The following is a 230686-nucleotide window of genomic DNA, read 5'->3' as shown; positions in this document are numbered from 1 at the left end:
TTTTTTGTGACCAAACGGTTGCTTTAGTCGTCGTCCCTTTACCTGACAAACGCTGAAAGACCATTGGCACCAACATAAACGCTAAGAAAATTCCGGTTAGTCGAAAACTATTGTGTAGTGCATACCCTGTGGTGACCAAAATGGTCGTGCCGTATCCTAATAATCGAAACACGTTGCGCCAATAATTATCCTCGAGTAGCTTCAAATCGTTCATTAAAAATGATAGGCCATTTGCTTCGAAATCCTGCTGACTGGGATCATCTCGCTCGACCTTTGCTTCTACATAACGGGTTTTAAGACGTAAATTGATAAACGCCACATTTTTATTGACTACCCAGCTTTGACAGTATGACAAAGTCGAAAAGAATAAATATCCGCCTAGAACAATCACCAGATAAATTCCGACGCCGGCCAAATCACGCGTAGTAATTAGTTTAAAAATATAGGCATAGGTAGCCGTGTTAAAAGGAACTTCTAAGCCATTGATCAGTGCCACAACAATAGCGATGCTGAACCAACCGCGATGAATTATTTTGGTCATGCAATCTCCCCCATTCGCTCTTTATTAAAGCGAATCTATCACTGCTTGGGAGGCTGCAACAACACCTTATCGTTAATATTTGCGTATATGCAAATTTATTTCTATCTACTAACCATACTGTTTCTTTCGGCTTAAATTAGTTATTCTGAACTGCCTTCATTAGCATGCGTTGGATTCTTTCAAACGGCACGTCTGCTTCAGTGTACACACCTTGCCGCAAGTTGTCCGTGTGCAGTTTGATCGTCGAAAAAATGATGTTTCTAAGTAGTGAAATATCCACTTGCCGTAACGTTTTGTCAGCAAGCCCCTTAAATAACAACTGTTGTACGGCGCTTTGATGAACGATGACATTAATTTGCTCACCAGCCTGCTCGTCAAAGACGTAATCCTCTTTTAACTTTTGAATGATCGTCATACTTTTAGGATAGGTCAAACCATAGTGAAACAGTTGCTCAAGATACTGTTTCATCGCTGTTTCAAACGACAGCGAACGCAAATCTTCCCCGCCGTCCTGAGCATACAAACGCTTCAGTTCACGGACATATAGAGTAAGCAACAGTGCCTCACGATTCTTGAAATAAACGTAGATACTGGACTGGGAAATGCCAACCTGCTTAGCAATTTTTGTTGTTGAAACCGCACCGACACTATCGGTAATAATCAGATCGCCAGCCACATCAAGAATGCGATTATATTTTTGATCGTCTTTTTTCTTCATCCTTCTGATCCCATTTCTTTAAAAGTAATTTATTTTAGTTTACCACTTGATACCGATAAGTCTATCGGTTATAACCTTTGCCGATAGAGCTATCATTTATAAAATCAACTTTATCAAAAAAATGAAATTTAAAAAGAAGGCACTTATTATGAAAGTTTTCGTTACAGGTGGTAATGGCTTCATTGGTCAGGTTGTTGTTAAAACGCTAATTGAACATGGTCATGAGGTTCTTGCACTGGCTCATTCAGATCATTCGGCTCAACAATTAACTCAGGCAGGCGCCACACCCGTTAAAGGCTCACTGGACGATTTAGATAGCTTATCAACGGCCGCAAAGAGCAGTGACGGTGTTATCCACCTCGCCTTTACTAATGATTTTAACCACTATGATGAAGCCGTCGCTAAGGACATGGCTGCTGTCAAAGTGCTAGGCGATGCTTTAGCTAACACCGGCAAGCCACTAGTTAATACATCTGGCACCTTAATGGCGGTTGGCATGGGACGCACTGCTACCGAACAGGACCATATGGCACATCCCGTTGGTCGAGCAGCTTCCGAAGCACTGGCGCTCAGTTATACACAACAGGGCGTTCGCGCCAGCGTTGTTCGTTTGGCACCAACAGTTCATAACGTTCAGCGTCAAGGATTTGGTAGCATTCTGGCTCAAATGGCGGTTAATCAAGGCAAGATTGGCTATGTTAGTGATGGCGCCAATGTTTGGCCATCCGTTCATCGTAACGATGCAGCGCGGCTGTTCGTTGCTGCATTAGAAAACGGCGAAGCCGGCGCGACCTATAACGCGGTTGCTGAAGAAGGCATTCCTGTAAAGACCATTGTGGAAACAATTGGCAATACATTGCGTGTGCCAATAGAACACTTTGATGAAGAGACTGCTAAGGCCTACTTTGGGTGGTTTGAACCTACCGTTGTCGGCAGCAATCCCACCAGCAGCACACCAGCAGCACATGGACTCAAAAGGCGTTGAACTGGCATCCACGCGAAACAGGTTTGCTTGACGATTTAAAGACTTGTTTGAGCAATCCCGCTAATGTCGCCGCACTGCAACAACCACGCAATTAACTCAAGCATAAATAAAATGACCGGTTTCCCAGTTAAAGGAAATCGGTCATTTTATTTAGCCTTTATCTACTAATCACATCAAACTACAAACACGACAACTACGCTGAAATAATGTCATCCTCACGCAGTTTATCAGCGAATTCATTGATTTTCCGCAAACGGTGGTTAACGCCAGACTTGGAAATTGGTCCTCCCGGAATCAGGTCACCTAGTTCCTTCAAACTAACTTCACGATTGGCCAATCTAGTCTCGGCCATGGCCTGAAGCTTAGCTGGTAACTGGCCTAATCCAACACGCGATTTGATGTACTCGATGTTATCAATTTGGCGAGAGCTGGCAGAAGCGACCTTCTCCATGTTCGCCGTCTCACAGTTAACAAGCCGATTGACTGAATTACGCATGTCACGCATAATGCGCACATCTTCAAACTTTAGCATGGCATTAGTTGCCCCAATTAAAGTGAGAAAATCAGAAATTTTCTCGCCTTCCTTAAGGTACGTAATGTAGCCACTTCGACGATTGGTCATTCTGGCGTTTAAGTCATACTGATTCATTAACTCACAAATCTGTTGATTCTGTTCTTCATATAAAGAGTAAACCTCGAGATGGTAACGACTGGTATCCGGATTGTTAACCGAACCGCCTGCTAAAAATGCGCCTCTTAAATACGAGCGAACTTCGCTATCTTCTGTAAGCACATTTTGTGGCACCACCTCTTCGATTCCCATGTCACCTAACACATGAAGATCGTTTAAAACTTGTTGCGTACCGGTTTTTAGCCGCACGACATACATGTTGTTTTTCTTGAGTTTGACGTTTTTACGAACAATCAGTTCTGCTTCTAAACGGTAAAACTGCTTTAATAATGCATAAATTCGTCGAGCAATCGCCGGATTTTCCGTTTGCACGTTTAACACAAACGCGTGGTTAACAATGCTGACCGCGCCGTTCATGCGAATCAAGGCCATTAATTCAGCCTTTCCATTCGCCGCGTGCACCTTTAATCCAGTCAGCTCTTTTTTTACGTCACTGGCATAGGACATCGTGCTGCCTCCTTTTTTATCACCTTATCAATCAAGGCAGTTATTGAATATGTTTATGTGCAAGCAACTTCATCAGCTCAGCAACCACTTTGGTCCCGTCGTGAAAAGCACCAGCATCCCGTAACTGAAGTAAATTGGCTCGAATCGACCGGACACCCATCCTTGTCAACGCGTCGGTATCTGACGTTACTTGCGTTGACACCTCATTCCAGCGCTTCCAATCCATGTAATCCTCTGGAACCCGTTCAGTATTCACAAGGACTGTATCCACGAAATTGGCACCCAAATGCTTGTTTAATACCTGAACGTGATCAGCATCAGTAAAGTGATCCGTTTCACCCTTCTGCGTCATAATGTTACAAATATACACAACTTCCGCCGGAGTATGCATAATTGCCTCGCCCACGTTTGAAACCATGAGGTTTGGCAAAATGCTCGTAAATAGACTACCAGGGCCCAACACGATCAAATCAGCTCCTAAAATGGCATCGATTACGGCTGGCATCGCCTTAGCAATCTCATCGTCAGAATCTGGCTGTGGTGTGACCCACACACGTTTAATCTGTTTGTGAGCAGCTGTAATTTCAGCCTCTCCCGCAAGTTGCGTACCATCGGTAAACTCAGCATGAAGTACCAACGGTTCGTTTGCAACTGGATAAACATGACCGTCTACATGCATCATTTCGGACAGTTCCTGAACAGCGCCAAACACGCCGTGTTCCATTTCAGTAAGTGCCGCAATAATTAGATTACCAATCGCATGACCGGAAAAGAAGTTATCGTTAGCTTCAAACCGATACTGAAAAACCTTCAATTCCAATGGTGACAACCGCGACAAGGCGGCCATGACATTCCGAATATCACCAGGCGGCACTACGTTAATATAATTCCGAATGATTCCCGAAGAACCACCGTCATCTGCGACCGTCACGACGGCAGTTACATCGACGTCCTGCTTATGCAAGGAATTAAGGACAACGGGCAAACCCGTACCTCCACCAATGACAACTACACGTGGCCGCCGTTTCTCCATGATTTCTTTCATGAGCGGTTAACCGTTTCCTTTCGTTTCTCCACGTCACGATGACTGACATGGACGCGATAGTCCTGACTTAAATCTTTACCAAGTCGTTCTGTGATAGCGACTGACCGGTGTTGACCGCCCGTACAACCAATTGCCACGGTCAAACTGGTTTTGTCCTCTTTTTGATAGCCAGGCAAGGTCAGTTTTAAAAGCTCTAAAAACTGCTTGTAAAAGAATTCCGTGGCCGGCTGTTTCATTACGTAATCATACACAGCAGGGTCACGGCCAGTCAGTGATTTTAATTCAGGCACATAATATGGATTTGGTAAAAATCGAACGTCCATCACGATGTCCGCATCGATCGGCAGACCATATTTGTACCCAAACGACAAAATTTCAACATGAAATTCCGACTGTTTATCTTGATTTTCAAATTGTTCAAAAATATCTTCGCGCAGCTGACGTGGCGTCAAATGATCCGTGTTGATGACCAAGTCTGCCCGTTCCTTCATCTCCGACAGCAAACTTCGCTCCTGATGAATACCATCTAAAACGCGGCCATCCATGGCTAGTGGATGTGCTCGCCGGGTTTCCTTGTACCGTGCCACCAATTCGGCATCAGACGCATCAAGAAATAATACCGATGTATCTACCGTGCCAGTGCTTAAGGAAATTGCGATCATTTCCTGCAGGTCATCAAAAAATTCACGTGATCGTAAATCTACGACAAGCGCAACCTTTTTAACATTACCTGACTGTCTGACCAGCTGCCAAAACTTAGGCAATAATTTGGGTGGCATGTTATCCATAACAAAGTAGCCCAAGTCCTCAAAGCTTTGCATGGCAACCGTTTTGCCAGCGCCACTCATCCCTGTAATAATAACCAATTTCAGTTGTTGTGCCACTTCTTTGCCCCCTTACGTCGCCGCTTGTTGCTTTTCTTTGCTCAGCTTACGACGTCACTTCTAACAGTATAACATACCGGGTGTGTCTTTTTACTCATCTACGTCTACTTTAGTCACTGCTGGCTGTTTTTGTGACTGATGCGGCCGTCGATGCCAACGCCAACTAGCTACTGCCGCTGTCATTGGCACCGTAATGAGAACGCCGATAAACGACAGTAACACCATCAATAGCTCAGCGACAAACACTTTGTCATTAAAAACCTCACCAATCGAGTAACGAAGGCCGACGAACCATATGAACAATGATAAGAAGCCACCAAAAAAACCGAAGAATAAAGTATTAAACGTGGTTCCAATAATCTGTTTACCGACGTTCAGACCGTCGCCAAACAAACGTTTCCCAGTTATTGTAGGCTGTTGCGTTTCAATCTCTGATAGGCCTGATGAAATGGCCATGGCGGCTTCAGCAATGGCTCCTAATGTGCTCAACACAACGGTGCATATTTCGACTTTCAAAAAAGAAATGCCGATATACAGCGACATGCCTTCCAAGTCTTCACTGTCCTCATCCCCGAATCCAGCGACCTGCGCCCAATGCTCCACGGGCACAATAAACAACAAGAGTAATAACATCACAATAACGGAAGCGTAAAAAGCCGTCGTCGTACTGTTATCATCATCATTCCCAAAGAAAATCGTCACAGCCAATATAATCGTCCCCGCAACTAATGTGACGGGTAGTGGTGGCAAGTGAAACTGAACTAACACAATGGTTAAAAACAACAACGCAAAGTTCACACCGAGGCTGACAAACGCAATTGCCCCCTGTTTACCGCCCACAGCCCACATGGCTAAAAAAAGCAATAAGGCCAACACACTAAAGGTTGTCATCTGTCATCACCCTCTTTTTCATCAATCGGCTTGCAACGAAGCTGACCACTGGAATGGCTAATACAATTCCTAAACCGCTGATTAAACTTTGAATAACCCCCATCGACATATTCATCATGTAGGTATAACCCCAGTTATTCCCATTCTTTAAGTACAAGAGTGTTAACGGAAAGGTGTCTGCTACGAAGATAAGAAACAGCACGTTGATCAAAGGCCCCATAATGGAGCGACCAACGTTTCGTCCTGATAAGAACAGTTGATTCCTGCTGACATCCGGACGTTCAGCTTGAAGTTCAAACAGCGTCGCCACAATATCTGTTGACTCGTCCATCACTGCCCCCAAAGACCCAATCAATGTCTCTGCTAAAAACAATGGGCGCGGCAATGTGGTTACATACTGAAGCCCCTCATAGTGCATGCCTCGTTCATGGGTAAGCGCGAACACAAGCAGGCTGATTACAATTGCTAACGCCGTCCCGGATAATGTTGCCGTTAACGTAATGACCATCTGTCGACTCCAACCTAGAACCAACCAAAGTGTTAAAGCTGCAAAAACAACACTAATTAGACTAAAAATAACAAACACATTGCCATTTTTTAAACTCAAATCGATATTGATTGCTAAAAAGAACAGTACTGCATTTAACCCGACGGATAACAATGCCATAAAACCGGCTGAGCGCATAAAAATAAACAGCAAACTGATTACGATCCAGGTCAGTAAAGCGACCACGGTATCTCGTTTTGGTCCCTTAATATTTGACTGCTGGCCTCGAGTTAGTTTTGAAATGAATACCTGGTTGCCCACGCGATAGGGTTGATCCATTGCACCGGAACGACTGTATGTATTACTTAAAGTAATCTTTTGTCCCTTGTGAATTGTGTTAATCAAAACAGCATTAATCCGCTGATGGACTGTTGCATCCTGATTTTCAAACTCATCTTGTTGTTTGACAGGGCGTTCATTACGTACACTAGTAATTTTAGCAATTGGTCGTTGATAAATTGGGGCATCGTAAGCAACACCTAGTACCAACAGTCCGCCAAACAAAACACAAACTAAGGTTCCCCACCAGTTTGCAGAGTGTTTTGGTTTAACATTCATGTGATGATTCCCCGCTTTCAAAAGTTAACGCAAGCACCCTAACCCAACTCGTTTTTTCATAAATCTACGTTTCATTCTACCACCCGCACTAACACGCCTTTCAAAACGTAACTAAAACTAAACTTGCCAACGATTTTTTAACAGTAATTAATAATTGTGAGCAATTTTGTGTCTAAAACAAAAACTGTTTTGATCGATTGACCAAAACAGTTCCGTTGTTGTTTTACGTAGATGACTAAATTGTGAATCAGTATTAAATAGTAATGTCCGTGACGTCGATCGAACTATTTTCGGCCGACTAGTTAATCTGTTTTGTGTGATTCCGCGCAACTAGGTCAGCGGGAGGGCGCCAGCATTGATACCGAGCCGTGAAAGTGTTGTTAATTCGAATGAACTTCTCGAATTTACAACACGTACGGTCACGGAGACTCGGAATTTCACGAGGCTCTGTGACGAGGTGAAAGACCGTGAACTTCGGGCTTGAACCGGTCCCACGGCGAGCGTGTCAATGTTGGCAACCGCAAGCGGCATTTTCACCACGCCCACAACCTCCTCTGAGGTTAAATCAATCACATAACATCAATAGAATCATCGTTTTTATAATGCCGTTTCAACCAGTAATAAAGTGGAATTCCTAGTCCAATAATAACCAGTGACGTTGCCGCCCCGACAAAATCGAAGAACAGTTCACTGATAACCACAAAACTAGTTCCGATGATGGCAATAATTGGAACTACTGGATACCCCGGCGTGCTGAACCCAGCTGGTTTGCCACCATTTCGACGACGCAGAATAAAGACACCGACAAACGCAGCAATATAAAAACTGTACATTGCAAAAATACAGAGCTCAGATAGTCGGTCAGTATCAACAGTCAAGATCATTAAACTAGTCAATGCCAGTAAAATCGTCGTTGCAACGACAGGCGTTTGTGTGTGACGGTTCAGGCTACTAATTTGTTTGGCAAACGGCAAATGGCGTTTAGCGGCCATTGCATAATAAATCCGTGGAAAGGACATCATTTTACCATTCAATGCACCAATAATTGAGATCATTATCCCAATATTCACGAGTCGCCCGCCGAATGCCCCAAATGCATTTAAGGCAAAGTAGGCCGTCGCGTTCTGGCCGAGCTCATTAATTTTAGCTGCACTCAAAGACCGAAAAATGCCAAACGTTACTCCGAGGTATAACACAATAACAATGGTAATTCCCAAAATGATGGCTAACGGTAACAACTTTTCGGGCCGTTTAATTTCACCACCTAAATTAGTCACCAGAATCCAGCCATCATAGGCAAAGATGGTACCTAACACAGCAACGCCAAAGTTACCAACACTCTGATGAATACTTGTTACCGTCTCACCGAAGCCAGCTTCACGGCCAAAGAAGAGCCCGAAAATTACGATCGCCGCAATCGGCAACAGCTTACAAATGGTTGTCACAATCGCAAAGGCAGCACCGTAACGATTTTCCAACATATTCAACATCGCAATCAGAATAATGGTGCCAATCGCAATTGGTGCCTTCCAAACTGCTCCGAGGCCAAAGAAGTTAGTGACCAATAAACCTAAATACCCGGCGATTGAGCCAACAATTGCTGGTGCATAAACGATTACCTGCATCCAACCTGACATGAAGCCCCAAAATTCACCATAAATATGGGTCATGTATTGATAAAGACCCCCAGTATGCGGAATTTGAGAACCAATTTCAGATAATGTCAGCCCATCAGCTAGTGTAATTAAGCCCCCTAATAACCAGGCCAACATCGCTAGGTTGGTAGAACCTGTCATTTGTAAAACAGATGCTTGCTTAAAAAATATCCCGGAACCAATGACTGTACCAATGACAATCGCTAGTGCAGACCACAGCCCCAGAGAACGTTTCAATTCAACGTGACTCTCTTGCATTGCCTAAACTCACTTTCCTGAATCTTCTTTAACAAAATCTTCTGCATGATTGTGTTTAATTTCATAGTAATAAACTGGAATACCAACGACAACCATTCCCAAAGAGAATAATACACCCGTGAAATCTGAGAAAACTTCACTAATGAGCACAAACAGCGAACCACCAATCGCTACAATCGGCGTTAACGGAAACAGTGGCATCGAAAATGGTCGCTCCTTATGCTGACGACGCAGCTTAAATGATCCCAAAAACGCCATGACGTAAAAGCAATAAACCGTAAAGATACATAATTCCGACAGCCGGTCTGCGTTTGCAAACAACACCATCAACGCAGCAATCACCAACACTGCAATGGTCGAAAAAATTGGTGTCCGCGTTTTAGGACTTAAATAACCCAACACACGGCTAAAGGGTAACTCCCGATCACGTGCCATTGCGTACATGATACGTGGAAAAGTCATGATTTTGCCGTTGATACAACCGATAATCGAAATAATGACACCGATGCTCAACAGCTTACCGCCAATTGCGCCAAAGTCTTTTGTAGCAAGAAACGGAATTGCACCCGTACCCAGTCGATGAATTGTTGACGCCGGCAAACTTGCAAAAACGCCGTATGCTACCAACAAATAAATAACCATAACGATACTAATCCCACCGATAATCGCACGAGGCAATAATTTTTGCGGCTCTTTTATTTCGTCGCCCAAATTAGCAACCAGAATCCACCCGTCAAACGCAAATAACGTAGCCAAAATGGCGACACCAAAGTTGCTACCATGCTGAGTCGCGGTCGACACACTGTGGCCCAGCGCATTGCCATCGCCAAAGAATAATCCGAACACAATAATTGCAACGATTGGCAACAATTTACAAATCGTCGTTATAATGGCAAACATCGCGCCATATCGATTGGAAAATAAATTAAGGACGCCAACTGCTACCAATGTTCCGAGTGAGACAGCCAGTCCCCATCCACCTGACAAGTGAAAAAAGTCAGTCATTAAAATACCTAAGTATGCTGCAAGCGCTGCAATAATTGCTGGTCCATAAATGATGATTTGCATCCAACCAGATAGAAATCCCCACAGACGGCCATACATTCGTTCCATATAAACATACAAACCACCAGTATGCGGCATTTGAGAGGCAATTTCAGCAATGGTCAGCCCGGCTGTTAATGTCAGAACCCCTCCTGCTAGCCACGCAAACAATGCACCCGTGGTAGAGCCTGCGTCATCAAGTACTGCCGCTTGTCTCACGAATACGCCGGCGCCGATAATAGTCCCGATCACTAAGGACAGAGCTGACCAAATGCCTAAGGAACGATTCAGTTCTACCACTGGTGTTTTTTGTTTCATGTCGTCACATTCTTTCTCGCACTCATATTTATTAGATAAGTTTGTGCTAGTTTACCAAATTTTAATCTTGTAGGCCAACCTTAAGCAGAACTTCAGCCTCAAAACGATCGTGTTAAAACAAAAAAAGACTGATCAAAATGCCTACAGATTAGGATTTGATCAGTCATATTATTAAATCATTAAAAATTGTACCGTTATTATTTTGCTTGTTCAGCAACCTCTTCAGTACGTTTCGTATCTCTTTCCAATACCGGTTTCAGGTATTGACCAGTGTAGCTTTCCTTAACTTCAGCAAGCTCTTCCGGCGTCCCAGTCGCAATAATTTGTCCACCACCGGCACCACCTTCTGGACCAAGGTCAATCAAATGATCGGCAGTCTTAATCACATCCAAATTATGTTCAATGATCAAAACCGTGTTGCCATGATCAACCAGTCGCTGTAAGACAACCATCAACCGTTTGATGTCATCAGAATGCAATCCTGTTGTTGGTTCATCCAAGATGTAGAAATTACGACCATTGGCCTTCTTGTGTAGTTCAGAAGCTAACTTCATTCGCTGAGCCTCACCACCTGAAAGCGTGGTTGCCGATTGACCCAAGTGAACATAGCCCAAACCGACATCAACAATGGTTTGCAATTTACGTGTGATCTTAGGGATTGCAGCAAAGAAGTCCAAGGCTTCGGAAACCGTCATGTTCAGAACGTCCGAAATATTCTTCCCCTTGTACGTCACTTCAAGTGTTTCTGAATTGTAACGAGAACCATGACAAACTTCACAAGGCACATAAACATCTGGTAAGAAGTTCATTTCAATCTTTAAGATTCCGTCACCATGACAGGCCTCACAACGACCACCTTTAGTGTTGAATGAGAAGCGGCCCTTTTGATAACCACGCAATTTTGCTTCATTCGTTTGAGCAAACAGGTCACGAATGTCATCGAACACACCCGTATAAGTAGCGGGGTTGGAACGTGGTGTCCGTCCAATCGGCGATTGATCGATATCCACAATCTTTTCAATATTATTCACGCCGGCAATACTCTTGTATTTACCAGGTTTGGCCGAATTGTGGTTGAGTTTTTGAGCCAGTACCTTCTCAAGAATACTGTTAACCAATGTGGATTTACCAGATCCTGACACACCTGTCACAACTGTTAATTCTCCTAGTGGAAAACGTACATCAACATTCTGCAAATTGTTCTCTGCGGCCCCTTTTAACACGATGGCCTTACCATTCCCTTTACGTCGCTTGAGCGGCACCGGAATGAAGTCCTTACCAGCTAAATACCGACCAGTTAATGACTTAGTACTACGTTCAACTTGTTTAGGCGTTCCAGCGGCCATAACCTGGCCACCGTTTTCACCAGCACCCGGACCAATATCAATTAAGTAATCGGCTGCTCGCATTGTATCTTCGTCATGTTCGACCACGATCAGAGTATTACCCAAATCTCGCATTTTTTTAAGTGAACTGATCAAACGATCGTTATCACGTTGATGCAACCCAATGGACGGTTCGTCAAGGATATACAGTACACCAGACAAATTTGAACCTATTTGGGTAGCTAACCGAATTCGTTGCGCCTCACCACCAGACAATGTTCTAGCGGACCGACTCAGTGTAAGGTAACCCACACCGACACTCGTCAAAAAGGATAACCGATCGCGAATTTCCTTAACGATTGGTTCAGCAATCACTTTGTTTTGTTCGCCCAAAGTTAAACCCTGAAAGAATGGCAACTCATCATCAATCGCCATTTCGGAAACTTCGCCAATATGCTTCCCGTTAATTTTAACGGATAGTGCTTGGCGATTTAACCGGTAACCATGACAGGTCTGGCATGTCAATTCAGTCATATATTGACGCATTTGATCACGCGTAAAGTCAGAATTAGTTTCCTTGTAGCGACGTGACACATTGTTCATGACACCTTCAAAATCGGCATCAACATCACGAACACCACCAAAATCATTTTCGTAGTGGAAATGGAACTTTTTGCTTGATCCATGAAGAACCATATCACGTTGTTTCTTAGGCAGTTTATTGAAAGGCGTATCCATATCAATCTTGTTTTGGTCAGCAAACTGTTCTAGCATGCTTGGATAATACATGGAACTGATTGGATTCCACGGTTCCAAAGCACCCTCACGAAGCGTTTTACTAGGATCCGGAACGACAAGATCTTCGTCAACTTCCAATTTAACCCCTAACCCTTCACAATCGGGGCAGGCACCAAGTGGTGCATTAAATGAAAACAGCCGTGGTTCCAATTCGCCGACCGTAAATCCACAAACAGGACATGAATAATGTTCTGAGAACTGCATCGGTTCACCATCAATGATGTCAGCAGTCGCATAGCCATCGCTCAGACGAAGAGCAGCTTCAAATGAGTCAAACAAACGACTCCGACTATCACCGTCTGGATGCACAATTACCCGGTCAATGACGATATTGATACTGTGATATTTGTTTTTATCTAGTTCAGGCACTTCATCGATATCATAAGTTTCGCCGTCTACTTGAACACGCACAAACCCTTCACGTTTAATCTTCGCAAAGATTTTTGCATGTTGTCCTTTCTTTCGACGCACAATCGGTGACAATACTTGGAGCCGCGTCCGTTCAGGCAGTGCCAGCACCTCATCAACCATCTGCTCAACAGATTGGCTAGTAATAACTGTGCCGTCGTTGGGACAGATTGGTGTTCCAACTCGCGCCCATAGTAACCGCAAATAATCATTGATTTCCGTAACAGTCCCAACAGTTGACCGCGGATTTTTACTGGTTGTCTTCTGATCGATAGAAATCGCCGGGCTCAGGCCGTCAATTGAGTCCACATCCGGTTTATCCATCTGCCCAAGAAATTGACGCGCATACGCTGACAAACTTTCGACATAACGCCGCTGGCCCTCGGCATATAAGGTATCAAATGCAAGTGAGCTTTTTCCTGAACCAGATAACCCCGTAATGACTACTAGCTTGTCACGTGGAATCGTGACATCAATATTCTTTAAATTATGGGCACGTGCCCCGTGTATTACAATTTTGTCGTTATTTGCCATTGGTTACCTTTGCCACCCTTTACTGTTTGGCTTTTAATTCCATGATTGTATCACGCAATGTTGCTGCTTCTTCGAAGTCGAGTTTCTTGGCAGCTTCTTGCATTTGTTTGTTTAATCCCGCCAACATTGCATTCTGATCGGATTTTGACAGATTATCAAAGTCATCTTCATTAAGTGTTGATTCTTTCTGACCGTCACCAGTTGGTGCTGTCACCGTGATATTATCACGAATTGGCTTAACGATTGTTGTCGGCGTTATGTGATGTTCTTCGTTATACTTCTCCTGAATCTCACGACGCCGTTTAGTTTCATCAATGGCCGCCTGCATGGACCCCGTAATGGTATCCGCATACATAATAACCGCCCCGTTTGAATTACGGGCAGCCCGACCAATCGTTTGAATCAATGACCGTTCATTTCTTAGGAAGCCTTCTTTATCAGCATCCAAAATGGCAACCAGCGACACCTCAGGTACATCAATTCCTTCACGTAGAAGGTTGATGCCGACCAACACGTCAAATTTGCCCAAACGTAGATCGCGGATAATTTGCGTTCGTTCCAAAGTTTTAATGTCACTGTGTAGATAACGAACCCGAATTCCCAGATCCTTCAGGTAATCCGTCAAATCTTCCGCCATTTTCTTGGTCATCGTCGTGACAAAAGTCCGTTCATGAGCTTCAATCCGCTTATTGATCTGACCAACGAGATCATCAATTTGACCCATAATTGGTCGAACTTCAATCGTTGGATCAAGTAAGCCCGTCGGCCGAATAATCTGTTGAACAACTGTGTCCGTTTGCTCATGCTCATAGTCACCAGGCGTTGCGGACATGTAGACGACTTGATTAATGTGTTTTTCAAACTCATTAATTTTCAATGGTCTGTTATCCAGCGCACTTGGCAAACGGAAGCCATAATCAACCAGCATCTGCTTTCTAGAACGATCACCTTTGTACATACCACGCACTTGTGGCATCGTAACGTGACTTTCATCCACGACTAGTAAAAAGTCTTTCGGGAAGAAGTCTAGCAGCGTAAACGGTGGTTCACCGGGTTTACGACCGTCCATGTGGCGGGAATAGTTTTCAATCCCACTCGTATAACCCATTTCACGCATCATTTCCATGTCGTAAGTCGTCCGTTGCTGCAAACGTTGAGCTTCCAGCAACTTGCCTTGATCCTTCAACACCTTCAACCGGTCTTCCAACTCGTCACCGATCGTCGTAATGGCATGATCCATAATGGCATCATTCGTCATGAAATGCGTGGCTGGGAAAATTGTGACATGATCACGATCACCAACTACTTCACCAGTCAGCGCATCGACTTCCCGCATCCGATCAATTTCATCACCGAAAAACTCGATTCGTAGTGCATGTTGATCTTCAGATGCTGGGAACACTTCAACAACATCCCCGTGCACTCGAAAACGGCCACGTTGGAAATCAATATCATTACGCTCAAACTGAATGTCAACCAACTTTCGCATGAAATCATTACGTTCGATTGTCTGACCGACCCGTAAGGAAATAACATGATCTTTATACTGGTGGGGATCACCTAAACCAAAGATTGATGACACCGAAGCCACGACAATCGTGTCATTCCGTTCCAATAACGAACTAGTGGCCGCATTTCGTAACTTATCGATTTCATCATTGATCGATGAATCCTTTTCAATATACGTATCAGATGAGGGAACATAGGCTTCCGGTTGGTAATAATCATAATAAGAGACGAAATATTCAACGGCATTGTTAGGGAAAAACTCTTTAAATTCGCCATAGAGTTGTCCTGCCAATGTTTTGTTATGAGATAGAACCAGCGTCGGTTTGTTAACGTTGGCAATCACATTGCTGATTGTGAATGTTTTACCGGTTCCCGTAGCACCCATCAAAATCTGCGCTTTTTTTCCGTCTTCAATCCCATCTGTTAACGCTTTGATGGCCTCCGGTTGATCACCAGTTGGCTTATATTTTGAGACTAAATCAAACTTTCGATCTGCTTGACGTTCAATCATGCCAGACGTTACCTCCCCTAGTTCATTTACATGGTCTAATTATTGTGATGGCAAGTGATAAACCATCATCAACACGATTTAAAAAACAGGTTCATGACTGCACTGGTCGGCTCGATTCGCTTAAGTCATTCATTGCGACCATATTGCTGTTCTGAACCCGTCAACTTAGCGTAACTATTCTAGCATACCGAACATACTTTCGCACGAGATATGCACATTTTCGGTTAAAAATATGCATTCATTCACTACAAAAAACGCGTCCACGTTAACGAGATCTCTTATCCCGCCAATCGTGCACACGTTCTTTTTATTCATTGTCAAAGTTTGTATCGAGCAAAACTAGTCGGCTACAAAAGCATTGATGTCATCAGCAAACTTTTTTAATTTGTCGTTTGCTTCATCCAAAGTGGTCCCGTTCGTACCAATGTAGAACTTGATTTTTGGTTCAGTTCCTGAAGGACGAACAGCAATCCACGTACCATCCGTTAACCAGTACTTCAACACTTCAGCATGTGGTAGGTCCAGTTGTTCAACGTGACCATCCGTAAAGGTCTTTGTGCCCTTAGCAATGTCATCGACAGCTGTCACATCGTAACCAGCGAAACTCTTTGGGGCAGCCTGACGGAACTTCTGAATGATCGCTTCGATCTTCTTTGGCCCTTCAATACCTTCAAAGGTTTGTTGAATCGTTTGCTCACGGAAGTAACCGTATTGCTTGTATAAGCCTTCCAAGCCATCGTATAATGTCTTTCCTTGTTTACGATAGTAAGCAGCAATTTCAGCCAGCAACGTTAATGCTTGAATGGCATCCTTATCACGAACAAATGGCTTAATCAGATAGCCGTAACTCTCTTCAAAACCAAACATAAATGTGTGACTGTTTGTATCCTGGAAGTTTTGGATCTGTTCAGCGATAAACTTGAAACCAGTCAGCACATTAATCATGCCAACGTGGTAACTTTCGGCAATCTTGGTGGCAAACTCAGTTGAGACGATCGACTTAACAGCCACCGCATTAGCAGGCAATGTGCCGGCATTTTTGTTTGCTTCCAAAATATAATGCAACATCAATGCGGCGATTTGGTTACCGGTCAATAATTGATAGTCACCATTTGGCAAACGCACTGCTGTTCCCAAACGATCAGCATCTGGATCTGTTGCAATCAGTACATCCGCATTCTTTTCTTTACCCAATTTAATTGCTAAATCGAAAGCTTCGGAAAATTCTGGGTTGGGGAACTTAACCGTTGGAAAGTCACCGTCTGGCTCAGCCTGTTCTGGTACCGTGATGAAGTTTTTAAAACCAGCATTGCGTAACGCACGTTCACCAGGCATCCGTCCAGTACCGTGAAGTGGTGTGAAGACGAAGGTCATGTCCTTCCCTTCCTCAGCGGCCAAATCATGATCAACTGTGACAGTGGCGACGTTATCCAAGTAAGCCTTATCCACGTCTTCACCGATAATCGTTTCCAACCCGTTAGCCTTTAATTCAGCTTCATCGGCAGTTTGGATAGCAAACAAATCAGTTACCTTGCGAATGTAACTCGTGATTAAATCAGAGTCCTTCGGTGGCATTTGCGCACCATCTTCACCGTAAATCTTGTAACCGTTGAACTGCTTTGGGTTATGACTTGCAGTAATCATAATGCCGGCAAACGTCTTTAAATGACGAACCGTAAAGGACAATTCTGGTGTTGGTCGTAAGCCTTCGAACACAAAACTCCTGATGCCGTGTTGGCCTAAAACTTTTGCGGCCTCGTGGGCAAACTCAGTTGAGTGATGACGAGAGTCAAAACTAATGGCAACACCACGTTGCTTCACATCATCGCCCAATGTATCCATATATGTAGCTAAACCTTCTGTGGCCTGGCGCACCGTATAGATGTTCATTCGGTTGATCCCAGGTCCCATGACACCACGCATCCCCGCAGTACCAAAACTCATTGGCTGATAGAAGGCATCTTCCAATGCCTCATCATTACCCTTTAAAGCTGTTAATTCTGTCTTCAAACTTGTTTCCAGGTTCTCTTGATTATTCCAAACCTGGTAAGTATCTTTCCAATCCACAGTTGCATCTCCATTCATCTAGACCAAAGTCACAAATATACGTTAAGTATACCGCATTCATATTGTTTACGCCGCCCGTTCATCAGGCTTTATCAGTCAAAATAAATAAAAAAAGCGTGCTTCACACAAAAAATTGCAATTCTGCAACCTTCTGAATGAAGCACGCTCCGATTGTTCACTTAAAATCAAATATTTAATTAACCGCAGCTTTGGCCTTTAAATCCTCCAAATATTGGAAAACCTGTTGGCCAGCAATACCGCCGTCACCGACAGCAGTGGTAATCTGGCGTAAGTCCTTTTCGCGAACATCGCCAATAGCAAAGACACCAGGAACACTGGTCCGCATCTTGTCATCAGTTGGAATCCAGCCAACTTCGTTTGTAACGCCAAGACCAGCAAACGGTTCTGTCATCGGCACGTTACCAACATAAATGAAGACGCCATCGGCAGCCATTGTACTGGTTTCACCGGTTTGGTTATTCTTCAATTCAACGCCGGTGACTTTCATATCGTCGCCAACAATTTTAGTGACTTCCGTGTTCCAAACAAAGTCCATCTTCTCGTTAGCAAATGCCCGATCCTGAGCCACTTTCTGGGCCCGTAACTGATCGCGACGATGAACAACAGTCACCTTATCAGCCAACTGAGTCAGATAAATTCCCTCTTCAATGGCACTATCCCCACCGCCAACAACAACGACGTGTTTATTGCGGAAGAAAGCCCCATCACATACAGCACAGTAGGAAACACCACGGCCTGAAAATTCAGTTTCCCCTGGCACACCAAGCTTACGATATTGAGAACCCGTCCCAATAACGACCGCCTTAGCAGTGTATTCATCAGTGTCTGTAGTTACAGTTTTAGTATCGCCATTGTCGACAATCTTTTCCACAGCACCATAACCATACTCAGCGCCAAACTGCGTGGCACCTTCATACATGGCGCTAGCTAAATCAGGTCCTTGAATAGATTTAAAACCCGGATAGTTTTCAATTGCGGCAGTATTGTTCATTTGACCGCCATAAATTCCGCGATCCAATAGCAACACTGACAAGTTTGCCCGTGAAGCATACAATGCTGCCGTCATTCCACCAGGGCCAGCACCGATTACAATCACATCATAGTTTGTTGCCATATCGACTTTCCTCCTACCGCCTAACAATTTATCAATGGACACAGTCTACTATCTTTTTGTAAGTAATACAAGTCTTTTGCTTATACCCCCAGAGGTAAAAACGTGCTGACCCGATTAACCCAGCGTCAGCACGTTTGTGTGTTCATTATTTTGTGTTAGCTTTAATTTCGTCAGCCAACTGAAGCACGTAGTCGCGAAGTTCGTCCTTCACGTCAGGGTGACGCAAACCAAATTCAATGTTTGTCTTGATCAAACCAAACTTGTACCCAACATCATAACGGTCACCTTTAAATTCGTGAGCGTAAACATGTTGCTTCTTGTTCAGCAAGTCAATGGCATCTGTTAATTGAAGTTCATCGCCTTTACCATAAGGTGTTTGTTCCAAAGCTTCAAAAATTTCAGGTGTCAATAAGTAACGACCAATGATGGCCAAGTCAGAAGGAGCGTCTTCTGGTTTAGGCTTTTCAACAAAGCTCTTAACTTGGTATAAACCATCAGAAACTTCCTTGGCTGGGTTGATCACGCCATACTTGTTCGTTTCTTCATGAGGAACACGCATAACGGCCAGAGTTGAATCACCAGTTTCTTCATAACGGTTGATCAGTTGCTTCGTTAAAGTAACCTTGTCTTCCATCAAGTCATCACCAAGTAAGACAACAAATGGTTCATCACCGATAAAGTCTTTTGCTGTTAATACAGCGTCACCTAAACCACGCATGTGGCTTTGACGAATGAAGTAAAGGTTGCTGTCGTTACTTGATTGGACGGCATGCAACATAGCGTCCTTACCCTTACTTGCTAAATCAGCTTCCAATTCTGGGGCTGAATCAAAGTGGTCTTCAATAGAACGTTTGCCACGTCCCGTTACGACACAGATTTCCTCGATGCCGGCCTTGTGGGCTTCTTCAACAATAAATTGAATCGTTGGTTTATCAACGATCGGCAACATTTCTTTGGCGATTGCCTTAGTTTCTGGTAAAAAACGCGTGCCATAACCCGCTGCAGGGATAATGGCCTTTCTAACTTTTTGCATAACAACAAATTCCTTTCGTTTTTCCCACGATAACGTGGTCTACTTTACCCCAACCATAACCAACTTGCTAACCAATTTCAGCGCGACCTTCACGTTGCATCAATCCGGTAATGACTGAGCGAACTTCGGCCCCGTTGTAAAGAACGTCATAAATGGCGTCAGTTATTGGCATATCAACATGGCGTTTAATGGCTAGTTCGTGGGCCGCCTTTGTGGTAGCCACACCTTCAATTACCATGCCCATGGTATCAATGACTTCTTGTAACGATTTACCTTGACCAAGTTCATTTCCCGCACGCCAATTGCGTGAATTTGAACTTGTCGCCGTTACAATTAAATCACCGACACCGGAAAGACCGATAAACGTTAACGGATTAGCACCAAACGATTGACCTAATCGACTTATTTCAGCTAAGCCACGGGTCATTAATGCAGCCTTCGCATTATCGCCATATCCCAGTCCATGTAAAGCACCGGCACCAATAGCAATAATGTTCTTTAAGGCGGCACCAAATTCAGCACCAATCACATCCGTATTAGTATAAACCCTAAAATATGAATTCATAAAGAGTTTTTGTACTTTTCTCGCCGCATCCTCATTTAATGATGCGGCTGTTATCAACGTAATATCCTTTTTCGCAACATCTTCGGCATGACTAGGACCAGACAGAACAACAACCGCATCTCGATTAGCAGACGGAATCTCTTCCGTTAACATTTCTGAGACCCGTTTATATGTTTCTTGTTCCAGCCCTTTGATTGCGTGCACAATTGTTACCTTTTGATGATTAGCAATTAATAATTTAGCAGCCTGCGCACTGACCTCACGAATTGCCTTCGTTGGTACAACAAACAGGACAACAGATGCATCCTTGATTGCTTCAGCCATATCATCAGTCACCATCAGATTATGTTGGTATTCAAAACCTGGCATATACGCTTGGTTTGTGTGGTGTTGATTCATTTCTTCCACCTGGCTGGCTTTATGAGACCACAGAGCAACTGTTTGGCCATTTTCCGTCAATAAGTTTGCCAGCACACTGCCCCAAGATCCAGCGCCCAACACTGCAATTTTTGTTGTCATTAGTTTCTCCTCAATTTATTGCGAACATGAGTTATTTCTTTGTAACCGTCATTCCTGATAAATAAGATGGTACATTATGCTGTCGACGCCGAATAATCAACCACACCCAAGCACCAACAAAGAGAACAACGGACAGCCATTGTGATACGCGTGCTGGGCCTAACATTAAGCTATCAGTCCGCATACCTTCCACGAAAAACCGACCAAACGCATACCATGCTACATAAATAAAGAACACCTCGCCACGCAAATACAACCCCTTAATGTGACGCGTAGCTAACAGAAAGATAAAACCGGCGATGTCCCATACGGATTCATACAGGAATGTCGGTGTACGATAAACGCCGCCAATGTTCATTTGTGTGATGATAAACTGTGGTAAATGCAAGGCATGCAGATGTGCCAACGTGGTTATTTTACCAAAAGCCTCTTGGTTCATAAAGTTGCCCCATCGACCAATCCCTTGCGCCATAATCACGGTCGGTGCTAATACGTCCAGAAACAGAAATGTCGGAATTTTACGCCAGCTGGTAAATAGAATCACCACAATAATGGCACCAATGAGTGAACCATAAATCGCAATACCACCATCCCAGATGGCAATGATCTGATCTAAATGATGTTGATAATAAGACCATTGAAAAACAACATAATAGATACGCGCAGAAATCAGCGCAACCGGTAATGCCCAGAGCAAGAAATCATATAGATCATCAGGATTGATCTGACGTCTACGGGCTTCACGAACAGACAACCATAACGCAATGAAAACACCGGTGGTAATAATGACGCCATACCAATGAACCTCAATGGGTCCTAAATGCAGTGCGATTGGGTTCAATGCCCCAACAAGTGAAGTAAACGCCATGCTTTAATCCTTACCCTTAGTGGCCGATGTACTATCATCGGTCGTCTTTGCTTCATTTGCTGCCTCAGCAGCTTCATCACGTTTGGAGTTTTCCTGAATCAAACTGTTTAAATTATCGTCGAATGTCTTTGTCGCATCATACCCCATAGAGCGAGCACGGAAGTTCATCGCGGCAGATTCAATAATGATGGCTAAGTTACGACCTGTCTTAACCGGAATTGAAATCATCGGTACCTGAACGTCGAAGATTTGGCGCTCATCATCTGCGTTGCCCAAACGATCAAATTGAGCATCAGGCGTCCAGTTTTGCAAATGGACAATCAGTTGAATCTTAGCCTGACTTCTGACTGCGCCAGCACCAAACAAATTCATCACGTCAATAATACCAATCCCACGGATTTCCATTAAGTGGTTTAAAATCTTTGGCGCCTCACCAACTAATGTTTGTTCATCCTGTTGATAAACATCAACCCGGTCGTCCGCAATCAGCCGGTGTCCACGACGGATAAGTTCCAAGGCCGTTTCAGATTTACCAACACCTGAGTCACCAGTAATAAGAACCCCAAGGCCATAAATATCAACTAACACACCGTGAATCGATTGCCGTTTTGCCAATACGCCACTTAAGTAAATCGACATATTTGAAAGAATTCGCGATGACGTTTGTTTGGACCCCAACACAGGAATATGTTGCTCCGTTGCCGCCTGAATCAGTTCTGCCGGTGGTTCAATTCCAGTTGACACAACAAAACAAGGCGTTTGAGGATCTGCCATCTTCCTCATAATCATGAGTAACTCCTCATGACTCATCTTTTTAGAAAATGACGTTTCTGTAATCCCCAGTAACTGAATGCGTTCCGGTGGATAATAGTTAAAATAACCGGTCATTTCCAAACCCGGACGTGAGATGTCCGGTGTCGTAATGCGGCGATCGTCCAGATACTCTTTACCATAATAGACGGTTAACCTGGTATTCTCTACCAGCTCCCGTATCGTTACACTGTCTGCCACGAATACTCCTCCTTAAATATATCTCTACGTTGTTGCTCGAACCTTCCCGAGCTTCGGCATCACTCTTCTATCATCACTCTTTACTAAAATACCCAGAAATGACGGCGTTACAGATGGACATAATAATCGCTGCCAACATTGCCATACCAAAGTTGGCAATGTGGAAATTCTGTGCGCCAACGAAGAAACTTGTCAGTTCCAACATCAGTGCGTTTATGACAATTGAAAACAGCCCTAACGTTAAAAATGTTATTGGTAATGATAATACCACCAAGATCGGCTTAATGGCCGCATTTAAAATCGCCAACACTAAACTGGCGACCAACGCGTACCACACACTAGAAACCGCAAAACTATTGCGGAAAAATCCGGCAATCGCCATAAATAATAGTGCATCGACAATAATCCGTTGCCAAAACTTCATTTTTATTGTTTATCCCCTTTATTTTCATGCACGTCACGTTCTTCGGCATGGATTTGTTTGCGTGATCGTGATCGAGAGGATTGTGAGGCACTCTGACCACTAAATAAGTCACCAAATAAGTTAAAAAATGATGCATCACTCTGCTGATGGTCATTTGGTAAAAACCACAGCAAAACGCCATACAGAACCACCGCCAACAACGATATCAACCAGTGAGGCGGAATCGCAATAGCCAAAATAATATAAGCTATTCGCAAAATTGTTGGATTAATGTGCAAATACTCACCAATGCCACCGAATACGCCACCAATCCAACGATCCGTTGCTGACTTTGTCAATTTTCGTTTGCTCAAGCAGGTTTACCTCGCTTTCTGTTGTGTTACCTGAATGTCCTAATTTTATCGCAAACGGCGCACCGTGACCAATTTTTCAAAAGCCTTTAATAAACACTAAAACAGCTTACCCTCATTATCGTTTCTTCACGTTCCTGAAAACACGCGAATTCACTCAAATGTGACAAGCTGCCCTTAATCAATTCATTACTAGTTCAACTATTTATTTTCCGTTCCTGAATCGACATTCCGCGGATTTAATTCAACAATTTTCCCTGTCTGAAGGTAAACAATCCATTCGCAAATGTTGGTCACGTAATCGCCAATGCGCTTTAAGAACTGTGCCACGGACAGGTAGTCTGTACTGCCAATCACAACTTCGGGGTCTTGCCGCATCTGATCGATACTTTCCATATAAATTAACTGATAATAGTCCGCAGCCTGTGCATCCACTGCAGCAATCTTGCGGGCACGTCCATCATCATCTTTTACATAGGCATCTAGTACATCGGCCACCATTTGTTGAACGATAGCGCCCATCTCTGAAATATGTTGTTCCGTCGAGGCAACTCGCTTGTTCCCTTTGACTCGAATCGTTGAATGCGCAATACTGCGCGCGTAATCCCCCATTCGTTCCAAGTCAGAAACGGCCTTCAAAATTGTCACGATTTCCCTTAGGTCTGTCGTCACCGGCTGATACAAGGCAATCATTTCAAATGATTTCTTTTCCAGTGCGACTTCACGATCATTGATTAGATGATCGTCATCAATGACTGACTGGGCGAGCGTTCGATCATGATTGACAAATGAAGTCACGGCTTTCCCAATCGCCTCAGAAACAAGCATGCCCATTTCTGTAAAACTAGTATCCAAATCATTCAGTTCATCATCAAACAACCGTCGCATAATGCCAACTCCTTTTTCAATGTTTGCTAAAGCGGTTTCGGTTAGCCGAAACGACCGGAAATATAATCTTGTGTTTGCTGTTTCTGAGGATCCATAAACATTTTTTTAGTATCGCTTACTTCAATCAGTTCCCCTTGAAGGAAAAAAGCAGTTCGGTCTGCAATTCGCGATGCCTGTTGAAGATTATGTGTCACCGTAATCACAGTGTAATCATACCGTAATTGCAACAAAGTTTCTTCAATCACATGACTAGAAACTGGGTCAAGCGCGCTGGTCGGCTCATCTAGTAATAAAACATCCGGTGAAACGGCCAGGACTCTTGCGATACAAACACGTTGCTGCTGTCCACCGGATAAAGCCAGTGCATTTTTGTGCAAGTCATCCTTCACTTCATCCCAAATGGCCGCCTGACGTAAACTACGTTCAACCGCTTCATCAAGAACTTGTTTATCACGCACGCCGGCCAATCGCAATCCATAAATCACATTCTCATAAATTGAAAATGGAAACGGGTTAGGTTGTTGAAAAACCATGCCAACCTCCTTACGAAGAGCCACGATATCTGTATCCGGCGCATAAACATTTTGATTCTTAAACATCACGTTACCCGTAATGGTCACGTCATCAATCAAATCATTCATTCGGTTTAAACAACGCAGAAAAGTTGATTTACCACATCCTGAGGGGCCAATGAGCGCAGTAATCCCTTTTTCTTGGAAATCGAGGTTGATTCCTTTTAACGCTTCCTTTTTCCCGTAGAACAAGTGTAAGTTATCCGTAGACATTATCGGTAGTGCCATTACACTGAGCCTCCCCATTTTAACCAAAGTTACCTGAAATATAGTCATTTGTGATTGCGACTTTGGGACGGGTAAAAATTTTGCGGGCTTCGTCGTATTCCAGCACCTTACCGAGGTGAAAGAAAGCGGTATAGTCGCTAATTCGCGCGGCCTGCTGCATATTGTGCGTCACAATAATGATGGTATATTTTTCCTTAAGCTGTAGCAACGTGTCTTCAATCTGTGAAGTGGCAACGGGATCCAGTGCACTAGCCGGTTCATCCAGCAAAAGAATGTCGGGTTCCATCGCGATGGCACGGGCAATACATAATCGTTGTTGCTGTCCACCGGATAAAGCAAGTGCGCTTTGATGAAGTTCATCTTTGACCTGATCCCACATAGCAGCTTGGCGTAACGATGTTTCTACGATTTCATCGAGGCGCTGTTTGTTCCTGACACCGCGTTGTTTCAAAGCAAAGGTAATATTATCGTAAATGGATTTGGCAAACGGATTTGGCCGCTGAAACACCATCCCGATATGACGACGCATTTCATAAACATCAATTTGATTACTATTAATGTCCAAATCACGGTAACGAATTTCGCCCTCTACTCTTGCTATTCCGTCATTCATGCGATTAAGCGAGCGTAAAAAAGTGGATTTACCAGACCCGGATGCACCAATAAGAGCAGTAATTTTATAGCGTTCAAATTGTAAGTCACCCTCTGTTAGTGCTTCGTTATCACCATAAAACACGTGCAAGTTATGTGTGGATAATGCAATTTCATGCGTTGCTTCATCAAAATGATAAATATTACGTAATGGTGCATCTGCCGATGCATTGATCTTTTCGCTCATACTCAGACTCCCTTCGTACGTGTTTTAGTTGGTTGCGGACGTTAATCGATGATATAAGCGACGACCAAGCCAGCGCGCCAAGAAGTTAAATAACAGTACTGCTAGAACCAGAACGGCCGAAGAACCTGCGGAAACTGCACTCGCGTCCGGCATAATGCCTTCCGAATTGATTTTCCAAATGTGTACCGCCAAAGTTTCGGCCGGACGCATCGGGTTTAGCGGACTCGAAATATTGAATGGGTTCCAGTCGCCAAAGTTTAGTGCTGGTGCCGACTGTCCTGATGTGTAAATCAAAGCAGCCGCCTCACCGAATACACGGCCAGCACTGAGAATAACACCAGTCAGGATGCTGGGAACTGCCGCGGGCAAGATAACGTGGGTAACTGTCTCCCAGCGTGACAACCCCAAAGCCAATCCAGCTTCCCGTTGAAGATTAGGAATGGCAGCTAACGAACCTTCAATGCTTCGGGTCAGCAACGGGAGGTTGAAAAACGTCAAGGCCAAGGCACCTGATAAAATTGAAAAGCCCATTTTCATGTGGACAACGAAGAGTAAGAAACCAAACAGACCAACCACTACTGATGGCAAGGAACTCAGAATTTCAATAGCCGTCCGAATAATCGTTGTCAGCCAGTTTTGTTTGGCATATTCGTTGAGGTAAATACCGGCCCCAAGTGCAATTGGAAACGAGATCAACATAGCCAAAAGTAATAAATAGAATGAATTAAATAATTGAATGCCAATCCCTCCGCCGGCCGTAAAGGCCTTCGCAGGTGTTGTCAAAAATTGCCACGTCAGTTTGGGAAAGCCTGAAATCAAAATGTATCCAAGTAGAAAAGCTAGAATTAAGATGACCGAACCCGCAATGGCGTAAAACACTGCTGTTGCAATTTTGTCTGCCGTTTTTGCATTCATTAGCGGAGTTCCCCTTTCCGTCCAATAATCCGAATGATGACGTTAAAGAACAAAGACATGATCAACAGAACTAATGCTAATGACCACAAAGCATTGTTTTGCAAGCTGCCCATAACCGTGTTACCGATTCCTTCCGTCAAGACAGAAGTCAACGTGGAGGATGGTGAAACTAAGTTATGCGGTAGCAATGTCGCGTTACCAACTACCATCTGAACAGCAAGTGCCTCACCAAACGCCCGGGCCATTCCAAAAACAATCGCCGTTAAAATACCAGGTGTCGCCGCACGGAGAACTACCTTATGGATTGTTTGCCAGCGAGTAGCGCCTAGTGCTAAAGAAGCTTCCCTGTAATAACGCGGTACTGACTTGAGTGTATCAGCCGTCATCGAGGTAACAGTAGGCAAAATCATTACGAATAGGACAAAAGTCCCTGATAGAATCCCAAAACCACTGCCGCCAAACACGTGGCGGACAAATGGGACAACGACTGACAACCCGATAAATCCGTAAACAACTGAGGGAATTCCTACCAGCAGTTCAGTAACAGGCTGCAAAATCTTGGCCCCGTTGCGCGGGGCAATTTCATTCATAAACACCGCCGTTCCAATAGCAAATGGTGTCGCCACTAGCGCCGACAACAACGTAATTAAAAACGATCCAACAATCATTGGCAACGCGCCGACTTCGGGCCTTCCATTAGCACCTTTGACAGACGGATCCCATGTTTTCCCGCTTAAAAAATCCCACACGTTGATGTGATTTTGGAAGAATGTCGCTAACCCCTTAGCAGCCACAAACCAAAAGATAGCAATCACAACCACCAGAATTAAAATTAGCGCTAGGAAACTGATAAAGCGGCCTCGTCGTTCACTGCGCGTCGCCTGCGATGTTTGTTGCAACTTCTCTTTTATCTTATCCATGCCGTTTGCTCTCCTTCATTCCTAACTAACGAATCACCGTAACCCGACCTTTTACATCTCGTTCTACATGCATTTGAGAAATACTGATATAACCTAACTGTCGTACTAGTGTTGACTGAATTTTTGGTGATTCAATGTAGTTTAAAAATGATTTTGCGACGCCTGTAGGACGACCATTCGTATACATATGTTCGTACGACCAAACTTGCCACTTGTTAGACGTGACGTTTTGATTTGTCGGCGCCACACCATTGATTGCCACCTTTTGAACTGTTTTATTAGCGTAAGAAAACGCGACATAACTAATGGCCCCAGGTGTTGTGCTGACAATGGATCTCACCATACCAGATGAATCCTGCTCTTGTGCTGTTTTCACGCGGTGCCCGCGTAACGCCCATTTTTCAAACGTCGCCCGCGTACCAGATCCTTGGGCTCGGTTCACAATCGTAATTGGGACATTTTTGCCACCAAGTTCTCGCCAGTTTGTATACGTACCATCGAAAACCTTTTGTAATTGCGCTGTTGTTAACGTTTTTAGCCCAACTTCCTTATTGATAATCGGAACAATGCCAACAACGGCAACACGATGGTCAACTAGATTATGTGAATGAATGCCTGACTGCTCTTCGGCGAAAACGTCCGAGTTACCAATTGCGACAGCTCCCTCTTGGATTTGACTCAATCCGGTTCCTGAACCACCACCCTGAACATTAATAAAAACGCCGAGATGATCACCACTGAATTGTTCACCAGCTGCTTCAACCAGTGGTTGCAACGCGGTAGATCCCACCGTTGTAATTGAGCCGCCTGCTGAAGAACGGTTACGTGTTTGGTAACCAAGTCCCAATAGTCCGCCAACGGCAATCAAGAACAAGGCCACACCTGCAATGCGTCGTTTGTTCATGTTGTTCCTCCTAAGATGCCAAACTTCGGCATCACTCTTTTAAACGTGCATCTGTCGCCCAGAAGTCTGCGCATCACGCTTTTGGATATACTCAGTGTATCGAATTGATGTAAAGGACTCTTGGTCAGTATGTAAAGGTTGTGTAAAGACGTTTACAAAAACAGCGTTTGCCCCAGCATCAGTCTTTTTCAATGACTGTATGCTAGCGCAAACGCTGTTTTCAAATGATTATTTAATGCTAGTTATTTAGGAAAACTAATTGTCATGGTCGTCCCGACATCTAGCTGACTCTTAACGCTTACTTCCCCCTTTAATAGGGTCGCCAACTCCTGGGCAATCGCCAATCCCAGGCCAGTACCCGGAACACGTTGTTTTGTCCGGGATGGATCCCCTCGGTAAAAGCGTTCAAAAATTCGGCCTTGTTGTTCTTCTGCGATACCATAGCCAGTGTCCTGAACACTGAGTTGCCACCCATGCAGAGAAGTTGCGGTAAACATAATGTGAATCTCACCACCGGGACGATTATATTTAACTGCATTAGAGATCAAATTCTTAATGATTTGTTCTAACTTGGTAACATCTGTCTCTACCATTGTTTCTTCTGGAGCCTGATTAGTGACCTTTAAAGCACTTCGCTGAATAGACTGAGCTTGTAACGTTAGCTGTCGATCAACTAGCTTGTGCAAATCAACTTTAGTTAACGTGGCTGTCTGGCTCACAGGATTCTGTAAACGTGACACAGATAAAACATCTTCAATTAAGTCCATCAATTGATGAGCTTGTTCGTCAATAATTTTAAGAAACTCATCCCGCTTTTCTGGATCATCTTTAGCTCCCGCCAACAATGTTTCCGTAAAACCGGCAATGGCTGTTAACGGCGTTTTCAACTCATGTGAGGCATTGGAAACGAAATCTAACTGCATCTGCTCGATTTGAGTGACTTCCGTAAGATCGTACAGCAAAACGAGCACTTGCTGATGATTCGGCCGCGGTTCCGTATAGATGGTTGAAACCTCAAGTGTTCTAGGCGATGTTGGTAAGTGTAACGTCAATGTTTGCCTTATATTATTGTGATCGCGCATTGTCGTTTCAATTTGAGTCATTAAGTCATACTGCCGCACATCTGTCGTATACAAATGTGCTTGCGGGTCCGTATTGATTTCTAGCAACTGCGCTGCCATCGGATTCAATAATTGTGTCATCCGATGCCGATCAATCACAATAACACCCACTGGTAAATACTCAAGTAAATTATCGAGTTCATTTTCCTGACGTTGGAAAACGTGGCTCTGATGACGTAATTCGTCAGCAGCCATGTTGATTGCCTGGGCCAAATCGGCATAAGCATGATTGTCGGGTAAAATAATCCGTCGTGCATCCTTGGGAGAGCTCAACCGTAAGACTTGCGTTGTCAAATCACTGACCACACGTTGCTGGTTGGCAATTAACCATGCAATAATAAATGTTTCTAAAACCATTGCGCCAAAAACAGTGACCACGACGACCATTTTTAAACGTGATTCTGAAACGTGACCAATAACGCCGATTAGCAAAAACAATAGTCCTAAATTGACGACACCTGCAATAAATATTAAACGTCTGCCTAAAGTTCTCATACGCTATTCACCAAATTGATAGCCGAAGCCACGAACAGTTTTTAAATACTGTGGATGTTTGGGATCGGGTTCAATCTTTTCCCGCAGATGACTGACATGCATATCGACCATGCGACTATCACCTGCGTAGTTGAACCCCCAAACACCATTCAATAACGTATCGCGATCCAACACTCTGCCCTGCCGTTCAGCAAAATAATCTAACAGTTCAAATTCTTTGGGCGTCAATGCAATCGGCTTGTCATCCCGTTTGACCTGCAAACGGTCTTCATCAATAGTTAACGCGCCAACTTGAACCAGTCGATCAGGTTCTTTCTGAGTGACCGCTGTCCGCTCACTACGGCGCGTGACCGCCTTAATACGCGCCAACACTTCGCGTGGTGAAAATGGCTTGGTAATATAATCATCCGCGCCAATTTCGAGACCAAACACCCGGTCAAATTCTTCACCCTTGGCCGTGACGATAACAATCGGTGTTTGAATACCATCTCGACGAACCTGTTTTGTCACTTCAATACCATCTAACTCTGGCAACATTAAATCTAGTAGCACACAAAAGTAACCGCCTTCGCGAATCTTTGCTAAGGCTTTTGGACCATCTGTGGCAATCTCGACCGCATATCCTGCTTGTTCGAGATTGTACTGTAGCAACGTTACAATACTCGGTTCATCATCGACCACCAGAACTCGTTTCATGGCTATTTCCTCTCCAAATTCTCAATGTCTGCGTCAAATGTCAGGTGCAGTATATCATATTAAACTTTGAAGTCGTCTCACAAACACGACGTTTGACAGGCATCACAACAAACGCGTTTGCATTCCGTCTAATCAGGATTTTTCTGTTTCAGATTCCATTGTAAATAAGCATCGATAAATGGATCAAGATCGCCATCGAGCACCGCTTGGGCGTTACCCGTTTCATAATCTGTTCGGTGATCCTTCACCATCGTGTAAGGCTGGAAAACGTAAGAGCGAATTTGTGATCCCCAACCAATTTCAAGTTGAGTCCCCTCCAGCTTTGCCTTTTCTTCGGCCTTTTTTTGCTCCTCACGTTCATATAACTTGGCCTTTAACATGGCCATTGCAGTGGCCTTGTTTTGAAACTGAGACCGCTGCGCCTGTGAGGAAACAACAATCCCTGTGGGAATATGGATCAAACGCACGGCTGACGACGTCTTATTAATGTGCTGACCACCAGCACCACTTGAACGGAAAACTTCCATCTTGATATCGTCAGGATTCAGATCAACCTGAACGGAATCATCCAATTCTGGCATAACGTCAACACTAACAAACGAGGTGTGTCGCCGACCGGCTGAATCAAATGGTGAGATCCGCACAAATCGATGAACGCCTTTTTCACTCCGTAAATAGCCATATGCATTTGTTCCACTAATGAGCAATGTTGCGCTGTTTAAGCCGGCAGTGTCACCTGCTTGGTAGTCGACAATATCGACATTGAATTGATGTTGTTCAGCCCACCGTGTGTACATCCGCATGAGGTTTTGGCCCCAATCTTGTGATTCCGTACCACCAGCACCGGGATGAATTTCTAAAATGGCATTATTACCATCATATGGCTGATCCAATAGCTGTGTCAGCCGGTATGACTGCAACTTTTTGGCAGTGATGGCCATTTCTTCATCTAACTGAGCTGCCATTTCAGGATCATCGTCTTCTTCCAATAACTCAATCGTCACTGCAAGGTCCTCTACAGCCTGGTCGAGCTCCATAAATGTGTCGTGCTTTGCCTTTAGTGCATTGTTGTCGTCAATAACTTGTTGGGCGGCCACGTTATCATTCCAAAAATCTGGTTCAGCCATTCGTGCCTCGTTTTCAGCAATGCTTTGGTTCAAGACATCGAGGTCAAAGTGACCCCCTAAAGTTCGTGATTTGTTGTTGCATATCGGCCAAACGTTGGCGTGCATCTGCTAATTCCATATGCTCACTCCTTATCTTTGTGTAATTAATGAATGAAGGACTGTCATACCTGTAAACAAGGTGAGACAGTCCTTCTAAGTGTTGTTAATTATTACCGTTCCATATTTTGACGAATTTCACTCTTCATGAACAGACGGGTTGCGTCGTATTCAATATCGGAAATCATTTCTTCAAACATGGTAAACGCATTACTTTGATATTCAATCAACGGGTTCAACTGACCATAACCACGTAATTGAATGGACTGCCGTAGTTGATCCAACGTATCAATGTGATCTGTCCAGTGAGAGTCCACACAACGCAACACAACCACCTTTTCAAATTCGAGCATTTGACTAGGATCATAAAGTTGCTTTTGCTTGTCCTTGTAAACAGTTTCGGCTTGATCCATTAGATATGACTTGATTTCATCAGCAGACTTACCTTTTAAATCATCCTCTGAAATCGCATCATCATTAACCATTGCTGAACGGGCAAAGTCGACAATACTGTCAAGTTCCCACTTCTTTTGGTCACCATTAGTATGCATGTCAACAATCCGGTTAACCGTTCGTTCAATCATCGGCATGATCACCCACTTAAGATCATCAGGCTCATTGATAACTAATTGCCGTTGCTTATAAATAACTTCACGTTGCTCACGCATAACATCATCATATTGCAGAACATTTTTACGTGAGTCGTAGTTGTTCCCTTCAACACGTTTCTGGGCTGATTCAACCTGACGTGTAATGAGTCGACTCTTAATTACCGCGTCGTCATCTTCCACATTCATCCGTTGCAAGATAGCCTTAACTCGATCTGAACCGAACCGTAACATTAAGTCATCTTCCAGTGACAGATAGAATTGTGAAAAACCAGGGTCACCTTGACGACCGGAACGGCCACGAAGCTGATTATCAATCCGTCGTGACTCATGACGTTCAGTCCCAATAACGGCTAGTCCGCCAACTTCCTTAACACCAGGTCCGAGCTTGATATCCGTTCCACGACCGGCCATGTTGGTAGCAATCGTTACGGCACCCTTTTGACCAGCATTCATGATAATTTCGGCTTCACGCGCGTGATTTTTAGCATTCAAAACATTATGGGGAATGCCCAACTGATCCAATTGATGTGACAAGTATTCAGAAGTTTCAACGGCCACCGTCCCAATTAACATGGGTTGACCCTTTTTGTGAAGCTTAACAATCTCGTTAATAACCGCGTTAAACTTACTCTTCAAACTTGGGTACAGTAAATCAGGCTCATCCTTACGAATAACCGGCCGGTTGGTTGGAATTGAAATAACTTCCATGTTGTAAATCTCACGGAATTCTTCCTGTTCCGTCTTGGCTGTCCCGGTCATCCCTGAAAGTTTGTTATACATCCGGAATAAGTTCTGATACGTGATGTTGGCCATTGTCTTGGTTTCTTCTTGAATGTCCACATGCTCTTTAGCTTCCAGAGCCTGATGCAAACCATCTGAGAAACGACGGCCTTCCATAATTCGACCAGTAAATGAATCCACGATCTGAACTTCGCCGTCTTGAACCACATAGTCCTTGTTGTTAAACATGATGTAGTTAGCACGTAAAGCTTGATCCAAATGGTGAGTTAAAGCTGTGTTTTCGGTGTCGTACAGATTATCCAAGCCGAAGTATTCTTCTGCTTTACGGTTTCCTTCATCCGTTAACGAAACCGTCTTGGATTCCAGGTCAACCTTATAATCACTCTTTTCACGCAGCGTTTTAGCAAACCGATCAGCACGTTCGTACAAATTCGTATTACCAGCTGAACCACCTGAAATAATCAATGGCGTCCGTGACTCATCAATCAAAATGGAGTCAACTTCATCAATGATGGCGAAGTTTAAGCCACGTTGCACTTGGTCCTCTTTGTAAACAACCATGTTGTCACGCAAATAATCGAACCCAATTTCACCATTGGTTGAATAGGTAATATCAGCATTGTAGGCTTCCCGCTTTTCTTCAGCTGACTTCTCAGAGCCGTTAATCCCAACGCTCAGACCAAGCCAGTTATACAGTTCACCCATTTCAGTAGCATCACGTTCTGACAGGTATTCGTTAACCGTAACAACGTGAACACCATCACCAGTCAAGGCGTTAAGGTAAACCGGCATGGTTGCCGTCAACGTCTTCCCTTCACCGGTTTTCATTTCAGCAATATCCCCATTATGGAGCACGATGCCCCCCATAATTTGAACGCGGAATGGGAACAAACCTAAAACACGTTTGGCCCCTTCACGTGCTACCGCAAATGCTTCAGGTAATAAGTCATCAAGACTTTCACCCTTTTTGTAACGTTCTTTAAATTCAGGCGTCTTAGCCTGTAAATCTTCATCACTTAATTTTGCGTATTCATCTTCGTAAGCCATCACCTTATCGGCTGTGTGACCTAAACGCGTAACTTTCCGGGCATCAGATTCAACCCAGCGTTTTAATACATTTGGCATGTTGTAACTTTATCCTTCCCTAAAAACGCGTTAAACGTTGCAACTAGTGCAGTCTATCAGGTATTCATTCTATCATTTAAGTTTCTCATTGCAAACACATTCAGCTCAAACCAATCAGAAAAAAGCCAAACAAAACCCACCGTTGCGGATACTGTCCATAACGGTGGGTAAGGTAAAACAAAATTAAGTTATTCGATGATTGTGACGGTACTAGTCGTTTGAACCAGCTTGAAGTAAACCATAACGACCGTCATTACGACGATAGACAACATTTACTTCATCCGTCTCTGCGTCCTGGTAAATGAAGAAGTCGTGTCCCAATAGATCCATCTGAAGAATTGCTTCTTCATTGTCCATTGGTTTCAACTGCAAACTCTTGGTCCGTACAACATCAAACCGTGTTTCTGGCTGAGTTGGTGTTGCCTCTTCATCTGGACGGAAGTCTAAGCCCTTGTAGCCCTTTTCACGGGACTTCCGGTTAACCTTTGTCTTGTACTTCCGAATTTGACGCTCTAGTCGATCTGACATGGTATCAATACTCTTGTACAAGTCATCAGAAGTTTCCTCTGCCCGTAATGTTAAGTAAGGCAATGGAATGGTGACTTCCGCTTTAGCGGTCTTGTTGGGATAAACGCGCAAGTTTGCATGCGCAATGGCGCTAACATTTGGCTCTAGGTAACGACCAATCTTAGTCACCTTTTTATCTACGTAGTCCCTGAGTGCATCGGTTACAGAGATGTTTTCTCCACGAGTTTGTACATCTAACATAAAACTTCGCTCCCTTCCGAACTAAGTTCCCGCTATGCGGGGGCTTTTAGATTCACATGTGGACGACGCCATCCAAACATGAATTGATTTCGATAGGACCACTCTATCTCTATCTGTAGTTTCATTATAACCAACCCGCTTCAAACTCTCAACGGATATCCCTCTTAAAGACTGTCATCTTGCTAATGTAAACCCTATCATTGAAGCGACTTCAACCGTTTGCAACGCCTGTGCTGCAAAGTGTAGCGTTCGGCCAGTCGTATAGACATCATCAAAGATTAAAATTTTATTGCCGTGCAATTTTTCTGCATAGTTCGGATCAATTACGAACGGTTGGGTACGATCCATTCGGTCTTTTCGTCCTTGCTTGGATTGCTGCTGTTTGTCACGTGTCACCACTTTAAGTGCAGGATAAACAACCGGAGAATGGCGATTTTTCCCAACCAATTGCAATAACTCAGCTGTTTGATTAAACCCGCGGTGGTCAAACGTTGTGTCTGACACTGGTACTGGTATCACAACATCAACTTGAGCCGCCTCAATTGCCAGTTGTACAACATGCTGGAAAGCCTTTGCTAATCTCAAATCACCATTGAATTTATACTGATGCATGTAGTCATGCATGGCCGGCGTGTATTGAAATAAACCACGGTTTTTGATCTTCAATGTATTCGGCATTAAATGCCAGCGTTGGCAATCTTGACAAATCTCCTGATTTTCCTGATTTCGTCCACATTGAGGACACGCTTTTGATTCACGAATAACAGTAAAAGTAGCCTTACAATTTTCACAAATAACATCGTCCGTCACTTTTCGCCAGCTTAATAACTCACGAATAGTCAGGGTCTTAGATAACATCTTTTGACACATCAAACATGACGCCATTCCGGTAACCGCCTTCCCTTTTGGTTCACAACTTGAATCTGACGGATTGCCCGTCGCAGCGTAAGCGTTGTTTGTTCAATCCAATAAATTACTTTCCCATCCGGTGCGGCAGCGTTTCTGCCTGCTCGACCGGCAATCTGTACTAATGCGGCCGTGGAAAACACCGCATCATCAGCGCCCAGCACCAATACATCAATGTCCGGAAACGTCACTCCCCGTTCTAAAATGGTGGTTGTCACTAAAAAATCCACCTTCTTTTGACGCATTGCAGCCACTTTTTCAACCCGTTCTCCATCTGCCGCATGAACAGTGACAAACGACGCTCTGGGTGCAAAATGTCCAATAGCTGCCGCAACATCTGGTAATTGTGCCACATGCGGAACAAACAACAAAAAACGTTTGTGCTGACGCAGACGGGTTGTAACCGCAACCTGCAGGCCTGCCGGTAATCGTCCACGTTGCAATTTCTCACGCCAGTGCCACGCTCCTCGACATTGAATTTCAGGAAGCAGATGACCATGAAATCGTAACGGCAAGTAACTCATTGTTAATTGCCGCCTAGTCACTGCGTGCATCAGTTCAGTCCCCGGTGTGGCCGTTAGGTATAGGCAAGCACCATTAGGTTTAATGGCTTGATCGACGGCAAACATTAATTGTTTGTTTTGTGCAAACGGAAAGGCATCGACTTCATCAACCACCAAAACATCAAAAGCATGATAAAATCGAAGCAGTTGATGCGTCGTACACACAGTAAACTGGCAGTATCGGTAAGGTTCGGTTTGCTGACCATGGAGCAAAATCATCGGCGTGTTTTTAAATGCTTGTTGAAACCGTGGGAATAATTCAATACACACGTCTACTCGCGGTGAGGCAACCGCCACCCGGTCACCGCGTTTTAGCGCGTCTGCCAATCCCAAAAACAGCATCTCAGTTTTGCCTGCTCCCGTGACCGCCCATAATAAGTGGCGCTGACGTTTGACGAAGACGTTTTGAACATCCTGCGCACAAATTTGTTGTAATCGCGTCAGTGATCCCGCCCACGTCAGTGTGTTCGTTTGTGGCGGAAATGCATTGGGCTCAGGAATTGTCAACAATGATTGTCGACTCGTAATTCGCCCCAGGGCCAAGCAACCTGGGCAATAGTAACCGCCTGCTGGCAAAGCCACATGAACTTTTTCAAGTTGCTGATGGCATCGTTCACAACGAACCCACCGGCCACTGATCGTCATTGCAGGTCGCGACACGATTCGCGGATCTGTTGGTTCAAAAGTCGGCGGCAATTGTGTAGCCGTTAATTGACGGCCAAATAAGTCTTCATTCATCGTTCATCCCCGCCTTTTAATTATTATCCCGTTCATAATCTTACATACGTATTTTCAAACGGATTTATTTGTTGGAGGACAAAAATGTCAGAATTTCCTTTCCTTTCCCTTGCCACCGCTCACGAAGCTGAACAAACCATTAAAAAATCGCGTTTTATCGGTTATGCTGCGCCAATCACAACCGAAACCGATGCAACAAACATTCTGGATCAAGTCCAGGCACAACACGCTAAGGCTAATCACGCAGCCTACGCTTACGTAGCTGGCGATCACGATGAATTAACTCGCCAAAGCGACGCTGGTGAACCTGTCGGGACGGCCGGATCACCGATTCTAAATGTCATCCAGCAGCAACATCTGCATAACGTCATTATTGTCGTCACCCGCTTCTTTGGCGGCATCAAGCTGGGTGCTGGCGGCCTCATTCGTGCGTATGGCAGTTCCGCTAGTTTAGCTATTCTAGATGCTTCAATCGTCGAGCGGAAAGCTTTAACACGATATGAGATCACCTTGGACTACAAACAGGCCGAACCGCTAAATACTTGGTTGGCTGATCGCGTCGACCAAATTGTTGGAACCGACTACGGCGTTGCTGTCACAATTACGGTTCTTGTTGGTACTGATAATATTCAGTTTGTCACTGAATTAACGAGTAAAACAAACGGTCAAGCACAACTCAAGAAAATCGACGAAGAATTCGCAGAAATTCCTTATGCTGTGTCCAAATAATGCCCGTAAGACCTCGATTAAAATACATTTAACGACCAAAAACGTTCTCACTTTGCAATCTATGCAGAGTAAGAACGTTTTTAATCTCTAAAAATATACTTTTTAATTCACTTTTCTAAGCACCTTTGTGCATATTGCCATTCACATCACGGCTGACATGCATACTCGTCAGCGGGATGTAGCCAAGCTTTTTAACGAGGTGCTTTTGAATACCATCGCTCGTCATAAACTTAATAAAGGTCTTTGTGGCAAGGCTACCCTTACCTTTAGTGTACATGTGTTCATATGACCAGATTTTCCAGTGGTTATCAGCAACATTCGCGTCGGTTGGCTTAACGTGGTCGATACTGAGTGCTTGCATGTCCGGCTTAATGTATGAAAAGGCGAGATAGCTAATGGCTCCGGGAGTCGTTTTAACAATCTTTTGAACAGTCCCATTAGAGTCTTGTTCTTGACTCTGAGCAGCTTGTTGACCATCAAGCCCGAATTTTTCAAACGTGGCACGTGTACCTGATCCCTTAGCCCGATTAATGATGACAATTTTTTCATCCTTGCCACCAACTGCTTTCCAGTTGTCGATCTTACCGGTAAAAATATCCTTCAACTGTTGTTTGGTCACATTCTTCACATTCGTATCAGGATTTACTACTGGCGCCATCCCAACTACTGCCACACGATGGTCGACCATTCCAGCGGTATTAAGACCTTTTTGCTCTTCAGCAAACAGATCAGAATTACCAATGTTAACTGCGCCTTTGGATACCTGACCTAGTCCGGCACCTGAACCGCCGCCTTGTACATTAATGGTGACGCCTGAATGATCATCCTGAAATGTTTGTCCCGCCTGTTCTACTAAAGGCTGGAGTGCAGTAGATCCAACCGCGACAACCTTGCCAGAAATCTTCTTATCGGCACTCGCAACGTTGGCATGCTTAGCCGACTGACAGCCTGCCAAGGTAAATACCAAGCTCAATCCTAGGACGCTCACTAAAGCTGCTTTTTTCATGATATAACCCCCACATTTTTTGAGTAACAACCTGCCTTACCCGTTGAATAAAGCATAGCGAATCAACGTAAAAGCCTCATGTATGTGTTGTATAGGTTGTGTAAAGCTTGCGTAACGAGCATCGACACATGTGCCAATAAAAAAAAGATCCTATTCAAATTTCGAATAAGATCTTCATAAAACAAAATTTAGTTAATTACTGTTTCAAATGGTAGTTATACGTGGAGACAATGATGTTTTCACGCGAATTCAGCACTGAGCGCAAACGTAAACTCGTTTGGTTATGCAGAATATTTTGCCACGGTCGTTTAGGTACGAACTGTGGTACCAATACCGTAGTACTGTAGTTTCGCTCAGCCGCACGTTTGGCAATAACATCACAGAACCTTAGCACAGGCCCAGAAACAGACCGGTAGGATGAATGGATATCCACAAACCGGACATTCGGGAAGTCGCGCTTAAATTCAGTCACCGTCTCACGTTCCTTACCCGGGTTCTGGTCAAAAGAAACGTGCATTGCAATGACATAATCACCAATGGACTCAGCGTAATCAATCGCGCTCTTAGTCACTCGCGTGACGTTTGAAACCAGCACGATGACAGTCGCCCCATCATAGTGGTGTGGCTTCGTCTCAACGTTAGCCGCAACCCGCAACTGCTCAGCGACCGTCATGTAATGTGAATGAATCTTGTGGAACATCCACATTAACAACGCCATCACGATTGGGTAAGGCCAAACGTTACTAAACCGAGTAACAAACAGGAAGATGGCAATGGCAGCTGAGATAAAGGCACCGACAAAGTTGATAAATGCTTTTCCTTGCCAGAAGCCCTCACGTTCACGCCGCCAATGAATAATCATCCCTGATTGTGATAGGGCAAACGGCACGAACACACCAACCGCATACAGTGGAATCAATAGTGTTGTTTGCGCATGGAAAATCACAATTAGTGCAATGGCACCCGCTGCTAACGTAATAATCCCGTTTGAATAACCCAACCGGTCACCACGGTCCATGTAAGCATGTGGTAAGTTTTTATCCTTAGCCAAGTTAAAGGCTAAGATTGGGAAGGCTGAGAACCCGGTATTGGCCGCAACCGCCAAAATCATGGCCGTGGACGTTTGGAACAGGTAATACAGTAACCCATGACCGAAGACGGTAACACCAATCTGAGACAGCACCGTTTGAGTCGCCATTGGCTTAATTCCCAACCAGTAGTTGATGAACGTAATACCGCCAAAGAAGAACGCCAAAATTGTGGCCATGATAGCCAGCGTTCCAGCGGCATTCTTTGTTTTCGGTTTCTTGAAGTTTGGCACCGCATTACTAATGGCTTCAACACCAGTCAACGATGATGACCCAGAACTAAAGGCCTTGATGAATAGTAATACCGTCATTCCTTTAACCGGCGCCCCAACAGCAGCCGTGGCGTGATAAACAATGCGACCTGTGGCAATATTAAAAATCCCCACAGAGATCATTAACAGAATCATCACGACGAAGAAATACACCGGCACGGTCAGGAAGTTTGCTGATTCGCTCATTCCACGCAGGTTGAGCGCCATAACAAACAACACAATCACAATGGAAATCCCAACTTGATGATTGTACAAGGCTGGAATTGCCGACGTAATCGCTTCAGTCCCTGACGTTACAGAAACCGCCACGGTTAACATATAGTCAACCAGTAACGATCCACCAGCAACTAATCCAGCAGGCCGGCCCCAGTTTTTAGTAGCAACCACATAGGCCCCACCACCCGAAGGATACGCATGAATAATCTGTTGATACGATAACGTAATCGCCAACAGTAAAATGAGCACAATCCCGGCAATTGGCAGGGAGAACCAGATTGCCGCAGCGGATAAGGTTACCAACACTGTGGTAATCTGTTCAGTCCCATACGCCACTGAGGAAAGTGCATCTGATGAAAGCAAGGCCAACGCCTTAAATTTGGTTAGCGATTGTCCGCCTTCATCTAAAGTTTTTAGCGGCTTACCAATTAATAGTCGCTTCAAATAGCGCCACATATTGAAACTCCTTTTAAACGGACAGCTAATGGCAGAACACCGCTAGCTGTCACCCATTATATCGGCTATTTTATAAAAATAGACTTATCATTTATTTAAACGGTCAGCCAATTAACTCAATTGGTTGGCTAAAAACGGCAAAAAAGCCACAACTTGCTTGCGGCTTTCAAGCTCAATCATCTTACACCAGATTAACACAAACACCAAGCTCATATGAAAGTTTGATGAGCAAACCGATAAATGGTTTTCAATCCGGCACATGCAACACATTATAACCACTTTGATGGCCGATTCAAGTTAATCGGGTTGTGGCCTTTAAAACTTAGCCGAGCGGGTATTTTATCATCAAATTAGCAGTATAATGTACATAAATTTTCAACTCAACTTTAAGGAAAATCCCATGAAAATAACAATTCGTAACGTTAGACCGTCTGATCTCGGCAAAATCGTGGCATTCGCCGCGGCAGATCGTGATGATCAATTCAAATACTTTGCAAATAATAATCCCGACCTCACCTTTGTGGCCATTGATGAAAACGATCATCCCCTTGGTTTTATCACGAGTTGGCAAAACCAAGTGCATCCTCATCATCAAAACATCCGAATTGTGTTGAGTCCACGGTCAATTCCTACAAATGAAGTTCTTTCTGGTCTAGTATCCCGAGAACAAGCACGGCTTAATGAATTAAGCATTACGTTACCGTTAATTGTCATGTATTGGGAACCTCAAACACGAAAAACTGCCTATTTTGAAAAACAGGGTTATCACATCTTCCGTAAAACATGGATGCCTGATTTGTTGCTCGATAAAGTCTCATTATTAGATACTGCACTCCCTGATAATGTCATCACGTTACGTGAGGTCTGGCAACAACCAACGATGAAGAACAAAGCGCTTACATTATTGCGCAAACAGTATGAGCGGGTTCACCAAGACAATCCTGCTGCTCATTTAAGCATTGAGAATTGGGCTCGGAATGTGGATGGTGAACTGCCCTATCTCGACTGGTCGCTGGCAACACTTGTTGATGGCGAATTCAAAGCCTTGAGTTTCGTCTTTCCTGGGGATGCTGAATCGTCCTTGGACGTTGGTTGGCTCACGGATGTCGACGATGATGCTCACCATGTTATCGACCTTCTGAAAATTCAACTCCAATTGTTCAAACACACCCAACTCGTGTCGATTTTTGGAGAATTGGATTCAACCGATCCTGTCGCTATGAAGGTCAAACAATCCTTCTCATGGGAACCGGCGCCGGCTTGGATCAGTTTAATCAAATAGCATCATCAATGCTTCAATCACCGCTGCAATATTCAGTATTACAGTTGATGTCATTTACGTTTGTTTATCGATTTCAACATGCGACGTCTAAATGTGCGAATCACTTGCTGATGTTAGTGGAGTCAGTCAAAGGCAGAGTTTCGTGATAACAATACTTAGTGGCGAGATTTATGCCACTTAGAATTGTCGGACGAGATTGGAAACGTGCACTTCGGTTCCAAGTCGAGGTTAAAGACACGCGGTCTTTGCGGGGCTGAGACCGATCCCATGAAATGGCGTCTTTGGCTGACGCAACGCCAGTGCAACAGCAGTCATCGTTAATATTTGCTGCAAAACAAAAAGTCAGAATCTACGGCAGTATCGCGTAGGTTCTGACTTTTAAGTCTGCTGTTAACAGTTAACAAACAGCATTGATGTTCAATTAAGCTACATCATACCGCCCATTTGAGCAGCTTGTGCAGCGGCAGCAGCATCGCCACCACCATTATCTTGCTTTGGTTCTTCAGCAACAACGGCTTCAGTCGTCAACAATAATGAGGAAACAGAAGCAGCATTTTGCAAAGCAGAACGGGTAACCTTGGTTGGGTCAACGATTCCGGCATCAACCATGTCAACCCACTCGTCAGTTGCAGCATTGTAACCAATGCCTGGCTTTTGTGACTTCAACTTTTCAACGATAACGGAACCTTCACGGCCGGCGTTTTCGGCGATTTGACGAACAGGTTCTTCAAGAGCACGACGAACGATGTTAACACCCGTTTGGACGTCTCCTTCTTCTTTCAAGTCGGCCACAGCACCGATAGCGTTAACCAATGCAGTACCACCACCAGATACGAAGCCTTCTTCGACAGCGGCACGCGTTGCGTTCAAGGCATCTTCAATCCGGTAACGACGTTCTTTCAATTCAGTTTCGGTAGCAGCACCAACGTTAATCCGTGCAACACCACCAGATAACTTAGCCAAACGTTCTTGCAACTTTTCCTTGTCAAAGTCAGAAGTTGTTGCTTCTAATTCAGACTTGATGTTTGCAACACGTTCGTCAACAGCAGCCTTGTCACCAGCGCCTTCAACAATAGTCGTGTTGTCCTTAGTGATCGTGATCTTACCAGCTTGACCCAACTGATCAACAGTTGTGTCCTTCAAGTTTAGACCAAGGTCATCAGTGATAACAGTACCACCAGTCAAAGCAGCGATATCTTCAAGTTGTGCCTTACGACGGTCACCAAAGCCAGGTGCCTTAACAGCAACAACATTGAATGTCCCACGCATCTTGTTCAAAACAAGCGTTGGTAAAGCTTCACCAGTAATATCATCAGCAATGATAAGTAATGCACGGCCCTGTTCAACAACAGATTGCAACAATGGCAAAATGTCTTGAATGTTGGCAATCTTCTTATCTGTAATCAAGATATAAGGGTTGTCCAAGTCAGCTTCCATTTTGTCATTGTCAGTAACCATGTATTGACTCATGTATCCACGGTCAAACTGCATTCCTTCAACGACATCAGAAGTTGTTTCAATTCCCTTGGATTCTTCAATGGTAATAACACCATCGTTACCAACCTTTTCCATAGCGTCAGCAATTAACTTACCGACTTCTGGATCAGCGGCTGAAATTGACGCAATTTGCGCAATGTCAGACTTAGTCTTAACGTCGTGACTCATCTTGTGCAAAGCATCAACAGCAGCAGTCGTTGCTTTTTCAATCCCAGTCCGAATGCCAACAGGGTTAGCACCAGCGGTAACGTTCTTCATCCCTTCGTTAACGATGGATTGTGTCAAAACAGTGGCAGTCGTTGTCCCGTCACCAGCGATGTCGTTGGTCTTGGAAGCAACTTCAGCAACTAACTTAGCACCCATATTTTCAAAATGGTCTGATAATTCAACCGCCTTGGCAATCGTGACACCATCATTAGTGATGGTAGGTGAACCATAACTTTGTTCCAAAACAACGTTGCGGCCTTTAGGTCCAAGGGTCGTCTTAACTGTGTTTGCTAATTTATCAACACCGGCGAGCATTGCGCTGCGGGCATCTTCAGAAAACTTTAAATCTTTAGCCATTGTGAATTTCCACCTCAACTGTAATTTATTGTGATTTTCTTTTATCGTTCAAAAGCACTGTAAACTTTAACTAGTCCACAACTGCGACAATGTCTTTTTCATGGAGAACGAGGTAATCATTGCCCTCGTACGATACTGCTGTGCCGGCGTACTTATCAAACATAACGGTGTCGCCTTCCTTAACAGATGGTGCAACCTTTGTACCATTGTCTAAGACGCGGCCTTCACCAACTGAGATAACCTTCCCAGTGGTTGGCTTTTCTTGAGCGTTGCTGGCAAGCACAATGCCGCCAACAGTTTGTTCTTCTTCTTCAGCAGCTTGTAAAATAACGCGATCTCCTAATGGTTTTAACACGTTAATCCCTCCAATAATTTCGTTGAAATTAAATGCTTTTAGCACTCTTACACGTTAAGTGCTAACAACATGCTCTATGATAACCATGCCTGTTTATGAATGCAAGTGTTTTGGTCAAACTTAGTCAAAAAGTTTGTCAGCCGTCTTAAAAACCGCATCACAAAAGGCGTTTGGAGAATCAGTCAAACCATTTTTGTCTGACCAACACCCCAAACGCCTATTCAAGAAGCAGTAATTCAGTTTTCTAATTAATCCTGAGACTTTTCGTTCCCGCCTAACAACTCGCCATAATTGTCAATAAAATAGATTAACGTTTGGAGTTCGTTAGTCAAATCAACATTTTGAACCCGAATCGTATCGGGAACAGACAACCGCCGTGGCGTAAAGTTCAAGATTCCACGTACATCGGCCTTTGCCAATTCATCAGTGACCTCTTGCGCCGTGTTTTCTGGCACCGTAATAATTGCAATGGCAATCTGTTGATCACGCAATTGTTTACCCATCTCTGACAACGGATAAATCGGGACACCACTTTGAACCGTGTTGACGATATTGTCATTAACATCAAAAGCAGCACTGATTCGAACGTTACTGTTCTGATGGAAATTAAAATTAAGCAACGCATGCCCAAGATTACCAACCCCGACCAATGCGACATTAGTCAGTTGATCCTGATTGAGAATCTTTTTAAAGAATTCAATCAATTTAGGAACATCGTACCCATAACCACGTTTGCCCAATGCGCCAAAGTAAGAGAAATCACGGCGAATCGTCGCTGAATCGACTTTAACAGCCTCAGACAGCTCAGTGGACGAAACGCGCGTTTTATCCGCATCCAGTAAAATATTTAAGTAACGGTAATAAATCGGCAGCCTTTTTGCTGTCGCGCGTGGAATTCGTTGTTCAGCCACAGCGGTTCACTCCTTTTAATCCTACATTTGTTTGTGAAAATAAACTATACGTAAATTATAGCATAAGGACGGTTATTGTGAAGCATATTTCATACCAGCCTTCGGGCATTTCACAAACTGATAAGGGCATTTCGTAAAATGCCGGGGTAAAACTAGCAAATATACAAGTCTTTATACCTGTTTCAAAAAAGGTAAAACAGGCGGCCTTGTTAGCTTAATCACAACGGCAAAAATGTTGCTCTTCACAATCTGCCCCTATTTTGAACATTCCAAACGTTTTTCGTGGACTGACAGCCCAACATAGTGTCACCGCGCTGAACATGCTAGAATAGTCATTAACTAATCCAGATGAAGGAGTACGCATATGTTAGTTCTTCAGGTTCAACAGGTCGCTCGCCGTTTTGGCGCAGACACCCTGTTTGAACACGTTTCGATGACAATTGAAGACCACGGCCGTGTAGGGCTGGTTGGTCGCAATGGTGCCGGCAAGTCCACCTTGCTTAAAATTATCGCTGGGATTAATGATCCCGATGAAGGCACAGTATCAGTTGCCAAGGGCATGACCATCGGGTATTTGCCACAAGATGCTGGGCTCGATTCAGACAACACTGTTTGGGATGAAATGCTGACGGTTTTTGCTACCCAGCAGCAACAAGAACGACAACTGCGCGAATTGGAACAGCAAATTGCCAATCCCGCTGCTGATCATCAAAGTGACACTTACAAACGTTTGCTAAACGCTTACGACCAAACACAACACGATTTTGAGGCAAACAACGGGTACGGCTACCAGGCTTCAATTCGTGGTGTTTTACACGCTTTTCATTTTGATGAATCCACTTTCCAACGCAATGTCATGAGCTTTTCAGGTGGTCAAAAAACACAGCTCGCACTCGCAAAGTACTTGCTGCAACAGCCCGACTTACTTATTTTGGACGAGCCTACTAACCATCTGGATATTGAAACGTTGTCATGGTTGGAAGACTACTTGAAAGGTTATCCTGGTGCAGTCTTGATTGTTTCACATGACCGTTACTTTCTCGATCACGTGGTGCAGGATGTGTTTGACATGAATCAGCACACTTTGACTCACTACCATGGCAATTACTCTGCCTACTTAACCCAAAAGGCCGAACGAATCAAAACCGAACAACGGGCGTTTGAAAAACAACAAACACAAATCAATGCGCTTGAAGATTTCGTCAATCGCAACATTGTTCGGGCCTCCACCACCAAACGGGCGCAGTCACGGCGCAAGCAATTGGAGAAAATGGACCGTTTGGAAGCGCCTAAAGATGATGATCAATCCATCCGGATCCGTTTCACACTTGATAGCGAAAGTGGCAAGGAAGTCCTCAATGTCGACAATGTCAGCATTGGCTATGAGTCCGATCATCCACTGGCAACTAACGTAAACTTTCACGTTGTCAAACAACATGTTGTGGGCATTATCGGGCCAAACGGAGTTGGCAAATCGACCCTGCTAAAATCAATTCTGCATCAGCTTCCCTTGTTGGCGGGCACCGTTAAGATTGGTGGCAGCGTCACTATTGGCTACTACGATCAGGAACAAGCCGTGCTGCACGATGAGAAAACCGTTTTAAACGAAGTGTGGGACGAGCATCCTACCATGCCTGAACGGGATGTGCGCACCCTACTCGGCAGTTTTCTCTTTACTGGTGATGACGTTGCGAAGCCCGTTCATAATTTAAGCGGTGGCGAGCGTGCCCGTTTGTCACTCACTAAATTGTCACTTGATCATGACAACTTTTTAATTCTTGACGAGCCGACGAACCATTTAGATATCGATTCGCGAGAAGTACTGGAAGAAGCACTTAACAATTTCATGGGGACTGTTTTATTCGTTTCTCATGACCGTTATTTCATCAACCAGGTCGCCACAGAAATCGTTGAATTGTCTGCCTCGGGGACGCAGTGGTTTGAAGGTGATTACGATGATTATCAGGCCGAACTCGCTAAGCGGTCAGCCGCGGCTGATGCCGAGCATCCTGAGACTGAGTCTGATAATTCGGCAACCGCCAGTGTATCAAATTATGCTGTTAATAAAGCTGAACAACGTGAGCAAAGAAAGTTGCAACGCGCTGTCGATGAGTTGGAAACACAAATTGATGATCTTGACCAACAAAGCCAGACAATAACTGAGGCCATGCAGGCGCCTGAAAACGCCAGTGACATCGGTAAGTTAACGGACCTTCAACATCAGTTGGACGACCTGGATGCCCAAAGTGACAGTCTGTCAGAAAAGTGGGCAGCAGCTGGGGAAGCATTGGAAGCCTATAATAATGATCACCACCTACAGTGATGTAAACAGACAATTGAAAAAGGGATCACATCTAGCCGGCCAGTTGCCGCATTGATGTGATCCCTTTTTCAGTTGTAACTATATTTTCATTTTAGGCTTCAACGCCAGTTAACCAAGGAAATTCCAAGCTTGGGTCTGCATTGAGGCTCATATCAGCACGATCACCCTTAGCATAAGCAATATGCGCAGCTGCACCAATCATTGCCGCATTATCACCACATAATGCCAGTGGCGCAGCGACAAGCTTCGTTTGTGGTGCAAAACGTGCCATCTTAACCTTCAAAGCGTCACGAAGACCGTGATTGGCCGCAACGCCGCCAGCCAACACAAGCTGTTTAACTTGGTACCGTTCCAGAGCAGATAATACTTTGGTGACCAAAACGTCCACCACGCTGGCCTGAAAGCTTGCAGCTAGGTCTGCACGATCTAGCTGTTCGCCACGCTGGTCAGCATTATGCACCGTGTTAATAAACGCACTCTTAAGGCCACTGAAGCTAAAATCATAGTTAGCTTCATGGATCATCGCCCGTGGAAAATTAAACGTATCGTGGCCTTCGTGTGCTAGCCGATCAATTTCCTTACCCGCAGGATAGGGAATACCCAGCACGCGGCCCACTTTATCAAAGGCTTCCCCGGCGGCATCATCGCGGGTGTCTCCAATAATTTCGAATTCCCCAGCTGCCTTCATCAAGACGATCTGCGTATGACCGCCCGACACTAATAACCCAAGCGATGGGAACGTCAAAGGTTCGACGTAACGGGCCGCATAGATGTGACCCGCCATATGGTTAACGGGCACCAACGGCAAATGATGGGCGAAGGCAAACGTCTTAGCAGCAGTCACACCAATTAGCAACGATCCGACTAAACCTGGTCCGTAAGTAACGGCAACGGCCGTTAATTCTTCAGGCGTTACATCCGCTTCAGTCAATGCTTTGCGAATGCCAATGGTAATTTCCTCGATATGATGGCGACTGGCCACTTCCGGCACGACACCACCAAATCGTTGATGACTCTTAATCTGCGTTGCGACAAAGTTACTTAAGATGTGCTCCCCGTTCTCCACAACAGCAACACTTGTTTCATCACAACTAGTTTCAAAGGCTAAAATCAATTCACGTGATTCTGTCACTGTTTTCTCCTTTTGAGCTCGGACCTTCCCGAGCTTCGGCATCACTCTTCTAAAACGTGCACCCAACTTCTGAATCCTGTGCATAAGCTACAACCCAAAGCATTCGGAAAGCCGCCGAATACCCCGTGTTGTTTCTTATTGCTCGGATTCAACCGAAGTTAGGCATCACTCTTCTAAAACGTGCACCTGTCGCTCAAGGCCCTGTGCACAACCCAAAGCTGTCATCCTACAAGCAAAGTGCGCTTGCACGCTGCCACCTTTACGTTGTTGCTCGGACCTTCCCGAGCTTCGGCATCACTCTATCTTTTTTTGCATAATCCAGGCATCTTCGACGGGACGGTCGTAATAGTCAGGACGGCGCATCAGTTTATGAAAGTCGAGGCTCTCATACAACCCCAAAGCAGCCTCGTTATGAACCCGAACTTCTAAGGTTACCACTGTCCCCGCTTCATATCGCTTCAACCAAGTCGTCAATAATTGCTTACCAAGTCCATGACCTTGCCATGATCCTACGATACCCAAATTAGTCAGTTCTAACTGATCAATGACTTTGGTTCCGCTAAGAAAGCCCACGGGCTGACCTGCTACTCGAACTAGCCAGTACACACTGGTTGGTGCCTGCATGTTCTCTTCAATTACTGGTTCCGACCACGGCGCGCCGGTCGGATATGCAGCTTCACCCAATGCTTCAATCAAGGCCGCCCCACGTTGCATACTTTGCGGATGAAACGGTTCACAGATAACTTGATTATTCATGGCTTGACTCACTTGTCGGGGCCTTAATTAAGGGAACCATCATGTCAACGGCATCCTCGTGATCGCCAAAGTAATAACCACGCTTAATCCCCGTTTGACGGAAACCAAGCTTGTGATACAAGTTTTGTGCCCGTTTGTTACTGATTCGAACTTCCAAGGTAACCTGTCGCATTCCCATATGCCGTGCCTTTCGAATCAAGGCACGCATTAAGAATTCACCAAGACCATCACCCTGCCAATCTGGTAATACAGCGATATTTGTGATGTGGGCATCCTTCCGCTGGATATCAAACGAACATCCAGCAAAGGCAATCAACTGATCATTTTTACGAATTACCAAGTATAGCCGATCCTGTTTTCGTTTAAGTTCGTTGGCAAACGCCTGTGCATCCCAAGGGGTCTTGCCGTCATAAACTGCTCGTTCAACGCTCACAATTTCTGGAACATCTGGAAACTGTGCCCGACCCAAAAAGTACTGGGTATCGCGAATCATCAACCGATGATTCTTGATGTCCAGATCCTCGGCCTGCTGTTGCCGAACCTCACTGGCAAAGTGGCGCCGATACCATTTTTGAAAAACCTGCTTATACTTCTTCAACATAATTTTTGTGGTCTTCTCCTGGATGCGCTGCTGCCCACTGAGCTTCAGCAGGCGACAGACGTAAGTATTGGGGCACGAAAGAATCAATATCATCAATAGCTTTAAGCGGCATACCTAATTTTCCTAGCACGCCAGCATCAGGTAGGTTAGCGTCGCCTTCAGTAAATGTCGCCGGAACATTAAGTGCATCTGCTAAAGCATCATGATAACGCGTCAATTCGCCAATTAACGTTACGGGATGACCGGCCGCATTCAATTGCGCGGTCCAATCCGGGATGTTGGTGTGTTGGTCCGCGATAACAAGGACAGGCTGGCCGTTTTTAATTTGATACAAACCAGCATATAACTGCGTGTTGCGTGCATCAAAAATAGGACTGACAAACGTTCCTTCCGTTTGAACACTGCCTGCCAACACAGCTAAACTCGACACCCCAACCAACTGAATGTGAAGTGTAGCCGCCAGTGTCTTCGCTGTTGTCACAGCAATCCGTAATCCAGTATAAGAACCAGGGCCCTGGGCAACGACCAAGCGATCTAAGTCCTCCGGTTGCCACTGCTGGTCTGCCATCAATTCAGTAATTGTCGGCATCAGTTGAACGCTATGGTCCAATTGCGTGGCAGTTGTTTTTTTAGCAATAACTTTTTGATCAACCAATAGTGCAACACTCATTGGCTGGTTTGATGTATCTAACGCGAGAACCTTCATGTAAATCCTGACTTTCCGTTCAGTGTTCTATAGACAGCAATAATATTAACACATCTAACATGGGCGCGTGAACTTCCCAATATGTCATAGTCTTTTCACAAACATTAGCCCGTTACCTGTGCGTCTCTTAAAATGCCTTAAATCGAGGACTAGTAAGGCACAGCTCATGTGTTTCTATGCGCTTAAGCACTTTACTATTTTTTTGATAACCACGAAAAAAACTTCGTTGCGCAAACGAAGTTTTTTTACGTAAATCAAGTTAACAATAAATCAAAGCAGACTAACGATCTTCATAACCGTTTGGATGACTTTGTGTCCAAGCCCATGCAGTCTTAATAATGTCATGAACATCATCATATTGCGGCTTCCATCCAAGGATATTACGGGCATCTTCCGATTCAGCGACTAATGAATCAGGATCTCCGGGGCGCCGTGGTGCAATCTTGGCCGGAATTTCTTTACCGGTCACTTCACGAGCTGCTTCAACCATCTGTTTAACAGAAAAGCCAGTGGATGAGCCCAAGTTAAACGCACGACTCTCATTGCCTTCGTCCAAGTATTTCAATGCCAAAATATGAGCATCAGCTAAGTCCAGAATATGAACATAGTCACGCACATTAGTGCCATCTGGTGTATCGTAATCGTCACCGTACATATCAATATGGTCACGTTCACCAAGTGCCGTTTGCAAAATAATTGGAATTAAATGTGTTTCTGGGTGGTGATCTTCACCGATGGAACCATCAGCCTTAGCACCAGCCGCATTAAAGTAACGAAGTGCAACCCATTTAATACCGTAAGCAACGTCACACCAATGAATCATGTGTTCCATAATCAGCTTACTTTCACCATAAGGGTTGATTGGCTTTTTCTGATCGTCTTCATGAATCGGAATCCGTTCAGGAACACCATATGTAGCAGCAGTTGATGAGAAAATCATCCGTTTGCAACCCTGTTCATGCATCACTTCCAACAACGTAATCATGCCATAAACATTGTTGTCAAAGTACTTCAATGGATCTTTCATGGATTCTGGCACAATGGAAAATGCGTCCATGTGGATAACACCATCAATGTTTTCTTTTTCGAAAACGCTGGTCAGAAACTCGCGGTCACGGGTATCGCCTTGATAAAAGCGCGCCTTTTCATTAATAGCAGCGCGATGACCAGTAGACAAATTGTCTACAACAACCACGTCGTAACCCTTTTCAATTAAACGGTCCACCATGTGTGAACCGACGTAACCGGCACCACCGGCAACTAAAATTGACATTTTATTTTCCTCCAAATCGTTAACATCGGTACTATCATAGCATAACCTGATTGACCACAACAGCACCCGTCAGCACAGATGCATTAATCCACCGTTGTTGCGGATAATGGCCGCCATGTCAGCGTTGCTTCAGCGTATCGCTCATCATCACCCATGATGTGATGATGGGTAGTTACGGTTCCGTCTTCATTGTTAATCGGCGCGGTCACTTCGCTTTTTACCGTGTTTCCATAACGAACTTCATTTTCAAACCGAATCGCTAGATGGCACAATTCGTGATGAATCAAAAATTCCTCATCTAGGGCGTCCATCACCCAATCAAAATAATGTGAATTGTTTACATGATGATTTGAATCCAAGTCAAAATAGCGCACCCGATACGTCTTGGTTGCCGCCACATCCGCCTGTTCAAAACTAGTTGGTCGTGATAAACGGGGGATGCGTTTGACCACCTCAGAATGGTAAGGGGCCACAGCGTCATCTGGAATGGCGACCATCTTACGGGCTTCCAAATCCATCACCACACAGATTGTATCTACATGAACCAGCTCGTTGCCCTGCTCATCTTCCAAAAAGAATTGGCGGTAAGCAAAATAACGATTATTAGAAGTCGCCTCGGTCACCAAACGTACCTTTTCGTGATCGCGAGGTAACCGCTTTATATCTATTTCATACTGAGCAATGACCCAACCGTAGCCCTTTGAAAGCATGTAATCCGTGCCAACACCAAAGCTATCAGCTTGATCATATGAAGTTAGCACCAGCATGTTGATTAGCATGCCTAACGTTACCTTACCCGTTAAATCTGTTTCGTAATACTGAATTTTATGTTCTTCATCATATCGGTTCTGTTGCGTCATTTAATTGACCTCATTCAAGTGATGGTAGGTTGCATAAACCTCTTGCTTGCGTAACTGGCGGGCTTTAGCGACAGCTTTAATTGCATCGTTAGGCTTGTCACCTCGAGCAATCAACGTCTTAACATGCTCTTCCACCGACTGACTCAGCAGCGGATCCTGCTCTTCAACGGGCGGATTAGTGTTCCCGCCAATTAGAATGACAAACTCACCGCGCGGCGGATTTGTGGCTAACCATTCTAAAATTTCACTAGCAGTCCCACGAATAAACTCTTCAAACTTTTTCGTTAATTCGCGGCAAAGCACCAGTGGGCGATCTGGTCCGACCGCGTTTGCAATCGCAGTCACCGTCTTCGCTAATCGGTGCGGTGCCTCATAAACAATCACAGTTTCCGGATGCTTGGCCAAATCGGTGAGCTCAGCCTTTTGTTCCTTAGTCTTGCGATCTAAAAAGCCGTAAAAATAAAACGGTTGTGGTACTAAGCCACTGGCAATTAATGCTGTTAGGCCTGCATTGGCCCCGGGTAGTGGCACTACTGGCAACTGGGCTGCTACAGCAGCAGCAACTAATTCCGTACCTGGGTCGCTGATTGATGGCATCCCTGCGTCGCTCACCTGGGCTATATTTACACCAGCGCGAAGTTTATCCAATAATTCCGGGATTCGCTCTTGCGTATTGTGCTCATGAAAACTAATTTGTTTTGTCTCGATATCAAAGTTGTTTAATAATTTCTGCGTGTTGCGCGTGTCCTCAGCCGCAATCAAGTCGACCTGTTTTAGCGTTGCAACCGCCCGGTACGTCATGTCCTGCAAATTACCAATCGGTGTTGGTACTAAAAACAGCGTACCAGATTCGTGTGGCGCAAAACTGCGCTGACTTGTTGCTACCATGCCTGTGTCCACCCCTAACTTGCTTTAATTGTTCGATCCCGTTCTCCATAAATGACGTCTAAACAAAATGCGCAAGAGTCATTTTCTTCTCTCCGTTGACCATAAAACTCACGGCAAACGTGAAAACCGGTCTCGTACAACCGTTCTAAATTCTGTAGTGATTTAGACAATCGTTGCTGTGCTTCAGTCGTATCTGTATCAGTACCGAGCAATTCACGTAAATGCTGGTTTTCGACGGTTAATTCAGCATTCTCTTCTGACAATGCCGTAACCTGCTTTTTTAATGCGGCCAACTGATCCAAAATTCCTGTCGTCTGATCTTGCAAGTGCTCAAAATCGTCGAGCATTGTTTGTCGTTTATCCACGATTACACCTCCATCAGTGTCATCATTGCATCGTTTCAAAACTGGCAATCATCATTTAGAAAGAACGTTAAATGCCTTCAACGTCAATGATTCGGCCACATTTTGAAAACTAACGTTGCGTTCGAGCAACTGCTTTGATTGTAACCCTAAATCTGTAACGTCGACGAGTTGCTTTTTAGAATAACGCGTCGTTAATTCCTGTAAATCCTTGCGATGACTCGGAAAACTCATGACAAATTTTTCATGATCAATATTTTCTAATAGCATGTCACGAAAGCCAGCCAAAATAATGTCCAAGACAATCCGCTGATGTGGACGATCCTTTGCCAAGGGTACAAGTGTCGTTCCCACCGTGACAAACGCACTCATGTCAGGCTTCAGTAGCTGACTCTCCCACTGCCACACAGCAGCTGCGGTTTGACCCAGCCAGTCATCGACTAACCACTCAGCCGCTTGATCAGGACTATTAGTCAGCCGGCTGGTCAATGCTAACAGGTGCTTTCCTACGCCGGCTGATTCAAGCTGGGACTGAAGTTCATTGACTGCTAATGGTTGCATCTCCATTTCCTGAGTCCGTGAAATGACAGTCGGTAAAAGCAAATTGGGATTGGTCGTTAGCAACAAGGCCGTGATATTACCGCTGGGCTCTTCAAGAAACTTTAGCAAACTGTTGGCTGCACTGGCAGTCATCGTTTCAGCTCCGGCAATAATGAAGACTTTTTTATTGCCTTCCATCCCACTTTTGGAAAACTCAGATTTCAGCAAACGAACTTGGTCAACTTTAATTGAGTTTCCTTCTGGTTCAACAATCAATACATCCGGATGCTCGCGTTGACTAATTCGTTGGCATTCCTCACATTTTCCACAAGGCTGACCATCTTGCAGGTTAATACAAAAAAGGCGCATCGCAATCCACATTGCGAGCTCCTCCTTGCCACTGCCGTTTGGTCCGGCAAATAAGTACGCATGGGCCAGTTCATTTTTTTTAATTACATTTTTAAAATGCTGAACCAGCACAGGTTGGCGCTGTTCAGCAATCGTTAAAACATCATTATTTGTTGGCATATTTCCTCGTTAGCAGTGCGGTTAACGACTAAAACTGTTGAAATGCCTCAACTGGCAGTACAAAACAAGTTGCCCCACCAACTGTGACCTCAACTGGATATGAAGCAGTCTGGTCCATTGAAACATCCATATTAACTGGCGGTGTCATGAATTGATCCCGAGTGTGTGATGTCTCCTTAATGAGATCCATAACTTCTTGAACGCGATCATCTTCGATTCCGATCAAGAACGTGGTATTACCTGAACGTAAGAAACCACCCGTCGTTGACAACTTTGTGGCTCTAATATTTTGTTCGATAAACTGATTACTCAGTCGATTACTATCCTTGTCTTGAACAATAGCAATAATCATTTTCATATGCGTAATTCCTCCTGTGAAAAAGCTCGCGACCGCGATAACGGGGCTCCGTACAATTAAAACAAATTCGGGAACCGTTGAGCAATCACCTGTTTCGTGTCGGTAATCACTTTTTCCAGCGGTTGGTTCGCGTCAATTAGTGTAATGCGTTGCGGTTCGTCTTGCAACAATTTAAGGTAAGCGTGCCGTACACGACGATGAAATGACAGTTCTTCATTATCCAAACGATTGATTTCATCTGACCGATATTCATGAATTCGTGTTAATCCTACCTCCGATGGTACATCAAAGTAGATTGTTAGGTCTGGTGTAAGTCCTTTCGTAGCAAAAAGATTCATTTCTGCTACGGCAGCCTCTCCAATTTCACGGCCAGCGCCTTGATACGCAATCGAACTATCAACGTACCGATCAGAGAACACAACCTTACCCGCGTCTAAAGCTGGCAAAACCGTTTGGACCAAATGCTGGCGTCGCGCTGCTGCAAACAGTAAAGCTTCAGTCCGCGCATCCATCTCCGTGTTGGCTTTATCCATGATAATCGCACGAATTGCTTCTGAAATCTTATTACCACCCGGCTCACGGGTTGTCAGTAATTTCTCCCCTAGTTGCAATGAATAATCATCGATCAGCGCATTCAGAACACTGGTTTTTCCTGCCCCATCGGGCCCCTCAAAAGTTATAAATGCGCCTGTTTTCACTATTCCAAACTCCCTTATCGTCAATACGTTCATTGTACTTTAGAATAGGGGTCGCTGTCTAACGTAATTACACGGCAGCTGGCAATTCCAATTTGGTTCCGACTGTTAAATGACTTTGGCGCGCGCGATGGTTGACCTTCGCCAATGAATCTATTGGCAACTGTAAGGCCTTCTCAATCCGATGTAGTGTATCTCCTGGTTGCACGGTATAATCCTTCATTTGTGGTAACCACAGCCATTGGCCTGGATAGATCCACCACCGAATCGGTGTTTGACTCACTTGGCTGATTTGGCCCATTGAAATACCACTGGCCCTACTGATTCGCCACCAGCTGTCACCCGGTTGAATCACGTAGCGCCGCAAAGTATCTTGTTGCTGCGGTTGATTAGCGCTGTCCGACATTTCAGCTGAGTTAGGTGCCGCCGCTGTTGGGTGTTGATCAATGTCTGATTTCCCCTGATCCCATCGGGTTAAATTATTAGCCCGAATGATTTGCATTAGTTCATCCGCATAAGCAGGATCAGTAGCATAACCATCGCTTTGCAATTTCTGTGCAGCCAGCCATGCATCTCGCTCACCTAAAACATTGTGATACCGACTATTCACGCTCAAAAATTGACCGTGATCTGCAATGCTTTCAATAAATGACGGATAAGCTCGAAAATTTGCCCACACAGACAGCGAATACCCGTTGACAACCTCGCGCGTTGGCATGCGAACCGTTGCCCCATCAATATTAGCTCCTTTAATGCCAAACAGATTATGAGCATTAGTGGCCAGTTGTGACGTCCCCCAGCCGCTTTCCAAAATAGCTTGTGCACCAGTCACCGAGGGTAAAATTCCATAATGAGCCCAATTCTGTTGGGCACCTGACTCAACTTGCATTAAAAAATCTGTTTTACTCATTGCCTTGCCAGTTTCGCATAACCCCAATATGAAGCCAATTACCGATATTACTATTGCTAAACGTTTCATTCGAAACTCCTCCGTCTTTTGTGATCTACCCATTACATACGCAAAAGATCAGAGAAATTAACGCCATCAAAAAAACGTTTGCCAGAGTTCAATGCACAATTCTCCAGCAAACGTTTTTCAATTATTGTGTCTAAATCTTGATCGTAATTAATTATCAATCACTGAGGCCTGCAATCTGCCCCGAACTTTTCGTTCTCGTGCCTCACGGAATAACAGCATATATTTTTGTCGAGCCAACGCAGTTTGTGCCGAAAGTTCACGGCCGTTACCTTCATCTACGACCGCCGTTTGAGTCTCAACAGCTCGGTCCCAGCTACGCTTTGCTCGATCAATATCATCCAATAATGCTTCATTATATTGCCCACGCAAGCGCGGACGACGACTAAATAACATTTTGACCTCCCACATCGCTCACGCTGATACAATTTCCATTCATATGAGAGTACCAGCGTCTATCGTTTACATTTCAGTCCGGCCCTCAACAGCTTTAAGTAAGGTCACTTCATCAGCGTAATCAATGTCAGAACCTACTGACAGACCATGAGCTAACCGAGTCACCTTGATGCCCGCTGGCTTAATCAACCGTGATAGGTACATAGCGGTAGCTTCCCCTTCAGGCGTGGCATTTGTTGCCACAATGACTTCCTTCACTTCGTCATGTTCCTGAAGCCGTTTGACCAAGCTAGTGATGTTAATATCTTCAGGACCCTTACCTTCAATTGGGGACAAAACGCCGTGCAAAACATGGTATAAGCCATGGTATTCACGCATTGATTCCATCGACATAATATCTTTGGGCTCTTCGACCACTAGAATCGTACTTTGATCACGCGATTTATCGGAACAAATCGCGCATGGATCTTCTTCAGTGATATTGCCACAGATTGAACAGAAGTGTAGGTCCCGTTTAGCCGAAATCAATGATTTAGCAAAACCAGTCACATCATCGCCATCCATATCAATTGTATAAAAGGCTAGCCGTGTGGCGGTTTTTGCACCAATACCCGGTAACTTCATGTAACTTTCAATTAATTGCGCAATTGGTTCTGGATAATCCATTGTCTACCTCGTTTGTGCTTACATCCCCAGCCCACGGCTGTATTTACCCATGGTACTGTCCGTTGCCGTGTCAATTTGTGTCATTGCGTCATTAACGGCTGCCAAAACCATGTCAGCCAACATGTCAGGGTCATCTGGATCAATCGCATCAGGATTAACGACCAAATCAGTCATCTTGTGATCTCCTGTAAATGTGGCTTTCACCATATCATCTGGTGCAGAACCAGTGAAAGTTTGTGCTTCCAGTTTTTCTTGATCTGCTTTCATCTGCTTTTGCATCTTTTGTGCCTGACGCATAATATTTTGCATGTTGCCACCCATCATAATCTTCATTCCTCCAAAAATAAGTTATTCATAATTGGTCATCAACTGACCGTTTAATCGTTTTTGATAGTCACGTTATCAGCGCCAAACAACTGTTGCGCTTTTGTTACCAATTCATTCTCCGGCTCACTGATACCAGCGTCTTCCGATGGCGAATCAAGTGGTGCTGACGCCGGCTCATCTGAAACCGGCGATTGCTGCCGATCAGTAGTAGGCCCAGCTGGGGCCGCTCCACCCGTTAATTCTTCTTTATGATCCGTCAAAAAGTCCTTACGAATCTGCGGCCACTGATCCTCTGGAACAAACCAAACATCCGTTGTATCGCCAGTCAATCGATTAAGATTGCTCTCCAATGCTGTTCGCAAACCATCATCGGTAGCTGCCTTATCGAAGAAAAAGGCATAACTAAATGAAACAATTACACCCTCATTACTAGCAGCAACAGGCTTTGAAACATGCATCATCGCTTTTTGTGTCACGGGCAACGTATCCAATAAATCGTCCCATACGTCACGCATCGCATCTAAATCATGCTTTGTGGCGGCTCGTAACACTGGATAAATTTTCGCCAAGTTAACGTTTGCACTCGCATGGCTAGCAGTAGCAGTCGCCGTTTTGGCCCGTGCCGGCTTTCCTGTCTGCGTGCCCGTGGTTGATGCTGGTTGATTCGTTGGCGCTGGCGTCGCGCTAGTTGTCGAGGCCGTTTGAGTACCTTGAACACTATGAGACGAAGGTTCTACAGTAGGTGCTGGCTGTTGCGGTTGGGCCGTCGTTGCGCTTAAGCGGCTGACCGTTTGCTTCAACTGTTGAATTTGCGTCTCTAATTCAGCGACTTCAGCTGCATTAGAAGCGCTTCCTGATGTGGGGGCTTTAGTTGTGCCCACATTCGGATATATCTGTGCTAGCTTAACCGTCAACACTTCTAAATAGACATCGGGATGCGTTGTGAATCGCAACTGCGCAGCTACCTCATTTAAAGCGTTGATCATTTGGTAAAAAACGTCAGGATCTGTATTCTTACTCAATTGTTGAAAGACGTCACCGGTAGTATCACTGCCGGTTACCATATCAGGCGCTTCTTTATAAAGAAGTAGGTCACGAACGTAGCTGATTACGTCCTCTACAAATCGACCAGCATCTTTACCATCGTCCAGGACCTTTTGGAGGGCAGCTAATCCGGCCGTCGTTTCGTGAGCAACCACCTGTTTGACATAGTCTGCCAATAAGCTTTCCGTCACACTACCCGTGACTAACAAAGCATTGTCGAGCGTCACTTCATTATCGCCAAACGAAATCGTTTGATCCAAAATACTCAAAGCATCACGCATTCCGCCTTCTGCCGCATTAGCAATGACCTTTAAAGCTGGTTCCTCAAAATCAACTTGCTTTTGCTTCAAGATGTAAACCATTCGGTCAAAACTTTCTTGAGCCGTAATTCGTTTGAAATCAAAACGCTGTGTCCGTGAAATAATGGTCGCCGGAATTTTATGCGGTTCCGTGGTGGCCAAAATAAAGATCACATTGGCCGGCGGTTCTTCCAAAGTCTTCAATAAAGCATTAAAGGCACCGGTTGATAGCATATGCACTTCATCAATAATGTAAATTTTATAAGTGGCCTGTGTCGGCGCATACTTGGCTTTATCACGAATGTCACGAATTTCTTCAACACCGTTGTTAGAAGCAGCATCAATTTCAATGACATCGTTTAGCTGACCGGCCGTGATTGCCTTACAAATATCACAATTATTGCACGGCTCGCCATCCTTCTGATTTGGACAATTAATAGCCTTGGCAAAAATCTTCGCCGCTGATGTCTTACCGGTCCCACGTGGTCCACAAAAAAGGTAAGCATGACTCGTCTGCTGGGTCACAATAGCATTTTTTAATGTTTGCGTAATGACGGTCTGACCAACAATTTCATCAAACCGTTGCGGCCGCCATACCCGATAAAGGGCTTGATAGCTCATGTTAAACTCCTCATATGGATGTTCCTTATCGTGCGAAGTATCCGCACTTCGTTAGCATTCCTCTAAATCAGTATAAAGGTTTTAGACCCGAAAGATAACACCAGTACTTCCAAATCTCAACTTGTATTTAAAAATAAATAAAAAGCGCTCAACCAGTTGTTAAAGCCATTGGTCAAACGCCGTTAATTTCAATAAAACATGAAGCACAAACCGTCGCGGACTTAGTGCTGCTACCTTCCGGTCCTGACACAATTCGTGAGGACGACCTTGCCTCATGGCCTTTCGGCAATTAATAATACTACGCTATTTACGTCATAAAAGCTAGTGTTTTGCTTGTCATTTTGTTCGTTGTGAACCCGGTTTTTTTGCACCACGTCCTCGACGGATTGCTCGGAAGAAATTCTGCATAAGTGCGCTGGCTTGATCTGCCATGAGTCCCTCATGAACAATAACTCGATGATTAAAACGTGGGTCTTCCAGCAATTGGTATAAAGAACGCACTGTACCAGCCTTAGGGTCTCGGGCACCAAAATAGACTTCAGGAATCCGAGCGTTGATAATGGCACCACTACACATAGGACATGGCTCGATGGTGACAAACAGCTGACAATCTTCTAGTCGCCAGGTGTTAAGTGTATGATTAGCTTCACTGATCGCCATGATCTCCGCATGCAACGTTGCATCTTGAGCATGCTCACGCAGATTATAGCCACGACCCACAATTTTCCCCTGGTGCATGACGACTGCACCGATCGGCACTTCACCAACACTGCCGGCGATCCGTGCTTGCTTCAAAGCCTCGCTCATCCCTGCTTCAGCAATGGTCGGCGTTATATTTTCGTTCATCTCAGCCATTAGCCTGATCACTCGCAATTGATTCCAAGATATAGTAGCCCTTATCTTTTTTGATGATTTCACAATTGCCAAAAATTGTCTGCATTAGTTTCTTTGCAGAAGGTGCACCTTGTTTTTTTTGCAAAACAACGGTTAAGCGACCATTAGGTAACAAATGCGTTTGGGCACCTGAAATCATGCCATCAACAACCGCTTTCCCTGCGCGAACAGGTGGGTTAGTAACAATGGCTGCATATTTATCAGTCACCTTTTCATACTGATCAGACGTGTGAATGGTTGCATTATGAATTTGATTTTGCTCTGCATTCCGTTTGGCCAGGGCTAGTGCCCGTTCATTTACGTCGACTAACTCGACGGTACGATCAGGATTGTCTAAAGCAATTGCAAGTCCAATAGGACCGTACCCACAACCCATATCTAAAATTGAACCTGACGGAATGTCATGTAGGTTTACCGCATCCAATAAAACCCGTGAACCATAGTCAACTGTGCGTTTCGAGAAGACACCGTTGTCAGTAGTAAACATCATTTCATGGCCTAATAGACGAAAATTCCACGTCGCTTCGTCGTGTACAACGTCCGGATTTGGCGTATAATAATGGTTGTTCATCATTTAAGTTAACCTCGTTTCTGATTTCATCATAATGGAATCGCGGATAAAAGTAACGAAAAAAATTCGAAATTTTATAAACTCTTTGAGGACACCATATCTTGTGGATGCATCGTATAAATGCCACAAAATATGGTATTTTTTTGTTGCATTTCAATCTCCAGCCACTATACTTAGGTCATCAGCAAAACCAGTTTTTAAGTTCAAATGTGCAGAGAGAGGAAGTGGCCATTATGGCTAAAGTTGTTGTATTTACAAAGGATAATTGCATTCAGTGCAAGATGACAAAGCGTTTTTTGAACGCACATAACGTTGATTTTGAGGAACGTAACATTAATCAGCATCCAGAACTGATCGACTACTTAAAGGGTCGCGGTTTTCAAGCAATGCCGGTTGTTGATGCAGATGGTGTCGATGCAGTGTCTGGTTTCCGTCCAGATGTGCTGGCAAAACTGGCTTAATTTCCATCATTCTATCAATGAACACGGCTCAGGCGTACGCGGAGCGTTGGCGTGCGTCTTTTCTTTTATCAAAAATCAATCAGGGAGTGACAGAAAAATGGCATTAAAGGATTTAAAGGACGTCACGTATTACGATTTGAACAATGAGATTAACATTCCCGTTAACGGGCAAATTCCGTTGAATAAGGATAAGGAAGCCCTCGCTGCCTTCTTAACAGAAAATGTTGAACCCAACACCATGAAGTTTGATTCGCTTCGCGAACGCTTTGATTACCTGCTTGATAACAATTACATTGAACGTGACTTTTTTGAAAAGTATGATTTTTCTTTTGTGGAAAAACTCTATGACTATTTAAACGCTCAGGATTTTCATTTCAAGACATTCATGGCAGCCTATAAATTTTATGCCCAGTACACACTCCGTACAAATGATAATCAACAGTATTTAGAAGGCTTTATCGATCGTGTTGCAATGAATGCACTATTCTTCGCTGATGGCGACGAACAACTAGCTATGGATCTAGCCGATGAAATCGTCCATCAACGTTACCAACCAGCCACACCTAGTTTCTTAAACGCTGGTCGAGCTCGTCGTGGTGAATTGGTATCCTGTTTTGTCCTCCAAATGACAGATGACATGAATGCCATTGGCCGTGGTATAAACTCCGCTCTGCAACTGTCACGTATTGGTGGTGGCGTCGGTATTAACCTCTCAAATTTACGTGAGGCCGGCGCGCCAATCAAAGGTATCGCCAATGCTGCATCCGGTGTTGTTCCCGTTATGAAATTACTAGAGGACTCTTTCTCCTACTCTAATCAATTGGGTCAACGTCAAGGTGCCGGTGTGGTTTACCTCTCCGTTTTCCACCCAGATATTATCGGCTTCCTTGGTGCCAAAAAAGAAGCCGCCGACGAAAAGGTACGGGTTAAAACACTTTCTCTTGGCGTAACCGTACCGGATAAATTTTACCAATTAGTGGCTGCCGATGAAGATATGTACCTCTTTTCACCGCAAAGTGTTGAAAAGGAATACGGCAAACCATTTTCATATGTTGACATCACTAAAGAGTATGACAATTTAGTCACCAACCCCAACATCGCCAAAAAGAAAATTCGTGCACGAACGCTAGAAACTGAAATCAGCAAGCTTCAACAAGAATCCGGTTACCCTTACGTCGTTAACATTGATACGGCCAACCTGCATAATCCAATTGCCGGAAAAATCATCATGAGTAACCTTTGTTCAGAGATTTTGCAAGTCATGACCCCTTCTAAAATCAATAACAAGCAAGAGTATGACGTTCTTGGCAAAGACGTTAGTTGTAACCTTGGCTCAACAAACATCGTTAACCTAATGGCCTCTCCTGATTTTGGTCACTCCGTTGAGGCAATGGTTCGTGCCCTCACTTACGTCACGGACCACAGTAATATCGATGTTGTCCCTAGTGTTCAGTACGGTAACCAACAAAGTCATGCAATCGGTTTAGGTGCCATGGGATTGCACGCCTACTTTGCAAAGAACCACATGCACTATGGTGATGAAGACTCCCTTGACTTCACGAAGGTTTACTTCATGTTGCTGAATTACTGGTCACTTAAAGCATCAAACGAAATTGCTCGTGAACGCCATGAAACGTTTGCTGGATTCGACAAATCTGACTACGCCAATGGCACCTACTTCGACAAGTACGTGACGAAGGATTGGGGTCCAAGCCGTAATAAGGTAGTTGAACAGTTTAAGGGCATTTTTATCCCCACTAAGGATGACTGGGCAGCATTGAAAGCAGATGTTATGAAAGATGGCTTGTATCACCAAAACCGGATGGCCATTGCGCCAAATGGTTCCATTTCCTACATTAATGACACAACTGCTAGTTTGAACCCCATCGTTAACCGAATTGAAGAACGTCAAGAAAAGAAGATCGGTAAGATTTACTATCCAGCACCATATTTATCCAATGACACCCTGCCATACTATCAGTCGGCTTATGACACAGACATGCGTAAAGTAATCGACATTTATGCCACCGCGCAAGAACACATTGATCAAGGAATGGCGTTAACTCTGTTTATGCGATCAACGATGCCTGAAGGCCTCTATGAATGGAAAAACGGCCGCACTGACAAGATGACCACCCGTGATCTTAACATTCTGCGTAACTATGCTTGGAAAAAGGGTTGTAAGTCTGTCTACTACGTTCGTACCTTTACCGACAACAACGGTGAAGTCGGTGCAAACGAATGTGAAAGTTGCAGTATCTAGTAAGGTGAGCGTGACCAGACCGAGGTTGAATCCGAGCAACAACAAGAGATTAGTATTGTACAAGCGGTCTTTGCTTGTACGGTACTAGTCTCAGGTTGTGCACAGGATTCAGGTCTGGGAGCGCGTTATCGCTATACAAAAGGTATGCGACAGAATTTTGAGCATATATATTTCCAAAATTCACTAATGACAAACACCCTTTCTCGTTCTACGATAATCATAATTAACTGATAGCATATAGAACCATCCGACACAGGAGGACAATATGGAAAACGGCAATTATAAAGCCATTAACTGGAATCAAGTTTCAGATGAAATTGATAAAGCAACTTGGGAGAAACTCACTGAGCAATTCTGGCTCGACACGCGGATTCCCGTTTCAAACGACATGGATGATTGGCGCACCTTGGATGACGATCACAAATGGGTGGTCGGTCACGTCTTCGGTGGTCTAACCTTGCTGGACACGCTCCAATCACAAGACGGTATGGCTGCGCTACGTCGCGACGTTCGGACGCAACATGAAACTGCCGTTTTGAACAACATTCAGTTTATGGAATCTGTTCATGCCAAAAGTTATTCAACCATTTTTGAAACATTGAACACGCCCGATGAAATCGACGAGATTTTCGACTGGAGCGATTCTGAAGATCTACTGCAGAATAAGGCTAAACGGATTTATACGTTGTACCACGACGATGAGAACCCACTCAAAAAGAAGATCTCCAGTGTTTTCCTAGAAACCTTCCTGTTTTACTCTGGTTTTTACACACCACTTTATTACTTGGGTCATAACAAACTAAACAACGTTGCCGAAATCATCAAACTGATTTTGCGTGATGAATCTGTCCACGGTACTTACATTGGCTACAAGTTCCAACTAGGAATGAAAGAATTAACAGAAAACGAACAGCAGTCCTTAAAGGATTGGATGTATGACTTTCTTTATTATCTTTATGACAATGAAGAAAAATATACGCACCTCGTTTACGACCGTGTCGGCTGGTCGGACGATGTTTTGAAGTTCATTCGCTACAACGCCAACAAAGCACTGATGAACTTGGGTCAAGAACCCCTCTTCCCAGATACTGCTGAGGACGTTAATCCAGTCGTTATGAACGGAATTTCAACATCCACTTCTAACCACGACTTCTTTAGCCAGGTCGGAAATGGTTACCTACTAGGAAACGTAGAAGCCATGAACGACTCGGACTATGATATTGGTGGTAAGAAGAAAAATTAGTCGTTTATAGTAAAAGATGCAGTGAAATAAAAACCATCCTAATTTAAAGGATGGTTTTTATTTTTGATTACAGTACAATCAAACTTAATCGGAGATCCCAATTCGCTAATTACGCTATTAAACTGCAAATGAGTCATCATTTACCTTATGGTATACTGAACGCAAGTTAGTATTATGAAACATCGCTTAATTTGGAGATCGTAATTATGACAAAAATCAATTCACTTTGTGTCTTTTGTGGTTCATTACCAGGAAATCACCCTGAATATTCAGTGCAAGCTGCACTGCTAGGTGGCTATTTGGCCGACCATCATATTCGCCTAATTTACGGTGGCTCTTCTGATGGTTTAATGGGCACGGTGGCAAATGCAACAATCGATGCTGGTGGTCAAGTAACTGGCATTATGCCTCGCTTCCTCAAGCGGATCAGCACTGAAAGTAACAACTTAACGGATCTAGTAGAGGTCAGTACCATGGACGAACGTAAAGAAAAAATGCTCGCTATGTCTGATGCATTTATTGTGTTGCCTGGTGGCTTTGGGACTTTCGAAGAATTAGGCACAATGTTGTCTTGGAGCAAAATTGACATTCACACTAAACCCATCGCCCTCTTCAACATTGACCACTTTTACGACTCTCTGTGGCAATGGTTTGTCGATGCAGCAGAATCCGAATTTTTGCCGCTTAGCGACTTAAAGTTAATGGTTAATGCTAGTTCCATTGATCAAATTTTTGACTACTTTGCAACATTTAAACATGTTACAGCGATGCCACACGCTTAAAACCACATTTTTAAAACGAACCCAAACAAAAAGGCTACTCAAGCTGACAGAAAATCCTGCCTGCTCGAGTAGCCTTTTGTATGCTATTCGTTTAAATAAAGCTTTTGCTTTAAATAATCATCATTATACAAATTTAGAGTTGAACGAAAATACCGTAACTTCATGGATTAATTTTTAGCATGAAAAATCAACAACCGTTTTTCTTTCTTGTTCGTCACTCGTTTGGCGTTCACTACCATCGTAATCTGTAACATGGTGAAAACCAGCGAATTTCGACGGCGATAAGCAATATACTTTCCATGCCAACTAGTCACGTATTTTTCTTTGTAGTTTCTAAGTCCCTGAAACCCATAAAAACGATAGCCATATTCATAAATTAAATGCGCAATTCGTTCTTCGATAAAACTGAATCGAGAGACACCCACATTTGAAAGTGGTGCCATCCCCATATTAAAGTCCTCAAAGCCAGCCTCGGCATTGTGTTGCAATAAATGGATAAACATGACGTCCATCGTTCCAGATGGTGCATTCTTGCCATATCGCATTAAGTCAATCGAGGAAATGCCTGAATGTGTGGGCATGTTCGTCGTAAAGGCGAGAATTTTGCCTTCAGCGGAACGCATCACATAAATAGACGACTGATCTAAATAGTAATCGTCAAAGAAGCCGAGCGAAAAACCACTTTCGTTTTGACCATCTAGCCACTCATCAGAAATCACTCGCAATTCGTGTAGCGTATCAGCATCAAACGGCGGTTTAAGTTCTTCAAACGTAATCCCGACTCGATCAAACTTACTCATCAGATTGCGGTCTGACTTCCGTTTTTTACCTTGCATACTAAACGAAGGCAGGTTGACGAAGCCCTCCTCACCGAATTTGAAAAAGTCATATCCTTTTTCATGAAGACTCATCGTTAAATCTTCATCGATCTCGTAAAACACGATGGAATAGCCCTCTTTGTCAGCGACGTCCATAAAATTATCAATAGCCGCATCACGATATTGTTGATCACCGACGGGCTCACCCATGACAATTAAACGATCAGCCTTCTTTTGATACATGAAGAACATCTTATCTTCACCATCAACAGTGTAAAAATAAAGGAGCTTATCACGTAAGTACGCCAAATGGCTGACTTCATTTCCGCCATAAGTGTCAATAACATGAGCAACGCGACGCTCATCGAACGGCACCTTAAAGATTGTCGACTTCCCATTATGCATATACCAGTAGACAATCGCCAATACCACCAACGCAATCGCAATCGCAATTAAACCGCTTAGCCAAACACGCTCGGTCGGAAACAACGCTGCCCTCGGCACATGATGCATCCGCTGATAATTAGGCGTGTTGTACACACCAACAATAATATACGTTACAAAAATACCAACAAAACTGATGCCGTCAAACAACATGGCACCCCATGAATACTCAAAATGCTCACGATAAAACTCTTTGTGGGACAACCATAGGGCCGCCAGCACTAAGACAAGGAAAACACTCATCTTGATAGACGGGTCCTTCCACATTGTGTTCAGCGCAGCCATAATCAACACAACTGTCGTTGGCCAAAACGCGCGTTTAACACGCGAATTAACCCCTCGCGCCAAACCGATCAGTAAGAAACCCATGATGATGTTGATGGCCTGGTTAGCAAAATAAACAACGTATCCATACAAAGCGCCATAGACTTTGTTGTATTCCTGCAAGTGTGGAAAAGTTGAAACGAGGATAATCATGACACCAGAAAACCACAAGAAAACAGTTAAAAATACGTGCGCAATGCGTTGGAATAACTGCATCGGCAGGCCTTCAAAGGCGTGGTTAATCTTGCTGCCAGTATCTTGAATGAAGAACAAAACACCTACTAAGAATGGCAAAATGTAATAAAAGATTCGGTAGAACAATAGCCAAACTAGTGCATCGGCTTTACCTACACCAATAAAGCCAAGCCCCGTTAACATAAATGTGTCAAACGATCCCAAGCCACCGGGAATCATGGAAACAACCCCAGCAACTGAGGCAACGGCAAACATTGGTAAAACAGCTGCAAAATCAACTTTAACGCCCATTAATGCCCCAATAAAAATAAAGAACAAGGCACAAAACAACCATTCAAAACTGGAACCGGCCATTAATGAGAGTTGACGTTTAAGTGTTAAGTCATTAAAAAACTCTGAATCCGTGAAGTGGGTAACTAACATCACGGTCGGAAAGTATAGCGCGCCGCCAACCATCCAAATCCAATAACGAGCGAACACGCCGCCAGTATGCAATACAAAAATTTGAAAAAGCGCAATCCAACAAAGCAAAGATAGGCCAGTGACAAGGAACAATGCAATTTTTGAAATTGCAAACAGAATCTGTTTGCGAGTTGCGCCCTTGCTATAGAAATTTGCTCGCAAACTTGCCCCGAGTAAGCCACCAAATCCAGCAATATTAGTGAACGTATTGACCGTCCATCCTGAACGAATAACATACCCTTTTTTAAACTTGCCAGGTAAAAATTTAACAATATTAAAATCGTAATTCAACATTGGAGTAACCGCAATAAAGCCTACGACTAACATCAGTAACAAACTAGTTGGCGTTTGCTGCGAAAATGTTTCTGCCACTTCTTGCCCACTAATTTGTTGGATGTCTCGTCCCACTTCATGAATCACATACAGCAGCACTGAGAACACAAACAGCAATCTTAGCAGCGTCATGTGGCGATTAATTGCCGCCCACATTTTTCGTAAAGTTTTCATGCCTTACTCCCCTCAAAAATAATCTTCTCTAGTTTACCATGCCAAACAGTCAGTAACGGTGGATTTAGACTTTTTTAAGAGTAGTTTGATGCTCACAAGTCAATTTACCCAGCATCACTAAAACATTTCCTTACCATATTTAACCATTCAATAAAAGTATTGTCTTCATTAGGTAATTTATATAATATAAACAAATCAATAACTTTCAGGAGGAATTATGCAAATATTCTTAACACTCGTTATAGCAGGCGCTTTCGGTTACGGGACCTACCGACTCTATCGTAAGCAAAACCTCAAACAATTAGTGAGATGGCCACTTATTTTATTGACCGGTTTCTTATCACTGATATTTTTAATGAGCGCATTTACCGGAAATTCTACAAAGTCGACCACTAACAATGCGTCAACGAGGAGCAGCGTTCATGCTCATATCAAGCGTCACAAAACTCACAAAAAAGAAGCTCATAAGTCTTCAAGCAGTTCAGATGAATCATCATCCATAAGTGAATCTCAAAGCATCGCAGATAGCGAGTCTCAGAGCACCTCAGAAAGCGAATCAATTTCTGAAAGTCAAAGTAACTCGATATCCGAAAGCCAGAGCAATTCCATATCTGAAAGTCAGTCCGTTTCTGCCAGCGAAAGTAGTTCTGTCAGTGTAAGCCAATCCATCACAAGTTCTGTAGCAGCGTCGATCAGTGCTTCGCAAGTAGCAGAACAATCGAGGTCAGCTGTTAAAGCTGCTGCTGATGCTCAAAGTTCTCAGCAAACATCTACTGTAGACTCTACTGAAGGACCTGTTATTGGTGACTCGCGTAGCCACATTTACCATTTGCCCGGACAAAGAACTTATCACATCAGTCCTGCTAACGCAGTTACCTTTAACTCAGAACAAGATGCTATAAATGCCGGTTATTGAAAGTCACTAAGATAGCATCTATGCTAAAGATTTTGCGGAAGGATTGAACACTTAAGTATTTTCAAATCTTCTACTGTATCTTAGAAAAGCTATCGTTTAAAGTCGCTCATAACCTTAGACAAAAAAAGCACTGATCCCAGGGATCAGTGCTTTTTATTCAATGCATTTAATTACTTAACAGTAACTGATGCACCGGCATCTTCAAGCTTAGCCTTCAAGTCGTTGGCGTCGTCTTCTGACAAGCCTTCCTTGACGTTCTTAGGAGCTGCGTCAACTAAGTCCTTAGCATCCTTCAAACCTAAGCCAGTAGCTTCACGAACGGCCTTGATGACCTTGATCTTTGATTGACCAGCTGAGGTCAATTCAACATCAAATTCAGTCTTGGCTGCGGCGTCACCACCAGCAGCACCGGCAGCAGCAACTGGAGCAGCTGCACTAACACCGAATTCGTCTTCGATTGCTTTAACCAAGTCGTTTAATTCAACGATGGTTGCGTCTTTTAATTGATCAACAATGCTTTGAGTATCTAAAGCCATGATTGTTTTCCTCCAAATATTGGTTTTGCTGGTATTCCAGCGAATTAGTTTTACGAGTTAAGCTACATCTAATGTATCAAACGCACCAAACAGTGCATCGTCGACATTAAGCAGCAGGTTCGTCATCCTTGTTGTCAGCAACTTGCTTAACAGCAAATGCAAAGCTGCGAATTGGTGATTGCAATTCGGAAGCAAGCATTGAAAGCAAGTCTTCGCGACTTGGTAACGTTGCATAAGTGTTGATTTCATCAACAGAAGCAACCTTACCTTCCATCATGCCACCCTTGATTTCAAGGACATCATGATCCTTGGCAAACTTGGCCAAGATCCGTGCTGGGGCGATTGAATCATCACCATTACCGAAAGCCACGGCAGTAGGTCCAACGAATGTATCGTCAAGGCCATCAATACCGGCTTTTTCAGCAGCGCGAACTAGAATTTTGTTTTTGATAACTTCCATGGCAACGTCTGAGTCACGTAATTGCTTACGCAAATCCGTAACTTCTTCAACCGTTAAACCACGGTAGTCAACAACAACAACTGATTTGGCAGCAGATAACTTCTTAGCGACGTCATCAACTACAACAGCTTTTGCTGCAATCGTTTCTTTACTCACGTTTTACACCTCCATGATTGATTTTTTACCTAAAAAAATCCCGTTGTCCTAAGACAACGGGTTCAAAGTCATTCATCACGAATTGCTTTGCCTCGGCAGGATATTAAGATAGTTGAGTTAACAACTGTCACCTGAGTCTTAGGTAAAATTAATTTACTTAAACACTATAGCAAAGCAGTGGTGCTTCGTCAATGTTTGATTTAGAAGCTTGCCAAATCGACAGCAACTGATGGGCCAAACGTTGAAGCTACTGATAAGTGTTGAACGTATGTGCCACGAACAGCGGCAGGACGTGCACGAACAATAACATCTTCGATAGCCTTAAAGTTACCGACCAATTGGTCAGCACTAAAGGATACCTTACCAATTTGAACGTGAACGTTTCCGTCACGGTCAGTCCGGTAAGTAACTTGACCACCCTTAGCATCCTTAACGGCTTGCGCAACGTTCATCGTTACGGTACCCGTCTTAGGGTTAGGCATCAAGCCTTTAGGTCCTAATTGACGGCCCAAACGACCTACTTTAGCCATCATGTCTGGTGTTGCGATTGCAACATCAAAGTCCAACCAGCCATCAGAGATCTTTTGAACTAAATCGTCGTCACCGACTTCATCAGCACCTGCATCTTTAGCAGCTTGTGCTTGGTCACCACGAGCAAAGACAATTACTCGTTGTGTCTTACCAGTTCCGTTAGGCAAAACCATTGCCCCACGTAACTGTTGGTCTGCTTGCTTGGTGTCCAGGTTAAGCTTGAAAGCAATCTCAACCGTTGCATCGAACTTTGCAAAGTCGATGTCTTTTACCAAGGCAACCGCGTCTTCTACGCTGTAAGCTTTAGTTTTATCAACTTGCTTAAGCGCATCTTGGTACTTCTTGCCCTTTTTGGCCATTGTGTTTTCCTCCTAGCAAATGTGGTATGGCGATGTATCACAGGATGAAACCAGACTATCATATGATAGCCACGCGCATCCGTGGACATCTTCCACCTGATACATTCAGCTTTCACTGAGTATCCGTACTTGTCCGTTGTTTAGGCTTAGCCTTCTACAGTAAAGCCCATGCTCCGAGCAGTACCTTCAACCATGCGCATTGCGGCTTCAACGTCGGCAGCGTTTAGATCTTGCATCTTAGTCGTGGCAATTTCCTTAACTTGATCCTTGGTTACCGTAGCAACCTTTTTCGTGTTAGGTTCGCCAGAACCATGTTCAACACCAGCAGCCTTCTTCAATAGAACAGAAGCTGGCGGGGTCTTTGTAACGAAGTCGAATGAACGATCCTCATATACAGTGATGACAACTGGAATCAACAAACCTGCTTGATCAGCAGTACGGGCATTGAAGTCCTTTGTGAATCCCATGATGTTAATCCCTGCTTGACCTAAAGCAGGACCAACCGGCGGAGCAGGTGTTGCTTTACCGGCAGGAATTTGTAACTTAACAACATTAGCCACTTTTTTAGCCATGTCTAATTCCTCCTTGAGTGTGGTAGTTGATGGCGCGTTAGAATTACGCCTCCCACGATATGCTTAAACGCATACTAGGGTAGTTTACCATGATGACAAACGGCTGACAAGTCTTACTGAATCTTTTCAACCTGATTGAATTCCAATTCAGCAGACGTTTCACGGCCAAACATCGTCACATTAACCTTTAATTTTTGCTTTTCGTTATCCACTTCAGTAACCTTACCGACCATGTCAGAAAAAGCACCATCAGTGATACGAACAGATTCGCCAACTTCGAGTTCAAAGTCAGCCTTAGCCTTCTTGTCTTCGCCCAAACGGTGAAGAATCAAGTCAACTTCGTCAGGCAACAATGGCGTTGGTTTAGAACCACCACCATGTGAGCCCACGAACCCAGTAACGTTCGGGGTGTTACGCACGATGTACCAAGCCTGATCAGTCATGATCATTTCAACAAGCACGTAGCCAGGAAAGTCGTTTTCGATGACCGTCTTTGCCTTACCATCCTTTACCTGTTGCGTTTCTTCTTCTGGCACAACCACCCGGAAGATGTAATCAGACATCCCCATTGATTGTGCACGTGACTCAAGGTTGTCTCGTACCTTGTTTTCATAACCTGAATACGTGTGTAACACATACCAAAGTTTTTCAGCCGTTTCAGCCATTTTTAAATCCTCCATTTTTTTAAAACAGTGCAAAATAAAAAAACTTCGACTTATCCGACGAAGTTTTTTGATTAAATGTATTATAACAAAGATTTTACTGTCTTGCTACTGTCAATCATTGTGCTGCCAGCAGCTACAAACGTTCGCACTAGGCTAACCAAGTAATCAGGGCCTGTACGCCCCAGTCAATAAGTGCAAAAAATAACGCAAACGCCACCGAAACAGAAATAACAATAGATGAATCTCGCCGATTTTCGCGAGCTGTTGGCCAGCGAACAATTTTCAACTCAGCAAATACGCTCTTTAAAAAACGCCACAAATGCATGATTCATGCCTCCTTATTTTGTTTCTTGGTGCAGTGTGTATTGTCCACAGTGTTTACAAAACTTGTTTACCTCTAGTCGTTTTGTCCGACTAGGGTTTGCTGTGATGGTATAGTTACGTGATCCGCATACTGAACATGCCAGTGCGACTTTTTTTGTGGCCATTACTGGCACCTCCGAAATTTCTTAACAACTACGATTTCACGACTATTGACCACTTTTTATCATCAATGTTTCAACGATTACGTGAGCCAATGAACAGCTAACAGATTATCACGTCCGCCCCAACGTGTCAATTGCCGCCACTGGCTAACAGCACTGTCACCGCCTTTCCGTGACATCGATTGGCCGCATTGCGCACCTTTGTGTATGAACACTGAAAGTGAACTGCGATGTGCTCGATTGTCAGCCCGATACTTAACCCCCACCAAACCTGTTGCTCGAATTCTGAGAACTGATCGCATAGATAAACGAGCCGATCTTGCAATTCCAAGCGAGTCAGTCCATCCGGCTCAATGCTAGACAAGTTGCAAACATGACTATCTGCCGATTGGGCCTCTATTGACTCACTAACTTCCTCGTGAAGTCGTTTCTGTGCCTGTTGCCGACGACGCAAATCGAAGCCGCGGTTGCGCACATTCAGTCGGTAGTACGTTGCAAACTCACCAACAGTCCGGCCACGATACCGTTTTAGTGTAGTCATTAACACCATCCGACATTCTTGATGCCAATCATCACGTTCTAACAAGCGACCCTTGAAGTTTAACTCGCGAAACCATTTGTTAACCAAGGGCAAATAACGTTGAAAAAGACTGTCAAACGCCAGTTCATCACCCGCAATTGCCGCTGTAATGACAACATCTTCTTCCTCACGACTCCAATAATTCATTATGACCCCCACTTTCCTGCTTGGTTACATAATGGTCCAGACCATTTTGCTTAGCAGAGCTACCTTAAGGCCATAGTAGCCAATCAGCAACCAAACGAACGTTCGAAAAAGGTCACTTTGTTGTCAATTATTATGATATTCATTTGTTTGACCATAAATAAATGGCTCTTTTTAAAAATTTACCAACACAAGCAGCGAATGTAAGCGATTATTATGCCAAACTAAACCACAGAATTTAATAAATTGTTCGGTAGTAATGAAGGTACGAAAAAAGAGCCGATTTAAACGGCTCTTTTGTCTAAAAAAAATGCGATTATAAAAATTATTTTTCGAAATAATCGAGTTTATAGCGGGTGACGAGAGTTGAATCCCGCATATATCAGTAAAGAAGCTGCTACCGAAGCATTCAGACTTTGCACATGACCGACCATTGGAATGGTCAGCATCTCGTCAACTGTCTTCTTCAATAGCGCCGAAATTCCCTTGCCTTCGTTACCAATAACTAAAGCGGTTGGACCGGTCGCATTCCATTGACGGAAGTCCTTGCCCTTCATATCGGTGCCAAAAATCCATAGACCACGGTCTTTCAACTCTTTAACAGTCGCAACTAGATTTGTCACCCGTGCAACCGGCACATGTTCAATGGCACCTGTAGACGTTTTCGCCACAACAGATGTTAGCCCGACGGCACGACGTTTAGGAATAATAACACCATGGACACCTGCTGCATCTGCAGTCCGTAAAATTGAACCCAAGTTATGTGGGTCTTCAATAGAATCCAAAATCAAGAAAAAAGGTGCTTCCTGAGCTTGCTCGGCTTTAGCAAACAGATCATCAACGCTGGCGTAGGCAAACGGCGGAATGGTAAGGACAACCCCCTGATGATTTTGACCATTTGTCATAAAGTCGAGTTTCTTCTTTGGAACGGTACTCATCACAAGATGTCGCCCTGTCGCTAACGATTCAATATTGCGAATTGCATCTGCACGCAACCCCTCTTGAATAAAGACTTTATTAATTTGTTGGTCTGAAGCCAAGGCTGCCTCGACTGGGTGTCGGCCAATAATAAAGTCCGTCGACGACTCATCATTTTGATCCGACTTTTGTGTCACCTTAACGTCACGTTCTTTACGTTCGTTATTTTTGCGGCGTTGAGGACGCGACTTGTGATCGTTAAACCGATCATTGTGTTGACCGTTTCGTTGCTGTTTTTCTGCCATATTCCTATCCTTCCGTTCTTCCCGACTCAACTTGATCAATGCACCACTGAGCTAACCAATCCGTGCGTTCCTGCTGAGCAGTGAGCTTAAGATAGCCAAAGATAGCTTCAAAACCAGTCGAAATTCGATACGTCACAATATTAGTATTCTTTGCACTGTGATGAGTGGTCGCGTTACGACCATGCTTAAACATTGTCGTTTCCTCTTCCGTTAGTATCTCATCCGTTTGCATCAATTTGATCAATGCAGCTTGTGCCTTGGCCGAAACAAAGTGCGTCGCATGATGATGCAACTTTGTCGGCACCGTGTAACCTTGCTCAATTAAGTGTTGACGAATGTATACTTCATACACCGCATCACCTAAATAAGCTAATGTCATTCCATTTAATTCTCGATAATTAACTACTTCAGTCATTTGTTTCCTTCCGCCAACGTGTTCCTTGGGGAGTATCCTCAAGAATTATGCCGCGTGCTTTTAGTTCATCACGGATCTCATCACTACGCTGGAAGTCCTTATTTTTTCGTGCGGCCAAACGCTCGTCAATTAATGCCTGAATTTCCTCGTCGGCAGTATCTTCATCCGTAAGTTCAATCCCGAACACTGATAGTAGCGTCGACAATAACGTTTTAAGGTTAACGAGTGTCTTTTTGGCAACAGTACTCTCATTAAGATAAACGTTGATTAACTTGGCTAATTCATACACGGCCGCGATTCCGTTTTGAACGTTAAAATCGTCGTCCATTGCGGTTTCAAAAGCAACTTGCTGTTTTTTAGCTTGTGCCTCGATCGCTTCATCTTGACCACCTTTGGCATCGCTCATTCGATAATTTAAATTATTAAATGTCGTTTGCAAACGAGCCAAGTTATTCTTGGCATCTTGTAAGTTACCGCTGGTGTATTGGATTGGTCGCCGATACTGAGTTGTCGCCATAAAGAACCGCACAGCCTGTGGATCTTCACGTTGATTCATTTCATGTAAGGTTACAAAGTTGCCAAGTGACTTACTCATTTTTTCGTTTTCATCACCAACAGTCACAAATCCATTGTGCATCCAGTAGCGGGCAAACTTTTTCCCAGTGTGTGCTTCGCTTTGAGCAATTTCATTGGTGTGATGCGGAAAAATCAAATCTTGACCACCACCATGAATATCGAATGTATCGCCTAAATACTTGGTCGACATTACTGAACACTCAATATGCCAGCCTGGCCGGCCCATGCCCCATGGTGACTGCCATGAAATTTCGCCCGGCTTAGCTGCTTTCCATAATGCAAAATCAATTGGATCTTCTTTTTTCGCATTATCACCGTCGTCAACACGGTCACTCGCGCCATTCTCCAAATCATCTAACGATTCATGAACGAGTTGGGTGTAATTAGGAAACTTACGTGCTCGATAGTACACATCGCCAGCAGACTCGTAAGCAAACCCCTTGTCGACCAGATCTGCGACAAAATCAACAATGTCTGAAATATTTTCTGTCGCCCGTGGATTAACCGTTGCCCGCTCAACGTTCAACGGCTTTGTGTCCTCAAAATAAGCATTGATGAAACGATTGCCCAATTCTGGCACGGTAATGCCTTCTTTGGCCGCTTCATTAATCATCTTATCGTCCACATCCGTGAAGTTCGAGACATATTTCACTTGGTAACCCTTGTATTCAAAATATCGCCGAATGGTATCAAACGCTACAACCGAGCGTGCATTACCGATGTGAATGTAGTTATACACGGTTGGGCCACAGACGTACATATTGACCTGACCTTTATGCAACGGAATAAAGTCTTCTTTTTGCCGCGTAAGTGTATTAAAAATCTGAATCACGGTAACGCTCCCCTTCTCGAAAGATTAAGTTATAGTGATTTTACCATATTTTAGGCTATTAACGCGATTACGGTAATTCACCGGATACAGATGTGGTCAGCGGTTAATCTGTCCGTTCCGCTGACTGGAGACGCCGTCCCGTGTGGACCGGGTTCAACCCGCACAAAACGCGGTTTTTACCCTCGATTATGAGCTGAAAACCACATCTCATAACTCGTCCCACACCACTAAATGGCCAACCCCATGCCATTAAGTGGTGTCGACACGGAACTATGTCTCCAGTCACCTTCACTCATATAACAGTATTCATTTCAAAACTATGCAAATCAGCCAAGAAACACCGTATTCTGGCAGTAACTATGAATCTTAGCTGGAGGGCGTCAACAGTGGAACCAAGCCGTGAAGGTGGTGTTAATTCGAACGCTTTTCTCGAATTTACAGCACGGACTGACGTCAAGACTCGGGGTTCCACGAGTCTTGACGGCGAGGTGAAAGACGGTGTACTTCCGGCTCGAACCGGTCCCACGGCGGCGTTCCACTGTTGACAACCGTAGGCGAAGGAAAACAAAAAAATGCCACCATACGGCAAACTGCACGCATGATGACATATGAGTGGTGAATTAAAGTGTTTCGATTGTGGCTTGAATATTCCGTAACGTTGCTTTGCGGCCCAACAATTCCATTGATTCAGGTAATTGTGGTCCGTGCATTTCATGCGTAGCGGCAATTCGAAGTGGCATGTAAAGTGCACGCCCACGAATTTTAGTGTCTTTTTGAATTGACTTAATCGTCTTTTGAATTTGGTAAGCATCAAAGACTGGCAATTTTTCTGCTCGGTTAACAAATTCTGTCAACACTGTCTTCGCCGTTTCGACGGCCAATTCAGCTTTAGCCTCATCATTAATTTGAGCTGGTGCTTGGAAGAACACGTCTTTACTCATTTCAACAATTTGAGCAGTGTATGACATTTGTTGTTTGTACAGGCTAACCAGCTTACGAACCCATTCCAAATGTAATTGGTTAGGATCCTTTTCAACTAAACCAGCGTTGATCAGTTCTTTCAAGCTGCTGTCGAAGATCTCGTCTTCTGGCGCTGCCTTCACGTACTGGTTGTTAATCCATTCCAATTTCTTACCATCAAATTTGGCTGGTGACTTAGACAACCGTTTTTCGTCAAACATCTTAATCAGATCCTGACGAGAGAAGATTTCATCTTCACCAACTGGTGACCATCCCAATAAGGTGATGAAGTTTAACATGGCATCTGGTAAGTAGCCAAGTTCACGGTATTGTTCAATAAATTGAAGCACCGTTTCATCACGTTTGGACAGTTTCTTACCTGTTTCAGTGTTGATAATCAAAGTCATGTGACCAAAAATTGGTGCTTCCCAGCCAAAGGCTTCGTAAATCATCAATTGTTTAGGTGTATTGGCGATGTGGTCATCCCCACGCAAGACGTGACTGATTTCCATCATGTGGTCGTCGACAACAACAGCAAAGTTGTAGGTTGGCATGCCATCACGTTTTTGAATGACCCAGTCGCCACCGATGGTATCTGAATTAATCGAAATCTTGCCCTTAACGATATCATCCCAACCGTATTCGCGGTTCTTAGGCACACGGAAACGAACAACAGGTTCCAAGCCAGCCGCTTCAGCTTTTGCTTGAGCAGCCTTAATTTCATCATCACTCATGCCTTCATATTCGTAAACATAGTGAGGTGCTTCTTTGTTAGCCTTTTGTTTTTCACGGTCAGCAGTTAGTTCAGCTTCCGTTCGGTAAGACTTGTAGGCCAAGCCACGATCCAATAAATCTTGAATCAGCTTAACATAGATATCCTTCCGCTCGGATTGACGATATGGACCGAAATCCCCGGGCTTGTCGGGACCTTCATCCCAGTCAATTCCCAACCATTTTAGATTGTCCAACTGACTTTTTTCACCGTCAGCCACGTTCCGTTTGGTATCCGTATCTTCAATCCGAATCACAAACGTTCCTTTATTGTGCCGTGCAAATAAATAGTTAAATAGCGCGGTACGGGCATTACCAATGTGCAAATGTCCAGTTGGTGACGGTGCGTAACGCACCCGAATTTTGTTCTTGGCCAAAATCAGCGCCTCTTTCTATATAAAAAATTGATGTGTCCTAGGTTAATGTTACCGTTTTAGCATCAAACTTTCAAATTCTTTCATTTTATGATGCTGCGTGAATGCCTTGCAGCGCGTATTTTGTTTGTCAAACTAAAAAAGTGACCTCACGTATTGAAACGCTTAGTCACTTTCCTATTCACAGTCTAATTAACCGACAACCAGTACCTAGTTTTTCCGTTTCTTAGCTGCTCTGTGATTCTTCTTAGCAGGTGTCTTAGTGCCGCGAGCCGTTCGATCAACGGTGCTGTCAACGGCACTAGAACTTGTCGAAGCTTTTGCAGAATTGCTTGCGGCAGTCCGCGATTGTGTCGAACTACTCTCGCTGGTTGCCTGATTATTGCCACTTGTCGCCTTATCACTAATGCCACGCGTAGAATGCGTTGGTTTCGCAAAAATCATTCGACCAGCATCCGTTTGTAATGCACTCGTGACAGTCACATCAATGTGGTCGTTAATAAAGTAGCGCCCATCTTCGACAACGACCATCGTGCCGTCATCCAAATACGCAACACCTTGTTGACGTTCAGTCCCATTTTTAACCACCATAACGTTCAGCAGCTCACCGGGAATTACCCGTGGCTTAAGCGACTTAGCTAAGGCATTAATATTCATAATCTGAACATTTTGGAACTGACTGACCTTGTTTAGGTTGTAGTCATTGGTAACAACAACTGCCTGTAACTGTTTGGCCAGTTCAATCAGCTTATCGTCCACTTCAGGAATGTCTTCAAAATCACCTTCGTACATTTCAATCGGCATGACTTTTTCACTTTGCAATTTATTCAAAATGTCCAAGCCTCGACGTCCACGCACACGCTTAATGCTGTCACTAGAATCCGCAATGTATTGTAGTTCATGCAATACAAAATTCGGTACTAACAGCGTACCTTCAAGGAATCCGGTCTTAATGATGTCGTAAATCCGGCCATCAATCAGAATATTGGTATCCAAAATTTTATAGTGATGGAAATTGGGTTCACTTTCGTCCAGAATTTCGCCAGTATCCGATGTGCGTTTGTTACGACGAAAGCCGAGTGCAAATAATCGCCGCCATTCATCCGTTCGTGTAGTCCCAATTCGAAAACCGAGATATCCCATTAGCAGCATTAACACAACCGGAATCAGGGTATTAGTGACAAACCAGCTGGTTCGGAAGAACACCGTCGAAATCAGAATGGCAAATACCAAGCCGACGATGATGCCTAGACTTCCAAACAAAATGTAAATCGGACTTTGCTTAGCCAGATACTTTTCTAAGCGATTAACAAGTTTTTCAAGGTACCCGACCAACAGGAACGAAAGAAAATACAGAATAATTGCACCAAGTACGGCGTTGGTCAAAAAGTTATTGATAATGTGATTTTGGGCAAGACCAGTTACTTCCCACAGAATCGGGAAAAATCTGAAGCCTAAACCGACACCCCCGATCACAAATAACAATTGAATCACGAGTTTTTTCGTCATTTTCATCTATCTTCACCTCCTTTCAATGTCGTTGTTAAATCCGTAAGGGTTCTTGTAATGTTAAGCCAAGGCTAGTTTTAGTGCTTGACTGATCGTTGTCACACCGATTACTTCAATATCAGTGGGCGGCGTCCATCCCTGAAGATTATTCTTTGGTATATAAATTCGCTTGAACCCTAGCTTCTGTGCCTCAGCAACCCGCTGTTCAATCCGGTTAACACGCCGAATTTCACCGGTCAAGCCAACTTCACCCACAAAACTATCACTCGGATTCGTCTCCTTATCACGATAGCTAGACGCGATTGCCACAGCAATCGCTAAGTCAATGGCTGGCTCATCGAGCTTCACACCACCGGCCGCCTTCAAATAAGCGTCCTGGTTTTGCAGCATCAAGTTAGCCCGTTTTTCCAAAACGGCCATAATTAGCGAGACCCGATTGCGATCCAATCCCTGAGCAGTGCGTTGAGCATTTCCAAAAACCGAGGGCGTAACCAATGCCTGAACTTCCACCAAGATTGGTCTGGTTCCTTCCATCGACACCACGATAGATGAACCAGTAGCACCTGTAAGTCGTTCTTCTAAAAAGATTTCAGATGGGTTAGCCACTTCTCGCAGGCCGTCTTCGCGCATCTCAAAAATTCCTAGTTCATTAGTTGAACCAAACCGATTTTTTACAGCTCGCAGAATCCGGTATGTGTGGTGCAAATCGCCTTCAAAGTACAGAACGGTGTCCACCATGTGTTCCAAGATTTTTGGCCCCGCGATAGCGCCACCCTTCGTGACATGACCCACGATAAAAATCGTAATCCGATTTGTTTTGGCAATTTGCATTAACTCGGCCGTCACTTCACGAATCTGAGAAACTGATCCGACTGCTGAAGTAATATCCGGTTCCTGCATTGTTTGGACCGAATCAATGATGACAAACTCTGGGTTTAGTGTCGTTATTTGTTCACGAATATTACTCATGTCCGTCTCTGGGTAGAGATAAAAATCGTCGCCACCAACGCCGAGACGATCAGCGCGCATCTTAATCTGAGTGGCACTTTCTTCACCGGATACGTAGAGGACACGGCCCTTGCTTCCCAGCTGACCAGAAACCTGCGTTAATAACGTCGATTTACCAATACCGGGATCACCACCAATCAATACGAGTGATCCAGGCACCACACCACCGCCAAGAACACGGTTAAATTCCTTTAAACTGGTTTTGACACGGGGAACCTCTTCAAGACTAACATCCTTGATTAATTCGGCCTTAGCTGTTTCACCGCCAAGGCTCACCCGTGACTTACGATTGGGAACTTCATCAGCGATTTTCTCTTCAACTAATGTATTCCATTCACCACAGTTTGGGCAGCGACCCAAATAACGTGGTGAGTTGTAACCACAGTTTTGACAAACAAATTGTGTTTTAGTTTTTGCCACCTTATGCTCCTTTTACTCTTCGCCGTTGGTCAACCACAACGATGTTTGACCAATATTAACCAAACGATGTTCACAGTCTAACATACGTTTTTTCAGCTGTCATTGTTTGCCCAGCACTTGATAATTTCTTAATTTATTCGCCTGGCTACGTTAACAATTGTTAGCTTATTGACCAGACGATCCAAACCCGCCATCGCGCTCGTTATCTGGGGTCGCTTCGTTGTCAACGGTCAGATAATTCACAAAGATACCTTGAGCAATGCGATCACCCTTTTTGATGTGAACATCACGTAGGCCGTAGTTAACCAACTGAACAAAAATCTCCCCGTCATTGCTATCGTTTGAATAGTAGTCCGCATCAATGACGCCAATTCCGTTTGGCAAAATAAGACGGCGTTTTAATGGCCCTGATGATCGATTGACCAGCATCAACACTTCGTTGTAGCGCATATAAGCCTTCACACCAGTGGGCACTAAATATGGTTTCAATTCTTTATCAGCCGCTTGCATTAACGGGTCACTCACCGTTTCCTTATGCCGCAAGTGCCACAGCACCTTCAAAAAGTTGCGCCGCCAAATGGATGGCAACGTAAAGTCCTCTGAGGCTGCTAGGTCGTAACCAGCTGCGTATTTTGTTTGTCGCTCTGGCAACGCTATTTTTGTACCAACCAACCGTTTAACTATTTCAAAACCACGGTCTCTTGCCATTATTCATCACTCACTTTCTTCGACTTGGCCAAGCTTTCTAACACAAATGTTCAAAACTTGGCACCATGTTACCTATTATAATGGAAGCGTGTGCACATTAATAGCATTCGAAACTGACGGTTAGTTTGGACCCACCACCACTTGAATTATGATAGGATATTAAAGGAACACAGCAACCGTAATGAAAGGAACGCTAATGGATTTTCAACGTGAAGGACAACGTCTTTTTTTAACTGACCAAGACCAGCTCCAGGCTTAGATTACATTCCCAGTCGTGAATGAGCAAACTTGGTTAATGGAGCATATTTGGGTAAGTGATTGTCCTAATAAACGGCTAGTGGCACGGCAATTATTCGATGCCGTCATTGAATTAGCAGATGCCGCCCACGTCGACCTACTCCCGTTAGATCCATTTGCCCGCCACATTTTTGCTACGGATCCCGCTGTTAAAAAATACCAACATCATTAAGGAGCAAATTACATTATGGCAATGACACAAGACGAATTGAAGCAACAAGTTGGCCAACGTGCTGTCGACTTTATCGAAGATGGCATGGTTGTCGGTTTAGGAACAGGTTCAACCGTAAAATACATGGTTGATGCACTTGGCAAACGTGTGAAGGAGGAAGGTCTCAACGTTGTTGGCGTGCCAACATCTGACCGTACCCGGGAGCAAGCCCGTTCCCTCGGCATCCCCGTTAAGGGCATTGACGACGTTGACCACATTGATCTAACCATCGACGGTGCCGACGAAATCAGCGATGACTTTCAGGGAATCAAGGGTGGTGGCGCTGCGCACCTTTGGGAAAAAATCGTTGCGACTAACTCCAAGAAAAATATGTGGATTGTGGACGAAAGCAAACTTTCACATAAGCTTGGTAGTTTCCCCTTACCGCTTGAAGTCATTCCATACGGCTCTTCACAAGTTGTTAAAAAATTGGCGGCCAAAGGTTACAAGCCAGAAGTCCGGATGCGTGATGGAAAGCACGTTTTGACCGATTCAAAGAACTATGTTGTTGACCTTCACCTTGGTGAAATCGATCATCCTCACGAATTAGCTAACGAATTGATTCAAATGGTTGGTGTGGTTGAACAAGGCTTATTTTTAGATACGGTCAACACCGTTATTGTTGGTCGTCCAGACGGTCCTGAAGTGCTTCAAGCACGTTAGTTTGCTAACAAACGGTCAAACAACACTCTAATAACACAAAAACGACGTTCATGAGAAAATCCATGAACGTCGTTTTTGTGTTGCTTAGGAAAGCTAGGCCGAGTTAAGTCCGCTTTCTCCTTGTATCAATTGATTAATTCTCAACGCCTCGAGAATTACTGAGAAATTTAACTTGTTTTAACTTCGGTGCCAACCAAACATACAAGTATTCGGCACCTTGTAACCAGGCATATGCTAGCAGAACAGCACCAATCGTGTCGGTTGCATAATGTGCTTGCAGGTAAACCCGACTAAACATAACTAACAATACCCAAAGGCACAAAATCGTTTGAATTAATAGTCTTTGTAAATTGTTTTGCATCAGTGGCAGAACAACTAAAAATAAAATTGCGGCAACCATGAACGTGCCCAAAACGTGCCCTGATGGAAAGCTGTAGCCATCATCGCTAGCCATGTGCCCTACTGGACGTTGACGCGCAACAATTTTCTTGATAATGGTACCAAGAACATTACCACCAAATCCGTACCCAATTGCCCACAATGCAGGAATTTTGTATTTAAATCCCCAAAGTAACCCGGCAATGATGATCATATATAGTAAATCCAACGTTGGACTTGCTAGCGTAGTAATGAGTTTAAAAACGCCAGTTAGCGCTGTACTATCATGATGAACGTGCGAAATGAGTTCAGAATCAATCAGTGATAAAATTTGGGACTGACGCATTGCGGCAATCGCCAGGAATAAAAATAAGACGGTCGTGACAGCTAAAATTGCACCGCGACCACGTTCCTTTTCAATAAGCATGTGTACCTCCACCCGTCACTTTGGGTATGTATTCGGTCATTAATAACCATCGACAAAGTATAGCACATAAAAATTGCTGTTTTATAAGTTGCTTAATGGTTTTAATCACCCTTAAGCACTTAACCTTTTCTTAATACTTTTAGTCGAAATTAAACAATTTTAAATGGCATCGCTTACAGGACATGATAACAGGGCGTTCGTTACCCTTTCGTGCTAAAGTAATAGCACAGAGGGGTGCTCAAAAGGTAGCACCTAATCAAAGGAGAGCCTTCATGACACAAGTAATTATTATGTTGGCCGTGGGTTTAATTGCCGGTATTGCCGGCGCAATCCTTGGCCTCGGTGGTGGCATTATCATCACCCCTGTACTTACATTAGCGATGGGGATTAACATCAAGTACGCGATTGGTGCCAGTATCATTGCCGTTATCGCGACCAGTTCTGGTGCCACCATTGCCTATTTGCGAGATAACGTATTGAACTTACGAGTGGCAATGTTTTTGGAAATTTTTACAACTATCGGGGCCATCCTCGGGGCCATCTTGAATGGTATTTTGAGCCCTGTTGTCCTGTACTTAATTTTTGGATTGTTATTAATTTACTCCGGCTACAACATGATTCGCAAATTGCGGGCTGGCAGTGAGATTCTTCAGCGTGTGCACCCGGATCCAATTGCCGAAAAGCTCGAACTAAATAGTAGTTATTATGATAAAGCAGCTGACAAAACGGTCGATTATCAAGTTGAACATGTGCCCGCTGGGGCCACCGTTATGTTTGGCGCCGGTATTGCCAGCGGTCTGCTGGGTATCGGATCAGGTGCCTTTAAGGTGATGGCCTTGGACACCTTCATGAAGATGCCGCTCAAGCCGTCCACTTCTACCAGTAATCTTATGATGGGTGTTACCGCGGCTGCTTCAGCCACCGTATACTTCTTCAATGGTTCGATTCAACCCCTAATCGCCGTTCCACTGGCGCTGGGCATCCTGGTTGGCGCCACAATGGGATCACGTATTATGCAGATCTTGCCATCACGATGGATTCGTATCATTTTCGTGCCAATTATCTTCTATATTGGTCTCCAAATGTTTCTTAAAGGATTCGGGGTGAACATTTAATGGACAATAAAGACGCAAAAAACGCAGAAGAGGAAAAGATTTCTAAAGAAATGGCCCAAGTTGAGATTATGATTGGTCAAATCCTTAGAATAGGAGTTATTATTTCTGCAGTTATCATGCTAATTGGTTTTATTGCGTATGGGATTCAGGGTTCGACTGGTTTACCCAGTCACGGTGCCGTAACCATTACTGCAATTGCCACCGGATTATTGTCATTTAAATCTGGTTCTGTCATGATGCTCGGATTATTCTGTCTGATACTGACCCCTGTATTACGTGTTGTTGTTTCAATTTACGCGTTCTACGTGGAAAAAGATTCCCTGTACGTTTGGATTACCTCTGCCGTGCTCGTGATTCTGTTATTCGCTTTATTTATCGGACACAGCTAACTCGGAGGCTTACATGGATAACAATGATAACGATTCGCGAATGAGTCGAACGGATCGCCGCACTCAAGGCAACCACTTTACTAATGACACACCTGCTGGTGATGGCGCAATGAGCAGTGGCTCCAAACGTCCGCAGCGCCCACACAAACACCCGGTCCGAAACACCTTTTTTGCCATTATTGGTATCATCTTAATTATCGGCGGCGGTTTCGGTTACAAAATGTACAGCAATATCAAACATACGAGTAATGAAATGTTTGATTCTGTCAGTGGCGCAAAGGCGCGAAACGTTAGTAAGTTAATCAAGCAAGGTAAGCCAATTTCTATTCTGTTGATGGGGACTGACGTTGGTGCCCTCGGCCGTGACTCAAAGACTTGGGCGGGCGGGCGAACGGACTCGATGATGCTGGTTACAGTCAATCCTAAGACGAAGACAACAACCATGGTCAGCATCCCACGTGATTCGCTGGTTTCTGTCACCGGACATGAAGAGGAATTCCCGACAAAGATAAACGCAGCCTACTACTTTGGTCAAACAAAAGCGGCTATCTCAACGACTTCCCGTATGTTTAACGTACCAATTGACTACTACGCCCTGTTAAACATGGGTGGTCTAGAAAAAGTTATCAATAAAGTCGGCGGTATCGACATTGTGCCACCGTTGACCTTCACGTATGAGAATCAACACTTTACAAAAGGTAAAAAGATGCATGTTAACGGCGCGCAAGCGTTGAAATTCACGCGGATGCGTTATCAAGATCCTGAGAGTGACTATGGTCGAACATTACGTCAGCGAATCGTCATCACTGCCCTCTTAAAAAAGAGTAGCAACTTGACCAACCTGTTAAATCAAGACTTTCTGGATTCCATTGCCAGTCAGTCACGAACAGATTTCACATTCGGTGATATGCTAACCTTAGCTAACACGTACCGAGACGCAACTAAGCACATTGTTTCTGACCACGTTCAAGGTGCCAGTGACGAAATAGCCGGGCAGAGCTTCGAAGTTTTGCCAACGACTGAAAAACAGCGTGTTACCAACAAGTTGCGTAAACAACTTAGTCTGTCCAAAGCAACCACCGGTAAACGTTTTGCCAACACCGTCCCAGAGGCACTCAGTGTCTACGAACCACCTATCGGTTATGGTGAAACAGCCGATACGAAGTCAACTTGGGGCGCCGATACCAACACCGCTTCTGAATACAGTAAGGCCTACAGCAGTGACTCCAGTGCTGCTGATCTCGATCCTAACTATGGTGCTGATAATACGGACTCCACTAGTCAAACAACAGGTGCCAACGCGACAGGCTCTGATGCCGATCAAACTGGCGGTTACACCGGTTATGGATACTAGCATTTAAGTCAACTAAAAATGAGTTAATCAGGCTTGACACTTTAAGTGCACTAGCGTGATTAACTCATTTTATTTTGCCTTTAAAGCATGCCGTAATCGATATGTTATTCGAACAAGTAATTCAGACAGTAAGAACCCTAGTGCTATCATCCCTGCGATAGCAATAACCTGACCTAAATAATCTAAAGCAATGTTGCCATGACCGGTAACGAGGTTACGAATAACTTGATAGGCCTGCCCACCAGGAACCAATGGCACCAAACTAGGAATATTAAATAAAATTACTGGCATGTGTTTGACGCGTGCGGCCCAGTTACTTAAAACGCCAATTAGTAATCCAGCAGTTAACATGCCAATTGCCATTTGTGCTAACGGAATCTGCGGGCCTGACTTTAACACGATTAGTTCATATACCGCCCATCCTGCTGCCCCAATCCAACCGGCAACGTTTAGCGCATGACGGGGAATATTCAAAATAATGCCAAAACCGACTGTCGCGGCATAGGCGAGAATCCCTTCAATTATGATATGTATCATTAATAGAATCTCCTACTTGGAAAGCGTTAAGTTGATTGCATTTTTCACCATAGACTTACCATAATCGCGATACCAAGACCAATCGCGCATACCGATAAGACCGCCTCAACTGCTCGAGCTGGACCACTCAAATAATTACCTGACATCGTGTCGCGAAACGCGTTCATAATTGGCACACCTGGGACTAACGGCATCAATGCACCGATAATTACCGCATCACCAGCAGCGTGCGTAAAACCAAGCCAATGAATGCCCACATAAGCCACGAAGCCAATTACCAGTGAAGCCAGAAATTCGCTCAAAAAACGGACGCGCAATTCATGATTCACATAGTAGAAAACAGCATAGCCGCCCCCACCCGCCAACATTGCGAACAGTAATTTAACAGGTGCATCAATACCGGTAAAGGCCACCATAAGTGTCATACTGACAATGATCGCAGCTAATTCCTGTAACCAAAACGGAAAAGTGGGCACGGCGACTTCAATTTGGCGTAATTGTTGATAGAATGTGGGTAAATCAATCTCATCACTGGCAAACTGACGTGACAACGTGTTAACCTGGGCCACTTTTTCAAGGTCAATCGTTCGGCTGTGAATCGGTCGTACCTGTGTTGATTCACCGTCTGGCAAGGACATGGTAATACCGGTCAGCAACACAAAAATGTTTGCATACCGATAACCAGCGTTGTCCGCAATTCGCTGCATTGTATCTTCAACCCTTGCGATTTCAGACCCGTTTGCTAGCAATATTTGACCAGCCAGCAACGCTGTATCCATGACTAATTGTGCTTCGTCCACCCATGATCACTTCCTTAACAGATTTAGAACCTCAAAACGTATCATACAAAAAAACGACAGCCGCATCTCGTAAGAGATACAGATGTCGTTTTTCATTCACATCAAAGCGTTAACCCTAGGAGTTAACACCATTATTTGAATTATTAATTAGTTTTTAACAACGTTAGCAGCTTGTGGGCCACGGTCGCTTTCTTCAACGTCGAAGCTAACAGATTGGCCTTCTTCAAGCGTCTTGAAGCCGTCGCCTTGGATAGCTGAGAAGTGAACGAATACATCGTCACCACTTTCGCGAGTAATGAAACCAAAGCCTTTGTCGGCGTTAAACCATTTAACAGTACCTTGTTCTGACATGTTAATGAGTCCTCCTGTTGCGTTTGCACGCAGTCTAAGTGTTTTATGTAAATTGGAACTGGTGCAAATGGGGACTGGTAACACCAAAAAATGAACCGACCTGACCATCATTCCCGTACCAAAGTACAGTTGTCATTGTATCATATAGACTGCTTTCTTTACCATATTTTATAAACAGAAACACAAAATAACCGGCAACTTTTTTGCACAAAGTCAGTCTATCCCTTGTCCCCAACCCTCTCAGCATCGGCTTGGCACCAAAAGTGCTAGAATAGTTAGTGAACAAACATATGGAGGCTCTCAACATGGCAGAAAACTTAGTCCCTGTTGACGAACTCGATGAATCCGCACAAACAACGGCCCTAACCGATTTCGCCAACTTTTACATCACGCTTTGGCGGCGGAACAACTTGGAATTGATTACTCAATATGATCAACAACACGGGTATATTCAAGATATCAACCGTGAATTAGCAACAAACCGTTCTTTTACACCGGAACGTGAACTCGATACCAGTATTCAATTCAGCAGGAACGATTATATTCGTTTACTTGATGAAATCGGCGTCAAATTTCATTCTACCGGTAATCCGGAAACTGACTGGTCAACGTGGTATGATCAGCACTTTGCGGCATTATCCAGATCATAATCCACATCCTTAACAGACAATGGCTCATTTCACGACAAAACATAGTGAAATGAGCCATTGTTGTATCTAAATTTATTTACACTTTATCCTTGTTAACAAACAGCGCGTCAGTCTCACCGTGGTGGACTTCAGGCTGAATGGTTACGTGACAAATATGATAGCGCTCCGTCAGCAAACTGGAAATCTGAGCAACGGTCTTTTCCACCTCACTCAGTTTGACATCCTTCATGTTGACGTGTGCTGAAAAGACAATTTTGTTTTCATCAATGAGCCAAGCGTGAATATGGTGAACTCGTAGCACACCCGGAATTTCAACAATATCTGCAGCGATTTGATCATAATCTAATTTCGGTGCAGTCTGCATCAAAATTTGCACCGTTTCGTGGATCACCGGCCAAGTTTCATAAATAATGTAAAACGACACCAACAGCGTTAGTAGCGGATCAACCCACGTAATATCAAAGAGCACAATTAAAATCCCGCCGACGATAACGGCAACAGACGATAACGCGTCTGCCAGGACATGCAAATACGTCGCTTTAATATTCAAGCTATCCTTTGAACCATGGTGCATCAACACCGCTGACAACAAATTAGCGGCTAACCCGATAACGGCAACAATCAACATAATGTCGCCATTAATTGGTTCTGGCTTGGCAAAACGCCGCGCAGCTTCAACCATCAAAACAATTGAAACACCAATCAAAAATAGCCCGTTAACGAACGCGGCCAAAATTTCTGCACGTCGGTAACCAAAAGTTCGCTGCCGATTTTGTGGCTTGCCGCTAATTCGTTGAGCAACATACCCCAATACGATTGACAGTGAATCCCCGAGGTTATGAAACGCGTCTGACAATAGGGCTAGTGAGCCTGATAACAATCCCCCAACAATTTCTGCCACGGTAATGAGTAAATTCAGCACAGTCACAAACAAAAATCGCATGCCGGTCATTTGTTCTTCTTGATGATCCATTTACTCATCCCCGTTTCTTTCACATTCTTGTGGTAGTCGGTTGCTCGTTTAAACCGTCTTGTTAACTGAAAAACATTTAGTCATATTATCGCACATCAAAGATAGAAGGGCTACCTGCCCTTAACCTGGATGGCAGTCGCTAATCTGCCACATGATTTCCAGGATGAATTTGCACTGTAAATGTCCGATCAACGTCAGCGAACAAACGATATGGTGGCTGGACATCTGCTCCCCAGCTATCAATGCCCCCAACACCACGGACCGCTCCATAAACTGACAAAATGGTCCGTCTTGCCAATGGCAGTTCTTCAACGTGTGTTGCGGCCTCAAGTTCCATTGCAGTGTACGGTAAACAACTGAAAGCAAACGGTTGGTCAGCCATTTCAACACTGAAAGAAAATGGCTGTGCGTCAACGTCCGCATTGTTCAATGTTCGCTGCCGGGTCACGGTTAACCATCGTGTTTGCATATGCATGCCCATTTCCTGAGGCACCAGATAAGGCGTCACCGGTAAGCCAGCCACATAATACTGACCCCGGCTACCGCCAGCCATGCGGTCTGGGTAAGTTTCTCCGGACAAACCGTCATATTCAAATCCAGTAGCGACAGTTGGCATGATCAATTGAACGCCGAAAGCGGGCAGCTCAGGAAGCGCCTCGTTTCCCTGCAAATGACTCGTGAGCGTCACCGTACCATTGGCAACGATTTGATAATGCATTGTTACTTTTGTTGCCGGTGTTGTAGCTGTTTGAAAATCAAACGTAATGTCAACCTGATCGGCCGTTTCATCATTTGAAAATTGATTGTTTTGCGGCGCGATTGGCAGACCCAAGTCCTTACCATCCACTTGCACATCAATGTACTGACATCGTGTGAAGCAATCCGCACCTAGCCACATTGCGGATTCTTCTGAGAAATGATTGCCCCGGTCATTATCTGTTGTTGCTCGCCAAAAAATGGGACGAATTGGTCGATATAACCACTCCTTGCCGTGACTGACAATTGATTCCAGACCACCCTTTTCATAACTAAACAAATAATGGACATCATCCGTTGCCACACCTAACGTGCCATCTCCAAAAATCACGTGAATCTTAGTTGTCGTATTGGCCATAGTAATAGCGCACCTCCTGCATTGCTGGCTTTGCCTGTCTGTTTGCAAACATTAATCCGTCCCCGGAAAATTCGCCATCCGTATGACGATCATCAAAATCGCCGCCATAGCGCAATACCTGTCGGCCAGTAACTTCATCCGTGACCCACAGTGCCTGGTCAATGAAGTCCCAAATAAAACCACCTTGATAGGACGGAAAGTCATCTAGTAACGCCATGTATTCGCCCAAACCGCCTAGCGAATTGCCCATGTCATGCATATACTCACAATCTAAAAATGGTTTCATTGGCTGATTGCTTAAATACGTGCGAATCTCAGCTGGCGAAGCGTACATTCGGCTCTCCACATCAGAAATACTGGTTTCATATTTACGATTGCGGACAACACCTTCGTAATGCGTCAGCCTTGAGGAATCCATTGTCTTGTAATAGGTGTTCATCGCTTCAATATCATCACCGGCGTACGATTCATTACCAAGCGACCAGAATAAGATGGCCGGATGATTCTTAAACGTTTCGTAGTTGCTACGCGCCCGATCTAAGACTGCTTCGCGCCATTGCGGCAACGATCCTGGCACATTGTCAGAGGGCTCAACAGTCCCCATCTTTTGCCACGTTCCGTGAGTTTCCAGGTTATTTTCAGCCATCATGTACACACCAGCCTGATCACACATGTAGTACCACGGAATTTGATCCGGATAATGACAAGTACGGACAGCGTTAATATGATTTTCAGCAAATGTTTGTAAGTCCGCCTTCATGTCAGCCATTGAGACGGTTCGGCCAGTAGTGGCATCCCATTCATGACGGTTGACACCGTTAATAATCAATCGTTTGCCATTCAAATAGATAACTTGGTTACGCAATTCTAGCCGTCGAAAACCGATATCATAAGGAACCACTTCAATCGGGTTGCCGTTCTCATCTGTAATTGTCACAGTCAAGTGATACAAGTCCGGATTGTGATGCGTCCACAACATAACGTTCTCAAACGGCAGGTGACCAAAACTAATTTGTTTAGCCACTGACCGCTTTTCATCCACAATCAGCTTATCCGCCTTATCAAACACCGTTAAATGAACCCGCGCCTTACTTTCCACGTCCCCAGTCAGTTTCAGGGTCACATTAAGTTCACCACTGTCTAAATTCTCATTAACCACTGGTCGAATGTGCATATCAGCAACGTGAACAGTTGGCAACCCGACTAGCCTAACACTGCGAAAAATGCCGGAAAAGCGGAACATATCTTGGTCTTCCAAAAACGATGCCGTACTTCGTTTGAACACTTCCACCGCAAGCACGTTATCACCGTCGACCAAGGCGTCGGTTAAATCAAATTCTGAACGTGAAAAACTATCTTCGGCATACCCGAGAAAATGACCGTTGAGCCAAACATACATAGCTTCTTCCACGCCGTCAAATTGAACGATCACCCGTTGATTCGTCAGGCCGGGTGCCAAACGAAAATGCCGAATGTATGCACCAACTGAGTTGTCCGGTGCCTCGCTAAACATACCCTTGCCTGTCTGATCAGGTCCCATTGTGTAAGCTGGTCGACGATAAATTTTACCTTCCCACGGGTACAAGGTATTGATGTATTGAATCTGCGCATAATTACTCAATTCAATATGTCCCGGCACATGAATCGTCCCAAAATCACTGGTGTCGTAGTTGGGTTCATAAAAGCCAACTGGTCGATGTTGTGGACGGTCTGCGAACTTAAACTGCCACTGACCGTCCAAGCTTTGTGCGAAACTGCTGCTCTTTGAGCGCGCCTCATCGGCGTCACGATACCAATAGTGATCACTGTGGGCGGGTAATTGTCCGACACGAAAAACTTGTGGGTCATCCAACCATTTAATGTCTGCCTGCATGTTTATCCTCCTGTGATAGCGTTTTCATAATAATGTTTATTTTACCGCATTTATTGAAACGGGGGAAATCCGTGTTGTTTTGTTCACCCCTTGCCACATTGTCGCAAACGCGTTTCCCCCACAAGCTTGTGAAGATGGTTGACGCTATGTAGTCAAAACGGGCCACTGACGTCTAGAAGTCTGTGCGTAACCCAAAACGACGGGTGCAAAGGAAAATTCACCTTCACACTCGTCGTTTTTGTTATTGCTCGACTTCTCCCGGGTTTCGTAATCACTCCAAATAAAAAAGCACTCCAGATCCCCTAAACTGGAGTGCCCGTGATGAGCAGTTAATTACACCATGAAAAACTTGGGTTGATTTTCATGAAACACATTGTTTTAAATACGATCACTAACCATCCCGAAAGGATGATTCTCGAGCGCATAATGCGCAGTTTAGCGAACCTTTTTAATCAAAAAAGTTTTCCAAAAAACACTCACAACATGAAGCAGTGGCCCAGCCGTAAAGATCGGTCACTTCTTAGGGATTTTTGGGTAATCAACCATTCACCTCACCACAAACCCAGCTTAGCATGACTAGGAGCAAGCAACAAGCAAAGTCCCCTAGATTCAAGCTTTTTTCTGGAGTTCGAACCGAGTCTTGCCGTCACGCAAACGCGCTACAAGTTCATATTGTGGATCTGGATCAAACAAGCCTAGGTTGACGATTTGACTGCCATCCTCGTCTGTACCGACGCCCTCCAGCCGGTTCATCATGACGTCTTTTAACAAATGGATAACTTCGCGGTGCTTTTGCATTCGTTTGGTGGCAGCGACCAACGTAAAGCCCTCATCCATGTACGCCTTGATTGCGCGAACCTTAAACGCAGTATCGTACGTATATTTACGATTTCCTTCATCCTGATTAACGACGTGAATATAGCCTTTATCCGTCCAGTAACGTAGCTGTGCGGTTGAAACATCTGTCGCGCGAGAGAGGTCACCGATACCAATCAATATATCATCACTATTAATAATGCTTCTCAGCCATTCGGGTGAACCCTCAGTTTGGGGTGTTCTTTCCATATCATTAAACCTCTTATTTCTTGAAACCGTTATCACAAAATCTAACGTTGATGTTATGTTTACTGGAACAATTATATATTTTAAAATAACTTTGTCAACTTACTTGACATGATTATCTCAAAGCATTATATTAACTCTCGTACTTTTTTAAGCAAACTAATTAATCAAACGAAAGAAGGACTCCTTATGTCAGAAGCTGTCGACACAAATGGCAAACCTTATAACCGTGGACTGATGGTTATGGTTTTGCTGATTGGCACATTCTGTACCGTTTTGAACCAGACGATTTTGACGACCGCTTTCCCTACATTAATGAAAGCCTTCGATATTTCCACCTCTACGGTTCAATGGTTAACCACTGGATTTTTAATGGTTAACGGGATCATGATTCCTATTTCTGCTTACTTATCCAACCGATTCAATTCAAAATGGCTCTATATTGGCGCCATGACGATTTTTGAAATTGGCACAATCATGGCCTACATCGCACCTAATTACGGCACCTTACTTGCTGGACGTTTAGTTCAAGCGATTGGTGTTGGGGTTACCATGCCATTATTGCAAACGTTAATGTTGACGATTTTCCCAGCCAGTTCTCGTGGTGCTGCCATGGGACTGGCCGGTATCGTTATCGGTGTTGCACCTGCTATTGGACCAACACTTTCTGGGTGGGTCATCGATAAGTTCCAGTGGCGTGACTTGTTTGGCATGATCATTCCAATCGTCGCCCTAGTTATCATCTTAGCGTTCTTCTTTATGAAGTCCGTTATTGAAACCTCTAAACCAAAACTTGATTGGCTTTCGGCTAGTTTATCTACCATTGGTTTTGGTTCCTTGCTTTACGGATTCTCCTCCGTCGGTGACGATGGCTGGACATCCACTAAAGTGCTATCCTTCCTCGCAGTCGGTGTTGTTGTCATTGCACTATTCATTTGGCGTCAACTCACTATGAAGAACCCATTCTTACAATTACGTGTTTTCAAATCCTTTGAATTCACCATTGCCGCAGTTTTGAGTTCCGTTGTTACAATTGCGATGACTGGTGTTGAACTAGTTCTGCCACTATATCTGCAAATTGTTCATGGTATGAGTGCCTTCCATTCTGGATTAACACTCCTGCCTGGGGCTTTAATGATGGCTGTTATGAGTCCGATTACTGGTCAAACATTTGACCGGATCGGTGCTCGGCGGATGGCTGTTGCTGGGATGTTCCTCTTAACAGCCGGAACTTTGCCATTTGTTATGATTACCAAGAGCACGCCTGTCATTTATGTTACCTTCTTATATGCCGTGCGGATGTTTGGGATTTCAATGGTAATGATGCCTGTAACAACTGCCGGCATGAACGCCCTGTCCTTTGACATGATTTCCCATGGGACTGCCGTTAATAACACCACACGTCAGGTGGCCACTTCAATTGGTTCAGCGATTTTAGTTTCCGTTTTATCAAACGTTACGAAGAACGCTATGCCAGCACACCACGTGTTGACACAAACGCCATTAGCATACAAAGTTCGTGCCATCAACGCCACAATGAGTGGTTATCATGCAACATTCTGGGTTGCTGTCGGCTTCTGTATCGTTGGTTTCCTGTTAGCCTTCTTCTTAAAGGGTGCTAATCACTCTAATGCTACCGTTACCAGCGATGATCTAAAAGCTGCATCAGAACCCGCTAATAATGGAGGTGAAGCCTAATGATTCTAGCTACACTTGTCATTGGTGCCATTGCCCTGTTCATTTGCTTCGTCTACATTAATAACCGGACTTGGCAAATCATCGGTACCTTACTATCAATCATCGTGCTATGTGGCTCACTCTTTATGATCACAGCCAACGACCACAGTCACTTTGGGATGCACAAAGTCACCACAACGACGACTAAACAGATTTATTCTGCTAGTGGCAGTAGCGCTAACGGTGTCAATATGGTACTCTACCAAAACGTTGGGACTAAAGGCACTGAAAACGTTCAAATTTATGCGACCAAGGCTAACCAAAAGAAGCCTGGTCACACACAGGCCGATGAATTTACCACTAACACAATTAAAAAGGCTAGCGGTAATAAGGCAACGTTAAAAACATCAGAAACGCGTTGGGAATATAAGAGCCACACTGCTAAAGTCTGGTTCGGCATTGCCAAAGAAAACCATAAACTGACAAAACGGACAAATACGTTCTATCTGCCAAGTTCATGGTTGCATCTCTCAACTAGCCAAGCAAAGAAGTTGCAAGGCCAGATGGCTAAGATGCAAACACCTCAGGCCAAGGCTCAAATGAAACAACAAGCTGAAGCCTATGTTAAAGCTAAGATGCAAGCGGCCGTTACTAAGAATCCAAAGCTTGCAATGGATCAAGCAGCTCAAGCAAAACTGACTAAACAATACGCGGCTGAATTTCAATCTCAGTTGATTAAAAAAGCAGTCGCATCAGTTAAGTGATTTTTTTGAGAGTAAGTAACTAATATGTATCTAAAACGACTCACGCCCAAACGGGCGTGAGTCGTTTTAGTCGTCATTCATAAAGCAGGATGAGCTTTGAACAACCAACTATATTATCGTGCGGAAACGTTCTCATTAAGTGTGTGCAACCGTGTATTAATTAGGCTGGCATACGTATCAACGACCGTTTCAGGCGTGAAACCAAAGTGTTTAATGACTTCACTCCCCTTGCCGCTTAGACCAAAGGTATCGATACCAATTACCTTACCGTCTAAACCGACATATTTACCCCAGTCACTCGTGCTTCCCATTTCAATAGACACCCGATTACGGACGTCACGTGGCAAAACTTCATCCTTATAGTCTTGCGGTTGAGCATCAAACAAATCCATACTTGGCATCGAGACCACAGATACGTCCTCGCCACGTTCCCACAGTTTCTGCTGTGCAGTCAAGGCCAATTGAACCTCTGAACCGCTGGCAATTAAAATACCATCTGGTTTGAGGCCCTTTTGTGCGGAAATAACGTAAGCCCCCCGGCTCACACCTTCCGGATGCGCCTTGGCACCAGTCAAGACTGGCAATGTTTGTCGTGTCATAATTAGCACAGTTGGGTGGTCATGCGCTCCCATCGCCTGTTGCCAAGCAGCAATCGTTTCGTTTGCATCAGCTGGACGAATAACAGATAGCCCTGGCATGGCCCTCATGCTGGCGAGTTGTTCAATCGGTTCATGAGTTGGACCGTCCTCGCCAACCGCCACGGAGTCATGGGTGAACACATACGTAACGGGTAGCTTCTGTAAGGCAGCCAACCGCATGGCACCACGCATATAATCTGAAAATACCATAAACGTACTGCCGTATACACGTGAACCACCATGCAAGGCAATTCCGTTCATCGCACAACCTTCAGCGAACTCACGGACACCAAACCACAGATTTCGGTTGACCGCGCTATCCACGTCAAAACGCCCATTATCCTTAATATTCGTTTTGTTTGAAGAAAACAGGTCGGCTGAGCCACCCCACAATGAGTGTTCCCGTTTACTCAATGTTTGCAAAACCTTGGCACTAGTCAAACGAGTTGCTTCGGCATCGCCAAGCTCATACTGGTCAGTTAAATCACTTAAGTCCACGCTCTTCATTTGACGAACATCGTCGGCAAAGTAAGCTGCAAGCTCAGGATACTGAGTCGCATAACTTTCCATCATGTGATTCCAGTCTTCCTCTGCTTTATGCCCGCGACGTTGAATGGTCCGGTAAAAGCGATCGTACACTTCGCCCGGAACATAGAACGGTGCATAAGGCCATTGATAATTTTCCTTGGCAACGCGCAAGTCGGCCGCGCTTAATGGCGCACCGTGAACTGCATGGGTGCCTTGCTTTGGTGCACCATAGCCAATCGTCGTTTTGACCTCAATAATGGTTGGCTTGGTTTGATCCATCTGCGCCGTTTTAATTGCCTTGTCGATGCTGTTCAAATCATTACCATCGTCAACCCGCCGATAGGACCAGCCGTAACTTTCAAACCGTTTCTGAATGTTCTCAGCAAAAGCGTTGCTCAGTGGGCCATCCAAAGACACGTCGTTAGAATCATAGAGTACAATCAGTTTGCCTAATTTCAGACGACCAGCTAGACTAGCTGCTTCATGGGAAATACCTTCCATGAGATCACCGTCACCAACGAGCGTGTATGTATAGTGATCAACAACTTTAAACCCAGGACGGTTATACATTGCGCCTAAGTGCCGCTCTGCCATCGCCATCCCAACGGACATTCCTAAGCCTTGGCCCAATGGTCCGGTTGTTGCCTCGACACCATCAGTCCAGCCATATTCTGGGTGCCCAGGAGTCTTGCTACCCATTTGACGAAAATGCTTAAGGTCTGTGATGGAAACTTGATAGCCACTCAAATGCAGCAGACTGTACAGCATCGCTGATCCATGACCAGCTGATAGCACAAAGCGATCACGGTTAAACCAATGTGAATCTTTAGGGTTAACCGTCATATTTCGAGTCCACAGTGCGTACGCCATCGGAGCTGCGCCCATTGGCAGACCAGGATGGCCAGATTGTGCCTTATCGATTGCATCCAAGCTTAATGTCCGTACACTATTTACTGCTAATTGGTCGATTGAATCAAACATATTTATCATCCTTTTTCATAACCATTTAATAGACACGTCTGTTTTTCTTTCTTTGGTCTATGTTTGTCACAATACCGATTTCAATTTTAAACGGCAAGAATAAAATGATGATAAAAGTGGCATTATGATTAAAAAATGATTAATATACACATTTAAAATCAGTGTCACTGTCAGTAACAGTAAGGTGTTAAACGATTGGTCTAGATTTTGACATTCGTTTGCATTTTTTAATTATTTTATTGTTTTTCAAACTCACAAAGTTGCTTAAATTAGTCCTTTTATATAAATTGGTATAGCTTATATAGCCGAATGTTTTCAACATTAATACCTTGGCTTTCATTTTTGGACCTATTTTTGAACAATTCCTTTCATACGAAATAAAAAAGCATCCTCCAATTTGAAGGATGCTTTTTAGTACCTAAAGTAAATGCATACAAGTGCACCTCTATAACCTAGCAATCACTATAACTTCTGATTTTCATTTTTTTGTTGCGCCTCAATTTCTTGGCGATTCTTCTTCGTCAAGAAATAAAACGGAACAGCAACTAATAACGCACCAAGACCCCAAAATAGGTTAATCGGTTTGGCCTGTGCCAGTAACCAGCATGAAACTAAAATTGCAATAACCGGAATCACTGGACCAAATGGTACTTTAAAAGAACGTGGTTGATCTGGTCGAGTCCTCCTGAATACTAAGACAGCAATGATCGTTGGCACATACTGAGCAAACCGTGACACAACAGAAATGGCAGCCAAAGTGCTAAACGTTCCTGTCAGTGCAAGAGGCAACGCTAAAGCAACTGAAATAATCACAGCCACATATGGCACCCCGCGACGATTAACGCGACCAACAATCTTTGGCATGACACCATTGTCAGCCATTGCTTGGCCACTACGAGGAACGGTAAAGGATTGGGCAACGGAAATCCCCGTAATGGAAATAATCGTCCCCGCACCGATAATGTACTTCCCGACTGGTCCAATAATTTGAGTTAACGCCTCCTGCATTGGCGCCGTCGTTGTTGCTAGCTTAGTCCCTAAGACTCCGATTGACACCGTTTGAATGAGAAAGTACAACAATGCCACTATCCCCATCACCGTAATAATCGCACGCGGCACATCGTGTTGAGGATTTTTCATGTCCTCAGCAGCAATCACAATGGCCTCAAAACCGGTAAAAGCGTAAAACATGACGATGGCTGCCTGACCGAATGAACCTGCTACATAATGGCCATGTGGGAAAAACGGTGTGAAATTGCCAGCATGAAGGAAGAATAGCCCAATGGCAACAAACAGCACTAATGGAATAATTTTCGCAACAGTGACCACATTGTTCAACCATTTCGTCACGCTCACACCGAGAATATTGATTACACCCAGTCCGACTAGCAACACTGTAATAATCGTGGCATGCCAAACGGGTTTAGCCAATACAGGCCAAAAAGCACCCAGAGCTGTCGCCAGCCCAGCGGCCATCGTGGCCCAGGCAATAATACTAATGACCCAAATAATGAAGCCAACTTCGTAGCCAACAAAGTCACCAAACGCTGCCTTGGCATACACATAAGGCCCACCATTCTGTTTGAACAAACTGGCATCCTCAGCAAAGCACAATGCAATACTAATAACCAAAAACATGTCAAAGACAAACACCAGTAGACTGGCCGGCCCAATGAGTTTCATCGCCGTATTGGGCAACAAGAAAATACCTGATCCGACAATGGCGTTGATCCCGAATAATACAATACTTAAAAAGCCAAAACGACCTTTCATTCACCACTACCTCCTCACGTCAATCAAATAAATATGTAAAAAAGATTAATGCTTATTATAGTACATTCAATACGTATCGTATTGTTCACTTTAATAAACAGCACTATTTTATCAACAACACCTGTTAGTTTATGCCCTTCGACTTACTGTAAAGCAATGATAAATTTAGGATTTTTGGGCAAAAAAAATCATCCACTTTAAAGTGGATGATTGATTATCAAAAATAATTTTCGGCGTCAGCCGGGGTTGTCTACCACCAACCCTGAGACTGCCAAGCGGCTTGGGCGCCAGCCCATGAACCGTAACGTGAAACTGCGTATTGTGTTGCAACAGCTTCTTGATGTTGTGGTGATAAGTCGCCACCTAATTTGTCCATACTCAATTGGTACTTACCGTAGTATTGACCGTTTTGAGCAGTGTATGAACCGCCTGATTCACGAGCAGCAATCCATGCTTGAGCTGATGAGTCACCAGTAGAAGCGGCAGGTGCAGCTGCTTGTTGTTGAACAGGAGCAGCTTGTTGTGCAGGTTGTGCCTGAACAGTTTGCTGTTGTGCAGGTTGTGCTGCTTGTTGTGCTGGAGCAGCTTGTTGTTGAACAGGAGCAGCCTGTTGTGCAGGTTGTGCTGCTTGAGTACTTTGCGTACCGTTAGCACCAGGAATATCTAATGATTGGTCAACAAAGATTAAGTTACCACCGTTTTGTAAGTGGTTAGCGTTAACGATTGCATCAACAGTAGTGTTGTTAGCAGAAGCTAATTTTGAAACAGTGTCACCGCTCTTAACAGTAACAGTGGTGTCGGCATTTGCAACAACAGTACCAATTGAAAGTAACGCACCGGCACTAACAGTAGAAAGCATTAATTGTTTGATCTTCATATAGTAAGTTTCACTCCTAATTTTGTATGGTGAGCTCTTTTTCACTCACGCTGGCTAATAGATAAATCTTACGCGATGATTCGCTTGTGTTGTTTATTAACAACTCAACGATGACTACTATACAGCGTGTAAATAACAGAGAAATACCGTCAGCATTACAAATTTAGGCGTTTTTGTCATAAAACTCGAAATCTGAAATATATTGTAATATTTAAGGATGTTTCTTATTGAGCCATAAAACCGTTTATTTGCAATCCACTCGTCTCAATTCAACGGACAATTTGCGCTTAAACCGTTGTATGTTTGCGAAAAACAAGGTCGGTAAGTCCTAGACAAAGAGCAAGCAGAATCCCCATTAAAACGAAGGTTCCATCTCCCAGCCAGTCAATAACAAAACCGAAAATAAAATTGCCTAGTGGGTGCATGAAATCTACAGAGATAAACCAAATACCAAACACACGGCCCAAATAAGCCACATCAGTTACATTTTGCACTAGCGTAAACAAACCTACCCCAATTCTTGAGATCAAGAATCCGTACAATCCAGTCATCGCCAGTAGTACTGGATACGGCCGCCAAAAACCAGCAATCAGCATAACAACGGCCAGTAGATAAATGTCACGTTCAATCTGAGGTAACGCACGGGCACTGCGAGCTCGTACCAAACTCAAACCGCCCAGCATGCCACCAATGGCCATTACAGCCATCAAATAACTATAAAGGTGTTCGTTACCACCAAAGTAATGTTTCACATCATATGGAAGCAACAAATTAAATGCTGCATAAAAAATATTCACAACACTGTCGATGACAACCATTTTGACCAGCACGGGCTTACCCATGACATACTTAAAACCGTCTTGTAGACTTGTCCAAATAGACAGTCGACCACTCTTACTGGGTTGATACCGATACCGAATCCCCAGTAGCAACGCAATCGACAATAGGAATGAAAAAGCATTAATTAATAGAAATTCTCGAAAGTTAATCCATGAAACGGCTAGTAACGCGCCGCCAAGCAATGGTGCAAAAATGTCTGCCAAACTAAGCGACGTATTTGAAATCGCATTAAATCGTTGTAGCGCCGAATCTTGAATGAGTTCTGGCACCATTGCCTTTGCTGCAGGAAAGTTGAAACCCAATCCAATATCTAAAATAGCCGTCAATAAAACCAGTTGATAGAAAATCGGATGATTGACATCTACAATCAGGGCCATTAACAAACAAGCAACAAAACTAATAATATCTGACCACAACATGACTCGTTTACGATTCACGCTATCGACAAGTGGTCCTGCCAGCACATCGGCAGCAACCAATACGAGACCGCCGATTCCCTGAACCACCCCTAAGATAGACGCCGTTCCAGTTGCTTTCACAATGAACCAGTTCAAGCCAAAAATATAAAGGGCGTCGCCGAGCCGTGAAATAAACGGGCTTAAGAAAAGCGGCCAACTAAATTTACGTTTTTGATTAAGTGGTGCGTTTTGTGCCATCGATTCTCTCCCCCGTTTCACAGAATGTCAATCCATCATAACAGATTGCTTCTATAAATAGATAATTATTTCAATAATGGAGCTAAATTTCGTTATTGCCAACCTCTCTGCAAAGAAAAACATCCCAGTCCTTATCGACTAGGATGTTAATCGTATTTTGATTAAAGATGTAATGAGATAGAATATGCCGTTTCGCTGACCAGAAACGCCGATCCGTGAGGACCAGTCTCAGCCTCCTGAAGCCCGGAGTCTTCAACTTTGATTATGAGCCGAAGTTCACGTCTCATAAGTCATCCCGCAACACTAAGCGGCCAAGGCCTTTCCACTAAGTGTTGCCGACACGGGCCTCTGTTTCCGGTCAGCTCCACTTGTACATTGATAATTAATCGTTTCCGACCTCTCATGTCATCGAAAGTTTGTCCACTATATCAGCTGGAGGGCGGCAACAGTGATACCGAGTCGTGAAGGTGCTGTTAATTCGAGTGGTCCTATCGAATTTACAGCACGGACGGTCGCAGAGACTCAGCTTTTACGAGGCTCTGCGGCGAGGTGAAAGACCGTGAACTTCGGGCTTGAACCGGTCCCACGACGAGCGTGTCACTGTTGACAACCGTAAGCGCAACGTTAGATTCAGATGCTTAGTACTGACGCAAATAAACGGCATCGATAGCGTGATGCTGACGCTTGTGCAGAATGACATTGGCACGATTACGAGTAGGCAAGATATATTCGTTTAAATTACGCAGATCCACAGCATCCCATACTTGGCGTGCATACAAAAACGCATCTTCACGGGACCCCGTGGCTAGTTCATGATAATAATTCGTCTTATCGTTAAACGCCGAATCCAGCAAAATGCTGAACCGTTCCAAGAACCAGTGCTCAATTAACTTTGGCTCAGCATCGACGTAAATCGAGAAGTCAAAGAAGTCACTAACGAATATTTCTGCCTGTGATGGTAACTGCAGAACATTGATTCCTTCGACAATTAAGATATCTGGTTGATCTATCTCATCGTACTCATCAGGAATTACATCATAAACTTGATGTGAATATCGTGGTGCTTTGACGTTTGGTCGTGATTGCTTTACGTCGTTTAAAAATTGAATTAGCCGCGGCATATCATAGCTGTCGGGAAAGCCCTTGTCGTCACTAATGCCCTTTTCTTCCAGTACATTATTGGGATATAAAAAGCCATCCGTGGTGATTTGCTGAACCTTCAATTGTGCATACAAATGTTTCAACATCAGCGCTAACAAACGCGCAGTGGTTGACTTCCCCACTGCCACAGATCCTGCAATACCTATTAAAAATGGCACATGTCGACGCGGCACCTTCAAAAAATCGCTACGAGCATTATTGGCCAACTGAAATTCATGGTATTTAAGGAGAATATAGTGCACCAACGGCATGTAAATTTCCTTTACATCCGCTAGTGAAATTCGGTCGTTCAGAGACCGAATCTGATCCAAATCTGCTTCTGTTAATGGAACTGCCTCTGCATCAAATAAATCCCGCCACCGGTCACGCTCAAAACGATCATAGTTGCCTAATTTGTCTGCCATAACTCATCCACCATGTTTTCTTCAAAAATCCCTTAAAGTATAGCATAGCTCAATCTGTGATACCGGAATTGAACACAGATACTCCGAAATTTCAGCGAAAACGTTACTATTGCACTTCCATTACCTATTCACGCACGTATAAATCTGAATCCACGTGATCCATCAACGGCGTCAGTTCACCGTTTGCCAAAATTGTGAGCTGGTGCATCGCACGTGAACAAATCGTGTACAGCAATTGCCGTTCACTTTCATCGTGATAAACGGCTTTCGAGGCATCCCAAACGATGATGGCATCGAACTCAAGTCCCTTAGCCAAGTACGCAGGGATAATCAGTGTGCCGGGCACTAACCGCTGATTTTCAGTCCGAATTAATGTAGCATGGACACCATCAGCTTTGAGGCGATCGGCAACAGCCTCACACTCCGCCAGTGTTTTGCCGATGATAGCAGTCGTTTCATCTGCTTTATCATTGACTGCTAACTGTTGTTCCAAACGTTGATACAAGGCTTCTCTGTCATTGGCGACTAATACGGCTGGCCTGTCGCCATTACGATCAAAGGCCGTAATTTGTTCACCATCAACCAAAAGGTCCTTCGTAAAGTCAGTGATTTGTTGTGTAGACCGGTACGATTTCGTCAGTTGAACGACCCGAGTTTTATCTGGATCAAACATCGTGGACAGTTCGCCCAGAAGCGTTCGACTGTTTTCTTGCGTAAAGATTGCCTGATTTAAGTCACCAAGCAAAGTGAACCGTGCACGAGGAAAACTAAACTTTAAAAAGGCCAATTGAAAGGCCGAATAATCTTGAACTTCATCGATAAAGACAAAACGGATTTCCTTTTCACCTTTTTTACCCGTCATTAAATCATACAAGTAAAGGTAAGCTGACGTATCCGCCAATGACAAGCGGTGGTCACGGTAACCATCCAATGTTGCGTCAACACCGGCCTGCCACTGTTCCGTAGTCACATCGTGTTTGCTAAGCTCAATCAGATTAGGCACATGCCGTAAGAAATGAGCATACTGAGCATTAATGTTTAAGTAACGACTACGTACGATGGCAAGCTGAACTGGCTTGTAGGCTTGCATCACGATCTGACGAGCCAGGAAACGATACTCCTTATCCTGACTGTCAAACTCACGCGGTTGATCGCCAAACATCGTGTCAACCTGCTCTTTCGTTAAGTTTTGAACGGTTTCTTCAACCCACTTATCGTGCAAAGAAGAACTGATGCGCCGGTTCAACATCTTGATCAACTCTTCCCGAGTCGCAGATAATCGATTACCTAAATGATAGTTTTCATTAAATGAATAGTAAATTTCGGCAATCTTTTCCTTACTAATAAATACTTGATCCTGAAACTTAATGTCCCGGAACCGCATGTCAGCCTGTTCAAGGTGGTTGGCATAGCGCGTAATCACGTCAAAGTACGCCAAGCTACCTTTCAAGGCATTGACCGTCTTGAATTTAGTATCAGTGGTGGCATCAAAACGTTGTTGCAACGTTTCAACCTGGATTTTTGGCAAACGCCGATTAGTGTATTGCAGATAAGTCATCTGCACCATGTTTTGTTCGCCCAATTCAGGCAACACCTGGTTAATATAGTCGTTAAAAAGTTGGTTTGGTGAGAACAAGACCACTTGTCCAGACGTTAAGTTACCGCGGTATCGATACAATAGCCATGCCACTCGTTGTAAGACAGCAGCCGTCTTACCGGACCCAGCAGCCCCCTGAACAAATAACAGGTCAGATTGCGTATCTCGGATAATTTGGTTTTGTTCCTTCTGAATGGTAGTGACAATGCTCTTCATCTTGGTGTTGGATGAGTTGCCCAACGCTTCCATAAGCATTTGATCGCCGACCACTTCATCTGTATCAAAGACAGTGAGAATGACGCCGTCTTTGATTTGGAACTGACGTTTTAACTTAACATCAACGGTTTGCGGCCCATCCGGCGTTTGGTACGTGATGTCGCCAAGACCACCGTCATAATAGATAGAAGAAATTGGCGCCCGCCAGTCATAAACCAAGAAATGATCTGGTGAGTCGGCAAACGAACCCAACCCAATATAAATTGTCTCAGGACCGCGAGTACCCTCTTCCTGAAAGTCAATGCGGGCAAAATATGGGGTGCGTTCCAATTTTTGTAACACATCAAGTCGTTGAGTAGCGTGTTGCCAGCTATTTTGCCGTTCATCAAGCATTTGTTGCTGTGCACGCAACGACATGGCAGTGTCGGTCATCCCCTCGTAGCTACCAGTATTGAGGTGAACCTCACCAAACGCCCGCTCAATTTCCTTTGTATCACGCGAGGCAGTTTGAATATCCTGTTTGGCCACAACTTCAGCCTGTTTGACTTTTTTAACGACAGCATCTAAATGTTTTTGCTCTTGCTGCTTTACTGTTTCCGTCAACTGGTTTGCCCCCGTTTTTTGGCCGTTATTATGCGACCATTCTCATCAATAAACTCAAAAATTGTACTAAATATTATAGCGCATTTTCACAGTTGGTGACAAATTCTACTCACCATTCGAGTCATAAAACGTCTAATTTCTAGCAAACCTGTATTACATCTGATTGCAAATCCGCTTACTGCCGTTCCGCTGATTTGAAACGCCGTTCCCTGGGACCAGGTTCAACTCGCGCAGACCGCGATTTTCACCTTTGATTATGAGCCGAAAAACACGTCTCATAAGTCATCCTGTAACACTAAACGGCCCACCCCGCCGCTAAGTGTTACCGACACGGAACTCTGTTTCCAATCAGCTCCACTCCCGCAGTAACTAATGAAACTTTGAGTAACATTTGGGTGCACTGCTATGTTTTCGATTAGACGTTTGAAACTTGCCACTCTATCAGCTGGAGGGCGTCAACAGTGATACCGAGTCGTGAAAGTGATGTTAATTCGGGATGGTTTAACCGAATTTACACCACGGACAGTCGCAAAGGCTCCGATTTTCAGGAGGCTTGAACCGGTCCCACGGCGAGCGTGTCACTGTTGACAACCGGAAGCGAAAATTGCCATTGCACTATTTTCAATCACACTTTGCCCTAACTCATAAGTTTTCTCAAAGCTGAGTGATTAGTTTCGCTATTCATCGTTCAGTTGCTTACACTGTAGGTAAAAATGGGAGGTCGCCTATGGATCAGCTGATTCACATCTTGAGCCATTTACAGGATTATATTCTGCCCTTGTTCTCGTGGATGGGCAACTGGAGCTACGTGACCTTGTTTCTATTGATTTTTGCTGAAACTGGTTTGGTTGTCTTCCCGTGGTTGCCGGGTGAATCATTGATTTTTGTGACGAGTGCTATCGCGGCGGCCACCCAATCCAGTTTGGACATCAAAGTTCTGGTTCCCATCTTCTTCTTTGCCGCCGTTCTCGGTGACACTCTGAACTTTCGAATCGGCATGTGGTTGATGCACTTTAAGTTTATTAATCGACGTCTTCATGGTGGTCTAAAACGTGGCGAGGCATTTTTCAAACGTTATGGTGGCCGAGCAGTGATCTTTGGTCGGTTTGTGCCACTGATTCGAACTTTCGTCCCACTTTTGGCGGGCACGACAAAAATGAGTGAACGTCGTTTTGCCGTCCTCAACGTTATTGGTGTCGCCCTGTGGGTCACAGTCGGTAGCGTTTTAGGTTATTACTTTGGCCGTTTGCCATTCGTAAAATCACACTTTGCCCTCATTTTCCTCGGTGTGGCAGTAATTGGTATCTTGCCAGGGTTCATTGTTGGTGCGACGCGCTACCTTCGCCGTCACAGTAATCATTTTTATGAACCATAACGTGGTCTCATCTCAAACGTTGATATGCTATGATAGAACCATCATAAATTGTGGAGGTTCTCATGTCATTTAACGTTTACATGGTTCGTCATGGTCAAACTTATTTAAACTTGTATCATCGGATGCAAGGCTGGTCAGACGCACCGCTTACTGAAAAAGGCCAGAATGACGGCAAACATGCCGGTCAGTTACTGAGCCATGTTAAGTTTGACGCTGCATATTCTAGTGATTTGGCTCGGGCACAAACTACAGGCCGACTGATCCTGGCCGAAAACCCTAGCACCCTCACCGAACCAGTCGCCCGCAAAGAATTCCGCGAAGAATTCTTCGGCTATTGGGAAGGCTATGACGACATGTTAATGTGGCATCAGATTGGCTCTCCTAAAGGTGGTAACACCTATAATGAGTTGGTCGAAAAGTTTGGCCTGCAAGAAACAACAGACTTAGTTGCCAATGCGGATCAGTATCACGACGCCGAAACGTACGCGCAATTGTGGGAACGGATCCAAGCTGGAATGCAGTTGTTACGGGATAACGCCAAGGACGGCGATAACATTTTGCTAGTCACCCACGGCACATACCTGCGCCACATCATGGATCATTACTCTGACACAATTGGTGCCTTCCCTGGCCCACGAAATGGCAGTGTTACCAAACTGGTTGTAGACGATGATAATGTGAAAGTGCTGTATACCGACCGATTAGATAATATTGAATAACTTTAATGTTAAAAAGCACGATCAACGAAATTCCCAAAAATTTCGTTGATTGTGCTTTTTCGATACGACTAATATACAATTATTTGCCTAATAATTCCTTTAATTCCGCAATCCGTTTGTCCAACACGGCAAACGCATCGTCCAGGTACTGACCTGATGTTACATCCACGCCCGCCTGTTTAATCAAATCAATTGGGGCTTGCGAACTGCCGGCCTTAAGAAAAGCCTTATATTGTTCTAATGCGCCGGGAACTTTGCGATAGATGCGATCGGCGAGTATCGTCGAAATCGCCATTGAAGTCGCGTACTGGTAAACATAGTAGTTCATGTAAAAATGTGGAATTCCTGCCCACGATGGACTCATTTTACTTGTTGTGGAAAGAGCCGGGCCATCATATTGACGATCCAATTCGCCATACAATTCGCCTAATCTGTCTGCGGTCAGCGGTTCACCGTCTTCAACAGTTTCGTAACACTGGTGTTCAAATTCAGCATACATAGCTTGCGTGTTAACCGTACCAATAAACGTTTCAATTGAAGTCTGCAGTAAATAGGCTTTCATTGCTTTATTGTCTGCATACTTGTCTAACATATAAGCCATCAGCAGATTTTCATTAGTTGTTGATGCAATTTCGGCTGTAAAAATAGGATAATCTGTATTCTGCACTGCTTGAAATTGGTCTGTAAGGTATGATTGCATAGCGTGGCCTGACTCATGTGCCAGAGTAGTTAAACCATCATAATTATCTGACCAGTTTAATAACACATATGGGTGAACCCCATACACATCAATCTGGTAGCCGCCAGAATATTTACCGACATTTTCGGCAGCGTCAATCCAGCCCTCGCTAAATTCGTGTTTTAAACCCGTTACATAATCGTCACCGAGGATCTTCAAGGCATCCAAAACAATCGACTTAGATTCTGAAAAAGTAAACTTTAACTTGGATCCTCCTACCAGAGGTACCCGAGTATCGTAACCATACATTTGATTCAAACCCATGACATCTTTGCGTAATTGCATATAACGATGCTGACCGTCCAAATGATTGTGAACGGTTGTCACCAATGTGTCATAAACGCTTTCTGGAATTTCATTTTGGAATAATTCACCTTCACGCGCTGTTTTAAAGTTATGCAATTGATTTTTGACGATCACCCCATTCATATGTGCCGTCAACGTTGCAGCAAAGGTATGTTGTAAGTTTTTATAAGCGGTTTTGAAATTTTCTGATACCTGTTTACGCAATCCCCTATTTGTCGAATTCATGAATTCTGAATATCTAGCAGGCGTTAACTCAACTATGTCGCCATTCTCGTCTTTCACTTCACCAAACTTAATATCCGCATCATTTAAATTAGAATATATATTTTCTGAGCTATTGAAGACAGTGTCACTTTTAGCGAGAATCTTTTCTTGTTCTGTAGGTAGAATGTGATCACGATTTCGTAAAAAATTGACTTCAATATAACGTTTATATTCTTCTAATCTAGGCTCATCAGATAATAATTTTTTAAATTCGTCTGACGTGATGCGAGTTACCTCAACATTTAGAAATGCTGTTGCTGCACCGAATGCACTAAAAAGTCCCTGTCCTTCTGTCAACAGCTTGGTTCCCTGTGGATTCGTTGTATCGCTATGATCACGAGTCATACAGTAAACATAGAGTCGTTTTAGTTCGTTATCTAGTGCAACGCCATCGCTAAAGGTTTTGTACAGGCTTTCTGCTGAATCCGCCACATGCCCTTCATGTTCCCCAAAACTCTTTAGTTTTTCTTTGAAGGCAGCCGCAGCCTGTTCAAATGCATCGTCACTCGAATATAAATCTTTCAAATTCCATTTCAATTCATCAGGCACTTCAGTCCGTGTTGCTAATTTTTCTGTCATTTTTATGTATCCCCTTTGCCTTGTATGTTTGTATCCTATCAGCTAGACAAAAGACATTGCTGATTTTTTTCATAAGTGAAAAAAATACCAGTTCAAAGTTAATGAACTGGCATTTCAATTAACAATAAGGTTACTTACCAAGCACTTCTTTTAATTCCGCAATCCTTTTGTCCAACACGGCAAATGCATCGTCTAGGTATTGTCGAGAGGTGACGTCCACCCCCGCTTGTTTGATCAGCTCAATTGGTGCTTGTGAGCCACCAGCTTTGAGGAATGTCTTGTATTGGTTCAACGTACCAGGCACCTTGCGGTAAATTCGGTCCGCAATGGTCGTGGAGATGGCCATCGATGTCGCGTATTGGTAAACGTAGTAGTTGTAATAGAAATGCGGCACGCCGGCCCAGCCTGTATTCTTCTCATCTTCAAAGGTAACAGCCGGACCGTTGTATTGTTCGCCTAATTTAGCATACATCGTACTCAAATAATCGGAAGTTAACGCTTCGTCACTTTCAACTTTTTCATAGGCTTGATGCTCAAATTCTGCAAATAAAGTTTGCAAATTAACCGTGCCGATAAATGTTTGGATGGATTGTTGTAATAAGTACGCCTTAACTTCCTTGTTATCTGCATACTTATCTAACATGTAGTCCATCAACAAGTTTTCGTTGGTTGTCGAAGCAATTTCCGCCGTGAAGATTGGATAGTCTGCATCCTGAAGGGGCTGTGTTGCATCAGTAAAGTAAGATTGCATCGCATGTCCAGACTCATGAGCCAACGTGGTTAGACCATAATAATTGTCCGACCAGTTCAGCAAGATATACGGGTGAACATCGTAAACCTCGCTCTCATAACCGCCGGAACGTTTGCCAACATTTTCGGCTGCATCGATCCAGCTACCGGAAAATTCAGCCCTCAAACCATCCAAATAATCATCACCAAGCACCTTCAATGCATCCAGTACGATGGCCTTAGACTCGTCAAACGTAAATTTCAATTTGGGGTCGCCCAGTAAAGGCGCAGAACGATCGTAATTGTACATTGGCTTTAATCCCAGCACATCTTGACGTAACTGCATGTAATCATGTTCGCCCTGCAAATGATCATGCACGGTCGCTACTAACGTGTCATAGACGCTTTCTGGGATTTCATTATCGAACAATTCCCCTTCTCGCGCTGTCGTAAAATGATGGGCACGGTTCTTAAGAACCGTCCCTTCCATGTGAGTCGACAGGGTTGTGGCAAACGTATGTTGAAGCCCATCATACGCCTTTTTAATCAAGTGACTTGTCCGTTTGCGTAAATCGCGGTTGGTTGACTGCATAAATTCACTGACTTTAGCATCTGTTAATTCAACCGTTTCGCCATTTTCATCCTCAATGTCGCCATACTTCATATCGCCATCATTTAACATGGAGAAGATGTTTTCAGCACCCTCAAACACCTTGCTGCTTTGCGCTAACAATTTTTCTTCAGCTAATGGCAGCACATGTCCCTGATTACGTAAAAAGTTCAACTCCAGATAACGCCGATAGTCCTTTAAACGAGGTTCATCTTTTAGATACTGGTCAAACTTTTCTTTGGACAGCGCTGTGATTTCAGTCGTTAAAAAGCTGCGGGCCGTTTGCGTTTGCGCGTAAAGCGACTGCGCCTGACCAGCTAGTTTGGTACCAACCGGATCCGTCGTGTCACTATCATTACGGGCGTTAGCATAAAAGTAAATTCGCCTTAGCACACCAGATAAGCTTACCGCTTCACTGGCTGTTTCATAAAGCGTTTGCGCACTCTCCGTCACGTGCCCTTCACGTTTGCTAAACTCAGCTAATTGCTGCTTATACGCTGTAACAGCTTTTTCAAATGCGTCATCACTTGGATATAAATCCTTCAAATTCCATTTCAATTCATCCGGGACTTCCGCCCGCGTTGCTAACTTCTTTGCCATATGTAGATCCCCCTAATATAGTTATTAGTATAACAGTTTTTCACATTTTTCTTTAACCGTTTTATTATTTGTTTTGTGATTTAACGATTGTTATCAAATGGTAATCGTTTGATTCGAATGATTGTGTTATTAATGAAATAAGTCAATAAATTAGGAGTTCTCCATGAAAACGGTCATTAACGACACCACGATTCATTATGAAGTGAATGGTTCCGGCACACCGATGCTGATTATTCACGGACTAGCGCAAAATATTGATAGTATGCAAATTCCGCTCATGCCTGTGCTGGCAGCGGCTAATATCCAACAAATCTACGTCGAATTACCCGGCATGGGCGAATCTTCGGCTAACATTGGTGTCGCCAGCAGTGATGCCATATTGGCATTATTAGAAACTTTCGTTAATCAAATCATCGGCGACCAACCGTTTTATGTTGTCGGTCACTCATATGGCGGATATCTCGCTTTGGGGTTGATCCATGACTGGCCCACCCGCATCCTCGGTGCTTTTCTCACTTGTCCTGTAACGGTTGCGGATGCACCAGATCGCCACGTTGGCCATCATTATGTTGCCGTCCAAACGGATTTCCCAGTGAAATATAATCAAGATGCATTTGCTGCATTTAAGGATATGAACGTTAACCTAAACGCTGATGCTTGGAACGCCTATCAACAACAAGTACTGCCGGGTCTGCAACAAGCTAATCACGATTTTATCGCTTTGTTACGGAAACATTATCAATTTTCGTTTGAAAGTAGCCTCATGCAAACTCCGTTTAAAGGTCCGGTAACTTTATTGTTAGGCCGCCAAGATAGCACAGTCGGGTTCCAAGATCAGCTACCCTTACTCAACAGTTTTTCTCGGTTAACTGTTGGTCTGATTGATCACGCCGGTCATAATTTGCTTCAGGATCAGCCACGACTGTTTGACGACTACTGGCGTCACTTTCTTACTTCCATTAATGAATCCGCATTTAAAACTAATCAAGAATAAAATGAGACAAAAAATTAGCAGTGACGTTTTATCCACGTCGCTGCTAATTTATTTTTATCGATTTTGTTCAGTTGTATAGCGTGGTGCACTGAGCAACGGCTGCCCACCAACGGATTTACGTTGGCCTGCTTGTGACAAAGCAGATTCTAACGCTGCCAGTTTAGGATCGCGGTGGACATGCGTTAAGTCTTCTGTAGGAGCTTCTCCGCTCCCTTGCACAAAGCGACGTGCAACATTATTAATACTCGATGTTAATTGCTTAACATCACCATCGCGACGAGATGGTTCAAACGTCACAAGGTCACGTACCATTTTGCCCAGCAACTCATCATTATCAATGTGTTGCGCCAAGTAAGAAATTACATCATTCATCTGTTTGCACCTCACTTATCAACTAGAATGTGACAAACATCATAAAGCTAACTTGCGCTGATGTCAACGGGTTAACTTATTAAAAATAAGTTATGAATTCAAGCTCTGCATTTTGTTAGACCCGATACCGTTACGCGTAATTGAAACGCCGTTCCATGGGACCAGGTTCAACCCGCACGAATCACGGTTTTCACTCTCGATTATGAACTGAAAACCACATCTCATAAGTCGTCCTGCAACACTAAGCGGCTAAGTTCCCGCCGCCAAGTGTTGCCGACACGGAACTCTGTTTCAATTCCACTCCACTCTCTAATGTGAAATTCTCCGGTAGCGACGGCAATCAGGTCTCTTTGAAATTCACCAAATTAAATGCAATGTTGCCAACCACTCCTAATATTAGCTGGAGGGCGACAACAGTGATACCAAGTCATGAAAGTAACGTTAATTCGGTGATTTATCCGAATTTAGGTTACGGACGGTCGCAAAGACTCGGATTTTCACGAGGCTTTGCGGCGAGGTGAAAGACGGTGCACCTTCCGGCTTGAACCGGTCCCACGACGAGTGTGTCACTGTTGACAACCGCAAGCGGAATCACACCTATCTATTTGAACAAAATCTAAGCGAACTCAAACCAGTTTATCCAACTTCAACAGGTTTTTCGATTATGCGAATAATCTGATCAAACGCCTGCTCAGTTTCAGGAATTGGGAGCCCGAAGAAATCGTGAACCATATAAGGATACTCAAAGAAATTCAAGTGAATGCCGGCTGCCTTCGCCTTATCACGGAACTTAACAGCATCTGGATACAGAATTTCTCGGGTCCCAACGAATAATGCAATGTGACCAAGATTACTGATGTCGCCATACAAAGGACTAACACGCCAATCTGTGGTATCCGTATTTCTGGCGTAGTAGTGCCCCATCATCACTTGCAGTGAATAGCGATCCAAGATTGGATCCGCTGCCTCATAGTGGCCGATTTCTTCGTTTGTTAACCCGACATCTAACACTGGTGATAAGGCGATGATATCCTTCGGCTGTGGCAAATCAACCGTCTTTAAATATTCGGCCAACGTCAGTGCGAGACCACCGCCAGCAGAATTCCCGAGTAAAATGATTTTATCGGGCGCCGTCGTCTCAAGCACTTGACGGTAAACCTTTTCCAACATGTTCAACACGTCTTTAAAATCATGCGCCGGTGCTAATGGATAAATTGGCATTAACACCGTTGCAGAAATCGTGTCCGCCAGTTTGCGTGCCAAACGGACCTGCATCCCCAGCGGCTGATTCCAGAAACAACCGCCATGCAGGTAAATTACCGTGTACCGTTGATCGCCGTATTTACCGTGTAACTCATAGGTATTATCGTAACTGGTTGGGACCTGAACGTCATATTGACGTGACAATCGCGCGTCCATCGACCATGGCTGTTCATTTTTGTGCAAATAATAGTCGTAGGTTACGAGGTTTTCCATATGTTTGTATGGACTGAACATTCGTTTAGGCTGTAATCGCAAGAGATTTTCCAACACCTTGCTACTAACGCTCCGTTTTTCAACATACTTAGCCTGCACAGTTACAGCTGCAGCACACACTAAGCCTGCCGTTGCTAGAATATGTTTCATTTTCATCACGTGTAACCTCCATCGTGTCATTGCCAAACTGCGGCATCACTCTTTTACAATCTTACAACGAAAATGCAGATTTTGCCCTCAAAACGTCATATCGGCTTTAATTTAGTCATTAATAAATTTGTTACTAAATTTTGAGGTAGCGTTAAGGTCCCACCGTTATTCTATTAAACATAGACAACGACAAGTTGCCTATCACCCCTAATAGTACTCAACAGTACAACTCCTGAATCAAATACCCCGTTGAAGCGTCCACCTGTTATGGCTAGCAGAGTGGACGCTTTGTTTTGTACTCAAACTTGTGCATTGCTACTTTTTTCGTTTTGCTGGATCAAGACGACGTTCTGTGGGGACCATTTCAGCCCGCTGGGGACCACGGTCTTACTTTCACTGGACTCTGTCTTCACCTAGCTGCACTAGCACAATCGTGGTAAAACCGCATGGACACAATAAGTGTCGCCAGTGCTCCGACATAGCCGGAGGGCGTCAAATTGAATGTAAGCCGTGAAGGTGTCGTTGATCTGGCGGTTTGTGCCGGATTTACGACACCGGACGGGCGTAAAGACTCGGATTTTCACGAGGCTTGACGGCGAGGTGAAAGACTTCGGGTTTCAGAAGGCTCGAACCGGTCCCACGGTGGCATTCAATTTTGACAACCGCAGGCGACAGACCACGTTTGCTAAACAAAAAAGTGTCATTACCTGGGCTGTGAAACCAAGGTAATGACACTTTTTAAATTGACGTCTTAGAGCACATCAAGACCAGCCTTTTCAGCCCGTTCTTGATACATCGCAACTTCATCTTCCGCTGCACGAACAAAGTGGTGTGGTGCGATTTCAACCATTGTCCGTGGTTTATCGTCGCCTTCCATCGTTGGCTCGTACGGAATCTGTTTCCGTGCTCGCTCAACTTCTGGATCAGGAACTGGCACAGCTGATAACAAGCTCGTTGTATAGTCATGCAACGGTTTTGTATAAACTTCGTCAGCAGGTCCAATTTCCAACATCCGACCATAGTGCATAACACCAATCCGGTCAGAAATATACTTCACCATCGATAAATCGTGGGCAATGAACAAGTACGTTAAATTGTTCTTGATTTGCAATTCCTTCATCAAGTTAACAACTTGCGCCTGAATTGACACGTCCAATGCTGAGATGGGTTCATCGGCAATGATGAACTTCGGATCAACAGCTAACGCACGAGCAATCCCGATTCGTTGACGCTGACCACCTGAAAATTCATGCGGATACCGGCTTGAATGGTCTTTGTTCAAACCAACTGTTTCCAGCAAGTTTTCAACCATATCTGTTCGTTCCTGATTATTTTTCGCCAAGTGATGGATGTCGATGCCTTCAGCAACAATATCCTTGACCTTCATCCGGGGATTCAGGGAGGCATAAGGATCCTGGAAGATCATCTGCATTTCTTTACGAAATTCCAACTGATCTTTACGGCCCTTGATTTTTGCAACATCCTTACCGTTGAATAAGACTTCACCGGCAGTTGGTTCGTATAAATGAATGATAGCGCGCCCTGTTGTCGTTTTACCAGAACCTGATTCACCAACTAAGCCAAACGTCTCACCTTCGTAAATATCGAAGGAGACGTTGTCGACAGCGCGAACTTCGTCGTTTTTGCCAACATTGAAATACTGTTTCAAGTTTTTAACTTCCAGAATCTTTTTACGATCTGTGTAATCCATGTGCGTCTCCTTTCTCTATTCGCGATCTGAGTCGTCTAAGTTATCAGCCGTGTTCAATGGTGTTGCTGGGCGAACAAGTTCGCCATCATCCGTGTGCATCTTAGCCCATTGCGCCTGCCGTTTGGCAATTGCCTCAGGTGGTGTCACTTTTTCAGCACGGGGATCTAATAACCACGTCGCTGCATAGTGAGTGTCTGAAACCTTAAAGAACGGTGGTTCCTGCTCAGCATCGATCTTCAATGCGTAAGGGTTACGGGCCGCAAACGCGTCACCCTTTGGTGGATCCAACAAGTCTGGCGGTGTCCCTGGAATAGCAGACAATTCACCGCTTTGAGTATCCAAGGTTGGCATAGAGTTCAGTAACCCCCATGTATATGGATGCTGTGGATTGTAAAAGATTTCATCCACAGTTCCATATTCAACAATCTTACCAGCATACATAACGGCAATTCGGTCAGCCATACCGGCAACCACACCAAGGTCATGCGTGATAAAGATAATCGAAGTTTCGATCTTTTCTTGTAATTCTTTCATTAACTTCAGAATTTGAGCTTGGATCGTCACATCCAACGCAGTGGTTGGTTCATCGGCAATCAACACCTCTGGGTAACAAATCAGCGCAATCGCAATCACGATCCGTTGACGCATCCCACCTGAAAATTGGTGCGGGTAGTCATTGATGCGGTGTTCAGCATCCGTAATGCCGACCAACTTTAACATTTCCAAAGCTTGGGCCATGGCCTGCTTTTTTGAAACATGGTTATGAATAATCAGCGGCTCAGCAATCTGACGGCCAATCTTCATAGTTGGGTCCAACGAAGTCATTGGGTCCTGGAAGATCATCGCGATATCTTTACCACGAATCTGTTGCATTTCTTTTTCGGACTTCTTCAACACGTCCTCGCCGTGAAACATAATCTGACCGCCAGCAATTTCGGCGTTGTCAGCATTAAGTCCCATTAACGAACGCGTTGTAACAGACTTACCAGAACCTGATTCACCAACGATGGCCAACGTTTCACCCTTTTTCAAATGGAATGAAACATCGCGAATCGCCTTAACCTTGCCCGCATAGGTATCAAAGTTAATCTTCAGGTTTTTGACTTCAATTAAGTTTTCTGTGTCATTATTTTCCACGATTAACGTCACCTACTCTCTTGAACGTGGGTCAAAGGCATCCCGCAAGCCATCGGCAAACAGGTTGAAACAAATCATGATGACCATCAGGACAACGGCTGGGTACCACATCTGGAATGGCAAGAACTGGAAGTTCTTTTGCCCATCTGAGATCAACGTCCCAAGTGATGCAGTCGGCGGCTGAATCCCAATCCCAATATATGATAGGAAGGCTTCGAAGAAGATGGCACTTGGAATCGTAAACATCGTTTGAATGATGATCACTGAGCTCATGTTTGGAATCAAGTGTTTCCACGCAATCTTCCATGAACTTTCACCCAGCGTCCGTGCCGCCAAGATATATTCTTGGCTCTTCAACGTCAGCGACTCGGCTCGAATTAAGCGGGCCATCGTCGTCCAACTGGAGATGGCAATCGCTAATGAAATAGACAGTAGCGAACCACGCATCACAACTAAAAGTAAAATCATGTAAACCAGGTTAGGAACGGAGGACAAAATTTCAATGATCCGTTGCATGATCATATCCGTTCTGCCTCCACGCCATCCCGAGATCAGGCCATACCCGACCCCGACGGTCAAATCTAGCAGCGTCGCAATCAAGGCAACGGCTAGTGACACCCGGGTACCTGCAATAATCCGTGATAAGAGGTCACGACCTAAATAGTCGGTCCCTAAAATCCAGTACTTACCTGACGGAACGTGTTGCTGTTGATAAGCATCAACACGGCCACCATCCACGGCCTTTGTCCCATCCAGTCCAGGAATGTGAACACCCGGAATTTTTGGCGGCAAGTTCGTGTAGGCCGGTTGTGCGTTATTTGGTTGGTGTGGTGAAATCAGCGGACCGGCCAGTGAAAGCACCAAAACCGCCAATAAAATCCACATCGAGATAAACGCAATTTTGTTTTTCTTTAATCGTCGCCATGCATCCTGTGTGAAGGTCAGCGAAGGCGCAGCAATTTTTTCATTATCAAGATGTTCTTCTTTGCCAAGTGGTTCGAAGGCATCGTTTGAAACATTCGCGTTTTCAGCCATTAGCTTTGACCTCCTTGCAGACGGATCCGTGGGTCAACGATTCCGTAAACGATATCGGTAATCAATAAGACAACCACGAGCAGTACTGAGTACATCATCGTAATCCCCATGATAGTTGGGTAGTCGTTAGTCGTAATTGACTTAACGAATTGTTCCCCAATCCCAGGAACGGCGAAGATATTTTCAACAACCAGTGAACCGGTCATCAAGTTAACCGTCAGTGGTCCGATCAATGTAATCAGTGGAATCAAGGAGTTCCGCAAAGCATGGTGATAAACCACGCCAGTACTAGTCAGCCCCTTTGCCTTCGCTAATTCAATGTAATCAGAACTCATGACGTCAACCATTTCGGTTCGAATAAACCGCGCTGTCGTTGCAAACGGAGAACCCGCCAGCGCGATGGTCGGGAGAATGGTATACGAGAAGTTCCCCCAGCCGGCAACCGGAAAGGCACCAGCTTTCAAACCAATGTAGTACTGTAACAAGATGGCAAGCACGAAACTTGGAATCGAGATCATTAAGATAGAAATAATCGTCATCGTGCCGTCGACCCAAGTGTTCCGACGAATTGCCGCGATCCCACCAACGATGATACCTAAAAGCACCCCAACGATCATCGCTTGAATCCCAAGCTGGAATGATGCAGGCATCCGGGTTGCCAAAAGGTATGATACCGGTTGGTTATCAAACTGGAATGACAAACCGAAGTTACCACGAACCATGCCGGCTAGGTAAATTAGGTATTGCTGCCACACAGGCTTATCCAACCCATACGTGTGGTAAATCATTTGAATCTGTGAATGCGAGAGTTTTGACTCGTTGCTTAACGGTGTCCCTGGTAACAGCTTCATCATAAAGAACGTGATGGTTGCAATCAGGAATAACGTTAGAATGAGGTAAAACAGTCGTTTGAGCAGGTATTTTGCCATAAACTTACTTCCTCACAATCTAAACCAGACAAGTAATAAGTGCGAGATTTCCGTTGAATAATGAGAATTCGCTGAAAATCATTAATGTTCATCTTAAAGCAAAACGTGGGGATAAACCAGAATGAAATGGTTTTTCCTCACGTTTCCCTCTAAATTTAATCCGTTACATTAACGTGACTACTTAACTTCAACGTTCTTGTAGTTGAAGTTAACACCAGCTGAGTTGTAAATTACACCCTTAACGTAACTCTTTTGAAGCATAGGACCAGAACCAGAAGCAGTACCCCAGTACAATGGCACAATCCCAACATCCTTCGTCAGGATCTTTTCAGCGTTAACTAAGTCGTCATAACGTTTTTGCTTGTCATTAGCATCTTTATTAGCTGAATTTTGGATCAGAGTGTCATATTCTGAGTTCTTCCATTTACCATTATTTTGTGAGTTATCTGATGTGAACAATGATGAGTACGTGTACGGATCGTTGTAGTCAGCTCCCCAAAGTGTGATAACGGCATCAAAGTCACCGTTAGCAGACTTGGTTAAACGGTTCTTAAATGGCACGTTTTGAAGAGAAACCTTAACCCCAGGCAACTTTTCAAATTGTGATTGTAAGAATTCTGAGTTTTGCTTAGTTCCTGACGTATCGTCAGCAAGCAAGGTGAAGTTCAAGCTAGAAATACCGGCTTCCTTCTCCCCTTCCTTCAACAGCTGCTTAGCCTTAGCCAAGTTGTGATCAGTTGTATCAGCAACCTTAGAATCGTTAGCAAAGTCAGCACCTGTCTTAGGGTTCTTTGTTAACTTCGTTGGAATTAAACCAGTTGCGGCTTTTGAACCATCTTCCAGAACATTGTTAACCAATTGCTTACGATCTAGTGCTAAGGATAATGCTTGACGAATCTTTTGGTTCTTAAATGCAGGTACCTTTTCTTCGTTCAATTCCAGATATGCAGAAGTTGAACCCTGGAAGTACGTGTAGTCTTTATTGTTCTTGTAGTTGGCCACTTGTGAACCCTGTAACTGAGTTCGGTCAATCTTACCGGAGTTGTAGAGGTTAAGTGCAGTGTTACCTTCCTTAACCACTTGGAAGTTGATGGTGTTCGTCTTAACAGCACTCTTATCCCAGTAACTGTTGTTCTTAACCCACTTCCACTTGGTGTTAGTGCCAGTCCAGCCTTCAACCTTGAAAGGTCCGTTGTAAACTTGCTTGTTAGCCGACATTCCGTACTTAGAACCGTACTTATCAACAACCTTCTGATCTTGTGGGAAGAAGATTGGGAAACCAAGCAATAACTTGAAGTAAGGAATTGGCTTTTCAAGTGTAACTTCCAACTTGTAGTCGCCGACTGCCTTAACACCAAGCGACTTCACGTCAGCTTTCTTATTTTGAATGGCATCTGCGTTCTTCACACCATCAAACAAGTATGCGTATTGTGATGCCGTCTTTGGATCGTTTGTGCGCCGCCATGAATAAACGAAATCTTTGGCAGTGACTTTGTCACCATTTGACCATTTTGTGTTCTTACGCAAGTTAAAGGTCCAGTGTAAACCATCTTTTGATTCAGTCGTCTTTGTTGCCAACGCATTTTCAGGCTTAGAGTTTTTACCAATTCGGTAAATCCCTTCCTGTGTGTTTGACAAGGCTGTCAAAGATGAATTATCCGTAACCTTTGATGTATCCAAACCTGGCATTTCAGCAGTAGTAGACAGGTTCAATACACCCTTGTGTGAAGAAGCACCACTTTTGTTGCCACACGCTGCCAATGTTAAGGCAGAAATGGCTGCGACAGCACCAAGTGCTAATACTCTTCGCAACTTCATATCGCCAACTCCTTTTTAATTTGTTACCCCGGTAACAATTTGTGACCTTCCGCAATAAAATATCTATTCGAAAAGTATGTGTCAAATGATAAATGAGAATTCAATGAATGTCAACGCAGCTTTTCCCATTTATTGCTTAGAATTTTTTAGCAAACAAAAAAGGTCGACTTAAAGCCCACCTTGTTAGTGTTTGTTAACCATTATTACAATTATGTGTCGAATCATTTTATTTATCTAGACCGTTTAGCAGCTAATACGAATTATACATTTATACAGCATATCCTCATTTTTCTCACGATTATTTCAATTGCAATACCTACGGTTTTAGCCTATTCAGTCATGTCTGCAAATATTTCCGCTACCTCATAAAGAATATCATTTCCAACATGAGCTATTTTGCGCACCGAACGAATTTCTAGATCAATCGTCGTAATTTGATCCGTCATAACGACTCCCTTTACTTTAGAGACCCGCTTTCCCAATCGAACATGCAGCGGATAGCCTTTATCATGAGATGTTATTGGAAAAACACTCGCAAATCCACTGACCTGCTGACTGGCTCTATTAGTCCAAACGAGTGCAGGGCGATAACCTTTTTGTTCGTGCCCAAGCGAAGGACTGAAATCAACTAAAATAATGTCTCCTCGATCAATTTTTTTAAAAAGCATTTCTCCTTCCCTCAAAAAAATCATTAGTAGCTATCTACCAGAGTTCGCGCCCCTTCGGCTCTCCCAAGTCAGCCACGCGATTTTCACCTTGCAAATACTTTTCATAATCAAAATTGGCAAATCGACTCATTATTTTTGATTCGCTCTTAGTTTTCATGATTATTAATTTTCCCTGTTCAACAGTCATTGATACTTCAGCATCATCAAGATTAGTAATGCCAATTTCTGACAAAATAGCCTTTGGAATTCGAATACCTTGAGAATTACCCCACTTTGATATCTTTGCGTTTTGCATGTCAACACCTCCGTTTTAACTCGCTTAAACGCTAATTTGTTTTTCTGTAGTATATACTACAGAAAAAAAACAATCCCGACATTTTGAAATGTCGAGATTGTTTAGAAATACGTTACTTCACATAAGCGTACTTGTAGTTCCAGTTAATACCAGCTGAATTATAGATAATCCCTTTGACGTATGGACGTTGCAAGAATGGACCAGAGCCAGAGAATGAGCCAGTGTATAATGGCAAGACACCGTAATCCTTAACCAACGTTTGATCAGCGGTAACTAAGTTCTTGAACCGTGCTTCCTTGTTCAACGCATTCTTACCGGCGGAATCTTTAACATTCTGGTCATAAGTGGCGTTCTTCCACAAACCATCGTTGTACGTCCCATCTGACGTGAACAAAGCAAACGTGTATGGATCGTTGTAGTCAGCGCCCCATAGTGTGACAACGGACTGGAAGTTGTGAGCAGCAGAACGGGTTAATCGTGTCTTATAAGGCACGTTTTGAACGGTCACCTTAACACCTGGTAACTTCTGGAATTCGGACTGCAAGAATTCAGCGTTCTTCTTACCAGTGTCAGTGTCATCAGCCATCAACGTGAACTTCAAATCTGAAATACCAGCTTCTTGTTCCCCTTGCTTGAGCAGTTGCTTAGCTTTAGTCAGGTTCTGCGTCAAAGCGCCCTTAACTGCGGCTTCTTTGGCAAAGTCCTCACCAGTGTTTGGATCTTTGGCCAACTTGGAAGGTGTAAACGTCGTCGCAGGTTTGGAACCGTCCTGCAAAATGTTGTTAGTCAACTGTGACCGGCTAACTGCATATGATAGTGCAGCCCGAATCTTTTGGTTCTTGAACGCTGGCACCTTTTCTTCATTCAATTCAAGGTAAGCAGCTGATGAACCGGGACGATAAATGTAATTCTTGTTGTTCTTATATTGGGCAACTTGGTCTCCACTCAACTGGGTCAGGTCAGCCTTCTTAGAGTTGTACATATTTAGTTGCGTACTGTTTTCCTTAACAACCTGGAAATTGATCTTGTTTAACTTAACGTTCTTTTTATCCCAGTATGTGTTGTTTTTAGCCCAGTCCCATTTAGCATTGGTTCCTTTGTACCCTTGAACCTTAAATGGTCCGTTGTAAACCTGGGTGCCAGATGTTTGCCCATACTTCTTGCCGTATTTATCAACGGCCTTTTTGTCTTGTGGGAAGAAGCTTGGGAAACCAAGTAACAGTTTAAAATATGGAATTGGTTTGGACAACGTAACGGATAGCTTGTACTTGCCATCAGCCTTAATTCCTAAGGCACTGGGTTTCATCTTGCCACTTTGAACGGCATCCGCGTTCTTCACGCCTTCAAATAGATACGCATATTGTGACCCTGTCTTTGGACTGTTTGTGCGTTGCCAGGAATAAACGAAATCTTGAGCAGTAACCGGATCCCCGTTTGACCACTTTGTTCCGTGACGCAAATCAAATGTCCAGTGAAGCCCATCTTTCGATTCCGTCGTTTTCGTTGCCAACTCATTTTGTGGCTTAGCATCCTTACCAATTCGGTAAATTCCTGAAAATGTGTTCGATAACGCCGTCATTGAAACATTGTCTGTCGCAATCGAAGGATCTAGTGTCGGCATTTCGGCAGATTCCATTAAGTTTAACTCGCCCTTATGCCCTGACGCCCCCTTGTTACCACACGCAGCTAACGTTAATACGGATAACGTCGCTGTTGCACCCATTGCTAAAATTTTACGAACCTTCATTCAACCACACTCCTTGTGGAATTCACCTTATTATGGTGATGCATTCCAAGCTATGTACTTTTCGCGGCAACTTATGTTTTGAAAAGTTGTGATGATAATAGATTAAAATAAGATTAAAGTCAACGAGTTTTGCTAATTTTATTTTAATTAATTTAAAAACGGTATAAGTTGCTTATGTAATGTATTAGTCCGTTCGTAGCAGATGTTTTAGCATGAAATATTTCGTGCATAGAACAATTGGTCTGGATTTTTTCAGTTCCGTTGAAGGTTTGTCATGCTCACAGACCATTGATTTCAGATATTTTCCTCTAATCTAACTGGCCTTCAACATTCATTCCTAAAACGGATTGCCCTTTACCTCTCGCAAACACCGAACCGGCCAGCGTAACGTGCGAAATGGTATAATTAAGTCATTACAAGTCTCGGCTTAGAAAAGAGGACACACATTTGGACGAAACTGCAATTGCACCAAAAGAAGTTATTATTGCCGGTCTCAACACCGGTGCTGGCAACTTTGAATATTCCATGGAAGAACTTGCCAACCTAGTTGCCGCCAATAATATGATTGTTAAGGAAGAAGTTCGTCAAAAACTTGAACGGCCGCATCCAGGTACTTACTTTGGTAAGGGAAAAATTACCGAACTGGCTGAAATTGTGGCCAGTGAAAACGTGGATACCATCGTGACAAACGACGAACTTACCGCTTCACAGATTCGTAACATCGAATCGGCTACTAAAGCGAGTGTACTGGACAGAACTGCCTTGATCCTGGATATCTTTGCCAACCGTGCTCAGACACGGGAAGCTAAACTACAGGTTCAAATTGCCCAACTCCAATATCAACTGCCACGGTTGCATACTAGTGTTAACCAACGTTTGGACCAGCAAACTGGTGCCGGCGGTGGTGGCGGATTCACTAACCGTGGTGCTGGTGAAACACAACAGGAAATGGATCGCCGAACCATCAACAATCAGATCAAACATCTGAAAGGCGAGCTAACCGACATCACCAAAGCTGCCGACACGCAACGCACGCAACGGGAAAAGAATGGGCTCCCAACTGTAGCATTAGTCGGTTATACCAACGCTGGTAAATCAACCACCATGAACGGTCTTGTCCGCAAATATGGTTTAAACGAAGACAAACAAGTATTTGAAAAGAACATGTTGTTTGCAACGTTGGATACCAGTGTTCGACAAATCAACCTGCCCGATCAAAAGCAGTTCTTACTTTCAGACACCGTCGGATTTGTCAGTAAGTTACCTCATGGCTTAGTGGAGGCATTCCGTTCTACGCTGGCTGAAGCTGCTAACGCCGATTTGCTCATTCAGGTTGTAGATTATAGTGACCCTAATAGTGAGCAAATGATGGCTACGACTAATGAAGCCTTGAAGGCCATTGGTGTCACTGATATTCCAATGATCGTTGCGTTCAACAAGGCCGACAAGACGGAAGCTAAGTACCCTTCTCGCGAGGGCATGCAACTCGTTTACTCGGCCCGCGATGATGCATCATTAGACGAATTAATCACCATGATTCGGGAACAAGTCTTTAAGAACTACCAGACAGTTACCCTGTTGATTCCGTTTGACCAAGGCAACATTTTGAACTTCTTGAATGAAAAGGCACATATTTTGGAAACCGAATATGTTGCCGAAGGTACTAAAATAACCGTCGAGCTGACGGATGAATCAGCGCAACGGTTTGAGAAGTATCGGGTAAACTAATTAAAGCACCAATGAAAACTGCTTTTTCTCTCTTATTCGACCATATCGAATTAAAGGGAAAAAGCTTTTTTATTATTGACCAGTGGATAAACGTCTTAAAAAACTCTTTTTAACACGATTTGAAGGGTAATAAATTTCCTCTTATTCACAGTAACCGACTTATTCTTTGACCTCTAGCAATTGTTTATACAAAGCAAACAAAACAACGTAGTCAAGTGTATTACCTTATCCCATTGTCAGTATAATAAACATGTGTTTCACATCACTAGGATCATATTTCAGAATATGCTCATAAACCAATCGTAATAGTTCCTCATCCCCGCTAACGTTTAGAATTCGGTAAACAGACAATGCATTTTCGCATTGCTGTTTACCTTTTTCTTTTTCACCAGTCACAATATCATACCAACCATGCATAAATAGATTTTGGACTGCAAAACGCACGTCAGAATCATCTTTGTCATGTACAAGATTATCCATAATTTTAAGCACTTCAGCTGCCTCGGTATAATGTTGTTTCCCTATTAAAGCTGAAAATGCATCAAAACATAAATTAAAGCGTGTGTGCTGATCGTCAGCCAACCATTTGTACCAATCCGCTCGATACATTGCCCGTTTGAATAAACGAAATAAATCTGAGGCATCTAGAAAAGAAACTGAAAATATCAGCAAATATATTTCGAATTCACCCCACTGTTCAACACTAGTCAGGTACTTCGTCACTGGCAGTATATCTGACGCCGTTTTGTTCAACCTAAAATGTAGTAAATCCACACTACTATTTATAATCGCCATGACCAGCGAATTCATCTGAGTCGGTTGATCGCTAAAAACCTTTGTAAACTCTTTTTGATAGTTCTCAACTTCCTGCACACCTTTTGGTGGATCGGCCTTATTAACAAGCTCTAGAATTTTCTGCATGGGCAATACTAACTTCCAACTCGGCGACGCATGATCGCTGTTACCAAATAATGGCATCGGGGAAACCGCATACCGGTTCGTTTGCCAATAGAAGAATTCACTAGTCGTCACATGAATTTGATCCAGAAGATGTAAGAAACGGTCGACACCAAGCATACTAGTGCCATTTTCAAACTTCGAAATCACGGCCACACTAACCTGCTCATCAGCAATCTCTTTAAGCGTTAAGCCTTTACTTTTACGTAACGCTCGAAATGTCTCTCCCAACGCCGGCATTGTATACACCCCCCTAGTCAAAGATCTTTGAATAAATTGTCGCTGATGTTTTGTCCTGCATGCTATCATAAATTTTACGATAGAAACGCGAATCTTCAGTTAAATGCAGTGTCTTGCAAAGTTGCAGCACAGTTTTGCACTTATCTTTGCCGACATCTTCTTGTCCCGTCAAATAAAGATACCACCCGTGTAAAAATAAACTCAGGATTGCAAATTGTGCTTCTACATCATTGTCCTTGCTCATCAAATCATCGAATTTTTCCAACACAAATTTTGCGTCATCAAAAGTCCTATGTGCAACCATAGTCGAAAAGAGCGTAAAACAGACGGAATATCCTAAGTGTCGCAAATCAGTCAAACGAACATAAAAATTGGCTTGCTTCATAAAACGGGAAAACAGCATCATTGAATCTTCGACGTCCATGTAAATCGACGTGGTAATGAAAAGCAATAATTCAAACGCTGTCCATGCTGATACACCGCCTAAATAATCAATAATTGGGAACATTTCTTGATGTGTCGAGACGTGATCTCTCATCTTAGACTGATGCATCTTCAGCGCTGCTTCCGCTAAGGACAATTTTAAACGATTAGCCAAACAAGAATTTTTCTTTAATTCCTGCTCTGTCAATTTGATGAACGTTTGAAAACTTAAAATCTTTTGTGCCGTACTTTGATTGTCATCACCAGAAATTTGAAATATGTCGTTGAACGGCTCCAAAACATCAAAGATTTCAGGCAGTGGCGTGCCATCGTCTGAAATCTCAAGTCCTGCTCTTTGAGCTCGCTCATCTGATTCCCGATAACGATAGAAAAAGTCTGTCGTTGTGACATTGATTTGTTGCAACAAATGTAAAAAGCGGTCCACGCCCAACATCGTTTGATCATTCTCAAACTTCGAAATCACCGCCATACTGATTTCGTCATCCGCAACTTCCTTAAGTGTTAGATTCTTACTTTTACGTAGTTCATGAAACGTTTGTCCTAACGATTGCATATTGACCTCTCCTAAGAAATAACGGTCCCGTAATGAAAATCGTGATCATTTGGTGCACTCACAATCTCTGCCGTAAAATCGTCATAAATCCTAAACATATGATCTTCCTTACATAGCCTCATCATGGTGGTGGCATCGTTCATCTTGGACTTGCCCAGTGCCTTGTTATCAACACGATATTTGAGCCAACCTTCGCACCACAATATCGTCATCGCAAAATTAGCAGTCAAATCACGACCATCGCGCTTTTTATGTAAAGCTTTCATCTTCGATAAAGTTTCATTGGCTAACGCAAACTGATCCAACGACATAAAATATGAAAAACTACTGACTAAAAATCCGCGATGCATGCCTGCGACATACATAATCGACTCATTCGCCGTCAGTTTACGTTCAGCAATATTAGTAAATAATTCAACATCGGCCAATGGCATGGCGGTCAAAAAGGATTCGAGGACTAAAATTTCATAAATGCCCCAATCGTCAATCTGCTTTAAATATTTCACAGCATAATCCGAACTGTGCTCGATGCTTTTCCCGGTATGATTGGCCAGCATCATTCGACCATAGTCGTATCCCAACACATTATTAACCGTTGGGGATTTTTTAGCGTTTTCTTTTAATACATCAAGCCGCGCGTAAAGTTTTTTCCACTGATGTCGTATCGCCAAACCTGAACTAATCAGGAAAATGTTCGTTAAATCTGTTAGTGCGTTTGCAGCGCCCATTTCACGCCATTCCACCGGCATCGGAGAGTTCAAATAACGATCATGCTGCAGGAAGAAATACTCATCAGCGGTCACATTCATTTTCTTGAGCAAATGCATCAATCGATCAACACTGATTTTCGATTGGCCCTGTTCAAACTTTGAGAGAAAACTGACACTCGCCTGTTCATCTGCAAGTTCTTTCAATGTCAGGCCTTTACCAACCCGTAGTTGATGAAACGTTTCACCATATGTTGCCATGTCAGTCCCCTTTCTAAGCCATCAACCGTGAATGATGGAGTAAATGATCATCGTCTGTTTGCCAAATCTGATCACTAAAAGCTGAATATAATTGCCACAAACTTGTTTCTTCACACAATCGCATAACAGTTAACGAGTCCTTCATTTCTGCTTGCCCACGCTGTTTATCGTCATTGCGATAGGTTAGCCACCCTTGACACCATAAAATTAACATGCCAAAATCACCGGTCATCTGTTGTTGTGTTTGTTGATGATGAAGATCACGCATCTGTTCAAGCATTCTCTCTGCCAGGTCAAAATGTGCAACATTCATGAAATAGCTAAAGTTTGTAAACAAAAAGCCGCGATGCATCCGCGCCATCTCACTAAGTTGTGATTGTGAAGTCAATTTGCGCTTGGCTGCTTGTGCGAGCTGTTGAACATCAGTGACAGCCATCCCTGACAGGAAAACGTTAAACACAATCAGCTCGTAAATACTCCACTCATCGATCTGCTTTAAATAAGTGATTGCACGTTGCACAAACGGATGAACATCTTCCTGCCGATGCTGCGCTAATAGAAGCTGAACGAAGTCCACATCCAACCAATGACTCATCGTCGGTGTTAACTTTGCATCTGCAATCAACTTTTTTCGCCATTGTACCAGCTCCTCCCATCGACCACGATTTGCCAAGCCAGCCGCGTAATAAAAGCTGCTGCCTAACTCGCCCACTGCGTTCGACACACTCATTTCTGACCATCTTTCAGGTATTTGTGGATTGTCGTAACCATCATGCTGAGCAAAAAAGTATTCATCCGCAGTCACATGCATTTTATCCAACAGATGCATCAACCGACCGACGCTAATTTTTGATTGATCCGTTTCAAACTTAGACAAGAATCCAATGCTTACCTGCTCATCGGCCAGTTCCTTCAGTGTCATGTTCTTGCCAACTCGTAGACGCCGAAACGTCGTCCCGTACGTGGCCATACAAACTTATCTCCCATTATTAAAATTGCTTGTTGATTAAGTATAGCGCAGAATGTTGTCGATTGTTAGAAAATGATTAGAACTCACTTGTTTATCTCATAAAAAATAAGTCGCAAACGCTGGCTCAGCGTCTTTGACCTATCTCCATCTGGTATTAATTCAAATCAATTATTTAACCTCTAATCGCTTCATAAACTCAGCATGGGCATCAAATAGCTCATCCGTGATTTTTACATCAGAAGATTCAGTTTCATCACCTAAGAGTTCTTGCCGAACCTCTTCAATACTGTATCTTTTGCCTTTTTCTGATTCTTCAATAGCTGCCATGAGCTGCTTTGAAATTAATGAAGTCATTTGTTCTGTATAATCTTGAAAATCCAGCAATACATATGCATCTTCACCATCACGTGTTAAGAATACTGGCTCCCCCGGAGAAACTTGCGATAAAACTTTTTCATATGTTTGTAGTTCTGATACAGGTTGTCTATTTGGAAAAGTCTGACTGTCTTTCATATTCTATTCCCTCCGAAGAAATTATATTCCTTTGAAGAACTATTCTTTAGCAGAAACACTTAGAAGTATGAGCATAATCAACAAGATTTTAACGTTGTCGTTCGATTAATGATTCGAATCATGAAACACAAGGCTTTCCTCAGTGGTATCCATACCCAGTGGCTCAAAAAAATTATCGGGTACATTTATGCCTAATTCATGTGCAGCCACAATAGCAAACTCACGTACAAAATAGGCAGATGAAGTTACAATACCATTGTCCGAAACGACCGGTTTACGTAACAAATTTTTCTTCGGGATAAAGCTATTTTCTACATAAGCACTTTCAAATAAGCCAGCTGTGAAATGCGTATCTTCCAATAAGCCAGCCTTCGCCAGTAAAATTGGTGAAGCGGAAATTGCTGCAATAATCGGTCTAGAACGTATCTTAAAACGCTTCAAAAACTCAATATTACGCTTATCTGGCAAGACAACATGATAATCCGCAATTCCGGGTAGAATTAACATTTTATACTCCTGAATGTTGTCAACTTCATCAAACGTTCGTTGCGGCATTACTGCAAAACCATCTTCTGTTTGATATATTTTTCGTTTAGCAGCTACGACGTCAATCTTCCAATTAGACAACGGACTCCATGCAAAAATTGAAGTCAGCGCACTAATCTCATACATTGAAAAGCCATCATAAATCATTACGAGAATTTTATTCATGACTATATCCCCCAAAACAAATCAGTTGTTTACCATCTTAAACAGCACATACTGTGGCCCAATCTTGCCAACTCTATGTATACCTGTATCACGAAATCCAGCTTTCTGATAAAGTCTTTGTGCTGGTACATTGCGCTGATTCACGGCCAAAATAATCCGAGTCACGTTTGGGAAAAGCACATTCACAAACGTAGAAACCAAATTCATTGCAGTAAGTGAAATGCCTTGTCCACGAAACCGCTCATCAATCGATAATGCTCGCAACAGGACATCCGTCTTCACATTCCCGCCAATTTCTAACGGTCCCTTATGAATATGCAGACAAAAGAATCCAGCCAATTGATCTTCTAACATAATCATTATCGGCATTCGGTCTGGGTCTTCTTTTGCCTTTGCCACCACAGATTTCGGCGTTCCTGTATAGGTCACATCCGTTAGTTGATAGTCATTTATTTGCTGGCGGTTTTGTGTCGTATCCGTGTACTGCATCAATTCAACACTCATGAAGACACCATCTCCCTATGATACCGTTCCGTTTGCTTTGTAAAATTCGCGAATCTGATTATCCAACCAATTTGATAACACCGGCGTTTTCAAATTTTCAAATCGCAGTTTATATGGTAGCGAAACACATTCATTAACAGATTTTTCATACTATTCAAATTGCACCATAAAATTAGTTTTCCGCCATTCTCTAGTTCCACTTAACTAAAAAAAGCGCTATCATCCTGATTGTTTAATCTAACAATTACGAACTACGTTAAGACTCTGATGTATAATCAAAATTTCGACAAAATGCAGGGCACATTCATAAAGTGCATTGGAATCTTAGACAAATATATTATGAAATAACGAGAACTTATTTGTTACATTTACATTTTGATTATTTAAACACGCACAAGTGTAAAGTACTTGATACTTATTTTTATGTAAGAAAGCCTCAACGTACTGAGGCTTTTTTTAGCTGGCATTGTCAGGTACTTATTTCAGCCATTCTTAAGTTTAATAATGACAAGCTTCATCGTTGCTTACCACCACCATCCAGGATTATCGTTTACATCTTTGAGCGGCTCTCCAGGTCCATATGAACCCGTGCCTTCCAAAGGCCCTCGAGGAATTGTGAAATTCACTCCTCCTTTTATTTCCTCTTGCTGTTCCTGATTTATAACTTTAAACTTTTTTGTTAAATCGTAATTCAATGCTTGTTCAATCATAATAATTATCTCCCTTCTTCTCAGTAAGTTACTAATTTTACTTCTAAAAATTGAGCAATAAGACTAAATATACAAATTATCTTAAATTCGGCCTTTATAATCAAGGTGCATAAAGGTCGACAGTCTTACACTGCATTCAGACGAGATACTTTAAGGCCCGATGAATCTTGGACTACTTCAAAATGCACAAGGAAAAATGAATGCGCTAAATATTGACTACTTTGTAGCAATTAGTAATCAGCTACTCCTATATCTTGGCGAAACTGTAACATCTTTCTAATTATATTTCAAGATTATGTACTTATTAGACTGATCTAAAAAAACTGCAATTAAGCAGGTTCTTTTTCCAATAAATATTGATAACTAAGCTAACGTAAGCACCCAATAACCGACCGTCTATAAAATACTCACGATTGTCGGTAAAAGGACCTCATCAAATCAAATTGGTGAGGTCTTTATTTATGGAAAAACATGAAATTGTTCAGATCGAATTGCCACAAAATCATCAAACATCGGTTTCTACGACGCCAATCAAAGCGATGCAGTTGCGGTTAGGCCAAAATAAAACAGTTATTATTTACAACAAGGCCAATAGCTATCTAGTCGATGCCTTATTGAAGGCGGTGTTTAATGATGCTCATTGATCAATCATCGATAAAACAAATCTACATTGTCTGTAGCAAGACTGCCTTACATCGTGGCATCGATGGACTAACAGCCATCGTTCAACAACAGTTTGAATTAGATCCATATAACCGTTCACTCTATCTCTTTTGCGGCACCGCGCAAGGATCGATACAAAGCGCTTTATTGGGATGGCGACGGAATTTTATTGTTATATAAACGGATTGAAGAGGGTCGACTTCAGTGACCGACTAATCAGGCGACCATTCCAAATTGAATGGTTAGCAATTCTCACGCTTACTCAGTGAACGGCTGTTAGACGCCACGATTCGTTAATTTAGTACACCACGAAAAGACTTGTGTACACGGACCCATATTCAATCAAAAGAAATGTGGGTTACTCGCAATGACAACTGAACAAGAACAAATCGCTGAGCTGACCGCTAAGGTTCAGCAACAAGCCGAAACGATTAATTATCTGACGAAAAAGCTATTTGGCACAAAGTCAGAACCAGTCGATCCTAATCAACAAACAGATCAAGTACCGTCAACGAAGAAACGTCAAAAAAACAGCAAGCAACCTTAGATCCAAAACTACCAGTTAAAAAGACGGTCTGTTATTAAGTGCTGACAATTTAAGTTCCTATAATCAATTAACTCTTTTGACAAAAAAGACACTACACAATAGTTTGATTTAACTATCGGAAGTGTCAATAATAATTTGTACATGATAATAACCGTGATCAACTTAGCGTTTCCTAATAATCAGTTATCTGCAGGATATACGCCAACCGGTGCAAAGTGTAACCTATGATCTCCTCCACCAACTACTTTACTTTGTTCATCCTTAGAAACATTGGTAAACACATCTTCTGGACTCTTGATAGCATTGTTTTCAATCATATCAATTACCTCTTTTAGCATTCTTAATAATTGCACATTATTCGATAATGGATTTATCCAATCTGGCAAATGTGTTTAATTCCTAACATTTAAGGTTAGAAAATGGTGTGCTCATTCAAGACCATTTTCTCTTGGGTTCGAGTGACTATGCCGCCGCCAATAACAGTTGCCTGTTCTTTTTTATCAACTTCCACAAATGCATTCATCATAGTGATTCAATTGCCTCCGCTTTGAAATAAAAGAATTTCTAATATTTGTTAACCATATAATTTTTCAGGTGCAAAGATTTAAGCCTTTGATTTTCAATGAAAAACCCGTACTGAAGATGTAACGACCACAAATGCATTTAAAAACATCTCGGTTAAGCTAGTAATCCACGAGGAAATCTACAAAAATTGTACTTTGTCAAAGACAATATCCTATCACTACTCCATAATTTGCAATAGCTTTTGATCTGCCACTTCGCCACCGCCAATAATTTTTTCTTGCTGACGTACACACAGACTTGTAAAAATACAAGCATCAAATTTTTTAGCATTTAATTTAGTCATAATTATTTCTCCTAAAAAAGCAAATTGTTTTAAGTCTTAATAAATATACATATTGCACATTAACAATATGCATTTAGTCACTAATCATTTGCTACCGGAAAACCATCCATCCGAGCCTGCTTATACATACGTTCACCAGCACCACCATAAATTTCTGCTTGTTCGTTCCTAGAAAGGTTTGAAAATGTACTAATCTTATTCATAAAAGCACGCTCCCTTAACTAATATTAAATTAACAATTGCAAGTAGCATAAACTCAATAATCCATTTATTAAAGTTGCAACGCCGGCGTTGTTATTCTCTAATATAATTATCAATATAGTCTCATCATTTTTTAATGTCAACGTTTTATTGATACTTACATAAATTTTATTTTTACAATCAAGGAAACATTTGATAAAAGCGCGAATTGGATCTAGTTACAAAGCCTGTCACTAGCAATCGAAGGTTTTTTACCTCCTGTACAGAGCCATGTGTCATGTTACATCACGCATTTAAAAGTTCGGCATAATATCCATCCTTATTTCTAAGCGAATCATGTGTACCATGTTCTACAATTTTTCCATCTTTCATAACTACTATTTGGTCAACTTTCTCGGCAATAGTTAAACGATGGGCTACAAAGATAATCGTTTTGTCTTTCAAGGACAAAAGATTCGAAATAACTTTTTTCTCCGTAATCACGTCGAGATTACTTGTCGATTCATCTAAGATCATAATTGGCGCATCAGCGAGCACCGCTCTTGCAATTGCAATTCTTTGACGTTGACCTCCAGATAATCCACCACCATCCGATGTAATCTCAGTTTTCATTTTCAGTGGCATTTTCTCAATATCATCGTATATATCCGCTATTTTTAGGGCCCAATTCATTGTTTCTTCTGTAACTGACCCCGCTGTACATCCCAATACCAAATTGTCTTCAATAGATCCAGTGAATATATATGGGGCTTGCGGTAAATAGTTGATTGTTGCCCTTAGCAGCTTCTTACCAACACTATTTAAATTTTCTTTTCCTAACCGAATTCGTCCTTTTTCAGGCTCATAAAACCTTGTCAGAAGCTTTGCCAGAGTTGATTTTCCGGAACCACTGACGCCAATCAGGGCAACTTTGCTTCCTGCCGGAATCAACAAATTGATGTCATTTAAAGCATAATTCATCAATCCATATCGAAAACTGACATGATCTAAATGGATTTCATTTAACTTCAATTTTTTATCAGTATTTTGAAAGGCATTTTGATTCTTAAACTCTGACTCTACCAGGTAAACTTCATTCAAACGATTGTTGGCAACTCGAGCAGTTTGCAGTTTAGTTTGTAAATTGATAATCGATTCCATAGGTGTTGTGAAATAAATTAATAAAGCATTAAACGTAATAAGCCCACCCATAGACATATTTTCTTCCATGACTAATATCGATCCATACCATAAAACACAAACACTTAATACGAGCTTTAAACAAGCCTTTAAACTATTTTGAACAAAGGTTGTTACTTGATAAGAAAAAGTTTGATTTAGTAAATTTGAAAACTCATGGCGTATCTTATAAAAAGATACGCCCTCGCTATTTAACGATTTAATGGTTTCAATACCATCTAAATCTTCAATGATCGAGGAACTAAGCATTGAATTTGCTTGCATTCTTTCATTGTTTAGGTGGTTAAAGTACTTAACAAATCCAAAAATAATTAAAGCATAAAGGGGAATAGCAATTATCGATATCAAAAAGAGCTTAAAGTTTTGAAAAATCAATACACTGCCCATAACAGCAATAATACCAACGTCTAAAATAACTGTCGTTATCGTATTGGCTAATGCATCAATAATTTGATTTGCATCCGTAAATCTGGAAACAATTTCGCCAATTCTTCTCGTCGCAAAAAAATTCATTGGAAGCTCAAAAAGATGTCGTATATATCTTAAAATTATATCTGTCGACAATCTCTTACTCATCAGGGCCATTAAGTAATTCTGCAAAAAAGATAATAACTGCTGCACTACGTAAGCAACTATCAAGCCCATCGACACAATCTCAAGTGAAGTGAATTGTTTACCTGGCACTAAAGTATCAATCAAGTCCTGTAAATAGTATGAGCCAAGTATACTAACCAAAGTAATTAATAACGAGTACAAAATGATTTGTGAAACTAGAGCATGTTGCTTGTTTAGAACGGGAACTAACTCCCAGAGTGTATGCCTTTTTTCTTTAACTATTTTATAGTCTTTACCCTGTTCAAAAAAAACAGAGTATCCATCCCACTCTTTTTCAAATTTTCTTTTTTTAATCTTTGTCATACCAATGGATGGATTAGGATCACCTACAATTATTTGATCGCCTATGCTTCCAAAAACTGTATAAAAATGTTGCAAGTTTTCCCGAACATTAACATGTGCAATAAAAGGATAAGGAATACCGCTCATATCAAACAGAGACATATCAGCTTGAACTGCTGTCGTATTCAGACCGAAGCTCTCGGCTGCCGTTGTAATCCCCAGCAAACTTGTACCTTCCATACTAGTTTTAGCCAAATCCCTTAGATGAGCAATCGAAACATATGATTTAAAATGCTTTAAAATCATTGAAAGTGCGGCAACACCACAGTCGCGTTCGTCTACTTGTGATACATAAAATCTTTTGTTTTTCAAAAGATCAAACATATATTAATACCCCCTTTTTCTAAAAAAAGCGTCAGTCCAATCAATTACAATTGATTGAGCTGACGCTTTAATAACTATTGCATTCTCGGCAACAGCAGAATAATCACAGCCGATTATTCCTTATTTAGGATTCGATGATGTAACACCGTATTCTGCCCATGCAGTATTGTTATGTGCCGGACTGTAAGTAAAGTTCTTAACACGATGGTTAACAGGTGTCCAAGTCAAAGTCTCACTTTCAGGAACATATGCTGCCTGTTGGTTCATGTATTCCTGCCACTTGTTAAACTGAGTCTTACGATATGAGTCCTTGAAAGCCTTCTGATTGTTGATGTTGTTAATCAAATCAGTATTTTCTTTAGATACAAAGTGACCCATGTTAAACGGTGCATCCGCAGTATACATGGTTGGCGTTGGTTCGGTACCAGTTGACCATGCAGCTTCGAAGAAATCAACGTTCTTTGGTGGCTTTGGAGCCTGAATAGCGTCATAGAACGCATTCATTTCCATTGTCTTACCACCAGTTAATTGAACATCAAGACCAATCTTATGCCATTGTTGCAAGTAGTTTTGAATCGTTTGCTCATGCGTTGTACCAGACTTCATGGCAGCAAAGTGAAGAACCAACTTTTTACCATCAGGGGTTTGACGCCACTTGCCTTTCTTCTTGTATCCGGCATCATCAAGGAGTTTATTGGCTTTCTTGATATTCAGAGGGTAGCCCTTTGCACTCTTGTCATGATATTGACTAAAACCACTTGGAATTAACGTAGTTGCACGTTTACCCAAGCCGTTACCAAACTTCTTTTCAACAGCATCTGTGTTCATAGCATAAGCCATAGCCTGACGCAGACTCTTGTTGGCAACTTTACTACTCTTATCCATGACGTTTGAGCCGGTCTTGCTGTCCATATGACCAACCATAAACCCAAGGTAACCGTACCCTAATTGTGGAGTTCCGACATTTGTATAATCGCTTAACTTCTTAACGTTTGGATACTGTGAGTTTGCAATCCCTTGAATACCAACTGTGAAGTCATATTTATGGGATTTGAAGGCTGAGGCAGCAGCCGAAGTTGAAACAACGTTAATGGTAACTGCCTTAGCGTTAGCTTTCTTGCCCCAATAATATGGGTTCCGAACCCATGACGTGGATTCACCTTCTACAACCTTCTTAAGTTTATATGGTCCGTAGAAGAGCGGTGTTTTACGTTCTTCAGAAGATGAAGCTAATTTCTTGATTGGCACATTCTTAATATGTTCATATGGTTCAGCATATTCCCAGACAAATCCGTTACCGGAATGAGTCATGGATGGGTTAACAGCTGTGTAATGAATAACAACCTTTTTGCCCTTTTCACCATTTGGCATTTCAATACCGGAAATAGTAGATGACTTTCCTTGATGATAAGCAGTCATACCTTTAATCTTTTCAAGGTTAGCGCTGAATTGTTGTGACGTTGAATCTTTGTTACCTAAAACCTCGTAGGCATATTCAACATCCTTCGCAGTAACTGGTGAACCATCTGACCACTTTAAATTACTACGAAGAGTGATTGTCAGTGTCTTAGCCGCACGGCTTAATTTAATATTAGCCGGCCCGCCATCTTTATAGTTGTAGTTCTTATCAGTATTGAAAAGACCTTGTAAACCTGGTCCGAAAACGTCTGAGTCTTCAGCATTAGAAATTAACGCCTCATCAGTCAAACCCTTGAAGGGTGCGTCGTTAACCTCAGCAGCCTTAATAGTGCCGTTTTGATCAATCTTGCCAGAGCCACTATATGATTGTGGCATTTTAACAGCAGTAGTAGGTTGTGATGAACTGCTACTTCCGTTCGAACATGCGGCCAAAGTAACAACTGATAGTGCCGCTACCCCAGCCAAAGCTAGTTTACTTTTTTTCATGAACTCGTCCTCCCAAGAAATGCAAAACCTTATGAACAAATATGAATCAAATAATTAACAAAACTCATTCTACCCTTAAATTAGAATTTGTAAAGAACTATATTAAAAAAGTTCTCATTTTGCTTAATCATCACTTAGTCGTTGTGAGGCATCACTGGCACGCCGAATAACTTGACCAACATAACTGATAGAAATAGTTAGAATAATGATTTCAATAGCAGCAATCAACCAGGTCCACCAATACTGCGTAATATTGTTTGGATCATTGGCATTTGAAATCATTGTCCCAAGCGAAGGTGTACCATTTGGTAACCCAAATCCTAAGAAACTCAGTGTCGTTTCAACACCAATATTTTCAGCGAAAGAAAGCATGGTATCCACAATAATTAGTGATGAAATATTAGGCATGATTTCTCTGAAAATGATTTTAAAAGTACTAGTACCTGAAGTCTTGGAAGCAGATACATAGTCTTTTTTTGATTCAGACATGGTTCTAGCACGAATCAAACGTGCAGTTCCAAGCCAATAGAATACACTTAAAATTAACGTTAACGTAATCGCATTGTAGCTCGGTATTATTGTCACTACGACGATGATAAACAGCAAAATTGGTAACATCATCATAAAGTCATAGAATCTCATCATGATGTTATCCACGATTCCACCGAAATACCCAGAAACTAAACCAAAAACAATCCCAAACGTTGAAGAAATAACCGTTAATCCAATTGCAATACCGATGGAATTTTTTGAACCCATAATTAATTCTTTAGCAACAGATCGACCACCCTGATCGGTTCCTAAAATAAATTGAGAAAAAGGCTTGTCATATGAATCCATGATATTTGTGGACATGGCTTGGCTTTGATTAATAAATAAAGACGCAATCATCACGAATAAAATAAACACTACAATAATAACGGCCGCTGTTAAAGCAACCTTGTCGGCTTTAAATTCGTTCCAAACAATTCGTAAAGACGAAGGTGCGGCTTCCTGCTCTGCTTCTTTGGAAAGCTTTTCCAGGTCTGCTTTATCAATTGATGATTGATTATCCAGTTGATTTTGTGACATTTTTCTCCTCCTCTCTTACTGAACCCTTACACGAGGATCTACAGCCGTCAAAATGATATCAGACAATAGCGTCCCTAAAAGGTTTAACAATCCATATAACAGTACTAGCGCAGTAATAACTGTATAGTCACGATATGAAATGGAGTTCAAGAAAAGAAGTCCCATACCTGGGTATGAAAAGATCATTTCAGTAACCACTGACCCGCCCAAAAGTCCAGTAATTGAGTAACCAGCAAAGGCAGCGATGGGGAGTAACGAATTTCTTAAAATATGATGCCGAAATACGTTTGTCGTTGGTACACCCTTTGAACGAGCTGTTCGAACGTAGTCAGAGTGTTTCGCATCAATAACTTCGGATCTCAAGTATTGAACAATATTCACTGTACCTGTTAATGAAGCGACAAGTCCTGGAAGTATGATATGTTGCAAACGGGACAAAACCGTCCCCATCGTTCCACTTGCTGTCGCACTCACAGAACCAGTGGTTGGCGCCCAGCCTAATACATATCCAAAAATCCATAATGCAATTAATAAGATAACAAATGGAGGAATGGCCATCGTTACAAACGTGTAAACACGAATAATGTTGTCTCCAATGTGGTTCTGATGACGACCAGCGTAGAGTCCCATTGGAATTGCAATTGCATAAGTTAATACCATTGTAAAAAGCGCTAACCATACTGTGTTAATTGCACGTTCACCAATGATTCTGGTAACAGGTTCCTGATACTGAAAACTAGTCCCAAGATTCCCATGAAATAAGTGAACAACCCAATTCCAATATTGTTGGTACCAAGGGTTATATAATCCGGCTTGCACTTTTAATTGATGTATTTGCGCGGCACTCGTATGTGGACCGATACTACCTGTAAATGGATCTCCAGGCATCGCCTTTGCCAGTAAAAACACTAATACACTTAAAACAATGACTTCCGGAATCATAATGAGGACACGACGCAAAACTGTTTTCCACATATTACTTGTCCTCCTTATCAATTTCATCCGCTGGTAAAGCGACTTTATGAGTATCCGTAACGTCTACTAATGGCAAAACCTTGCCGTCCTTATCGTAGTATCGGGATTGGTTCTCCTGAAATTCCCGTTCAACTGCTTCACGATGTGCTCTGGCTTCTGCACGGCCTTCAACACTGGTTTCTGGAATTGCGGAAAGTAACCGTTTCGTGTAAATGTGCATTGGGTGATTATAAATATCATCTCGTGTCCCAATTTCAACCAATCTGCCACGGTGCATAATCGCAATATTGTCACACATGTGACGGACGACACCAAGATCATGAGAGATAAATAGGTAGGAGATTCCGAAATCACGCTGAATTCGTTTCATAAAGTTTAAAACTTGGGCCTGAACGGACAGGTCAAGTGCCGATACAGGTTCATCAGCCACAATCAGTTTAGGATTAGTGGCAACCGCGCGTGCCACACCAATACGTTGTCGCTGACCACCTGAAAATTGATGAGGATACTTGTATAATGCGTCGGCATCTAGGCCGACAATATCTAATAATTGCAAAACTCTTAATTTTTCCTGATTTTTATCAAGATGTTCAAAGTTACGAATTGGTTCGGCGATTATATCTTCAATCCGTTTACGCGGATTCAGACTAGATAATGAATCCTGAAAAATCATCTGCACATCTTGGTTGTAATCTAGTTCACGACGATTGCGAGGCTTGGTAATATCCTTGCCTTTATAAAGGATCTGCCCCCTTGTTGGCTTTTCTAGTCCAACAATTGATTTGCCAGTTGTTGACTTACCAGATCCAGACTCCCCAACAAGTCCATAGGTTTCACCAGCTTCAATGTTTAAGCTCAAGCCGTCCACAGCCAGCACCTCATCTGTTACTCTGTTCCAAAACCCAGAACGGATTGGGTAATGAACTTCTAGGTCTTTAACTTCAATTAAACTCATTTACTCTCCCCCATTCTAAGCTTCGTCTTGGAACTTAAAGTTTTTGTAGCAGGTGCAGCGGACACGGTGTCCCGGTTCAACTTCATGCATCGTTGGGTGCGCTTCATGTTCGCTTTCAGGAACCCATGGGATCCGTGGGGCAAACTTACAGCCGTCTTGAGGCATCTTCTGTAATGAAGGAACAGAACCTTCAATGACATACAGATCGTCATTTTCACTGTCTTTTTGTGGCATTGAACGTAACAATGACCGCGTGTAAGGATGCAGCGGATTATCAAAAATCTGTTTAGCTGAACCCTTTTCAACGACCTGACCAGCATACATAACAGCAACTTCATCAGCCGTCTCAGCGACAACGCCCAAATCATGCGTGATCAAAATGATCCCGGCATGGTTTTCTTTTTGAATATCTTTAAGTAAGTCCAAGATTTGAGCTTGAATGGTAACGTCCAAGGCGGTGGTTGGTTCATCAGCAATCATCAGATCTGGTTTGCAGGCAATCGCGATGGCGATAACCACACGTTGACGCATCCCACCAGATAATTCATGTGGAAATTGACGGATAACCCGCTCTGGATGAGGAATCCCAACCTGGTTAACCAACTCAAGCACACGGGCCTTCTTTTCAGCCTCAGTCATCTTGGTGTGGTAATCCAAGCCTTCTTGAATTTGATCACCAATTCGTTTCAGTGGGTTTAACGCTGATAACGGGTCCTGGAAGATCATGCCAATTTTGGCACCACGAATCTTGTTCATCTGGTCTTCATTGAGTGTCAACAGGTCTTGACCCTCAAACTCAATTTTGCCACCAATTTTGGTTTCAGCAGGATCATGCAGGCCCATGATCGTCGTTGCTAAAGTACTTTTACCACATCCGGACTCCCCCACAATGGCAACAATCTCATCATTGTGGATATCTAAAGAGACGTCAGATACAGCTGGGTAATATTTACCTTGAATCTTAAAAGCTGTACTGACGTCTTCGATTTTTAGAAAATGGTTCTCTTCATCTGCCATGCTACTCCCTCATTTCTTCAACCGCATTCAAGTGCATCAAACATTGCCCGTTATGTATGATGAACACAGTCTTATTCGTAAGATTAAAAAGTCATTAGACAGAGTATAACTAATCAAATTCTAATTTACAAGCAGAAATGCAGCCCTGTTTATCCCCACATCATCAGTAACTAATAGTAAGCAGCTCTTTCAATCACTGCGATGTTAAACAAATGCTAGTACAACAGCATTTTCATCAAGCAAAAAATCCTTCACTGATTGACTTTCAAACAGTCAGTGAAGGATTCAAGTTAAAACTTTTTAATTTTGTACTGTTGGTCAGTTTTCATCAAACCCACATTTTTCTTTTTACCAACGCTTGGATTGATTTCTTCCTCGTTGACGGCGGCGACTCAGCTCATCAATTTCCAGTTCAGACCAAACACCGCCATTACTGATTAGCTGCATATCTCTCATTTCATCATTCCGCATAAACGTCATCCTTCTTTCAATTGCATTACTATTTGTGTTTAAGTAATTTGTATACCATTATTATAGTGCGTAACAAAGTAATTGCAAGTGATAACTCAAAAAAATGCGGACATTTTTAATGTCCGCATCCATTTCGTTTATTTTAAAATCGGTCAAAACTGCCAATGCGCCGCTCTTTCTGCATTGCGTAGCGAAAAATGACTAAGCCCAGAGCAAACCAGATGACGTTTACGCCAAAATAAATTCCAATTAGATTAAGCGATACTGATTGTCCAAGGAACAAGTGCCTTGTGATTTCAATACCGGCACCAAACGGCAATAACAACTGGGCACCAAAGTAATTCGGCATCGCAACGTTTGCCACGAATAATATTGCTGACTGAAGAATGCTGCTCCAGTTACCCACTCGCTTAAATCTCAACGAACCGGCCCCAAATAGCAGCCCGATCCCTAACATGCCGACGTTTGAAATAATGGCGATGACAAATACGAGGACGTCAGCCTTAACTAATTGCAGGACTGGAACAGAAATAACAAATGCTGTGATCACACTCAAAATAAGTAGATACACAAAGTAATAAATATCAGTGACCCAGCTGCGAACTAGTGCAATGAACCACAGCGAAAAGCGGGATTGAATTTCCGTTTCTAGAATACCCGTTCGTGCCCCTGTCTCAATAAACAGAGTCGACACGTCCATTGCCACCACGCCCATATTCCAAAACATAAAACCAATTAGGATCATGACAACGCCAAGATTTGTGTGATAAAAAGCGTTCATGCCCTTCACTGCTCCAAAGATCACTACCGCTAAATATGCAAAAGTATAAAGAATAAACTCACTCACGGTCGATGATAAGTATTTGATGTCCGTCTTCATTTGCATCGTTACTTCAACCCAGATCATGGTGCCCAATTCACGTACGCTCATCGAATCACCGCCTTTTGATAAAGTTGTTCATACATTTGCCGCAATTCCGCTTCCGACAAACTGTGATCGACCGTTTTAATCACAGTCCCCTCATTCACAAATATATACTGTGTGGTCACTTCACTCATTAGTACTGGATCATGGGAAGACAGAATAATCGTATGCTGCGACTTTTTAGCAACAGAGTCGACCAGCTTCATTAAATCGACTTGTGCAGACATATCCAGGCCATTTGAAGGTTCATCCAATAATAACATCGGTGTATCAAACGAAATGGCGACGAGTAATGTTGCCTTTTTCTTTTGACCAGTCGACATTTGATCAAACTCTTTATTCATCAGACTTTCCGCATCAAACAGCTTGGCATTGGCCAGCATTCTTGCCTGTGTATCTTTAAATGACACACACCGAATGGCACTAAAATAGCGTAGATTCTCCATTGGCGTTAATTTATTTCGTAATCCACGATCACCAGCCGGAATATACAGTGAATTGCGCTGAGCCCACTTGTCATAGTGTGAATCAACCTGATTATCAAACCTCAGCTGTCCACCATTGATGGTCGTAATCCCGCTGAGCAACCGCATTAAGGTTGATTTTCCTGCCCCATTTGGTCCAATCAAGCCAAAGACATTGCCAGTATCCAGTGGCAATGAAAAAGACACACCGTGTAAAACCTCCGTACGACCATAATCTTTGCGAACCTGATCTAATTGAATCTCCATCCCCGTCACCCCTTAAGCAAAAATAATATGTAAGAATTCTAAAGATTAATTTTCAATTAGAATAGCACTTTTTCCACAAAAGAAATATTTATTTAACTTTATTTGATTTCAACTAGTTATCATGCATGCAGCCCTTAGACCACGAACAAAGCGTTAGGTGGTCAGCATTGATACCGACCCGTGAAGGTGTTGTTAATTCGAATGGTTTTCTCGAATTTACAATACGGACGGTCGACAAGACTCGTGGGCTTCACGAGGCTTGTCGGCGAGGTGAGAGACTCCGAACTTGGGAGGCTTGAACCGGTCCCACGGCGAGCGTGTCAATGCTGACCACCGGAAGCGGCAGGTTCCCGTCCCCATCCCTTAAGGCACAAAAAAACCATCAATCATTGTCATAGAACAGTTGATTGATGGCAAAAATGATATTTGAACCGAATTAAGCTAAACGACGGTCGATGTAATTGGCCAAAACAGACAATCCGTAACATACAATAAAGTACATCACAGCAAGTGCTAAGAACATTGGAATAATGTAGTTGGCGTTCTGTCCATAAATAATTTGTGCGTGGTACGTCAAATCTGGTAACACAATAATCGTTGCCAGCGACGTATCCTTGATCAGTGAAATAAACTGACTAACCAACGCAGGAATCATCTTTTTGTAGGCTTGTGGCAGAATAATCTGGAACATGGCCTGCCAGTACGTCAATCCGTTTGCCCGGGCACCTTCCATCTGACCATTTGGAACCGCCTGAATCCCGGACCGAATGATTTCGGCCAACATGGTGGATTCGAAAATGGTCATCGCTAAGATTGTTGCTGGAATAATTTCGGGTTTGAATCCGAAGTTTGGCAACCCAAAGTAAGTGAAGAAGATGATCAGCAACAGTGGTAAGTTCCGAATAAGATCGATAATAAAACCGACAATCGCCGAAACATACTTAATTTTTGTGTACCGAATAATTCCTAAAAATGAACCGAGAATAAAGCTTAAAATCACGGATGCAACGGACACTTCAACAGTAATCCACAGCCCTTCGAGGAGGTAACGGAGGTTGATCCATGAATAGGCATCAATAAATGATTTCATCTGTTAGCTCCCCTTTCTACGCTAAGCGTTTCTCTAGATAACGCATGTAGTAACTGATTGGCATCGTGATAATCAGGTACAACACCCCGACAACCATATAACTGTTAATCGTATCAAACGTGATGGATGCAATGTTGTTGGCTTGATACATTAAATCAAACCCGGCAACAAAGGCCAACACGGATGAGTTCTTAACCAAGTTAACGAACTGGTTACCAAGTGGGGGAATAACCAAACGGAATGCTTGTGGCAAGATGACGTTTGACATCGCTTGCCAGAACGTCAATCCGTTCGCCCGAGCACCTTCCATTTGGCCTGGGTCAACAGATTGAATCCCTGACCGTACCGTTTCAGCGATGAACGCTGATGTGTAAATTGTTAGCCCAATCGTCCCAGCAGTAAAGCCGTTAACTTTAACGACATACATTGGAATGACAAGGTAGAAGAAACTCGTAATAACCAGTAATGGAATGTTCCGGAAAATTTCAATATAGATCCGGGCAATCGTGCGTGCCACTTTGCTTTCCGTCACTTCCATGATGGCAAATAATGAACCGATAATCAGACTGAAAATCAACGCCAGGACACTGGATAATAGTGTCCAACCCAGACCGGTCAACAGCTCTTGCCAATGATCAGATAAAATAGTAATCATTATCGCTCCAGCTCCTTGTAGTTAAATCCAGGCACGTTACCGAACCATTTCTTAATTAATTGATTATATTCGCCGTCAGCTTCCATTTCCTTGATGGCCTTGTTGACCTCGTTAGTAAATGGCTTTTGACCTTTATTAACGGCAACCCCATAAGGCTCTCTGGTGAATGTTCCGCCGACAACTTTAAAGCCGGGGTTCTGAACGGCCATCCCATAAAGGATCCCGTTATCAGTAGTTAAGGCAACCCCTTGACCAGCCTTCAGAGACGTCAATGCTTGAGCATAATCTTGGAGTTCCAAGACACGGGCCTTAGGCGCAAACTTCTTAATGTTTTGAACTGAGTTCGCACCAACAACCCCCAAAACAGTTGTCCCAGGTTTGTTTAAATCATTGACATTCTTGATCTTACTGCCGTTTGGAACCAGTAGCGACTGGCCGGCATCAAAGTACGAATTCGAGAAGCCAACAACTTTTTCACGTTGAGGCGTAATCGTCATCGTGGCGATAATGGCATCAATATTCCCATTCTTCAACAATGGAATCCGTGACTGTGACGTCACTTGAATAAACTTAGCTTTCCCCTTTTTGCCGAGGATATGCCGGGTAATGTGCTTAGCCATGTCCACATCAAACCCTTTGATTTGATTATCACGAACATCCATCAAACCAAACAGCTTGGTGTCGGCCTTAACACCCCATGTAATTGTATTTGCCTTGCGATCATTTTGCAGAACGTTTTGTTGTGACAGTGATTTTCCACAACCACTCAATGTCAGCATCAACGCGCCCAACGCCACTAATAAGGTCGCAAGTCTGAATTGTTTCTTCATGACAGTGCCTCCATAATTGTGTGCCTAAAACTCGGAATCCGGGCCTCGGCAACACTTTCTAAACGTGCACCCAACTCCTGAATCCTGTGCACAACCCGAAAGCTGAAACTGCCCTAGCAAAGACCGCTAGTTCAATTTCACCATTCACGTTGTTGCTCGGGTTCACCCGGAATTGGGCAACACTCTTTCCAAATTAGTGGTTAATGATCTTGCTCAGGAACTGACGGGCACGTTCCTCTTTTGGATGATCGAAGAATTCCTTCGTTGCATCATCTTCAAGAATTTGCCCGTCCGCCATAAAGATAACCCGGTTAGCAACTTCACGGGCGAAGCCCATTTCGTGAGTCACAACCAGCATTGTCATACTTGAGTCGTTTGCAATTGTCTTCATAACACCCAACACATCGTCAATCATTTCTGGATCCAACGCAGATGTTGGCTCGTCAAAAATCAACGCCTTTGGCTGCATGGCTAGTGAACGCGCAATGGCCACACGCTGTGCCTGACCACCAGAAATTTCGGATGGCATGTTGTTAGCTTTGTCTGCCAAACCAACTTGGTCTAACAGTTGCATGGCTAACTTCTTGTTTTCATCTTCTTTTCTATGTAGCACGATTCGAGGTGCCAACATGATGTTCTCCAACACAGACTTGTTTTCATACAAGTTAAAGTGCTGGAACACCATTCCAACATTTTTCCGAATCCGGTTCATATCCGTCTTCGGATTAGCCAAATCCTGCCCATTAACAATTAACTGACCACTCTGGATTCGCTCCAAACCATTAATTGTTCGGGATAATGTACTCTTCCCTGAGCCTGACGGCCCGATGAGCACAACCGTTTCTCCTGCTTCCATCGTTAAATTAATGTCTTTTAACGCATGAAAGTCACCGTAATACTTCTGTACGTCGTGAAATTCAATCATTGACATAATCGGTTCCTCACCCTCAAATAATCTCAACCTAAACTGTTGAATTACAAGTTGTGTAATTCTCAAGGTCATTAACTAAGTTTAGACCCTAATAAGAGGGCGTGTCAAAGCTACTGTGCTCCGACACGCCCGTTTTCACGATATTTTCTTATTGATAATCTAATCTCTCAAAATTATCGATTTTCTCGACGATTTTGAGGCGTTTTATTTGACAAACTGTTGTTAACTGAATCTACATTTTCAGCAGATTTTGCAAAAGAACGCATTGGTTCCTCAGTAAACGTCTGACTTTCAGAAAAGGCAGACGAATTCTGACTAGTCGCATTGGAGGCCGCATTCTTTTCACTGAAAGCAACCTCAACTTTGACCGTGTATGGCAAACGTCGCTCAATGACACCAGAGCGTCCAGCTGATTTAGCCACCCCGCCTTGCAAAACAGCAGTGGCTAAAAATAGTTTGAACTGCTCATGTGCTTGCTTAATATCCGACAAGCCGACCCGTGTTACCCGACCGACTGGCAATGCCGTCATCTGATTCATCCCCGCATAGACTACAAAATGACCATCCTGTTGTCGCAGATCAAAATAAGGTAACGGTGTTCCCTCACCGATTGCAAACACTGGTTTATTGGTCTCCTTAGCCTGGTTCAAAACTTCTTGGTCACTATGGCCTTCATAATCTTGAGGTAACAGGTTCGCCGCCTGTAACTGTGCGGCAATCTGAGCCAAGTTCTTATGATTGGTACCATTCAACTCAACCTTAGCCGGAATGACCTGCTTTTCATCATATAACCCCGTGGCCGGAGCAAAATGATCGTATCGACCGTGTTCATTGAAACGACTTTCCTGTTCTTTTAAACGTTCATCGCCCAGTAAGGCCGCAATCTTTTCAGACGGGTCGAGTACAAACCGACGTTTGAGAAAATAAAAAAAGAAGTTGACCAGTGTAAAGTACATCAGGGCAAAGAAGACCAAGATGAGCAATGCGCCACGCAAGTATCCCTGGTTTTGAATAAACCGAATCCCAATGTAGAGCAAATACCAATCGCCAAAAAAGCCCAAGATGGTGTAAATGCGTCCCTTTAACGTTGTGTTGACATTAAAATAACCAAGAAAATGGTTTGCCATGTCGAGCAAACTAAGCATGTTGTCACCTACTTACTTTTTCATGAGAGTTGCTAAATCAAAAATGACCGTCTATTGACTACTTGATGTAGTGGTTGCGGTAGACGAGCCTGTATTAGCACCCGTATTGCCTGTTGTAGCACTATTATTGTTCGTAGAATTGGCAGTTGTAGAAGAACTGGCTGCACTTGATTCAGCGGCTGATGAGCTACTTTGACGAGTCGCGGTTCCACCATCATTGTCGCCAGTCGTACTATTGCTCTTCGTCGTTGTGCTTGGCGTCGACTCATCAGTGGTTTGGCTGCTAGATCTTTCGTCAGCAGTGCTGTCAGTCTTAGAACTTTCACTATTTGAACTTGAATTACTATCTTTTTTAGAATCATCCGACGATTGGATTGAACTGCCGGATGAATTAGTTACCGTTCTTGTGACCGGTGCCCCTTCAGACGTGTTCGTCACTTTGTTAACCACAATATTAGTTGCGGACAGCGCCAAAATGATCGACACAACAGCAACGGGGGTCACAAACGGTGGAATTCGATGATCCATAGCTAACTCCTTATTTATAAAACTTACTCACTGAAACGAAATCTTTTGTTCATTGGCTGCTAGACCAATTCAACCATATAGTATAGACAAAACCCGTCAGCGTTAAACGTCGGCGGGTTCGATTTACATGGAACTTAAGATTTTCGTTTTGTTTGCTTCAGACCAATGTCATTCTACACCAGCAGCGACACAGTCCGCACACAGGCCATACATTTCAAAACGATGGCCTTCAATTTGGGCACCTGGCAACTGGTTGGCAAAAAAGTCCATTGGACACATGGTCAATTCTGTCACTTTTCCGCAATTACGACAGATAAAGTGATGATGGTGCATATTAGCGAAGTCACACTGGAATTTGATACGCGCTTGGTCACCGTTTACCTGTTGCTCAACCAAACCCAGGTCTTCAAATTCCTTGACGTTCCGGTAAATGGTCGCATGGCTCATCCCTGGATAAAAGTCCCGCATGTACGCATCTAAACTCGTCACATCCGTATAATGATCTGGACGTTGGCACAAAAACGATAACATCGTTCGTCGTTGTTTAGTGATTTTTAGATGATGTTTCTGCAAAACTTCAACCGCGGTATTCACATCTTCTGCCATGGTAAGACCTCCAGTACATTGATGACATTTTCAATCTATATTGTTTTTAAAAAGTAACGATTACCATTAAGTAGTGTAACAGAAAATCAGTCAAAACAATAGTTTCTAGTTCAAGGTTTCCGTCACCAAGGTATCGATTTTTTTCTTTGTTGAATCCAGATCGTCATTTACAATGACATGCGCTACATCCTTTAATTCCGCCGGCAAGGTCAGGTCACGCCGATACTCAGGACTATCCAGCCGTTCCTGTAGCATCACCGTGTCATCCCCACGTTTGGTCATTCGATCAATCAAATCTTCATTCTGACTAACAGTCAAGAAAATAATGACTGCTTCATCACCGAGCTCTTTCGCATAAGTAATGGCACCCTTCGTATCTAAGACGATCGTGATGTAAGGATTTTTCTCAAACCCCGCATCGATCCCCTCATGGGAAGAGCCGTAGCGGTAACCTGAATAAGCAACTTGCTCTAAATAATGGTTCTTATCAAACGATGCATCATCTTCAAAATAATAATCGACACCGTTCATTTCGCCCTTTCGGGGTGGCCGTGTTGTATGTGTGATTACCTTAGGCATATGATAATAATCACGCAAATAATCACTGACGGTGGTTTTGCCAGTGCCGGTTGCTCCGGTAATGACAAAGACACGTTTCTTCATGGTTTTCCTCCGTTCAATTTCTCACAGATGTTAAGTTTACACCATCAGCGCAGAGTTTAAAAATGCTCCATAATCGAAACATTAGGTTCACCCTCCGTTTTTGCTTTAAAAATTAACGGTTGACGATGTCTAAAAAAATCGTTATAGTTATGGTCATCAAATGAGAATATTTCTCATACTTCAAGGAGAACGTTTATGACACAATCACTAACCTACAACACATACGCATTCGCGTTTAGTCTGTTTGGCTAGTGCTTGCATCGACTGTTGGATGCAAGCACGGTAAACTTCCGGTTTGCATCCATTCGGCTAACGTTTATTTAAAATGAACTCATACCGTTTGGATGATTGTACGACCTTCGTCTAAACGGTTTTTTAGTGTCAATCTATTTGAGGTTGATTACTGATTTAACTGGTATTTTCGGCGAGGGGCTGAAAATACCAGTTTTTTATTAAAAAGGAGAAACGCCATGTCCATATTAGACAAAATGTTGAAAAAAGAATCACTAGATAACTATATTGATGCCGACAGTCGGCTAATTAAATCCATGTCAGCGTGGGATCTTGTCGCACTGGGCATTGGTGCCGTGATTGGTACTGGGATTTTCATTCTGCCCGGAACAGTCGCCGCAACTAAATCCGGTCCAGCCATTATCTTATCTTTCGTGGTCGCCGCCATCGTTTGTGGCCTAGCTGCTATGTGTTACGCTGAATTTTCATCCGCCCTGCCAATCGCTGGTTCCGCCTATTCTTACGGTAATGTCGTCTATGGTCAATTTATCGGCTGGATTCTCGGCTGGGCTCTAGTCCTAGAGTACATGCTGTCTGTGGCCGCCGTGTCTACTGGGTGGGCTGCTTATTTCAACTCGTTGATTTCAGGTTTTGGCATCCATATGCCCACTGCATTGTCTGGTGCGTTTGACCCTGCACACGGCACTTATATTAATCTGGTCGCCGTCCTCATTGTTCTGTTCGTTGCCTGGCTACTCAGCAATGGCATGAAAACCTCGACACGCGTTCAAAACATTATGGTGGCCGTTAAAATTGTCATCATCCTAATCTTCGTACTAGTTGGCCTATTTTATGTAAAACCGGCTAACTGGCACCCATTCTTTCCTTACAAAGGCGGTGTACTAGCGGGAGCCTCAGCAGTATTTTTCGCTTTCTTAGGTTTTGACGTGGTCGCTGCCTCTGCTGCCGAAGTTAAGAATCCCAAACGAAACATGCCAATTGGAATTATCGGAACTTTGATTGTCGCTTCTATCCTGTATATTGCTGTCTCCGTCGTCCTAACTGGCCTAGTTTCTTACAAACGTTTAAACGTTGCTGATCCAGTTGCTTTTGCTCTACAACAGGTTGGTCAAAACTGGGGTGCTGCCCTCGTTTCAATCGGTGCACTTGCCGGTATGTTCACGATGATGCTGGCCATGATCTACTCTTCTTCACGCCTTGTATACTCCATTGGCCGTGATGGCCTTCTGCCCAAATGGCTGGGCAACGTTAACAAAAAAAGTGGTAATCCAACTGCTAGTTTGACAACGGTCACCGTGCTTATCGCAATCATGGCTGGTTTAGTCCCACTAGAACAGCTGACAAACTTGGTTAACATCGGAACGCTGATTGCTTTCACCTTTGTCTCATTCGGTGTCATCCCACTTCGTCGCCGAAAGGATATCAATCACACAGACGGCTTCCGTGTCCCATGGTACCCTGTCCTACCAATCATTTCCGGCTTGGCCTGCATGTTATTGCTATTCCGGTTGCCACTAGAAACCTGGGTGGCTTCCTTGATTTGGTTTGCATTCGGGATGCTCATTTACTTCGGCTACGGGATTCGTCACAGCAAATTAGTGAACAACTAACATTATTAATTATCGACAGTCTCAACAGCTTAATGCCGTTACACTGACTGGAAACGCCTTTCCATGAGGACCGGTCTCAACCCGCACAAGTCACGGTTTTCGGCCTTGATTATGAGCCGAAACCCACGTCTCATAAGTCATCCCACAACACTAAGCGGCCAAATTCTCGCCGCCAAGTGTTGCCGACACGAAACTCTGTTTCCCGTCAGCTCCACTACTTTCACAAATCAGTAAACCATTGTAAACACCGTTTGCCATGGACTGATATCTGCTTAAACTGGCTACTATGTGAGCTGGAGGGTGACAACATTGATACCAAACCGGTAATTCGGTGGGTTCCCGAATTTAGGTTACGGACGGTCGCAGAGATTCGGGAGTTCATGAGGCTTTGCGACGAGGTGAAAGACCATGAACTTCGGGCTTGAGCCGGTCCCACGGCGAGTGTGTCAATGTTGACAACCGTAGGCAACAGACATTATCCAAATGTATTCGCCGGTGATAATCAAGCCAGCAAATCACAAAATAAATAAACGTAAATTTATTTATTTATAAAGGCCGATGTAAAGCCATTTAACAACCATTTTTCACATTATTTTGTCATCAATTGGAACGCAGACTTCACCATAGAAGCCTGCGTTTTTGTTTGTCAAAAAAACAAATGAAAGCGGATTTAATAATTATCCTCTCATCAATATCACCTTGTGCCCTCATTTGAAGCAGCTTAAGTTGCTCACTATACTGACATTACAAAAAAAGTTGATTATTTTGCACCTCAATTACGTAGCGACACTAATTGACGGCCAAGATAATGATTTCTAATGGTTAAAGTACCATCACAGCAAGCCAAACGGAGGATTTATCGATTATGCATAAGGTAACTTTATTCTTCTTTTCAACCCTCGCAGTACTGACGCTTAGCACTGCCACGGTAAGCGCGGATCGTGGAGCAGACAACAGCCATGGCCCAGGTACTGCCGCGAATAACATCACTAATGTCACGACTGTTGGTCAAGGTTTCATTGCTGATGGCACTAGCAACGCCTCAGCTCACTCCACTGCACAATTTGAAGTGAAACCTGGTGATTTAACACTTGACCACGTGCCTAACCTAAATTTGTCAACGGCCAAAGTCGCAGACATTATCAATGGTGACGTCACTGTCAATTACAGCGATAACACCGTGAACAGCGCCAACAATTTTGATGGTAACAACAACGGTAAACTTGACGTTGCCGACTACACTGGCACGAACAATGGCTGGAAGCTGATGACCTCACTAGGCCAATTCAAAAACACTAAAAGTTCTGACACCATTGCAAATGCAAAACTGGCACTAAATGCAACCAGTTCAAAAGGCGATAGAGACGTTGCCAAACCAAATGCAATCACGCTTACTGCATCATCAATAAACGATAATAGCACTGGCACTCAAGAAACCGCCATTTGGACGGCTGATAAGGGTACCGGTCAAGGCTTCAACGAAGCACTTTACGCAGACACCAAGAGTGATAGTCTCACCATCAGCAAACAAACTAATGTCGCAACGGGTGTTTATCAAGGCACTTTATACTGGAATTTGGTTAACGTTCCTACTGCTAACGCGCCAAAAGCCTAACTCTTTTATTTACACTACCTCTTAAACAACTCACCGTGCCCGTTTTGTCCTCAGACAAAACGGGTTTCAGTGCAATGCCAACTATATTAAAGGAGTGTTTGTATGTCCGGTTTATCCCCTAATCGAACACATTATTTCGGATTATTACTTGCTTCATTATTCGCCGTCCTCTTACTATCGCTGGCGTCAGTTAATGCAGCATCTACTGGCAATGGCGCTGGTTTTACCGTCCGTGCTGAAATTCCTGATAACCAAATCGATAAAAGTGTCAGCTACTTCGATCTAAAGGTTCACCCGTCTTTAGAGCAACGGTTGACACTAATTGTCGCTAACACCTCATCGCAAGCACGCACGTTGAGCGTGATACCGACAAACGCATGGACCGGCGATAACGGTCAGATTAGCTACAGTCCTAACAAAAAGCGGCAGCCCGCAGGACATAATACCTTTACGGATTTAGTCAGTGCTGGTGCCAATGTGGCCCTTCAACCCCATGAAGCTAAACCCGTTACGTTTGTCCTTAAAACACCAGCCAAACAACTCAAGGGTCAAATTGTCGGCGCCTTTTACGTAACCGATAAGCATGCACAACAGCTGTCCAGCGGCAAAAACTTCCGCATTAATAACCACTATGCCATGACTTTGGGAGTCAATTTACAGGAAACGGACTCATTGACGTTAGCACCAGATTTAAAGTTGAATCAAATTAAAACAAGTACCAACCATTATCAATCGCAGGTGACCGCCAGTGTGGCCAATACACAACCAGTGATGTTTGGCGAAATGACTGTCACAGGACAGGTGTACCGTCGCGGCAATTCGCATCTACTGTACGAAACTACCAAGAAGCATTACGAAATGGCGCCGCTAACAAGTTTTAATTTTGGTGTTCCCGTTACAAAGCACCGGTTAAAACCAGGTCACTACACGTTTAAACTCACCGCTAAATCAGGCAAACACATTTGGCACTTAAGCCGCCACTTCACAGTCACCCGCCAAACAGCGCGTCAAGTCAATCGGCATATGAACATTCACCACAACTGGACTTGGCTATACATTTTGCTTAGCGTACTCGGCGCGCTCATTCTCATAATCGTTGGTTATCTTATGGGCAGTCGTCGCCACCCGAAAAAGTAAGGATAAGGACTGTAAATCAACATGAAGTTTAAACGCGTGTGGTTGAGTATCATCATGTTCATATTAGTGTCACTATTGTTACCCATTACTGGTCATGCAGACGACAATGTTGTCCCCAAGGGCACACCGAGTGTGGATCCATTTTCAGTTGGTAGATTTGTGTTTGTCGGTGGCTTCACGCAACAACCCCTCAGTCTGAACACCGTATCAGACAAAGACTATCAACTTTCGTTTACAGCTATTAAGTCTCTTTTTGATCCCTGGACCGATAACGTAACAGCATCTTGGTATATTAGTGAGGATGGTCAAAATTGGAAAAAAGCCCAGGATGATGGCAATGCATTGTCAGGCAGCTTTAAAACCCATCAACACGTTGATCACGTAGCTACATTTTATTATCAAATTTCAGTGACAATTCATGGATTTTTAACTTCTTCCGTTTACTGGTCCAAGGTTGCCAAAGTAACGATCTCCACGCAGGACGTGCATGCCACTGCCTTATCCATCGCCGGTGAAAGCGATACGCTACCAAATGCTAATTCAGAAAACATTCTGGCAACGCTAACGCCGGCTAATGCAACGGATTCAATCAAATGGTCTGTTGATAATTCACAGTTAGCCACCATCGACGCCACCACTGGCAAGCTAACCGCAACCTCAGATTTGAATCAATATGGCAAGGTAACGGTTACAGCCACCACTTCAAATGGCATTACCGCTAGTACTGTTGTGTATATCGGCGCACTACAGGACAAACTTGTTAATGAAGGATCAGATGCTTCTTTCATCATCAAAGGATTTCCTAAATCAGCCTACGTCGTCGGATGGCATCAAATACCGCCTCATGGATCAGACAAGCCCGTCACTAACGGACCTAACGTAAGTATTTCAGCGTCTCCAGACGGCATGCAAAATGGTATGTTAACGGTCAAAAACACTAGCGCTGCACAGACTCAAACACAGTATTACGCAGTCATCGGATTCAGTGGGGCTGACCAGCAAACGAATACAAATAAAGCCCGTTTGTTTGTGAATCCCGGTGGTCAATTAACGCTAGATGCCATCCCCAACTTTACATTTAGCAAAGCCGATGGTTCGCCGCTCACCGTTAATAACATTACCCATGGTGTGTCATTAGCATCAATTAGTAACACCTCAGGTAGTACATCGCTAACCTATGATGGCAATGATCAACAATTACTATCGATTTATGACCCTCGTGTACACAGCTCCGGTTGGTCACTCACAGCCGCGATGGCTACCTTTACGAACACGGCGACGCATCAGCCAATAGGTGACAAAGGTGGCATTAGTTTGAATTTGATTAATGATCAAAACAAATCGTTGGCTACTTTAAAAGATGACGGCCAACTAGTTTCAGTTATCAACGCAACAACTCCAAACACTAATGTTCACAGCCTTTTATCTGGCAGTACACTGACAATTAATCCCACCCACGCGGCTAACAGCGGTCATTACTCTGCCACCATTTCTTGGACCCTAGCGGATGTCCCGACTGCTAATGCTGCTAAATAAATAGCGCCTCACAAAAAACAGGCTTGTGGAAAAATTCCACAAGCCTGTTTCACTTACTTTCTAAACATCTTAAATTGCAAGAATAAATCGTTGTACGTACCCGTTTCCTTTACACCAAGGTCTTGGTATACCTGTGTATCTTTAATGACACTAGCACTTGGATAAAACTCCTTGTCCTGGCGAACATCTGCAGGCAATAACTGTTCCGCTGGTGCATTAGGCGTTGAGTAGCCCACGTACTCTGCATTCTGTTTGGCGTTTTCCGGGCGGTTCATAAAATTAATGAATGCGTAAGCGGCCTTCAAATGTTTGGCCGTCTTCGGAATAACCAGGTTATCAATCCACAGATTGGTACTTGGCTTCGGAATGACATAATGAAGATGACTATTATTACTGATCATCTCAGCCGCATTGCCAGAGTATGTTACGGCAACTGCTGACTCATTTTGCTCCATGTACATCATGATTTCATCATCAAGCACAGCCTTAACATTGGGCGTCAACTTTGTGAGCTTCTGTTCAGCTTCATCCAACTGAGCTTGGTCGTGCGTATTCGCCGAGTGTCCTTGCGACATCAATGCTAACCCTAAAATATCACGGGAAGAATCGACTAACATGATGTTGTCCTTAAACTGTGGCTTCCACAAATCGTCCCAGGTCGTCAATTCACCTTTTTTGACAAACTTATCATTATAAACAATCCCCAAAGTACCCCAGAAATAAGGCACAGAATACTCATTGTGAGGATCAAAAGCCAAGTTTTTAAATTGGGGCGAAATGTTGTTCATCCCCGTTAATCGGCTTTTGTCCAATGGCCTGAGTAAATGGTCCGCCTTCATTCGCTGAACCATGTACTCACTGGGAACCGTTAGATCATATGACGTGCCACCCTGTTTGATTTTTGTGTACATGGATTCATTACTATCAAACGTTTGGTAAGAGACATGATAACCTGTTTCGTGTTCAAACTTCGTTATCAACGCTGGATCGATGTAATCACCCCAGTTGTACAAGTTTAGCACGTTGTTGCCAGAACCAACGACGCCTTCAACACGCTGTAAATGATGCGCAGTCAGACCAAGTCCCAAACTGACCGCTAAGATAACAACAACCAAACTAACTAATCGCTTCATTTAATCACCGCCTCAACTTGTTGACGGTTTTTGGTTTTGCGGCCCTGATTGTACTGTTCCAAGAAATAGTACCCCGCAATCAGTAACAGTGAAACTAGGAACCACAGCGCTGACAACGCGTTGATTTCCAGATCGACCCCTTGCCGAGCACGTGAGTATATTTCCACAGACAACGTTGAGAAGCCATTGCCAGTGACAAAGAACGTAACAGCAAAGTCATCCAGCGAATACGTAACGGCCATAAAGAAACCGGAAAAGATACCCGGCATGATTGCCGGCAAAATCACCCGCGTTAACGTTTGCCACGGATTGGCACCCAGATCAGCGGCAGCGTCGATCATAGATGCATTCATTTCATTCAGTTTGGGCAAAACCAGCAACACAACGATTGGAATCGAAAAGGCAATGTGACTCAGTAACACTGAGATAAAGCCCAGTCGCAACCCTAACATCGTGAAGAAAATCAGAAAACTGGCCCCAATAATAACGTCGGGAGAAACCATCAAAATGTTATTCAATGACAACACGGTCTGTCGGACTGCACGGTGGCGCGTTTCATACACACCTAACGCCCCTGCCGTACCGATGATTGTCGCAAACAGTGATGATAACAACGCCACAATGAGCGTGTCTAGCACAATTTGAATCAACCGCGGGTCATGAAACAATGTTTGATAATGGGCAAACGTGAAGCCATGAAAATTGCTCATCGTATTGCCCTTACTAAAGGAATACATGACTAAAAATAAAATTGGCGCATATAAAATGATAAACACAATAATGAGGTAGGCTTTGGACCAGCCGGACAGTTTACTTTGCATGACGTGTCCTCCCCTTTTTCTTGCGTTCCCCAGTTAATAGCATCGTAATCACCATTGCCACAATCAGGATGACCCCGATTGTCGAACCCATCCCCCAGTTTTGCGTAACCAAGAAATGTTGTTCAATGGCAGTCCCCAAGGTAATCACACGGTTACCACCGATCAGGCGCGTAATCATGAAGAGTGATAATGATGGAATGAAAACGGACTGAACTCCGGATTTTACGCCATCCAGCGTTAATGGAAAGATTACCCGGCTAAACGTTTGCCAGCCGCTGGCCCCTAAGTCACGGCTAGCATTGACATAGGACGGGCTCAATTCCGCAATGGCATTATAAATGGGCAGAATCATAAACGGAATTTCGATGTAAGTTGCAACGAATAGAAAACTTGCATCGGTAAACAGCAGTTGTTTAGGTCCGATGCCGATAAATGTCAAAAAGCTGTCCACTGAGCCACTACGTGATAATAACCCAATAAAAGCATACGTCTTTAACAGTAAGTTAATCCATGTCGGCAAAATAATCAGCAGTAACCATAATTGCTTATGCTTTAATTGATTCAACAGATACGCCGTTGGATAACTGATCAGCAGCGTAATTGCTGTGATCAAAAACGCATACCAAACAGAATTAAACGTCATTTTCAGGTAAACGCCTGAATGAAAATACGTCGCGTAGTTGCTTAGGGTGAAGTGCCCTGCAATATTAAAGAATGATTGATAAACAATCAGTACGACTGGTGCAATGACAAACAGTGCAATCCACAAGCCGTACGGAATGTAGTAGAACAGTTTGCCTTGTTTCACCGATCAGATTCCTCCCCTTCATACGTTTCCAAACGGGCATCAAAATCTTCTTCAGATTCGTTAAACCGCATCACATGGATATCCTCAGGATCGAAGAACACGCCAACCTGAGCACCCACTTCCGTGCGATGAATGGAGCGAATCCGCCAACTGTTGCCGGTGTCATCGTGGCCCGTGATTTCAAAGAACACGCCACGGAACAACTGCGTATCCACAGTCATTGTCAACGACCCCTTGTCCACCGTTGTGATATCCAAGTCTTCTGGTCGGATAACCACTTCAACCGGTTCGTTTGGCCGCATCCCAGCGTCCACACACTTAAATTCATGCCCAGCAAACGAGACTAGATAATCAGCAACCATATGACCGCGCACAATATTACTCTCACCAATGAAGTCAGCCACAAAATGGTTGATTGGTTCATCATAAATATCGACCGGTGAACCAGTTTGCAACACTTGTCCAGCGTTCATGACGAAAATTTCATCACTCATGGCTAGTGCTTCTTCCTGATCATGAGTCACAAAAATAAACGTAATCCCTAATCGTTGCTGCAATGCTCTCAATTCGTACTGCATTTCTTTACGCAACTTCATGTCCAGCGCAGACAGTGGTTCATCTAGTAATAGCACGTCAGGCTCATTCACGATAGCGCGTGCAATCGCAACCCGTTGTTGTTGACCGCCAGAAATTTCATTAATTTCGCGGTCTTCATAGCCAGACAATTGAACCATCTTTAACGCATCCAAAACGCGGGTTCGAATATCCTTTTTGCTGACCTTGCGTAACGTCAATGGAAACGCAACGTTGTCAAACACATTCATATGTGGAAACAACGCGTAATCCTGAAAGACAGTGTTTACCTTCCGTTTGTTGGCTGGCACGTTATTAATCCGTTTGCCATCAAACATCACGTCGCCCTCAGAGGCATCCGTGAATCCTGCAATAATACGTAAAATTGTGGTCTTCCCACATCCAGACGGGCCCAACAAAGTGTAGAACTTACCCTGTTCTATTTGAAAGTTGATACCCTTGAGCACCTCGGTCTCACCGTAACGCTTTACGATGTCCTTAAACTCAATAATGGTTTTCGCCAATCTAACGTCCCTCCATCACCATTAAATCTGCATTCTCATGCGGTTTACATTGGTTTCAATAGTAACCGAAATAACACCAAATAACTAGCAAATTTACCTAGCTTGCGGAAGTGTCACTTGGTTGTAATAAACTACCTATTTTTATTGTGTTTGTTTGGTTTGCTTACGATTTGTTTCTTCGTTAGGTGGATAAAAGTCCGCTAACGGTTGGCTGCTTTTGAAACCTCCTGTGGGGGGACCGGTTCGAGCCTGAAAAACACAGTCTTTCACCTCGCCTTAAAGCCGGCACACCCCACCGTCTTTAAGACCGTCCCGTGTTGTAGACTCGGACAGTTCACCGAATCTACAACACTCTCACAGTCGTTTTCAACGCTGCCGCCCTCTCGCTCACATTCACTTTGCTAGCAATCGAATCAAACGTTGGCGCATTAATTCATTCAAATAAAGTCCAATCCACGTCAACTAGGCAGTCCAGTTCTGATTGTTAAGTGGTGCTAGTGCGAATTTTTTCGACTATCCTCAACGTCGTGACAGGTAGTTAAGCAATTTGTTCGCTACTGCTGCCGAATTACTGTCACTATGTCAGCTGAAGGGCGTCAACAGTGATACCGAGCCGTGAAGGTGGTGTTAATTCGGGATGGTTTTGCCGAATTTACACCACGGACGGCCGCAAAGACTCGCGGTTCTCACGAGGCTTGGCGGCGCGAGGTGAAGGACTTCGAACTTCAGAAGGCCTGAACCGGTCCCACGGCGAGCGTGTCACTGTTGACAACCGTAAGCGAAGACGAAAGCACAAACGCAAACTCCCGTCGACACAAAAAAAGTGCAACAACGATTCGTAACCGTCATTGCACTTTATAAATCTGCTATTACTTGATCGTCACGTCACGGAAGAACAACCCTGTTCCGTTTGGATCAATGGCTAGTCCCTTAACGCTCGGACGTTGCATATAAACGTAGGCGCCTTGGAAAACCGGTGCAGTAAACGCGTCCTTCTTAACAATCTGATATTCAGCATCCTTTAAGGCCGCCCAACGCTTGGTTGGGTTTGTTGCATACGTCGAATTGGCGTCAGCCACATCCTTCAAGTACGTTGGATTCTTGTAGTCCGTGTTCAAGTGGTAAGCCCCACCGTCCGTGATAAATTGGTAAGGATCTTGATAATCCGGACTCCAAATACCGTAGATGATATCAAACTGATAATTGTGACCAAAATTCAAGCGTTGTTTCAATGGGACTTCGCGGACTGAAATTTTCAATCCTGGCAGGTTCTTTTGATATGAGCTTTTCATGAATTCAGCGACAGCCTTCGCCTCTGGTGTATCCGCTGATAAGAATTCCAGGGTCAGGCTCTTTTTACCAAGTTCTTTCAGCCCTTCCTTGAATTCCTTTTGCGCGTAAGCACGGTCATACGGAACTAAATTGCCACTGTACTTCCGGAAATCTTCACCAGTGACCGGATTTTTAACAAAGTTTGCTGGCACAATTCCGTTTAGTGGTGTTGACCCGTCCTGCAAAACATTCTTTGTTAATTGTGTCTTATTGAAACCAGTGGCAAGGGCACGGCGAATGTGAACATTGCCTGTCGCTTCCCGCTTAGTATTGAAGTTTAAGTAGCCAATCGCCGGAATCTTACGAACGTGGTACCCGCTCCGACCCTTATACTGTTTGACATACTCATTGTCCAAATCAATAAAGTCTAATTTACCGGACTGGTATAGGTTTGCCGCTGTGCTTTCAGATTTAACGGTAGTCAGCGAAATTTTATTGATATGAACCGACTTAGCGTCCCAATATTTTGAATTCTTCACAAAGGCCCACTTGTCATTGGTTCCCGTCCACTCAGTCACCTTAAATGGACCGTTGTAAATAGCGTGAGCAGCGATCGTACCATACGCCTGTCCCTGCTTCTTCACATATGCTTCATCCTGTGGTGCATACGGTGCAGTGGCTAATAACTCGTTCAAATAAGTGATTGGATTGGCTAATGTAACTTGTAACGTCGTTTTGTTTAAGGCTTTTACGCCTAAATCAGTGATCGGTTTCTTACCCAAACGGACATTCTGACCATTCTGCAATGGATCAATATTTTGCGAATTCGGTGAGCCCGTCGTCGGATCAGCAAGCTTTCGCCATGCGTACACATAGTTTTGTGCCGTCACAGGATCGCCGTTTGTCCATTTGTTTGTCTGCAGTTTAAATGTATATACCTTTTGATCTTTGGATACGGTGACGGACTTCGCTCCAGCCAATACTGGCTTGCCTTTTTGGTTGAGTCTGTAAAGTCCTTCAATTGCGTTTTGAATGGCTTCACCAGAACTAATGTCTGAGTAGCGACTACTATTTAACGTCGCTAAGGCATCAACGGTGCCCACGCGAAAATTATTTTTATTAGTGGTGGTCTTTTTGTTACCACAGGCAGCCAATGTAATAGCCGTTACCGTAGCAACTGAAACTAACGCAACCGTTCGAAGATAATGTTTAAAATATTTCACTTTTATCGCCCCGTTTATTTTAAATATGACTCCCAATATGTGCCCATTCATTTCGTAACTCACAAATCCAACATCGCACGTTTGCCACCAACCTTAGCTCGTTGACAAAAATAACGGACCTAACCAACATTGTGGTCAGGTCCGCTGTTATCATCAAAGATTATTGATAACTAGACTTGTTGACTAACCACACGTTGATCCACGACAAAACAAACACACTGTTCTTGTGTGCAACAAACGTGTTCGACTGTTTTTGTCGTGAATGACATGTGATGGCCTCCATCTGTTATTCCTTCTTGATAAACTTACTGAAAATAAGTAGCCTTGTCAACTAAACTTTCTCTTCTAAAGTTTCTCATTTTGTTGCCATTATCGCGTGAAAGAAAGCGGTATAATTATTTTTAAATTGTGTTTGGATTTGCAAATCAAGTGCCGCACCTCAAATCGGTTTGCAAACATGAAGGAGTTTATTATGAAAAATAATCAGTTTGCTCGTCTGGATACCGATTTAACAACGGCAATCAGTGAAATGCAGACAATCAACTTTTACGATGCCAGCGTTGCTAATGCGACAAATGGTGTCTTCACATACCGTTTGTTACTGCGCAAGGCCTTTTTGGACGCCACTACTGGCAGCAACTTTGACATCAAACTGGCTAACTACCTAGCAACCCCAGAGACTAACCTAGCCGACTGGTTGGATTTAGAACAACCTGTGACTGCGTCAATTTTCTATCGCGTGGCCTTACAATTGTTAGACTTTCTGGAAACCATCGACTACGACTTAACCGATCCATTGGCTGCCATGGCTAAGATCCAACTGCCCGTTTACCACACAAACCATGACAAATGGTCTAAGGATGACGTTTTGGCTGCGTGGTACCTTTTGTTAACTACGCACACTAAAAACGGCCAAACATATTTAGACAAACTGGCCGTTAATGGCTACTTCACTAGTTTATACGCCCTCCCTTCTGGCAAAAAGCCGTTATTCTTTAACGGGAAAGCACAGCCAGTGTTTGATCAAAACAATCTGATTCGTGAAGTGGTCTATGTCGAAAGTGACGTTGATTCCGATCATGACGGCAAGCTCGATTTATTGAAGGCAGAGATTATCCGTCCGCGTGAAACAAGCGATGGTTTGAAAGTTCCAGCGCTCTATACGTCGAGCCCCTATAATCAAGGGATTAATGACGAGGCTGGCGAGGCACAAACGCACAATGTCAACGTGCCATTAACGGCCAAGGAACCCAATCATACTAGCTATGCTGACATTGAATACCACGAAGCTGACCAAACTTTACCGGACAAACGCACAGTTGCCGGGGAAACTACAGCGACAGAAGAAACGTTTGGTCGTGAAGCAAGTTACACATTAAACGACTACTTCCTGGCCCGGGGCTTTGCAGCCGTTTACGCTGCTGGCATTGGCACAGTAGATTCCGATGGCGTTCAAACATGTGGTTCCATTGAACAAACAAAATCGACCGTTGCCATCATTGAATGGCTTAACGGATCGCGGCGTGCCTTTACCAACCGTACCGATAATATTGCCATCAAAGCTTGGTGGTGCAATGGTAATATTGCCATGACGGGTCGTTCCTACCTTGGCACATTGGCAACTGCAGCCGCTACGACTGGTGTCGACGGTTTGAAGACCATTATTTCAGAAGCCGCCATCTCCTCTTGGTACGATTATTATCGTGACAACGGTTTAGTAATCGCTCCCGGTGGCTTCCCTGGTGAGGACGCGGATGTACTGGCTGTTGAAACATTCAGTCGAATGATGAAACCTGCTGATTACCACGGCATCAAACCTTTCTTCGATGCGCAAATGAAGTTAATGCAGGAACAAATGGACCGTGAGAGCGGCAATTACAATACATTTTGGGATGAACGAAACTATCGCAAAAACATTAAAAATATTAAAGCCGATATCGTAATGGTTCACGGTTTAAACGACTGGAACGTTAAACCACGCAACGTGGAACGCCTGTGGGCTGGATTACGTGATTTACCAGTCACCAAAAAAATCATCCTTCACCAAGGGCAACATATCTATATCAACGCTTTCCGGTCAATCGACTATACCGACATGATGAACCTTTGGCTCAGTCATGAACTTTACGGCGTTGATAATGGCGCTAAAGAACAATTACCAAACGTTGTTATTCAAGACAATGTCACACCAGAAACCTGGACGGCATACAAAGACTGGTCAGAGCCAATGTTGCCAAAAACACGTTACTATTTTGCAAACGACGAACTGGTTGCAACGCCTGCTAATCACGGGGCCAAATCATTTAGCGATCAGCTTCCCCAAGAAACGTTTAACCGCTACGCCGCGCATAATGACGTTTGGGAACAAGAACTCTTAACTGCTGATAAAAATGCCTTGAGTAATAATCGACTATTAATGAAATCTGCCCAATTTGATGATACGAAAATCATTGATGGGAAAGTTATCGTCCACGCCGCAGTCGCTGTTAATCAACCGTTAGGCATGCTGAGTTTTCAGCTGGTTGACTACGGTGAAGCCAAACGCTTCAATGTTTCGCCAACGACGATTGATGCACACGGTCTGGACCTGGGCTACCACTGGCGTGAAGATAGTTTGCGAGAATTCATGTTGGCCAGTCACAAGACTGCATTTAAGATGATTACCAAGGGCCACATTAACCTGCAAAACCGTGAGCATCCTTGGCAAAACGATGAACTAAAGCCAAATCAATTCTACGAGGTCAGCGTTGAACTTCAGCCAACGTTCCATCGACTGTTAGCCGGTCATCAACTAGGATTGGTTGTTTATGCAACCGACTTTGGGATGACGGTGCGTGGCAATCAAGATTTGCAATACTCCATTAGTTTGGACCACAGTTTTGTGGATGTTCCGTTCAAGGACTAATTCAGTACGGTTGGGTAGATGGCTCTCGTTGCGCGGTCTGGCAACGCCGTTCCCTGGGACCGGTCTCAGCCTCCCAAACCCGGAGTCTTCAACCTCGATTCAGAGCCGCATAAACCACTCGTCTCTGAAGTCGTCCCGTCATACTAGCTGGTTTCCGCCAGCTAGTATGACTTTCACGGAACTCTATCGCCAGACCACTTCACTCATTTCAGTGGCCTGTGGACAAAAAGCATTCGCAAAAAATAAATACTACTACAAAATAAATATCCACCTCGTCAAAACGATCACACCTGAAGCGAAAATCTTCAAGTGTGATCGTTTTTTCTCTTATATGAATCTAACCGCCCATGCTACAGCCGCCGCAATTTAAAACTAGATCATCGGAGTCAACCCAAGTCGCTTCAAGTCCACTGTTTTCACTTTTGTTTTTCGCAACAATATCCATGCAAAGACAAAGAATGCCGCCGTAATAATCACCAAAGGTAGCACTGGCATCTCCACTTGCATGCCCTGACTTGGACCTGCTATGCCCGGAAAGTCTTGTAACGCATGCGTTACGATGACAAACCAGAGATTTCCTGTTCTCAGGTATATTGCCGCTAGAAGGGCGCCTATAGCCGTCGCAGAAAGCATTTGCTCTGATGTTGCTAGCAATGATTGTTGCGTTAAATTGAAAAGGTGCGTTGAACCAAATAATATACTGCTAACCATTACGCCAAAAAAGATTTGATGTTTCCCAGAAAAAGCCCTGATGGCTAACGGCAATATCATACCGCGAAAAACGTATTCTTCAGTAAGGCCAACAAACATCGCTAAAACAAAGGCACTTAAGATAGCTGTGACGCGACCATTTCTGATTGCAATAACGACCACCACAATCGCCAGCAAAGCGCGAAAAATGCCATACCAGTTGATCCACATTAATTTATGCGGCGAAAGAGTCGATGTCAGTCCAATCGGTTGATTTAGCCACCCTAGGTTCAGTAATAGTGGACCAGCTAAAAGGATGACTTCCCACATCGTCGCTCCCACAATCGAATGCGGGCTTGCCGCAAATTTTGAAATTTCCAACACCAACCAAAGAACTAAAACTGGCGCCAACAATTGAACCCATTTATTTTTGAGCATTGTAAACATCCCCTCACTAAATACTGTTTTCTTATTGTGAGATTAGTGTATGCTCGGCCACTAAAAAAGCCCAGTAATCAGTGTTCATTACTGGGCTAAGAATCCTAGACACCTGTCATGTCAGCGTTTAGAAGAATCAATGGATATTCTTTAATTGGTTTAACGCGATGTTCTGGAAGAAGTTTGACGACGACTCCCCACCGTTACTGCAATAGCAAATGCGCCAATCGTAATCACGACTAAAAGCGATCCAAGTAAAAAGAATGTCTTCGTCCCCACTGCGTCATGTGTAATTGCGCCCTGTACCTTAATGCCATATGGTGCGAGCAAAGCGCCTGAATTAGTGCCAACCAGCAACACGGCGGCAGTCAACGTTTCGGAGTTTGGCGATGAAACTGTTGAGACACTATTGAACATGTGAGCGGCAATTAATGGATATGCAATTCCAAACACCCAAGCGCCAGCCAACGTTAGCCAGAATGTGTGTGAAATTGCCATGACTAGCACGCCGATGCTCAAACAGGCTAATCCAATCGGTAAAATATAACGACTCAGCGCTTTGTAAATCTGTCCGTATGAAATGGCAGCGAGTACGCCAATAATCGTCATGGAGCCGGTGATAAGTCCCGCCTGACCAGCCGTGCCATAACCGACACCGGTGACAATAAACGGTAAGTGAACAAGGGTGGCAATGTGGATCATCACCAAAAAGAAGAAAAAGATGGCTAGGCCAACGACTTGCCGGTTAATATGTTGATGAATCTTGTCACCTTGTTGTTTAGCTGAAACTGCCTGTGGGTTTTGTGGTTCAGGGACCGCTACATAAAAGAATATCGCAACGATAAAGGCCGCTGCATAAACCCAAAACGTTGCGTGCCAACTAATCGAAATTAAATAACTGGCGATAAAAATCAACAATGATTGACCCAGGTTTTCAAATGCACTGCGAAAGCCCATCAAATTGGCCTTTGTTTTGCCATCGTACATAAACCCAATCATGCTAACAGCCAGTGAATTGAACATCCCCAAGCCAACGCCTAACACTAAACGTGATCCAAAAATCACGGGATAACTATTTGAAAACGCTGGCACAATCCCCGCCGCGCCAGCAATAATCAGGCCGATCAAAGTCGTATTCTTGTTGCCAATTTTGGCGGCAATCGACCCACTCAGTAATACCATAATCATGACAGAAAACGCTGGCAGTGTCGCTAGCAATTCGATTGACGCCTGACTGACGTTTGGGAACGCCTTTTCCATGGCTGGCAAACTAACTGAAATCACATATGCGGAAGTTAAGACTAACGAAATCGACAATAAGGCAAACTTGGCTACCCACGATTGTTTTCGAATCATCAATACCGCCCCCTCGGGTTAAAACAGTGCTCAATTGACTCATTTATTTAGCATGTACAACGTATAGATCCGCATGAAAATCGAAAGTTTGATCACGATTATCACCGCGTTCCGCAAACAGTTCTGGAATAAAAATCCCAGCGTTCATCAATTGGCGGCCTGAAAATTCACCCTCAACGCCGTCTACTGTATATTGAAAATCAGGATTCAAGCCGGCAAACTTCAAGCGACGATACGCTGGGTTAGGCTCTGCCAACACTTGATAACGTCCTGCAATAGCCGTCCTTTGATCGTCACTGACGACCATCCAAGATGTCACGTTACCATCGCCATCATATGGACTCTGTAGGCGAATAAATGTGCCTTGCTGGAATAGTAGCCGATACTTTTTATAAAACTTGATCTGATCAACCACAGTCGCCTTTTCAGCCGGACTCATTTTACTAATATCCAGTTCATAGCCAAGTACACCAAAGTAAGCAACCTCTGCCCGGGTTGCCAGTGAGGTCACGCGGCGATCTTGATGGTTTGGTACAGCAGAAACGTGAGCCCCCATCGTACTCAATGGATAGATCATTGAAGTCCCCCACTGAATTTTGAGTCGTTCAATGGCATCCGTATCATCACTTGTCCACGTCTGTGGCGCATAGTACAACATACCAGCGTCAAAACGGCCACCACCCGACGAACAAGATTCAAACAGAACATCAGGAAATGCTGACGTCAATCGTTCATACAATTGGTAGACTCCAAGAATGTAGCGGTGTGGGAGTTCTTCCTGTTGATCCGCTGACAGTGCCAAACTAAACATTTCAGTAATATGGCGATTCATGTCCCACTTAATATAGTCGAGGTGCGTCTTACGAATTGCCGCCGCCATTTGATCAAAAAGATAATCGATTACCTCTTGACGAGAGAAGTCGAGTACAAACTGATTGCGAGCCGGCGTCATCCGTCGATCCGGTACATGAATGGTCCAATCTGGATGAGCCGCGTATAGCTTACTTTCCTTAGAAATCATTTCCGGTTCAAACCATAGACCAAATTGAAGGCCCAAATCGTGAATTTTATTGGCTAACCCGCTCAATCCGTTTGGTAGCTTGGCTAGGTTGACCTGCCAGTCACCTAAAGAAGTCTTATCGTCGTTTCGTTTGCCAAACCAACCGTCATCGAGCACAAACAGTTCAATCCCCAACGACTTTGCCGATTTCGCAATAGCTAATAGTTTTTGCTCATTGAAATCAAAATAGGTTGCCTCCCAATTGTTAATGAGAATTGGCCGTGGTTCTTTGACCCACCGCTTTGAAATCAAATGGTTGGTTAAGAAGCGTTGAAATTGATGGCTCATGCCGTTAAAACCGTCACTGGCAAATGTCATCATTACCTCAGGCGTTTGAAATTGCGTATGTGATTTGAGTTGCCAACCGAATTCAAACGGATTAATGCCCATCGTCATCCGCGTGACGTTATAGGAATCGACTTCGACCTGCGCTAAGAAATTACCACTATAAACCAAATTAAAGCCATAAACGTCACCGTTTTGATCCGTGGTCTGTTTACGGGCAAGTGCTAAAAACGGACTTTGTTGCGCACTGCTGGCATCTCGAGTACTACTGATTGCTTGCACACCACGCGTTAGTGGTCGCCGATACAGATGCCGTTCCCGCGCCCACGCACCAGACAATTGAATCATGTCATACTGATCATCAGAAAAATCAACGCTCGCACTTAATGCCGCATCGAGTTTGACCGTCGATGTCCCCTTGTTTTCAAATGTCGTGCTTCGCACAATTACGTCCTCGTCTTCGAACACACTGTAATTCAAGGTCATTTTCAAGCCGCTCTGCTGTTCAAGTAAATGAATTCGCAACGTTTGAACGTGCTTGTCGTCGACGTCAGCACTGGCAGACGGCAAGGTGCCTAATTTTGGTTTCCCATCAATAATTTCATAATCTTGGTAGGTGAATTCAGAAATGCGGGCGCCATTATCGTAGGTAACCTGATAGGCAGGATACCGAAAATCACCATGACCGTAGCTTGGATATTCTTGCTTAATCATACTCAGCGTGATTTCAGGCTGTTCTGCCGTCAGTGTCGGTGTGATGGAACGAAATTCACGATGGCGAAAATCTGCGAAGTTAACCTTATCACCCAGCCGCGGACCATAATAATATTGTCCCATTTCACCATTTTCCAACACGCCCATCAAATAGCTGGTATGCGTTGTTTGCAAATTAAAATCGTGCCCTGTTACGATGATGCTCATTGACAACAACCTCCTATAAGTCAATCAAATATTAACAGTCTTATGCTTCTAATTTTACACGTTTTGTAATCGCTTACAAAACGACTTATTTAATTTCTAATAACAATCGCCTTGTGGCGACTACGAACTGTTTGGTAAATGACCTTACCTATGATACTAGTCGGTATAAACATGTACTGACGTAAGCGTCAAAAACCTCATTCATAATGAAAAATGAGTTTGGGAGATAAAACAAAAATACGATGTTCATGGGAAAATCCCCATAAACATCGTATTCGTGTCACCTAAGAAAGCAAAACCATGTTAGTTCGACTTTCATTGTTCAGTTTGTAAAAGGTTGTTTAATTGCTGCTCGTTTAGAACGACGCAATAAGAAAATGCCGGTAAATAAGTACACAAGCACAAAACTGACACCAACCGCTGAAACGCTGGGATTTTGAAGACCACTCGCGTACGTGCTGACAAAATCATTCAATCCGTGTAGAAGAATGGGAAAGATAAGACTCCCTGTCCTCAAATAAATAGCCGCTAATAAAACACCCAAAGAAAAAGCGGACAACATTTGAAACGCCGTGATTGGCAATGACTGGTGAAGAATATTCACACTATGTGCCAATCCAAATAAGATACTCGAGGTCAAGACACCAACCCAGAGTTGATGCCGCGCGGAACCAAGCTTGCTCGCTAACGGCAACAACAAGCCGCGAAACGTAAACTCTTCAGTGATGCCCACAAATATTAACGTCGCTAGGGCCAACCAGAATTTTCCTGTGCGTGACCGCACTACAATAAGTGCTTCAATAAAGATCACTAGTGTCACCCAGTTCACCGTCAGCAATTGCCCAGATCGCGCTGTCGGCTTAAGATACACAGATACATGCAACCAGTACTGGTTCAACAACCACATGATCAAAAACATGACCATTTCAAAAACGACAAGGAAAACGATTTCAGAGCGCAATAAACCTTGCACCTTGTCAAATGACAAACTAACAATAAGAACTGTTAGCCATGTCCCAAAAACCTTCATCCATTTCGATTGCACCATTATCGTCATCCCCTACCTACCGTGATTAAGATAAATCATACCAGTTTTTGAATGATCGTAATGAATGATAAGTCCTCGCTTAAATCTTTTGATAAAGTGGCAACTGTGACGCGCGTGCTTTTTGTTCTAGCACAGTTGCTAACGCCTGCCATTCGTCCATGGATAAATAGGCACCATCAACGTTAACCGCATGGCCGTCGACAATGGTCGGAATCATTTCCGGATACACATCTATGAAGGCGGCCAATTCCGTTTTTGATAACTTCATTAACGTTTGGTAATACGCTGTCGCTAATATATACGCGTTTGTCGTGCGCCACTTATCGCCAGGCAGTTCACCTTCACCAGCGTGACGTGCATTGCGAATTTGGTACCACAACCGACTGTGCTTTGGCATCAACATCACCTCAATCTCAATCAGTTAAATCTGAGTCCTAAAATGGTAAGACGCCATCAGCGCCAATAAGCTTGCCATCCCAGTCAGAGTCCTTATGTTGATCAATTTTTTGAATCAAATCGACGGCTGTTGCAACCGGCGCACCCTTTCGTGCTGGGTTGCTGGCAATTGGTCCTGGCGTCACCGCACGAAAATGAATCTCACCTTGAAGTTCATTTTGGAGCAAGACCGTCATTGCATTAACACCCATTCGGGAAATTCGTTGACCTAATCCAGTTGTTGGCGTGCTAGCAGCAAAATTGGCAAACGTTGCCAGTTCGTCAGACATACTGATAACCATTCCATCATCGGCAGCCTTTAGCCATGGCAGCATCTGTTGCGTAACCAAATAGGTTCCCAGAACGTTCACATCGAATGTTTGATGAAGGCTTTCTGAATCTTCGTGACTCGCCTGAATGTCGTGATCATCAAACACGCCAGCGTTGTTAATCAACAAATTCAGTTTGCCAAACTGCTCACCAATCCACTGACCCGCTTGCATAACACTGCCATGATCCATCAAATCAATCTGCAATAACCGTGCCTGACCGCCATCGGCTCGCAATTCGTCGACAACATCCAACCCACGATTGAGGTCACGGGTTCCCACCAGAACCAAGTCACCATCTTCAACATACTTCTGTGCCAGTGCCAGCCCAATGCCACGGGTCGCACCAGTAATCAAGACGCTTTTACTCATTTAAGTTTGCTCCCAATCATTCTCACTTTATTGTTCCAAACTAATTGATTTCATTATGCCACTATCCAACAAACGCTGCCCACACAACTAATACGAGCTCGAGTAAGCCACGTAAAATGTGCGCCCGCCAGTTAATCGTGTCATGTTGTTTGCGGTCAATCAGATAATAGACCACCGATACCACAACACAGCCCACAAACAGCATTGCGGCGCCTAGCAGACGATTGTCACTAAATAAAACCTGACACAAGATGAAAATACCGCCGACTAACAGCCACAATTGATATTCACGTGAAGGGCGGGTCTTTTTACGTTGTGCCACGATAATGATCCAAATACCGTATATTGCCACGGCAAACGTTGTGATGAAGCTCAAAACTTTCATTAACATAGTTTTCCTCGTTCGTTGTGTACCAAGCACACTTTTATTTGTCAGCTAATAAGGTGGAACGGTAACGCTCAACAGTCGCTAATCGCAGCCCCTGATTCTTGACCAATAACCAACTGCGCACATCCCCGATAGATTGTTTGCTAACGGTCGTTGCCGAAGCAAAATGTGGCAATGCCAAAGCATTTAGGCCATCCCCGGGATAACCCAACTTGGTAACCAAAATCTCTTGATAATCTATGGTGCTGGGATGTGCATTGATGTAATCCACTGCTTGATTATATGCCCGCATGAATCCCTGAACAGCCGCCGCATGATTTTTCAACATGCTATTACCAAACACAATTCCGGTATCTGCCTGATCGGCAGTCGTCTGGGCTAGCGTTCGGGCTCCTTGACGTCGCAACAAGCTTGCATTGGGATCTGTTAAGCTAACTGCACTCGCAGTATGGTTATTAGCGGCACTCATCAGCTCAGTTTCACTACCAGTCGTTTTTAACGTAACGTTCTTGTCTGTTAATTTAGCCTTTACCAAAAGCAGATCCGTCGCATAAGCTTGCGTTGAATTGGCCAATGTACCGATTGTTTTATTTTTCAGTTGCTTCAATTTGGTCACGTTATCATCCGTCGTCATCAACGCAGTGTAATTTGTGGCGTTACCGACTACTTGACTCGTTGGGTGTGTACCGCTGGTCATCATTAGCTCAGGCAAGCCACTAATGGCGCCTTCAAACTGATGCGTACTGATGCCGCTGACCCGATCGTCGGCCGCCGCAACATTAGTTAAGGTCACGCGCAATTTGGCCTGCGTGAAATAACCGCGCTCTTCCGCCACATAGAGCGGTAAGGCATCCACCGACTGACCAACAGCAAAATTAATGTTGGTTGGTTTTGTCGCTGGCGCACTGACCCTTTGTGTTGAACGACCACATGCCGAAACGATTACGAGTAACGTTGCTAGAACAGCTAAAGTGACTACAGGCGACCACGATTTATGTCGACGCTTAGACATGATCATCACGATCCTCAGAAGCCGCGTTTGATTGCACACTAGTATCACTTGTCGCTATGGACTCACTAGAAGCAACGGTCGATGGTTGTGGATAGAAAACTTCAACTTGCGCCGCACTTGTGGCGGACTGTGGATAAAATACCTCTACTGATGCCTGTGAAGGAGCCACCGAGCCGCTAGCCGTTTGGTCACTTTCAGCACCATTATCGGTACTAGCAGTATTCACTGCTGGGCGCCCATCTGCGACTGGATATTTCGTTTGACCATCCTTAGCCGGCAGTAGTGACAACAAAAGCAAAATCAAACTACCAACAGAGCCTGCCAAGTATAAAAACACCCACCAAGCACTTAATTCTTGATCGTGTAAGCGTCGTGCCGTTAGTGAAACGATTGGAAATACAATCAAGAAACCGACTACTAAACCAACTGGAATAACGAAAAGACCCAATCCGTTCAGCACGCTTGGATCAAACGTCGGTGATTGCATGCTTGGATTTAATTGCAGCGTATTCCCACGGTTTACGAGTAATGAAACAAAGATGCGCACGACGACAATTAAAAAGATGGTCAGCGAAAGCAAGGCGCCCGCAATCAAACTAAAAATGCTCCATGTCACTCTCGCCCATAGATAGTTGCCTCGTGACACTGTGTCGTGAAAATTAAACATATTACGCCATGTGTACCCAAAAGCATTACTCAAAATGCCACTTACATGACCGCGATGGTTAACCTCTAAACTTGCGGGGCCATTATCGACGCTCATCATGTTGTACCATGGCGCGCGTGGGTCTTTTTCAACTTCTGGTAATGCGTGCAAAACAATCATGTGCACACCAGGAACCAGCATCAACCACTGATAGTGGCCAGACAAACTTAAACTATGTAACCGACGAACCGACATACTTAGATATTGTAAAAACTGAGCCAGAAAGAAGAAGTTTTCCAACCAGTGGGCCGGAAGCGCAATTCCGTCGCTCAATCCTGTTGCACCTGATAGGATTGTACTAACTACGATACTGACAACCGCCATGCCAATAATGGCGGCCCAGAAATCACGTCGGCGTGTCTTACCGCGATAATTAAAAATTTGTTGCCAACTGGCAATATAGTTTGCCCAAATATTCATGTCAGTTTATCCTCTCTTAACTGTGCACTTACTTAGTCATTTGCAAGTCCACTCTCTTATTAAACACTTGCCTATTGCCTTAATGTTCATAAACCACGGAACTATCGGCATTACCCTTAAGTTTAACCAAAAATAGGCCTGTTTGCACAAATATTCACCGATTTCACGCCCATTTATTAGTAAATTGATGAACACCATCAGAAACGTGATAAACTAGTGACATTACATGAAGGAGGCTGACCCCATGAAACAAGGAACCACCATCATGACACTCGATAACGGGTATCACTTATGGACTAACACTCAAGGCACGGGCGACATTCACTTACTATGTCTGCACGGTGGCCCTGGTGGCACACACGAATACTGGGAAAACTTTGCTGAGGAACTTGGCAAACAAGGCTTGAACGTGACCGTTCACATGTACGATCAACTAGGTTCATTTTATTCAGACCAACCCGACTACTCAGACAAGGCAACTGCTGACAAGTACCTCACTTATGAATACTTCTTGGATGAAGTTGAAGAAGTGCGTCAAAAGCTTGGCATCGACAATTTCTACCTTATCGGTCAAAGCTGGGGCGGCCTGTTAGTTCAAGAATACGCTGCTAAATACGGCGACCACTTGAAAGGCGCTATTGTTTCATCAATGGTTGATGAAATTGATGAATACGTCACCCACATTAACAAGGTTCGTGAAGAAGCATTACCTGCAGAAGAAGTTAAGTTCATGCAGGCTTGTGAAGCTAAAAATGACTATGACAACGACCGCTACCAAGCTGATGTTGATGTCTTAAATCGCGGCTATGTTGACCGCAAACAGCCACCGGCAATCGCTCATTTAATTTCAATGATGGCAACGCCCGTTTATAACGCCTTCCAAGGCGACAACGAATTCGTTATTACCGGTAAGTTGAAGGACTGGCATTTCCGTGATCACCTTAAGGACATCAAAGTCCCAACGCTATTAACGTTTGGTGAGCACGAAACTATGCCGTTAGACACAGCGCGGACCATGCAAAAGCTGATCCCTCACGCTCGTCTTGAAACAACACCAGATGGTGGTCACCACCACATGATCGATAACGCTCCCGTTTACTTCGATCACTTGGCCAAGTTCATCAAGGATGTTGAAAGCGGCAACTTTAACGACTAATTTTTAAATTCAATAGTCACAAATAAGCAGGCGGCAAATCCCCCATATCAGGGACTTGTCGCCTGTTTGCTTGTCTAGATGATAGACCGTAGCCATTGACTCACGCTTGCGGTTGTCCAAATTGAATTCCGCCGTGGGACCAGTTCACGCCTCCTAAAGTTCGGAGTCGTTCACTTCGCCGTGAAGCCGAAAACCACGTCTTCACGACCGTCCCGTGCTGTAAATTGGGCTTAAAAACGCCCAATTAACACCACCTTCACGGCTTGCATTCAATTTTGACGCCCTCCGGCTCACATTAGTTTTAAATATTGAACACTCAGTTTAACAATCTAACCGATTACACTAATCAACAAGGTGGCAGTTGAGTGAAGGCGACCAGCAACAGAGTTCCGTGTCAACACAACTTAATGGCATGGTTTTCGCCATTTAGTTGTGTGGGACGAGCTTTGAGACCTTTATGGCTCAAAGTCGATGTTGAAGACCGCGGTTTTCAGCGGGCTGAAACGTTCCCCACGGAACGGCGTTGTTGGGTGCCGCAACGGAATATACCACACATGTGTTAGCACTGCTGGTTGAATGCCAAGGAATAGCACTAATGAAAATGAGGAACGTTTTTAAATCTGTTCAGCGTCATTTGCTGTGTACACGTTTCTTCAATGAAATGACGATCGTGATCAATCAAAACCATCGTGGGTCGTACCTGCTGAATCAAGGTTTGCAACTGTTCGCGAGCATCAATATCCAAATAGTTGGTCGGCTCATCCCAAATCAATATTTCGTGTGGCTCACTCAAGCTCACAGCCAACGCGGCTTTCTTCATTTCGCCCATGCTCCATTCGCTGGTCGGCGCCTTTAACCTTGGGCGTGAAACGCCTAACTGATGCATTAAATTCCAAACGGTCGTTTCATCGTGATGATCACGCCATCGTTCAAACGAACCGTCCGTGATAAAATCCGTAAACTGCTGTGACAGGTAACCGATGTCTTGGGGCAAATCATTCATCAAATAACCTTCGTAATTCAACTTTTCTTGCCCGCAAAGCAAGTTCAAAAAACTCGTTTTACCCACACCGTTAGAACCAATGATTGCTAAGCGGTCGCCTCTGTGAAAATCCAACGAAACGGGCTGAAATAGCGGCTCATTTTGCCGTTTAACGCTGAAGTCTCGCAAACTGAACAACAACTGTCCGCCTGAAGTTTGCTGAACATTGGTTCGCAATCTATCCACCTGATCGACATCGTTCATTAAACCTTTCCGTTGTTCAATCGCGGTATCTGTTCGGTGTTCAAACACCTTCGCGCGGGACATTAACTTCTTAGCCATCCGCCGACTGGAAGCGTCATTTGACTCACGTTCACGCTTCTCAGCCCACTCACGCTGAATATTGGCACGACTCGACAATTGCTTGATGCGATGTTGCAAATGCTCGTTTTGCGCGGCCGCTGCATTGTCACGTCGCTCTTTATCAACCTGCCAGTTTTCGACATTGCCCGCCACTAAATCCACTGAACTCCGATTTAATGACATAACGTGGTCCACGAACAGATTCAAAAAGCTTTCATCATGACTGACACAAATGAAACCTTGTTTTTGTCTCAGATAAGCGCCGACGACCTGACGACCTTCAATATCCAAATGATTCGTCGGTTCATCAATTAACGGAAAGTCGTTTTCGTTAACAAATCCACAAGCCAGTAACACCCGCGTTTGTTCGCCACCACTGAGTGTGTCAAACGGACGTTGCTCATAACTTTCATCTAGCCCAATCCGATCCAACTCCATGCTGGCCTGCCACTCTTCGGCACCAGTTGATGTCATGATTGCCATGACTGTTTGCGACCGATTAATCGTTGCATCGGGAAAATAATTGAACGTCACCGGACTTTTAATCAAGCCGTGACCGGATAACTGACCGCGCAATAAATTCATGAAGGTCGTTTTGCCACGACCATTACGGCCAATCAAACCTAATCGCCAAGTTGTATCGAGATTGAGCGATAATTTATCAAATACCGGCGCATCAGCGCCGGGATAACGGAACGTTAATTGGTCAATTTGAATGGTACTCATTCGACCACCTACTTTTATATCTATTTAGTTTTGTTTTAGATAGTGAGGCTAATTGAATGCACACTATCCTCGAAGGATTAACGTATGGCTATTGCCAAACGCGCTTCCACGAAATAAAGTTATTCATCATTAAAATACCAATATTATCACCACGCTTATACTCTCATTACTTTTTAATTTACCATACATCCCGCTCAGAGTGGTAACATTAAGCGAGTTATTCAAATGCTGTAGGAGGTATTATATGCTTGCCATTACGATTGCCATCGCTATTGGAATCGCTTTGCCGATGGAAACCGCCATTAATTCACGTTTACAAGGGACACTTAAATCGCCCTACTTTGCCTCATTGATGTCATTTTTCATGGGAACCGTCCTTTTAACTGCACTTTTGCTTGCGACTGGACGCAGTTTATTAATTCCCGGAACTTTCTTTACTAGCCATCCCTGGTGGATCTGGCTTGGTGGTGTGCTCGCCGTCGTTTACCTCACTGGGAACATTTTGTTGTTTCCTAAACTAGGTGGTATTCAAACGGTCTTAATGCCCATTTTAGGGGAAATCCTAATGGGTTTGCTAATTGATAACTTTGGTTGGTTTGCCAGTACTCAACACTCAATCACATGGTTGCGTGCTTTCGGCGCAATCCTAATGATTGTCGGCATCGTTTTTGCGGTCGTCCTACCGGAACGGGCACGTAAAAACACGTTCCAAGGTTCTGCGGAAGCTACTGAAACTCATCACGTTCCCCACCGTGGCTTTTGGCAATTGTTGGGTATCTTGTTTGGTGCGTTTGCCGCGGGACAAACTGCGATTAACGGTCACTTGGGGCACTTATTGAAATCGCCCATTCAAGGTGCCTACGTCAGCTTTCTGGTTGGCACCCTCATTTTATTAATCGTCGTGCTGATTCAGAATCACGGCTTGCGGTTCCCAGTCGGTGCCATTTCACACAATCCGTGGTGGATCTGGTTTGGCGGGTTCATTGGTGCGTTGTTTGTACTTGGTAATGTTTATCTAGTACCTATCATCGGAACTGGCTTAACCGTTGTGATCGTATTGTTTGGTCAGATTATCGGAGGCCTCATTGTCGATCAGTTCGGCTGGTTCGGTGCCAAACGAAATCCTATCGTTCCCCTTAAAATCATTGGCCTGTTAATCATGATCGTCGGCGTGTTATTGATCAAACTGTTCTAAACATAACTTGCAGCGAATAAAACTTTTTCAAAAATCGTTGACAATTTTCGACTAAGATATCATAATAAACACATTAAAATTTGATGAATGAAATACGCGTTGAAAAGAAAAGTAACCTGCGAAAAGATCGTTAAGCGAGCGCCGATTGGTGAAAGGGCGTCGATCAACCACAAGTGAACATCATCTTTGAGCGTTGACTACGACAACAGTAGTCAATGGGTGCTCCCATTACAGAGCTAGAGTATCTGGCGTTAGGCCACGTACTTGAAGAGGCAGGCTCTCGTGAGAGGTCTGCGAACAAAGGTGGTAACACGTGTAAACGTCCTTAGCTGAAGCAATTCGGCTAAGGACGTTTTTTTATCAAAGAAATAGTTTCTCGATGACGCGAATGAAAAGAGGCAATTATATGGAATTACAGGAACATAAATTAACCAAACGTGAATATGCGTTAGTCAGCTCAATGCTGTTCGCACTCTTCTTTGGTGCCGGCAACCTTATCTTTCCGTTGCACCTAGGTCAATTATCTGGCGCCCACTGGCTCAGCGCGGCATTAGGCTTTCTGGTAACAGCGGTATTGCTTCCCTTACTCTCTGTGCTGGCAATTAGCATCACCCGGGCCGGCGGTGTTTACGACGTAGGCCGCCCACTCGGCGTTTGCTTTGCACTCACCTTTATGGTTCTGATTCACGGTACTATCGGGCCGCTATTTGGTACTCCCCGGACAGCGACTGTATCCTATACAGTTGGCGTTGCGCCCCTAGTGCCTGCCCATTTTCAAACGTTAGGACTCGTCATTTTCTCAGCTGTCTTCTTTGGCCTCGCGTATTTCTTTTCCGTTGAACAAAGCAAAATTGTCGCCAACATTGGTAAATTGCTAAACCCAATTTTTCTAATTTTGCTAGCACTTGTCTTCTTCCTCGCCTTTTTGAAACCACTCGGCAATCCTGTCCACCAGGCCGTCACAACAGCCTACCAGCATGATGCCTTTTTCAACGGTTTCCTTCAGGGATATAACACGATGGACGCCTTGGCGGGGCTTGCCTTCGGGGTTACCGTCGTCACTGCAATTCGCTCCCTTGGCAAACGGAATCCTAACGCCATCGCATTAGTTACGGCCCGTGCTGGTTTCTTCTCAATGGGTTTCGAAGCCATCATTTACTTATTACTAATCGTGATTGGTGCCATGTCATTGGGCCAATTCAAGCTAGCCGCTAATGGTGGGGTTACGTTTGATCAGCTGGTCAACCACTATCTCGGTGTCGCCGGACAAGCTATTTTAGCCGTTCTGATCACGGTTACTTGTCTCACAACTGCCATCGGCTTAGTTGCTGCGTTTGCCCAAGATTTCCACAAGCATTTTCCAAGCGTCAGCTACCGCGTTTGGTTACGGTTCACCACTATCGCATCCTTCTTAACGGCTAACATCGGCCTTAACCTAATCATTTCATGGTCCACGCCAATGTTGATGTTCTTATACCCGCTTGCGATGGTACTGATTCTGTTATCCATCACTTCACCCCTATTCAAACGAGATCCAGTCGTGTACGCTTTCGTCGTGCTGTTCACTTGTGTTCCCGCTGTTTTCGACATGATTGCCGCCTTTCCGCCAGTCGTTAGCCAAAGTGCGTTTGGTAAAGCCATGACCAGTTTTCAAATGAGCTACCTGCCATTCGCCAAGTACGGTATGGACTGGGTCGTCCCCGCTTTAGTTGGTGCTGTGATCGGCCTGACTTGGCATTTCGTTAAACTTGCTCGGGAACACACCACGGCCTCGGTTTCAGACAACTAAAAATTGTTGGCCAGTCATCTGATTAAAAACGTGATTTACACATTGATAACAATGTTGCTAACCTAAATCAAAATAAACAAGCAGGCGATAGATCCCAATATAACGGGATTTATCGCCTGCTTTTTCTCATAAACATGTAAGAGAAACAAAGAACTAGTTTTGGTATTCTTAAAAGCGTGGTCGACTCGATTCATCGAGAATCTGGATGAAAGGGGGATGCAACCATGCTTCAATTATTTTTAGCACCACTGATTGTGGGCATGCTTTTAAAGATGTTTGACCACTGGTTGGATGATCGCCACAATCGGCCGTAGTTGACCATAATTCAACCTAAAGTGTCCCGTCTAATTACATATTATTCGAAAAAAGACCCCTTACTAGTCACACCTAGTAAGGGGTCGGATGCTTCCATGCTTCGCTTCGACAATAATATACCACATAGCTGCTACATCGACAAACGATAAGTAGACCATATCTCATCAATTTTTATCAGTCACACCTCATCCAGTTATCGGTGCAACTATACTGGAAAAAACGCCGTCATTTAATGGACTGCATTCAACCGTTCGTCCAACATTCTGGCCAGTCTTTGCAACTGTTTATACCTGACCTGAAAGAAATCTGGGTTTCCGGACGCCAGTGCAGTAATCGTATACGGCGGCAAATTCAGCATTTTATTCAAATCAGCCGGCATTAATCGCAAAGACAGCATATCATGCGTAATCCGTCTTTGAATCATTCGCATCGCTACGGAAGTACCCAAACTGCCTCCGAGGATATTTAACACCCGCACCATTTTAATCCGAGTGAAAAGACGATCTAATTTCATGACATTCACCTGATTGTACTTTTTGCCGTCATTATACACGCAAACAACAAAAATCGGTGCCATCATCGACTCCTAATCACCGGGTAACGACAACTTTTCCCATCATGTGACCTGATTCTACTAACGTATGAGCCTGACGTAATGTTGCTGCATCAAATGGTGATAACTGTTTGGTCAACGTGCTTTTCAATGTCCCATCGTCAAACATCTTCGCGGCTCGTTCCAAAATATCATGTTGCGTTTGCATATCTGCAGTGTGGAAAAATGATTTTGTGTACATCCACTCCCATGCAAAGTGGCCCCGCTTTTGAGTCAAACGTTTGAGATCCACTGGTCGATGATTTTCAGTAATTGAGGCAATCCAGCCGCTTGGTTCAATCAGCTCAGCCATTTCATTCCAATGAGCGTCCAAATTATTCAGTTCCAAAATATAGTCAACGTAGTGATACCCAAGATTACGTACTTGTTTAACCAGATCTTCACGGTGGTTAACTGTTTCATCGGCGCCGTGAGCTAGCGTCCAGTCAATTGTTTCTGGCCTCGAAGCGGTCGCAATCACGTGCAAACCGGCCCAATGTGCGAGTTGGGTCGCAATGGAGCCCACCCCACCGGCACCATTGATGATTAACAAATTGTACTTCGCATTGTTTTCTTTGTCATCTGGGTCAATTGGCAATTGTTCAAACAGTGCTTCCCACGCGGCCAGCGTCGTTAGTGGCATTGCCGCTGCTTCTACATCGCTTAAATGCTGTGGTGCGTGACCAACAATGCGTTCGTCCACGAGCTGGTAATCACTATCGCTACCCGCCCGTTTAAACGAACCCGCGTAATAAACCCGGTCACCGACGTTAAACAACTGTACCTGTCCACCAACAGCAACGACCTCGCCAACTGCATCCCAGCCAATCACACGGGGCTGACTCAAATGACCACGACCGCCACGACGCACGCCAATGTCTACTGGATTAACCGAGACCGCGCTAACATGAACTAATAAATCGTGACCCTTGGCAACAGGAACCGCTTCTGTAAAGTCTTGTAAGCTGTGCTCATCTGTAATTGGCAAATGATCAGTAAAACCGATTGCATTCATTGTTTTAGCCATTTTGATAACTCCCTCTCCCTATGACAACTGCTCTAACAACAACTCCATTCTAATATCGTCAAAAAAAGCTACAATCGTGAAATTTTAATCACCTAGTTACAAATTTTTCACTAGTAACCCCAGTTGACGATGATTTGTTGTTAATTTTAACGTGACTGCTGTATTCTGACACTAATACATACTTTAGTGATAGGAATTTATCGACTTGGAGGTAGTTATGGTACGTCACACATACGGTTGTCAGGATGGCTGTCCAGTTGAAAGCACGCTACAGATTATTTCGGGAAAATGGAAAAGTGTTATTTTATTTCACCTTATCAAAAACGGCACCGAACGATTTGGGGACCTGCAGCGTCAAATGAAAGATTGCTCTCATCGAATGCTGGCACTGCAATTAAAAGAACTTGAAAACGATGGCGTACTGGTTAAAACCATCTACCCTGTCATGGCGCCCAAGACTGAATATCGTCTAACTTCATTCGGTGAAACCCTCGTTCCTGTAATTATCGCCATGGAAAAATGGGGTCGCTACTATAACGCCACCCATCGTGAGGAAGAGTCGTCACAGGCCTAGTTTTTAATTTATAGAAATCACGTAAAAATGCCACTAAATAAAGTGGCATTTTTGCATATCATCACCTTAACGGGATTTGAGCAAACACATCATTCATCTTTGTCGGCGTAAAATTAAGTATTTTATAATCTGCAATACCTTGCCTAAAGAATGGATCCTCATGGTAAATATTTTCTAAATCTTTCAAATCGGCTACATTAGCTAAAATGACACCACCGTTACGTGGATCCTTTCGTCCTGAAAAAATAAAATTTCCCAGTTTATAATTGCGATCCAAATACTGATTATGTAAAGGTAAAGTTGCTTCAACAACACTTATTGGCTTCTTATAAGTCAATTCCATAAAAAACATGGCCATCATCTCCTGTTATACTTTTAATAATTCAAACAATGATTTTCGCATAACATGTTATGTGAGCTTAATAAGTATCGTCCAGAGGTAGGTTAATGTCAATGGAAAAAACAAACAAGCGCGAAAAACAAAAAGCCGCCACGAAGATTGCATTGTTCAAGGCAGCTACTTCTTTAATTAAGAAAAATGGTTTCGATAAAGTTTCAGTTCGTGATATTGCGAATGCAGCTGACGTCACAACAGGAGCATTCTATGTCCACTTCCGATCTAAGGAAGACATCGTATCACAGGTTTTTTATGAGAATCTAAACGACTATATCATGCATAGTATCAGTGATCTCGGTCAAGAAAACCTTGATCCTGCAGATCATTTAATCGCAATCTTGATTGCAGAACTTAAATTTGCCAATAATATTGGCGTCGAGTTAACAACACTAGCCTACATCACTAATTTCACGGCCAACATGACTATTCCAGGCAGCCATTTTGAAAAACGACGCTTTGTTACATCAATTCAACAGGATATTGCCCAATTAGAAGAACAGAAAAGATTGTTAATCCAACCGGAAAATGAAGTGCTGTTTGATCTATCTTCAATGATTCGTGGCATTATGGCCACATGGTGTTTTGCAAACGGTGATTTTGATATCGTCGACCATGGCACAATTACTATCAATCGTCTGATTAAAACACTAATTCGAAAATAACATCTAATTTTTCAATTTTAGTCACTCCTCCTAGATGCAGTGAACATTGCAAAAAGAAGGCAAGACACTAACTTTCACAGTTGTATCTTGCCTTCTTTTATAGTTGATAGTCAAAAGCACTAAAATATTCATAAATGCAATTATTAAATGGATCTTGCTACTGCCTAAGCGACAGGGCGTCAATAGTGATACCGAGCCGTGAAAGTAACGTTAATTCGGTGGTTCTCCGAATTTAGGTTACGGACGGACGCCAAGACTCGCGGGCTTCACGAGGCTTTACGGCGAGGTGAAAGACTCCGAACTTGGGAGGCTTGAACCGGTCCCACGGCGAGCGTGTCACTGTTGACAACCGAAAGCGACAGCCAGCACCAAATTTAAGTCATTCAGTCACAGCAATCATAGCGTTTTAGCCCTTAATTACTTATTGTGGAATGACGTGTTTAATCGTTGACCGCTTGGATTTTCTCAACATAAAGAACCCAACCACTAAGAACAAAAGAATCGGCCATACCTCATTCAAACTAACGATTTGGCTAGTCTCCGTAGCACTACCGTTGTAAAAAGCCGGAATGAAGTCGTTAATACCGTGAAGTAAGATCGGAAATAACAAACTTCCGGTTCTTAGGTACGTGGCTGACAGCAATATGCCAACACTCACAGCGGATAAAATTTGGACAATCGTTGCCATCATCGGCTGATGCAACGCATTAACACTGTGAGCAAGCCCAAATAATAGGCTAGACACCAATACACCAGTCCACAGCTGATTGCGTCCAGACGTCAACTTACTGGCGAGTGGCAACAATAAACCACGAAAAATGTATTCTTCGGTGACCCCAACAAACAGTAATAGCGTCACACCAAGAGCCAGATGACCGGAACTCGTAAATAACAACAAAACGGCCTGTGCAACCAAAACGATGGTAATCCAGTTAAGTGGAATTAATCGCCACGTTTGTTCAGTTGGCTGTAAATAAACCGTTTGATGTAACCAAAAATGATTCAATAAAAACATAATTGTAAACATGGCCACTTCATAGATGATTGTGCTTGGTACATGACCAATACCACTATGTGCCATCCAGAAACCGCCAATAAGCGCTACAACAATTACAATTAGCCAAGTTCCAAATAGCTTTATCCAACGGTTATTCATACTGAAGCCTCCCGAAAATTTGTTTACTGAGCGGCCTCACTTGCGTCAGCTTCATACTCTTGAATAACGTTGAGGAATGCATCCCCGTACTTATCCAGTTTGTTCTGACCGACCCCTTTGATCGACAGCATATCCAATGTGCTTTGCGGTAATTCTTCACAAAAGGCTTGCAGTGTTTTATCTGAAAAGATGACGTACGGTGGCACATGCTGTTGCTCGGCAAAATTCAAACGTAGTTGACGTAACGATTCGAACAAACCGTCGTCCACTGAAACAGTCCGTTTGGCCTTCACTGCGCCACGACGAAGGACTTTTGCCTTGCCTTTCAAGACACTGCCGCCCATCTCGCTCACATGCAGCGTTGGGTATTCGCCACCAACTTGTTGGAGATAGCCACTACTGGTCAAGAAGTCAATCAAATCAGTAACTTCCTTCTGTGACCGCCCTTTCATCAGTCCATAAGTCGACAATTGGTCAAAGTGTTCGTCACGAATCCGTTTGACATGCGAACCGGTCAACACTTGCGCGATCAGTGACTTACCGTAGCGTTGCCGCATTCGCAAAACACAGGATAAGACCTTTTGGGCGTCGACCGTTACGTTAACCTGATCCCGTTCATCCAAGCAATTCCCACAGTGGCCACATGCGGGCGAAGACTCACCAAAGTATTTCAAAATAAACTGCTGTAAACAGCCTTCAGTATTCGCGTACTTCGACATTTCTTGCAGCTTTAGGTACTCACGCGTTTTAAACGCTGGTTCCATATCCGACTGATCGATAAAAAAGTGCTGAATCTGTAAATCTGACGGTTGGTACATCAAAATTGCTTCACTGGGCAGCCCATCACGACCTGCACGGCCAGCCTCTTGGTAATAAGCCTCAAGGTTGCCAGGTACTTGATAATGAATGACGAAACGCACATTACTTTTATCAATCCCCATCCCGAAAGCATTTGTCGCAACCATCACCTGAACGCGGTCGTACAAAAAGTCTTCCTGATTCTTATTTCGCACATCTTCGCTTAGACCAGCGTGATACATTTCAGCCTTAACGCCCTTTTTCTGTAATAAACCGGTCAAGCGCTCAACTTCTTTACGGGTACTGGCATAGATAATCCCGGCCGCATTAGCGTTGACTTTCAAATATTCTAACAGAAAAGCCTCTTTATTTTGGTTCTTGACGACTTGAAACGACAAATTATCTCGTGCAAATCCAGTACTGACCTCATTAGTTGGATCGATATTGAGCCGTTGCATAATGTCACTAGCCACTTTACTCGTCGCCGTCGCGGTCAAGGCAACCACCACTGGATGAGATGGAAATTGGTGCACCGTATTCATCAAGTTTAAATAACTCGGTCGAAAATCATGTCCCCATTGGGAAATACAGTGAGCCTCATCAATCGCCAACTGAGAAATGTTTAGGTCACTCAACTCGCTCAAAAAACGTTCATCATCCAACCGTTCAGGCGCCAAATAAATCAGTTTGACCTGATCCATTGCGGCCTGTTGCAAACGATGTTCAATCTCTTGATAATCCAATGTACTGTTGATGAATGTGGCGGCAATCCCATTTTCAGATAATGCATCAACCTGGTCCTTCATCAGCGAAATCAAGGGCGACACTACCACCGTCAAACCTGGCAGCATCAAGGCCGGAATCTGGTAACACAAAGACTTTCCGCCACCCGTTGGCATAACAGCAAGGACGTTTTCGTGATTCATAATTTTATTAATGATTTCATCTTGGCCTGGACGAAAACTATCATAGCCAAATTTGTCCTTTAGTACTTTAAGTGCTGTTTCAGTCATGCGCTCCTCATTTCTTAGTGACTGGGTAACCTGCTGCCTGCCAAGCAAGTGTGCCGCCGTTGACGTTAACACCAGTAATGCCATGTTGTTTCATTTGTTCAATGGCTAGTGATGACCGCCGTCCCGAGCGGCAAATCACCGTGTACGTTGATGTATTCGATAGGTTTGATATCCACTGGTCAATCGTACTTAATGGCAGGTTCATTGTTTGTTCAACATGGCCTTCCGCATATTCATCGGGTTCTCGAACATCGATTAAGTGTTCAACATTCGGTAACATTTCGTGCAACGTTTGAACCGTTATTTCAATCATCTTTATCCTCTTGTAATGGCAATTTTAACCATTAGTGCGTTATCAATTATACAGGCTTAGTCGCAAACTACAATAACATACGTGTTTTACCGCTGGAAGTAACGTCGCGGATACTTAAAAAGGTGACAATCCACAATCGGATTCTCACCTCTCTTAATAAGCTGTTACAGATTATCTCCTGGTTCAAACGTAACCGGTGACAACTCCAATGCTTCCTTAACCAAATGATCCATTAACGTCTTCGTTCGTTTGGTAATTTCAGCAGCAGTGACGTCGTTTTGTTTCGTAAGGTAACTAGTTGCGTCACTTTGCGATGACGTCTCAGCATCCGTCGCAATCACGCGTGAACGTGCATAAGCCTGACAAGCATCACGATACTCGTTAACCTCAACAATAAAGTCGTGGTAGTGTGGTTCAACTAACACACCGAGCGATTTGTATAACCAGTACGCGTTATCCAGCGAAACGGCTTCAGTGGTGTTCTTGTAGTTGGCCGGCGTGTCATTGATGTTCGTAAAGAATGGCACGTATGGACTGTATGCAAAGAAGCCCATCGCCATCCATTCAACTGCGGCATGCGCCGCATCAACGTTTGGCCGAATCTGTAGGATGTGTGAAATTTGGTTACGATCCAGTGCGATTGACCGGAATGTTTTCTTTTGAGCAGGTGTGCCATCGCCAAACGGATCAAACGGTGTTTCCTGATAGTGAGACGTCAGGAAATATTCGACATCTTCCACCGCTAGTTTGCGGTTAGCATGTTGAATAAACGGAATCTGTTGACTGGTGGGTTCTTGTTCCAAATCCGGTGTAAATAATTTTTCACCATACCACGCACGCGGTGTGTTGTAATGCGCGTCACTTTCGGTGTGAGTGCCAAAAATCTCACGGAAATTAAACGTGTCTGGTGTTGGATTCAACTGATTATCGGCCACAAACTCCTGCAAGTCTTTAGCCCACATGAAGTTGTCAGTGTCATTGAAATCAATCGCTTGAATGTTGATTTGGTTTGGTGCAACAGCGTAAGCATCGTCTGGCAAACGAACAGCTGCCCAGTGATGACCACCAGCCGTTTCCATGTACCATACTTCATCCTTATCGGAGAAAGCAATCCCGTTGCTTTCTCCAGTCCCATAATCTTCGATGAAATCGCCGAGACGTTGTACCCCTTCACGCGCAGAATTGATGTATGGCAATACTAATGTCACCATTGCTTCTTCATCGACGCCATTGTGAACCAGAGGATCGAAACCAAGCACCCGTGGATTGGTAAACGTGGTTTCAGTGGCACTCATCGCAACGTTTTTTTCGTTAATTCCGGCCTCTTCATACAAGCCTTCATCCGTTGGCACACTGGGCTCAGCCGTATACCGTAATGCGTCAGCTGGCAAGTCGATTTTAACCCCAGTGGTGACGGACGTGTACGTATCCGGTTGACCATGACGAGCCGCATGAACAATGAACTTCTTTGGCCCAATGGCACCATAGCCGTCTTCGTTCCGTGCAATGATTGTCGAGCCGTCCATGGTTGCCTTTTTGCCAACTAAAATGGCCGTGCATGAAGAATGATTCGTTTTCATCAAAAAGCCTTCTTTATTTATATTGTAATTCCAGTGTATAAGTCTGATGGATAAATTCCTAGTCCTTGGCGGCAATTAAAAGTGTTGTGTGTACATTCGCGTTTCGATGATTTCATCACATAATGGTTGTAATTGTTCCCGCTCACTAACTTGTGCTTCAAACGTCATTTCCTCAACACAGGCAGTTTTGTTGAAGTGCTTCGATAATGCTAATGGCAGCTCTCTGCCACCAATTTTGCACCGTAAATACGTTGCATTAGTATCCAGTTTGAACCCGTTGTGTTGATAAAAACGGTTAGCCGGCACATCCTCTTGCGTCCACAGTTCGCAGTAATGAATATCTTGATCCAGCAGTCGTTTGCGCATTGCTTGCCATAAGTCCTTCGCAATACCTTGTCGACGATATTCTGGCAAAACCGCCAAATTCCAAATCATTGCACCGGATTCTTGTTTGTCCGTCATGCTCTGACTGTCGATCTCCGCATCAATCAGGCCGATAATTTTATTTTCTTGAACGACTACTAATTCAACACTTGGTCGCGCAAACGTTTGGCGGTGCTGTTGGACGTCTTGAAAATAGCTAGAATCCATGAATGATAAAACACGGCATTGAAGCCATGACTGCTCGTCTGCAGGACGGTAATCGCGAATTTGCATGAGAAACCCCTTTTTAAATCGTATTTTTAAACTGAAGCTAGATGACCAAGCAGATTTTGTACCTTGTGGTTGGCCGTCTGTTGTGGCAGTTTAGTCAGCTTGGTTTTGTTTTTTACTTTTATATAGCCGAAACGCGTTCACACCCCCACGAGCCTGTGCATAACCCGAAATAAGCACCGTAAAGGCAAAGTTCACCTTCACGGTGCTTATTTCATGTTATTGCTCGGCTCGCAACCCGGGGTGTTCACGCTCTTACCAAATATGCACTCTCTTATCCGGTGCCAACCACATACCGTCGCCTTCCTTAACATTGAAGGCGGTATAGAATTCATCCAAGTTCTGTGCCTGAACATTGGCACGCAACTTATGTGGTGCGTGGACGTCGATGCTCAACAACATTTGTTCATATTCTTGGCTGGCCTTCATGCACCAAACCTTAGCCCAGTTGGTGAAGAATTCCTTGCCAGAGAAACTGTCATCTTCCTTAGCCGCTTCCAACGCACAGCTCAGGCCACCTTGATCCGCAACGTTTTCAGAAACAACCAATTTACCGTTAACTTTTTGACCTGCAAAATCAAGACCGTTAAATTCGTCGATCATCGCTTGCGTCAGCCCTTGGAAGTGCTTCAAATCGGCTTCAGTCCACCAATTGTGCATGTTCCCGTACTCATCAAATTGAGCACCGTTATTATCAAAGGCATGTGAAATTTCATGTGCCATAACAGCACCGATCCCACCAAAGTTTTCAGAACTCGTTTGCTTCAAGCTGTAGAATGGTGCCTGCAGAATGGCAGCTGGGAACACGATGATGTTGTTCGATGGGTCGTAATAAGCGTTAACCATCGCTGGATCCATGTAGTTCCACATGGTCCGGTCAACTGGCTTATCGATATCATCAAAGTTAGCCTGAGCCGCAATCTTTGCAAAGTTCAATGCATTGCTGAATAAGGAGCCACCATCTGCTTCAGTCTTGACCACGAACTGTGCAAACACATGATCGATTTTGTCGGGGAAACCAACGTTTGGAATCAACGTGTTCAGCTTCAAAATAGCTTTGTCGCGCGTATCCTTGCTTAACCAGTCGTTGTTAGCCAAACGGTTTTTATAGACGTCAATCATCCGATGAACCATGTCCATAACATCATTCTTCGCCTTAGTACCGAAATACTTACGAGCGTAATAATCACCAACGACCATGTTGAATTGACTGTAGGCTAAGCGGTAAGCACCCTTTTGTTTGTCAGGTGCTTCCTTAGTTCCCGTCAGCGCACGGTTGTATTCACCGGCAATTACACGAGCATCGTCGGTTAAGTAGCCAGCCCAGTTGCGGACCACCTTAACTAGGTACCAGCTCTTTACCTCATCAAAATTATCAACTGTTACAAGACTGTCAAACTCTTCATAGAACTTAGGATCAGCAACGATAACGCGGTTAACCCGGTTATCAAGCGCTTCATCCACGTAAGTCTTTAAGTCCAGCACAGAACTGTGTTTACCAAACTCTGATAAATCTTGTGGGTTATACAGCTTAGGATAATCAGCCTTTTCTTCGCTACTCTTTTCGTGTTGGGCAAACTTCGCATCCAAAGCGATGGCTTTATCCAACGTTGTTTTGATCTCGTCATCACTAAAACCGGTAGCCTTGAACAACTTTGTCATCATGCCACGGAACGCTGCCATCAATTTAGGAGCGGCTTCATTGCCCTCCGCATAATAGGTTGTATCTGGTAGGATCAAACTTGGTGCGTCAACGTTTACAACACGATGTTTGGTATCCTTCATGTCAGGTTCAACATCGATTGGAACTAAGGCACCACTCCCCTGCTTAATAAAGGTCACTAACTGCTTTTGTAAGTCTTCAAAACTAGTTAAATCCTGAACCTGTTTTACCAGTGGCTTTAATGGCTCGAAACCAGCCTTGTCACGAGCTGCGTAATCACTAGCTTGGTGGTAGAAAGCAATGAAGTTAGCCAGTAAAACGTTGTTTGGTTCAACTTTGCCATCCAACATGTCGCCAAAGTCATTCATCAATGTCTTTTCAATGTTTTCAACTAAGTCCGCAAAACCACCAGTAGTGGGTTTGTCAGCTGGAATCTTGGCCGTTTTCAGCCAGTCACCATTAACGCCTAAATACAAATCATCTTTAACATCTGCAGTACCCTCGTCTGCGCTAGTGGCACCGCCGACTAATGCTGCAATGTGATTATTAACTGTCATATATACTGCCTCGTTTCATATTGATTAGAAAATGGTTAAAACTCTCATTTAGTATAGCAATTCTCTCACCTAAACAAAAGGGATTCCGGAAACTCAGCCGTAAATGTTTGTAATCTTTGTTTATTGTCGCTACACTGCTGTTATTGAAATTATTCCAGTTACAATTTAAGGAGGATTCTTATGAGTTCTGTATTTCTTGTTGGTGCACACGGTCATATTGGTCAACAGATTGTTGCTGACTTAGCTGACAAAGGCGTCACAGTCTTTGCTGGCATTCGTGACCTTGCACAGGCTGACGTATTCCCAGACAGTCAGTTTGTCCACCCAACCGCGTTTGATCTCAACGCACTACCAGATAAAATGGCTGAGCAGTTCAAGGCCACTGGCGTTGACACCATCGTCTTCTCTGCAGGTTCAGGCGGCAAAACTGGTGACGATCAAACCCTGATTGTTGATCTGGACGGTGCCGTGAAAACGATGGAAGCCGCTGAGCAGGCTGGCATCAAACGTTATATCATGGTCAGCTCTATCTTCAGCAATCACCGTGAAGCATGGGACGCAAGTGGCATCAAACCTTACATGATTGCCAAACGATACGCAGATGAGATGCTAAAGCAAACCAGTCTCGACTACACCATCATTCGCCCTGGATATTTAACTAATGACGCCGCTACCGGTGAAATCACCATTAACCCAGCTGACGAAAAAGGCGTTAAAATTCCCCGTGCAGACGTCGCTGCGACCATTACCGAGTTGATCGACGCTCCCGACACAATTCGTCAGTCCTATACGATTGGTTCCGGTGACACACCGATTGACCAGGCATTCTAAAAACATTCACACGAGATAACAAAACGACGCGCTGACCCCTTATTGGAGTTGGCGCGTCGTTTGCGGTAAACTGACGGTAATTTTTATAAAGGAGTGCGACGGACATGAAACGAACCATGTTTAAGCATCTGATCCGATTAACGCATCATTGACACGTTTATCAGCGTTTTATAAATCTCAAACGATTATTAATCATCAGCACCTTTCTAACCGACTTTTCAAACGCCACCCTTATTTTTCTATTTACTTTGATTATTGGTCAGCAAAAGTCTGCCTACTGGCTTAGCCTTCTCTGGACCAGCTATTACGGTGGTAGCTTTGTTAGCCACTTAGTGATGGTTAGTTATGTAGATCGCTTACCAAGCCGATTTCTAATGTTGGGGTCAGAGGTTTCTCGCTGGCTGATTGTCACTACGTTACTCGTTAATGGCAATTTCAATCGACCATTGTATCTTGTCATCATTGTCTGTCTCCTAGGCATTGTCGAGCCAATTTTCCACCCAGCAGAAGTCCGTTTGCTAACGGAAGTCTTTAGCCAAACGGAAATGGTTCAAATTAACGCAATGCTCGAGCTGTCAGACCAGTCCACCACGATTATCGGACCCTTCTTAGCCACGTTATTCACAACTTGGTTTAACGCTCGGTTTACGCTGACCGTAATGTCAGTTATCCTGTTTAGCTCTGTCATCATCGTATTAATGATGCCGGCGAGCACAACCAGCGAAAAAAGTATCTCAGTTGGCTCACTCCGAACCACCCTTAGCACTTTTATTCATTCATCAGCCTTACGCCACAGCGCCAGCCTTATGTTTTTACTGAATACGTTATTCATCGGTACCGTCATGCCAGTATTGCTTAAGTTCACCCAGCAATTAGGACCACATGCTAATTTTAACTACACGTTATTGACTGTCAGCCAGTCAATCGGACTCATCCTAATGGCTACGCACCTCGCCCGCAAGCCTGGACATCAGTCTAATCTGTTAAAGCGAAATTTATGGACTGTGTTGTTCATCGCGGGATTATTGGTTTTAATTAGCCTGACCACTAAGCTGTATTTGTTAATCCTGTGGTTCCTGCTAATCGGACTGTTTTCCGCCATCTTTGACGTTGAAAACAATCTGCTATTCCAAAATGCCAGCCCTCACAGTGAAATTGGGCGCATGTATGTTTTCAAAGGGTTGATAAACGTGGGCAGTGTGACATTAGGAACCATATTAGCTAGCGTTGTCCTAAACTGGCTATCGGTTCAGCAATTGTATTTTGTTTGCGCTAACTTTTTATTACTGGTTAGTTTTTCCCTACTGTTACACCATCCGTTCAAGTAAGATACTTTTTAACCGCTTGACGTCGATTGTTGGCAACATCTTGATAGCCTAATTCTTCGAACATCGAAATTCGGTGTTCGATTTTTTGTTTATTTTGACCGATATCTGTTCCGGCACGAGTGGCAATTAACTCGAGAAAAATTTCTGCATCTATCTGAAACGACAGACTGTGCGCGGCTTTTCCGTAAAACAAGGACTGGGTCGCATACTGCTTCGATAACCGGTCATCCCCATGGTCAAGCGCAATTTCCATTAAATTGTGAAAGAACAGCGCCACTTTAATCTTAAAATCGTGGAAGTGAACACGGCGTCCCTTCGTTACAAACTGATGGGCCAACATTTTGGCAACGTCATACTGGGCCAGAAAAATTGAGTTTGCCAGCAACCGAATTTCGTATTCGTGCCAATTTTGACATCCTAGTAAGTAATCAAAAATTGGTTGATAATCGTTTAAATTTACTGTCTGTGGGTGCAGTTCGAAGTTAACCAGCCCCAGCATATTTAATCGCTTCATACGTAAACGCAGATCGGACTTAGCCACATCATCCGTAAACACCTCGGTGAGGTAACGTTCCAACTCAGGCAACTTCTGCTCCGTTGATAAATGATTTGTGTGCTGAATGTAGGCTCTTCCCGGTTCGTCAGAAACGGCGCCAATCTCCGTTTGAAACTCTGTCAACGTGATATTTAAGCGCCGAAGCAGGCGCAACATTGTGTCATACGCTGGGTAATAATCACCATGTTCCAATTCAGATAGATGAGAACGTGACATAATACCTGTTGCCACTTCTCTTTGAGTCAGATTTTTATCGATACGTAACTGGCGAAGCACTTCACCGACTGTCATTGCGCGGCCTCCTTCATTCCTAACTAACACTTCAAATTATACGCAATGTCGAAATCAGAGACAAAAAATCTTCAATTTCCTCCCGCCGGCTACACTGAGAATTATTAATTCGAGGAGGCGAACAGAAATCATGAAGTCTTTAATTCAAACGGAGCCAATCACTCAGACACATCATTTTAGCTGGCCGTTGTTAACCAGTGCCATCATTTCTAAGCTTGGCAGTATTCTTTATACATTTGCGCTAAATTGGTATCTAATCAAACTTACCGGCAACGCGAGTGCCCTCAGCACAATCAACGCTGTCGCTGGGGTCGCAATGGTGGCAGGCAATCTCTTTTCCGGTCCTGTTGTCGATCAACACAATCGCCAGCGTTTATTGATCTGGTCAGACTTGCTCTCGGCGGTGGCCTGCATCACGGTTGCCCTGTTTATCAATACTCAACGGCCACAAATCGTCCTGCTCACTGTCATGTCGGGCATTTTAGCTTTCGTTTTCGCATTTAATTCGCCGTCAGTTAAAGCCATCACCCCAGAAATCATTGACAAAGATCACCTACCGCGGTTTAACGCGACCACAAACAGTACGTCTTACTTAATTAAACTCGTTGGGCCAGCCTTAGGCGGTCTGCTAATCGGTTTTAGTTTCATGAACCTCCGCGCCTTTATGTGGCTAAATGGTTGGTCATTTGTGTTCGCGGCAGTACTGGATGCGACATTGAGATACCGGTTTACCCCAACTCACGAAAAACAAAATTTCATTAACAGTTTGATCACCGGTTTCACCTACCTTAGGCAAACGCCGGCATTGCTGGATATCATAATTATCTGTGCATGGGTCAACTTCTTCTATGCCGGCCTAGATATTCTCCTGCCTTACCTGATTCATCATGTCTATCAACTACCTGCGATTAATTACAGCTGGCTGTTATTTGCCCAAGCGGCCGGTGGTATTTTATGCGGTTTGTGGGTCGGTAAACGAAATCGTGAAGCTAACTTGCGGCAGATGTTTGCCGACCTCGTTGGTGGCAGTGCGATTCTTGGAATTGCTGGATTTTGGACCAATTATTGGTTCCTGTTAGTGATCACATTTGTCTGTGAATTCATCATGGCCCGGTTCAACATCAATTTTTTTGCTTTTGTTCAAACGCATACTAACCGTGAATTTCTTGGTCGTGTTTTCAGCGCTGTCTTTTTAACCGTCTCATGTTTGGCACCACTTGGAAGTCTCCTCTTCGGTCAGATTATTAATCAAATCGGTAATTTCACCTTTTTACTTATCAGTTTAGGCACGATTGTTACGGCACTCATAACGCACTTATTTTTTAGAGAGAAGGAAACAAAATGAACGAAAATTATATACAAGGTTTACGTAAAATCATCGGCCATCAGCCACTTATCCTAGTCTTTGCTGGTGGCATCCTTAGAAATACTGACGGGGCCATCTTATTGCAGCAACGATCAGACTCACGACTGTGGGGGTTCCCCGGCGGCATGCTTCAGTACGGTGAATCAACTCGCCACGCTGTCATTCGAGAATTCCAAGAAGAAACTGGCCTCCTAACTAAAGTAACAGGACTGTTAGGCACCACTTCCGATTTCATCGCCCACTATCCCAATAGTGATGTGGCTCAGACAGTTGGCATCATTTTCGAAATGCAGCTAGTATCCGGTCAGCTTAATGCAGACAACGATGAGACCAACTCACTACGTTGGTTTTCGCTAAAAGATCATCCCCAATTGTTCAACAGTCAAGCTGAAATAATTTGGAAACATCTTCAACAATTCGACATTCCGTTTTATGATTAACGTGATTGGTCGGCACATTAAATTTCCGTCATCTATCTAATCGAAAAGGAGTGTTTGACATGGCAAATTATATTAAAGAGATTCGGTCGCTTACAGGCCATCGCCCATTAATTTTGAACTCCTCAACCGGGTGCTTGCTAAATGACCAACAACAAATTTTACTCCAAGAACGCGCAGATACTGGCGGCTGGTGTCTACCAGGCGGTTACTTGGAATTCGGCGAGTCGTACAAGGAAGCAATAGTGCGTGAATTTAAAGAAGACACCGGGCTATCGGTTACAGTGAACCAAACACTCGGTGTCTTCGATAAATATTTCTATACATACCCTAACGGCGATGAAACGCAAATCATTTCTACTTTGTTTGTTGTTAAAAAGGCCGGTGGACGCCTGCTAAATCAGGTAACCAACGAAACTACCGCGGTGCGCTTTTTCGATTTGGATAGCGCCCCAGCATTGTTTTTCAAACAAAGTCAGGACATGCTCGACTGCCTAAAACAGTGGATTGCCAAACAATAATTAGCCTTTGTTAGCTTTAAGTACATCGAAATCAGCATTCAGTAAGGTTCGCAACGTTTGCTCACCATCTGCACCCAACAATTCAATATACTGATCATTCAAAGTCGACCACATTTGCTTCAAGTCCGTTTGCAAATTCAGGCCGGCTTTCTGCTTGCCGCAATAATCATATCAATGACAGCACTCAAAGGTGTCGTAACAGGATCAATCGTTTTGGCGGCCACCCGTTGTGCGTAAGTCGTAATCGTGACAAACCCCATGGTCAAAATAACATCAGGATCCATCTCACGCAGTTCGCCGTCTTCAACGCCCTGCTTTAGCTCTTTGAAGATTTGGTCAAAGTTTAGTTCGGCTTCTTCCTGTGATAGGTCTAACGTTGCGAGCACAGGTGAGGCATTGAACTGCTGAATAAGCGCCATGTCATCAGGATCTTCGATAGCAAACTGATAAAGTGCCCGTGCAAACAGTGTTAGGTTTTCAATAGCACTGCCCTTTGGTGAATAATGAAACATTAAATAGTCACCAATGATCTGTTTACGGCTTAAAAAGGTTTGCTTGACGATATCTGCCTTGTCCTTAAAGTAGATATAAATATTAGATTGCGAAATGCCTGCCGCTTTCGCTACTTTGGTTAGGGTCACGCCGCTAATACCCTCTGAAATAATCATTTTTGTCGTCACGTCGAGGATATGCTGCCGACGATTTTCATCTTTTTCTCTCATGTTGCCACTATAAAAGAATTTAGATTCCTGGTCAAGATAAAAAGTCTTTTTAGATAAACGATTGACAAAGAATAAAAATTCTTTTATATTAAAACACGTTCAATTAAATCCAGTTACTCATTTATTTTTTTGCTTAATAAAAGAATTTATATTCCTTAAAGGAGATTATTAACATGACTAAACCCGTTGTGATCATTACTGGTGCATCCTCAGGCATGGGTGAATCGGCAGCCAAACAATTCTTTGACGCCGGTTATACTGTTTACGCTGGCGCCCGCCGCATTGAAAAAATGGCGCACTTGTCCAAATTAGGTATCCACACCTTTCGTTTGGACGTCACCGATTCCCAATCTAACCAGGCTTTTGTCGATCAGGTACTAAAAGACGCTGGTCGGATTGACATCCTAATTAATAACGCTGGCTATGGGTCTTTTGGCGCGCTGGAAGATGTCTCCCCCGAAGAAGCCAAGCAACAATTCGATGTGAATGTTTTTGGGGCCATGAACCTAACCCAACTGGTATTGCCAACGATGCGGGCTCAACATTCTGGCCGGATCATCAACAACTCCTCCATTGTTGGTCAAATTTATGCACCACTTGGTGGCTGGTACTTTGCTTCCAAACACGCTTTTGAGGCGCTCAGTGATTCACTCCGTTTAGAGGTCAAACAGTTCGGCATCGACGTTGTCATCACCGAACCCGGCGGTACCAATACTAACTGGCTGAAAATTTCCGCGGATCACCTCATCGCGGCTACACCTGCCAACTCAGCGTATCGCAAGATGGTCGATGCTTTTACCAGCGCAACACCAACTGGGCTAGAAACGGCGGATCAAATCGGCGCTTTAATGCTCAAAGTTGCTCAAATCAAACATCCTAAAACGCGTTATCAAGCCACAATGCACGACAAGTGGATGGTCATTGCCGCCCGCAAATTTTCTTACCGAATGTTTGACCGCATGGTAAGTGGCGGACTATAAAACAGGCTTCAAAATGCTGATATTAAAGAATTTATATCTTAATCAAAGCACCATGAAACCCTAACGAAAACAGCACGAAAACCTCATCAAAATTGAGCCATAAAAAAGAGCAGTCGTCTCATCTTTGGTAAGGTGACGATTGCTCATTTGTCGTTTCCACCACTGCTTTTGCGGATCGGCAGGGGTATCATTGACATGATGTTCTCTTAACATTGCAGTTATATCAAGTCCGCTAAAAGTTTGAACCAAAAAGTCCATCTACAGTGAAACGGGACAGCCACGCATCATGACTGCCCCGTTTTTTTCGCTTTATATTTTATAATTTATAAGTCCAAATTATCATAATTTTCACTCCACAAACAATGGGCAAACTTTTTCAAAAGTTAATACCGATTTTCCATCGTAAACGTAACCAAGTTTGCATCAGCCGCATTACGAAAACCAACTGCGGTGTAAAACCCGACGGTCTTCGGCTCGTTTTCAGTCAGCAAATGGACCTGCCCGATATTCTTCAGTCGCGCCATCGCTGTCATCATCAACTGTCGGCCGATACTCTGTCGTTGGTATTCAGGCAACACCAAAATATCTTGAATAAAGGCAATCGACACCTCATCGGTCACATAGCGCAGTAATCCCACGAGCTTTTCGCCATCAAACGCCGCAAGGTTGACTGAATGCGCAATCGCAGTCATCAGTGCTTGCGGATTTTGTGTATAAGCAATCCACCCGTTCGCTTTATACAGCGTTAAAACATCCTGTTCGTCCATCGTCGAAACGGTTTTAATATTAATCATTTAATTGTCCTCCACTTCGCTTAACGTCTCAGCAAAGTGCAGTCTTACGTTTGTCACACCCCATAGATGGTGACCTCCGAAATTCTTATTAATTGCATTATCGCCCAATCAGTTTATGCATGTCCACTAATTTAACGGATTAGGTAGCGCTAGTAATGTCGCTAATCCCAAACGTAGAGCCGTTTGTCGAGCCGAACGGCCCCAATCACGTTTATCATAGGCATTTGCGTGCGCTAACGAATCGGCCGTAAAGAAAAACTGACCAAAATCGACACCGCGAAATTGGGCGCAAGCGGCCAACGCAGCACACTCCATTTCCACCGTTTGGTAACCTGCGGCGCGGTATTGGTCGACCAACTTTTCGGTTTCGCGGAAATAACCGTCTGTCGTCCACGTGTTCACGCGGGTAATCGTCTCATGATGCTGACTGATAGTTGTCTCAATCGCCTGCTGCATCGCTGGGTTCAGCGTTACCGTCGTTTCTGCCGGTAGATAATGGTAGGAAGTGCCTTCATCGCGCAACGCATTCATTGGCAACAAGAAGGCGCCCTCCGCATGATCAGTCAACACACCGCAACTGCCCATACTGATAATTTGTTTAACACCGTGTCCAATCAAATAATCCAAAATCTGCGTCGCAGCGGGAGCTCCAAGTGGCGCCTGCATCACTGTCACCGGTTGCCCCTCAACCTCAATGCGTAAAATCGGAAATTCTCTTGTAATACAGCTAAACGTCCCCACCTCTACCGGATGATATGGCCGTAAAAACGTTACCAGGTCTGCAGTTTCTACAAATGCAAATAGACACTTCGTTTCCGCAATGATTTCGGGGTCTTCATGCGGATCGGTGACGCCCACCTGGTTTGTATCAAAGTTAAATAATGGTGATTCTGTCATCGGCCTCATCTCCTCATCAAATTTTAATGTTAAGATTACACTTAACTTAATTATTCGTCTACCCCGTTGCAACATTTTGATTGCAAGTTTGCAAACGGTCAGTAAACTAAAGGCAGAGTGTACAGATTCAACAAGCACTCACCAATCGGAGATTTGAAGAGAGACGGAGGTACAACATGGATTATCGAATTGCGGTGTTATCAGACAGTCATGGCAATGCATCGGCGTTGAGCGCTGCCCTCAGTGATGCGAAAAAGCACGGTGTCGATGAAGTGTGGTCACTGGGCGATATTGCGCTTGGCGGCGCGACATCAGCAGAATGTTATGACTTATTGGAACAAGTTGACGCTACTCAATACCTCATGGGCAACTGGGAAAGTGACTACAACTTTATCATGGGCAAACCAAAAAAAGGTGTGAACTTTGATGACCCCACCGATGTTTACTTCACCATTTTGGCCCAGTATGAGCACACTCGCTACACGCCTCAACGAGAAGCCCAATTACGAAGCCTGCCCATGACCGGCCGAAAGGTTATTGATAATCTTGTTTTCACGATGTCACATAATCTTCCGACTAAGAATCATGGTCACTCGCTATTTCCTACTGAGACCCAAACAAACTTCGACGTTCTAACCGAAAATAACCATGACGCAGATGTGGCCCTTTATGCGCACACACATACACCCGTTTGGCGATATACATCTAACGGTCAGATGGTATTGAATCCCGGTTCCATCGGCCAAATTTGGTTTACCCGGGATAAACTGTTGGCCAACCGTGCAGCCAGTTATCTATTGCTCACAATTTCAGAAAAAGGCATTGAAGATGTTGATTTTCGCCGTGTCTCGTATGATATGGACGGCGAACTGCAGCATGCCAAAGATTTACGCTTTCCATATGTCGATTTATACCAAAAACTGATGTTCACCGGACACGCCTCAACGCATGATGCCGCTACCCTAACTAAGGTCAACGCGGAACATCATTATCGTGAGCAGGCCATTGAATTTCTAAACAGTTTACCGACTCCTGAAAACCAGAACCATGCTGATGATATGCCAGGTAAAGGTAACCATTAAACAGATTTAAAACTTTCTTGATGAAAGGCGGCCATAACTATGAACGATGAAGAGCTAATTCAACTTGGCTTATCCGGCAAAGCGCCGTTAAAAGTAATTCTGGGCGGTTGGACCGAATTGAACCCAGATGGTCAAAAGGTCGGCGTGGTGGGTTTGCTTTATGTCACGACAGACGTTCAGCAAGCTCAACAACAACTTGCTCGCCTTCGCAAACAGAAGCCAGATCATTACTATATGGTTTACAGTGTGCCTTATGATACGGATTTATCGACCCTGTCCCATTGGCCAACCCTAGAAATTGACCCAGAAGATCTCTCCTAGTTTGTGCTACAGCTGGCGTTTCATGATCAGGTCACGTTGAACAGAGGAGCCAAGTTGGAATACGTGGTCGCCGACTGGCTGGAACCCGATTTTATGATAAAATTTGCGAGCTGCATCATTGTGTTCCCAAACGCCAAGCCAGAGCGCACGCTTGTGCAAATCTTTGGCAGTGGTAATCGCTTGATTGAATAATTGCGTGCCCAATCCGTGACGCTTAAACGTTGGCAGGATATAAATCCGCTGTATCTCTAACGTATCTGCCCCCATCTTCTCCGTTTGTGCCTCGCCAACATTTAATTTGAGATAACCTGCAACTGCTTGGTCTACTTTAATAAAGTAGAACCACGATTTTGGATTATTGATTTCTGTCAACAATTGATCGACTGAGTAAGCGCGGTCAAGATAGTTTTGTAAATCCGTCACACTATTTTCAGAGCCAAATGTATCTTGAAATGTTGCGCAGCTGACCTCACGTAGCGTTGTTACGTCTTGTGGTGTGACTGTTGTTATTTGTATTGTCATAAATCCTCCATGATTGTTAGTAATCTCGTGGGACGCCCGCTTTGACGGACTTCCAATCTTCGTTAACGTTAACGGTCATTCGTTCTAAAAGAGCTGCCAACTGTTGGGCCTCTGCTTTTGAAAAGCCTTGCAGGGCCTTGTCAGTCGAATACGCATTTTCACGTTTGAGTCGTGGATAAACGGCCGTTCCTTTTGCCGTTGGATAAAGTTCATAGTTTTTAAGGTTCGTTTCGCTGTGTTGGCGCGTGATGAAGCCATGGTTAACCAGCTTTTTTATCGCCTGTGATACCGTCGTGCGATCCACCATTACGAGTTCTGCCAACCGCCCCTGAATGATGCCGGGATTTTCGCAGATTCTCACAAGATACAGATACTGGCCTTTGGTAAGGTCGATGTTCTGGAAATCAATATTAGAAATCGCATCTAGTGCACGTGAAATTTTACCGATAGAACGTAATACATCTTCCATATTTCTCTCCTGTTAATTAGCTTGTTATGGAGATTATACAGTATTTTGTTGTGATTAAAACAAAATACTGTATAATATTTTCTTTTTTCTGACCTAAAAAAATATGGTAAACAAACATATCCAGATTGGAGCCATTAAATGTCGTTACCAGAATCAACGCAGCAGTTAATTATTCATTTTTGCCAAGCATATTGTCCTAATGAAACTGAAATTGTCCTAACCGGATCAACTGCACGTGGTGAAATGAGCACACACAGCGACATTGACCTACTTGTATTTAATCCAAATCATAACGAAACACAAATTGATGTTCCGTTTCAAGACCATCTTTTTCAAGTTAGCTACTTCAATGAAAATGACTCGTCGCTACCACAATCACCAAATGAGGCCTTTGATAAACGCTATTGGCTTGAAAATGTCATTATTCACGACAGAAATCTTCGCCTCACCAATTATCAAGCATCGGTTAACAAACGAATTAATCAATTTTCTAAGAACGACTATTCGCATACATTTATAAATACCGACCGTCGATTGCTCAATGTTTTAGCACAACAACCTGCAAGATCTTTTTCAGCCTATCAAACGGAATTATGGTTGGTCGGGCAATTAAATATGCAGTTTGCATTCATTAATGGTCGTAAACTGGGTAACCGGGCCGTCTTTGACACGGCCACGCATAATCCAGAACTAAATCAGTTAAACCAGCTCCTGGGCGCCACTAACGAAAAATGTTCTAGCCAGCTACTACTTGACGATTTTCAAATGCTACAGCATGCTTGTGGACCAAAATTGACACAACAATACAACGCCAAGACTCAGTTAACACTGTTAGCAGGAAAACTGAACCGTTATGCGGCTCAGCAAAACTTTGCGCTGATGCGTTACACAATGTGTGGAGAGATTTTATTCCTCTTTTTTGATTGTCTAAATGACGGTCAGACACTCGATGTCTTTTTAAATCAATTTTCTCAGCAATATTTAGCGTTGCTCAATCGAAATCATTTTCAGGCAACTACCAGTGAGCAACTGCAAACTTTTAGCCAAGACTACAATAAAGCACTCAAATCCCTCCTTTAACAATTTCCCAAAACAAACAACCGGTCAGCTAGCTCAAATAGTCGAGCCCGCTGACCGGTTGTTTTAGGCACTTTCATTAGTTGAATCAGTCAATGCGTGTGGCTTACCTTCTAACTTAAAAGTATCGATAACACTTGCTCGCTCACGCATGCGTGAATCAAATGTCTTTAGCCGTGGCAAAGTTTCAAAACTGTAATTCAATCTGTAAAGCCAGTTTGTCATCACAAATAAATATGGGTCGACTAACGAAAAGTCATTCCCCACTAGCCATTGTCGACCATCCTCAAAGGTGGTTTCGACAAACTGTAATCGTGGTAAGACACGTTGCCAAACCAACATTTTGCTATCCGCCGTGTTGGGCAGCCAATTGCCAGTACGAAACGGGGAAATAAAGTTTTTATGCAATTCAGTGGCAAGATAATTCAGCCATTGGCGTTGTTGCCAGTATTGCTTCGAATCATAGTCCGCAATTAGCCGGTGCTCGTGACTAGCAAGATATTCCAAAATAACGGCACATTCTGTTAATCGAGTTCCATCATTCAACTCTAAAACAGGTACATACGATTTCGGGTTAACATCGTTATAATCACCTTGTGACCACGTTTTTTGATCCAAATTAACGCGTCTTAATTCAAAATTCAGCTTCAATTCTCGTAATAAAATATGTGGCGCCATGGAACTTGCTCCAGCAGCAAAGAATAATTTCATCACCATTCGACCTTTCTGTTTTAATTAGTTCGATAATTATCGAAATACTATTCAAAAAATAAAAACGGTAACTATAAAACATCAAAAAAGTGCGGTAAATATTGTTCAAATGTCGTTTCGTTAATGGACAATAATTTGGTTTGGCTAACTTGGCGTGTGTTGGTCAAGCCAGCTTTTCGTAACGCCTTAAAGTGATAAGACACGGTTGATTTAGCAAGGTTTAGTCGCTCACCAACCTCACCACACGTCATCTCATGACCGTTTTCATGAAGAATTCGGAGAATGCTAATGCGGTGAGGGTCACTCAGCACTTTAAAGATTGTTGCCAGTTTGTCATCAATTGCTCTTTGTTCGATATTCATAGAACAAAGATACAGCGAAAACAAATTTATTTCAACCAATGATACTGCTATCCCAAAAGACTTTTCTGTTATTGAGAGTCAACTTATTCTATTATTAGAATAGATCAAAAAGGGAGATGTAGACCATGCTAAAACTTTTACAATACCTCGTATACCCTAAAGAATCCGCACAGACACAAACGCTAAACAATCGCCTATTAAACGGATTGTTGTGGGCCGCAGTGTTAAGTCTTCCCTTAACACTAGTGAGTTTGGCGTTAGATTGGCCGGCTGGTAGTCTCAGCCACGGCACTAGTCTCTTAGCTCTATTAACCATTTTAATCTATATGTTTGGCGGGGGTTCAATTGGAAAACTCATTCGTAGCCAAGATCCAAATGGCACGCTTAAAAATCAAAACACGACACGACGCTGGCTTATTCTCAGGTCGGCGTTTGCTGGGATTGATTTAGCCATCTTCTTTTTCTTATTCACTCTAGTTTTCAATCCAATAACTGGCGATACCAGCGTTAGTCGCTTGCCTTTCAACGCACTGATAGATCTAGGTACTGGCCTAGTGGTTGCACTCTTGGCGTATGCTGTTTCAGCATCTATTGCAAGTGACAAACGCCGGCATAATTAACTTTTAACGCTAAATAAAGCATAGCAAACGAACAATTTTGTCCGTTTGCTATGCTTTATTTAGAAAACACGACCTTAAGCAGCGTAAATTGAAACTATCCTTGTTCGTCGAAATTATATTTGTATTGAAAATGAATATAAACTGACCTTTTGGCATTTACTACAATTTGGAATTGTACGACTTTTAACTAATAATCATATTTAGCAGCTTACTGATAAAACATCGAAGTTAATCCAAACAAAGTTAATCCAATCAACAAAATTACAAAATAGCCAACATACAGTTTTTCATTTCTATTTAGCTTATTTTTTGCTTGATAGGCGTTCTGCATACAATATAAAAAAACGAGTAAAAAACTGTAGCCTGCTAAACCGAACAACGTATAAGCTGTAATCGTACTTTTGAGCACTTCGTTCATTTTTGAGATAAAGGGTAGAATTCCAACTATAAATAAAGCGATAATTGTTGGAACGATGGATATTGTCTTTTTCATCTTAATATCCCCTTTGTTCTATAGCCACCGATAATCCGGAATAATAACTTTAATGCTATGGTTTTATAATCATATTTTATCTTACGCATTTATATCTGTCATTCATCTAAGCTTAAAAACTACTATTTTCGATATAACCGCAACAAAAATTTTGAAAATCAGTCTAAAAAATCGCCAAACCATACCTTTCGTGTGATTTGGCGACTTCATTTTATTTAACTTCAATCCCAAACATCCCAATTAACTGAGCGGCTTGATACTGGCTCACAACCAGTCCGCTAGCTAAGTTGGCGCTCATACTCAACGTGTCAAACTCCGCTTTATGCCAGTCAAAACCTTTCAACCGTGTTTCGACAAAATCGGCCCCATTTAGTCGTGAGCCATCGAACTTAATATTTTTCTTAGCTCGGACGGCCTGAAACGCACTTTCTAACAGGTCACAATTTAAAAATTTGCTGTTTTCCACGCTCATTTCGCTGAAGTTTGCGTATGTTAGTTTGCAGGCGTCGAATGTGGTGTTCTTCATCACGGATTCGCTAAAGTCACTGCCCGCTAACTGTAAACTCTTCAGTTTGCAATCGAACCAGCTCGTCTCACGCCAAGTCGCATTTAAAAACTGACTGTGCGTCCACATTACGCGGCTGAAATCACCGTTATCAAAGTTCGTTTGATCAAACGTGCAGTGATCAAAACTCACATCCATCAGTCGAATCGGCGCATTGGAAACTGTGAAATGACACTTCACATAATGGTGATCCGGTTCTACATCATCCAACGACAATGTTTGGCCCTCGACTATATTTGTGTCTGCCATTTCTGTCTCCTATCTACTTGTCCGACTTCCGTAAACTCAGCTTTTCAACGTTCAGTACTTCATCAATCCAGTCGTCGTAAAAGCCCTCCTCATGACTAACCATGATCAGATTGCCTCGGAACTTGTTCAGGGCATCAGCCAACGCATGCTTTGTTTCATCATCCAAATGATTGGTCGGTTCATCCATGATTAGGAAGTTTGATGGCGTCAATTCCATGACAGCCAACTTGACTTTCGTTTGTTCACCACCAGAAAGCAGGTTCATCGGCTTCATGACGTTAGCGGCGTTAATCCCAGCCGCACCCAGTTTAGTCCGAATTGTTTTCGGCAGCATCGTTGGGAATTCATCCTGAATGATTTGCAAAGGCGTCTTGCTATCGTCATCCCACACCAGATCCTGGCTAAAATAGTTCACCTTCGCAGATGGCGAGAACTCAGCTTCACCAGACAATGGCTTTAGTTGACCGAGAATGGATTTAATCAAGGTCGATTTACCGACCCCGTTGAACCCAGCAAACGCAATCTTTTGACCAGTACCCAGCGTAAACGTCACGGGTGCTAACAGTGGATGCTCATAACCAACAGATATTTTGCGTACCACCAACGCATTTTGTGAACCCGTGTCCAAATATGGAAAGTCGAACCGTGCCTGCAATGCATCTGACGGTGGATCGATCCGATCCATATGTTTCAGCATCTTCTCACGCGATTTGGCCAAGTTAGAGTGTGAACCGGCTTTAAACTTGGAAATCAGCTTTTCGTTCTTTTCGATCACGACACGCTGTTTCTCGTAAGCCTTTTCTTGCGCCTCACGCTTCTCTTCTTTCTGCTTCATGGCCTTCTTGAAGCTACCACGATACTTCGTGATCTGGCCAAACGAAACGTCACAGATAGCGTTTGTCACAGCTTCCAAAAAGTCGTAATCATGTGAAATGACCATTGCGGCACCTTCAAAGCCATTCAGATAATCTTCCAACCACTGAATGTGCGAAACATCCAAGTAGTTAGTCGGTTCATCCAACAGAATGACATCAGGATTTTCCAGCAACAACTTAGCCAAAATAATCTTTGACCGTTGCCCACCAGACATTTCTGAAACCACGTGGTCCTTACCGATTTCGTTCAATCCTAAACCACTGATGACCCGTTCAATTTCCGTTTCTACTTCGTAAAAGTTACGCGCTGCCAGTTCGTCTTGAATTCGACCAGCCTTTTCCAGCAACTTGTCGTCCATGGATTCAGCATAATCTGCGTAGTACTTCTGCATTTGCTCGTCCATAGCGTACAAATCAGCATAAGCCGTATGCAAAAATTGAATCAGCGTCATCCCATCCGGAATGTCAGCGTACTGGTCCAAGTACCCAATACGAATATTCTTTTGCCACTTAATGCTACCTTCAACAGGTAACACCGTACCCGTTAAAATTTTAATCAATGTTGATTTACCGGCACCATTCTGCCCGACAATCCCGAGATGTTCACCCTTCTCTAATTGAAAGCTGGCATCTTCATATAAGTTTTTATCGGCAAAGCTCATCGATAAACCAGATACTTCTAACAAACTCATTTCGTTACTCTCTTTTTCCCTTAGTCGTGCTGTGTCCGATAGAAAACCGGCATGTCCAAAACGTCCATCCCGGCCCTTTAAATCGCGCTTTTAATTTTATCCAGCGACCGTTTGACACAGTCTTCTTCATATATACAGTATTTAATAATATAACACACTCGCGAGGTCTTTTACCAACGTGGCGTATGCTACAATCGACGTAGAATAATTATTGGGAGGCTTCCGCCATGAATGTGCGCACCATCAGTCAGTATCAAATTAACGTTAGCGATCCACAACGTGCTTGGCGTTTTTATCACGAGGTCTTCGACATGCCTGATGATGTCCTACCTGACGGCACTGAAACGGTCACAGTAGCTGGCAAACCACTGACTTTCATTACCGTGCCCAAACACAAGGCCCACAAAGATGTTGCCCACCCAGATTTCATTCTTCACGCTCATGACCGGATCAAGGATGTTATCAGTCACTTACAAAATTACTGGGTACCCATTATCGCTGGACCGACACCGGATGGCGATCTTCAAGCCATTTATATTAACGATTTTGAAGGCAATTTAATCGAAATTTTGGAGCGCGCCAAGTAGAATTGAGTTAGTAAAGTTGCTGTTCATTGTTCGTCACTCGCGATAAGGAGGAACGTATTTATGAAACCAGTTAAACACGATTACCATCGTTTGTTCAAACCACGCCGCTTCGGTTGGGGATATGATTTTAACACTCGCAGTAAGGGTGGGCGTATGCTAGCTCGCGCAACCACAATCGCCTTTGTACTTTACATGGCCATTAGTATTCGCCACGGTAAGTGGGCTGAAGATCACCAAAAGTAAGTTTGACTGATAGCTGTTATGTTAACCGTCATCGTCAGACCGACAGCTTTGATTCGCGTTTAAATGTTATTACGATTCCTAAAGTAATCCTTTGTGGTAAAATATGTGTGTAGAAAAAAGGCTATCGGTGCTGGTACACCGATAGCCCCTCAGTTGCCGCTTTAAGAGCGGTGGCCCATTTTCGAAGTTTAATTCAAATAGCACAAATTAAGCCTTCTCCGCTGGTCAAAGTTTACGAGGGCTTTTTTTGCACCATCATTACATAAGTAACGCAATGATTTGGATAATCAAGCCTATCAGCAGTACCACAAACGTAGCAGCTGCTAACATCAGCGTCAATGTATCCTTTTGATGCATAACCGTTTTCCTTCCGAGTAGAATTTCGTATGCTATGTCGGCCATAGAGCATCACCTCAAATCTGAAAACGAACCGCCTCTCTTTTAAACCTTAACTAAGTTTAATTGTACCGGACCGCTAATAGAGTTGCGACAGTTTTGTGTTTATTAATGTCTTTGTTTTTGTACATTCAAACGTATTTTGGATAATAACTAGTTCAAATAATCCATTTCATAAAAATACAGACCACATGAAAAATCATGTGGTCTGTATTTTTATAAATTATTAGAGAAACAAATTGTTAGTTTCTTAATCATGCTCACATCATTCACCATCAGAGTTGTCGTCATCTGGCGTATCATCCGCCAACTCTTCTGCCTTTGGTGCCCGCACTTTAACAGGGTGCTCCAAATCATTATCCCACCACTGTGCGGCGCCATCTGGTGACACGACGAGTTGCAGGGTGCTACCTGCTGGGTATTCGTAGATGCCAAACACGGCCGGTTGCATCTGTAAAATCAGGTTGAAATCAATCGGCGTCATCTCCGTACTCAACGGATCTGTATCATTCTCCGCAAAGAATCGCCAACCGTTATCGGCATCTGCAACAGCGTCTTCACGAATCGCATACTTCAGCGGTCCCTTGCCCTGTAAAATCGTGTTGGATACCAAGCTGGCACCCGCGTTTTTCAATGGTTTCGCAACAATATCATGTTCATTATCTGCCACGTGACTTCCCCCTAAAAATGCGTTTCGGCATTACTCTTTCCACCAGTATACGCATTCCATCGGCAAAGTTACAGTGACTTTCAAATGACAGCTTAGTGACCCTTAACGACAGCCACGTCATCACCAGCGTCGACATTCTTCACAGCATCTACCCGAACGTCGTCAACATGATCCATATTGGTCACGACAACCATCGTCGTAGCGTGTTTGCCAGCATCCCGAATGGCTTGAATGTCCGCGTCCAAAACAGGCTGTCCCGCTGTTAATTCATCACCGACCGTTGCCAACACTTCAAATGGTTTGCCATTCAGTTCAACGGTGTTGATCCCCACGTGAACCAGTATCTCTAGACCACTGTCCGTCGTGACTCCAAATGCATGCTTAGTTGGAAAGACCATCGTCAGTTTGCCAGCCACCGGACTAACAATTGTGTTTGCACTTGGCTCAACGGCATATCCGTCGCCCAGTACCTTGCCGGCAAACGTATCATCCGCCACATCACTCAGTTTGACCAACCGGCCAGTCGCAACTGCGGCAAACGTTGTCGTGGTTGTCTCTGCGTCATCCGTTGGTGTGAGCACATCGACAGCGTTACCAGCGGTCTCATCCACACCGGCCGTCGCAACCGCTGGTACGTCACCACGATAGATGGATTCCAGTGCGTCTTCCACAAACTGAACTTCGGTGCCAACGATAATCTGCACATTGTGTTTGTCCAAAACGTTAACCGCTGGCACCCCAGCAGCTTTAATCGCTGGCTGATCAATCTTGCCAGTATCGTTTAACTTCCAGCGTAATCGGGTCGTGCAATTACCCATCTGTTGAATATTATCTTTGCCGCCAATGGCTGCCCAGATGCGGCGGCCTTGACGCAAGTACTTATCATCTGTTGCGCCAGCCACGTCGGTTGCGTCATCATCGGCCAACGCAACATCGTCTTCACGGCCTGGTGTCTTTAAGTCAAAGCGTTTAATCGCAAAATCAAAACCAAAGTAGTAAATGCCGGCCATCACAATGCCTTGGACCAGCAACATCAATGGCAGATGTGCTAGTGGCATCCGTGTACTCAACAAGAAGTCCACAAATCCTGCACTAAAGGAAAAGCCAGCGGTCCAGTGCATTGCCGCCGCAAACGCCAAGGATAACCCAGTGAAAATAGCGTGCAATACATACAATGGCCAAGCAACAAACATAAACGAGAACTCTAATGGTTCACTGACACCGGTGAAGAAGGAAGCAAACGCCCCCGCCAACATCAACGAACCAGTCTTCTTTTTGTTCTGTGGTTTGGCATTCCGGTAAATTGCGTAAGCGCCAGCTGGCAAGCCAAACATCATGACAGGGAAGAAGCCAGCCATATACATCCCTGTTATCCCTTTAACACCAGTGCCTGCGAGCCACTTACCCATGTCGTTGATACCAGCAACGTTGAACCAGAATACAGCGTTCAACGCATGATGTAGCCCCGTTGGAATCAGTAACCGATTGAAGAAACCGTACAATCCGGCACCGACCCAGCCAAGCTTAGCAATTGATGTCCCAAACAACACGAGTGCGCCGTAAACGGCTGGCCACACAAACAACATCACCAGCGTCACAACCAGCATTGTCACGGCTGCCAGAATCGGGACACATCGTTTGCCCGAGAAGAAGGATAACGCCATCGGCAACTTAGTTTCATGGAACCGGTTAAACAGTGCTGCAGCGATTAGTCCCGCAATAATCCCAATCAGCACATTATTATGAATCGCTGTAAACGCTGGATTTACAGCGCTCACCTTCACATGTAATAATGTCGCCAATTGAGTTGGGTTTAACATGTAATCTGGCACAATGTAGGCGACCAATCCAGCCACTGCGGCCGCACCGTCTTGTCGTTCCGACATCCCTAATGCCAGACCAATCGCAAATAGCAAGGCCAGGTTATCTAAAATGGCCATCCCACCATTAACCAAGAACACACTAATCGTCGTTTTACCGCCGATCCAGTTCCCAATCCCAATCAATAGCGCCGCAGCGGGCAGCGTGGCGACCGGCAACATCAATGACCGGCCAATTCGCTGAAAGTAATCCTTCATGTTCATCGCACTCCCATATCAATTCTCTAAATCTGTTTTATACCAATGTGAATAGTTCACATTTACAGAATTGATATGCAAGCGTTCAAACGCCTGCATTGACCTATACCAGTCTTCGAACTTCAACTGTACCAATTGGTTTCAACAACGAAAACTTTTTCAATTTTTTTATTTCAATCCAATTTTGCTTTCACAGTTTTAAAACGGCACAACAAAAGCGCAATCGGTGTCTATACCAATTACGCTTTTTACATTGCTGAAATCACTTTTTCAATTTACATCAACACTCTTAATCAACCAGTGTCCGCCAGTCACGCGCATAAATGAATCCCATTGCTTTTTCACCAGTATGAACCCCAACCAGCGGTCCAATAATGCTACTTTCGAATGTCACTTCGGGGAACTCATCTTTGGCCGTCGCCAACCACTGCGCTTTCAACTCGGGATTATTCGCGTCCACGATGCTGACGCGCATTGGATAACTTGCATTAGCCACGATCTGCTTAAAACTCGTCTGGATTGTCTGAAAGGCACGCTTCATTTGCCGTTCGCGGCCGGTCGCCACAATCTTGCCTTCTGGTGTGAACGCTAGCATTGGTTTGATCTGCAACATGGTTCCAATCAGCGATTGACCGTTGGAGATTCGCCCGGTACGCATCAAGTGGCGCATGTCGTTCACCACAAACATCACCTTGGTAGTTTCACGCAACTTTGCCAGCCGCGAAAAAATCTGCGACACGGTAAGTCCCTTTTCAGCCAACGCAGCAGCCAATAGCACCTGATTGCCGGCGCCGGAACAGGCGATTCGTGAATCCCACACATGCACATCAATATCCTTTACTGTTGGCGCATACGCTTCTACATTTGAGATAAAGCCCGAAATACCGCTGGATAGACCAACGATAATGGCCGTGTCATACCCGTCAGCCACTACTTGATCCAGCACACGCTGAACTTCACCATTCGAAGCCTGCGACGTTGTTGGCGTCACATGTTCCGTTTTCAACATCGCATAGAACTTGGCCGAATCCAGATCCACGTTTTCGTGATAAACATGGTTACCGAACAACACCGGATCATTAATAACATAAATGTGATAACGGTCGAGATCGGTCTGACTGATATAAGCCGAACTATCCGTTAGAACTGCAATTTTCATTGTTTCTCCCAACTTTGCACGAAGTATTACCCTTAGTATACTGCAATTCGGTTTTTCAGACCTTCCAAGTAGCTGTCAGTTTTAGCTCAATTTCACGCCAACCACTGCTGCCAACACGCCGCAGATAAGTGAAAGCAAACCGTACCAAACGGCCAGTTTCAAACGCTGGTCATGAGCTAACAAGACAATTTCATTAGCCATCGTCGAAAACGTGGTGAAGCCGCCAAGCACCCCAGCACCAACAAGCACCTTTATGCCAGTGTTTAAACCACTGCTCATCACCCAGCCCAGCATGAAACTGCCACTAACATTGATGAGAAATGTCGGCCACGGGAATCGTGATGGCACACGACCACTGTGTTGTAGACGCCAATGTGAAATTAACTGGGCAATCTGCATGACCAGGTACCGCCCTGTCGCACCAATCGCCGCACCGCTGCCAGCCAATGCTACTGAAATCCAGTTAAGCATTATCATCACCGTCCATTCGGTCGCCTAGCAAACGATCTGCCAGTCGCTGACCACCCCACGCGGCTAACACCCCGCCGCCAATGGAAAGGAGGACATAAATAATCGGGCCCATAATCTGACCAGCATTGAGCAGCGTCACGATTTCTAACGAAAAACTCGAAAATGTCGTAAAGGCGCCAATCATACCAGTCCCGAGCCCTAAGATAATCTGGCTAGGCAACGCAAACCGGTTTGCCACCCAAAAGTTTATCATGGCGAGCAAGAATGCACCGACAATGTTGATACAGATGGTCGTGCCGAACCAATTCGTTGAAAACGGCCACCACAGTTCTAGCATTTCGCGTAAGGCGCCACCAATAAACGCAAATCCGGCGACTGCTAGGATTCGTTTGTACATATCGCACTCATTCCTTTAATTCGAATATCATTTCAGATTACTGATATCTAAGTATTTTAGCAAGTTTATAATCACAAGATTCTTTTGCACTCAACAAAGCCAACATTGAATTGGCGTTATTGCTGGTCAGTGACTTAAACCAGAACACTAATTGGTTCGTTTAATTTTGATAGATGTAACTATTATTTTTAATCTCCATCATGCAATAAACATTTCGACTATCATTTACGTATGTTAAGGCAGTACCCATTTTTCGGGTATTGCCTTTTTTCTGCCATTTTTTAAAGGAGCAGTCGCAAAACCGTTTAGTGGCGGGCGTTTTAAGACGAGATAAAGGAGTTGAATGCTAGTGTTTCACATGCTACGATACAAATGAAAAATTCAGTACACTTTGACTGGTCACCTGAATTTCGAACATTTTTAGACACATTGAATTCCAGAGATCGAATGGAAATTTTATCGAAAATCGCTCAAATTGAAAGCATCGGTCTACAGGTGTCGATTTCGAAGAAATGGGTTAAAAAAATTGGACAGAATTTATATGAAATTCGAATCAGGACTAAGTTTAATTCACAACGGGCACTCTATTTTCACGTCACCAAATCTCAATACATTATCGTAAGTGGTTTTACCAAGAAAACTCAAAAAACACCACGTCGAGAAATAAAACGGGCAAAAAGTATCCGCAACAGCTATACGAAAGGAAAAGATTAAAATGGAGCTCAAGTCAATTGATTCTCTTATTGATGAGGATTTGAAAGAACCTGCAAAAAAAAGACTATTTGAAGAGGCTCAAAAGCGTAACAATGCTGCCGTTGAAATCTATGACTTACGGAACCAAATGAGATTAAGCCGACGCCAACTTGCTAAAAAATCTGGCGTTTCTAAAAAGGTCATTATTCAAATCGAACAAGGTCAAATGATTCCTAGTGACGAAAGTATGGAAATCATGGAACAAGTTCTACGAAGCCTTGGTAAAGATAGCAATTCACCCCTTTCCTATCAAAAATGAGAACTTTTCTCAAAAAACTTATTGACACAGTTTTACTGTTCCTCTACACTGATTTCATAAAGACAGCTTAAGAAAAGGAGTTAGTTGCGATGAGTCAAAACGTTAAGAACCAATTGAATACTTGGCAAAGCCGGTAATCAGATTGCTTAACCACCATCTTGCATGGATGCAATCTGAAGTCAGATCACTTCGATTGTATCTGTGCCGACTAACTTTGATGTGAATTCATCACCGAGAGCGCACGGATTTTATAAAACCTGTGCGGGCTCGGTGTTTTTATTTTTTAGGGCAGCTCGCAATTATTGCGAACTGCCCTTTTTGTATCCGAGCGTGAGCAATTTCGGGTTGAAGTCTAACGTCTTTCACATCAAAGTCAGTCACTATCTAGCCAGCACCACATTCTGTTTGAAAAGGGAGTTATTTCTATGAAACGCATGTATGGTCTCATTGCCATTATTCTAGTTTTTCTCGGTGTCGCCTACTTCCAGGAAAGTAAAGAACAAGCGGCCCAACAAAAGGTCCCAACGGTCGGGGTATTACAGTTACTTACCCACCCTGCGCTGGACGCCATCAATCACGGAATTGATGATAGCTTGAAGGCTCACGGGTACATCCCCGGCAAAACGATTCACATCGACTTTCAAAATGCCGAGGGTGATCAAAGTAACCTGCAATCCATGAGCGCCCGTTTTGTTCACGAACACGTCAACGCCGCGGTCGGAATTGCGACTCCTTCTGCACAGGCCTTGGCCAACGCTACTAAGAAGACGCCGATTGTCTTGGGTGCCGTTACCGATCCTAAGGGCGCCAAGTTGGTTGCCAACAACAAACGCCCCGGCGGTAACATCACTGGTGTCTCGGATCAAGCTCCACTGAAACAACAACTCGGTTTGATCAAAAAACTGACGCCAAACTTGAAAACGCTTGGTATTATCTACACTTCCAGTGATGATTCAGCGACCGCACAGTACAAGCAGTTTAAAGCACTGTGCAAAAAAGAAAACATCACGCTCAAGGTGTACTCCATCTCTAACACCAATGATTTAAACCAAGTTTCACAGACCATGGCCGGCCAAGTTGATGCCGTTTATGTTCCAACCGACAACACAATTGCTAGCGCCATGCAGACACTGGTTGCCAACACCAATGCGAAGAAGATTCCGGTCTTCCCAGCAGCTGACACAATGGTTAAACAAGGTGGTCTTGCTACCTACGCCATTAACCAGTACAAGTTAGGTCGTTTGACTGGTGACATGACCGCATCAATTCTGAAGCACAAGTCAAAACCAGCGACGACGCCAATCAAGTACGTCCGTCACGGCGACTTAACCATTAACCTTAAAACAGCCAAGCAATTAGGCATCACCATTCCAAAATCCTACATCAAAGAAGCACAACAGAAAGGGGAACTATTCAAATGAGTTTAATCACATCAGCTATCGGACAGGGCCTATTATGGGCCGTCCTGGGGCTTGGCCTCTTTCTTACCTTTAGAATTCTCGACTTCCCTGATATGACCGTTGAAGGCACCTTTCCACTAGGCGCCGCAACAGCCGTCGCCCTTATCTACCGTGGCATGAATCCCCTGTTAGCAACACTCTGCGCGTTTCTAGTTGGGATGGTCGCCGGTTTAATTACGGGATTACTTTACACAAAGGGCCGCATTCCAATTTTGTTAGCCGGGATTTTGGTCATGACGGCCGCCTATTCCGTTAACCTGCGGATTATGGGTCGCGCCAACCTCAGTTTGCTCGGCAAGTCCTCCCTATTTAAGAACGACTTTTTAGCTTCACTACCACAATATTTCGACAGTGTCTTTGTCGGCTTAGTCGTCATCATCGTTGTCACCCTGCTCCTTGTCTTCTTCCTGAACACTAACCTTGGTCAAGCGTTCATCGCGACCGGTGACAATCCGACCATGGCACGTTCCATCGGGATCAAAACAGACCGCATGACGATTATGGGATTGATGATTTCAAACGGCATGATTGCAATGGGTGGCGCCTTAGTTGCCCAAAACAACGGTTACGCGGACGTTAACATGGGCATCGGGATCATCGTTATCGCATTAGCCTCCATCATTATTGGTGAAGTGGCATTCGGTGACCTTTCCCTCACACAACGTTTGGTCGCGGTCACACTAGGCAGTATCCTCTACCGCTTCGTGCTACTGATCGTACTCCAGTTAAACTTCTCGGCTAACGACCTCAACTTGCTATCCGCCATTATCTTGGCCATCTGCCTGTTGTTGCCACGGTTCCGCAAGTTCTTCCACTTTGACCGCCTGATTGAAAGGAGTGTTCGCGATGAACGCAACAACTAATGAAACTGTGAACGCTGATACAGCCACCGAAACACCACTATTGGAATTAAAAGACGTCTCCACAGTGGTTAACGCACATACTGCTAACGAAACAAAAATTTTAAACGGACTGAATCTGACCGTTTACCCCGGCGATTTCATTACCGTCTTGGGCTCTAACGGTGCCGGTAAATCCACCCTGTTCAACGTTATCGGGGGTAATTTGAACGCTGACGAAGGTGATGTCTTACTGCATGGCAAGTCAATCAAACGTGAGAGTGAAGAACAACGCACGCGTTTTCTAGCGCGAGTGTTCCAGGACCCTAAACTAGGGACCGCGCCACGGATGACCGTCGCCGAAAACCTTCTGTTAGCTAGCAAACGTGGACAACGACGCGGCCTCATACCACGAGGCTTACGCAGACATCTCGATGAATATAAAACCATGGCTTCAACCATGAATAACAATCTGGAAAATCGTTTGAACACAGCAACTGGCAGCCTTTCTGGTGGACAACGGCAGGCACTTAGCTTTCTAATGGCTGTTGAAAGTAAACCAGAACTACTGTTGCTGGATGAACATACCGCAGCACTGGACCCCAAAACGTCCCAACAACTCATGACGGCAACTAACGATAGAATTGCCGCCGACCACCTCACCTGCCTGATGATCACCCACCGACTGGAGGACGCCTTGAAATACGGTAACCGGCTGATTGTTCTGAACGCTGGTAAGATTACGTTTGACGTCCGTGGTGAGGAAAAGAAACAACTCACGCGGGAACAGTTATTCAACTTTTTTGAAGATTTATAAAACATCATTCTGGGGGGGAATCATTGTTTATGAAAGTACGAAAACTAATCGCATTGGGGGCCACTGCGTTATCTGTATTAACGCTGGCCGCTTGTGGGAACAGTAAGGGCGCTTCCGGCCATAAAGGTCAGTTGAACCTGGCACTACCATCAGAAATGCCGTCACTTGATCCATCACTCGGTGTGGACAACGAATCATTAGAGGCAATGTCCAATACTGAAGAAGGTATTTATCGCCTAGGCAAAGATTCTAAACCTGAAAACGCCTTAGCAACCCACACAACAATTTCAAAAGACGGCCTTCACTGGACGTTTGACCTACGACACGGGGTAAAGTGGTCAAATGGTGATCCGGTTACGGCTCAAGATTTTGTGTATTCATGGCGTCGAACTAACAATCCTAAGACCGGTGGTCAGTATGCCTACCTCTTCGATGGCGTGAAAAACGCCGATGCCATCCAAAAAGGTAAAAAATCTGTGAACAGCCTGGGTATCAAGGCCGATGGCAAGTATAAACTGTCTGTCACGCTGGAGAAGCCAATTCCTTATTTCAAACTCCTGCTCGGTTTTCCGGTCTATTTCCCGGAAAACGAACATGCTGTCAAACAGTTTGGTAAAAAATATGGTCAGTCTTCCGCCACACAGGTGTATAACGGTCCGTTTCGTGTACAGGGATACAAAGGGACAAACACCAAGTGGAGTTGGGTTAAAAATAAAACTTATTGGGATAAGAAACACGTTAAGTTGAATAAGATTAACTTTCAGGTCGTGAAAGAGTCCAATACGCAACTCAACACGTATAACTCCAAGAAGATTGACATGACCAACCTCAGTGGTGATCAAGTCGCCCAGTACAAACACAGTAAAGATTATCTGTATCGGGCGGGTTCATCTGTGACTTACGTTTCTCTGAACATGGCTAAGGTGCCAGCGTTTAAAAACGAAAAGATTCGGGCTGCCCTATCCTATGCCATCAGTCGCAAACAGCTCACCAACAACATTTTGCAAGATGGTTCCACACCGGCTAAGACATTCACGCCACCAAAGCTAGCCAAAGACCCGAAGACAGGGACTGACTTTGCTAAAGAAGCCACGGTCAACGGCGCGCTGACGCAAAACCTAAGCAAAGCCAAAACTTTACTTAAAGAAGGCGAAAAGGAAACTGGTATTAACGATCTCCATTTCAACTTACTTGCCGATGACAGCGACACAGGCAAAAAGAATGCTGAATTTCTGCAATCAGAATTTCAAAAGCTCCCTGGCGTTAAAGTTGACGTCACAAACGTTCCTAACAAAACTCGGCTAACGCGAATGACAGACAAAAACTATGATGCCACGGTAACCCTTTGGGGAGCAGATTACAGCGATCCTTACACGTTTGCGCTCTTCACCACGAACGCTCCTTATAACAATGGGAGCTGGACAGATGCCAGCTACGATCAAAACGTTAAGGATTCTGCAAACAAGAACGCCTTGAATAAAGAGGCGCGTTTCCAGAACCTTGTCAAAGCCGATCAAACATTGGTCAAAAGCTATGCCATTCTGCCATTGTATTCTGGTTCATACTTTGGTTCTGGTCCATTCCTACAACGCCCCTACGTAAAGGGTGTCATTTACAACTCAGCTGGATTGAACTGGAATTATAAATCAGTCGACGTTAAGTAGCTAATTATTATTCAGAAGCGATAACTACGATATTGATTCAAAAAACTACGATGAAAATGAAAAATTTCATCGTAGTTTTTTTGCACATTGAATACTTGGCGCTTATCGTCTGGTGTAAATTCGTGTATCCTAGAAGCAAGTTATCACACGAATTTCGATGATTAATATGAGTAAATTAAATTGAACCAGTCAAATTAACCTAAGGAGCTGAACAAATGCAACCACTTGTCACCATCATCGTGCCCGTTTATAAAGCGGTCGATTACCTCGATCGCTGTGTTGCCAGTTTGTGCCGGCAAACATACGAAAACATGGAAATTTTGCTGGTCGATGATGCATCCCCTGACGAATCTGGCACCTATGCTGATTTTTGGGCCTCCGCCGATGGCCGCGTGCGTGTGCTGCACCAGCCGGAAAATCAGGGTGTGTCAGCAGCCCGCAACCGTGGCTTAGATGAGGCCAATGGTGATTACGTCTGTTTCGTTGACAGTGATGATTGGTGTGAACCCGATTATATCAGTCACTTCGTTACTAATATGACTGAGCAAAAAGCAGACTTAGCATGTTGCGGATACTTTGCCGATGGCGGTTTGATCAAAGCCACCGTCAACAAGCCACTGTCTCGTCACCTCACCCAAGGCGAAATGTTGCAAGACATCATCAAACCGGGTGGCGACATTCGTGGCTTTCTGTGGAACAAGTGCTATTCCATGTCAATCATCCGCGAACGCCAATTGCGTTTTGACACTGAGCTCTCCGTTATGGAAGATCAATTGTTCAATGTGACTTACATTCGCGACGCCAACGTCTTCTGGTACGATGCGTACCAAACGTACCATTACGTCACCCACGGCACCAGCGCCAGTCACAACCTGTCCGCCAAGACGTTCGCCTCCGAAATGGCCGCACTTGATAAAATTAGTGATGTGATTCAGGAATCGGATTTACGTTTGTCTCTACAAAAGCTGTTGGCCTCGAACCGAACTTCGTTGAACGATGCGTTTAAGAATAAAGAATAACCTGTAAATAGAACATGCCACCTAACCCTTCTGACAACATGATGTCGGCTGGTTAGGTGGCATGTTATTTTTTACGAACTTTATGTTAATAAATTATATCAAATCTAGTAGTTGTAACGTTCATACAATTTTGTTGCACCGAATCGTTTCAAAAAAGTTTTATCTCTACAAGAACTAGTCAGTTCTTAGACCTGCCATGTTTGAACCGTCGTGAAGCTCCAACAACTGCGCTTAATCCAATCATTCCCAATAGACTCTCGCCAATCAAAGTGGCAGTCGAGGCATCATGCTCACCAGTTCTCGGCAAGGTCGTCTTGAGCGCATGCTGTGGTTGCCGGTTCTTTTGAGGCTGTGTTGCGGCAACCGTGTCAATCGTAACGTCATGGGACAATTGCACTTTTTGAGTTGGGACCAACCAATTAATGTTTTTTTGCGTAACGATTGGACCAAATACTGGTGACACATTGCCTGGCACGTTTGGAACTAGTTTGGGTTCAGCAGTCAGTTGTTGAGGTGTTTCATTAACTGGCACTGATGGTTCCTGCACGACAGTGGGTGTCGATACAACTGGTGTATTAGGCGTCACATTATTCGTCTTCGGGGCCGTTGGTATCGGCGTGTTTCCCGGTGTCTCATCTGGTTGTGGAACAGGATTCGGTTCGTCTGGAGGTGTGACGGGTGGGACAACCTGTGGTTTAGCGGGATCTTTTGCATAGACCACGTTGTAAATTAAATCCTGACTGTTGTTATCAACGCTCTGTGCACTTGTTTGAGTCAAATCAGAATTTGGCGCAGTTGTACTAATAACGTGATACCCGGCTACTGTGGGATTTGAAACTGCATCAAAACTAGCAGTCCCTGTTTGCCAACCGTCTCCTACTGGCTTTCCCGTGCCCGGATCAATTGAAGCATCTGCTACAGATTTTGTTGTTGAATAAAAAATTGTATCCGTCTTTGTCGCTGAATCGTGAACTGTTAGGAAATTGAGTGGCGTTGCTTTTTTCTGCGCTACAACTACATTTCCTTGCTGGTCAACATAGTTAATGGTTTCATTGACCGTTTTACGGGCACTGATCGCATAGTTCGAAGAATAAACATAGGTCACCACTGCAGGCTTTCCATACGTAGGATTATTCAGGAAAATCGTCTTTTCCCAACCACGCCAATCTAATGCAGTATAAGACTGATAACTTTCGTCGCCAGCCTTAAAATGGAAGACTTGTGTCGTTGTTGGCGTTTTTGCATATTGATGATCATCCGTTATCGTCACATCAATATCCCCAGTATCCGTTAATTGAACAAACTTGGCGGTAACACCGTCATCGTAGTCCATTGTTCCCGTCCAACCTTTGCCAAACAACGTTAACTGACCTGTCTGATTTTTCGGCAGTTTTGTTTGGTCAAGCGTATACCCGCTAATCATGGCTGGCGTATCCGTATATGTTTGCCAAGCTAGTCCTTGGGATGTGGCTGCCGGTTTAATGGCCGTTCCAGTTTCGTCAACAAAGTTTGTTGTCGCCGTAACTAATTTTGGCACCCACGTATAATGATCTGCCTCAGAGTAAGTACCATCAGCCCGCCATTGAGCCATATACGTCGTGTAATTCATTTTGTTAAAGTAACTGACGCCGTAATCTTGGTTTGCGTATTCAAATCCGTATTTTTTTGAAATAACGCGCTGACCCAAATTCAGTATATATATTTCAACAGGCGTGTACGTTTTCGGCATTAATTCATGAATATAGATCGTTCCATCCCCATTACGATTGGTTGATGTCACAATCAAGCCACCATCATTAATCGCAATCTGGTCAAACGTATAATGTGTCGGGTCAGGATCTAGCCAAGTGTAAGAACTAAAATAGGCAGGATCAGTATATTTTGTTATTGTATCTGATGCAGCAGATGCTGGCGTCGTCGTGGCATCCACGCGTGTAATTTCTTGTGGTCGTGAAGTTTGCTGATACACCTTGGCAGCCAATGATTTTGCCTGTGTTACCACTTGCTCATCAACGTCGCCAAGATTGGTAACGTTAACTTGCTTGTTAGAACTAGCGGTAGGCACTACAGTAGCTACACTATCAGTGCTGGCAGCCGTCGATGCAACGCTTATGGCCGCTTTGTCAACTGACGCAGCAGCACTTTGATCATTATTGTCATAATTAGACGAAACAGAGCTGGCCACAGATTCAGTCGTTGTATTATTGCTTGCCTGCGTCTTAGGTGCCGCAGAATTACTTGTCAGTAACGTATCAGTTGTGGCGCTGCTTGCCATTGAAACTACATTATTGGATGCAGCGGATGTTGCCTGACTTGTCGCACTCAATGTCACCTGAGAGCAGGCTAATGATGCTACATTTCCACTGCTGACTTCCTGCGTAACCACGCTTGGCACTTCGTCCGCTTTTGCAATAGCAGTCCCTGTTCCAATAACCGCCAGTACTGTCGCCGCCAATGTAGTCCATTGTTTTCCATCTTTGTACATTTTGAAGTGTGTTTTAGTTTCCAAAATAATACCCCCTCATTTTTAAAAAGTTGAGTCACTAGATCATGTGCAACAACGTTTTTGACTTGTCGTTTATTCAGACTCATCATTACTGTAATAATGGGTTGAGTTAACAATCGTACTCGTAAACGTCGTAAAGTCGTTATGTAGCTGTTTGATGCCAACCATCCCCATCGTTTTAATGACATCATGGGCAACAAATTGAGCGTGATCGTTAACACGCTTCATTAAGCGTTCGCCCTTGCTCGTCAAATGAATATAATGCCGACGTCGATCATCACAGTCCGCAACAACTTCAACTAGCCCTTTAGATAACATGCCGGTAACTTGAGTTGAAATCGCCCCTTTGGTGATGTGATTCCGTTCAGCCAAATCGGACATTGTTAGTCGCTGACCATTCGAGATCTGGGTCAATAGTGAAATACTGCCCCACCCTTCGCCGAATTCTTGAACCGACTCTTTTAGCATCTGCTCAATCGCCCGGAAATTCGTTTGATAGTCATCAGCCAATATCTTGACGACTCGATCCACTTCTTCCGGATTTGCCTTCATAGCCCCATCTCCCCCAAAGAATATTTCGGAAAATAAATAGTTTTATAAAATCCCTCAATTGTCAAATCAAGTGCAACACTAAGAATCTATTCTTAGAAGTGGTCTAGTTGCTAAGCTAGTTCAGGCATTAGATCGGCTGGGCAGCGATAGTTCAATGACCGCCGTAGCCGGTTGTTTAAGGTATCTTGAGCCAGC

Annotated in this window: 223 protein-coding genes, 1 other RNA gene and 2 other annotated features (1 of these 226 cut by a window edge); of the genes, 55 read left to right on the top strand and 169 right to left on the bottom strand. The window is 43.8% G+C overall.

Annotated features, from left to right (window positions below; translation table 11 throughout):
• On the bottom strand, positions 1-541 hold the 5' end (the start) of the coding sequence (locus tag LDK34_RS03480; protein WP_178942904.1) for an ATP-binding cassette domain-containing protein. The gene continues 1058 nt to the left of window position 1, outside the view; the window shows 541 of its 1599 coding nt (coding positions 1-541); its start codon is at positions 539-541; the stop codon falls past the left edge of the window.
• A gap of 136 nt (positions 542-677) precedes the next feature.
• Positions 678-1259, bottom strand: a complete 582-nt coding sequence (locus LDK34_RS03475) for a TetR/AcrR family transcriptional regulator (protein WP_178942905.1) — start codon at positions 1257-1259, stop codon at positions 678-680.
• A gap of 148 nt (positions 1260-1407) precedes the next feature.
• On the opposite strand from LDK34_RS03475, the gene LDK34_RS03470 reads away from it, so the two are divergent.
• Positions 1408-2244 (top strand): SDR family oxidoreductase, encoded by an 837-nt coding sequence (locus LDK34_RS03470; protein ID WP_225439109.1) that lies wholly within the window; start codon positions 1408-1410, stop codon positions 2242-2244.
• 193 nt (positions 2245-2437) lie between these two features.
• On the opposite strand, the gene whiA is transcribed toward LDK34_RS03470, so the two are convergent.
• The 30 genes from whiA to LDK34_RS03320 all read right to left on the bottom strand — a co-directional run bounded on the left by whiA (position 2438) and on the right by LDK34_RS03320 (position 37891).
• The gene (gene whiA, locus LDK34_RS03465) at positions 2438-3382 is read right to left on the bottom strand and encodes a DNA-binding protein WhiA (RefSeq protein ID WP_017262177.1); all 945 of its coding nucleotides are present in this window, start codon (positions 3380-3382) and stop codon (positions 2438-2440) included.
• A 40-nt stretch (positions 3383-3422) separates the two neighbouring features.
• The gene (locus tag LDK34_RS03460; RefSeq protein ID WP_178942906.1) at positions 3423-4427 is read right to left on the bottom strand and encodes a gluconeogenesis factor YvcK family protein; all 1005 of its coding nucleotides are present in this window, start codon (positions 4425-4427) and stop codon (positions 3423-3425) included.
• Complete coding sequence (gene rapZ / locus LDK34_RS03455) at positions 4424-5311, bottom strand: RNase adapter RapZ (RefSeq protein WP_236941481.1); 888 nt, start codon at positions 5309-5311, stop codon at positions 4424-4426. Before rapZ ends, LDK34_RS03460 begins: the two co-directional genes overlap by 4 nt.
• 90 nt (positions 5312-5401) lie before the next feature.
• Positions 5402-6202 carry a YibE/F family protein gene (locus tag LDK34_RS03450; protein ID WP_178942908.1) on the bottom strand — a complete coding sequence of 267 codons (801 nt, stop codon included), beginning with the start codon at positions 6200-6202 and terminating at the stop codon, positions 5402-5404.
• Positions 6189-7307, bottom strand: coding sequence for a YibE/F family protein (locus LDK34_RS03445; protein WP_236941480.1), 1119 nt, complete (start codon positions 7305-7307; stop codon positions 6189-6191). Before LDK34_RS03445 ends, LDK34_RS03450 begins: the two co-directional genes overlap by 14 nt.
• A 569-nt stretch (positions 7308-7876) precedes the next feature.
• On the bottom strand, positions 7877-9220 hold the full coding sequence (locus LDK34_RS03440; RefSeq protein ID WP_236941479.1) for an APC family permease: 1344 nt from the start codon (positions 9218-9220) through the stop codon (positions 7877-7879).
• Positions 9221-9229: 9 nt separating this feature from the next.
• On the bottom strand, positions 9230-10582 hold the full coding sequence (locus LDK34_RS03435) for an APC family permease (RefSeq protein ID WP_178942911.1): 1353 nt from the start codon (positions 10580-10582) through the stop codon (positions 9230-9232).
• Positions 10583-10779: 197 nt separating this feature from the next.
• Complete coding sequence (gene uvrA, locus LDK34_RS03430; RefSeq protein ID WP_236941478.1) at positions 10780-13647, bottom strand: excinuclease ABC subunit UvrA; 2868 nt, start codon at positions 13645-13647, stop codon at positions 10780-10782.
• A 19-nt stretch (positions 13648-13666) separates the two neighbouring features.
• The gene (uvrB, locus tag LDK34_RS03425) at positions 13667-15667 is read right to left on the bottom strand and encodes an excinuclease ABC subunit UvrB (RefSeq protein WP_178942913.1); all 2001 of its coding nucleotides are present in this window, start codon (positions 15665-15667) and stop codon (positions 13667-13669) included.
• A 339-nt stretch (positions 15668-16006) separates the two neighbouring features.
• On the bottom strand, positions 16007-17734 hold the full coding sequence (locus tag LDK34_RS03420; protein ID WP_236941477.1) for a phospho-sugar mutase: 1728 nt from the start codon (positions 17732-17734) through the stop codon (positions 16007-16009).
• 193 nt (positions 17735-17927) lie between these two features.
• Positions 17928-18869, bottom strand: coding sequence for a thioredoxin-disulfide reductase (gene trxB, locus LDK34_RS03415; protein WP_017262166.1), 942 nt, complete (start codon positions 18867-18869; stop codon positions 17928-17930).
• Between the two features lie 145 nt (positions 18870-19014).
• The gene (galU, locus tag LDK34_RS03410) at positions 19015-19902 is read right to left on the bottom strand and encodes a UTP--glucose-1-phosphate uridylyltransferase GalU (RefSeq protein WP_017262165.1); all 888 of its coding nucleotides are present in this window, start codon (positions 19900-19902) and stop codon (positions 19015-19017) included.
• Positions 19903-19969: 67 nt separating this feature from the next.
• Positions 19970-20986 carry an NAD(P)H-dependent glycerol-3-phosphate dehydrogenase gene (locus LDK34_RS03405; RefSeq protein WP_178942915.1) on the bottom strand — a complete coding sequence of 339 codons (1017 nt, stop codon included), beginning with the start codon at positions 20984-20986 and terminating at the stop codon, positions 19970-19972.
• 31 nt (positions 20987-21017) lie between these two features.
• Complete coding sequence (gene lgt, locus LDK34_RS03400; RefSeq protein ID WP_178942916.1) at positions 21018-21854, bottom strand: prolipoprotein diacylglyceryl transferase; 837 nt, start codon at positions 21852-21854, stop codon at positions 21018-21020.
• A gap of 3 nt (positions 21855-21857) precedes the next feature.
• Positions 21858-22865, bottom strand: a complete 1008-nt coding sequence (gene hprK, locus LDK34_RS03395) for an HPr(Ser) kinase/phosphatase (protein WP_236941476.1) — start codon at positions 22863-22865, stop codon at positions 21858-21860.
• A gap of 73 nt (positions 22866-22938) precedes the next feature.
• A complete protein-coding gene (locus LDK34_RS03390; RefSeq protein ID WP_017262161.1) occupies positions 22939-23289 on the bottom strand; it encodes a phage holin family protein in 351 nt (116 codons plus the stop codon).
• A gap of 2 nt (positions 23290-23291) precedes the next feature.
• Positions 23292-23642, bottom strand: coding sequence for a PspC domain-containing protein (locus LDK34_RS03385; protein WP_178942918.1), 351 nt, complete (start codon positions 23640-23642; stop codon positions 23292-23294).
• Between the two features lie 198 nt (positions 23643-23840).
• A complete protein-coding gene (phoU, locus tag LDK34_RS03380; RefSeq protein ID WP_161004534.1) occupies positions 23841-24527 on the bottom strand; it encodes a phosphate signaling complex protein PhoU in 687 nt (228 codons plus the stop codon).
• Positions 24528-24568: 41 nt separating this feature from the next.
• Positions 24569-25327, bottom strand: a complete 759-nt coding sequence (gene pstB / locus LDK34_RS03375; protein ID WP_161001603.1) for a phosphate ABC transporter ATP-binding protein PstB — start codon at positions 25325-25327, stop codon at positions 24569-24571.
• 19 nt (positions 25328-25346) lie between these two features.
• Positions 25347-26165 carry a phosphate ABC transporter ATP-binding protein PstB gene (pstB, locus tag LDK34_RS03370; RefSeq protein WP_225439110.1) on the bottom strand — a complete coding sequence of 273 codons (819 nt, stop codon included), beginning with the start codon at positions 26163-26165 and terminating at the stop codon, positions 25347-25349.
• Positions 26166-26189: 24 nt separating this feature from the next.
• Entirely contained in the window at positions 26190-27080 is an 891-nt protein-coding gene (pstA, locus tag LDK34_RS03365; protein ID WP_017262156.1) for a phosphate ABC transporter permease PstA, read from the bottom strand.
• Positions 27080-28000 (bottom strand): phosphate ABC transporter permease subunit PstC, encoded by a 921-nt coding sequence (pstC, locus tag LDK34_RS03360; protein WP_178942920.1) that lies wholly within the window; start codon positions 27998-28000, stop codon positions 27080-27082. The genes pstA and pstC overlap by 1 nt, the downstream gene beginning before the upstream one ends.
• 25 nt (positions 28001-28025) lie before the next feature.
• Positions 28026-28904, bottom strand: a complete 879-nt coding sequence (locus tag LDK34_RS03355) for a phosphate ABC transporter substrate-binding protein PstS family protein (protein ID WP_178942921.1) — start codon at positions 28902-28904, stop codon at positions 28026-28028.
• A 242-nt stretch (positions 28905-29146) separates the two neighbouring features.
• Positions 29147-30520 carry a sensor histidine kinase gene (locus LDK34_RS03350; protein ID WP_178942922.1) on the bottom strand — a complete coding sequence of 458 codons (1374 nt, stop codon included), beginning with the start codon at positions 30518-30520 and terminating at the stop codon, positions 29147-29149.
• A gap of 3 nt (positions 30521-30523) precedes the next feature.
• The gene (locus tag LDK34_RS03345) at positions 30524-31216 is read right to left on the bottom strand and encodes a response regulator transcription factor (RefSeq protein ID WP_178942923.1); all 693 of its coding nucleotides are present in this window, start codon (positions 31214-31216) and stop codon (positions 30524-30526) included.
• Positions 31217-31344: 128 nt separating this feature from the next.
• Positions 31345-32461 (bottom strand): peptide chain release factor 2 gene (gene prfB / locus LDK34_RS03340; protein WP_178942924.1). Its coding sequence is split into 2 segments (ribosomal slippage): positions 31345-32388 and positions 32390-32461, totalling 1116 coding nucleotides; the frame shifts between segments, so codons are not numbered across the junction.
• A gap of 91 nt (positions 32462-32552) precedes the next feature.
• Positions 32553-34916 (bottom strand): preprotein translocase subunit SecA, encoded by a 2364-nt coding sequence (secA, locus tag LDK34_RS03335; protein ID WP_178942925.1) that lies wholly within the window; start codon positions 34914-34916, stop codon positions 32553-32555.
• Between the two features lie 210 nt (positions 34917-35126).
• Positions 35127-35684, bottom strand: a complete 558-nt coding sequence (hpf, locus tag LDK34_RS03330) for a ribosome hibernation-promoting factor, HPF/YfiA family (protein ID WP_017262149.1) — start codon at positions 35682-35684, stop codon at positions 35127-35129.
• A gap of 174 nt (positions 35685-35858) precedes the next feature.
• Entirely contained in the window at positions 35859-36569 is a 711-nt protein-coding gene (locus tag LDK34_RS03325) for a ComFC family protein (RefSeq protein ID WP_178942926.1), read from the bottom strand.
• Positions 36554-37891: an ATP-dependent helicase ComFA gene (locus LDK34_RS03320; RefSeq protein WP_178942927.1), complete on the bottom strand. Its 1338-nt coding sequence runs from the start codon at positions 37889-37891 to the stop codon at positions 36554-36556. Before LDK34_RS03320 ends, LDK34_RS03325 begins: the two co-directional genes overlap by 16 nt.
• 84 nt (positions 37892-37975) lie before the next feature.
• On the opposite strand from LDK34_RS03320, the gene LDK34_RS03315 reads away from it, so the two are divergent.
• Entirely contained in the window at positions 37976-38620 is a 645-nt protein-coding gene (locus LDK34_RS03315) for a YigZ family protein (protein WP_178942928.1), read from the top strand.
• A 115-nt stretch (positions 38621-38735) separates the two neighbouring features.
• Here LDK34_RS03315 and LDK34_RS03310 read toward each other — a convergent pair whose 3' ends face one another.
• Both LDK34_RS03310 and LDK34_RS03305 read right to left on the bottom strand, forming a co-directional pair.
• A complete protein-coding gene (locus LDK34_RS03310; RefSeq protein ID WP_178942929.1) occupies positions 38736-39626 on the bottom strand; it encodes a phosphate ABC transporter substrate-binding protein PstS family protein in 891 nt (296 codons plus the stop codon).
• Between the two features lie 196 nt (positions 39627-39822).
• Positions 39823-41658: an APC family permease gene (locus LDK34_RS03305; RefSeq protein ID WP_161001591.1), complete on the bottom strand. Its 1836-nt coding sequence runs from the start codon at positions 41656-41658 to the stop codon at positions 39823-39825.
• A 400-nt stretch (positions 41659-42058) separates the two neighbouring features.
• Here LDK34_RS03305 and LDK34_RS03300 point away from each other — a divergent pair, with 400 nt between their 5' ends.
• Positions 42059-42940 carry a hypothetical protein gene (locus LDK34_RS03300; RefSeq protein ID WP_236941475.1) on the top strand — a complete coding sequence of 294 codons (882 nt, stop codon included), beginning with the start codon at positions 42059-42061 and terminating at the stop codon, positions 42938-42940.
• A gap of 426 nt (positions 42941-43366) precedes the next feature.
• Here the strand turns inward: LDK34_RS03300 and groL are convergent, their stop codons facing one another.
• From groL to LDK34_RS03285, 3 genes are all read right to left on the bottom strand, one after another.
• Positions 43367-45001, bottom strand: a complete 1635-nt coding sequence (gene groL / locus LDK34_RS03295) for a chaperonin GroEL (RefSeq protein WP_178942932.1) — start codon at positions 44999-45001, stop codon at positions 43367-43369.
• A gap of 70 nt (positions 45002-45071) precedes the next feature.
• Positions 45072-45356, bottom strand: coding sequence for a co-chaperone GroES (groES, locus tag LDK34_RS03290; RefSeq protein WP_017262141.1), 285 nt, complete (start codon positions 45354-45356; stop codon positions 45072-45074).
• 248 nt (positions 45357-45604) lie between these two features.
• A complete protein-coding gene (locus LDK34_RS03285) occupies positions 45605-46267 on the bottom strand; it encodes a redox-sensing transcriptional repressor Rex (RefSeq protein ID WP_017262140.1) in 663 nt (220 codons plus the stop codon).
• 364 nt (positions 46268-46631) lie between these two features.
• Between LDK34_RS03285 and LDK34_RS03280 the strand changes: the two genes are divergently transcribed.
• Positions 46632-48590, top strand: coding sequence for an ABC-F family ATP-binding cassette domain-containing protein (locus LDK34_RS03280; RefSeq protein WP_236941474.1), 1959 nt, complete (start codon positions 46632-46634; stop codon positions 48588-48590).
• Positions 48591-48681: 91 nt separating this feature from the next.
• Here the strand turns inward: LDK34_RS03280 and tsaD are convergent, their stop codons facing one another.
• The 19 genes from tsaD to LDK34_RS03185 form a co-directional block, all read right to left on the bottom strand.
• A complete protein-coding gene (gene tsaD / locus LDK34_RS03275) occupies positions 48682-49764 on the bottom strand; it encodes a tRNA (adenosine(37)-N6)-threonylcarbamoyltransferase complex transferase subunit TsaD (RefSeq protein ID WP_178943487.1) in 1083 nt (360 codons plus the stop codon).
• 252 nt (positions 49765-50016) lie between these two features.
• Positions 50017-50478 carry a ribosomal protein S18-alanine N-acetyltransferase gene (gene rimI / locus LDK34_RS03270; RefSeq protein ID WP_178942934.1) on the bottom strand — a complete coding sequence of 154 codons (462 nt, stop codon included), beginning with the start codon at positions 50476-50478 and terminating at the stop codon, positions 50017-50019.
• Complete coding sequence (gene rimI / locus LDK34_RS03265; RefSeq protein ID WP_178942935.1) at positions 50471-51079, bottom strand: ribosomal protein S18-alanine N-acetyltransferase; 609 nt, start codon at positions 51077-51079, stop codon at positions 50471-50473. Before rimI (LDK34_RS03265) ends, rimI (LDK34_RS03270) begins: the two co-directional genes overlap by 8 nt.
• Positions 51063-51785: a tRNA (adenosine(37)-N6)-threonylcarbamoyltransferase complex dimerization subunit type 1 TsaB gene (gene tsaB, locus LDK34_RS03260; RefSeq protein ID WP_178942936.1), complete on the bottom strand. Its 723-nt coding sequence runs from the start codon at positions 51783-51785 to the stop codon at positions 51063-51065. Before tsaB ends, rimI (LDK34_RS03265) begins: the two co-directional genes overlap by 17 nt.
• A gap of 280 nt (positions 51786-52065) precedes the next feature.
• A complete protein-coding gene (gene galE, locus LDK34_RS03255) occupies positions 52066-53058 on the bottom strand; it encodes a UDP-glucose 4-epimerase GalE (protein ID WP_161001740.1) in 993 nt (330 codons plus the stop codon).
• An 83-nt stretch (positions 53059-53141) separates the two neighbouring features.
• Positions 53142-53918 (bottom strand): acyl-[acyl-carrier-protein] thioesterase, encoded by a 777-nt coding sequence (locus LDK34_RS03250; RefSeq protein WP_178942937.1) that lies wholly within the window; start codon positions 53916-53918, stop codon positions 53142-53144.
• The gene (rsmI, locus tag LDK34_RS03245; RefSeq protein WP_178942938.1) at positions 53919-54806 is read right to left on the bottom strand and encodes a 16S rRNA (cytidine(1402)-2'-O)-methyltransferase; all 888 of its coding nucleotides are present in this window, start codon (positions 54804-54806) and stop codon (positions 53919-53921) included.
• 14 nt (positions 54807-54820) lie between these two features.
• Positions 54821-55171 carry a DNA replication initiation control protein YabA gene (locus LDK34_RS03240; protein WP_017262130.1) on the bottom strand — a complete coding sequence of 117 codons (351 nt, stop codon included), beginning with the start codon at positions 55169-55171 and terminating at the stop codon, positions 54821-54823.
• A gap of 51 nt (positions 55172-55222) precedes the next feature.
• A complete protein-coding gene (holB, locus tag LDK34_RS03235; RefSeq protein WP_178942939.1) occupies positions 55223-56236 on the bottom strand; it encodes a DNA polymerase III subunit delta' in 1014 nt (337 codons plus the stop codon).
• Positions 56237-56264: 28 nt separating this feature from the next.
• Positions 56265-56594 (bottom strand): cyclic di-AMP receptor DarA, encoded by a 330-nt coding sequence (locus tag LDK34_RS03230; RefSeq protein ID WP_017262128.1) that lies wholly within the window; start codon positions 56592-56594, stop codon positions 56265-56267.
• A gap of 56 nt (positions 56595-56650) precedes the next feature.
• On the bottom strand, positions 56651-57325 hold the full coding sequence (gene tmk, locus LDK34_RS03225) for a dTMP kinase (protein ID WP_161001744.1): 675 nt from the start codon (positions 57323-57325) through the stop codon (positions 56651-56653).
• Between the two features lie 34 nt (positions 57326-57359).
• Positions 57360-58268 (bottom strand): glucosaminidase domain-containing protein, encoded by a 909-nt coding sequence (locus LDK34_RS03220; RefSeq protein ID WP_178942940.1) that lies wholly within the window; start codon positions 58266-58268, stop codon positions 57360-57362.
• 147 nt (positions 58269-58415) lie between these two features.
• Entirely contained in the window at positions 58416-58661 is a 246-nt protein-coding gene (locus tag LDK34_RS03215) for a YaaL family protein (protein WP_161001746.1), read from the bottom strand.
• A 66-nt stretch (positions 58662-58727) separates the two neighbouring features.
• On the bottom strand, positions 58728-59327 hold the full coding sequence (recR, locus tag LDK34_RS03210) for a recombination mediator RecR (RefSeq protein ID WP_017262124.1): 600 nt from the start codon (positions 59325-59327) through the stop codon (positions 58728-58730).
• 18 nt (positions 59328-59345) lie between these two features.
• Positions 59346-59651, bottom strand: a complete 306-nt coding sequence (locus tag LDK34_RS03205; RefSeq protein ID WP_017262123.1) for a YbaB/EbfC family nucleoid-associated protein — start codon at positions 59649-59651, stop codon at positions 59346-59348.
• Between the two features lie 53 nt (positions 59652-59704).
• Entirely contained in the window at positions 59705-61618 is a 1914-nt protein-coding gene (gene dnaX, locus LDK34_RS03200) for a DNA polymerase III subunit gamma/tau (protein ID WP_178942941.1), read from the bottom strand.
• 187 nt (positions 61619-61805) lie between these two features.
• An RNA gene (gene ffs / locus LDK34_RS03195) (signal recognition particle sRNA small type) lies at positions 61806-61902 on the bottom strand.
• Positions 61903-61954: 52 nt separating this feature from the next.
• A complete protein-coding gene (locus LDK34_RS03190) occupies positions 61955-62473 on the bottom strand; it encodes a nucleoside deaminase (RefSeq protein ID WP_178914508.1) in 519 nt (172 codons plus the stop codon).
• Positions 62466-63083, bottom strand: a complete 618-nt coding sequence (locus LDK34_RS03185) for a class I SAM-dependent methyltransferase (RefSeq protein WP_178943488.1) — start codon at positions 63081-63083, stop codon at positions 62466-62468. Before LDK34_RS03185 ends, LDK34_RS03190 begins: the two co-directional genes overlap by 8 nt.
• 233 nt (positions 63084-63316) lie before the next feature.
• Between LDK34_RS03185 and nrdH the strand changes: the two genes are divergently transcribed.
• From nrdH to LDK34_RS03165, 4 genes are all read left to right on the top strand, one after another.
• Positions 63317-63544 (top strand): glutaredoxin-like protein NrdH, encoded by a 228-nt coding sequence (nrdH, locus tag LDK34_RS03180; protein ID WP_161001749.1) that lies wholly within the window; start codon positions 63317-63319, stop codon positions 63542-63544.
• A 97-nt stretch (positions 63545-63641) separates the two neighbouring features.
• Positions 63642-65807: a class 1b ribonucleoside-diphosphate reductase subunit alpha gene (gene nrdE, locus LDK34_RS03175; RefSeq protein WP_178942942.1), complete on the top strand. Its 2166-nt coding sequence runs from the start codon at positions 63642-63644 to the stop codon at positions 65805-65807.
• 265 nt (positions 65808-66072) lie between these two features.
• Complete coding sequence (gene nrdF / locus LDK34_RS03170) at positions 66073-67050, top strand: class 1b ribonucleoside-diphosphate reductase subunit beta (RefSeq protein WP_017262117.1); 978 nt, start codon at positions 66073-66075, stop codon at positions 67048-67050.
• A 206-nt stretch (positions 67051-67256) separates the two neighbouring features.
• On the top strand, positions 67257-67832 hold the full coding sequence (locus LDK34_RS03165; RefSeq protein ID WP_161001751.1) for an LOG family protein: 576 nt from the start codon (positions 67257-67259) through the stop codon (positions 67830-67832).
• 167 nt (positions 67833-67999) lie between these two features.
• On the opposite strand, the gene mprF is transcribed toward LDK34_RS03165, so the two are convergent.
• On the bottom strand, positions 68000-70582 hold the full coding sequence (gene mprF / locus LDK34_RS03160; RefSeq protein ID WP_178942943.1) for a bifunctional lysylphosphatidylglycerol flippase/synthetase MprF: 2583 nt from the start codon (positions 70580-70582) through the stop codon (positions 68000-68002).
• Positions 70583-70799: 217 nt separating this feature from the next.
• Between mprF and LDK34_RS03155 the strand changes: the two genes are divergently transcribed.
• Positions 70800-71498 carry a sunset domain-containing protein gene (locus LDK34_RS03155; RefSeq protein ID WP_236941473.1) on the top strand — a complete coding sequence of 233 codons (699 nt, stop codon included), beginning with the start codon at positions 70800-70802 and terminating at the stop codon, positions 71496-71498.
• Positions 71499-71668: 170 nt separating this feature from the next.
• Here LDK34_RS03155 and rplL read toward each other — a convergent pair whose 3' ends face one another.
• The 15 genes from rplL to LDK34_RS03080 all read right to left on the bottom strand — a co-directional run bounded on the left by rplL (position 71669) and on the right by LDK34_RS03080 (position 84782).
• Positions 71669-72034 carry a 50S ribosomal protein L7/L12 gene (gene rplL / locus LDK34_RS03150; protein WP_017262113.1) on the bottom strand — a complete coding sequence of 122 codons (366 nt, stop codon included), beginning with the start codon at positions 72032-72034 and terminating at the stop codon, positions 71669-71671.
• Positions 72035-72140: 106 nt separating this feature from the next.
• Positions 72141-72650 carry a 50S ribosomal protein L10 gene (gene rplJ / locus LDK34_RS03145; protein ID WP_178942945.1) on the bottom strand — a complete coding sequence of 170 codons (510 nt, stop codon included), beginning with the start codon at positions 72648-72650 and terminating at the stop codon, positions 72141-72143.
• 23 nt (positions 72651-72673) lie between these two features.
• Positions 72674-72811, bottom strand: a sequence feature (ribosomal protein L10 leader region).
• A 39-nt stretch (positions 72812-72850) separates the two neighbouring features.
• Positions 72851-73540: a 50S ribosomal protein L1 gene (rplA, locus tag LDK34_RS03140; protein WP_017262111.1), complete on the bottom strand. Its 690-nt coding sequence runs from the start codon at positions 73538-73540 to the stop codon at positions 72851-72853.
• Between the two features lie 146 nt (positions 73541-73686).
• Positions 73687-74112 carry a 50S ribosomal protein L11 gene (gene rplK / locus LDK34_RS03135; protein WP_017262110.1) on the bottom strand — a complete coding sequence of 142 codons (426 nt, stop codon included), beginning with the start codon at positions 74110-74112 and terminating at the stop codon, positions 73687-73689.
• A gap of 113 nt (positions 74113-74225) precedes the next feature.
• Positions 74226-74777: a transcription termination/antitermination protein NusG gene (gene nusG / locus LDK34_RS03130; protein WP_017262109.1), complete on the bottom strand. Its 552-nt coding sequence runs from the start codon at positions 74775-74777 to the stop codon at positions 74226-74228.
• A gap of 148 nt (positions 74778-74925) precedes the next feature.
• Positions 74926-75102 (bottom strand): preprotein translocase subunit SecE, encoded by a 177-nt coding sequence (gene secE / locus LDK34_RS03125; RefSeq protein WP_017262108.1) that lies wholly within the window; start codon positions 75100-75102, stop codon positions 74926-74928.
• A 13-nt stretch (positions 75103-75115) separates the two neighbouring features.
• Complete coding sequence (gene rpmG / locus LDK34_RS03120) at positions 75116-75265, bottom strand: 50S ribosomal protein L33 (protein ID WP_081495858.1); 150 nt, start codon at positions 75263-75265, stop codon at positions 75116-75118.
• Between the two features lie 127 nt (positions 75266-75392).
• Positions 75393-75989 (bottom strand): RNA polymerase sigma factor, encoded by a 597-nt coding sequence (locus tag LDK34_RS03115; protein ID WP_178942947.1) that lies wholly within the window; start codon positions 75987-75989, stop codon positions 75393-75395.
• 344 nt (positions 75990-76333) lie between these two features.
• On the bottom strand, positions 76334-77209 hold the full coding sequence (gene rlmB, locus LDK34_RS03110) for a 23S rRNA (guanosine(2251)-2'-O)-methyltransferase RlmB (protein WP_225439113.1): 876 nt from the start codon (positions 77207-77209) through the stop codon (positions 76334-76336).
• A gap of 4 nt (positions 77210-77213) precedes the next feature.
• The gene (locus LDK34_RS03105; protein WP_178942948.1) at positions 77214-77624 is read right to left on the bottom strand and encodes a Mini-ribonuclease 3; all 411 of its coding nucleotides are present in this window, start codon (positions 77622-77624) and stop codon (positions 77214-77216) included.
• A complete protein-coding gene (gene cysS / locus LDK34_RS03100) occupies positions 77617-79032 on the bottom strand; it encodes a cysteine--tRNA ligase (RefSeq protein ID WP_236941472.1) in 1416 nt (471 codons plus the stop codon). Before cysS ends, LDK34_RS03105 begins: the two co-directional genes overlap by 8 nt.
• 620 nt (positions 79033-79652) lie before the next feature.
• On the bottom strand, positions 79653-81140 hold the full coding sequence (gene gltX, locus LDK34_RS03095) for a glutamate--tRNA ligase (protein ID WP_178942950.1): 1488 nt from the start codon (positions 81138-81140) through the stop codon (positions 79653-79655).
• Between the two features lie 207 nt (positions 81141-81347).
• Positions 81348-82652: a PIN/TRAM domain-containing protein gene (locus tag LDK34_RS03090; protein ID WP_178942951.1), complete on the bottom strand. Its 1305-nt coding sequence runs from the start codon at positions 82650-82652 to the stop codon at positions 81348-81350.
• Positions 82653-82706: 54 nt separating this feature from the next.
• Positions 82707-84074 (bottom strand): DNA repair protein RadA, encoded by a 1368-nt coding sequence (radA, locus tag LDK34_RS03085; protein WP_161004571.1) that lies wholly within the window; start codon positions 84072-84074, stop codon positions 82707-82709.
• Positions 84075-84239: 165 nt separating this feature from the next.
• On the bottom strand, positions 84240-84782 hold the full coding sequence (locus LDK34_RS03080) for a dCTP deaminase/dUTPase family protein (protein ID WP_178942952.1): 543 nt from the start codon (positions 84780-84782) through the stop codon (positions 84240-84242).
• A gap of 295 nt (positions 84783-85077) precedes the next feature.
• On the opposite strand from LDK34_RS03080, the gene LDK34_RS03075 reads away from it, so the two are divergent.
• Both LDK34_RS03075 and rpiA read left to right on the top strand, forming a co-directional pair.
• Positions 85078-85251, top strand: a complete 174-nt coding sequence (locus LDK34_RS03075; RefSeq protein ID WP_178942953.1) for a hypothetical protein — start codon at positions 85078-85080, stop codon at positions 85249-85251.
• A 21-nt stretch (positions 85252-85272) separates the two neighbouring features.
• The gene (rpiA, locus tag LDK34_RS03070) at positions 85273-85953 is read left to right on the top strand and encodes a ribose-5-phosphate isomerase RpiA (RefSeq protein WP_178943490.1); all 681 of its coding nucleotides are present in this window, start codon (positions 85273-85275) and stop codon (positions 85951-85953) included.
• A 133-nt stretch (positions 85954-86086) separates the two neighbouring features.
• On the opposite strand, the gene LDK34_RS03065 is transcribed toward rpiA, so the two are convergent.
• Positions 86087-86758 carry a phosphatase PAP2 family protein gene (locus tag LDK34_RS03065; protein WP_178942954.1) on the bottom strand — a complete coding sequence of 224 codons (672 nt, stop codon included), beginning with the start codon at positions 86756-86758 and terminating at the stop codon, positions 86087-86089.
• Between the two features lie 272 nt (positions 86759-87030).
• Between LDK34_RS03065 and LDK34_RS03060 the strand changes: the two genes are divergently transcribed.
• From LDK34_RS03060 to LDK34_RS03050, 3 genes are read left to right on the top strand one after another with little or no spacing between them, the layout of a single operon-like run.
• A complete protein-coding gene (locus LDK34_RS03060; RefSeq protein WP_178914517.1) occupies positions 87031-87873 on the top strand; it encodes a sulfite exporter TauE/SafE family protein in 843 nt (280 codons plus the stop codon).
• A complete protein-coding gene (locus tag LDK34_RS03055) occupies positions 87873-88262 on the top strand; it encodes a DUF1634 domain-containing protein (protein WP_017260988.1) in 390 nt (129 codons plus the stop codon). Before LDK34_RS03060 ends, LDK34_RS03055 begins: the two co-directional genes overlap by 1 nt.
• A gap of 13 nt (positions 88263-88275) precedes the next feature.
• Positions 88276-89616 carry an LCP family protein gene (locus LDK34_RS03050; protein ID WP_236941471.1) on the top strand — a complete coding sequence of 447 codons (1341 nt, stop codon included), beginning with the start codon at positions 88276-88278 and terminating at the stop codon, positions 89614-89616.
• Positions 89617-89685: 69 nt separating this feature from the next.
• Here LDK34_RS03050 and LDK34_RS03045 read toward each other — a convergent pair whose 3' ends face one another.
• From LDK34_RS03045 to LDK34_RS03035, 3 genes are all read right to left on the bottom strand, one after another.
• A complete protein-coding gene (locus LDK34_RS03045; RefSeq protein ID WP_178942956.1) occupies positions 89686-90153 on the bottom strand; it encodes a threonine/serine exporter family protein in 468 nt (155 codons plus the stop codon).
• A 44-nt stretch (positions 90154-90197) separates the two neighbouring features.
• Positions 90198-90953: a threonine/serine exporter family protein gene (locus tag LDK34_RS03040; protein WP_178942957.1), complete on the bottom strand. Its 756-nt coding sequence runs from the start codon at positions 90951-90953 to the stop codon at positions 90198-90200.
• 147 nt (positions 90954-91100) lie between these two features.
• Positions 91101-91304: a cold-shock protein gene (locus LDK34_RS03035; protein ID WP_017260984.1), complete on the bottom strand. Its 204-nt coding sequence runs from the start codon at positions 91302-91304 to the stop codon at positions 91101-91103.
• A 305-nt stretch (positions 91305-91609) separates the two neighbouring features.
• On the opposite strand from LDK34_RS03035, the gene LDK34_RS03030 reads away from it, so the two are divergent.
• Positions 91610-91954 (top strand): hypothetical protein, encoded by a 345-nt coding sequence (locus tag LDK34_RS03030; RefSeq protein ID WP_178942958.1) that lies wholly within the window; start codon positions 91610-91612, stop codon positions 91952-91954.
• A gap of 76 nt (positions 91955-92030) precedes the next feature.
• Here LDK34_RS03030 and LDK34_RS03025 read toward each other — a convergent pair whose 3' ends face one another.
• From LDK34_RS03025 to LDK34_RS03010, 4 genes are all read right to left on the bottom strand, one after another.
• Complete coding sequence (locus LDK34_RS03025) at positions 92031-92927, bottom strand: cation diffusion facilitator family transporter (protein WP_178942959.1); 897 nt, start codon at positions 92925-92927, stop codon at positions 92031-92033.
• Between the two features lie 139 nt (positions 92928-93066).
• Positions 93067-94041, bottom strand: a complete 975-nt coding sequence (locus LDK34_RS03020) for a beta-galactosidase small subunit (RefSeq protein WP_178942960.1) — start codon at positions 94039-94041, stop codon at positions 93067-93069.
• On the bottom strand, positions 94022-95914 hold the full coding sequence (locus LDK34_RS03015) for a glycoside hydrolase family 2 TIM barrel-domain containing protein (RefSeq protein WP_178942961.1): 1893 nt from the start codon (positions 95912-95914) through the stop codon (positions 94022-94024). Before LDK34_RS03015 ends, LDK34_RS03020 begins: the two co-directional genes overlap by 20 nt.
• A gap of 609 nt (positions 95915-96523) precedes the next feature.
• On the bottom strand, positions 96524-96979 hold the full coding sequence (locus LDK34_RS03010) for a MerR family transcriptional regulator (RefSeq protein WP_178942962.1): 456 nt from the start codon (positions 96977-96979) through the stop codon (positions 96524-96526).
• 186 nt (positions 96980-97165) lie between these two features.
• Here LDK34_RS03010 and LDK34_RS03005 point away from each other — a divergent pair, with 186 nt between their 5' ends.
• Entirely contained in the window at positions 97166-98674 is a 1509-nt protein-coding gene (locus LDK34_RS03005; RefSeq protein ID WP_178942963.1) for an MDR family MFS transporter, read from the top strand.
• Positions 98674-99417, top strand: a complete 744-nt coding sequence (locus tag LDK34_RS03000) for a DUF4811 domain-containing protein (RefSeq protein ID WP_236941470.1) — start codon at positions 98674-98676, stop codon at positions 99415-99417. The genes LDK34_RS03005 and LDK34_RS03000 overlap by 1 nt, the downstream gene beginning before the upstream one ends.
• Before the next feature lie 113 nt (positions 99418-99530).
• Here the strand turns inward: LDK34_RS03000 and tkt are convergent, their stop codons facing one another.
• From tkt to helD, 6 genes are all read right to left on the bottom strand, one after another.
• Positions 99531-101564, bottom strand: coding sequence for a transketolase (gene tkt / locus LDK34_RS02995; protein ID WP_178942965.1), 2034 nt, complete (start codon positions 101562-101564; stop codon positions 99531-99533).
• A 462-nt stretch (positions 101565-102026) separates the two neighbouring features.
• Entirely contained in the window at positions 102027-103337 is a 1311-nt protein-coding gene (locus LDK34_RS02990; RefSeq protein WP_178942966.1) for an APC family permease, read from the bottom strand.
• Between the two features lie 250 nt (positions 103338-103587).
• Complete coding sequence (gene apf, locus LDK34_RS02985; RefSeq protein WP_178942967.1) at positions 103588-104214, bottom strand: aggregation-promoting factor; 627 nt, start codon at positions 104212-104214, stop codon at positions 103588-103590.
• Positions 104215-104501: 287 nt separating this feature from the next.
• Complete coding sequence (locus LDK34_RS02980; RefSeq protein ID WP_178942968.1) at positions 104502-105710, bottom strand: MFS transporter; 1209 nt, start codon at positions 105708-105710, stop codon at positions 104502-104504.
• Between the two features lie 638 nt (positions 105711-106348).
• Positions 106349-107275, bottom strand: a complete 927-nt coding sequence (gene coaA / locus LDK34_RS02975; protein ID WP_161001777.1) for a type I pantothenate kinase — start codon at positions 107273-107275, stop codon at positions 106349-106351.
• Positions 107276-107399: 124 nt separating this feature from the next.
• Positions 107400-109691, bottom strand: a complete 2292-nt coding sequence (helD, locus tag LDK34_RS02970) for an RNA polymerase recycling motor HelD (RefSeq protein WP_178942969.1) — start codon at positions 109689-109691, stop codon at positions 107400-107402.
• Positions 109692-110418: 727 nt separating this feature from the next.
• On the opposite strand from helD, the gene LDK34_RS02965 reads away from it, so the two are divergent.
• Entirely contained in the window at positions 110419-111066 is a 648-nt protein-coding gene (locus LDK34_RS02965; protein ID WP_017260970.1) for a VTT domain-containing protein, read from the top strand.
• Between the two features lie 62 nt (positions 111067-111128).
• On the top strand, positions 111129-111785 hold the full coding sequence (locus tag LDK34_RS02960; RefSeq protein ID WP_178942971.1) for a histidine phosphatase family protein: 657 nt from the start codon (positions 111129-111131) through the stop codon (positions 111783-111785).
• Between the two features lie 79 nt (positions 111786-111864).
• Here LDK34_RS02960 and pepF (LDK34_RS02955) read toward each other — a convergent pair whose 3' ends face one another.
• Complete coding sequence (pepF, locus tag LDK34_RS02955; RefSeq protein WP_236941469.1) at positions 111865-113673, bottom strand: oligoendopeptidase F; 1809 nt, start codon at positions 113671-113673, stop codon at positions 111865-111867.
• Positions 113674-113803: 130 nt separating this feature from the next.
• The gene (gene pepF, locus LDK34_RS02950; protein WP_178943550.1) at positions 113804-115612 is read right to left on the bottom strand and encodes an oligoendopeptidase F; all 1809 of its coding nucleotides are present in this window, start codon (positions 115610-115612) and stop codon (positions 113804-113806) included.
• A 163-nt stretch (positions 115613-115775) separates the two neighbouring features.
• Here pepF (LDK34_RS02950) and LDK34_RS02945 point away from each other — a divergent pair, with 163 nt between their 5' ends.
• The gene (locus LDK34_RS02945; RefSeq protein WP_236941468.1) at positions 115776-116606 is read left to right on the top strand and encodes an alpha/beta fold hydrolase; all 831 of its coding nucleotides are present in this window, start codon (positions 115776-115778) and stop codon (positions 116604-116606) included.
• A 54-nt stretch (positions 116607-116660) separates the two neighbouring features.
• Here the strand turns inward: LDK34_RS02945 and LDK34_RS02940 are convergent, their stop codons facing one another.
• The 10 genes from LDK34_RS02940 to LDK34_RS02895 all read right to left on the bottom strand — a co-directional run bounded on the left by LDK34_RS02940 (position 116661) and on the right by LDK34_RS02895 (position 127944).
• Positions 116661-116978, bottom strand: a complete 318-nt coding sequence (locus LDK34_RS02940) for a hypothetical protein (protein WP_178942976.1) — start codon at positions 116976-116978, stop codon at positions 116661-116663.
• Positions 116979-117614: 636 nt separating this feature from the next.
• Positions 117615-118610, bottom strand: coding sequence for an alpha/beta fold hydrolase (locus LDK34_RS02935; RefSeq protein ID WP_178942977.1), 996 nt, complete (start codon positions 118608-118610; stop codon positions 117615-117617).
• Positions 118611-119355: 745 nt separating this feature from the next.
• Positions 119356-120315, bottom strand: coding sequence for an ABC transporter ATP-binding protein (locus LDK34_RS02930; protein ID WP_178942978.1), 960 nt, complete (start codon positions 120313-120315; stop codon positions 119356-119358).
• A 15-nt stretch (positions 120316-120330) separates the two neighbouring features.
• On the bottom strand, positions 120331-121452 hold the full coding sequence (locus LDK34_RS02925; RefSeq protein ID WP_042655269.1) for an ABC transporter ATP-binding protein: 1122 nt from the start codon (positions 121450-121452) through the stop codon (positions 120331-120333).
• Positions 121453-121464: 12 nt separating this feature from the next.
• Positions 121465-122487, bottom strand: a complete 1023-nt coding sequence (locus LDK34_RS02920; RefSeq protein WP_178942979.1) for an ABC transporter permease — start codon at positions 122485-122487, stop codon at positions 121465-121467.
• Entirely contained in the window at positions 122487-123416 is a 930-nt protein-coding gene (gene opp3b / locus LDK34_RS02915) for an oligopeptide ABC transporter permease (protein WP_017260956.1), read from the bottom strand. The genes LDK34_RS02920 and opp3b overlap by 1 nt, the downstream gene beginning before the upstream one ends.
• Positions 123417-123593: 177 nt before the next feature.
• The gene (locus LDK34_RS02910) at positions 123594-125234 is read right to left on the bottom strand and encodes a peptide ABC transporter substrate-binding protein (protein WP_178942980.1); all 1641 of its coding nucleotides are present in this window, start codon (positions 125232-125234) and stop codon (positions 123594-123596) included.
• 329 nt (positions 125235-125563) lie between these two features.
• Positions 125564-125902, bottom strand: coding sequence for a type II toxin-antitoxin system PemK/MazF family toxin (locus tag LDK34_RS02905; RefSeq protein WP_178942981.1), 339 nt, complete (start codon positions 125900-125902; stop codon positions 125564-125566).
• Between the two features lie 34 nt (positions 125903-125936).
• The gene (locus LDK34_RS02900; RefSeq protein WP_178942982.1) at positions 125937-126197 is read right to left on the bottom strand and encodes an AbrB/MazE/SpoVT family DNA-binding domain-containing protein; all 261 of its coding nucleotides are present in this window, start codon (positions 126195-126197) and stop codon (positions 125937-125939) included.
• 112 nt (positions 126198-126309) lie between these two features.
• Positions 126310-127944, bottom strand: coding sequence for a peptide ABC transporter substrate-binding protein (locus LDK34_RS02895; protein WP_178942983.1), 1635 nt, complete (start codon positions 127942-127944; stop codon positions 126310-126312).
• A gap of 447 nt (positions 127945-128391) precedes the next feature.
• Between LDK34_RS02895 and hflX the strand changes: the two genes are divergently transcribed.
• A complete protein-coding gene (hflX, locus tag LDK34_RS02890; protein ID WP_178942984.1) occupies positions 128392-129672 on the top strand; it encodes a GTPase HflX in 1281 nt (426 codons plus the stop codon).
• 225 nt (positions 129673-129897) lie between these two features.
• Here the strand turns inward: hflX and LDK34_RS02885 are convergent, their stop codons facing one another.
• The 8 genes from LDK34_RS02885 to LDK34_RS02850 form a co-directional block, all read right to left on the bottom strand.
• Positions 129898-130869: a helix-turn-helix domain-containing protein gene (locus LDK34_RS02885; protein WP_178942985.1), complete on the bottom strand. Its 972-nt coding sequence runs from the start codon at positions 130867-130869 to the stop codon at positions 129898-129900.
• Between the two features lie 13 nt (positions 130870-130882).
• Positions 130883-131866, bottom strand: coding sequence for a helix-turn-helix domain-containing protein (locus LDK34_RS02880; RefSeq protein WP_178942986.1), 984 nt, complete (start codon positions 131864-131866; stop codon positions 130883-130885).
• A gap of 11 nt (positions 131867-131877) precedes the next feature.
• A complete protein-coding gene (locus LDK34_RS02875; protein ID WP_178942987.1) occupies positions 131878-132834 on the bottom strand; it encodes a helix-turn-helix domain-containing protein in 957 nt (318 codons plus the stop codon).
• Positions 132835-132847: 13 nt separating this feature from the next.
• Complete coding sequence (locus tag LDK34_RS02870) at positions 132848-133804, bottom strand: helix-turn-helix domain-containing protein (protein WP_236941467.1); 957 nt, start codon at positions 133802-133804, stop codon at positions 132848-132850.
• A gap of 168 nt (positions 133805-133972) precedes the next feature.
• Complete coding sequence (locus LDK34_RS02865) at positions 133973-134317, bottom strand: prevent-host-death family protein (RefSeq protein WP_236941466.1); 345 nt, start codon at positions 134315-134317, stop codon at positions 133973-133975.
• Between the two features lie 105 nt (positions 134318-134422).
• Positions 134423-135028: a DJ-1/PfpI family protein gene (locus LDK34_RS02860; protein WP_178942990.1), complete on the bottom strand. Its 606-nt coding sequence runs from the start codon at positions 135026-135028 to the stop codon at positions 134423-134425.
• A gap of 21 nt (positions 135029-135049) precedes the next feature.
• On the bottom strand, positions 135050-135532 hold the full coding sequence (locus LDK34_RS02855; RefSeq protein WP_178942991.1) for a GNAT family N-acetyltransferase: 483 nt from the start codon (positions 135530-135532) through the stop codon (positions 135050-135052).
• A 524-nt stretch (positions 135533-136056) separates the two neighbouring features.
• Entirely contained in the window at positions 136057-136242 is a 186-nt protein-coding gene (locus tag LDK34_RS02850) for a hypothetical protein (RefSeq protein ID WP_178942992.1), read from the bottom strand.
• Between the two features lie 461 nt (positions 136243-136703).
• On the opposite strand from LDK34_RS02850, the gene LDK34_RS02845 reads away from it, so the two are divergent.
• The 4 genes from LDK34_RS02845 (at position 136704) to LDK34_RS02835 (ending at position 137452) form a co-directional block, all read left to right on the top strand.
• On the top strand, positions 136704-136886 hold the full coding sequence (locus tag LDK34_RS02845; RefSeq protein WP_178942993.1) for a hypothetical protein: 183 nt from the start codon (positions 136704-136706) through the stop codon (positions 136884-136886).
• Positions 136873-137085, top strand: a complete 213-nt coding sequence (gene tnpB, locus LDK34_RS02840; protein WP_178942994.1) for an IS66 family insertion sequence element accessory protein TnpB — start codon at positions 136873-136875, stop codon at positions 137083-137085. The genes LDK34_RS02845 and tnpB overlap by 14 nt, the downstream gene beginning before the upstream one ends.
• Positions 137069-137113, top strand: coding sequence for a hypothetical protein (locus LDK34_RS12710; protein ID WP_477190247.1), 45 nt, complete (start codon positions 137069-137071; stop codon positions 137111-137113). Before tnpB ends, LDK34_RS12710 begins: the two co-directional genes overlap by 17 nt.
• A gap of 159 nt (positions 137114-137272) precedes the next feature.
• Positions 137273-137452 carry a hypothetical protein gene (locus tag LDK34_RS02835; RefSeq protein ID WP_178942995.1) on the top strand — a complete coding sequence of 60 codons (180 nt, stop codon included), beginning with the start codon at positions 137273-137275 and terminating at the stop codon, positions 137450-137452.
• A gap of 179 nt (positions 137453-137631) precedes the next feature.
• On the opposite strand, the gene LDK34_RS02830 is transcribed toward LDK34_RS02835, so the two are convergent.
• The 20 genes from LDK34_RS02830 to LDK34_RS02750 all read right to left on the bottom strand — a co-directional run bounded on the left by LDK34_RS02830 (position 137632) and on the right by LDK34_RS02750 (position 155479).
• The gene (locus LDK34_RS02830; protein ID WP_178942996.1) at positions 137632-137769 is read right to left on the bottom strand and encodes a hypothetical protein; all 138 of its coding nucleotides are present in this window, start codon (positions 137767-137769) and stop codon (positions 137632-137634) included.
• Between the two features lie 425 nt (positions 137770-138194).
• A complete protein-coding gene (locus LDK34_RS12605) occupies positions 138195-138320 on the bottom strand; it encodes a hypothetical protein (protein WP_263863203.1) in 126 nt (41 codons plus the stop codon).
• A gap of 80 nt (positions 138321-138400) precedes the next feature.
• Positions 138401-138523, bottom strand: a complete 123-nt coding sequence (locus LDK34_RS12600; protein WP_263863204.1) for a hypothetical protein — start codon at positions 138521-138523, stop codon at positions 138401-138403.
• 283 nt (positions 138524-138806) lie between these two features.
• On the bottom strand, positions 138807-140981 hold the full coding sequence (locus LDK34_RS02825) for a peptide cleavage/export ABC transporter (protein WP_236941465.1): 2175 nt from the start codon (positions 140979-140981) through the stop codon (positions 138807-138809).
• Between the two features lie 120 nt (positions 140982-141101).
• Complete coding sequence (locus tag LDK34_RS02820; protein WP_178942998.1) at positions 141102-142886, bottom strand: oligopeptide ABC transporter substrate-binding protein; 1785 nt, start codon at positions 142884-142886, stop codon at positions 141102-141104.
• A gap of 123 nt (positions 142887-143009) precedes the next feature.
• Positions 143010-143957 carry an ABC transporter permease gene (locus LDK34_RS02815; protein ID WP_178942999.1) on the bottom strand — a complete coding sequence of 316 codons (948 nt, stop codon included), beginning with the start codon at positions 143955-143957 and terminating at the stop codon, positions 143010-143012.
• A gap of 15 nt (positions 143958-143972) precedes the next feature.
• Entirely contained in the window at positions 143973-144932 is a 960-nt protein-coding gene (locus LDK34_RS02810) for an ABC transporter permease (protein WP_178943000.1), read from the bottom strand.
• A 1-nt stretch (position 144933) separates the two neighbouring features.
• On the bottom strand, positions 144934-145887 hold the full coding sequence (locus LDK34_RS02805) for an ATP-binding cassette domain-containing protein (protein WP_178943001.1): 954 nt from the start codon (positions 145885-145887) through the stop codon (positions 144934-144936).
• 15 nt (positions 145888-145902) lie between these two features.
• Positions 145903-146904 carry an ABC transporter ATP-binding protein gene (locus tag LDK34_RS02800; RefSeq protein ID WP_178943002.1) on the bottom strand — a complete coding sequence of 334 codons (1002 nt, stop codon included), beginning with the start codon at positions 146902-146904 and terminating at the stop codon, positions 145903-145905.
• Positions 146905-147252: 348 nt separating this feature from the next.
• Entirely contained in the window at positions 147253-147375 is a 123-nt protein-coding gene (locus LDK34_RS12595; RefSeq protein ID WP_284144488.1) for a hypothetical protein, read from the bottom strand.
• Positions 147376-147517: 142 nt separating this feature from the next.
• On the bottom strand, positions 147518-148306 hold the full coding sequence (locus tag LDK34_RS02795) for a hypothetical protein (RefSeq protein ID WP_178943003.1): 789 nt from the start codon (positions 148304-148306) through the stop codon (positions 147518-147520).
• Entirely contained in the window at positions 148303-149031 is a 729-nt protein-coding gene (locus LDK34_RS02790) for an ATP-binding cassette domain-containing protein (RefSeq protein ID WP_178943004.1), read from the bottom strand. The genes LDK34_RS02795 and LDK34_RS02790 overlap by 4 nt, the downstream gene beginning before the upstream one ends.
• 436 nt (positions 149032-149467) lie before the next feature.
• Positions 149468-150121, bottom strand: a complete 654-nt coding sequence (locus LDK34_RS02785) for an amino acid ABC transporter permease (protein ID WP_017261430.1) — start codon at positions 150119-150121, stop codon at positions 149468-149470.
• A 16-nt stretch (positions 150122-150137) separates the two neighbouring features.
• A complete protein-coding gene (locus LDK34_RS02780) occupies positions 150138-150776 on the bottom strand; it encodes an amino acid ABC transporter permease (protein ID WP_161003542.1) in 639 nt (212 codons plus the stop codon).
• Positions 150776-151606, bottom strand: a complete 831-nt coding sequence (locus tag LDK34_RS02775; protein WP_236941464.1) for a glutamate ABC transporter substrate-binding protein — start codon at positions 151604-151606, stop codon at positions 150776-150778. Before LDK34_RS02775 ends, LDK34_RS02780 begins: the two co-directional genes overlap by 1 nt.
• A 193-nt stretch (positions 151607-151799) precedes the next feature.
• The gene (locus tag LDK34_RS02770) at positions 151800-152537 is read right to left on the bottom strand and encodes an amino acid ABC transporter ATP-binding protein (RefSeq protein WP_017261427.1); all 738 of its coding nucleotides are present in this window, start codon (positions 152535-152537) and stop codon (positions 151800-151802) included.
• A gap of 173 nt (positions 152538-152710) precedes the next feature.
• Positions 152711-153682 (bottom strand): DUF6681 family protein, encoded by a 972-nt coding sequence (locus LDK34_RS02765; RefSeq protein WP_236941463.1) that lies wholly within the window; start codon positions 153680-153682, stop codon positions 152711-152713.
• A gap of 51 nt (positions 153683-153733) precedes the next feature.
• Positions 153734-154210, bottom strand: a complete 477-nt coding sequence (locus LDK34_RS02760; protein ID WP_178943007.1) for a hypothetical protein — start codon at positions 154208-154210, stop codon at positions 153734-153736.
• A 168-nt stretch (positions 154211-154378) separates the two neighbouring features.
• Positions 154379-154816, bottom strand: a complete 438-nt coding sequence (locus tag LDK34_RS02755; protein ID WP_161002404.1) for a Fur family transcriptional regulator — start codon at positions 154814-154816, stop codon at positions 154379-154381.
• Positions 154817-154921: 105 nt separating this feature from the next.
• Positions 154922-155479 (bottom strand): guanylate kinase, encoded by a 558-nt coding sequence (locus LDK34_RS02750; protein ID WP_161002403.1) that lies wholly within the window; start codon positions 155477-155479, stop codon positions 154922-154924.
• 470 nt (positions 155480-155949) lie between these two features.
• On the opposite strand from LDK34_RS02750, the gene LDK34_RS02745 reads away from it, so the two are divergent.
• From LDK34_RS02745 to LDK34_RS02730, 4 genes are all read left to right on the top strand, one after another.
• Positions 155950-157341: an APC family permease gene (locus tag LDK34_RS02745; RefSeq protein ID WP_178943008.1), complete on the top strand. Its 1392-nt coding sequence runs from the start codon at positions 155950-155952 to the stop codon at positions 157339-157341.
• An 865-nt stretch (positions 157342-158206) separates the two neighbouring features.
• The gene (locus LDK34_RS02740; protein WP_236941462.1) at positions 158207-158956 is read left to right on the top strand and encodes a WxL domain-containing protein; all 750 of its coding nucleotides are present in this window, start codon (positions 158207-158209) and stop codon (positions 158954-158956) included.
• Between the two features lie 102 nt (positions 158957-159058).
• The gene (locus LDK34_RS02735; RefSeq protein ID WP_178943010.1) at positions 159059-160093 is read left to right on the top strand and encodes a WxLIP family cell surface protein; all 1035 of its coding nucleotides are present in this window, start codon (positions 159059-159061) and stop codon (positions 160091-160093) included.
• Positions 160094-160114: 21 nt separating this feature from the next.
• The gene (locus LDK34_RS02730) at positions 160115-161629 is read left to right on the top strand and encodes a WxL domain-containing protein (RefSeq protein ID WP_178943011.1); all 1515 of its coding nucleotides are present in this window, start codon (positions 160115-160117) and stop codon (positions 161627-161629) included.
• Positions 161630-161682: 53 nt separating this feature from the next.
• Here the strand turns inward: LDK34_RS02730 and LDK34_RS02725 are convergent, their stop codons facing one another.
• From LDK34_RS02725 to LDK34_RS02705, 5 genes are all read right to left on the bottom strand, one after another.
• The gene (locus LDK34_RS02725) at positions 161683-162762 is read right to left on the bottom strand and encodes an ABC transporter substrate-binding protein (protein ID WP_161002398.1); all 1080 of its coding nucleotides are present in this window, start codon (positions 162760-162762) and stop codon (positions 161683-161685) included.
• On the bottom strand, positions 162759-163583 hold the full coding sequence (locus tag LDK34_RS02720; protein ID WP_178943012.1) for an ABC transporter permease: 825 nt from the start codon (positions 163581-163583) through the stop codon (positions 162759-162761). Before LDK34_RS02720 ends, LDK34_RS02725 begins: the two co-directional genes overlap by 4 nt.
• Positions 163573-164391: an ABC transporter permease gene (locus LDK34_RS02715; protein ID WP_027827222.1), complete on the bottom strand. Its 819-nt coding sequence runs from the start codon at positions 164389-164391 to the stop codon at positions 163573-163575. The genes LDK34_RS02720 and LDK34_RS02715 overlap by 11 nt, the downstream gene beginning before the upstream one ends.
• Positions 164388-165488, bottom strand: a complete 1101-nt coding sequence (locus tag LDK34_RS02710; protein ID WP_178943013.1) for an ABC transporter ATP-binding protein — start codon at positions 165486-165488, stop codon at positions 164388-164390. Before LDK34_RS02710 ends, LDK34_RS02715 begins: the two co-directional genes overlap by 4 nt.
• Positions 165489-166357: 869 nt before the next feature.
• Positions 166358-167983, bottom strand: a complete 1626-nt coding sequence (locus LDK34_RS02705) for a peptide ABC transporter substrate-binding protein (RefSeq protein WP_236941461.1) — start codon at positions 167981-167983, stop codon at positions 166358-166360.
• Between the two features lie 472 nt (positions 167984-168455).
• Between LDK34_RS02705 and LDK34_RS02700 the strand changes: the two genes are divergently transcribed.
• Entirely contained in the window at positions 168456-170888 is a 2433-nt protein-coding gene (locus tag LDK34_RS02700; protein WP_236941460.1) for a Xaa-Pro dipeptidyl-peptidase, read from the top strand.
• Between the two features lie 372 nt (positions 170889-171260).
• On the opposite strand, the gene LDK34_RS02695 is transcribed toward LDK34_RS02700, so the two are convergent.
• The 9 genes from LDK34_RS02695 to LDK34_RS02655 form a co-directional block, all read right to left on the bottom strand.
• Positions 171261-172016 (bottom strand): CPBP family intramembrane glutamic endopeptidase, encoded by a 756-nt coding sequence (locus LDK34_RS02695; protein WP_178943016.1) that lies wholly within the window; start codon positions 172014-172016, stop codon positions 171261-171263.
• A gap of 159 nt (positions 172017-172175) precedes the next feature.
• The gene (locus LDK34_RS02690; protein ID WP_236941459.1) at positions 172176-173372 is read right to left on the bottom strand and encodes an MFS transporter; all 1197 of its coding nucleotides are present in this window, start codon (positions 173370-173372) and stop codon (positions 172176-172178) included.
• Positions 173373-173415: 43 nt separating this feature from the next.
• Positions 173416-175638 (bottom strand): alpha-galactosidase, encoded by a 2223-nt coding sequence (locus tag LDK34_RS02685; RefSeq protein ID WP_178943018.1) that lies wholly within the window; start codon positions 175636-175638, stop codon positions 173416-173418.
• 322 nt (positions 175639-175960) lie between these two features.
• The gene (locus LDK34_RS02680) at positions 175961-176686 is read right to left on the bottom strand and encodes a CPBP family intramembrane glutamic endopeptidase (protein ID WP_178943019.1); all 726 of its coding nucleotides are present in this window, start codon (positions 176684-176686) and stop codon (positions 175961-175963) included.
• A 79-nt stretch (positions 176687-176765) separates the two neighbouring features.
• Positions 176766-177083: a hypothetical protein gene (locus LDK34_RS02675; RefSeq protein WP_178943020.1), complete on the bottom strand. Its 318-nt coding sequence runs from the start codon at positions 177081-177083 to the stop codon at positions 176766-176768.
• Between the two features lie 37 nt (positions 177084-177120).
• Positions 177121-177822, bottom strand: coding sequence for an SDR family NAD(P)-dependent oxidoreductase (locus LDK34_RS02670; RefSeq protein WP_236941458.1), 702 nt, complete (start codon positions 177820-177822; stop codon positions 177121-177123).
• Positions 177823-177883: 61 nt separating this feature from the next.
• Positions 177884-178213 carry a hypothetical protein gene (locus LDK34_RS02665; protein WP_178943023.1) on the bottom strand — a complete coding sequence of 110 codons (330 nt, stop codon included), beginning with the start codon at positions 178211-178213 and terminating at the stop codon, positions 177884-177886.
• A gap of 34 nt (positions 178214-178247) precedes the next feature.
• Entirely contained in the window at positions 178248-179222 is a 975-nt protein-coding gene (locus LDK34_RS02660; protein WP_178943024.1) for an ABC transporter substrate-binding protein, read from the bottom strand.
• Positions 179215-180348 carry a DUF805 domain-containing protein gene (locus LDK34_RS02655; RefSeq protein ID WP_178943025.1) on the bottom strand — a complete coding sequence of 378 codons (1134 nt, stop codon included), beginning with the start codon at positions 180346-180348 and terminating at the stop codon, positions 179215-179217. The genes LDK34_RS02660 and LDK34_RS02655 overlap by 8 nt, the downstream gene beginning before the upstream one ends.
• A 244-nt stretch (positions 180349-180592) precedes the next feature.
• Here LDK34_RS02655 and LDK34_RS02650 point away from each other — a divergent pair, with 244 nt between their 5' ends.
• Positions 180593-181504 carry a proline-specific peptidase family protein gene (locus LDK34_RS02650; protein WP_236941457.1) on the top strand — a complete coding sequence of 304 codons (912 nt, stop codon included), beginning with the start codon at positions 180593-180595 and terminating at the stop codon, positions 181502-181504.
• Between the two features lie 592 nt (positions 181505-182096).
• On the opposite strand, the gene abc-f is transcribed toward LDK34_RS02650, so the two are convergent.
• Positions 182097-183575: a ribosomal protection-like ABC-F family protein gene (gene abc-f, locus LDK34_RS02645; protein ID WP_236941456.1), complete on the bottom strand. Its 1479-nt coding sequence runs from the start codon at positions 183573-183575 to the stop codon at positions 182097-182099.
• Positions 183576-183819: 244 nt separating this feature from the next.
• Between abc-f and LDK34_RS02640 the strand changes: the two genes are divergently transcribed.
• The 3 genes from LDK34_RS02640 (at position 183820) to LDK34_RS02630 (ending at position 186873) form a co-directional block, all read left to right on the top strand.
• Positions 183820-184770 (top strand): DMT family transporter, encoded by a 951-nt coding sequence (locus tag LDK34_RS02640; RefSeq protein WP_236941455.1) that lies wholly within the window; start codon positions 183820-183822, stop codon positions 184768-184770.
• A gap of 90 nt (positions 184771-184860) precedes the next feature.
• Positions 184861-185100 (top strand) — a binding site (T-box leader).
• Positions 185101-185176: 76 nt separating this feature from the next.
• Positions 185177-186559, top strand: a complete 1383-nt coding sequence (gene brnQ, locus LDK34_RS02635) for a branched-chain amino acid transport system II carrier protein (protein ID WP_236941454.1) — start codon at positions 185177-185179, stop codon at positions 186557-186559.
• Positions 186560-186783: 224 nt separating this feature from the next.
• Positions 186784-186873 carry a type I toxin-antitoxin system Fst family toxin gene (locus tag LDK34_RS02630; protein ID WP_017260460.1) on the top strand — a complete coding sequence of 30 codons (90 nt, stop codon included), beginning with the start codon at positions 186784-186786 and terminating at the stop codon, positions 186871-186873.
• Between the two features lie 230 nt (positions 186874-187103).
• Here the strand turns inward: LDK34_RS02630 and LDK34_RS02625 are convergent, their stop codons facing one another.
• Positions 187104-187388 (bottom strand): hypothetical protein, encoded by a 285-nt coding sequence (locus tag LDK34_RS02625; RefSeq protein WP_178943030.1) that lies wholly within the window; start codon positions 187386-187388, stop codon positions 187104-187106.
• A gap of 76 nt (positions 187389-187464) precedes the next feature.
• Positions 187465-188481 carry a zinc-binding alcohol dehydrogenase family protein gene (locus tag LDK34_RS02620; RefSeq protein ID WP_178943492.1) on the bottom strand — a complete coding sequence of 339 codons (1017 nt, stop codon included), beginning with the start codon at positions 188479-188481 and terminating at the stop codon, positions 187465-187467.
• Positions 188482-188710: 229 nt separating this feature from the next.
• Between LDK34_RS02620 and LDK34_RS02615 the strand changes: the two genes are divergently transcribed.
• Positions 188711-189067, top strand: a complete 357-nt coding sequence (locus LDK34_RS02615) for a winged helix-turn-helix transcriptional regulator (RefSeq protein ID WP_178943031.1) — start codon at positions 188711-188713, stop codon at positions 189065-189067.
• 61 nt (positions 189068-189128) lie between these two features.
• Here the strand turns inward: LDK34_RS02615 and LDK34_RS02610 are convergent, their stop codons facing one another.
• Positions 189129-189419: a YciI family protein gene (locus LDK34_RS02610; protein ID WP_178943032.1), complete on the bottom strand. Its 291-nt coding sequence runs from the start codon at positions 189417-189419 to the stop codon at positions 189129-189131.
• Positions 189420-189514: 95 nt separating this feature from the next.
• Between LDK34_RS02610 and LDK34_RS02605 the strand changes: the two genes are divergently transcribed.
• Positions 189515-190126 carry a TetR/AcrR family transcriptional regulator gene (locus tag LDK34_RS02605; protein ID WP_178943033.1) on the top strand — a complete coding sequence of 204 codons (612 nt, stop codon included), beginning with the start codon at positions 189515-189517 and terminating at the stop codon, positions 190124-190126.
• Positions 190127-190547: 421 nt separating this feature from the next.
• Here the strand turns inward: LDK34_RS02605 and LDK34_RS02600 are convergent, their stop codons facing one another.
• The 6 genes from LDK34_RS02600 to LDK34_RS02575 all read right to left on the bottom strand — a co-directional run bounded on the left by LDK34_RS02600 (position 190548) and on the right by LDK34_RS02575 (position 197860).
• Positions 190548-191282, bottom strand: coding sequence for a CPBP family intramembrane glutamic endopeptidase (locus LDK34_RS02600; protein ID WP_178943034.1), 735 nt, complete (start codon positions 191280-191282; stop codon positions 190548-190550).
• A gap of 23 nt (positions 191283-191305) precedes the next feature.
• The gene (gene recQ, locus LDK34_RS02595; protein WP_178943035.1) at positions 191306-193093 is read right to left on the bottom strand and encodes a DNA helicase RecQ; all 1788 of its coding nucleotides are present in this window, start codon (positions 193091-193093) and stop codon (positions 191306-191308) included.
• 7 nt (positions 193094-193100) lie between these two features.
• On the bottom strand, positions 193101-193406 hold the full coding sequence (locus LDK34_RS02590; protein WP_178943036.1) for a rhodanese-like domain-containing protein: 306 nt from the start codon (positions 193404-193406) through the stop codon (positions 193101-193103).
• 164 nt (positions 193407-193570) lie between these two features.
• Positions 193571-194986: a C69 family dipeptidase gene (locus LDK34_RS02585; protein ID WP_236941453.1), complete on the bottom strand. Its 1416-nt coding sequence runs from the start codon at positions 194984-194986 to the stop codon at positions 193571-193573.
• A 75-nt stretch (positions 194987-195061) separates the two neighbouring features.
• Positions 195062-195643, bottom strand: coding sequence for a GNAT family N-acetyltransferase (locus LDK34_RS02580; protein ID WP_178943038.1), 582 nt, complete (start codon positions 195641-195643; stop codon positions 195062-195064).
• Positions 195644-195895: 252 nt separating this feature from the next.
• Positions 195896-197860 carry a M13 family metallopeptidase gene (locus tag LDK34_RS02575; RefSeq protein WP_225439115.1) on the bottom strand — a complete coding sequence of 655 codons (1965 nt, stop codon included), beginning with the start codon at positions 197858-197860 and terminating at the stop codon, positions 195896-195898.
• 180 nt (positions 197861-198040) lie between these two features.
• Between LDK34_RS02575 and LDK34_RS02570 the strand changes: the two genes are divergently transcribed.
• On the top strand, positions 198041-198691 hold the full coding sequence (locus tag LDK34_RS02570) for an SDR family oxidoreductase (RefSeq protein ID WP_178943039.1): 651 nt from the start codon (positions 198041-198043) through the stop codon (positions 198689-198691).
• A gap of 170 nt (positions 198692-198861) precedes the next feature.
• A complete protein-coding gene (locus LDK34_RS02565; RefSeq protein ID WP_178943494.1) occupies positions 198862-200019 on the top strand; it encodes an MFS transporter in 1158 nt (385 codons plus the stop codon).
• On the opposite strand, the gene LDK34_RS02560 is transcribed toward LDK34_RS02565, so the two are convergent.
• Positions 200012-200866, bottom strand: a complete 855-nt coding sequence (locus LDK34_RS02560; RefSeq protein WP_236941452.1) for a helix-turn-helix domain-containing protein — start codon at positions 200864-200866, stop codon at positions 200012-200014. The genes LDK34_RS02565 and LDK34_RS02560 overlap by 8 nt on opposite strands.
• A gap of 130 nt (positions 200867-200996) precedes the next feature.
• On the opposite strand from LDK34_RS02560, the gene LDK34_RS02555 reads away from it, so the two are divergent.
• Genes LDK34_RS02555 through LDK34_RS02545 form a run of 3 tightly spaced genes read left to right on the top strand, consistent with a single transcriptional unit; the run spans position 200997 to position 203190 of the window.
• The gene (locus LDK34_RS02555; RefSeq protein WP_236941451.1) at positions 200997-202211 is read left to right on the top strand and encodes an MFS transporter; all 1215 of its coding nucleotides are present in this window, start codon (positions 200997-200999) and stop codon (positions 202209-202211) included.
• Complete coding sequence (locus tag LDK34_RS02550; RefSeq protein WP_178943042.1) at positions 202208-202672, top strand: NUDIX hydrolase; 465 nt, start codon at positions 202208-202210, stop codon at positions 202670-202672. The genes LDK34_RS02555 and LDK34_RS02550 overlap by 4 nt, the downstream gene beginning before the upstream one ends.
• Positions 202673-202731: 59 nt before the next feature.
• Positions 202732-203190, top strand: a complete 459-nt coding sequence (locus LDK34_RS02545) for an NUDIX hydrolase (RefSeq protein WP_178943043.1) — start codon at positions 202732-202734, stop codon at positions 203188-203190.
• Positions 203191-203327: 137 nt separating this feature from the next.
• Here the strand turns inward: LDK34_RS02545 and LDK34_RS02540 are convergent, their stop codons facing one another.
• A complete protein-coding gene (locus LDK34_RS02540) occupies positions 203328-203912 on the bottom strand; it encodes a TetR/AcrR family transcriptional regulator (RefSeq protein ID WP_178943044.1) in 585 nt (194 codons plus the stop codon).
• 173 nt (positions 203913-204085) lie between these two features.
• Here LDK34_RS02540 and LDK34_RS02535 point away from each other — a divergent pair, with 173 nt between their 5' ends.
• Complete coding sequence (locus LDK34_RS02535) at positions 204086-204892, top strand: oxidoreductase (RefSeq protein ID WP_178943045.1); 807 nt, start codon at positions 204086-204088, stop codon at positions 204890-204892.
• 383 nt (positions 204893-205275) lie between these two features.
• Here the strand turns inward: LDK34_RS02535 and LDK34_RS02530 are convergent, their stop codons facing one another.
• The gene (locus tag LDK34_RS02530) at positions 205276-205686 is read right to left on the bottom strand and encodes a GNAT family N-acetyltransferase (protein WP_178943046.1); all 411 of its coding nucleotides are present in this window, start codon (positions 205684-205686) and stop codon (positions 205276-205278) included.
• Between the two features lie 126 nt (positions 205687-205812).
• Entirely contained in the window at positions 205813-206583 is a 771-nt protein-coding gene (locus LDK34_RS02525) for a nucleoside phosphorylase (protein WP_178943047.1), read from the bottom strand.
• 176 nt (positions 206584-206759) lie between these two features.
• Here LDK34_RS02525 and LDK34_RS02520 point away from each other — a divergent pair, with 176 nt between their 5' ends.
• Positions 206760-207665 (top strand): metallophosphoesterase family protein, encoded by a 906-nt coding sequence (locus LDK34_RS02520; RefSeq protein ID WP_178943048.1) that lies wholly within the window; start codon positions 206760-206762, stop codon positions 207663-207665.
• A 39-nt stretch (positions 207666-207704) separates the two neighbouring features.
• Entirely contained in the window at positions 207705-207986 is a 282-nt protein-coding gene (locus LDK34_RS02515) for a hypothetical protein (protein WP_178943049.1), read from the top strand.
• A gap of 6 nt (positions 207987-207992) precedes the next feature.
• Here LDK34_RS02515 and LDK34_RS02510 read toward each other — a convergent pair whose 3' ends face one another.
• Entirely contained in the window at positions 207993-208508 is a 516-nt protein-coding gene (locus tag LDK34_RS02510; protein WP_178943050.1) for a GNAT family N-acetyltransferase, read from the bottom strand.
• A 16-nt stretch (positions 208509-208524) separates the two neighbouring features.
• A complete protein-coding gene (locus tag LDK34_RS02505; protein ID WP_236941450.1) occupies positions 208525-208977 on the bottom strand; it encodes a MarR family winged helix-turn-helix transcriptional regulator in 453 nt (150 codons plus the stop codon).
• A gap of 138 nt (positions 208978-209115) precedes the next feature.
• Here LDK34_RS02505 and LDK34_RS02500 point away from each other — a divergent pair, with 138 nt between their 5' ends.
• Positions 209116-210057: a nucleotidyltransferase domain-containing protein gene (locus LDK34_RS02500; protein ID WP_178943052.1), complete on the top strand. Its 942-nt coding sequence runs from the start codon at positions 209116-209118 to the stop codon at positions 210055-210057.
• Positions 210058-210120: 63 nt separating this feature from the next.
• Here LDK34_RS02500 and LDK34_RS02495 read toward each other — a convergent pair whose 3' ends face one another.
• Positions 210121-210768, bottom strand: coding sequence for a glutathione binding-like protein (locus tag LDK34_RS02495; RefSeq protein ID WP_178943495.1), 648 nt, complete (start codon positions 210766-210768; stop codon positions 210121-210123).
• Positions 210769-210836: 68 nt separating this feature from the next.
• Positions 210837-211127, bottom strand: coding sequence for an ArsR/SmtB family transcription factor (locus LDK34_RS02490; RefSeq protein ID WP_178943053.1), 291 nt, complete (start codon positions 211125-211127; stop codon positions 210837-210839).
• Between the two features lie 125 nt (positions 211128-211252).
• Here LDK34_RS02490 and LDK34_RS02485 point away from each other — a divergent pair, with 125 nt between their 5' ends.
• Positions 211253-211747: a hypothetical protein gene (locus tag LDK34_RS02485; protein WP_178943054.1), complete on the top strand. Its 495-nt coding sequence runs from the start codon at positions 211253-211255 to the stop codon at positions 211745-211747.
• 208 nt (positions 211748-211955) lie between these two features.
• Here LDK34_RS02485 and LDK34_RS02480 read toward each other — a convergent pair whose 3' ends face one another.
• The 3 genes from LDK34_RS02480 to LDK34_RS02470 form a co-directional block, all read right to left on the bottom strand.
• Positions 211956-212240 (bottom strand): LasU family protein, encoded by a 285-nt coding sequence (locus LDK34_RS02480; protein ID WP_178943055.1) that lies wholly within the window; start codon positions 212238-212240, stop codon positions 211956-211958.
• Between the two features lie 211 nt (positions 212241-212451).
• Positions 212452-213054 carry a pentapeptide repeat-containing protein gene (locus LDK34_RS02475; RefSeq protein WP_178943056.1) on the bottom strand — a complete coding sequence of 201 codons (603 nt, stop codon included), beginning with the start codon at positions 213052-213054 and terminating at the stop codon, positions 212452-212454.
• A gap of 13 nt (positions 213055-213067) precedes the next feature.
• Complete coding sequence (locus LDK34_RS02470) at positions 213068-214621, bottom strand: ABC-F family ATP-binding cassette domain-containing protein (protein WP_161004521.1); 1554 nt, start codon at positions 214619-214621, stop codon at positions 213068-213070.
• Positions 214622-214848: 227 nt separating this feature from the next.
• On the opposite strand from LDK34_RS02470, the gene LDK34_RS02465 reads away from it, so the two are divergent.
• Both LDK34_RS02465 and LDK34_RS02460 read left to right on the top strand, forming a co-directional pair.
• A complete protein-coding gene (locus LDK34_RS02465) occupies positions 214849-215208 on the top strand; it encodes a VOC family protein (RefSeq protein WP_178943057.1) in 360 nt (119 codons plus the stop codon).
• 60 nt (positions 215209-215268) lie between these two features.
• Positions 215269-215451, top strand: a complete 183-nt coding sequence (locus LDK34_RS02460) for a hypothetical protein (protein WP_161001849.1) — start codon at positions 215269-215271, stop codon at positions 215449-215451.
• A 258-nt stretch (positions 215452-215709) separates the two neighbouring features.
• Here the strand turns inward: LDK34_RS02460 and LDK34_RS02455 are convergent, their stop codons facing one another.
• From LDK34_RS02455 to LDK34_RS02430, 6 genes are all read right to left on the bottom strand, one after another.
• On the bottom strand, positions 215710-215853 hold the full coding sequence (locus tag LDK34_RS02455) for a putative holin-like toxin (protein WP_178943058.1): 144 nt from the start codon (positions 215851-215853) through the stop codon (positions 215710-215712).
• Between the two features lie 259 nt (positions 215854-216112).
• The gene (locus LDK34_RS02450; protein WP_178943059.1) at positions 216113-216517 is read right to left on the bottom strand and encodes an immunity protein Imm33 domain-containing protein; all 405 of its coding nucleotides are present in this window, start codon (positions 216515-216517) and stop codon (positions 216113-216115) included.
• Positions 216518-216609: 92 nt separating this feature from the next.
• Complete coding sequence (gene nagE, locus LDK34_RS02445) at positions 216610-218595, bottom strand: N-acetylglucosamine-specific PTS transporter subunit IIBC (protein WP_236941449.1); 1986 nt, start codon at positions 218593-218595, stop codon at positions 216610-216612.
• Between the two features lie 289 nt (positions 218596-218884).
• Positions 218885-219754, bottom strand: a complete 870-nt coding sequence (locus tag LDK34_RS02440) for a DegV family protein (RefSeq protein ID WP_178943060.1) — start codon at positions 219752-219754, stop codon at positions 218885-218887.
• Between the two features lie 81 nt (positions 219755-219835).
• Positions 219836-220225 (bottom strand): fluoride efflux transporter FluC, encoded by a 390-nt coding sequence (locus tag LDK34_RS02435; RefSeq protein ID WP_178943061.1) that lies wholly within the window; start codon positions 220223-220225, stop codon positions 219836-219838.
• Positions 220218-220622, bottom strand: a complete 405-nt coding sequence (locus tag LDK34_RS02430; RefSeq protein WP_178943062.1) for a fluoride efflux transporter FluC — start codon at positions 220620-220622, stop codon at positions 220218-220220. The genes LDK34_RS02435 and LDK34_RS02430 overlap by 8 nt, the downstream gene beginning before the upstream one ends.
• 372 nt (positions 220623-220994) lie before the next feature.
• Here LDK34_RS02430 and LDK34_RS02425 point away from each other — a divergent pair, with 372 nt between their 5' ends.
• From LDK34_RS02425 to LDK34_RS02395, 7 genes are all read left to right on the top strand, one after another.
• Positions 220995-221336, top strand: a complete 342-nt coding sequence (locus tag LDK34_RS02425; RefSeq protein WP_284144497.1) for a type II toxin-antitoxin system RelE/ParE family toxin — start codon at positions 220995-220997, stop codon at positions 221334-221336.
• 1 nt (position 221337) lies between these two features.
• Positions 221338-221634 (top strand): helix-turn-helix domain-containing protein, encoded by a 297-nt coding sequence (locus tag LDK34_RS02420; protein ID WP_236941447.1) that lies wholly within the window; start codon positions 221338-221340, stop codon positions 221632-221634.
• 425 nt (positions 221635-222059) lie between these two features.
• On the top strand, positions 222060-223055 hold the full coding sequence (gene trpX, locus LDK34_RS02415) for a tryptophan ABC transporter substrate-binding protein (protein ID WP_161004513.1): 996 nt from the start codon (positions 222060-222062) through the stop codon (positions 223053-223055).
• Positions 223052-223957: an ABC transporter permease gene (locus LDK34_RS02410; protein WP_017261385.1), complete on the top strand. Its 906-nt coding sequence runs from the start codon at positions 223052-223054 to the stop codon at positions 223955-223957. The genes trpX and LDK34_RS02410 overlap by 4 nt, the downstream gene beginning before the upstream one ends.
• Positions 223941-224750 carry an ABC transporter ATP-binding protein gene (locus LDK34_RS02405; protein WP_178943064.1) on the top strand — a complete coding sequence of 270 codons (810 nt, stop codon included), beginning with the start codon at positions 223941-223943 and terminating at the stop codon, positions 224748-224750. The genes LDK34_RS02410 and LDK34_RS02405 overlap by 17 nt, the downstream gene beginning before the upstream one ends.
• A 29-nt stretch (positions 224751-224779) precedes the next feature.
• Positions 224780-226414 (top strand): peptide ABC transporter substrate-binding protein, encoded by a 1635-nt coding sequence (locus LDK34_RS02400; RefSeq protein ID WP_178943065.1) that lies wholly within the window; start codon positions 224780-224782, stop codon positions 226412-226414.
• Between the two features lie 215 nt (positions 226415-226629).
• Positions 226630-227433: a glycosyltransferase family 2 protein gene (locus LDK34_RS02395; RefSeq protein ID WP_236941446.1), complete on the top strand. Its 804-nt coding sequence runs from the start codon at positions 226630-226632 to the stop codon at positions 227431-227433.
• 178 nt (positions 227434-227611) lie between these two features.
• Here LDK34_RS02395 and LDK34_RS02390 read toward each other — a convergent pair whose 3' ends face one another.
• Both LDK34_RS02390 and LDK34_RS02385 read right to left on the bottom strand, forming a co-directional pair.
• Positions 227612-229942: a MucBP domain-containing protein gene (locus LDK34_RS02390; RefSeq protein ID WP_236941445.1), complete on the bottom strand. Its 2331-nt coding sequence runs from the start codon at positions 229940-229942 to the stop codon at positions 227612-227614.
• Between the two features lie 69 nt (positions 229943-230011).
• Complete coding sequence (locus LDK34_RS02385; RefSeq protein WP_178943068.1) at positions 230012-230491, bottom strand: MarR family winged helix-turn-helix transcriptional regulator; 480 nt, start codon at positions 230489-230491, stop codon at positions 230012-230014.
• Positions 230492-230686: the final 195 nt, after the last annotated feature.

This window comes from Furfurilactobacillus milii, from assembly GCF_021654115.1.
Lineage (GTDB): Bacteria > Bacillota > Bacilli > Lactobacillales > Lactobacillaceae > Furfurilactobacillus > Furfurilactobacillus milii.
Note: the sequence above shows the minus strand (reverse complement) of the source record. Positions and strands in the feature narration are given on the sequence as shown.

Bases quoted from the DNA above. Each gene is read 5' to 3' on its own strand.
- LDK34_RS12595 (WP_284144488.1), bottom strand. From the start codon at position 147,375: ATGCGGAATGATGAAATGAGAGATATGCAGCTAATCAGTAATGGCGGT.
- galU (WP_017262165.1), bottom strand. From the start codon at position 19,902: ATGCAAAAAGTTAGAAAGGCCATTATCCCTGCAGCGGGTTATGGCACG.
- rpmG (WP_081495858.1), bottom strand. From the start codon at position 75,265: ATGGCCACAAAAAAAGTCGCACTGGCATGTTCAGTATGCGGATCACGT.
- rplK (WP_017262110.1), bottom strand. From the start codon at position 74,112: ATGGCTAAAAAAGTGGCTAATGTTGTTAAGTTACAAATTCCTGCCGGT.
- LDK34_RS02765 (WP_236941463.1), bottom strand. From the start codon at position 153,682: ATGCTTAGTTTGCTCGACATGGCAAACCATTTTCTTGGTTATTTTAAT.
- coaA (WP_161001777.1), bottom strand. From the start codon at position 107,275: ATGGCAGACAAATTAGGCAACTATGATCGTTTTGAGCGTGACCGGTGG.
- LDK34_RS03215 (WP_161001746.1), bottom strand. From the start codon at position 58,661: ATGTTATTTAGTCGTCGTCCGCGCTTGCGTGGGCAATATAATGAAGCA.
- LDK34_RS02685 (WP_178943018.1), bottom strand. From the start codon at position 175,638: ATGAGCATCATCGTAACAGGGCACGATTTTAATTTGCAAACAACGCAT.
- LDK34_RS03300 (WP_236941475.1), top strand. From the start codon at position 42,059: ATGAAAATAACAATTCGTAACGTTAGACCGTCTGATCTCGGCAAAATC.
- recQ (WP_178943035.1), bottom strand. From the start codon at position 193,093: ATGACTGAAACAGCACTTAAAGTACTAAAGGACAAATTTGGCTATGAT.
- nagE (WP_236941449.1), bottom strand. From the start codon at position 218,595: ATGAAGGATTACTTTCAGCGAATTGGCCGGTCATTGATGTTGCCGGTC.
- LDK34_RS03305 (WP_161001591.1), bottom strand. From the start codon at position 41,658: ATGTGGCGCTATTTGAAGCGACTATTAATTGGTAAGCCGCTAAAAACT.
- LDK34_RS03115 (WP_178942947.1), bottom strand. From the start codon at position 75,989: ATGAATTATTGGAGTCGTGAGGAAGAAGATGTTGTCATTACAGCGGCA.
- LDK34_RS02545 (WP_178943043.1), top strand. From the start codon at position 202,732: ATGGCAAATTATATTAAAGAGATTCGGTCGCTTACAGGCCATCGCCCA.
- LDK34_RS03280 (WP_236941474.1), top strand. From the start codon at position 46,632: ATGTTAGTTCTTCAGGTTCAACAGGTCGCTCGCCGTTTTGGCGCAGAC.
- LDK34_RS02580 (WP_178943038.1), bottom strand. From the start codon at position 195,643: ATGCAAATTCGCGATTACCGTCCTGCAGACGAGCAGTCATGGCTTCAA.
- tsaB (WP_178942936.1), bottom strand. From the start codon at position 51,785: ATGAAGGTTCTCGCGTTAGATACATCAAACCAGCCAATGAGTGTTGCA.
- LDK34_RS03470 (WP_225439109.1), top strand. From the start codon at position 1,408: ATGAAAGTTTTCGTTACAGGTGGTAATGGCTTCATTGGTCAGGTTGTT.
- LDK34_RS02895 (WP_178942983.1), bottom strand. From the start codon at position 127,944: ATGAAGGTTCGTAAAATTTTAGCAATGGGTGCAACAGCGACGTTATCC.
- LDK34_RS02465 (WP_178943057.1), top strand. From the start codon at position 214,849: ATGAATGTGCGCACCATCAGTCAGTATCAAATTAACGTTAGCGATCCA.
- LDK34_RS02455 (WP_178943058.1), bottom strand. From the start codon at position 215,853: ATGGCCGACATAGCATACGAAATTCTACTCGGAAGGAAAACGGTTATG.
- LDK34_RS03075 (WP_178942953.1), top strand. From the start codon at position 85,078: ATGGAGCATATTTGGGTAAGTGATTGTCCTAATAAACGGCTAGTGGCA.
- pstA (WP_017262156.1), bottom strand. From the start codon at position 27,080: ATGAATGCAAAAACGGCAGACAAAATTGCAACAGCAGTGTTTTACGCC.
- LDK34_RS02815 (WP_178942999.1), bottom strand. From the start codon at position 143,957: ATGTCACAAAATCAACTGGATAATCAATCATCAATTGATAAAGCAGAC.
- LDK34_RS02905 (WP_178942981.1), bottom strand. From the start codon at position 125,902: ATGCTTTTTAAAAAAATTGATCGAGGAGACATTATTTTAGTTGATTTC.
- LDK34_RS02730 (WP_178943011.1), top strand. From the start codon at position 160,115: ATGAAGTTTAAACGCGTGTGGTTGAGTATCATCATGTTCATATTAGTG.
- LDK34_RS02885 (WP_178942985.1), bottom strand. From the start codon at position 130,869: ATGCCGGCGTTGGGAGAGACATTTCGAGCGTTACGTAAAAGTAAAGGC.
- holB (WP_178942939.1), bottom strand. From the start codon at position 56,236: ATGCCAACAAATAATGATGTTTTAACGATTGCTGAACAGCGCCAACCT.
- LDK34_RS03460 (WP_178942906.1), bottom strand. From the start codon at position 4,427: ATGAAAGAAATCATGGAGAAACGGCGGCCACGTGTAGTTGTCATTGGT.
- LDK34_RS02750 (WP_161002403.1), bottom strand. From the start codon at position 155,479: ATGAAGAAACGTGTCTTTGTCATTACCGGAGCAACCGGCACTGGCAAA.
- LDK34_RS02480 (WP_178943055.1), bottom strand. From the start codon at position 212,240: ATGAAAAAGACAATATCCATCGTTCCAACAATTATCGCTTTATTTATA.
- LDK34_RS02690 (WP_236941459.1), bottom strand. From the start codon at position 173,372: ATGATTCGAAAACAATCGTGGGTAGCCAAGTTTGCCTTATTGTCGATT.
- LDK34_RS02845 (WP_178942993.1), top strand. From the start codon at position 136,704: ATGGAAAAACATGAAATTGTTCAGATCGAATTGCCACAAAATCATCAA.
- LDK34_RS02385 (WP_178943068.1), bottom strand. From the start codon at position 230,491: ATGAAGGCAAATCCGGAAGAAGTGGATCGAGTCGTCAAGATATTGGCT.
- LDK34_RS03025 (WP_178942959.1), bottom strand. From the start codon at position 92,927: ATGGATCATCAAGAAGAACAAATGACCGGCATGCGATTTTTGTTTGTG.
- LDK34_RS02610 (WP_178943032.1), bottom strand. From the start codon at position 189,419: ATGTTTTTTATGGAATTGACTTATAAGAAGCCAATAAGTGTTGTTGAA.
- LDK34_RS02910 (WP_178942980.1), bottom strand. From the start codon at position 125,234: ATGAAGTTGCGAAGAGTATTAGCACTTGGTGCTGTCGCAGCCATTTCT.
- rsmI (WP_178942938.1), bottom strand. From the start codon at position 54,806: ATGGTAGCAACAAGTCAGCGCAGTTTTGCGCCACACGAATCTGGTACG.
- LDK34_RS02790 (WP_178943004.1), bottom strand. From the start codon at position 149,031: ATGGAGATTCAATTAGATCAGGTTCGCAAAGATTATGGTCGTACGGAG.
- LDK34_RS02675 (WP_178943020.1), bottom strand. From the start codon at position 177,083: ATGCCAAAGCACAGTCGGTTGTGGTACCAAATTCGCAATGCACGTCAC.
- LDK34_RS02530 (WP_178943046.1), bottom strand. From the start codon at position 205,686: ATGATTAATATTAAAACCGTTTCGACGATGGACGAACAGGATGTTTTA.
- LDK34_RS02430 (WP_178943062.1), bottom strand. From the start codon at position 220,622: ATGTACAAACGAATCCTAGCAGTCGCCGGATTTGCGTTTATTGGTGGC.
- pepF (WP_236941469.1), bottom strand. From the start codon at position 113,673: ATGACAGAAAAATTAGCAACACGGACTGAAGTGCCTGATGAATTGAAA.
- LDK34_RS02880 (WP_178942986.1), bottom strand. From the start codon at position 131,866: ATGCAATCGTTAGGACAAACGTTTCATGAACTACGTAAAAGTAAGAAT.
- LDK34_RS02475 (WP_178943056.1), bottom strand. From the start codon at position 213,054: ATGGCAGACACAAATATAGTCGAGGGCCAAACATTGTCGTTGGATGAT.
- LDK34_RS02800 (WP_178943002.1), bottom strand. From the start codon at position 146,904: ATGGCAGATGAAGAGAACCATTTTCTAAAAATCGAAGACGTCAGTACA.
- LDK34_RS03350 (WP_178942922.1), bottom strand. From the start codon at position 30,520: ATGAGAACTTTAGGCAGACGTTTAATATTTATTGCAGGTGTCGTCAAT.
- LDK34_RS03000 (WP_236941470.1), top strand. From the start codon at position 98,674: ATGATTCTAGCTACACTTGTCATTGGTGCCATTGCCCTGTTCATTTGC.
- LDK34_RS02825 (WP_236941465.1), bottom strand. From the start codon at position 140,981: ATGTTTGATCTTTTGAAAAACAAAAGATTTTATGTATCACAAGTAGAC.
- uvrB (WP_178942913.1), bottom strand. From the start codon at position 15,667: ATGATTGAACGTCAAGCAGATCGAAAGTTTGATTTAGTCTCAAAATAT.
- LDK34_RS02600 (WP_178943034.1), bottom strand. From the start codon at position 191,282: ATGAATAACCGTTGGATAAAGCTATTTGGAACTTGGCTAATTGTAATT.
- LDK34_RS02965 (WP_017260970.1), top strand. From the start codon at position 110,419: ATGGATCAGCTGATTCACATCTTGAGCCATTTACAGGATTATATTCTG.
- LDK34_RS02875 (WP_178942987.1), bottom strand. From the start codon at position 132,834: ATGGCAACATATGGTGAAACGTTTCATCAACTACGGGTTGGTAAAGGC.
- LDK34_RS03065 (WP_178942954.1), bottom strand. From the start codon at position 86,758: ATGCTTATTGAAAAGGAACGTGGTCGCGGTGCAATTTTAGCTGTCACG.
- LDK34_RS02745 (WP_178943008.1), top strand. From the start codon at position 155,950: ATGTCCATATTAGACAAAATGTTGAAAAAAGAATCACTAGATAACTAT.
- LDK34_RS02780 (WP_161003542.1), bottom strand. From the start codon at position 150,776: ATGATTACTATTTTATCTGATCATTGGCAAGAGCTGTTGACCGGTCTG.
- LDK34_RS02485 (WP_178943054.1), top strand. From the start codon at position 211,253: ATGCTAAAACTTTTACAATACCTCGTATACCCTAAAGAATCCGCACAG.
- rimI (WP_178942935.1), bottom strand. From the start codon at position 51,079: ATGTTGAAGAAGTATAAGCAGGTTTTTCAAAAATGGTATCGGCGCCAC.
- LDK34_RS02510 (WP_178943050.1), bottom strand. From the start codon at position 208,508: ATGACAATACAAATAACAACAGTCACACCACAAGACGTAACAACGCTA.
- LDK34_RS03030 (WP_178942958.1), top strand. From the start codon at position 91,610: ATGGCAGAAAACTTAGTCCCTGTTGACGAACTCGATGAATCCGCACAA.
- LDK34_RS03050 (WP_236941471.1), top strand. From the start codon at position 88,276: ATGGATAACAATGATAACGATTCGCGAATGAGTCGAACGGATCGCCGC.
- LDK34_RS02930 (WP_178942978.1), bottom strand. From the start codon at position 120,315: ATGGATTACACAGATCGTAAAAAGATTCTGGAAGTTAAAAACTTGAAA.
- apf (WP_178942967.1), bottom strand. From the start codon at position 104,214: ATGAAGATCAAACAATTAATGCTTTCTACTGTTAGTGCCGGTGCGTTA.
- LDK34_RS02900 (WP_178942982.1), bottom strand. From the start codon at position 126,197: ATGCAAAACGCAAAGATATCAAAGTGGGGTAATTCTCAAGGTATTCGA.
- LDK34_RS02760 (WP_178943007.1), bottom strand. From the start codon at position 154,210: ATGGATCATCGAATTCCACCGTTTGTGACCCCCGTTGCTGTTGTGTCG.
- rlmB (WP_225439113.1), bottom strand. From the start codon at position 77,209: ATGGCAGAAAAACAGCAACGAAACGGTCAACACAATGATCGGTTTAAC.
- LDK34_RS02795 (WP_178943003.1), bottom strand. From the start codon at position 148,306: ATGAGCGTACGTGAATTGGGCACCATGATCTGGGTTGAAGTAACGATG.
- LDK34_RS02655 (WP_178943025.1), bottom strand. From the start codon at position 180,348: ATGAATATTTGGGCAAACTATATTGCCAGTTGGCAACAAATTTTTAAT.
- secA (WP_178942925.1), bottom strand. From the start codon at position 34,916: ATGCCAAATGTATTAAAACGCTGGGTTGAATCTGATGCCCGGAAAGTT.
- LDK34_RS02550 (WP_178943042.1), top strand. From the start codon at position 202,208: ATGAACGAAAATTATATACAAGGTTTACGTAAAATCATCGGCCATCAG.
- recR (WP_017262124.1), bottom strand. From the start codon at position 59,327: ATGGATTATCCAGAACCAATTGCGCAATTAATTGAAAGTTACATGAAG.
- LDK34_RS03310 (WP_178942929.1), bottom strand. From the start codon at position 39,626: ATGAAAAAAGCAGCTTTAGTGAGCGTCCTAGGATTGAGCTTGGTATTT.
- LDK34_RS02560 (WP_236941452.1), bottom strand. From the start codon at position 200,866: ATGACAGTCGGTGAAGTGCTTCGCCAGTTACGTATCGATAAAAATCTG.
- LDK34_RS02855 (WP_178942991.1), bottom strand. From the start codon at position 135,532: ATGAGTGTTGAATTGATGCAGTACACGGATACGACACAAAACCGCCAG.
- LDK34_RS02505 (WP_236941450.1), bottom strand. From the start codon at position 208,977: ATGGAAGATGTATTACGTTCTATCGGTAAAATTTCACGTGCACTAGAT.
- hpf (WP_017262149.1), bottom strand. From the start codon at position 35,684: ATGTTAGATGTACAAACTCGTGGAGAAAACATCTCTGTAACCGATGCA.
- LDK34_RS03190 (WP_178914508.1), bottom strand. From the start codon at position 62,473: ATGGCTGAGATGAACGAAAATATAACGCCGACCATTGCTGAAGCAGGG.
- LDK34_RS02575 (WP_225439115.1), bottom strand. From the start codon at position 197,860: ATGACAGTTAATAATCACATTGCAGCATTAGTCGGCGGTGCCACTAGC.
- LDK34_RS03005 (WP_178942963.1), top strand. From the start codon at position 97,166: ATGTCAGAAGCTGTCGACACAAATGGCAAACCTTATAACCGTGGACTG.
- LDK34_RS03105 (WP_178942948.1), bottom strand. From the start codon at position 77,624: ATGACTGAAGTAGTTAATTATCGAGAATTAAATGGAATGACATTAGCT.
- whiA (WP_017262177.1), bottom strand. From the start codon at position 3,382: ATGTCCTATGCCAGTGACGTAAAAAAAGAGCTGACTGGATTAAAGGTG.
- LDK34_RS02585 (WP_236941453.1), bottom strand. From the start codon at position 194,986: ATGAAAACGAATCATTCTTCATGCACGGCCATTTTAGTTGGCAAAAAG.
- rimI (WP_178942934.1), bottom strand. From the start codon at position 50,478: ATGAATAATCAAGTTATCTGTGAACCGTTTCATCCGCAAAGTATGCAA.
- LDK34_RS02670 (WP_236941458.1), bottom strand. From the start codon at position 177,822: ATGAGTAAAAGCGTCTTGATTACTGGTGCGACCCGTGGCATTGGGCTG.
- LDK34_RS03080 (WP_178942952.1), bottom strand. From the start codon at position 84,782: ATGGCAAGAGACCGTGGTTTTGAAATAGTTAAACGGTTGGTTGGTACA.
- tnpB (WP_178942994.1), top strand. From the start codon at position 136,873: ATGATGCTCATTGATCAATCATCGATAAAACAAATCTACATTGTCTGT.
- tsaD (WP_178943487.1), bottom strand. From the start codon at position 49,764: ATGCCGAAGCTCGGGAAGGTCCGAGCTCAAAAGGAGAAAACAGTGACA.
- LDK34_RS02420 (WP_236941447.1), top strand. From the start codon at position 221,338: ATGGAGCTCAAGTCAATTGATTCTCTTATTGATGAGGATTTGAAAGAA.
- LDK34_RS03165 (WP_161001751.1), top strand. From the start codon at position 67,257: ATGACAAAAATCAATTCACTTTGTGTCTTTTGTGGTTCATTACCAGGA.
- LDK34_RS02830 (WP_178942996.1), bottom strand. From the start codon at position 137,769: ATGATTGAAAACAATGCTATCAAGAGTCCAGAAGATGTGTTTACCAAT.
- lgt (WP_178942916.1), bottom strand. From the start codon at position 21,854: ATGGCGTTTACTTCACTTGTTGGGGCATTGAACCCAATCGCACTGCAT.
- pstB (WP_225439110.1), bottom strand. From the start codon at position 26,165: ATGAGCGAAAAGATCAATGCATCGGCAGATGCACCATTACGTAATATT.
- pstB (WP_161001603.1), bottom strand. From the start codon at position 25,327: ATGGCACTACCGATAATGTCTACGGATAACTTACACTTGTTCTACGGG.
- LDK34_RS03015 (WP_178942961.1), bottom strand. From the start codon at position 95,914: ATGCAGGCAGACATTAAATGGTTGGATGACCCACAAGTTTTTCGTGTC.
- groL (WP_178942932.1), bottom strand. From the start codon at position 45,001: ATGGCTAAAGATTTAAAGTTTTCTGAAGATGCCCGCAGCGCAATGCTC.
- LDK34_RS03045 (WP_178942956.1), bottom strand. From the start codon at position 90,153: ATGATACATATCATAATTGAAGGGATTCTCGCCTATGCCGCGACAGTC.
- LDK34_RS02820 (WP_178942998.1), bottom strand. From the start codon at position 142,886: ATGAAAAAAAGTAAACTAGCTTTGGCTGGGGTAGCGGCACTATCAGTT.
- LDK34_RS02615 (WP_178943031.1), top strand. From the start codon at position 188,711: ATGGTACGTCACACATACGGTTGTCAGGATGGCTGTCCAGTTGAAAGC.
- LDK34_RS02755 (WP_161002404.1), bottom strand. From the start codon at position 154,816: ATGGCAGAAGATGTGAATACCGCGGTTGAAGTTTTGCAGAAACATCAT.
- LDK34_RS02490 (WP_178943053.1), bottom strand. From the start codon at position 211,127: ATGAATATCGAACAAAGAGCAATTGATGACAAACTGGCAACAATCTTT.
- LDK34_RS03435 (WP_178942911.1), bottom strand. From the start codon at position 10,582: ATGAAACAAAAAACACCAGTGGTAGAACTGAATCGTTCCTTAGGCATT.
- LDK34_RS02870 (WP_236941467.1), bottom strand. From the start codon at position 133,804: ATGGCCACGTACGGGACGACGTTTCGGCGTCTACGAGTTGGCAAGAAC.
- LDK34_RS02400 (WP_178943065.1), top strand. From the start codon at position 224,780: ATGAAAGTACGAAAACTAATCGCATTGGGGGCCACTGCGTTATCTGTA.
- LDK34_RS03035 (WP_017260984.1), bottom strand. From the start codon at position 91,304: ATGTCAGAACAAGGTACTGTTAAATGGTTTAACGCCGACAAAGGCTTT.
- nrdH (WP_161001749.1), top strand. From the start codon at position 63,317: ATGGCTAAAGTTGTTGTATTTACAAAGGATAATTGCATTCAGTGCAAG.
- LDK34_RS02590 (WP_178943036.1), bottom strand. From the start codon at position 193,406: ATGATTGAAATAACGGTTCAAACGTTGCACGAAATGTTACCGAATGTT.
- LDK34_RS03155 (WP_236941473.1), top strand. From the start codon at position 70,800: ATGCAAATATTCTTAACACTCGTTATAGCAGGCGCTTTCGGTTACGGG.
- LDK34_RS02860 (WP_178942990.1), bottom strand. From the start codon at position 135,028: ATGAATAAAATTCTCGTAATGATTTATGATGGCTTTTCAATGTATGAG.
- LDK34_RS02850 (WP_178942992.1), bottom strand. From the start codon at position 136,242: ATGATTGAACAAGCATTGAATTACGATTTAACAAAAAAGTTTAAAGTT.
- LDK34_RS02990 (WP_178942966.1), bottom strand. From the start codon at position 103,337: ATGAAAGGTCGTTTTGGCTTTTTAAGTATTGTATTATTCGGGATCAAC.
- LDK34_RS02640 (WP_236941455.1), top strand. From the start codon at position 183,820: ATGCTTGCCATTACGATTGCCATCGCTATTGGAATCGCTTTGCCGATG.
- LDK34_RS02410 (WP_017261385.1), top strand. From the start codon at position 223,052: ATGAGTTTAATCACATCAGCTATCGGACAGGGCCTATTATGGGCCGTC.
- LDK34_RS02740 (WP_236941462.1), top strand. From the start codon at position 158,207: ATGCATAAGGTAACTTTATTCTTCTTTTCAACCCTCGCAGTACTGACG.
- LDK34_RS03345 (WP_178942923.1), bottom strand. From the start codon at position 31,216: ATGAAACGAGTTCTGGTGGTCGATGATGAACCGAGTATTGTAACGTTG.
- uvrA (WP_236941478.1), bottom strand. From the start codon at position 13,647: ATGGCAAATAACGACAAAATTGTAATACACGGGGCACGTGCCCATAAT.
- LDK34_RS02440 (WP_178943060.1), bottom strand. From the start codon at position 219,754: ATGAAAATTGCAGTTCTAACGGATAGTTCGGCTTATATCAGTCAGACC.
- abc-f (WP_236941456.1), bottom strand. From the start codon at position 183,575: ATGAGTACCATTCAAATTGACCAATTAACGTTCCGTTATCCCGGCGCT.
- LDK34_RS03250 (WP_178942937.1), bottom strand. From the start codon at position 53,918: ATGACGCAACAGAACCGATATGATGAAGAACATAAAATTCAGTATTAC.
- LDK34_RS02680 (WP_178943019.1), bottom strand. From the start codon at position 176,686: ATGGTGCAATCGAAATGGATGAAGGTTTTTGGGACATGGCTAACAGTT.
- tmk (WP_161001744.1), bottom strand. From the start codon at position 57,325: ATGAACGTATTGACGATAAGGGAGTTTGGAATAGTGAAAACAGGCGCA.
- LDK34_RS03230 (WP_017262128.1), bottom strand. From the start codon at position 56,594: ATGAAAATGATTATTGCTATTGTTCAAGACAAGGATAGTAATCGACTG.
- brnQ (WP_236941454.1), top strand. From the start codon at position 185,177: ATGGAATTACAGGAACATAAATTAACCAAACGTGAATATGCGTTAGTC.
- LDK34_RS02425 (WP_284144497.1), top strand. From the start codon at position 220,995: ATGAAAAATTCAGTACACTTTGACTGGTCACCTGAATTTCGAACATTT.
- opp3b (WP_017260956.1), bottom strand. From the start codon at position 123,416: ATGGCAAAATACCTGCTCAAACGACTGTTTTACCTCATTCTAACGTTA.
- LDK34_RS02395 (WP_236941446.1), top strand. From the start codon at position 226,630: ATGCAACCACTTGTCACCATCATCGTGCCCGTTTATAAAGCGGTCGAT.
- LDK34_RS02405 (WP_178943064.1), top strand. From the start codon at position 223,941: ATGAACGCAACAACTAATGAAACTGTGAACGCTGATACAGCCACCGAA.
- LDK34_RS03090 (WP_178942951.1), bottom strand. From the start codon at position 82,652: ATGAAAATGACGAAAAAACTCGTGATTCAATTGTTATTTGTGATCGGG.
- trxB (WP_017262166.1), bottom strand. From the start codon at position 18,869: ATGGCAACAAACTATGATGTGATTGTAATCGGTGCTGGCCCTGGTGGA.
- LDK34_RS03010 (WP_178942962.1), bottom strand. From the start codon at position 96,979: ATGGAAAGAACACCCCAAACTGAGGGTTCACCCGAATGGCTGAGAAGC.
- pepF (WP_178943550.1), bottom strand. From the start codon at position 115,612: ATGGCAAAGAAGTTAGCAACGCGGGCGGAAGTCCCGGATGAATTGAAA.
- LDK34_RS03185 (WP_178943488.1), bottom strand. From the start codon at position 63,083: ATGAACAACCATTATTATACGCCAAATCCGGACGTTGTACACGACGAA.
- LDK34_RS02535 (WP_178943045.1), top strand. From the start codon at position 204,086: ATGACTAAACCCGTTGTGATCATTACTGGTGCATCCTCAGGCATGGGT.
- LDK34_RS12600 (WP_263863204.1), bottom strand. From the start codon at position 138,523: ATGAATAAGATTAGTACATTTTCAAACCTTTCTAGGAACGAACAAGCA.
- LDK34_RS03205 (WP_017262123.1), bottom strand. From the start codon at position 59,651: ATGATGGGTGGCAACATGCAAAATATTATGCGTCAGGCACAAAAGATG.
- LDK34_RS02960 (WP_178942971.1), top strand. From the start codon at position 111,129: ATGTCATTTAACGTTTACATGGTTCGTCATGGTCAAACTTATTTAAAC.
- galE (WP_161001740.1), bottom strand. From the start codon at position 53,058: ATGTCAATTTTAGTTGCCGGTGGTGCCGGTTACGTCGGTTCACACATG.
- LDK34_RS02920 (WP_178942979.1), bottom strand. From the start codon at position 122,487: ATGGCTGAAAACGCGAATGTTTCAAACGATGCCTTCGAACCACTTGGC.
- LDK34_RS02540 (WP_178943044.1), bottom strand. From the start codon at position 203,912: ATGAGAGAAAAAGATGAAAATCGTCGGCAGCATATCCTCGACGTGACG.
- LDK34_RS03390 (WP_017262161.1), bottom strand. From the start codon at position 23,289: ATGAAGTTTTGGCAACGGATTATTGTCGATGCACTATTATTTATGGCG.
- dnaX (WP_178942941.1), bottom strand. From the start codon at position 61,618: ATGAGCTATCAAGCCCTTTATCGGGTATGGCGGCCGCAACGGTTTGAT.
- LDK34_RS02605 (WP_178943033.1), top strand. From the start codon at position 189,515: ATGTCAATGGAAAAAACAAACAAGCGCGAAAAACAAAAAGCCGCCACG.
- LDK34_RS02520 (WP_178943048.1), top strand. From the start codon at position 206,760: ATGGATTATCGAATTGCGGTGTTATCAGACAGTCATGGCAATGCATCG.
- LDK34_RS03055 (WP_017260988.1), top strand. From the start codon at position 87,873: ATGGACAATAAAGACGCAAAAAACGCAGAAGAGGAAAAGATTTCTAAA.
- LDK34_RS02935 (WP_178942977.1), bottom strand. From the start codon at position 118,610: ATGAAAATGAAACATATTCTAGCAACGGCAGGCTTAGTGTGTGCTGCA.
- tkt (WP_178942965.1), bottom strand. From the start codon at position 101,564: ATGTTTGATTCAATCGACCAATTAGCAGTAAATAGTGTACGGACATTA.
- LDK34_RS02665 (WP_178943023.1), bottom strand. From the start codon at position 178,213: ATGTTAATGAAAGTTTTGAGCTTCATCACAACGTTTGCCGTGGCAATA.
- LDK34_RS02940 (WP_178942976.1), bottom strand. From the start codon at position 116,978: ATGAATGATGTAATTTCTTACTTGGCGCAACACATTGATAATGATGAG.
- LDK34_RS02810 (WP_178943000.1), bottom strand. From the start codon at position 144,932: ATGTGGAAAACAGTTTTGCGTCGTGTCCTCATTATGATTCCGGAAGTC.
- LDK34_RS03450 (WP_178942908.1), bottom strand. From the start codon at position 6,202: ATGACAACCTTTAGTGTGTTGGCCTTATTGCTTTTTTTAGCCATGTGG.
- LDK34_RS03445 (WP_236941480.1), bottom strand. From the start codon at position 7,307: ATGAATGTTAAACCAAAACACTCTGCAAACTGGTGGGGAACCTTAGTT.
- LDK34_RS02945 (WP_236941468.1), top strand. From the start codon at position 115,776: ATGAAAACGGTCATTAACGACACCACGATTCATTATGAAGTGAATGGT.
- LDK34_RS02525 (WP_178943047.1), bottom strand. From the start codon at position 206,583: ATGACAGAATCACCATTATTTAACTTTGATACAAACCAGGTGGGCGTC.
- pstC (WP_178942920.1), bottom strand. From the start codon at position 28,000: ATGGATAAGATAAAAGAGAAGTTGCAACAAACATCGCAGGCGACGCGC.
- LDK34_RS03475 (WP_178942905.1), bottom strand. From the start codon at position 1,259: ATGAAGAAAAAAGACGATCAAAAATATAATCGCATTCTTGATGTGGCT.
- LDK34_RS02725 (WP_161002398.1), bottom strand. From the start codon at position 162,762: ATGAAGCGATTAGTTAGTTTGGTTGTTGTTATCTTAGCGGTCAGTTTG.
- phoU (WP_161004534.1), bottom strand. From the start codon at position 24,527: ATGCGACGGTTGTTTGATGATGAACTGAATGATTTGGATACTAGTTTT.
- nrdF (WP_017262117.1), top strand. From the start codon at position 66,073: ATGGAAAACGGCAATTATAAAGCCATTAACTGGAATCAAGTTTCAGAT.
- LDK34_RS02805 (WP_178943001.1), bottom strand. From the start codon at position 145,887: ATGAGTTTAATTGAAGTTAAAGACCTAGAAGTTCATTACCCAATCCGT.
- LDK34_RS02555 (WP_236941451.1), top strand. From the start codon at position 200,997: ATGAAGTCTTTAATTCAAACGGAGCCAATCACTCAGACACATCATTTT.
- LDK34_RS02650 (WP_236941457.1), top strand. From the start codon at position 180,593: ATGAAACAAGGAACCACCATCATGACACTCGATAACGGGTATCACTTA.
- LDK34_RS02700 (WP_236941460.1), top strand. From the start codon at position 168,456: ATGAAAAATAATCAGTTTGCTCGTCTGGATACCGATTTAACAACGGCA.
- LDK34_RS02435 (WP_178943061.1), bottom strand. From the start codon at position 220,225: ATGCTTAACTGGATTTCAGTAGCATTGGCTGGCAGCGGTGCGGCGATT.
- LDK34_RS03320 (WP_178942927.1), bottom strand. From the start codon at position 37,891: ATGAATGAAGACTTATTTGGCCGTCAATTAACGGCTACACAATTGCCG.
- LDK34_RS03020 (WP_178942960.1), bottom strand. From the start codon at position 94,041: ATGGCCAATACGACAACTAAGATTCACGTGATTTTTGGAGATGGCACG.
- LDK34_RS02470 (WP_161004521.1), bottom strand. From the start codon at position 214,621: ATGAGTTTGTTAGAAGTATCTGGTTTATCGATGAGCTTTGCCGATAAA.
- LDK34_RS03440 (WP_236941479.1), bottom strand. From the start codon at position 9,220: ATGCAAGAGAGTCACGTTGAATTGAAACGTTCTCTGGGGCTGTGGTCT.
- LDK34_RS02625 (WP_178943030.1), bottom strand. From the start codon at position 187,388: ATGAAATTAGATCGTCTTTTCACTCGGATTAAAATGGTGCGGGTGTTA.
- rplA (WP_017262111.1), bottom strand. From the start codon at position 73,540: ATGGCCAAAAAGGGCAAGAAGTACCAAGATGCGCTTAAGCAAGTTGAT.
- LDK34_RS02770 (WP_017261427.1), bottom strand. From the start codon at position 152,537: ATGTCAATGATTGAATTTCACGACGTACAGAAGTATTACGGTGACTTT.
- LDK34_RS03315 (WP_178942928.1), top strand. From the start codon at position 37,976: ATGTCAGAATTTCCTTTCCTTTCCCTTGCCACCGCTCACGAAGCTGAA.
- nrdE (WP_178942942.1), top strand. From the start codon at position 63,642: ATGGCATTAAAGGATTTAAAGGACGTCACGTATTACGATTTGAACAAT.
- LDK34_RS03355 (WP_178942921.1), bottom strand. From the start codon at position 28,904: ATGAACAAACGACGCATTGCAGGTGTGGCCTTGTTCTTGATTGCCGTT.
- LDK34_RS02460 (WP_161001849.1), top strand. From the start codon at position 215,269: ATGAAACCAGTTAAACACGATTACCATCGTTTGTTCAAACCACGCCGC.
- rpiA (WP_178943490.1), top strand. From the start codon at position 85,273: ATGACACAAGACGAATTGAAGCAACAAGTTGGCCAACGTGCTGTCGAC.
- LDK34_RS12605 (WP_263863203.1), bottom strand. From the start codon at position 138,320: ATGACTAAATTAAATGCTAAAAAATTTGATGCTTGTATTTTTACAAGT.
- LDK34_RS02515 (WP_178943049.1), top strand. From the start codon at position 207,705: ATGAACGATGAAGAGCTAATTCAACTTGGCTTATCCGGCAAAGCGCCG.
- rplL (WP_017262113.1), bottom strand. From the start codon at position 72,034: ATGGCTTTAGATACTCAAAGCATTGTTGATCAATTAAAAGACGCAACC.
- LDK34_RS03405 (WP_178942915.1), bottom strand. From the start codon at position 20,986: ATGACAACAAAAATTGCAGTGTTGGGCGCTGGATCTTGGGGCAGTGTG.
- LDK34_RS02620 (WP_178943492.1), bottom strand. From the start codon at position 188,481: ATGAATGCAATCGGTTTTACTGATCATTTGCCAATTACAGATGAGCAC.
- LDK34_RS02570 (WP_178943039.1), top strand. From the start codon at position 198,041: ATGAGTTCTGTATTTCTTGTTGGTGCACACGGTCATATTGGTCAACAG.
- secE (WP_017262108.1), bottom strand. From the start codon at position 75,102: ATGCATTTGTGGCGTTTTTTAAAGAGCGTATTTGCTGAGTTGAAAATT.
- LDK34_RS02630 (WP_017260460.1), top strand. From the start codon at position 186,784: ATGCTTCAATTATTTTTAGCACCACTGATTGTGGGCATGCTTTTAAAG.
- trpX (WP_161004513.1), top strand. From the start codon at position 222,060: ATGAAACGCATGTATGGTCTCATTGCCATTATTCTAGTTTTTCTCGGT.
- LDK34_RS02695 (WP_178943016.1), bottom strand. From the start codon at position 172,016: ATGCTCAAAAATAAATGGGTTCAATTGTTGGCGCCAGTTTTAGTTCTT.
- LDK34_RS02660 (WP_178943024.1), bottom strand. From the start codon at position 179,222: ATGTCTAAGCGTCGACATAAATCGTGGTCGCCTGTAGTCACTTTAGCT.
- LDK34_RS02735 (WP_178943010.1), top strand. From the start codon at position 159,059: ATGTCCGGTTTATCCCCTAATCGAACACATTATTTCGGATTATTACTT.
- LDK34_RS03325 (WP_178942926.1), bottom strand. From the start codon at position 36,569: ATGGCGTCATGTTTGATGTGTCAAAAGATGTTATCTAAGACCCTGACT.
- LDK34_RS02500 (WP_178943052.1), top strand. From the start codon at position 209,116: ATGTCGTTACCAGAATCAACGCAGCAGTTAATTATTCATTTTTGCCAA.
- mprF (WP_178942943.1), bottom strand. From the start codon at position 70,582: ATGAAAACTTTACGAAAAATGTGGGCGGCAATTAATCGCCACATGACG.
- LDK34_RS02775 (WP_236941464.1), bottom strand. From the start codon at position 151,606: ATGAAGAAACAATTCAGACTTGCGACCTTATTAGTGGCGTTGGGCGCG.
- LDK34_RS02835 (WP_178942995.1), top strand. From the start codon at position 137,273: ATGACAACTGAACAAGAACAAATCGCTGAGCTGACCGCTAAGGTTCAG.
- nusG (WP_017262109.1), bottom strand. From the start codon at position 74,777: ATGGCTGAAACGGCTGAAAAACTTTGGTATGTGTTACACACGTATTCA.
- LDK34_RS03220 (WP_178942940.1), bottom strand. From the start codon at position 58,268: ATGAAACGTTTAGCAATAGTAATATCGGTAATTGGCTTCATATTGGGG.
- LDK34_RS02720 (WP_178943012.1), bottom strand. From the start codon at position 163,583: ATGCAAAGTAAACTGTCCGGCTGGTCCAAAGCCTACCTCATTATTGTG.
- LDK34_RS02865 (WP_236941466.1), bottom strand. From the start codon at position 134,317: ATGAAAGACAGTCAGACTTTTCCAAATAGACAACCTGTATCAGAACTA.
- LDK34_RS02785 (WP_017261430.1), bottom strand. From the start codon at position 150,121: ATGAAATCATTTATTGATGCCTATTCATGGATCAACCTCCGTTACCTC.
- LDK34_RS02980 (WP_178942968.1), bottom strand. From the start codon at position 105,710: ATGGCACAAAACGCACCACTTAATCAAAAACGTAAATTTAGTTGGCCG.
- LDK34_RS03060 (WP_178914517.1), top strand. From the start codon at position 87,031: ATGACACAAGTAATTATTATGTTGGCCGTGGGTTTAATTGCCGGTATT.